Source organism: Actinomycetospora corticicola, assembly GCF_013409505.1.
Lineage (GTDB): Bacteria > Actinomycetota > Actinomycetes > Mycobacteriales > Pseudonocardiaceae > Actinomycetospora > Actinomycetospora corticicola.
Map to the genome: position 1 here is coordinate 5659384 of NZ_JACCBN010000001.1, position 230686 is coordinate 5890069.

Annotated in this window: 210 protein-coding genes, 4 tRNA genes, 1 other RNA gene and 1 pseudogene (2 of these 216 running past the window's edge); 135 read left to right on the forward strand and 81 right to left on the reverse strand. The window is 74.3% G+C overall.

Going from position 1 to position 230686, the window contains the following annotated elements; translation table 11 throughout:
- From BJ983_RS27595 to BJ983_RS27615, 5 genes are all read right to left on the reverse strand, one after another.
- Positions 1–541, reverse strand: partial view of an aminotransferase class V-fold PLP-dependent enzyme gene (locus tag BJ983_RS27595; protein ID WP_179796742.1) — the 5' end (the start) only. 683 nt of this gene lie to the left of the window's left edge; only the first 541 of its 1224 coding nucleotides appear in the window; the start codon lies at positions 539–541; its stop codon lies beyond the left edge, outside the window.
- On the reverse strand, positions 538–1380 hold the full coding sequence (locus BJ983_RS27600; protein ID WP_179796743.1) for an oxygenase MpaB family protein: 843 nt from the start codon (positions 1378–1380) through the stop codon (positions 538–540). Before BJ983_RS27600 ends, BJ983_RS27595 begins: the two co-directional genes overlap by 4 nt.
- On the reverse strand, positions 1377–2303 hold the full coding sequence (locus BJ983_RS27605) for an alpha/beta fold hydrolase (RefSeq protein ID WP_343054382.1): 927 nt from the start codon (positions 2301–2303) through the stop codon (positions 1377–1379). Before BJ983_RS27605 ends, BJ983_RS27600 begins: the two co-directional genes overlap by 4 nt.
- An 89-nt stretch (positions 2304–2392) precedes the next feature.
- Positions 2393–3769: an Rv3212 family protein gene (locus BJ983_RS27610; RefSeq protein WP_179796744.1), complete on the reverse strand. Its 1377-nt coding sequence runs from the start codon at positions 3767–3769 to the stop codon at positions 2393–2395.
- A gap of 12 nt (positions 3770–3781) precedes the next feature.
- Positions 3782–5323 carry a DEAD/DEAH box helicase gene (locus BJ983_RS27615; RefSeq protein WP_218890501.1) on the reverse strand — a complete coding sequence of 514 codons (1542 nt, stop codon included), beginning with the start codon at positions 5321–5323 and terminating at the stop codon, positions 3782–3784.
- Positions 5324–5748: 425 nt separating this feature from the next.
- Between BJ983_RS27615 and BJ983_RS27620 the strand changes: the two genes are divergently transcribed.
- Together BJ983_RS27620 and BJ983_RS27625 are read left to right on the forward strand one after the other, a co-directional pair.
- Positions 5749–6396, forward strand: coding sequence for a ferritin-like fold-containing protein (locus BJ983_RS27620; RefSeq protein ID WP_179796745.1), 648 nt, complete (start codon positions 5749–5751; stop codon positions 6394–6396).
- A 95-nt stretch (positions 6397–6491) separates the two neighbouring features.
- On the forward strand, positions 6492–6722 hold the full coding sequence (locus tag BJ983_RS27625; RefSeq protein WP_179796746.1) for a DUF3107 domain-containing protein: 231 nt from the start codon (positions 6492–6494) through the stop codon (positions 6720–6722).
- A gap of 39 nt (positions 6723–6761) precedes the next feature.
- Here BJ983_RS27625 and BJ983_RS27630 read toward each other — a convergent pair whose 3' ends face one another.
- Positions 6762–7424 (reverse strand): TetR/AcrR family transcriptional regulator, encoded by a 663-nt coding sequence (locus tag BJ983_RS27630; RefSeq protein ID WP_179796747.1) that lies wholly within the window; start codon positions 7422–7424, stop codon positions 6762–6764.
- Positions 7425–7601: 177 nt separating this feature from the next.
- Between BJ983_RS27630 and BJ983_RS27635 the strand changes: the two genes are divergently transcribed.
- From BJ983_RS27635 to moeZ, 3 genes are all read left to right on the forward strand, one after another.
- On the forward strand, positions 7602–8648 hold the full coding sequence (locus BJ983_RS27635; protein WP_179796748.1) for an alpha/beta fold hydrolase: 1047 nt from the start codon (positions 7602–7604) through the stop codon (positions 8646–8648).
- A complete protein-coding gene (locus tag BJ983_RS32585) occupies positions 8645–9655 on the forward strand; it encodes a DUF3152 domain-containing protein (protein WP_179796749.1) in 1011 nt (336 codons plus the stop codon). The genes BJ983_RS27635 and BJ983_RS32585 overlap by 4 nt, the downstream gene beginning before the upstream one ends.
- Positions 9656–9745: 90 nt before the next feature.
- A complete protein-coding gene (gene moeZ / locus BJ983_RS27645) occupies positions 9746–10921 on the forward strand; it encodes an adenylyltransferase/sulfurtransferase MoeZ (protein WP_179796750.1) in 1176 nt (391 codons plus the stop codon).
- A 62-nt stretch (positions 10922–10983) separates the two neighbouring features.
- Here the strand turns inward: moeZ and BJ983_RS27650 are convergent, their stop codons facing one another.
- Positions 10984–12408 carry a cation:dicarboxylate symporter family transporter gene (locus BJ983_RS27650; RefSeq protein ID WP_179796751.1) on the reverse strand — a complete coding sequence of 475 codons (1425 nt, stop codon included), beginning with the start codon at positions 12406–12408 and terminating at the stop codon, positions 10984–10986.
- Positions 12409–12527: 119 nt separating this feature from the next.
- Between BJ983_RS27650 and BJ983_RS27655 the strand changes: the two genes are divergently transcribed.
- On the forward strand, positions 12528–13211 hold the full coding sequence (locus tag BJ983_RS27655) for a response regulator transcription factor (protein WP_179796752.1): 684 nt from the start codon (positions 12528–12530) through the stop codon (positions 13209–13211).
- Here the strand turns inward: BJ983_RS27655 and BJ983_RS27660 are convergent.
- Entirely contained in the window at positions 13143–14810 is a 1668-nt protein-coding gene (locus BJ983_RS27660) for an ATP-binding protein (RefSeq protein WP_179796753.1), read from the reverse strand. The two genes, BJ983_RS27655 and BJ983_RS27660, sit on opposite strands and share 69 nt — an antisense overlap.
- Positions 14811–15027: 217 nt before the next feature.
- Between BJ983_RS27660 and BJ983_RS27665 the strand changes: the two genes are divergently transcribed.
- Positions 15028–19023 (forward strand): glycosyltransferase, encoded by a 3996-nt coding sequence (locus BJ983_RS27665; protein WP_179796754.1) that lies wholly within the window; start codon positions 15028–15030, stop codon positions 19021–19023.
- On the opposite strand, the gene BJ983_RS27670 is transcribed toward BJ983_RS27665, so the two are convergent.
- Positions 18986–20380, reverse strand: a complete 1395-nt coding sequence (locus BJ983_RS27670; RefSeq protein ID WP_179796755.1) for an AMP-binding protein — start codon at positions 20378–20380, stop codon at positions 18986–18988. The two genes, BJ983_RS27665 and BJ983_RS27670, sit on opposite strands and share 38 nt — an antisense overlap.
- A gap of 163 nt (positions 20381–20543) precedes the next feature.
- On the opposite strand from BJ983_RS27670, the gene BJ983_RS27675 reads away from it, so the two are divergent.
- Complete coding sequence (locus BJ983_RS27675; protein WP_218890502.1) at positions 20544–21407, forward strand: formate/nitrite transporter family protein; 864 nt, start codon at positions 20544–20546, stop codon at positions 21405–21407.
- Positions 21408–21498: 91 nt separating this feature from the next.
- On the opposite strand, the gene BJ983_RS27680 is transcribed toward BJ983_RS27675, so the two are convergent.
- The gene (locus BJ983_RS27680) at positions 21499–22551 is read right to left on the reverse strand and encodes an MBL fold metallo-hydrolase (RefSeq protein WP_179796757.1); all 1053 of its coding nucleotides are present in this window, start codon (positions 22549–22551) and stop codon (positions 21499–21501) included.
- Between the two features lie 195 nt (positions 22552–22746).
- On the opposite strand from BJ983_RS27680, the gene BJ983_RS27685 reads away from it, so the two are divergent.
- On the forward strand, positions 22747–23172 hold the full coding sequence (locus BJ983_RS27685; RefSeq protein WP_179796758.1) for a carbonic anhydrase: 426 nt from the start codon (positions 22747–22749) through the stop codon (positions 23170–23172).
- A complete protein-coding gene (locus tag BJ983_RS27690) occupies positions 23159–23626 on the forward strand; it encodes a MarR family winged helix-turn-helix transcriptional regulator (RefSeq protein WP_179796759.1) in 468 nt (155 codons plus the stop codon). The genes BJ983_RS27685 and BJ983_RS27690 overlap by 14 nt, the downstream gene beginning before the upstream one ends.
- 56 nt (positions 23627–23682) lie before the next feature.
- On the opposite strand, the gene BJ983_RS27695 is transcribed toward BJ983_RS27690, so the two are convergent.
- The 5 genes from BJ983_RS27695 to menE form a co-directional block, all read right to left on the reverse strand.
- Positions 23683–24396, reverse strand: a complete 714-nt coding sequence (locus tag BJ983_RS27695; protein ID WP_179796760.1) for a 2-keto-4-pentenoate hydratase — start codon at positions 24394–24396, stop codon at positions 23683–23685.
- Positions 24397–24584: 188 nt separating this feature from the next.
- Complete coding sequence (locus BJ983_RS27700; RefSeq protein WP_179796761.1) at positions 24585–24851, reverse strand: hypothetical protein; 267 nt, start codon at positions 24849–24851, stop codon at positions 24585–24587.
- A 190-nt stretch (positions 24852–25041) separates the two neighbouring features.
- Positions 25042–25944: a 1,4-dihydroxy-2-naphthoyl-CoA synthase gene (locus BJ983_RS27705; RefSeq protein ID WP_179796762.1), complete on the reverse strand. Its 903-nt coding sequence runs from the start codon at positions 25942–25944 to the stop codon at positions 25042–25044.
- Between the two features lie 172 nt (positions 25945–26116).
- On the reverse strand, positions 26117–28570 hold the full coding sequence (locus BJ983_RS27710; RefSeq protein ID WP_179796763.1) for a winged helix-turn-helix domain-containing protein: 2454 nt from the start codon (positions 28568–28570) through the stop codon (positions 26117–26119).
- Positions 28571–28593: 23 nt separating this feature from the next.
- Positions 28594–29760 carry an o-succinylbenzoate--CoA ligase gene (gene menE / locus BJ983_RS27715; protein WP_179796764.1) on the reverse strand — a complete coding sequence of 389 codons (1167 nt, stop codon included), beginning with the start codon at positions 29758–29760 and terminating at the stop codon, positions 28594–28596.
- A 59-nt stretch (positions 29761–29819) separates the two neighbouring features.
- On the opposite strand from menE, the gene BJ983_RS27720 reads away from it, so the two are divergent.
- From BJ983_RS27720 to BJ983_RS27755, 8 genes are all read left to right on the forward strand, one after another.
- Complete coding sequence (locus BJ983_RS27720; protein ID WP_343054383.1) at positions 29820–30806, forward strand: o-succinylbenzoate synthase; 987 nt, start codon at positions 29820–29822, stop codon at positions 30804–30806.
- Between the two features lie 122 nt (positions 30807–30928).
- Positions 30929–31798, forward strand: a complete 870-nt coding sequence (locus BJ983_RS27725; RefSeq protein WP_179796765.1) for a TIGR02569 family protein — start codon at positions 30929–30931, stop codon at positions 31796–31798.
- 132 nt (positions 31799–31930) lie between these two features.
- On the forward strand, positions 31931–33322 hold the full coding sequence (locus BJ983_RS27730; protein WP_179796766.1) for a nitrate/nitrite transporter: 1392 nt from the start codon (positions 31931–31933) through the stop codon (positions 33320–33322).
- Positions 33323–33400: 78 nt separating this feature from the next.
- Entirely contained in the window at positions 33401–35989 is a 2589-nt protein-coding gene (nirB, locus tag BJ983_RS27735; protein WP_179796767.1) for a nitrite reductase large subunit NirB, read from the forward strand.
- On the forward strand, positions 35986–36417 hold the full coding sequence (gene nirD / locus BJ983_RS27740; RefSeq protein WP_179796768.1) for a nitrite reductase small subunit NirD: 432 nt from the start codon (positions 35986–35988) through the stop codon (positions 36415–36417). Before nirB ends, nirD begins: the two co-directional genes overlap by 4 nt.
- Entirely contained in the window at positions 36414–37250 is an 837-nt protein-coding gene (locus BJ983_RS27745) for a uroporphyrinogen-III synthase (protein WP_179796769.1), read from the forward strand. The genes nirD and BJ983_RS27745 overlap by 4 nt, the downstream gene beginning before the upstream one ends.
- Before the next feature lie 13 nt (positions 37251–37263).
- On the forward strand, positions 37264–37968 hold the full coding sequence (locus BJ983_RS27750; protein ID WP_179796770.1) for a CbiX/SirB N-terminal domain-containing protein: 705 nt from the start codon (positions 37264–37266) through the stop codon (positions 37966–37968).
- 134 nt (positions 37969–38102) lie between these two features.
- Entirely contained in the window at positions 38103–39683 is a 1581-nt protein-coding gene (locus tag BJ983_RS27755) for a protein kinase domain-containing protein (protein ID WP_179796771.1), read from the forward strand.
- A gap of 7 nt (positions 39684–39690) precedes the next feature.
- On the opposite strand, the gene BJ983_RS31935 is transcribed toward BJ983_RS27755, so the two are convergent.
- Complete coding sequence (locus BJ983_RS31935) at positions 39691–40086, reverse strand: DUF5313 family protein (RefSeq protein ID WP_179796772.1); 396 nt, start codon at positions 40084–40086, stop codon at positions 39691–39693.
- A 9-nt stretch (positions 40087–40095) separates the two neighbouring features.
- Here BJ983_RS31935 and BJ983_RS27765 point away from each other — a divergent pair, with 9 nt between their 5' ends.
- Complete coding sequence (locus BJ983_RS27765; protein WP_179796773.1) at positions 40096–40572, forward strand: MarR family winged helix-turn-helix transcriptional regulator; 477 nt, start codon at positions 40096–40098, stop codon at positions 40570–40572.
- Here the strand turns inward: BJ983_RS27765 and BJ983_RS27770 are convergent, their stop codons facing one another.
- Complete coding sequence (locus BJ983_RS27770) at positions 40573–41382, reverse strand: LysR substrate-binding domain-containing protein (RefSeq protein ID WP_179796774.1); 810 nt, start codon at positions 41380–41382, stop codon at positions 40573–40575. It lies immediately after the preceding gene.
- An 88-nt stretch (positions 41383–41470) separates the two neighbouring features.
- On the opposite strand from BJ983_RS27770, the gene BJ983_RS27775 reads away from it, so the two are divergent.
- The 5 genes from BJ983_RS27775 to BJ983_RS27795 all read left to right on the forward strand — a co-directional run bounded on the left by BJ983_RS27775 (position 41471) and on the right by BJ983_RS27795 (position 44378).
- Positions 41471–41869: a Rieske (2Fe-2S) protein gene (locus BJ983_RS27775; protein WP_179796775.1), complete on the forward strand. Its 399-nt coding sequence runs from the start codon at positions 41471–41473 to the stop codon at positions 41867–41869.
- Complete coding sequence (locus BJ983_RS27780; RefSeq protein ID WP_179796776.1) at positions 41856–42140, forward strand: hypothetical protein; 285 nt, start codon at positions 41856–41858, stop codon at positions 42138–42140. The genes BJ983_RS27775 and BJ983_RS27780 overlap by 14 nt, the downstream gene beginning before the upstream one ends.
- Positions 42137–43357, forward strand: a complete 1221-nt coding sequence (locus tag BJ983_RS27785; RefSeq protein WP_218890503.1) for an amidohydrolase family protein — start codon at positions 42137–42139, stop codon at positions 43355–43357. The genes BJ983_RS27780 and BJ983_RS27785 overlap by 4 nt, the downstream gene beginning before the upstream one ends.
- Positions 43358–43425: 68 nt before the next feature.
- Positions 43426–43800, forward strand: a complete 375-nt coding sequence (locus BJ983_RS27790; protein ID WP_179796778.1) for a cupin domain-containing protein — start codon at positions 43426–43428, stop codon at positions 43798–43800.
- 8 nt (positions 43801–43808) lie between these two features.
- Positions 43809–44378, forward strand: a complete 570-nt coding sequence (locus tag BJ983_RS27795; RefSeq protein ID WP_179796779.1) for a hypothetical protein — start codon at positions 43809–43811, stop codon at positions 44376–44378.
- Here the strand turns inward: BJ983_RS27795 and hrpB are convergent.
- Positions 44375–46879, reverse strand: a complete 2505-nt coding sequence (gene hrpB / locus BJ983_RS27800) for an ATP-dependent helicase HrpB (protein ID WP_343054386.1) — start codon at positions 46877–46879, stop codon at positions 44375–44377. The genes BJ983_RS27795 and hrpB overlap by 4 nt on opposite strands.
- A 331-nt stretch (positions 46880–47210) precedes the next feature.
- On the opposite strand from hrpB, the gene BJ983_RS27805 reads away from it, so the two are divergent.
- Both BJ983_RS27805 and BJ983_RS27810 read left to right on the forward strand, forming a co-directional pair.
- Positions 47211–48164 (forward strand): ATP-binding cassette domain-containing protein, encoded by a 954-nt coding sequence (locus BJ983_RS27805; RefSeq protein ID WP_179796781.1) that lies wholly within the window; start codon positions 47211–47213, stop codon positions 48162–48164.
- Entirely contained in the window at positions 48161–48979 is an 819-nt protein-coding gene (locus tag BJ983_RS27810; protein ID WP_179796782.1) for an ABC transporter permease, read from the forward strand. Before BJ983_RS27805 ends, BJ983_RS27810 begins: the two co-directional genes overlap by 4 nt.
- Before the next feature lie 53 nt (positions 48980–49032).
- On the opposite strand, the gene BJ983_RS27815 is transcribed toward BJ983_RS27810, so the two are convergent.
- Together BJ983_RS27815 and BJ983_RS27820 are read right to left on the reverse strand one after the other, a co-directional pair.
- Positions 49033–52026: an AfsR/SARP family transcriptional regulator gene (locus BJ983_RS27815; RefSeq protein ID WP_179796783.1), complete on the reverse strand. Its 2994-nt coding sequence runs from the start codon at positions 52024–52026 to the stop codon at positions 49033–49035.
- Between the two features lie 81 nt (positions 52027–52107).
- The gene (locus tag BJ983_RS27820; protein ID WP_179796784.1) at positions 52108–53457 is read right to left on the reverse strand and encodes an MSMEG_0569 family flavin-dependent oxidoreductase; all 1350 of its coding nucleotides are present in this window, start codon (positions 53455–53457) and stop codon (positions 52108–52110) included.
- A 400-nt stretch (positions 53458–53857) separates the two neighbouring features.
- Between BJ983_RS27820 and BJ983_RS27825 the strand changes: the two genes are divergently transcribed.
- The 8 genes from BJ983_RS27825 (at position 53858) to BJ983_RS27860 (ending at position 61957) form a co-directional block, all read left to right on the forward strand.
- Complete coding sequence (locus tag BJ983_RS27825; protein ID WP_179796785.1) at positions 53858–54376, forward strand: MSMEG_0572/Sll0783 family nitrogen starvation response protein; 519 nt, start codon at positions 53858–53860, stop codon at positions 54374–54376.
- Positions 54377–54509: 133 nt separating this feature from the next.
- The gene (locus BJ983_RS27830) at positions 54510–55571 is read left to right on the forward strand and encodes an MSMEG_0568 family radical SAM protein (protein WP_179796786.1); all 1062 of its coding nucleotides are present in this window, start codon (positions 54510–54512) and stop codon (positions 55569–55571) included.
- Positions 55572–55573: 2 nt separating this feature from the next.
- Positions 55574–57091 carry an MSMEG_0567/sll0787 family protein gene (locus tag BJ983_RS27835; RefSeq protein WP_246325670.1) on the forward strand — a complete coding sequence of 506 codons (1518 nt, stop codon included), beginning with the start codon at positions 55574–55576 and terminating at the stop codon, positions 57089–57091.
- Positions 57088–57930, forward strand: coding sequence for a carbon-nitrogen hydrolase family protein (locus BJ983_RS27840; protein WP_179796787.1), 843 nt, complete (start codon positions 57088–57090; stop codon positions 57928–57930). The genes BJ983_RS27835 and BJ983_RS27840 overlap by 4 nt, the downstream gene beginning before the upstream one ends.
- Positions 57931–57940: 10 nt before the next feature.
- Positions 57941–58780 (forward strand): carbon-nitrogen hydrolase family protein, encoded by an 840-nt coding sequence (locus BJ983_RS27845; RefSeq protein WP_179796788.1) that lies wholly within the window; start codon positions 57941–57943, stop codon positions 58778–58780.
- A complete protein-coding gene (locus BJ983_RS27850; protein ID WP_179796789.1) occupies positions 58777–59880 on the forward strand; it encodes an MSMEG_0565 family glycosyltransferase in 1104 nt (367 codons plus the stop codon). Before BJ983_RS27845 ends, BJ983_RS27850 begins: the two co-directional genes overlap by 4 nt.
- A gap of 88 nt (positions 59881–59968) precedes the next feature.
- Positions 59969–60697, forward strand: coding sequence for a mycothiol-dependent nitroreductase Rv2466c family protein (locus BJ983_RS27855; protein ID WP_179796790.1), 729 nt, complete (start codon positions 59969–59971; stop codon positions 60695–60697).
- Positions 60698–60751: 54 nt separating this feature from the next.
- A complete protein-coding gene (locus tag BJ983_RS27860) occupies positions 60752–61957 on the forward strand; it encodes an MFS transporter (RefSeq protein WP_179796791.1) in 1206 nt (401 codons plus the stop codon).
- A gap of 130 nt (positions 61958–62087) precedes the next feature.
- On the opposite strand, the gene BJ983_RS27865 is transcribed toward BJ983_RS27860, so the two are convergent.
- Entirely contained in the window at positions 62088–62399 is a 312-nt protein-coding gene (locus BJ983_RS27865) for an MGMT family protein (protein WP_179796792.1), read from the reverse strand.
- A gap of 45 nt (positions 62400–62444) precedes the next feature.
- On the opposite strand from BJ983_RS27865, the gene BJ983_RS27870 reads away from it, so the two are divergent.
- Positions 62445–62840, forward strand: coding sequence for a DoxX family protein (locus BJ983_RS27870; protein WP_179796793.1), 396 nt, complete (start codon positions 62445–62447; stop codon positions 62838–62840).
- Between the two features lie 3 nt (positions 62841–62843).
- On the opposite strand, the gene BJ983_RS27875 is transcribed toward BJ983_RS27870, so the two are convergent.
- Entirely contained in the window at positions 62844–63764 is a 921-nt protein-coding gene (locus tag BJ983_RS27875; protein ID WP_179796794.1) for a DUF1206 domain-containing protein, read from the reverse strand.
- A 274-nt stretch (positions 63765–64038) separates the two neighbouring features.
- On the opposite strand from BJ983_RS27875, the gene BJ983_RS27880 reads away from it, so the two are divergent.
- The 6 genes from BJ983_RS27880 (at position 64039) to BJ983_RS27905 (ending at position 74960) form a co-directional block, all read left to right on the forward strand.
- Positions 64039–67287 (forward strand): ATP-dependent helicase, encoded by a 3249-nt coding sequence (locus BJ983_RS27880; protein WP_179796795.1) that lies wholly within the window; start codon positions 64039–64041, stop codon positions 67285–67287.
- Positions 67288–67295: 8 nt separating this feature from the next.
- Positions 67296–70727, forward strand: a complete 3432-nt coding sequence (locus BJ983_RS27885; protein WP_179796796.1) for an ATP-dependent helicase — start codon at positions 67296–67298, stop codon at positions 70725–70727.
- A 159-nt stretch (positions 70728–70886) separates the two neighbouring features.
- Complete coding sequence (locus tag BJ983_RS27890) at positions 70887–71864, forward strand: pirin family protein (RefSeq protein WP_179796797.1); 978 nt, start codon at positions 70887–70889, stop codon at positions 71862–71864.
- Positions 71865–72012: 148 nt separating this feature from the next.
- The gene (locus BJ983_RS27895) at positions 72013–73410 is read left to right on the forward strand and encodes an FAD-binding oxidoreductase (protein WP_179796798.1); all 1398 of its coding nucleotides are present in this window, start codon (positions 72013–72015) and stop codon (positions 73408–73410) included.
- Positions 73411–73438: 28 nt separating this feature from the next.
- Positions 73439–74206: an FAD-binding oxidoreductase gene (locus BJ983_RS27900; RefSeq protein WP_179796799.1), complete on the forward strand. Its 768-nt coding sequence runs from the start codon at positions 73439–73441 to the stop codon at positions 74204–74206.
- A gap of 31 nt (positions 74207–74237) precedes the next feature.
- Complete coding sequence (locus tag BJ983_RS27905) at positions 74238–74960, forward strand: hypothetical protein (protein WP_179796800.1); 723 nt, start codon at positions 74238–74240, stop codon at positions 74958–74960.
- Here BJ983_RS27905 and BJ983_RS27910 read toward each other — a convergent pair.
- Together BJ983_RS27910 and BJ983_RS27915 are read right to left on the reverse strand one after the other, a co-directional pair.
- Positions 74957–75352, reverse strand: a complete 396-nt coding sequence (locus tag BJ983_RS27910; protein WP_179796801.1) for a DoxX family protein — start codon at positions 75350–75352, stop codon at positions 74957–74959. The genes BJ983_RS27905 and BJ983_RS27910 overlap by 4 nt on opposite strands.
- Positions 75353–75357: 5 nt before the next feature.
- Positions 75358–77109 (reverse strand): gamma-glutamyltransferase family protein, encoded by a 1752-nt coding sequence (locus BJ983_RS27915; RefSeq protein ID WP_218891658.1) that lies wholly within the window; start codon positions 77107–77109, stop codon positions 75358–75360.
- Positions 77110–77208: 99 nt separating this feature from the next.
- Here BJ983_RS27915 and BJ983_RS27920 point away from each other — a divergent pair, with 99 nt between their 5' ends.
- The 6 genes from BJ983_RS27920 (at position 77209) to nudC (ending at position 84400) form a co-directional block, all read left to right on the forward strand.
- Positions 77209–78630: a M20/M25/M40 family metallo-hydrolase gene (locus tag BJ983_RS27920; protein ID WP_179796803.1), complete on the forward strand. Its 1422-nt coding sequence runs from the start codon at positions 77209–77211 to the stop codon at positions 78628–78630.
- A gap of 130 nt (positions 78631–78760) precedes the next feature.
- The gene (locus tag BJ983_RS27925) at positions 78761–79735 is read left to right on the forward strand and encodes an oxidoreductase (RefSeq protein ID WP_425484818.1); all 975 of its coding nucleotides are present in this window, start codon (positions 78761–78763) and stop codon (positions 79733–79735) included.
- 170 nt (positions 79736–79905) lie between these two features.
- Positions 79906–80616: a hypothetical protein gene (locus BJ983_RS27930; protein ID WP_179796805.1), complete on the forward strand. Its 711-nt coding sequence runs from the start codon at positions 79906–79908 to the stop codon at positions 80614–80616.
- Positions 80617–80625: 9 nt separating this feature from the next.
- Positions 80626–81930 (forward strand): insulinase family protein, encoded by a 1305-nt coding sequence (locus tag BJ983_RS27935; protein ID WP_179796806.1) that lies wholly within the window; start codon positions 80626–80628, stop codon positions 81928–81930.
- On the forward strand, positions 81927–83360 hold the full coding sequence (locus tag BJ983_RS27940) for a M16 family metallopeptidase (RefSeq protein WP_218890506.1): 1434 nt from the start codon (positions 81927–81929) through the stop codon (positions 83358–83360). Before BJ983_RS27935 ends, BJ983_RS27940 begins: the two co-directional genes overlap by 4 nt.
- A gap of 26 nt (positions 83361–83386) precedes the next feature.
- The gene (gene nudC / locus BJ983_RS27945; protein ID WP_179798355.1) at positions 83387–84400 is read left to right on the forward strand and encodes an NAD(+) diphosphatase; all 1014 of its coding nucleotides are present in this window, start codon (positions 83387–83389) and stop codon (positions 84398–84400) included.
- A gap of 83 nt (positions 84401–84483) precedes the next feature.
- On the opposite strand, the gene BJ983_RS27950 is transcribed toward nudC, so the two are convergent.
- Complete coding sequence (locus BJ983_RS27950) at positions 84484–85449, reverse strand: Lrp/AsnC family transcriptional regulator (protein WP_343054388.1); 966 nt, start codon at positions 85447–85449, stop codon at positions 84484–84486.
- A gap of 129 nt (positions 85450–85578) precedes the next feature.
- Here BJ983_RS27950 and BJ983_RS27955 point away from each other — a divergent pair, with 129 nt between their 5' ends.
- Complete coding sequence (locus tag BJ983_RS27955; RefSeq protein ID WP_179796808.1) at positions 85579–87027, forward strand: MFS transporter; 1449 nt, start codon at positions 85579–85581, stop codon at positions 87025–87027.
- A 103-nt stretch (positions 87028–87130) separates the two neighbouring features.
- Here BJ983_RS27955 and BJ983_RS27960 read toward each other — a convergent pair whose 3' ends face one another.
- A complete protein-coding gene (locus tag BJ983_RS27960) occupies positions 87131–87391 on the reverse strand; it encodes a mycoredoxin (RefSeq protein ID WP_179796809.1) in 261 nt (86 codons plus the stop codon).
- A gap of 25 nt (positions 87392–87416) precedes the next feature.
- Positions 87417–90752, reverse strand: coding sequence for a proline dehydrogenase family protein (locus BJ983_RS27965; RefSeq protein WP_179796810.1), 3336 nt, complete (start codon positions 90750–90752; stop codon positions 87417–87419).
- A gap of 79 nt (positions 90753–90831) precedes the next feature.
- Between BJ983_RS27965 and BJ983_RS27970 the strand changes: the two genes are divergently transcribed.
- The 3 genes from BJ983_RS27970 to BJ983_RS27980 all read left to right on the forward strand — a co-directional run bounded on the left by BJ983_RS27970 (position 90832) and on the right by BJ983_RS27980 (position 94557).
- On the forward strand, positions 90832–91542 hold the full coding sequence (locus tag BJ983_RS27970) for an AraC family transcriptional regulator (RefSeq protein WP_179796811.1): 711 nt from the start codon (positions 90832–90834) through the stop codon (positions 91540–91542).
- A 91-nt stretch (positions 91543–91633) separates the two neighbouring features.
- The gene (locus BJ983_RS27975; RefSeq protein ID WP_179796812.1) at positions 91634–93751 is read left to right on the forward strand and encodes an ATP-dependent DNA helicase UvrD2; all 2118 of its coding nucleotides are present in this window, start codon (positions 91634–91636) and stop codon (positions 93749–93751) included.
- A 488-nt stretch (positions 93752–94239) separates the two neighbouring features.
- On the forward strand, positions 94240–94557 hold the full coding sequence (locus BJ983_RS27980; RefSeq protein ID WP_179796813.1) for a WhiB family transcriptional regulator: 318 nt from the start codon (positions 94240–94242) through the stop codon (positions 94555–94557).
- 84 nt (positions 94558–94641) lie between these two features.
- Here BJ983_RS27980 and BJ983_RS27985 read toward each other — a convergent pair whose 3' ends face one another.
- Both BJ983_RS27985 and BJ983_RS27990 read right to left on the reverse strand, forming a co-directional pair.
- A complete protein-coding gene (locus BJ983_RS27985; protein ID WP_179796814.1) occupies positions 94642–95955 on the reverse strand; it encodes an AarF/UbiB family protein in 1314 nt (437 codons plus the stop codon).
- Positions 95945–96895: a ThiF family adenylyltransferase gene (locus tag BJ983_RS27990; protein WP_179796815.1), complete on the reverse strand. Its 951-nt coding sequence runs from the start codon at positions 96893–96895 to the stop codon at positions 95945–95947. Before BJ983_RS27990 ends, BJ983_RS27985 begins: the two co-directional genes overlap by 11 nt.
- 55 nt (positions 96896–96950) lie before the next feature.
- On the opposite strand from BJ983_RS27990, the gene BJ983_RS27995 reads away from it, so the two are divergent.
- Entirely contained in the window at positions 96951–97517 is a 567-nt protein-coding gene (locus BJ983_RS27995) for a YgjP-like metallopeptidase domain-containing protein (protein ID WP_179796816.1), read from the forward strand.
- Here BJ983_RS27995 and BJ983_RS28000 read toward each other — a convergent pair.
- Positions 97514–98965 carry a zinc-dependent metalloprotease gene (locus BJ983_RS28000; RefSeq protein WP_179796817.1) on the reverse strand — a complete coding sequence of 484 codons (1452 nt, stop codon included), beginning with the start codon at positions 98963–98965 and terminating at the stop codon, positions 97514–97516. The genes BJ983_RS27995 and BJ983_RS28000 overlap by 4 nt on opposite strands.
- A gap of 129 nt (positions 98966–99094) precedes the next feature.
- On the opposite strand from BJ983_RS28000, the gene BJ983_RS28005 reads away from it, so the two are divergent.
- The 3 genes from BJ983_RS28005 to BJ983_RS28015 all read left to right on the forward strand — a co-directional run bounded on the left by BJ983_RS28005 (position 99095) and on the right by BJ983_RS28015 (position 103303).
- Positions 99095–100120 carry a PDZ domain-containing protein gene (locus tag BJ983_RS28005; RefSeq protein WP_179796818.1) on the forward strand — a complete coding sequence of 342 codons (1026 nt, stop codon included), beginning with the start codon at positions 99095–99097 and terminating at the stop codon, positions 100118–100120.
- An 89-nt stretch (positions 100121–100209) separates the two neighbouring features.
- Complete coding sequence (locus BJ983_RS28010; protein WP_179796819.1) at positions 100210–103191, forward strand: UPF0182 family protein; 2982 nt, start codon at positions 100210–100212, stop codon at positions 103189–103191.
- A gap of 38 nt (positions 103192–103229) precedes the next feature.
- A tRNA-Met gene (locus tag BJ983_RS28015) sits at positions 103230–103303 on the forward strand.
- 101 nt (positions 103304–103404) lie between these two features.
- Here the strand turns inward: BJ983_RS28015 and BJ983_RS28020 are convergent.
- The gene (locus BJ983_RS28020) at positions 103405–104478 is read right to left on the reverse strand and encodes an IS110 family RNA-guided transposase (protein WP_179796820.1); all 1074 of its coding nucleotides are present in this window, start codon (positions 104476–104478) and stop codon (positions 103405–103407) included.
- A gap of 367 nt (positions 104479–104845) precedes the next feature.
- Between BJ983_RS28020 and BJ983_RS28025 the strand changes: the two genes are divergently transcribed.
- Positions 104846–104922 (forward strand) — tRNA-Met (locus tag BJ983_RS28025).
- 45 nt (positions 104923–104967) lie between these two features.
- Here BJ983_RS28025 and BJ983_RS28030 read toward each other — a convergent pair.
- Entirely contained in the window at positions 104968–105324 is a 357-nt protein-coding gene (locus BJ983_RS28030; RefSeq protein WP_179796821.1) for a DUF952 domain-containing protein, read from the reverse strand.
- A gap of 45 nt (positions 105325–105369) precedes the next feature.
- On the opposite strand from BJ983_RS28030, the gene BJ983_RS28035 reads away from it, so the two are divergent.
- Together BJ983_RS28035 and BJ983_RS28040 are read left to right on the forward strand one after the other, a co-directional pair.
- Entirely contained in the window at positions 105370–105666 is a 297-nt protein-coding gene (locus tag BJ983_RS28035) for a YggT family protein (RefSeq protein ID WP_179796822.1), read from the forward strand.
- Between the two features lie 52 nt (positions 105667–105718).
- Positions 105719–106309, forward strand: coding sequence for a methyltransferase domain-containing protein (locus BJ983_RS28040; RefSeq protein WP_179796823.1), 591 nt, complete (start codon positions 105719–105721; stop codon positions 106307–106309).
- On the opposite strand, the gene BJ983_RS28045 is transcribed toward BJ983_RS28040, so the two are convergent.
- The gene (locus BJ983_RS28045) at positions 106310–107236 is read right to left on the reverse strand and encodes an alpha/beta fold hydrolase (protein ID WP_179796824.1); all 927 of its coding nucleotides are present in this window, start codon (positions 107234–107236) and stop codon (positions 106310–106312) included.
- Positions 107237–107308: 72 nt separating this feature from the next.
- Here BJ983_RS28045 and BJ983_RS28050 point away from each other — a divergent pair, with 72 nt between their 5' ends.
- The 20 genes from BJ983_RS28050 to BJ983_RS28145 all read left to right on the forward strand — a co-directional run bounded on the left by BJ983_RS28050 (position 107309) and on the right by BJ983_RS28145 (position 127729).
- On the forward strand, positions 107309–108484 hold the full coding sequence (locus tag BJ983_RS28050) for a glycoside hydrolase family 3 N-terminal domain-containing protein (RefSeq protein WP_179796825.1): 1176 nt from the start codon (positions 107309–107311) through the stop codon (positions 108482–108484).
- A gap of 79 nt (positions 108485–108563) precedes the next feature.
- Positions 108564–109736: an acyl-CoA dehydrogenase family protein gene (locus BJ983_RS28055; protein ID WP_179796826.1), complete on the forward strand. Its 1173-nt coding sequence runs from the start codon at positions 108564–108566 to the stop codon at positions 109734–109736.
- Between the two features lie 11 nt (positions 109737–109747).
- The gene (locus tag BJ983_RS28060) at positions 109748–110845 is read left to right on the forward strand and encodes an acyl-CoA dehydrogenase family protein (RefSeq protein WP_179796827.1); all 1098 of its coding nucleotides are present in this window, start codon (positions 109748–109750) and stop codon (positions 110843–110845) included.
- Positions 110846–110998: 153 nt separating this feature from the next.
- Positions 110999–111328, forward strand: a complete 330-nt coding sequence (locus BJ983_RS28065) for a putative quinol monooxygenase (RefSeq protein WP_343054389.1) — start codon at positions 110999–111001, stop codon at positions 111326–111328.
- The gene (locus BJ983_RS28070) at positions 111325–112455 is read left to right on the forward strand and encodes a DUF3500 domain-containing protein (RefSeq protein ID WP_343054390.1); all 1131 of its coding nucleotides are present in this window, start codon (positions 111325–111327) and stop codon (positions 112453–112455) included. The genes BJ983_RS28065 and BJ983_RS28070 overlap by 4 nt, the downstream gene beginning before the upstream one ends.
- Positions 112456–112494: 39 nt before the next feature.
- Complete coding sequence (gene prfB / locus BJ983_RS28075; protein ID WP_179796829.1) at positions 112495–113610, forward strand: peptide chain release factor 2; 1116 nt, start codon at positions 112495–112497, stop codon at positions 113608–113610.
- Positions 113611–113673: 63 nt separating this feature from the next.
- Positions 113674–114363 carry a cell division ATP-binding protein FtsE gene (gene ftsE, locus BJ983_RS28080; protein WP_179796830.1) on the forward strand — a complete coding sequence of 230 codons (690 nt, stop codon included), beginning with the start codon at positions 113674–113676 and terminating at the stop codon, positions 114361–114363.
- Positions 114360–115265 (forward strand): permease-like cell division protein FtsX, encoded by a 906-nt coding sequence (gene ftsX, locus BJ983_RS28085; RefSeq protein ID WP_343054391.1) that lies wholly within the window; start codon positions 114360–114362, stop codon positions 115263–115265. The genes ftsE and ftsX overlap by 4 nt, the downstream gene beginning before the upstream one ends.
- A gap of 25 nt (positions 115266–115290) precedes the next feature.
- Positions 115291–115833, forward strand: a complete 543-nt coding sequence (gene smpB / locus BJ983_RS28090; protein ID WP_179796831.1) for an SsrA-binding protein SmpB — start codon at positions 115291–115293, stop codon at positions 115831–115833.
- Complete coding sequence (locus tag BJ983_RS28095; RefSeq protein WP_179796832.1) at positions 115830–116762, forward strand: amidohydrolase family protein; 933 nt, start codon at positions 115830–115832, stop codon at positions 116760–116762. Before smpB ends, BJ983_RS28095 begins: the two co-directional genes overlap by 4 nt.
- A 67-nt stretch (positions 116763–116829) precedes the next feature.
- Positions 116830–117208: a transfer-messenger RNA gene (ssrA, locus tag BJ983_RS28100) on the forward strand.
- A gap of 210 nt (positions 117209–117418) precedes the next feature.
- Positions 117419–119050: a protein kinase family protein gene (locus BJ983_RS28105; protein WP_179796833.1), complete on the forward strand. Its 1632-nt coding sequence runs from the start codon at positions 117419–117421 to the stop codon at positions 119048–119050.
- 84 nt (positions 119051–119134) lie between these two features.
- Positions 119135–120352 carry an MFS transporter gene (locus tag BJ983_RS28110; protein WP_179796834.1) on the forward strand — a complete coding sequence of 406 codons (1218 nt, stop codon included), beginning with the start codon at positions 119135–119137 and terminating at the stop codon, positions 120350–120352.
- Positions 120349–121938, forward strand: a complete 1590-nt coding sequence (locus tag BJ983_RS28115) for a cryptochrome/photolyase family protein (protein ID WP_218890513.1) — start codon at positions 120349–120351, stop codon at positions 121936–121938. Before BJ983_RS28110 ends, BJ983_RS28115 begins: the two co-directional genes overlap by 4 nt.
- Before the next feature lie 23 nt (positions 121939–121961).
- On the forward strand, positions 121962–122702 hold the full coding sequence (locus tag BJ983_RS28120; protein WP_179796835.1) for a DsbA family protein: 741 nt from the start codon (positions 121962–121964) through the stop codon (positions 122700–122702).
- A 56-nt stretch (positions 122703–122758) separates the two neighbouring features.
- Positions 122759–122831 (forward strand) — tRNA-Ala (locus BJ983_RS28125).
- A 222-nt stretch (positions 122832–123053) separates the two neighbouring features.
- Positions 123054–124811, forward strand: a complete 1758-nt coding sequence (gene ctaD, locus BJ983_RS28130) for an aa3-type cytochrome oxidase subunit I (protein WP_179796836.1) — start codon at positions 123054–123056, stop codon at positions 124809–124811.
- Positions 124812–124876: 65 nt separating this feature from the next.
- On the forward strand, positions 124877–126094 hold the full coding sequence (gene serB / locus BJ983_RS28135; protein ID WP_343054458.1) for a phosphoserine phosphatase SerB: 1218 nt from the start codon (positions 124877–124879) through the stop codon (positions 126092–126094).
- 34 nt (positions 126095–126128) lie between these two features.
- On the forward strand, positions 126129–126881 hold the full coding sequence (locus BJ983_RS28140) for a peptidyl-tRNA hydrolase (protein ID WP_425484819.1): 753 nt from the start codon (positions 126129–126131) through the stop codon (positions 126879–126881).
- Between the two features lie 5 nt (positions 126882–126886).
- Positions 126887–127729 (forward strand): ATP-grasp domain-containing protein, encoded by an 843-nt coding sequence (locus BJ983_RS28145; protein WP_179796837.1) that lies wholly within the window; start codon positions 126887–126889, stop codon positions 127727–127729.
- Position 127730: 1 nt separating this feature from the next.
- Here BJ983_RS28145 and BJ983_RS28150 read toward each other — a convergent pair whose 3' ends face one another.
- Positions 127731–129794 (reverse strand): ATP-dependent DNA helicase, encoded by a 2064-nt coding sequence (locus BJ983_RS28150; RefSeq protein WP_281376305.1) that lies wholly within the window; start codon positions 129792–129794, stop codon positions 127731–127733.
- Positions 129795–129876: 82 nt separating this feature from the next.
- Positions 129877–130890 carry a fatty acid desaturase family protein gene (locus BJ983_RS28155; RefSeq protein WP_179796838.1) on the reverse strand — a complete coding sequence of 338 codons (1014 nt, stop codon included), beginning with the start codon at positions 130888–130890 and terminating at the stop codon, positions 129877–129879.
- Positions 130891–131211: 321 nt separating this feature from the next.
- On the opposite strand from BJ983_RS28155, the gene BJ983_RS28160 reads away from it, so the two are divergent.
- Complete coding sequence (locus BJ983_RS28160) at positions 131212–131439, forward strand: hypothetical protein (RefSeq protein WP_179796839.1); 228 nt, start codon at positions 131212–131214, stop codon at positions 131437–131439.
- Positions 131440–131474: 35 nt separating this feature from the next.
- Here the strand turns inward: BJ983_RS28160 and BJ983_RS28165 are convergent, their stop codons facing one another.
- Positions 131475–132041 carry an isochorismatase family protein gene (locus BJ983_RS28165; RefSeq protein WP_179796840.1) on the reverse strand — a complete coding sequence of 189 codons (567 nt, stop codon included), beginning with the start codon at positions 132039–132041 and terminating at the stop codon, positions 131475–131477.
- Between the two features lie 79 nt (positions 132042–132120).
- Between BJ983_RS28165 and BJ983_RS28170 the strand changes: the two genes are divergently transcribed.
- Entirely contained in the window at positions 132121–133011 is an 891-nt protein-coding gene (locus BJ983_RS28170; RefSeq protein WP_179796841.1) for an LLM class flavin-dependent oxidoreductase, read from the forward strand.
- A gap of 16 nt (positions 133012–133027) precedes the next feature.
- Here BJ983_RS28170 and BJ983_RS28175 read toward each other — a convergent pair whose 3' ends face one another.
- The gene (locus BJ983_RS28175) at positions 133028–134311 is read right to left on the reverse strand and encodes a nicotinate phosphoribosyltransferase (protein ID WP_179796842.1); all 1284 of its coding nucleotides are present in this window, start codon (positions 134309–134311) and stop codon (positions 133028–133030) included.
- Between the two features lie 49 nt (positions 134312–134360).
- Between BJ983_RS28175 and clpS the strand changes: the two genes are divergently transcribed.
- The 7 genes from clpS (at position 134361) to BJ983_RS28210 (ending at position 138555) form a co-directional block, all read left to right on the forward strand.
- Positions 134361–134669 carry an ATP-dependent Clp protease adapter ClpS gene (gene clpS / locus BJ983_RS28180; protein ID WP_179796843.1) on the forward strand — a complete coding sequence of 103 codons (309 nt, stop codon included), beginning with the start codon at positions 134361–134363 and terminating at the stop codon, positions 134667–134669.
- Between the two features lie 2 nt (positions 134670–134671).
- Complete coding sequence (locus tag BJ983_RS28185) at positions 134672–135244, forward strand: DUF2017 family protein (RefSeq protein ID WP_179796844.1); 573 nt, start codon at positions 134672–134674, stop codon at positions 135242–135244.
- A gap of 20 nt (positions 135245–135264) precedes the next feature.
- Positions 135265–135771, forward strand: a complete 507-nt coding sequence (locus BJ983_RS28190; protein ID WP_179796845.1) for a Mov34/MPN/PAD-1 family protein — start codon at positions 135265–135267, stop codon at positions 135769–135771.
- Positions 135772–135841: 70 nt separating this feature from the next.
- The gene (locus BJ983_RS28195; RefSeq protein ID WP_179796846.1) at positions 135842–136117 is read left to right on the forward strand and encodes a MoaD/ThiS family protein; all 276 of its coding nucleotides are present in this window, start codon (positions 135842–135844) and stop codon (positions 136115–136117) included.
- Between the two features lie 55 nt (positions 136118–136172).
- On the forward strand, positions 136173–137123 hold the full coding sequence (locus BJ983_RS28200; RefSeq protein WP_179796847.1) for a PLP-dependent cysteine synthase family protein: 951 nt from the start codon (positions 136173–136175) through the stop codon (positions 137121–137123).
- 28 nt (positions 137124–137151) lie between these two features.
- Entirely contained in the window at positions 137152–137787 is a 636-nt protein-coding gene (locus BJ983_RS28205; RefSeq protein WP_179796848.1) for a rhomboid family intramembrane serine protease, read from the forward strand.
- A gap of 9 nt (positions 137788–137796) precedes the next feature.
- Positions 137797–138555: an MBL fold metallo-hydrolase gene (locus BJ983_RS28210; protein WP_179796849.1), complete on the forward strand. Its 759-nt coding sequence runs from the start codon at positions 137797–137799 to the stop codon at positions 138553–138555.
- Positions 138556–138653: 98 nt separating this feature from the next.
- On the opposite strand, the gene BJ983_RS28215 is transcribed toward BJ983_RS28210, so the two are convergent.
- Positions 138654–140096 carry a DHA2 family efflux MFS transporter permease subunit gene (locus BJ983_RS28215; RefSeq protein WP_343054392.1) on the reverse strand — a complete coding sequence of 481 codons (1443 nt, stop codon included), beginning with the start codon at positions 140094–140096 and terminating at the stop codon, positions 138654–138656.
- A gap of 66 nt (positions 140097–140162) precedes the next feature.
- On the opposite strand from BJ983_RS28215, the gene rph reads away from it, so the two are divergent.
- From rph to BJ983_RS28245, 6 genes are all read left to right on the forward strand, one after another.
- Positions 140163–140906, forward strand: coding sequence for a ribonuclease PH (gene rph / locus BJ983_RS28220; RefSeq protein ID WP_179796850.1), 744 nt, complete (start codon positions 140163–140165; stop codon positions 140904–140906).
- Entirely contained in the window at positions 140903–141595 is a 693-nt protein-coding gene (gene rdgB, locus BJ983_RS28225) for an RdgB/HAM1 family non-canonical purine NTP pyrophosphatase (RefSeq protein WP_179796851.1), read from the forward strand. Before rph ends, rdgB begins: the two co-directional genes overlap by 4 nt.
- 4 nt (positions 141596–141599) lie before the next feature.
- A complete protein-coding gene (locus tag BJ983_RS28230; RefSeq protein ID WP_179796852.1) occupies positions 141600–142211 on the forward strand; it encodes a methyltransferase in 612 nt (203 codons plus the stop codon).
- Between the two features lie 10 nt (positions 142212–142221).
- Entirely contained in the window at positions 142222–143007 is a 786-nt protein-coding gene (locus BJ983_RS28235) for an alpha/beta fold hydrolase (RefSeq protein ID WP_179796853.1), read from the forward strand.
- A gap of 74 nt (positions 143008–143081) precedes the next feature.
- Positions 143082–143726, forward strand: coding sequence for an HNH endonuclease signature motif containing protein (locus BJ983_RS28240; protein ID WP_179796854.1), 645 nt, complete (start codon positions 143082–143084; stop codon positions 143724–143726).
- A 13-nt stretch (positions 143727–143739) separates the two neighbouring features.
- Positions 143740–143813, forward strand: a tRNA-Leu gene (locus BJ983_RS28245).
- A gap of 1 nt (position 143814) precedes the next feature.
- On the opposite strand, the gene bcp is transcribed toward BJ983_RS28245, so the two are convergent.
- Complete coding sequence (gene bcp / locus BJ983_RS28250) at positions 143815–144288, reverse strand: thioredoxin-dependent thiol peroxidase (RefSeq protein WP_179796855.1); 474 nt, start codon at positions 144286–144288, stop codon at positions 143815–143817.
- Between the two features lie 143 nt (positions 144289–144431).
- Between bcp and BJ983_RS28255 the strand changes: the two genes are divergently transcribed.
- The 8 genes from BJ983_RS28255 (at position 144432) to BJ983_RS28290 (ending at position 153427) form a co-directional block, all read left to right on the forward strand.
- The gene (locus BJ983_RS28255) at positions 144432–144653 is read left to right on the forward strand and encodes a DUF3618 domain-containing protein (protein ID WP_179796856.1); all 222 of its coding nucleotides are present in this window, start codon (positions 144432–144434) and stop codon (positions 144651–144653) included.
- 84 nt (positions 144654–144737) lie between these two features.
- Positions 144738–146462 (forward strand): AMP-binding protein, encoded by a 1725-nt coding sequence (locus tag BJ983_RS28260; RefSeq protein WP_179796857.1) that lies wholly within the window; start codon positions 144738–144740, stop codon positions 146460–146462.
- Positions 146459–146878, forward strand: coding sequence for a hotdog domain-containing protein (locus BJ983_RS28265; protein WP_179796858.1), 420 nt, complete (start codon positions 146459–146461; stop codon positions 146876–146878). Before BJ983_RS28260 ends, BJ983_RS28265 begins: the two co-directional genes overlap by 4 nt.
- Positions 146879–147013: 135 nt before the next feature.
- Positions 147014–147439 carry a hypothetical protein gene (locus BJ983_RS28270; RefSeq protein ID WP_218890517.1) on the forward strand — a complete coding sequence of 142 codons (426 nt, stop codon included), beginning with the start codon at positions 147014–147016 and terminating at the stop codon, positions 147437–147439.
- Positions 147440–147495: 56 nt separating this feature from the next.
- Positions 147496–148014 carry a DUF3558 domain-containing protein gene (locus tag BJ983_RS28275; protein WP_246326667.1) on the forward strand — a complete coding sequence of 173 codons (519 nt, stop codon included), beginning with the start codon at positions 147496–147498 and terminating at the stop codon, positions 148012–148014.
- Between the two features lie 127 nt (positions 148015–148141).
- On the forward strand, positions 148142–148714 hold the full coding sequence (locus BJ983_RS28280; RefSeq protein ID WP_179796861.1) for a cadmium resistance transporter: 573 nt from the start codon (positions 148142–148144) through the stop codon (positions 148712–148714).
- A 73-nt stretch (positions 148715–148787) separates the two neighbouring features.
- On the forward strand, positions 148788–153158 hold the full coding sequence (locus BJ983_RS28285; RefSeq protein ID WP_246326668.1) for an RHS repeat-associated core domain-containing protein: 4371 nt from the start codon (positions 148788–148790) through the stop codon (positions 153156–153158).
- On the forward strand, positions 153155–153427 hold the full coding sequence (locus tag BJ983_RS28290) for a hypothetical protein (RefSeq protein WP_179796863.1): 273 nt from the start codon (positions 153155–153157) through the stop codon (positions 153425–153427). Before BJ983_RS28285 ends, BJ983_RS28290 begins: the two co-directional genes overlap by 4 nt.
- 402 nt (positions 153428–153829) lie before the next feature.
- Here BJ983_RS28290 and speD read toward each other — a convergent pair whose 3' ends face one another.
- Both speD and BJ983_RS28300 read right to left on the reverse strand, forming a co-directional pair.
- Positions 153830–155086, reverse strand: coding sequence for an adenosylmethionine decarboxylase (gene speD / locus BJ983_RS28295; RefSeq protein ID WP_179796864.1), 1257 nt, complete (start codon positions 155084–155086; stop codon positions 153830–153832).
- Positions 155083–156186 carry a type III PLP-dependent enzyme domain-containing protein gene (locus BJ983_RS28300; protein WP_179796865.1) on the reverse strand — a complete coding sequence of 368 codons (1104 nt, stop codon included), beginning with the start codon at positions 156184–156186 and terminating at the stop codon, positions 155083–155085. Before BJ983_RS28300 ends, speD begins: the two co-directional genes overlap by 4 nt.
- Before the next feature lie 307 nt (positions 156187–156493).
- Between BJ983_RS28300 and BJ983_RS28305 the strand changes: the two genes are divergently transcribed.
- The 3 genes from BJ983_RS28305 to BJ983_RS28315 are packed head-to-tail and all read left to right on the forward strand — an operon-like array spanning position 156494 to position 159662.
- Complete coding sequence (locus BJ983_RS28305) at positions 156494–158395, forward strand: hypothetical protein (protein ID WP_179796866.1); 1902 nt, start codon at positions 156494–156496, stop codon at positions 158393–158395.
- A gap of 24 nt (positions 158396–158419) precedes the next feature.
- Positions 158420–159244: an SDR family NAD(P)-dependent oxidoreductase gene (locus BJ983_RS28310; protein ID WP_179796867.1), complete on the forward strand. Its 825-nt coding sequence runs from the start codon at positions 158420–158422 to the stop codon at positions 159242–159244.
- A 7-nt stretch (positions 159245–159251) separates the two neighbouring features.
- A complete protein-coding gene (locus tag BJ983_RS28315) occupies positions 159252–159662 on the forward strand; it encodes a pyridoxamine 5'-phosphate oxidase family protein (protein ID WP_179796868.1) in 411 nt (136 codons plus the stop codon).
- Positions 159663–159699: 37 nt separating this feature from the next.
- On the opposite strand, the gene BJ983_RS28320 is transcribed toward BJ983_RS28315, so the two are convergent.
- The 3 genes from BJ983_RS28320 to BJ983_RS28330 all read right to left on the reverse strand — a co-directional run bounded on the left by BJ983_RS28320 (position 159700) and on the right by BJ983_RS28330 (position 163486).
- A complete protein-coding gene (locus tag BJ983_RS28320; protein ID WP_179796869.1) occupies positions 159700–161790 on the reverse strand; it encodes a mannosyltransferase YkcB-related protein in 2091 nt (696 codons plus the stop codon).
- Between the two features lie 65 nt (positions 161791–161855).
- Positions 161856–162758 (reverse strand): TIGR03854 family LLM class F420-dependent oxidoreductase, encoded by a 903-nt coding sequence (locus BJ983_RS28325; protein ID WP_179796870.1) that lies wholly within the window; start codon positions 162756–162758, stop codon positions 161856–161858.
- Positions 162755–163486 carry a type 1 glutamine amidotransferase gene (locus BJ983_RS28330; protein ID WP_179796871.1) on the reverse strand — a complete coding sequence of 244 codons (732 nt, stop codon included), beginning with the start codon at positions 163484–163486 and terminating at the stop codon, positions 162755–162757. The genes BJ983_RS28325 and BJ983_RS28330 overlap by 4 nt, the downstream gene beginning before the upstream one ends.
- Positions 163487–163528: 42 nt before the next feature.
- Here BJ983_RS28330 and BJ983_RS28335 point away from each other — a divergent pair, with 42 nt between their 5' ends.
- Both BJ983_RS28335 and BJ983_RS28340 read left to right on the forward strand, forming a co-directional pair.
- On the forward strand, positions 163529–163969 hold the full coding sequence (locus BJ983_RS28335) for an HIT domain-containing protein (protein WP_179796872.1): 441 nt from the start codon (positions 163529–163531) through the stop codon (positions 163967–163969).
- A gap of 220 nt (positions 163970–164189) precedes the next feature.
- Positions 164190–164471: a hypothetical protein gene (locus BJ983_RS28340; RefSeq protein ID WP_179796873.1), complete on the forward strand. Its 282-nt coding sequence runs from the start codon at positions 164190–164192 to the stop codon at positions 164469–164471.
- A 38-nt stretch (positions 164472–164509) separates the two neighbouring features.
- On the opposite strand, the gene BJ983_RS28345 is transcribed toward BJ983_RS28340, so the two are convergent.
- The gene (locus BJ983_RS28345; RefSeq protein ID WP_343054393.1) at positions 164510–165538 is read right to left on the reverse strand and encodes a tryptophan--tRNA ligase; all 1029 of its coding nucleotides are present in this window, start codon (positions 165536–165538) and stop codon (positions 164510–164512) included.
- 42 nt (positions 165539–165580) lie between these two features.
- On the opposite strand from BJ983_RS28345, the gene BJ983_RS28350 reads away from it, so the two are divergent.
- Complete coding sequence (locus BJ983_RS28350) at positions 165581–166228, forward strand: cyclic nucleotide-binding domain-containing protein (protein WP_179796874.1); 648 nt, start codon at positions 165581–165583, stop codon at positions 166226–166228.
- 197 nt (positions 166229–166425) lie between these two features.
- Positions 166426–167208, forward strand: coding sequence for a hypothetical protein (locus tag BJ983_RS28355; protein WP_179796875.1), 783 nt, complete (start codon positions 166426–166428; stop codon positions 167206–167208).
- A gap of 49 nt (positions 167209–167257) precedes the next feature.
- On the opposite strand, the gene BJ983_RS28360 is transcribed toward BJ983_RS28355, so the two are convergent.
- From BJ983_RS28360 to BJ983_RS28375, 4 genes are all read right to left on the reverse strand, one after another.
- Complete coding sequence (locus BJ983_RS28360; RefSeq protein WP_179796876.1) at positions 167258–167977, reverse strand: maleylpyruvate isomerase family mycothiol-dependent enzyme; 720 nt, start codon at positions 167975–167977, stop codon at positions 167258–167260.
- Positions 167971–171072 (reverse strand): adenylate/guanylate cyclase domain-containing protein, encoded by a 3102-nt coding sequence (locus BJ983_RS28365; protein ID WP_179796877.1) that lies wholly within the window; start codon positions 171070–171072, stop codon positions 167971–167973. The genes BJ983_RS28360 and BJ983_RS28365 overlap by 7 nt, the downstream gene beginning before the upstream one ends.
- A 51-nt stretch (positions 171073–171123) precedes the next feature.
- Positions 171124–171438 carry a DUF3817 domain-containing protein gene (locus BJ983_RS28370; protein ID WP_179796878.1) on the reverse strand — a complete coding sequence of 105 codons (315 nt, stop codon included), beginning with the start codon at positions 171436–171438 and terminating at the stop codon, positions 171124–171126.
- Between the two features lie 110 nt (positions 171439–171548).
- Positions 171549–171764, reverse strand: a complete 216-nt coding sequence (locus BJ983_RS28375) for a hypothetical protein (protein WP_246325674.1) — start codon at positions 171762–171764, stop codon at positions 171549–171551.
- 71 nt (positions 171765–171835) lie between these two features.
- On the opposite strand from BJ983_RS28375, the gene BJ983_RS28380 reads away from it, so the two are divergent.
- Positions 171836–172078: a hypothetical protein gene (locus BJ983_RS28380; protein ID WP_179796879.1), complete on the forward strand. Its 243-nt coding sequence runs from the start codon at positions 171836–171838 to the stop codon at positions 172076–172078.
- A gap of 18 nt (positions 172079–172096) precedes the next feature.
- Here the strand turns inward: BJ983_RS28380 and BJ983_RS28385 are convergent, their stop codons facing one another.
- A complete protein-coding gene (locus BJ983_RS28385; RefSeq protein ID WP_179796880.1) occupies positions 172097–172666 on the reverse strand; it encodes a TetR family transcriptional regulator in 570 nt (189 codons plus the stop codon).
- 81 nt (positions 172667–172747) lie between these two features.
- Here BJ983_RS28385 and BJ983_RS28390 point away from each other — a divergent pair, with 81 nt between their 5' ends.
- Positions 172748–173635 carry an SDR family oxidoreductase gene (locus BJ983_RS28390; protein ID WP_179796881.1) on the forward strand — a complete coding sequence of 296 codons (888 nt, stop codon included), beginning with the start codon at positions 172748–172750 and terminating at the stop codon, positions 173633–173635.
- An 84-nt stretch (positions 173636–173719) separates the two neighbouring features.
- Here BJ983_RS28390 and BJ983_RS28395 read toward each other — a convergent pair whose 3' ends face one another.
- Positions 173720–174595 (reverse strand): LysR family transcriptional regulator, encoded by an 876-nt coding sequence (locus BJ983_RS28395; protein ID WP_218890518.1) that lies wholly within the window; start codon positions 174593–174595, stop codon positions 173720–173722.
- Positions 174596–174666: 71 nt separating this feature from the next.
- On the opposite strand from BJ983_RS28395, the gene BJ983_RS28400 reads away from it, so the two are divergent.
- The 4 genes from BJ983_RS28400 (at position 174667) to BJ983_RS28415 (ending at position 182784) form a co-directional block, all read left to right on the forward strand.
- Complete coding sequence (locus tag BJ983_RS28400; RefSeq protein ID WP_179796882.1) at positions 174667–175344, forward strand: alpha/beta fold hydrolase; 678 nt, start codon at positions 174667–174669, stop codon at positions 175342–175344.
- A 6-nt stretch (positions 175345–175350) separates the two neighbouring features.
- Positions 175351–177462, forward strand: coding sequence for a prolyl oligopeptidase family serine peptidase (locus BJ983_RS28405; protein WP_179796883.1), 2112 nt, complete (start codon positions 175351–175353; stop codon positions 177460–177462).
- A 175-nt stretch (positions 177463–177637) separates the two neighbouring features.
- The gene (locus tag BJ983_RS28410) at positions 177638–181066 is read left to right on the forward strand and encodes a GH12 family glycosyl hydrolase domain-containing protein (protein WP_179796884.1); all 3429 of its coding nucleotides are present in this window, start codon (positions 177638–177640) and stop codon (positions 181064–181066) included.
- A gap of 56 nt (positions 181067–181122) precedes the next feature.
- Positions 181123–182784, forward strand: coding sequence for an acetolactate synthase large subunit (locus BJ983_RS28415; protein ID WP_179796885.1), 1662 nt, complete (start codon positions 181123–181125; stop codon positions 182782–182784).
- Between the two features lie 9 nt (positions 182785–182793).
- Here the strand turns inward: BJ983_RS28415 and BJ983_RS28420 are convergent, their stop codons facing one another.
- Together BJ983_RS28420 and BJ983_RS28425 are read right to left on the reverse strand one after the other, a co-directional pair.
- Positions 182794–183237 carry a pyridoxamine 5'-phosphate oxidase family protein gene (locus tag BJ983_RS28420; protein ID WP_179796886.1) on the reverse strand — a complete coding sequence of 148 codons (444 nt, stop codon included), beginning with the start codon at positions 183235–183237 and terminating at the stop codon, positions 182794–182796.
- Between the two features lie 100 nt (positions 183238–183337).
- The gene (locus tag BJ983_RS28425) at positions 183338–183583 is read right to left on the reverse strand and encodes a DUF2795 domain-containing protein (RefSeq protein WP_179796887.1); all 246 of its coding nucleotides are present in this window, start codon (positions 183581–183583) and stop codon (positions 183338–183340) included.
- A gap of 43 nt (positions 183584–183626) precedes the next feature.
- On the opposite strand from BJ983_RS28425, the gene BJ983_RS28430 reads away from it, so the two are divergent.
- Entirely contained in the window at positions 183627–184823 is a 1197-nt protein-coding gene (locus tag BJ983_RS28430) for an MFS transporter (protein WP_179796888.1), read from the forward strand.
- Here the strand turns inward: BJ983_RS28430 and BJ983_RS28435 are convergent.
- Complete coding sequence (locus BJ983_RS28435; protein ID WP_179796889.1) at positions 184817–186010, reverse strand: acyl-CoA dehydrogenase family protein; 1194 nt, start codon at positions 186008–186010, stop codon at positions 184817–184819. The genes BJ983_RS28430 and BJ983_RS28435 overlap by 7 nt on opposite strands.
- A gap of 332 nt (positions 186011–186342) precedes the next feature.
- Between BJ983_RS28435 and BJ983_RS28440 the strand changes: the two genes are divergently transcribed.
- A complete protein-coding gene (locus BJ983_RS28440; RefSeq protein ID WP_179796890.1) occupies positions 186343–188079 on the forward strand; it encodes a hypothetical protein in 1737 nt (578 codons plus the stop codon).
- On the opposite strand, the gene BJ983_RS28445 is transcribed toward BJ983_RS28440, so the two are convergent.
- Complete coding sequence (locus BJ983_RS28445; RefSeq protein WP_343054395.1) at positions 188080–188724, reverse strand: class F sortase; 645 nt, start codon at positions 188722–188724, stop codon at positions 188080–188082. It abuts the gene before it with no gap.
- The gene (locus BJ983_RS28450; RefSeq protein ID WP_179796891.1) at positions 188721–188918 is read right to left on the reverse strand and encodes a hypothetical protein; all 198 of its coding nucleotides are present in this window, start codon (positions 188916–188918) and stop codon (positions 188721–188723) included. The genes BJ983_RS28445 and BJ983_RS28450 overlap by 4 nt, the downstream gene beginning before the upstream one ends.
- Here BJ983_RS28450 and BJ983_RS28455 point away from each other — a divergent pair.
- Positions 188911–189387: a hypothetical protein gene (locus BJ983_RS28455; RefSeq protein ID WP_179796892.1), complete on the forward strand. Its 477-nt coding sequence runs from the start codon at positions 188911–188913 to the stop codon at positions 189385–189387. The two genes, BJ983_RS28450 and BJ983_RS28455, sit on opposite strands and share 8 nt — an antisense overlap.
- An 89-nt stretch (positions 189388–189476) precedes the next feature.
- On the opposite strand, the gene BJ983_RS28460 is transcribed toward BJ983_RS28455, so the two are convergent.
- Both BJ983_RS28460 and BJ983_RS28465 read right to left on the reverse strand, forming a co-directional pair.
- A complete protein-coding gene (locus BJ983_RS28460) occupies positions 189477–190451 on the reverse strand; it encodes an HTTM domain-containing protein (protein WP_179796893.1) in 975 nt (324 codons plus the stop codon).
- A complete protein-coding gene (locus BJ983_RS28465) occupies positions 190448–191002 on the reverse strand; it encodes a hypothetical protein (RefSeq protein WP_179796894.1) in 555 nt (184 codons plus the stop codon). Before BJ983_RS28465 ends, BJ983_RS28460 begins: the two co-directional genes overlap by 4 nt.
- A 57-nt stretch (positions 191003–191059) precedes the next feature.
- On the opposite strand from BJ983_RS28465, the gene BJ983_RS28470 reads away from it, so the two are divergent.
- Together BJ983_RS28470 and BJ983_RS28475 are read left to right on the forward strand one after the other, a co-directional pair.
- Positions 191060–191821: a phosphotransferase gene (locus tag BJ983_RS28470; protein ID WP_179796895.1), complete on the forward strand. Its 762-nt coding sequence runs from the start codon at positions 191060–191062 to the stop codon at positions 191819–191821.
- 45 nt (positions 191822–191866) lie between these two features.
- Entirely contained in the window at positions 191867–192643 is a 777-nt protein-coding gene (locus BJ983_RS28475) for an alpha/beta fold hydrolase (protein WP_179796896.1), read from the forward strand.
- A 9-nt stretch (positions 192644–192652) separates the two neighbouring features.
- Here BJ983_RS28475 and BJ983_RS28480 read toward each other — a convergent pair whose 3' ends face one another.
- The 3 genes from BJ983_RS28480 to BJ983_RS28490 form a co-directional block, all read right to left on the reverse strand.
- A complete protein-coding gene (locus tag BJ983_RS28480) occupies positions 192653–194635 on the reverse strand; it encodes a S9 family peptidase (RefSeq protein WP_179796897.1) in 1983 nt (660 codons plus the stop codon).
- A gap of 59 nt (positions 194636–194694) precedes the next feature.
- The gene (locus BJ983_RS28485) at positions 194695–195009 is read right to left on the reverse strand and encodes an antitoxin (RefSeq protein ID WP_179796898.1); all 315 of its coding nucleotides are present in this window, start codon (positions 195007–195009) and stop codon (positions 194695–194697) included.
- Between the two features lie 525 nt (positions 195010–195534).
- Positions 195535–196890: an NAD(P)/FAD-dependent oxidoreductase gene (locus BJ983_RS28490; RefSeq protein ID WP_179796899.1), complete on the reverse strand. Its 1356-nt coding sequence runs from the start codon at positions 196888–196890 to the stop codon at positions 195535–195537.
- Between the two features lie 158 nt (positions 196891–197048).
- On the opposite strand from BJ983_RS28490, the gene BJ983_RS28495 reads away from it, so the two are divergent.
- Positions 197049–197456, forward strand: coding sequence for a PPOX class F420-dependent oxidoreductase (locus tag BJ983_RS28495; RefSeq protein ID WP_179796900.1), 408 nt, complete (start codon positions 197049–197051; stop codon positions 197454–197456).
- A 25-nt stretch (positions 197457–197481) separates the two neighbouring features.
- On the forward strand, positions 197482–198147 hold the full coding sequence (locus BJ983_RS28500; RefSeq protein ID WP_179796901.1) for a DUF998 domain-containing protein: 666 nt from the start codon (positions 197482–197484) through the stop codon (positions 198145–198147).
- A gap of 553 nt (positions 198148–198700) precedes the next feature.
- Here BJ983_RS28500 and BJ983_RS28505 read toward each other — a convergent pair.
- Positions 198701–200128, reverse strand: a pseudogene (locus BJ983_RS28505) (MFS transporter); the annotation flags it as partial.
- A gap of 168 nt (positions 200129–200296) precedes the next feature.
- On the opposite strand from BJ983_RS28505, the gene BJ983_RS28510 reads away from it, so the two are divergent.
- The 3 genes from BJ983_RS28510 to BJ983_RS28520 are packed head-to-tail and all read left to right on the forward strand — an operon-like array spanning position 200297 to position 203643.
- The gene (locus BJ983_RS28510) at positions 200297–200971 is read left to right on the forward strand and encodes a mycothiol-dependent nitroreductase Rv2466c family protein (protein ID WP_179796903.1); all 675 of its coding nucleotides are present in this window, start codon (positions 200297–200299) and stop codon (positions 200969–200971) included.
- A gap of 18 nt (positions 200972–200989) precedes the next feature.
- The gene (locus tag BJ983_RS28515) at positions 200990–201871 is read left to right on the forward strand and encodes a polysaccharide deacetylase family protein (protein WP_179796904.1); all 882 of its coding nucleotides are present in this window, start codon (positions 200990–200992) and stop codon (positions 201869–201871) included.
- Between the two features lie 56 nt (positions 201872–201927).
- Complete coding sequence (locus BJ983_RS28520) at positions 201928–203643, forward strand: FAD-dependent oxidoreductase (RefSeq protein ID WP_179796905.1); 1716 nt, start codon at positions 201928–201930, stop codon at positions 203641–203643.
- Positions 203644–203661: 18 nt separating this feature from the next.
- Here the strand turns inward: BJ983_RS28520 and BJ983_RS28525 are convergent, their stop codons facing one another.
- Complete coding sequence (locus BJ983_RS28525; RefSeq protein ID WP_179796906.1) at positions 203662–204042, reverse strand: TetR family transcriptional regulator C-terminal domain-containing protein; 381 nt, start codon at positions 204040–204042, stop codon at positions 203662–203664.
- Positions 204043–204063: 21 nt separating this feature from the next.
- Between BJ983_RS28525 and BJ983_RS31940 the strand changes: the two genes are divergently transcribed.
- Positions 204064–204198 (forward strand): hypothetical protein, encoded by a 135-nt coding sequence (locus BJ983_RS31940; protein ID WP_281376306.1) that lies wholly within the window; start codon positions 204064–204066, stop codon positions 204196–204198.
- Positions 204199–204253: 55 nt separating this feature from the next.
- Here BJ983_RS31940 and BJ983_RS28530 read toward each other — a convergent pair whose 3' ends face one another.
- On the reverse strand, positions 204254–205090 hold the full coding sequence (locus BJ983_RS28530) for an LLM class flavin-dependent oxidoreductase (protein ID WP_246325676.1): 837 nt from the start codon (positions 205088–205090) through the stop codon (positions 204254–204256).
- Positions 205091–205107: 17 nt separating this feature from the next.
- On the reverse strand, positions 205108–206136 hold the full coding sequence (locus BJ983_RS28535; RefSeq protein ID WP_179796907.1) for an aldo/keto reductase: 1029 nt from the start codon (positions 206134–206136) through the stop codon (positions 205108–205110).
- Between the two features lie 95 nt (positions 206137–206231).
- Here BJ983_RS28535 and BJ983_RS28540 point away from each other — a divergent pair, with 95 nt between their 5' ends.
- Positions 206232–206789, forward strand: a complete 558-nt coding sequence (locus BJ983_RS28540; protein WP_179796908.1) for an SbtR family transcriptional regulator — start codon at positions 206232–206234, stop codon at positions 206787–206789.
- 4 nt (positions 206790–206793) lie between these two features.
- Here BJ983_RS28540 and BJ983_RS28545 read toward each other — a convergent pair whose 3' ends face one another.
- From BJ983_RS28545 to BJ983_RS28560, 4 genes are all read right to left on the reverse strand, one after another.
- Positions 206794–207234: a VOC family protein gene (locus BJ983_RS28545; protein ID WP_179796909.1), complete on the reverse strand. Its 441-nt coding sequence runs from the start codon at positions 207232–207234 to the stop codon at positions 206794–206796.
- Positions 207235–207371: 137 nt separating this feature from the next.
- Entirely contained in the window at positions 207372–207905 is a 534-nt protein-coding gene (locus tag BJ983_RS28550; protein ID WP_179796910.1) for a hypothetical protein, read from the reverse strand.
- Positions 207906–208004: 99 nt separating this feature from the next.
- Positions 208005–209354 carry an MFS transporter gene (locus BJ983_RS28555; protein ID WP_343054397.1) on the reverse strand — a complete coding sequence of 450 codons (1350 nt, stop codon included), beginning with the start codon at positions 209352–209354 and terminating at the stop codon, positions 208005–208007.
- 73 nt (positions 209355–209427) lie between these two features.
- The gene (locus tag BJ983_RS28560) at positions 209428–210048 is read right to left on the reverse strand and encodes a TetR-type transcription factor C-terminal domain-containing protein (protein ID WP_179796911.1); all 621 of its coding nucleotides are present in this window, start codon (positions 210046–210048) and stop codon (positions 209428–209430) included.
- A 91-nt stretch (positions 210049–210139) separates the two neighbouring features.
- Here BJ983_RS28560 and BJ983_RS28565 point away from each other — a divergent pair, with 91 nt between their 5' ends.
- From BJ983_RS28565 to BJ983_RS28575, 3 genes are read left to right on the forward strand one after another with little or no spacing between them, the layout of a single operon-like run.
- A complete protein-coding gene (locus BJ983_RS28565) occupies positions 210140–210955 on the forward strand; it encodes a MaoC/PaaZ C-terminal domain-containing protein (protein ID WP_179796912.1) in 816 nt (271 codons plus the stop codon).
- Positions 210952–211776, forward strand: coding sequence for an alpha/beta fold hydrolase (locus tag BJ983_RS28570; protein WP_179796913.1), 825 nt, complete (start codon positions 210952–210954; stop codon positions 211774–211776). Before BJ983_RS28565 ends, BJ983_RS28570 begins: the two co-directional genes overlap by 4 nt.
- Entirely contained in the window at positions 211773–213365 is a 1593-nt protein-coding gene (locus tag BJ983_RS28575; RefSeq protein ID WP_179796914.1) for an AMP-binding protein, read from the forward strand. Before BJ983_RS28570 ends, BJ983_RS28575 begins: the two co-directional genes overlap by 4 nt.
- Positions 213366–213381: 16 nt before the next feature.
- Here BJ983_RS28575 and BJ983_RS28580 read toward each other — a convergent pair whose 3' ends face one another.
- The 6 genes from BJ983_RS28580 to BJ983_RS28605 form a co-directional block, all read right to left on the reverse strand.
- Positions 213382–214314: a 2Fe-2S iron-sulfur cluster-binding protein gene (locus tag BJ983_RS28580; protein ID WP_179796915.1), complete on the reverse strand. Its 933-nt coding sequence runs from the start codon at positions 214312–214314 to the stop codon at positions 213382–213384.
- Entirely contained in the window at positions 214311–216167 is a 1857-nt protein-coding gene (locus BJ983_RS28585; RefSeq protein WP_179796916.1) for an NAD(P)H-dependent oxidoreductase subunit E, read from the reverse strand. Before BJ983_RS28585 ends, BJ983_RS28580 begins: the two co-directional genes overlap by 4 nt.
- Before the next feature lie 10 nt (positions 216168–216177).
- Complete coding sequence (locus BJ983_RS28590) at positions 216178–218121, reverse strand: molybdopterin oxidoreductase family protein (protein ID WP_179796917.1); 1944 nt, start codon at positions 218119–218121, stop codon at positions 216178–216180.
- A gap of 79 nt (positions 218122–218200) precedes the next feature.
- On the reverse strand, positions 218201–218893 hold the full coding sequence (locus BJ983_RS28595) for a PAS domain-containing protein (RefSeq protein WP_179796918.1): 693 nt from the start codon (positions 218891–218893) through the stop codon (positions 218201–218203).
- 109 nt (positions 218894–219002) lie between these two features.
- Complete coding sequence (locus BJ983_RS31305) at positions 219003–220406, reverse strand: sensor histidine kinase (RefSeq protein ID WP_218890520.1); 1404 nt, start codon at positions 220404–220406, stop codon at positions 219003–219005.
- A gap of 71 nt (positions 220407–220477) precedes the next feature.
- Positions 220478–221200 (reverse strand): response regulator transcription factor, encoded by a 723-nt coding sequence (locus tag BJ983_RS28605; protein ID WP_179796920.1) that lies wholly within the window; start codon positions 221198–221200, stop codon positions 220478–220480.
- Between the two features lie 173 nt (positions 221201–221373).
- Here BJ983_RS28605 and BJ983_RS28610 point away from each other — a divergent pair, with 173 nt between their 5' ends.
- Positions 221374–222042: a hypothetical protein gene (locus tag BJ983_RS28610; protein ID WP_179796921.1), complete on the forward strand. Its 669-nt coding sequence runs from the start codon at positions 221374–221376 to the stop codon at positions 222040–222042.
- Between the two features lie 336 nt (positions 222043–222378).
- Here BJ983_RS28610 and BJ983_RS28615 read toward each other — a convergent pair whose 3' ends face one another.
- Entirely contained in the window at positions 222379–222783 is a 405-nt protein-coding gene (locus BJ983_RS28615) for an SRPBCC family protein (protein WP_179796922.1), read from the reverse strand.
- Between the two features lie 199 nt (positions 222784–222982).
- Here BJ983_RS28615 and BJ983_RS28620 point away from each other — a divergent pair, with 199 nt between their 5' ends.
- The 4 genes from BJ983_RS28620 to BJ983_RS28635 all read left to right on the forward strand — a co-directional run bounded on the left by BJ983_RS28620 (position 222983) and on the right by BJ983_RS28635 (position 226137).
- Positions 222983–223348 carry a hypothetical protein gene (locus BJ983_RS28620; protein ID WP_179796923.1) on the forward strand — a complete coding sequence of 122 codons (366 nt, stop codon included), beginning with the start codon at positions 222983–222985 and terminating at the stop codon, positions 223346–223348.
- 131 nt (positions 223349–223479) lie between these two features.
- Positions 223480–224361, forward strand: a complete 882-nt coding sequence (locus tag BJ983_RS28625) for an oxidoreductase (RefSeq protein WP_179796924.1) — start codon at positions 223480–223482, stop codon at positions 224359–224361.
- A gap of 26 nt (positions 224362–224387) precedes the next feature.
- The gene (locus BJ983_RS28630) at positions 224388–225437 is read left to right on the forward strand and encodes a glycosyltransferase (protein WP_179796925.1); all 1050 of its coding nucleotides are present in this window, start codon (positions 224388–224390) and stop codon (positions 225435–225437) included.
- Between the two features lie 16 nt (positions 225438–225453).
- On the forward strand, positions 225454–226137 hold the full coding sequence (locus tag BJ983_RS28635; RefSeq protein WP_179796926.1) for an SDR family NAD(P)-dependent oxidoreductase: 684 nt from the start codon (positions 225454–225456) through the stop codon (positions 226135–226137).
- Here the strand turns inward: BJ983_RS28635 and BJ983_RS28640 are convergent.
- Both BJ983_RS28640 and BJ983_RS28645 read right to left on the reverse strand, forming a co-directional pair.
- Entirely contained in the window at positions 226122–226745 is a 624-nt protein-coding gene (locus tag BJ983_RS28640; protein ID WP_179796927.1) for a response regulator, read from the reverse strand. The two genes, BJ983_RS28635 and BJ983_RS28640, sit on opposite strands and share 16 nt — an antisense overlap.
- Entirely contained in the window at positions 226742–228076 is a 1335-nt protein-coding gene (locus BJ983_RS28645; protein WP_179796928.1) for an ATP-binding protein, read from the reverse strand. The genes BJ983_RS28640 and BJ983_RS28645 overlap by 4 nt, the downstream gene beginning before the upstream one ends.
- Positions 228077–228171: 95 nt before the next feature.
- Here BJ983_RS28645 and BJ983_RS28650 point away from each other — a divergent pair, with 95 nt between their 5' ends.
- Positions 228172–228897: an SDR family NAD(P)-dependent oxidoreductase gene (locus BJ983_RS28650; protein ID WP_179796929.1), complete on the forward strand. Its 726-nt coding sequence runs from the start codon at positions 228172–228174 to the stop codon at positions 228895–228897.
- Here the strand turns inward: BJ983_RS28650 and BJ983_RS28655 are convergent.
- From BJ983_RS28655 to BJ983_RS28665, 3 genes are all read right to left on the reverse strand, one after another.
- Positions 228888–229460, reverse strand: a complete 573-nt coding sequence (locus BJ983_RS28655; RefSeq protein ID WP_179796930.1) for a DUF305 domain-containing protein — start codon at positions 229458–229460, stop codon at positions 228888–228890. The genes BJ983_RS28650 and BJ983_RS28655 overlap by 10 nt on opposite strands.
- Positions 229461–229508: 48 nt before the next feature.
- Positions 229509–229916 carry a DUF6153 family protein gene (locus BJ983_RS28660; RefSeq protein ID WP_179796931.1) on the reverse strand — a complete coding sequence of 136 codons (408 nt, stop codon included), beginning with the start codon at positions 229914–229916 and terminating at the stop codon, positions 229509–229511.
- A 238-nt stretch (positions 229917–230154) separates the two neighbouring features.
- On the reverse strand, positions 230155–230686 hold the end of the coding sequence (locus tag BJ983_RS28665; RefSeq protein WP_179796932.1) for a methyltransferase domain-containing protein. It continues 926 nt past the right edge of the window; 532 of the gene's 1458 nt are visible here — the last part of the coding sequence; the start codon falls outside the window, past its right edge; its stop codon occupies positions 230155–230157.

Below are 230686 nucleotides of genomic sequence, written 5' to 3' on the forward strand. Positions count from 1 at the left end.
TGACGTGGGAGAGCACGACGAGGGCCGTGCGGGGCCCGATCGCCGCGGCGGCCTGCTCGGGCGGGACCCCGCCGGCCCGGTCGGTGGGGATCCAGCGCAGGGTGCGACCGGTCTCCGCCGCGATGCCCTCGAGCAGGTAGCGGTCGGTCGGGAAGTCGTCGTCGGAGAGCACGATCTCGTCGCGCTCCGCGGGCGCGGCGTCCACGGCCGCGCGGGCGAGCTTGTAGAGCAGCACGCTCGTCGAGTCGCCGACGATCGTCTGGCCCGGTGCCGCTCCGAGCAGCACCGACCCGAGCCGGTCCCCGAGCTCGGTCGGCAGCGCCACCCACTGCTCGTCCCAGCCGCGGATGAGCCGGTCGCCCCAGTCCTCGCGGGCGAACCGTGCCAGGGCGTCGGCGGTGACCGTGAGCGGACGACCCAGCGAGTTGCCGTCCAGGTAGGCGGTCTCCGGGCCGAGCACGAAGCGGTCCCGGCAGCGCGCGAGGGGGTCGGTGGCGTCGAGCTCCCGTGCGCGGTCGGCGAGGCCGTCGAGGTCGGTCACGCCGCGTCCCCGAGCATCGCCCTCTCCTTCGCCAGCGCCTCGCGCGCCACGGGGCCGCGCTGCCAGGTCTCGGGCAGGGTGAGGACGGTCGACCGCAACGCGCGGATCGCGAGACCGGCCGCGAGATCCGTCGTCGGGAGCCCGGGCAGGCCGTGCATCCGGCGGGCCCAGCGGGGCTGCAGCGCGAAGCCGAGGGTCGCGAGGGCGGCCCAGGCGGGGCGGGCCGGGGTGGCCAGCGCGACCTTCGCCGGCATCGGCGGCGCGAGCAGGCGCAGGGCACCGCTGCGGCTCGTGGACGAGGCCCGCAGCTCCGGGCGCACCGCCTCGAAGTAGGCGTCGACCTCGGCGCGGGAGGCGGGCACGTCGGTGGCGCCGAGCAGCTCGGCGGCCCGGACCTGCTCGGCGAGGAACCGGTCGGCCTCGGCGTCGGTGAGCCCGCCCCCGGCGCGCTGCACGGCGTCGAGGAACCCGTGGACCTCGGTGACGTGGACCCAGCGGAGCAGGTCGGGCTCGGAGGCCGCATAGGTCCGGCCGGTGACGGGGTCGACACCGCGCACGTGCTCGTGGGCGCGGCGGACGTGACCGGCGATGCGGTCGACCTCGTCCCGCGGGCCGTAGGTCACCGTCATCACGTACTGCGCGGTGCGCGCGAGGCGCGGCCAGAACTGCGTGCGGAAGTCGGAGTGCTGGTCGACACCGGCGAGCGCGCGGGGGTGCAGGGCCTGGGTGAACAGCGCGGCGATCCCGCCCGGACCCGCGGCCGGGTCGGCCATCACCTTCCAGGTCACGCTCCCGGGCCCGAAGTAACCGAGGGCCGGGTCCCGCGGGAGATCCGTCATGGTTCCAGGGTGTCCTCGCGGAGCCAGGTCCGCCACGTGGGCACCAGGACGTCGAGCAGACCGACGGGGTTCTCGACGTTCGGCGAGTGCGCCGCCCCGGCCACGGCCGCGAACTCCGCCTCCAGCCGGTCGGCCATCGTGCGCTGGGTGGTGACCGGCCAGGCGTCGTCGTGCATCCCGCACACCACGAGCGTCGCGAGCCGACGGCCCCGCAGGGCGGCCACCAGCTCCGGGACGCGGTCCGGTTCGCTGCGCAGCGCGTCGCCCATGCCGAGCAGCGCGACCGGCGAGGAGCGCTGCAGCCGCAGCTTGAGGAAGCCCGCCACGGCGGGGGAGGCCGCCTCCCAGTCGCCCGCCTCCTCGCGCAGGGCGACGACCGCCTCGAGTCCGCGCCGACGCAGCACGGGCTCCAGGACGTCGAGACGGGTGCGGCGCGGCCCCATCGGCAGCTCGCCCGGCCCGGTGTCCATGAGGGTGAGGCCGCGCACCGGCGCGCCCGCCAGCACCGCCGCCCGCGCGACCAGCCCGCCGAAGGAGTGCCCGAGCAGCAGCACGGTGCGTCCGGCGTCGACCTCGTCGCGCACGATCCGCGCCACGAGCGCCCCGAGGGAACTCGCCCGGTGGTCGAGCTCGCCGGGCAGCGGCGGCGACTCGAACTGCCCCGGCAGGTCCAGCGCGAGGACCCCGATCCCGGCGTCCGCGATCGGGTCGATCAGCGGCGCGAAGTCCTCCTTCGAGCCCGAGTAACCGGGCACCAGCACCGCGACCGCGTCCCACGCCTCGTCCGGCGTGCGGGCCCGGGCCTCGGCGCGCAGCGCGACGAGCGGCCCCGGCAGCTCCACCCGCTCCGCCCGGTGCGGCGTGAGCTGCGCGCTCGCGCGCGGCGCCTCCGCGACCCGCACGGGGAGGGGCTCGTGGCTCACCCTCGTCAGTGTGCCCCATCACGGTGACGTCGCGGTGTCCTCACCGGCCGCCCCCACTGGTCGTCACCCGTCGTCGTCACCGGTCGTCCTCACCGGGGCGGGCGCAGCCCCACGACCGTCCCGCCGCGCTGTTCGACCACCGTCGCCCCGACCACGTCCACCCCGATCGGCCCGGGCTGGTCGGCCCGACGGTCGACGGGGATCAGCGGCCGCACCGCGCCGGTCGCGGCGTCCACCGGGGCGAGCCCGGCAGCGACGGGGACGAGCACCGTCGTCGGGGCACCGAGCACCCCGGTCGGCACCGCGGCCCCCGGCCCGAGCGTGCCGGGCAGGGTCCAGCGGGGGAGCAGCGTCGAGGGGTCGAGCCCGATCGTCGCGGTGCCGGTCCACCACAGCAGCACCGGACCGGCGAGCCGCGCCCCGAGCCCCTGGCCCGCCGGATCGGTGGCCGTGGAGTCGGGGATCGAGCCGGCGGCCGGGCCGAGCGGCACGGTCGAGACCGGCGTGCCGGCCGCGTCGTAGACGCGCAACGTCCCGTCCGGGGCCTCGAGGGCCGTGCGGGACTCCGCGGTGGCCACCAACCGGCCGCCGGTCACACCGGAGAGCACGCTGAAGCGGTCCTCGGGGCGGTCGTACTCGGCCGGGGCCGAGGACAGCACGGAGAGCCGCTCGGACGGTTCGCCGGGGCAGCGCTCGAGCACCGCGACGTCGTCCGCGCCGACCGCGACCGAGGTGTGCGGGCACTGCGCCCGCGGCTGGGGGGCGCTCTGCACGGGGGTGGGGAGGGCGCCGTACTCGAGGGTCGCGACCAGGTCGTCGCGCCACACCTCGAGGTAGTCCCGCCCGGTCGCGGTGACGTGGGAGCCGTCGGCGAGCAGCCGGGTCCCGGGCCGCACGTCGGCGTTACGGGAGGGGCCGCGGTCACCCGTCGAGGGGTCGAAGGACGCGACGTCGCTGCAGAACGTCCCCACCGGCGAGGTGGTACGGAACAGGGCGAGCACCACGCCCGAACCCTCGCCCAGCGTGCAGAGCGGGTCGGGGCGGCGGTACTCCCACGCGACGGCCCCGGTGGCCGCGTCCAGCCCGGTGACCACGCCCGTGCCGTCGGGCTCCGTGCGCCCGGTGGCCACGGCGGCCCCGACGCTCACCGGCCCGCCGAGCAGACCCGGCCCGGGCGGTGCGCCGACCGGGTCGGTGGCCCGCCAGGCCTCGGCCAGGACGGTGGGGACGGCGGCCTGGTCGGGCGAGGGGATCGTGCGGAACTGCTCGAGAGTGGTCGAGGCCTCGTCCCCGGAGCGGACGAACAGGACCACCCCGACGACGGCCAGGACCACGATGAGCGCGATCACCACCAGGTCACCCCGGCGGCGGCGCTCCGCCCGGGGCCACCAGGTGTCCCGCCGGGAGGGCGGGGCCGGGTCGGACGACCCGGCCCCCTCGCGCTGCTCCGGCGGTGCGCTGCTCACCCCGAGATGAAATCAGTCGGTGTCGGCACCGACCGCGACGGCCTCGCCCTCGGGCGCGTCGCTGCGGGCGCGGCCCCGGCCACGACGACGACGGCGCGGACGCGACCGGCCCGAGCCCTCCTCGTCGGCCCCGCCCTCGTCGGGGCCGGCGGCGGAGGACTCCTCCGGCACGGCGGCCTCGTCGGCGGTGTCGTCGCCGCCCTCGGGACCGGCCACGACCTCACCGGCACGACGACGGGTGCGGCTGCGCGCGCGTTTCGCGCGCGGCTTCTCCTCGACGGCGTCGCTGCGCTCCGGCTCGCCCGTGGCCTCGCTCTCCTCCTCGGCGGGCCGACGACGACGCGCCACCCGGCCGGGCGCGTCGGCGGGGATGCCGAGGTCGCGCAGGAGGTGCGGGGAGTTGGAGTAGGTCTCCGGCGGCTCCGGGGCGTTCAGCTCCAGGTCGTCGGAGATCATCTTCCACTTGGGCAGGTCGTCCCAGTCGACGAGCGTGATCGCGATGCCGGTCTTCCCGGCCCGCCCGGTGCGCCCGATGCGGTGCACGTAGGTCTTCGCGTCGTCGGGGCACTGGTAGTTCACGACGTGGGTGACGCCGGTGACGTCGATCCCGCGCGCCGCGACGTCGGTGCAGACCAGGACGTCGATGCGCCCGGTGCGGAACGCCTTGAGGGCGTGCTCGCGGGCGCCCTGGCCGAGGTCGCCGTGCACGGCGCCGACCTTGAAGCCGCGCTCGGCGAGCTCCTCGGAGACCTTGCTCGCGGTGCGCTTGGTGCGGGTGAACACCATGGTCGGGCCGCGGTCCTGCGCCTGCAGGGTGCGGGCGAGCATCTGGACCTTGTCCATGGCGTGCGCGCGGTAGACGAACTGCGCGGTGCGCTCGCCGATCGCGCTCGCGTCGACCTGCTCGGCGCGGATGTGCGTCGGCTGGGTGAGGAACGTCCGGGCCAGCGTGATGATCGGCCCGGGCATGGTGGCCGAGAAGAGCATCGTCTGGCGCTGCGCGGGCAGCATGCCGAGGATGCGCTCGACGTCGGGCAGGAAGCCCAGGTCGAGCATCTCGTCGGCCTCGTCGAGGACCAGGCCACCGACCTTGGCGAGCACCAGGTGGCCCTGCTGCGCGAGGTCGAGGAGGCGGCCGGGGGTCCCGACGACGAGCTCGACGCCGGCCTGCAGCGCGGCGATCTGCTGCTCGTAGGGGCGGCCGCCGTAGATCGAGACCACGCGGCTGCCGAGGCCCTTGGAGGCGGCCTCGAGGTCCTTCGCGACCTGCAGGCACAGCTCACGGGTCGGCACGACGACGAGCGCGCGCGGCGTGCCGTCCTCGGTGGGGGTGCCGAGGCGCTGCAGCAGCGGGACGCCGAAGCCGAGCGTCTTGCCGGTGCCGGTGCGCGCCTGGCCGATGACGTCCTCGCCGGCGAGCGCCAGCGGCAGGGTCAGCTCCTGGATCGCGAAGGTGCGCTCGATGCCGTTCGCGGCGAGCGACTCGACGATCTCCGGGATGACGCCGAGCTCGGCGAAGGTGGGGGAGGCGTCCGACGACGTCGTGGTGGCCATCCCGTGGTCGTCGGCGACGACCTCGGTGACCTCGTCGGGGTTCTCGGGGGTGTCGATGGAGTTCAGGGGTCTGCCTCTCTCGCGGCGGGTGCACGCGAGATGTGCCGGTTGGCTCGACCGCTCCGCCCGGGCATCGGTGCCGTGTTCGGGCGAGAAGGGCGGGAGAACCAGGGAGACCCGCGCGCGCTGGTACGTCCCGTTCCGGGGCCGACCGTCGGTCGGCCCGCTCGGGAGCGGGAGGGCCCGCGGCCGGCGACGACGTGCGTGGGGGAGCGGCTCCTGGTGGGGCCACATCGGTCAGGTAGGGGTGTCACCGGCCTGGACCTGCCCTCATGGTACCTGCCCCGTCCACCGGTGCCGACCACCACCGCACCGCGTCGCGGTCGCGGGCGCTCCCCGGACGGGTGGTCGTAGGCTTCCGCGCCGTGAGCGACGGCGGCGTACGGGACGAATCGCGGGCCCTGCTGGGCCTCGTGGCCTACGGCGAGCTCGCCGCCTTCAGCCGGCTCGCCGCGGACGCGCAGCGCGCGCCGGACCTCGCGGGGCGCATCGAGCTGGCGACCCTGGCCGCCGTCGAGATGGACCACTTCCGACGGGTGCGCGACCACCTCGCGGAGGGCGGCGTCGACGTCGCGGACGCCATGGCGCCCTTCGTCGAGCGGGTCGACCGGTTGCTTCGCACCGTCGCGGGCCGGGACTGGGCCGAGGCGCTGGTCGCGACGACGCTGGGTCGGGGCCTCGTCACCGACCTGCAGACCGAGGCGCTGGAGAGCCTGGACGGCGGCGACGCCGACCTGGTCCGCGAGGTGATCGCGGACGCCGGGCACGACGCGTTCGTCGCCGAGCGCATCCGGGAGGCCTGCGTCGACCCGCAGGTGCACGGCCGGCTGTCGATGTGGGCGCGCCGGCTGCTCGGCGAGGCGCTCGTGGCGGTGACCGAGGCCCTCGCCGAACCGGGCCTGGCGGCGGCGCTGGCGTCCGACGGCGCGCCGGCCCCGACCGGGACCCGTTCGCCCGTGCTCAAGCGCCTCAAGTCGGCGCACAACAAGCGGGTCGCCGCGCTGGGGCTGTAGCGCCCGTTCGCCCTGAGCGAGCCCGGCCGCCCCGGGTGCCCGATCTGGTCTAGCCTCGCGGACGCCAGGTCAAGGAACGAGGACCGGAGGGTCGCGTGGAGGTCAAGATCGGCGTCGCGGACAGCCCGCGCGAACTCGTCGTCTCGAGCGGGCAGACGCCCGACGAGGTGGCGGAGCTCGTCGACGGTGCCCTGTCCGGCAGCAGCGGCACCCTGTCGCTCACCGACGACAAGGGCCGCCGCTACCTCATCCCGGCCACCCGCATCGCCTACGTGGAGATCGCACCCTCCGAGGTGCGGCGCGTGGGCTTCGGGGTCGGTAGCTGAGGGAGTCCCTGACGACGGGGACTCCCGGTCGGGAGGGCGTCAGCCCTCCTGCCGGGGGAACCCGCCGCCGATGCCGCGCCACGCGAGCGTGGACATGAGCGCGATGGCGTCCTCGCGGGGGGGCTGCAGCCCGGCGTCGAGCCAGTAGCGCGCCGCCGTCGTGGACAACCCGACGAGCCCCACGGCCAGCAGCCGGGCCCGCTCCGGCTCCAGCCCGGCGTCCGCGGTGACGACCTCGGTCACCGCGTCGATGCAGTCGCTGGTCGCCCGGTCGACGATCTCCGCGATCTCGGGCGTGGCCCGCGTGTCGGTCTCGAACACCAGGCGCATCGCACCGTCGCGCGAGGACACCACGTCGAAGTAGGCCTGCACGGCGGCGTGCACCCGGGCCTTGTTGTCGGTGGTCGAGCGCATCGCCGCGCGGACCGTGCGCACCATCTCGTTGGCGGCGGACTCGACGAGCGCCCGGTAGAGGTCGAGCTTGCCGGGGAAGTGCTGGTAGAGCACCGGCTTGCTGACGCCGGCGCGCTCGGCGATCTCGTCCATCGCGGCCGCGTGGTAGCCCTGGGCCCCGAACACCGACCGGGCGGCCGCCAGGAGCTGTGCGCGCCGCTGCGAGCGCGACATGCGGGGCCGGCCCCCCGGACCCGGGGCGGGGGATCCGCCGGCCGCCGTCTGCGCCGCCGCTCCGGTCTCGCTCATCGACTCACCGCTCCCCTCGTCCGCGTTCCCGTCCGGGCGCACGTGTGCCGCCCCGACCGGTCGGGGCGACCCTACCGACCGTGACGCTCCGACGCGTCCGTCACGCGCGGTTCGCCGACCGTCGCCCTCCGGGACACCGGCCGGGCGGATTCGCTTCACCTGTCGTCCACCGGCACCATGGTCATCGTGACGATCACGGCTCCGGGGAGTGGCCCGCAGGTGAACGGGACCCCGGTCCCGCTCGCCCCGACCGGCGCGCTCGGGCCGATCGGCGACCCCACGCCGCACTGGCCGGGACGCCGGGTGACCGTCGACGGGCTCGAGCTGCACGTGCGCGACACCCCGGCGACCGGCGCGCCGTCCGGCACGGTCGTGTACGTGCACGGGCTCGGCGGTTCGGCCACGAACTGGACCGACCTCGCCGGCGCGCTCTCCTCGCGGTGGACCGGGCACGCGGTCGACCTCCCGGGCTTCGGCCACTCCACCCCCCGCGTCGACCGGGACTACTCGCTGCGCGCCCACGCCGACGCCGTCGGCGCCTACGTCGCCTCGCTCGGCGAGCCGGTGCACCTGGTGGGCAACTCGCTCGGCGGTGCCGTCGCGCTCTGCGTCGCGGCCGAGAACCCGGGCTCGGTCCTGACGACGACGCTGGTCAGCCCGGCCATGCCCGACCTGCGCCCGGCGCCGGCGCGCCTCGGCGACGGGAAGATGGCGCTGGCGGCCATCCCGCTGGTCGGAGCGCGCACGCGCCGTGAGCTGGCCGCCGAGGACCCGGGGACGCGGCTGCGGCGCACCATGCGTCTCTGCTACGCCGACCCGGACGCGGTCAGCCCGGCCGCCTTCGCCCAGGCCGTCACCGAGGCGACCGAGCGCGCCGAGTACCCGTGGCTGGCGGAGGCGCTGCAGCGGTCCTTCGGCGGCCTCGTGTCCACCTGGTTCGCCCCCCGCTCGCGCTCGCTGTGGTCGATCGCGGCACGGGTGCGCACCCCCACCCTCGTGGTCTGGGGCGAGCTCGACCGGCTCATCTCGGTGCGCAAGGCCCGACGCACCGTCGACTCCATCCCCCGTGCCCGCCTGCTGCGCCTGCCGGGGACGGGCCACGTGGCGCAGATGGAACGACCCGCCGTGGTCGCGCGGGCCGTCCTCGGGATGGTCGATGCGGTCGCGGCCGGTACGTGGGACACCGTCGGAGTTCGTCCGGTGTGTGGGACCGTGCTGGGGTGACCCGACCGACCGGCTCGTCCCACCGGACGCGCCCGCCCGCCCGCGAGGCGGACGGCGACCGGTCGGACCGGGGTGCCGGCGCGGCCGCCGAAGGGCGCCGCTCCCGGCGTCGCGGTGAGCCGCTGGCCGCCTCGTGGACGCCGTCGGGACGCGCAGCAGCGTCGGGGACGCCCTCCCGGTCCCGTCGCGGGACGCTCGCCGCGCTCGCCGTCGTGCTGCTGGCCCTGACCGGCTTCGTGGTCGTGCGGTTCCTGACGCCGAGCGCCGAGACCACCGACGTGCGCTCGCCCGCCGCGGCGGCCGAGCAGGGGCCCGTCGTCGGGGAGGCACCGTCCGGCGGGGACTTCGCCGGCGTCGACATCCCCACCGCGGAACTGCCGGCCGGGGGCGACTTCCCGGTGTCGGGGAAGGGCACGTGGCGGGTGGTGCCGGGCGCGACCCCGCAGGTCGGGACCGGGCGGGTCTACACGTACACCGTCGAGGTGGAGGACGGGGCGGTGCTCGCCGAGGGCGACGCCGCGTTCGCCACCGCGGTCGACGCGACCCTCGACGATCCCCGCAGCTGGACCGGCAGCGGCCAGATCGCGCTCCGCCGCGTCGACGCCGCGGCAGGTGTGGTCCCCGACTTCCGGATCAGCCTCACCTCGCAGCTCACCACCCGTGCGCAGTGCGGCTACCAGATCCGCTACGAGGCCTCGTGCTGGAAGTCCGACATCGGACGCGTGCTGATCAACGGGTCGCGCTGGGTGCGCGGGGCCGCCGCCTTCGAGGGGCAGCTGGGGCTCTACCGCCAGTACGCCATCAACCACGAGGTCGGGCACGTCTTCCGCAACCAGCACGTGCCCTGCCCGGCGGGCGGCGCGCTGGCGCCGGTGATGATGCAGCAGAGCTTCGGCGTGTCGAACGACTACCTCGCGCAGCTCACCGACGACAACCCGCAGGGCATCCAGATCCCCCGCGACGGCAAGGTCTGCCGGCCGAACGCCTGGCCGAACCCGGTCCGCTGAGACCGCGACCGCACCCGTCGTCGGGAACACGCGACCGGGACGTGCGGTTGAATCGGACCGAGCAGTCGTCCTAGAGGAGCTGAACGCGCGATGGCAACCCTGCCGCCCCTGGTGGAACCGGCCGCCGAGCTGACGAAGGAGGAGGTCGCCCGCTACTCGCGGCACCTCATCATCCCCGACGTGGGCGTCGACGGTCAGAAGCGCCTGAAGAACGCGAAGGTCCTGGTGGTCGGCGCGGGTGGCCTCGGCAGCCCGGCCCTGCTGTACCTGGCCGCCGCCGGCGTGGGCACGCTGGGCATCGTCGACTTCGACGTCGTCGACGAGTCGAACCTGCAGCGCCAGGTCATCCACGGCCAGTCCGACGTGGGCAAGCCGAAGGCGCAGTCGGCGAAGGAGTCGGTCGCCGAGATCAACCCGTTCGTCACGGTGAACCTGCACGAGCAGGCGCTGGACTCGTCGAACGCGCTGGACATCTTCCGCGACTACGACCTGATCCTCGACGGCACCGACAACTTCGCCACCCGCTACCTGGTGAACGACGCCGCGGTGCTGCTCGGCAAGCCCTACGTGTGGGGCTCGATCTTCCGCTTCGAGGGCCAGGTCTCGGTGTTCTGGGAGGACGCCCCGAACGGGCAGGGCCTCAACTACCGGCACCTCTACCCCGAGCCCCCGCCGCCGGGCATGGTCCCGTCGTGCGCCGAGGGCGGCGTGCTGGGCGTGTTGTGCGCGTCGATCGGCTCGATCATGGTCACCGAGGCGATCAAGCTGATCTGCGGCATCGGCGACACCCTGCTCGGTCGGCTCAAGATCTACGACGCCCTCGACATGGAGTACCGCGAGGTCAAGATCCGGCGCGACCCGAACGCCGTCGAGATCACCGAGCTGATCGACTACGAGGCCTTCTGCGGCGTCGTGTCCGACGAGGCGCAGTCGGCCGCCGCCGGGCACACCATCACCGCGGTGGAGCTCAAGGAGAAGATCGACGCGGGCGACAAGTTCGAGCTGATCGACGTCCGTGAGCCCCACGAGTGGGAGATCGTCCGCATCCCGGGCGCCAAGCTCATCCCGAAGGACAAGATCCTCTCGGGTGAGGCGTTCGCCGAGATCCCGCAGGACCGCCAGACGATCCTGTACTGCAAGTCGGGGGTGCGCTCCGCCGAGGCGCTCGCGGCCCTGCAGAACGCCGGGTTCTCCAACGCCGTGCACGTGGGCGGCGGCGTGACCGGGTGGGCCCAGCAGGTCGACACCTCCCTGCCGACGTACTGAGTCGCACGATCGAAGGGCCCCGCCGGAGTTCCGGCGGGGCCCTTCGTGCGTTCGCGAGGGGACTACGCGGACGCCCCCACCGGGGTGCGGTCCTTCGCGTCCACGTCGTCCTCGCCGCCGTGGGTCTCCTGCTCGATCGCGTCGCGGACGAGCGACGGGTCGTTCAGGGCGGCCTGGAACTTCTCGTCGTCCCGCTCACCGCACCAACCGGCCACGACCATGACGGCCACGGTGTTGCCGATGACGTTGGTGAGGGCGCGGCCCTCGCTCATGATGCGGTCGATGCCGGCGATGATCGCGATACCGATGGCGATCGACTCCACGGTGTAGAACTCTCCGCCGAAGGCCTGCAGCGAGGCGGCCAGCGTGATGAGGCCGGCGCCGGAGACGCCCGCGGCGCCCTTCGAGGTCAGCAGCATCAGCGCGACGAGGCCGAGCTGGACCCCCCAGGGCAGGTCCTGCCCGCCGGCCTGGGCGATGAACAGGGCCGCCATCGTGAGGTAGATGCAGGTGCCGTCGAGGTTGAACGAGTACCCGGTCGGCAGCACCATGCTGACCGTCGAGCGGGACGCGCCCGCCGCCTCGAGCTTGGCCAGCAGCCGGGGGAGCACCGTCTCCGACGACGAGGTGCCGACGATGATGAGGATCTCGTCCTTGATCATCCGGATCAGCTTGAAGACGTTGAAGCCGGAGATGGCGCAGACCACGAACAGCACGCCGAAGACGAAGATCGCGCAGGTCGCCCAGAAGGTCACCATGAGCGAGAGCAGGTTCGTCAGGCTCTCCCCGCCGAGGGCGCCGACGGTGTAGGCGATACCGCCGAAGGCCGCGAGCGGCGCCAGGAACATGATCATGCGGATGATGCCGAAGATGACCTTGGCGATGAGGTCGATCCCGCCGACGACGCGCTTGCGCAGGGCCGGGGCCAGCATCGAGGTCGCGGCGGCCACGAGGATCGCGAGGACGAGGACGCGCAGGATCTCGTTCTCGACGAACGGGCCGAGGAAGCTCTCCGGGAGCAGCGTGCCCTGGATGAAGTCCAGCGCGCCGCCGCCCTGGGCGCCCTTCGCGATGTCCTCCTGCGCCTCGGCCAGCGTGGCCGGGTCCGGCGGGATCTGGGGGAACCCGGCGCCGGGCTGCACGACGTTGACCACGACCAGCCCGAGGCCGAGCGCGATCAGCGTCATGAGCAGGAAGTAGGCGAGGGCCCGCCCCGCGATGCCGCCCGCCGCGGCCAGGTTGCCGATCGAGGCGATGCCGACGATGACCGTGCAGAAGATGACCGGAGCGGTCACCATCTTGATCAGCTGGATGAAGATGTCGGGCAGGACCTTGAGGTCCGAGGCGAAGCCGGGGGCCGTGAAGCCGACGATGATGCCCGCGACGATGCCGACGATGACCCAGAACCAGAGCTGCTTGTAGACGCCGCCCCGCTTCGAGCTCGAGGGCGGGGGATCGGTCGGCGGAGCCTGGGTGGTCGTCGACATCGGTGTCTCCTCAACGGTGGAACGTGGTACAGCTCTCAGGCGGTGACGTGAGGTTAGGAACACCGTGCCCTCCACACCCAGGTCACACGCCCGGAACTTGAGGAACACTTGAGCCAGCGATGAAGGTCTTGCTCGTCGAGGACACCGCACCGGTGCGGGACGCACTGGCGAAGGTGCTGCGCGCCCAGGGCTGGCGGGTGGGCACCGCGTCGACCGGCGTGTCGGCGGTCGAGATGGTCGCGGACACCGCCGACCCGCCCGACCTCGTCCTGCTCGACCTCGGGCTGCCCGACCTCGACGGCATCGAGGTCTGCCGGCGGATCCGCGGGCGCTCGACGGTGCCGATCATCGCGGTGACCGCCCGCGGCCACGACAGCGCCCGCGTGATGGGTCTGCGCAGTGGCGCCGACGACTACGTGGTCAAGCCGTTCTCGATCGACGAGCTGCTCGCCCGCATCGAGGCCGTGATGCGGCGCGTGTCCGGCCACGCCCTCGCCTCCACGATCACGGCGGGGCCCCTCGAGGTCGACCTGGGCGCCCGGTCGGTGCGGGTCGACGGCACCGAGATCGCGCTGCGCCGCAAGGAGTTCGACCTGCTCGCCGCGCTCGCCCGGCGGGAGGGCCGGGTGGCCAGCCGGGAGGAGCTGCTGGACGACGTCTGGGGCCTCGCCCCCGACGACCACGGCGCCGACGCGGGCGGACGCACCCTCGAGGTGCACGTCGCCGCGCTGCGCTCACGCCTGGGCGTCCCCGGCCTCGTGGTCACCGTGCGGGGCGTGGGCTACCGGCTCGCGAGCACCTGAGGGAGCCGCACCCGACGGGGACACCGCGGGCAGCACGACGACGAAGCCGGTGCCGGTCCCGTCCACCCCGGGACCCGTCGTCACCGTGCCGCCGCGGCGCTCCACCACGCGCGCGACGAGGGCGAGCCCGAGACCCCGCGGACCGGTCTTCCCGGTCTGCCGGCCCCCGTCGTCGGTTCCCTTGGTCGACCAGCCGGCCGTGAACGCCGCCGCGGGGTCGGCCAGCCCCGGCCCGTCGTCGGCCACCCGGATCGTCAGCCCGTCGTCGGCGTCGGCGAGCGCCAGCTCGACCACGCCCCGGCCCGCCGTCGCGAGGACGGCGTCGAGGGCGTTGTCCACGAGGTTCCCGACGACCGTGACGAGGTCGTCGGTGCCGTCGGTGTGCGCGGTCCGGCCGGTGATGCGCAGGTCGACGCCGCGGTCGCGCGCGTCGGTCGCCTTGTCGAGCACCAGCGCGGCGAGGGCGGGGTCGGCGATGCGCTCGCGCAGGTCGGCGCCGAGGTCGGCGAGGTCGCGGGTCCAGCGCACGGCGAGCTCGCGGGCGTCGTCGTGGGCCCCGAGCTCGATGAGCGTCGAGACCGCCTGCAGGTGGTTGGCGTGCTCGTGGGCCTGGAAGCGCAGCGCCCCGGCGACCGAGCGCGCATCGTCGAGGGCGCGCATCACCTGCTCGACCTCCGTGCGGTCCCGCAGCGTGATCACCCACGAGTCGTCCGTGAGCGTCCGGTTCACCAGCAGCAGCCGCTCGCCCACGAGCAGCGACTCGTCCGACACCGTGCTCGGGTCGGCCAGCCGCGCCGCCAGGGCCGGGTCCACCCCCAGCTCGGCGAGGGTCCTCCCGACGGCGGGTCCGGGCACCTCGAGCAGGCGCATCGCCTCGTCGTTGACCACCACCACGCGATCGGCGGCGTCCAGCACGAGCAGCCCCTCGCGGATCGCGTGCAGCACCGCCTCGTGGTGGCGGTGCAGCGCGGTGATCTCGGACGGTTCGAGGCCGAGCGTGTCGCGGCGCACCCGCCGGGCGGCGAGCAGCGCGAGACCGGTGCCGATCCCGATCGCCGCGACCGCTCCGAGGGCCAGGTAGCCGAGCTCGCGCAGCACCCGGGAGAAGACGTCGACGCGCAGCAGCCCCACCGCCACCATCCCGACGACGGGTCCGCCCGGCGCGGCGCGCACCGGGACGATCGCCCGCACGGACGGCCCGAGCGTGCCCGGGAACGTCTCGACCAGCGTCTCCCCGCGGGCGGCGGGGAGGAAGGTGCCCTGGTAGGTCTGCCCGATGAGGGCCCGGTCGGGGTGGGTGAGCCGGGTGCCGTCGGGCGTCATCACGGTGACGAAGGAGGCGTCGGCATCGACCCGGACCGCCTCGGCGGAGGGCTCGAGGCGCGCGACGTCGCGTGCCGCGACGGCCTCCGGCACGCCCGGGGCGACGGCGAGCGTGGTCGCGAGCCCGAGCATCCGGGCGGCCTCGTCGTCCTCGACCAGCGTTCGGGTGCTGACCGCGCTGACGCCCGCCGCGATCAGCACGGTCAGCAGGACCGTCACCAGTTCGACGACCAGGAGGCGTCGGACGAGGCGGGAACGGCGGCGGGGTGCGGGCACCCGGAAACCGTGACGGTGCCCACCGGGCACCCGCAAGTCCGGCCACGATGCTCCGAACCGTGACAAACAACCGGGAGGAATCGGACGCATCGCCCGAGCGAGATGACCGACCGTGAACTGGCACTGTCGGGCCTTCACGACGTGACCGGAACGAGATGTCACACTGCGGACACGGTCACGGTGCGTGGCCGCGTCGAGGGCGATGGGGGGAACGCACGTGGCACGTCGGTCGGGCCCGGAGCGCTCCGGCACGTCGTTCGGGACGTGGCTCGTGGTCGTCGTGCTCGGCCTGCTCGTGGCGACGGTGCTCGGCGTGACCGGCCTGGTCAACGCGACGATCGGCAACGACGCGAACCACGACCAGGGCGACAGCGCGGCCGTGCCGCCCACGGTGTCCCGCGGCGGGACCTTCGTCGACGGACGCGTCGACCCGGCGCGCTCGACGGGCCTCCCGCCGCGCACCATCGCGCTGACCTTCGACGACGGGCCGGACCCGACCTGGACCCCGCAGATCCTCGCGGTCCTCGCGAAGCACCGGGTGCCGGGCACGTTCTTCGTCGTCGGGTCGCTCGGCGTGCGCCACCCCGACCTCCTGCGCCAGATCCGCGCCTCCGGCAGCGAGATCGGCATCCACACGTTCACCCACGCCGACCTCTCCCAGGTCCCGCGCTGGCGCCTCGAACGGGAGCTCGGCGAGACCCAGCTCGCGATCGCCGGGGCCACCGGCGAGACCACCTACCTCATCCGCCCCCCCTACTCCTCCACGCCCGACGCGATCGACGACCGCGCCTACGAGGCCGTGCTCGAGTCCGGGCAGGACGGCTACGTCAACGTCTTCACCGACGTCGACGGCGAGGACTGGCAGCGCCCCGGCGTCGACGCGATCGTCCGCAACGCGACGCCCGCGAACGGCGTCGGCGCGACCGTCCTGCTCCACGACGCCGGCGGCGACCGCTCGCAGACCGTCGCCGCGCTCGACCGGCTCATCCCCGAGCTGCAGGCGCAGGGCTACCGCTTCGACACCGTGACCGGCGCCGTCGGCGCCCCCTCGGCCCACGCCCCCGCCTCCGAGCGCGACCGGCTCGTCGGCGGCGGTCTGGTCGGCGCCGTCGACCTCGCCACCGGCACCGTCCGCGTGCTGCAGGTGCTGCTCATCGGGGTCGGGCTCGTCGTCGTGCTCCGGCTGCTGCTGACGCTCGTCGTCGCCCGCCGCCACGCCCGCCGTCGTCGGGATCCCGCCTTCTCGTGGGGGCCGCCGCCGACCGCGCCGCCGCCGGTGTCGGTGATCGTCCCGGCCTACAACGAGACCGAGAACATCGAGGCCACGCTGCGCTCGATCCTCGCGAACGACCACCCGCTGGAGATCCTCGTCGTCGACGACGGGTCCACCGACGGGACCGCGGAGCTCGTCGAGTCCCTCGGGCTGCCCGCGGTGCGGGTGATCCGGCAGCCCAACAGCGGCAAGCCGATCGCGCTCAACACCGGCGTCGCGCGGGCGAAGCACGACCTCGTCGTCATGATGGACGGCGACACGGTGTTCCAGCCGGACACGATCGCCCACCTCGTGGCCCCGTTCGCGGACCCGGGGATCGGGGCCGTCGCAGGCAACGTCAAGGTCGCCAACCGGGCCGCGCTCATCCCGCGCCTGCAGCACATCGAGTACGTGGTCGGGTTCGGTGTCGACCGGCGCGTGCAGGACACGATGCGCGCCATCACGACGATCCCCGGCGCGGCCGGGGCGTTCCGCCGCGCGGCGGTGCTCGAGGTCGGCGGCCTCTCGCTCGACACCCTCGCCGAGGACACCGACCTGACGATCGCGCTCGGCCGTGCGGGCTGGCGGGTCGTCTACGAGGAGCGGGCGATCGCCTGGACCGAGGCGCCGACCACGCTCTCCCAGCTGTGGCGGCAGCGCTACCGGTGGACCTACGGGACGATGCAGGCGGTCTGGAAGCACCGCCGCTCGCTGCGGGAACGCGGCGCCTCCGGTCGCACCGGGTGGCTGGGCCTCGGCCACATCGGGGTCTTCCAGGTGCTGTTCCCGCTGGCCGCGCCGCTGGTCGACCTCTTCTTCGTCTACGGGCTGCTCTTCGGGGACGCCGCGCTGACGCTGGTGCTGTGGGGCTCGATGCTCGTCGTGCAGACCGCGGCGGCCGCCTACGCGTTCCGGCTCGACGGCGAACCGATGGCGCCGCTCTGGGTCGCCCCCGTCCAACAGATCCTCTACCGACCGCTGATGTACGCGGTGCTGCTCCGCTCGCTGCTCGCCGCCGTCACCGGCGGTCGGGTGCGGTGGCAGCGGATCCAGCGGCTCGGAGCCCTGCGGGCCCTCATGCCGGGCCAGGCGGCGCCCGTGCCGGTGCCGGCGGCGGCACCTGCCGGTGCCGGCAATGCGGCACTGCGTGCACCCGGCGCCAGGAGAGACACACCGTCGAAGCCGGCCGCACCCGTCGTCGTGAAGGACGAGAAGCCGCTCGAGCGGACACGGTGGCTCGACGTGCTCCGGGCGATCGCCCTGGTCCGCGTGATCGGCTACCACATCGTCGGCTGGGGCTGGCTGTCCTTCGTCTTCCCCTCGATGGGCGTGATGTTCGCGCTCGGCGGGTCGCTGATGCTCGCGTCGCTGGCGCGCGCCGAGGCCGTCGACGTGATCGGGCGCCGCCTCAAGCGCCTGCTGCCGCCGTTCTGGCTGTTCGGGCTCCTCGTCGTCCCGATCATGGTCTGGCACGGCTTCGGGCCCGACGAGACGCCGAACGCGTCCGAGTGGCTGTTCTGGTTCGTGCCGCTGCTCGACCCGCCGGGCAGCGAGTGGGCCGGGGACGCCACGGTCGTGCTCTGGTACATCCGCACCTACCTGTGGCTGGTGCTGCTGACCCCCGCGCTGCTCTGGGCCTGGCGGCGGCGTCCGGCCGTGGCGATCACGGTGCCGCTGGCCCTCGTCGCGCTGGACGCGGTGCTGGGCGGGGCGATCCGGGACTTCGGGGCGGTCGGGACGGCGCTGACCGACGCCTCGATCTTCGCGGGCTGCTGGATGCTCGGGTTCGCGCACCGCGACGGCACGCTGCGCCGCATGCCGTGGGGCTGGGCCCTGCTCGCCGCGGGCGTCGCGATCGGCGCCGGGACGGCCTGGGCGCTGGCGAACCCGGCCGGCGACAACGGCATCGACCTCAACGACATCCCGCTCGGCCAGGCGCTCGTGTCGCTCGGTGCGGTGCTGCTCGTGCTGCGCTACACGCCGCGCCTCGCGTGGCTGGAGCGGATCCCGCTGCTCGGCCGGATCATCACCGTGATCAACGCCCGCGCGGTGACGATCTACCTCTGGCACAACGTCGCGATCGCGGTCGCCCCGCTGATCGACGAGCGGTTCGAGTGGACGGGCACCGGCGAATTGGTCGGGACGGCGGTGGCGCTCACGGTGGTGCTCGCCCTCGGCCTCGGTTGGATCGAGGACCTCGCGGCCGGACGCCGACCCGCGCTGATCCCCGGCCCGGCCCAGCGGCCCCTGCGTCCGCGGGGACCCCGGCGCGCGGCCCCGCGGCCGCCCGAGATCCCGGCCGGCGCGATGGTGGTGCCCGCCGAGACCGAGGAGAGCCCGCTCGCGGCGCTCAACGCCCTGCGGCCGGCCTCGGACTTCCGTCGCGACCCCACCTTCGGAGCCGTGCCGGAGTCCCGCCGCGCGGGCCCGTCGTCGCAGCCGGGGCCCGCTGTGCGCCCGGGGCCGCGGCCGGGTGGTCGCGTCCCGAGTGCTCCCACGCCGGTCCCGACGGCGGGTGGTCGCGTCCCCAGTACCCCCACCCCGGTCCCGACGGCGGGTGGTCGTGCCCCGAGTGCGCCGACGCCGGGTTCCCGGACTCCCAGCGGGCCGACGCCGGTGCCGACGCCGGTGCCGACGCCGGTCCCGGCCTCGCGAGTGCGGCAGAGTGCCCCACCGGTGACGCATTCCGCCGCACCCGCGGACAACCGGCGTCAGCCCGAGCCGGCCACGACGGCGACCCGCCGCGCCCCCGAGCCGGACGCCGTGACCGGCGTGGTCGGACGCGCGCCCACCGGACGGCGGCGGCTGATGTCGTTCGGGGACGAGTCGCCCTCGCCGCGCCAGGAACCGGACGGCCGCCCCGCACCGGAGCCTCCGACCCGGACCACGGGGAACCACCGCAGCGACGACGTCGACGACCGGTTCAGCCGTCTCGACGCCCCGAGCCGGCACCGCCGCTGAGCCGGGCCGCGCGCAGGGCGTGCCGCCGCACCTTCCCGGCGTCGTCGCGCAGCGGGCCCCCGACGAGTTCCACACCGGTCGGCACCGCCCACGGCGGGAGCTCCGCCGCGGCGACGACCGCGTCCGGGTCGGCCTCCCGGTCCAGGTCGAGCAGGGCGTGCACCCCGCCGTGGAGCTCGAACACCGCCGCGGACCGGACGGCGGGATGCCGTTCCAGGGCCGCCTCGACGCGGGCCGGGTGCACCTCGTGGCCGTCACGGCGGATCACGTCGTCGGCCCGGTCGACGAGGAACAACCGGCCCTCGTCGTCGAGCCACCCGAGGTCGCCGAGCGCGTCCCACCCCTCCCACCCGGGGACCCGGCGGGCCGTCCCGCCGAGGTAGCGGTACCGGGGACCGCCGGTGCGGGTCATGATCACCTCGCCGACCTCCCCGGTCGGGAGCTCCGTCCCGCGCGCGTCGACCACCCGGAACTCCGACCCGCCGACCGGGCGGCCCACCGAGCCCGGAGCGGCGAGCCACTCGTCGCCCCGGATCATCGTGATCCCGGCCGACTCCGAGCTCGCGTAGACCTCGACGACCCGTTCCGCGCCGACCCGGTCCAGCCACCACCGCTTGAGCCCGGGCGGACACGGCGCGCCGAGGTGGACGAGGTGACGCAGCGATCCCAGGTCCGCCGCCCCGACGTCGGGATGGCGGGCCAGGCGATGGAGCATGCTCGGCACGAGCAGCGCCCACGTCACGCCGAAGCGCGGGATCGCGGCGAGGACGGCCGCGGGGGAGAAGCGGTCGAGCAGGACGAGCGTGTGCCCGGTCATGAGGCCGCGCAGCGCGTAGGTGAACGGCGCCGAGTGGTGCAGCGGCCCGCTGACCAGCTGGATCTGCTCGCGCGGCAGGTACGGCGCGACGTCGGCGTCCGGATCGACGGTCGCGCGGCCGGTCGACACCACCACCTTCGGCGCGCCGGTGCTGCCGCCGGAGGAGGTCGCCTTCCACGACGACGCCGGAGGCCGGTCCGCGATCCGGCCCGGCGTCGGATCGGGCAGGCTCCCGACGACGAGGGCGGGCGCGGCCACGTCGAGCACGGTCGCGGGCTCGGGCGGCAGCGGAAGTGGGGTCGCGCCGAGCCGCCACACCGCGGCGCAGGCCACCACGAGGTCGGCGGTGTTGCCGAGGTGGAGGCCGACGAGGTCCTCGGGCGCGACGGCGTCGGCCCACGCGGCGGCGAGCGCCGCCGAGCGGTCCGCGACCTCCCGGCGGGTGACGGTGCGCCCGCTCGGGACCTCGTGGACGGCCGGTCGGTCGGGGTCGCGGTCGGCGAGCAGGTCGAGCGCGGCACCGATCGGTTGGACCGTCACGTCGGATCGACTACCCCGTTCGCCGCCCGTCTCGTGCCGCGATGGGCGGAATGACGCCAACGGTGATCCACACTTGACCGCCTGTTCACGGACTTCGCACCGCCGACCGGGCATCGGCTGTTCGTATGCCTACGAACATGATCCCGTCGTCCGGAAGGTGACCATGCCCATCCCCATCAGCGAGGCCGTGGACGAGCAGGCCGAGGCCGCGACCACCAAGGCCCGCGCCTCCCGCTCGCCCGGCTCCTACCTCGTGAGCTCCGCGCTCGCCGGGGCCTACATCGGGGTGGCGGTCGCCCTGATGCTGGCCGCCGCGGGTCCCCTCAACGCCGCGAACAGCCCGTTCACCAAGCTGGTGCAGGGCCTCGTCTTCGGGATCGCCCTGACCCTGGTCGTCTTCGCCGGCGGCGAGCTCACCACCGGCAACATGATGACGATGATCCTCGGCCTGTTCGGCCGGGCGCGGCGCGTCGGGGTCGGCGCGGTGGTCGCGGTCATCCTGTTCTCGTTCGTCGGCAACCTCGTCGGCGGGCTGCTGTTCTCCCTGCTCGTCGAGGCGTCGGGCGTGCTGCGGATCGCGAACCCGGGTCAGCCGCCGGCGGCGCTGAACTTCCTCACCTCGACGTTCCGGTCGAAGGAGACCGAGACGGTCGCGACCATGTTCTTCCGCGGCGTGCTCTGCAACTTCCTGGTCTGCCTCGGCGTGTGGATGGCCGCGCGGACGCGGTCGGACGGCGCGAAGCTGGTCGTGCTGTTCTGGGCGTTGCTGGCCTTCATCACCACCGGCTTCGACCACGTCGTCGCCAACATGACGATCTTCGGTCTCGGCCTGTTCAGCGGGCTGCCCGAGGCCACCGTCGGGCACTTCGCCTGGAACCTGCTCTGGGTCGGGCTCGGCAACCTCGTCGGCGGGGGTCTGCTGGTCGGCGCCGCCTACGGGTTCGTCGCGCGCAGCGAGAAGCCGGGCCACGACGAGGACGTCCCCGACTCGGCGGTGCCCCGCGAGCGGGAGGTCGCGCAGGCGTAGGTGCGCTCCGGCGCCGCGCCCGGACGAACGGGCCGTTCGTCACGGACGAGCGTGCCGAACGGCCTGTTCGTACCGCACGGCCCGCCGGGGGCTAGGCCGCGAAGGTGTAGCGGCTGCCCACGGCACCCGGCACGAACGCGTCGCCGAGGGCCTGGGCCAGCCGCATCTGTGCACGCCAGCCGGTGCAGTGCGCGGGGACGACGACGTCGGGGGCGAGGTCGACGAGCGCCTCGACGGTGGGCTCGATGATCGGTTCGAACCCGGGGCCGGTGAGGTGCAGGCCGCCCAGCAGGGCGTGCAGCCGCTCGTGCCCGGTCAGCCGGAGCGCGTGCCGGGCGATGTTCACCGACCCGGCGTGCCCGCAGCCGGTCAGCACGACGAGGCCCCGACCGCGGACGTCGACGACGAGCGCCTGGTCGTCGACGATCCACGGGTCGGGCGTCCAGTTCCCGTCGACCCGGGCCTCGTGGAAGGGCATGCCCTGCTCGAACTCCGTGGTCCGGTCGACCTCGCCCGTGATCAGCACGCTGCCGCCGAGCAGGAACGACGGCTCGCGGCGCTCGATCAGCTCGATGCCGTCCCCGACGAGGGCCGCGCGGTCGAGCCGCGGCATCACGAACGGCGCGCCCCCTGGCGGCACGAGGCGTCGCTCGGTGAAGGCCACCGGGTGCAGCACGAGCGGGCTCGCCGCCCGGCCGAGCCAGCGCTCCAGGCCGGGGAAGCCGCCGGTGTGGTCGGCGTGGCCGTGGGAGAGGACGATGGCCCCGATGTCGCCCGGGTCGACCTCGAGCCGGCGCCCGTTCACCGCCATGCCCTCCGGCGAGACGCCGGTGTCGAAGAGCAGGGTGTGGTCGTGCCCGTCGCGCGTGACCGTGACCAGCGCCGAGAACCCGTGCTCCGCCACCAGCCCGGGTCGGGCGAGCCCGTCGACGTACTGGTCGGCCGGCTCCCCGGGCCCGGTGCCGAGCCGGGCGCGGGTGACCCCCGGCCCGTCGGCGAGCAGGGCGTCGAAGGAGTTGTCCACGAGGACGGTGATCGTCAGGGCGTCGACCGGCTCCAGGTGGACCGGGTCGACGGCGGCGCCGTCCGCGGCTCGCGGGGTGGCGAAGGCGACGGCGGCCGCATCGGGGGTCTCGGTGCACACGGCGTCGATCCTGGCCCTCGACGAGGTCGACCGTCATCTGCGGCCTGCGCGTGCTTCACTGGTGATGTAGATACATCACTTGGGGAGATGACGGCCGTGGCCTCGTTCGACGTGCTGCTCGACCGGAACGCCCGCTTCGCCGCGGGCGACGCGTAACGCGACGTCCCGATCTACCCAACGGGCAACGTCGTCATCGTGACCTGTCTCGACCCGCGGACCGATCCGGCTGCGTTCCTGGGGCTCGGGCCGGGCGAGGGGGCGGTGATCCGGAACGCCGGCGGGCGGGTCACACCGACGGTGCTCGCCGACCTCGCCTTCGTCACCTACCTCTCGGAGCGGAAGCTCCGGCCGGAGGGCCCGCTCTTCGAGATCGCCGTCGTCCACCACACGCAGTGCGGCACCCACGTCCTCGCGGACGACGCGTTCCGGCAGGCGTTCATGGCGGCGGTCGGCGAGGACGTGGCCGGTTCGGTCGGCGGAGCCGTCACCGACCCCGCGAGCACGGTGCGCCACGACGTCGGCCTGTTGCGCGCGTCGGGCCTGGTGTCCGCGCGGGGCGCCGTGTCGGGGCACGTCTACGACCTCGACACGGGAACGGTCACCACGGTTGTCCCCGCCTGAGCGGGCCGCGGCCGAGGCGATGGCCCGGGACCTCGTTGCCGGGTGCGTGGGGCTCCGCGTGGACCGCCTGCACCGCGCGGTGGCCCGGATCCACGAGGGCGCGCTGGCGCGGATCGGGCTGTCCCTCGCGCAGACCGAGATCCTGGGGATAGTCGTCGGGCACGGGCGGCCGCTCCCGCCCTCGGCCGTCGCCTCCGCGCTGACCATGGAGCGGTCCACGGTCAGTCGGACGCTGGCCGGGATGACGACGGCGGGCTGGATCGAGGCGGTCGAGCTCACGCCCACCGGGCGGACCCGTCTCGTCGGCGTGACCCCGCTCGGGCTCCAGGTGCTCGCCTCGGCGCGTGGGGCGTGGGAGGGCGCGCAGACCAGGGTCCTCGAGCGCCTCGGGCCCGAGGCCCTCGACGTGCTGGACCGGTGGTTGGCGGCCCTGGTGGATCCGATGCCGCCGTGACAGGTGTGGTCGCTCGGGAACGACAGGGGGCCCGTACCGGTCCACCGGGTGCCTCCTCAGGGGCGGGTGGTGACGGTCAGCTCCGGGCCGCCCGCGACCTGCAGGGTCCAGCGCTGACCCGGCTCGATCCACGGCGGGTCGACCAGCGTCCCCGTCGTCACGATCTCGCCATCGGCGACGGGGGTGGCGCCAGGGAGGTCGGCCAACGCGGCAAGCGCGTGCCGGGGGCCGCCGAGGGCGTTCGCACCCCGACCCGTCGTCGAGAAGCCGGGGCCGGAGAGGGCGACCTCGACGTCCGCCAACCCGTCCACCGGCAGCTGCGGGCCGAGGACCAGCATCGCGTGCAGGCCGAAGTCGGCGACCGCCTCGGCGGGGGAGAACCGCCACCCCGGATGGTGGCTGGCGACGATCTCCACGCCGAGCGCCGCCCACGCGATCTCCGGGTACCGCGACACCCCGAGGACGATCTCGGGCTCCAGGCGTGGCTCGGGGAGGGCGCCGAGGGAGAGGCTCCGACAACGGGTGAGGGTGGTGTCGTAGACCGGCGCCCAGATCGGGCGGTCGAGCCCGTGCGCGTCCCATGCCCCGCGGTTGGTGAACCCGATCTTGCGTCCGACCCGGCGGTTGCCCCGCTCGCCGAGCCGCTGCTCGACCTCCGCAGCGAGGAGGTAGGCCGCGTCGAGGTCCAGGTCGGGGTCCCGGGGGAGCCGCGCGCCCGTGTCCCGCGCGCCGAGCAGCCGGTCGACCCGTCGGTCCTCCATGGCGGTCATCGATACACCCTCGGACCGGGACGGTCCGCGAGCCGGTCGTCCGACCACCCGCGCGGACGCCGCGAGCACGTGCGCGACGACGTCGAACTAGTGCGCGTGACCCCTGGTGGATCCGACGTTCCTGTGACGGGCCGGGACGACGAGGGCCGGGCCGCCCGCGGCGACCCGGCCCTCGTGCGTGCGCGGACTCAGCCGAGGCCGAGGCCCTCCTCGGCCTTCGTCACGCCGAGGTCCTCCTCGACGTCGTCCAGGCCGGTGGCCTCGCTGACGGCATCCGAGGCGTCCGCGACCCCGGTGGCCTCCTCGACGTCGGAGACGGCGCCGCCGACCTCCTGGATGACCCCGTCCGGGGTCTCGTCCGCGAAGGCCACACCGCCTCCGAGGCCCATGAGGGCGACCGAGACGGCGGCGGCCGCCGCGAGGCGGCCGAGACGTGCGGTGAGCGTGTTCGACATCAGGAGTTCCTTCCGACTGACCGCCCCCGACGGCGGCGGGTCATGGGATGCGCCGGACCTGTCATCCCGGCGCACGGACGACCCTGACTGCCGCGTATAGCGGCAATAAATACTCCCTTTGCCTCCACGTTAACCAGCTATGGCGAACTCCATGTTTGAAAATCGTCGTAGCGTGACCGTCCGGGTGCGCTCAGTAGTACCAGGGGAAGGGCGACCAGTCGGGCTCGCGCTTCTCGAGGAACGACTCCTTGCCCTCCACGGCCTCGTCGGTCATGTAGGCCAGGCGCGTCGTCTCGCCGGCGAAGAGCTGCTGGCCGACCAGGCCGTCGTCGATCAGGTTGAACGAGTACTTGAGCATCCGCTGGGCCTGCGGGGACTTGCCGAGGATCTCCCGCGCCCACTGCAGGGCGGTGGTCTCCAGCTCCGCGTGCGGCACGACCTCGTTGACCGCGCCCATCCGGTGCATCTGCTCGGCGGTGTAGGTCCGGCCGAGGAAGAAGATCTCGCGGGCGAACTTCTGCCCGACCTGCCGGGCGAGGTAGGCCGAGCCGTACCCGCCGTCGAAGGACCCGACGTCGGCGTCGGTCTGCTTGAAGCGGGCGTGCTCGGCGCTCGCCAGGGTGAGGTCGGAGACGGCGTGCAGGGAGTGGCCGCCGCCCGCTGCCCACCCGTTGACCACGGAGATGACGATCTTCGGCATGAAGCGGATCAGCCGCTGGCACTCGAGGATGTGCAGCCGGCCCGCGCGGCCCTGCTCCTGGGCGCTGACCGCGGTCTCGGACGACGCGTACTGGTAGCCCGTGCGCCCGCGGATGCGCTGGTCGCCGCCGGAGCAGAACGCGTGCCCGCCGTCGCGCGGGGAGGGACCGTTGCCGGTGAGCAGGACGACGCCGACGTCGGCGCTCGTCCGGGCGTGCTCGAGGGCCGTCGCCAGCTCGTCGACGGTGTGCGGGCGGAACGCGTTGCGCACCTCGGGCCGGTCGAAGGCGATGCGCACGCATCCCAGCTCGACCGAGCGGTGATACGTGATGTCGGTGAGGTCGAAGCCCTCCACCGGGCGCCAGACCGAGCTGTCGAAGAGCGGTTCGTCCACGGGGAGCGACCCTAGGCGTCGGGTGCGGTGCCCGCGGATGCGGCGGGAGCAGGACCGACTCGCCGCGCCGTTCGCGAGGGGTACACCAGGCATCGCGCGGCACGCTCGGACCTGCTTCCCGTGCGTCTCGCGAAGGCCGACCCGGCGTCCGGAACGGAGCTCCCCGCCGAGCCTAGGAGCGGGTCCGCACCGGCGTGATCGGCGGGGACGGGCGGTCGGGGCCCTCGTCGTCGCCGGCCTCCCACGACAGCCCCGGCAGCCCGCGCAGGCCCGACACGAACGGCTCCAGCCCGGTGCGGGCGACGCTGTCGGCCAGGGTCTCGTGGCCCACCCGGAGGTCCTCCCAGGTGCGCACGACCTGATCGACGAGCTGGGTGACCTGGTCCTGCGCGACCCGCCCGAGCACCCGGCCGATCCGGTCGCGCCCGAGGTCGCCGCCGAGGTGCACCCGGTAGCCGGGGACGCGCCGCCCGCGGACCGACACCAGGTTCCCGGCCAGTCCGAGGTCGGCGGCCTGGTGGCGGGCGCAGGAGGCGGGGCAGCCGGAGACGCTCACCGACACCCGCGAGTTCCGGCGCAGCACGGGGAGGTGCCACAACGCGCCGGCGAGGTCGCGGGTCGGGGTGATGGCCAGCGCGCAGGAAGGGGCCCCGACGCAGGACCGCACGTCCCGCGCCGGACGGTGGGTGTGCACGGCGAGGCCCACCGCGGCGACCCGGACGGCGAGCTCCCCGACCCGCCCGACCGGGACGTCCCGGAGCACGACGTTCTGCTCGCGGCTCAGTCGCACCATCCCGTCGCCGAGCTCGCGGGCGACCTCGGCGAGGACGTCGAGCGCGTCGGCGGACAGGCGGCCGAGCGGCACGGTGACGGTGACCGTCGCGAGGCCCGGCACCCGCTGCGGCCGCACGTCGTCGCCCCACCCGTGCTCGGGCGTCGGCCCGCTCGGCACGCCGGGGGCGTGGACCTCGGGCAGTGGGGCGGGCGCCGGCCACGGACGTCCACGCAGCTCGGCGGTGGCCTCGGCGACCAGCGCGGTGAAGCGGTCGGCTCCGAGCCGGGCGAGGAGGAACTTGAGCCGCGCCCGGTTCGGCTGCTCGAACGCGCCGTGCGCGAGGAACACCGCGAGCACGGCGTGGACGGCCGGGAGGAGCTCGTCGCGCGGGACGAACGCGGTGAGCCGGGTCGCGAGTGTCGGACGGGAGCGGCCGAGGCCACCGCCCACCCACAACTCGTAGCCCGGCCGCCCCTCGCCGTCGAGGACGGAGACGAGCCCGACGTCGGAGACCTTGGCCTGCGCGCGGCACCCCGGGCAGCCGCCGAGGCTCACCGTGAAGCGTTGCGGCAGCCGCGTGTTCAGCCCGGGTCCGAGCCGCAGCAGCGAGTCGGTGAGCAGCTCGGCGTCGGGCGTGCAGTCGAACGGCTCCTCGGCCGAGACGCCCGCGTCCGGGCAGCTGGTGACGCCGCGGACGGTGTGCCCGCAGGTCGCGTCCGTGTCCAGGCCGGCGGCGTGCAGGGCGTCGAGGGTGTCCACGACCCGGTCGGCCGGCACACCGTGGAGCTCGAGCTGCTGGCGGGTGGTGAGGTGGACCGGGCCGGACCCGCGCCCGCGCAGGAGGGCGGCGAGCGCCGCGGCGGCGTCCGCCGACACGCGTCCGCGGGTCCGCGCGCGCAGCAGGAACGACCCGTCCTCGCGCTCCGAGCACGCCCCGAGGGTCTTGAGGCTGTAGCGCTCCAGGGCGCCGAGCCGGGCGGGGTCGGCGACCGCGTCGAGGTCGAGGGGCAGGCCCGCCCGCTTGCTCGCGACGACGTCGCCGGGGGCGTCCCGTCCACCCGGCCGGGCGGGTGCCGACGGGGCCCCGAGCGCGTCGTCCGGACGCAGCGGCGCGGCCACCCGCGCCGGCGGGGCGGCGGGCGCGGCAGCCACACCGGCCGTCGGGACGAGGGCGTAGCCGACGCCGTGGAGGGTGCGGACCATCTCGCGGTGGGTCGGCCCGAGCGCCCGGCGCAGCGCGCGGACGTGCACGTCGACGGTGCGCGCGCTGCCCTCGTACTCCGGGCCCCACACCCGACGCAGCAGGGCGGCCCGCGTGACGGGGCGGCCGGGCCGCGCGGCGAGGTCGGCGAGCAGCTCCAGCTCACGGCGGGCGAGCGCGAGCGGGCGCCCGCCGACCGACGCCTGGTAGGCGACGGTGTCGACGACCAGGTCGCCGACGACGAGGGCCCCCGGTGGCGGGGCGGTCGGGCGCCGGTCCCGGCGCGGCCGCGGGACGGGCGGGACCGGGCGGGCGAGCAGGCGCAGGCGGGTGGCCACCTCGCCGGGGGAGGCGTCGGGCAGGAGCAGGGTGTCGACCGGGACGTCCTGTTCGACCGGGAACGCCGCGTCCGGTCCCACCACGACCGCGACCGGCAGCCCGGGCCGGACCGCGTCGATCGCGGCGGCGAGCTCGGCGGCGGCGAAGGGGCGGGTCCGGGCGTCGAGCAGCACGGCGTCGACGTCGACGGCGGAGGTCAGGGCGTCGGCCGCGGTGAGGGCGCCGGGGGTGACGCGGTGGTCGGGCAGCATCGCGAGCCCCGGGAGCACCTCGTCGACCGTGGACGCCCCGCTGAGCAGGAGCAGGTGCACGCCTCCATCGCACCATCCGATCGTTACGCCGGTGTTGCTCCGCCCTCGGTCGCGAAGAGCTCCCGCACGGCCGCCCGGTCCGGCTTGCCGATCCCGCGCAGCGGCAGCTCGTCGAGCACCCGGACCGCCCGCGGCCTCGCCCGGCCCAGCCAGTCGACCTCGCGGCGGACCGCCTCGGGCTCCAGGTCGGAGCCGGTCACGACGGCGACCACCCGCGCGCCCCACTCCGGGTCCGGCACCCCGACCACGCACGCCTCGCGCACCCCCGGCACCGCGCGCAGGGCCCGCTCGACGACGATCGGCGGCACCTTCTCGCCACCGGTGACGATCACGTCGTCCGCCCGCCCGAGCACCTCGAGCCGCCCGCCCGGGAGCACGCGCCCGAGGTCGGAGGTGCGGAACCGGCGGCCCGGGAGGAACGACGGGTCGGTCGACCCCTGGTAGCCGTCGGCGACGGTCGCGCCGCCCAGCACGATCCGTCCGACGCCGGACGCGTCCGGGTCCTCGAGGTCGAGGGTGACCCGGTCCAGCGGCACCCCGTCGTACACGCAGCCGCCGCAGGTCTCGCTCATCCCGTAGGTGGTCACCACCCGCACCCCGGCGGCACGGGCCCGCTCGAGGAGCGCGGTCTCGGTGGCGGCCCCACCGATCAGCACCGCGCCGAACCCCCGGAGCGCGTCGAGGCCGGCGTCCGCGTCGTCCAGCAGCCGCCGCAGCTGCGTGGGCACGAGGGAGAGCCGGGTGACCGCCGGGCGGGCGGCCCGGACGGCGGCGGCGAACGCGTCGGGCCGGAAGCCGTCGCGCAGATCCATCACCGCGGCCGGCGTCCCGGCCCGGGCCGAGCGCAGCAGCACCTGCACCCCGGCGACGTGGTGCGCGGGGAGCGCGAGCAGCCAGCGGCCCTCGCCGCCGAGCCGGGCGGCCGTCGACGTCGCGGACGCGGCGAGCGCCGTGCCGGAGAGCAGGACGGCCTTGGGGACGCCGGTGGAGCCCGACGTCGTCACCACCGCGGCGACGCCGGGGCCGACCGGGGCGCGCAGCGTCGCCGGCGGGGGCGGGTCGTCGGGACCCGTCGGCAGGACCGCGGGGCCGTGCCCGGCCACGGCCGCCACGAGCCGCTCGCCGAGCGCGCGGGCGGCGGCGGCGGACCCGTCGGTGGCGACGACCTCGACGGGGCGGGTGCGGTCCATGGCCCCCACGGTAGGCCGCACCGACGGGCAAGATCGGGATCGGGGACTACCGTGGACCGGTGGGCGATCTCGTCACGACCACCGGCGGCGTGGAGCTCCGGGCGGTCCCGGTGGCCCTCCCGATGCGCGTCCGGTTCCGCGGCATCACCGTCCGGGAGACGCTGCTGCTCGCCGGTCCCGACGGCGGGTGGGGCGAGTTCTGCCCGTTCGTCGAGTACGACGACGACGAGGCCGTGCCCTGGCTGCGCTGCGCGCTGGAGTCGGCGCTCGGCCCCGCCTGGCCGCCCCCGCGACGGACGCGGATCCCGGTGAACGCGACCGTCCCCGCCGTCGACCCCGAGCAGGCGCACCGCACCGTCACCGCGTCCGGGGCCGGCACCGCGAAGGTGAAGGTCGCCGAGGCCGGCCAGGACCCGGGGGAGGACCTCGCCCGGGTCGAGGCGGTCCGCGCGGCCCTGGGCCCGGCCGGACGGATCCGCGTCGACGCCAACGGCGGCTGGCCGGTCGACGCGGCCGTCACGGCGATCCGCGCGCTGGACCGGGCGGCCGGCGGCCTGGAGTACGTCGAGCAGCCGTGCCGCACCGTCGAGGAGCTGGCCGCGGTGCGCCGTCGGGTGGACGTCCCGGTGGCCGCCGACGAGTCGATCCGCCGGGCGTCCGACCCGATGCGGGTGGTCGAGGCCGAGGCGGCCGACGTCGCGGTGGTCAAGGTCGCGCCGCTCGGCGGGGTCGCGGCGTCGCTGCGCATCGCCGAGGCGATCGGGCTGCCGTGCGTGGTGTCCTCCGCGGTGGAGAGCTCGGTCGGTCTCGCCGCGGGCCTCGCCCTCGCCGGGGCGCTGCCCGAACTGCCGTACGCCTGCGGGCTCGGGACGACGAGCCTGCTCGCGCAGGACACGGTGGCGGCGTCGCTCGTGCCCGACGCCGGGTGGTTGCCGGTGCTGCCCGCAGCCCCCACGCCCGTCGTCGGGGAGGCCATGTCCCCGGACCGGGCCACGTGGTGGCTCGACCGGGTGAGCCGGGTGCTACGCCTGGTCGACGACCGGTGAACCCCGACCCCGACCCCGACCCGCGGGGACGGACACGCCGGGGCTGGTGACCGTCCCTCGACCCGTGTCGGGTATAGCGTGCGGAGCGTGACGGGCAGGGCGTCCTTGGTGACGGGGGAACGATGACCGCGGTGGCTCGGGGATCGTCGGCGGGGGCGTCGGCGGCCGGCGAGCCCGAGGGTCCTCCGGTGCACGTCCGGACCGCCTTCGGCGTCCGGGACTCGGTACCGCGGCCCCGTCCGCACCTGCCCGGCCCCGCCTGGAGCTGCGACGGTGTGCTGCTGCGCCCGGTGTCGGACACCGTGCTCGCCGCCTGGTCGGCCGCGACGCTCGAGGAACTGGCCGGCGGGGGCGTCGACGGCATCCGGCTCGCCCGGCCGGTCCGCGCCTCCGACGGCCGCCGCGTGGTGTCCGGCTGGTCGGCCTGCCACGACGTCGCGGGGGAGGTCCGCCCGCGGCACGACGACGTGGTGGCGGTCTCACTGCGCCTGCACCGCGCCACCGCCCGGCTGTCCCGCCCCCGCCTGGTCGACGACCGGGACGACATCCTCGCGCGCGCCGACCGCGCGGCGTTCGGCGAGAAGACGGTGCCGCTCGACCCCGAGACCGGCGGCGACCTGTTCGCCGAGCTCGCCCGCCGTCGGGTGTCCTCGACGCTGCCGCTGCAGCTCGTGCACGGCGACCTGTTCGGCACCGTGCTCTTCGAGGGGGCCGGGGCGGGCGAGGACGCGACCCCGCCCGCCGTCCTGGACCTCGTCCCGTTCTGGCGGCCGGTGGAGTGGGCGGCGGCCGTGGTCGTCGTGGACGCCCTCGCGTGGGGCGGCGCCGACGCGGGCATCGTCGGTCGCTGGTCGCACCTGCAGGCGTGGCCGCAGATGCTGCTGCACGGCCTGCTGTTCCGGCTGGCCGTGCACGCCCAGCACCCGGCGTGCACCAAGGAGTCGCTGCGCGGGCTCGAGCACGCCGCCCGCGTCATCACCGAACTGCTCTAGCCAACCGTGACGGGAGGCTCTCCTTCCGTCGTCCGCCCGCAACACGACGTCATCGCCGTGTAACGCCCGATTCCTACCGTCCGGTCCCGAACGGGGCGCACCACGGATCGCCCCCTGCGGGAGGCGGACGCGATGACGGTGCAGGCCAGGTCCGAGGGACCGGTCCGGGGGCGGTGGATCGACGACTGGCGCCCGGAGGACGAGTCCTTCTGGCAGGGCGGCGGGAAGCGGGTCGCGAACCGCAACCTGTGGTTCTCCGTCTTCTCCGAGCACATCGGGTTCTCGATCTGGACCCTGTGGTCGGTCCTCGTGCTCTTCATGCCGAACGACGCGTTCGGGCTCGACGTGGCCGGGAAGTTCTTCCTCGTCGCGATGCCGACGCTCGTCGGGTCGTTCCTGCGCCTGCCCTACACGATGGCCGTCGCGGTGTTCGGCGGCCGCAACTGGTCGATCATCGCCGCGGCGCTGCTGCTCGTCCCGACGATCCTCGCGGCGTTCATCGTCCAGCCCGGCGTCAGCTACACGACGCTCATGGTGCTCGCGGCGATCGCGGGCGTCGGCGGCGGCAACTTCGCCTCGTCGATGACCAACATCAACGCGTTCTTCCCCGACCGGTACAAGGGCTACGCGCTCGGCCTCAACGCCGGCGGCGGGAACCTCGGCGTCGCGGTGATCCAGCTGCTCGGCCTGCTCATCCTCGCGACGGCGGGCGGCGGCGTCACCGGCATCCGCATCCTGCTCGGGATCTACATCCCGCTCGTCGTGATCGCCACGCTCTGCTCGGCGATCTTCATGGACAACCTGAGTACCGTGCGCAACGACACCGGTGCGCTCAAGGAGGCGACGAAGGAGGCCCAGACCTGGGTCATCTCCTTCCTCTACATCGGCACCTTCGGCTCGTTCATCGGTTACAGCTTCGCCTTCGGCCTCGTGCTGCAGAACCAGTTCGGCCGGACCCCGCTGCAGGCGGCGACCCTGACCTTCATCGGCCCGCTGCTCGGGTCGCTCATCCGCCCGGTCGGCGGCTGGCTCTCCGACCGCATCGGCGGGGTGCGGGTGACCTTCTGGAACTTCGTCGCGATGGCCGTCTCCTCGCTGATCTGCATCATCGCCTCGGGGCAGCAGTCGCTCGGCCTGTTCGTCGTCGGCTTCACCCTGCTGTTCATCACCTCCGGGATCGGCAACGGCTCGGTCTACAAGATGATCCCGGCGATCTTCCGGACGAAGGCCCTGGCCGCGTCGGAGTCGACGGGCCGGGACACCGACGCCTCCCTGCTGTGGGCACGCCGCATCTCCGGCGCCGTCATCGGGATCGCCGGCGCGATCGGCGCCTTCGGCGGCCTGCTGATCAACCTCGCGTTCCGGCAGTCCTTCCTCACCGTGAAGAGCGGCGTGCCGGCGTTCTGGGCGTTCCTCGCCTTCTACGCCGTCTGCTTCGTCGTGACCTACCTCGTCTACATGCGCAACGCGAAGGCGGCGACCGACCCGAAGACCGGGTCCACGGTCTCGTACGCGTCGGTGTAGGTGGCTTCGCCCGGTGAGCAGAAAAGGTCGCCGTAGCGACCTTTTCTGCTCACCTGCGACCGAAGGGAGCACATCCGCATGAACCCCCGCACGGTCGTCGTCGTCGGCCACGGGATGGTCGGGCACCGCTTCGTCGAGAGCCTGCGCCGGCTCGACACCGAGGACGCGTGGAAGGTGGTGGTGCTGGCCGAGGAGAACCGGCCGGCCTACGACCGGGTCGCGCTGTCCTCCTACGTCGGCGACGCCTCGGCGGACGACCTCACCCTCGACGAGCACAGCGACCCGCTGGTGGAGCTGCACCTCGACGAGCCGGTGGCGTCCGTCGACCTCGCGCGGCGCACGGTCCGGACCGCGAAGGGTCGCGACGTCGCCTACGACGAACTGGTCGTCGCCACCGGCAGCGTCCCGTTCGTGCCGCCGGTGCCGGGCCGCGACCTCGACGACGTCTTCGTCTACCGCACGCTCGACGACCTCGACGGGTTGCGCGCGGCGGCGGAGAAGGCGATCTCGACGGCGGGTGCGGGCCGGCGGTCCGGCGTCGTCGTCGGCGGCGGGCTGCTCGGGCTGGAGGCCGCGAACGCGCTGCGGCAGCTCGGCCTGTCGCCGCACGTGGTGGAGATGGCGCCGCGACTGATGCCGGTGCAGGTCGACGAGGGCGGTGGCGCGTTGCTCCGGCGGCTCGTGTCCGAGCTCGGCCTGCGGGTTCACACCGGCGTCTCCACGAGCTCGATCGCCCGGGACCACCGCGGCGGCCTGACCGTCACGCTCTCCGACGGCACCGAGCTCGACGCCTCCGTGGTCGTCTTCTCCGCCGGCATCCGTCCGGCCGACACGGTGGCCCGCGAGGCGGGGCTCGAGGTGGGGGAGCGCGGCGGGGTGCTGGTCGACGACCGGTGCCGGACCTCCGACGAGCACGTCTGGGCCATCGGCGAGGTCGCCGCGGTCAAGGGCCGGACCTACGGCCTCGTCGCGCCGGGGTACGCGATGGCCGAGGTCGTCGCGGGGCGGCTCACCGGCGGCGAGGGCCGCTTCACCGAGGCCGACCTGTCGACGAAGCTCAAGCTGCTCGGGGTCGACGTGGCGAGCTTCGGCGACGCGCACGCGGCGACCGCCGGGGCGCTCGAGGTGACGCTGAACGACCCCGTGGCGGGCACGTACTCCAAGCTCGTCGTCTCCGACGACGCGACGACCCTGCTCGGCGGCATCCTCGTCGGCGACGCCTCGAACTACGAGACGCTGCGCGGCTTCCTCGGCGAGAAGCTCCCCGGCGACCCGATGTCGCTGATCGCGCCGGCCTCCGACGGGGCCGTGGGCGTCGGCATCGACGCCCTGCCCGACGGCGCCCAGATCTGCTCGTGCAACGCGGTGACGAAGGGCGCGCTCGTCGAGGCCATCAGCTCCGGCGAGGCCACGACCGTCCCGCAGCTCAAGGCCTGCACCCGGGCCGGCACCACCTGTGGCTCCTGCGTGCCGACCCTCGGCAAGGTCCTCGCGTCCTGTGGCGTCGAGGTCTCGAAGGCGCTCTGCGAGCACTTCGCGCAGTCCCGCGCGGAGCTCTACGAGATCGTCCGGGTGACCGGCCTGCGGACGTTCACCGAGGTCGTCGAGGGCTACGGCACGGGCCGGGGCTGCGACGTCTGCAAGCCCGCCGTGGCGTCGATGCTCGCGACCCTCGCCGGCGGGCACGTGCTCGACGGCGAGTCGGCGACGCTGCAGGACACCAACGACCACTTCCTCGCGAACATGCAGCGCAACGGCACCTACTCGGTGGTCCCGCGCCTGCCCGGCGGGGAGGTGACGCCCGAGGGGCTCATCGCGATCGGCTCGGTGGCGAAGGACTTCGGGCTCTACACGAAGATCACCGGCGGCCAGCGGATCGACATGTTCGGGGCGCGCGTCGACGACCTGCCGAAGATCTGGCGCCGGTTGGTCGACGCCGGGTTCGAGTCCGGCCACGCCTACGGCAAGTCGCTGCGCACGGTGAAGTCGTGCGTCGGCACCGACTGGTGCCGCTACGGCGTGCAGGACTCCGTCGGGCTCGCCGTCGCCCTGGAGCTGCGCTACCGGGGGCTCCGGTCGCCGCACAAGCTGAAGTCCGGGGTGTCGGGCTGCGCCCGCGAGTGCGCGGAGGCCCGGTCGAAGGACTTCGGGATCATCGCCACCGAGACCGGGTGGAACCTCTACCTCGGCGGCAACGGCGGGTTCACCCCGAGGCACGCGGAGCTGATCGCCTCGGACCTGGACACGACGACGCTGGTCCGCACGATCGACCGCTTCCTCATGTTCTACGTCCGCACCGCCGACCGGCTGCAGCGCACCGCGCCGTGGATCGAGTCGCTCGAGGGCGGCATCGACCACCTCCGTGAGGTGATCATGGAGGACTCGCTCGGCATCTGCGCCTCGCTCGACGAGCAGATGGCGGGTCACGTCGCGGGCTACGCCGACGAGTGGGCCGCGGTCCTGGAGGACCCGGAGAAGCTCGAGCGGTTCACCTCGTTCGTCAACGCGCCGGGCGTGCCCGACCCGACGATCGAGTTCGTCGACCACCTCGGCCGGCGGGTCCCGGCCGGGATGAAGGACGGCCAGCCGACCGACCTCGCCGCGCTCGGCCTCGGCGGGGTCCCGATCACCGACGGAGCCCGGATCCCGATGGGAGCGCCCGCATGACCGCACAGGCCGACGCCCGCCACCACCCGTCGGGCTCGACCGACGGCGCGGAGGCCAAGGACCCGCACCCGACCCCGGCGACCCCGGCCCACCCGCCGTCGGGAACGGGGTGGACCGCGGTCTGTCCGCTCGAGAAGCTGCAGCCGGAGCGCGGGGTGTGCGCGCTGGTGGAGGGTGAGCCGGTCGCGCTGTTCCGCACCCGGGACGACCGGCTGTTCGCCCTGCACAACGTCGACCCGTTCTCGGCGGCGTCGGTGCTCTCGCGCGGCATCGTCGGCGACCTGGGCGGGACCCCGGTCGTCGCCTCGCCGTTGTACAAGCAGCACTTCGCGCTGGAGTCGGGCGTGGCGCTGGAGGACTCGGACGTCGTCGTCGCCACCTATCCTGTGCGGGTGGTGAACGGGACGGTCGAGGTCGGTGGTCCGTGAGCGGCCCCCTGGACGGCGTGCGGGTCGGCGTGACGGCCGACCGCCGCGCCGACGACCAGATCGAGCTCCTGCACCGCAAGGGCGCGACGACGGTGCACGGCCCGACGATGCGGATCGTGCCCCTGGCCGACGACGCGCAGCTCGCGTCGGAGACCCGCGGGCTGCTCGACGCGCCGCCCGACGTCGTGGTCGCGACCACCGGGCAGGGCTTCCGCGGGTGGCTCGAGGTCGCCGACGAGTGGGAGCTGGGGGAGCGGCTGCGGGCGGTCCTCGCCGCCGCCGAGGTGCTGGCGCGGGGCCCGAAGGCGCGCGGCGCGATCCGCGGCGCCGGGTTCCGCGAGGCGTGGTCGGCCGACGAGACCGAGTCGTCGCCCGAGGTCCTGGAGCACCTGCTCGAGCAGGGGGTGTCCGGACGACGGATCGCGGTCCAGCTGCACGGCGACCCCATGACCTCCTTCCTCGCCGCGCTGCGTGAGGCCGGCGCGGACGTCGTCGAGGTGCACGTCTACCGGTGGGAGCCGCCGCCCGACCTGCCCGCCGTCGACGCCCTCATCGACGCCGTCATCGCGCGCGAGGTCGACGTCGTCACCTTCACGAGCGCTCCCGCCGTCGAGGGTCTGGTGCAGCGCGCGGAGGCGCTGGGGCGGGACGCGGACCTGCTCGCCGCCCTGCGCGACGGCGTGCTCGCCTGCACCGTGGGGCCCGTGACGTCCGCCCCGCTCGATCGTCTCGACGTGCCCTCGCTGGCGCCGGAGCGGTTCCGGTTGGGGGCGATGGTGAAGCGGCTCGAGGAACACGTGGGAGACGCAGCGCAGCGGAGCTCGACCCGATGAGGGCGGTGTCCCCGTGACCCTGGTGGTCCTCGCGCACGGCACGAACGACCCGGCCGGCCGCGCGACCTGGGGTGCCCTGCTCACGCGCGTGCGGGCGCTCCTTCCCGACGTCGGGGTGCGGCTGGCCTGGGCGGGCGTCGCCCGTCCGCAGCTGGCGGACCTGCTGCCGAAGCTGCCCTCCGGACCCGTGGACGCGGAGCGGGGCGGAGCCGGACCATCGGGCGTCGTCGTGGTCCCGGCGTTCCTGGCCTCGGGCTTCCACGTGCGCCGGGACGTGCCGGAGCAGCTGGCGTCCCTCGGCCGCGACGACGTGGTGGTGACCGAGCCGCTCGGGCCGGACGCCGTCCTCGTGGACGCGGCGCTGTCCCGGCTGCGCGCCGCCAGGTGGACCGACCAGCAGGTGGTGCTGGCGGCCGCCGGGTCGACGGACCCGGTGGCGCAGGCCGACCTCCGCGTCGCGGCCGACCTGGTGCGGGAGCGGGTGGGCGGCGAGGTGCCGGTCGGCTACGTCGCGGGGGGCGATCCGCGGCTGGCCGACGTCGTCGCGGCCCAGGACGGTCCGGTCGCGCTGCTGACGTGGCTGCTGGCGCCCGGGGTGTTCCACCGGTGGGCGTCCGGGGTGGGCGCGGCCGTGGTGGCGGAGCCGTTGGGGGACCACCCGGCGGTCGCGTCGCTGCTGGTCGAGCGGTACCGCGCGTCGGTGGCGCTCGCGTCCTGACGTCGACGTCAGCGGTGGCCCACGGCCGACGCCCGATGTCAGCGGTGGCACACGGCTGATGTCGGACACGCGTATGGCGGGCGACCCGGATGGGCACTCCGGACCCCGCGGACGGCGGAGGGAGGGACACCGGGGTGGCCGAGGACGACGAGCTGATCGCCGGGCGCTACCGCGTCGTCGCGCGGGTCGGGAGCGGGGCGATGGGCGTGGTCTGGCGCGCCGAGGACGAGCGGCTGCAGCGCACGGTGGCCCTCAAGCAGGTCCGGCTGCCCGGCGGGGTCGACGAACGCAGCACCGAGCAGGCCCATCAGCGCGTCATGCGCGAGGGCCGGCTCGTCGCCCGCATCCACCACCCGCACGCCATCGCGATGTTCGACGCGGTCGACCACGGCGGGGAGCCGTGGCTGGTCATGGAGTACCTGCCGTCGCGGAGCCTCGCCGAGGTGGTCGCCGCCGACGGGCCGCTGACCCCGCACGCCGCCGCGGCGATGGGCCACCAGGTCGCCGCGGCCCTGACGGCGGCACACACGGCCGGGATCGTCCACCGCGACGTGAAGCCCGGCAACGTCCTGCTCGGCACCGACGGCATCGTCAAGGTCACCGACTTCGGCATCTCCCGCGCCGTCGACGAGGCCACCCTCACCTCGACCGGGATGATGGCCGGGACGCCCGCCTACCTCGCGCCGGAGATCGCCCGTGGGGCGTCGGCCGACTTCCGGTCGGACGTCTACTCGCTCGGATCCACGATCTACGCGGCGGTCGAGGGCGAGCCGCCGTTCGGGTCGGGCGAGAACGCGCTGGCCCTGCTGCACCGGGTCGCGTCCGGGGACCACCCGCCGCCCCGCCGTGCCGGCAGCCTCGCGCCGCTGCTGGAGCGCATGCTCGCCGCCGATCCGGTGCACCGCCCGGAGATGCACCAGGTCCGCGACGAACTCGAACGGCTCGCCGCCGTCGACGTCGAGACCGACGCCTGGCCCGAGGAGGTCCCGGCGACGAGCCCGACCGTGCCGGTCCCGCCGTCGGCCCCGTCCGACCCGTCCGACCCGTCGACCGGGCCCGGGAGCACCTCCGGCAGCGGCCGTCGCGTCGCGGTCGCGCCCGTCCCGGCCCCGCCCGGTCCCGGCCCGACACACCCGCTGCCGCCGCGCGCCGACCCCGCGCCGGTGGGCGAGGAGGAGGGGACCCGCCGTCGTCCGTTGCTGATCGGCCTCGGGGTGCTGCTGGTGGCCGCCGCCGCGGTCGTGGCGCTGGTGCTGGGGACGGGCGGTGGCGGGCTCGGGGGTGCCACCACCGGCCCGTCGACCGCGACCGACCAGGCCGAGCCCGGGAGCGGGACGGCCTCCGACGACTGGTCGGCCGCCGACGCCTCGGACGCCCCGCCCGCGCCGGGCACGTCCGACCAGGTCGCGCAGCAGCAGGCGGTCATCGACTACTACGGGCTGATCCCGTCGGACCTGGCCGAGGGCTGGCAGCGGCTGACGCCGTCGTACCAGCGGAACACCGCGGGCGGGTTCGCCGGGTACTCCCGGTTCTGGGGCGACATGAGCCGGGTGACCGTCCGTGGGGTGTCCCCGGCCCCGGGCGACGCCGTGGACGCCACCGTCACCTACACCTACCGCGACGGGCGGACCAGCGAGGAGCGGACGCTGTTCCGGATGGTGCAGCAGGACGGCGTCTGGAAGATCGACGGGAGCCAGGTCCTCTCGAGCCGCTGACCCGTCGTCAGGAACGGCGGTAGCGCTCCGCGTACCGGGCCGCGGCCGCGTCGTCCTTGTCGCGGTCCCGTTCCGCGCGGGTCGCGACGCCGGTGCCGACGGGGTAGCCGGCCTTCACCAGCCGGTGTTCCGCGGTCTCGTGCACGTAGGCGACCGCGAAGATCATGCCCATGATCCCGCCGCCGAGCGCGCACATCGCGCGCAGCCACAGCGGGCCGGGCACGAAGACGAGGATCGCGATCGCGAACGGGGCGATCTGGACCAGGATCCGGGCGATGTGGCGCAGCCACCAGGTCCGGCAGGTCGTGTCGTGCAGGACCCAGGGTGAGAACCGCTCGGGCAGCCCGCCGCCGTAGGCGTACCAGAGCCACCGGAGCGGGTCGGGTCGCTTGACGTTTTGCACACCAACAGTATGCACCCCACGTGTAGGGTCGCCGGTGTGACGGCGGCCCCGGAGGAGATCGACCCCCTCGCCCTGGAGAACCAGGTGTGCTTCGCGCTGGCGGTGGCGGCGCGCTCGGTGATCGCCCTCTACCGACCGCTGCTGGAGCCGATGGGCCTCACGCATCCGCAGTACCTCGTCATGCTGGCGCTGTGGGGCGGGGAGCCGCTGTCGGTCACGGCGCTCTCGACGAGGCTCGCGCTCGACCCGGGCACGCTCTCGCCGCTGCTCAAGCGGCTCGAGGCGCAGGGCTACCTGGAACGACGGCGGGTCCCGGGCGACGAGCGCACGCTCGCCGTCACGCTCACCGCGGCCGGTCGGGCGCTGCGGACGGAGGCGGAGCGCATCCCGCCGGCGATCGTGGAACGGCTCGGGATGCCGGTCGAGGAGCTGCTCCGGCTGCACGGCGACCTGGGCGCGGTCATCGCGGCGGCGCGGGAGCCCTGATCACGGGCGGGCCGCGAGCATCGCCAGCACGACCGGGCTGCGGGTGACCGCCCGCGACCAGGCCGCGACCACCGGCAGCGGCTCGGCGGGCAGCGGGACCCGCGCCACCCCGTCGTCGGGAACGGGCTGCGCGAGCACCGACCAGCCGAGGCCCTGGGCGACGAGGGCGCGCACCATCTCGGTCGACCGCGTGCGGTGCTCGATCCGGGGCGAGACGCCGAGCTCCCGGCAGACGGCGAGCGCGTGGTCGGACGACGGCGGGAGGTCGAGCAGCACCATCGGCTCGTCGGCGACGGCGGCGAGGTCCGACGCCGGGTGGCCGCGCCGTACCAGCAGGTAGGGGACGTTCGCGGCGACCTGCTCGGTGTCGAGATCGGGGGAGAGGCCGTGGTCGTGGAGCACGGCGAGGTCGAGCTCGCCGTCGAGCAGGCGGCGTTGGAGGCGGTCCTGGTCGTCCTCGACGAAGGCGACGCGGGTGCGCGGGTGCCGCCCGCGCAGCGCCGCGATCCACGGGGCGAGGACGGTCGGCGCGAGGGTCGGGTAGCAGCCGACCGACACGACCCCGGCGACCTCGCCCAGGCTGGTGGCCAGCTCGCCCGCGTCGCGGAGCAGCCGGCGACCGCGGGTCACGGCGGACCGGCCCGCCGGCGTGAGCTGCACGCCGTGCGCGCGGCGGCGCAGCGTGAGCTGGACCCCGAGCGTCCGCTCGAGCTCGTCGAGCGCGACGGAGATCGCCGACGGGGAGACGTGCAGGGTCGACGCGGCGGCCGCGAGGGTGCCGTGGTCGGCGACGGCGACCAGGTAGGACACCTGTCGCAACGTAAAGTTCGAGGAACTCACGAAGCACCGTAGCATCGTGAAATTTACAGATCGGCCGTCGGCGGGGACGCTGGTCGCTATGACCACCACCACACCGCAGGCGCGCGACGTCGACGTCGCCGCGTCCGGGGACGTGCCCGAGCGGGGCCGCCTCGTCGTCGAGATCGGGTCCGGTCCCGACGCCGTGACCGTCGGCATCTTCCGCTTCGGCGGCCGCCTGCACGCGTGGGAGAACGTGTGCGCGCACCAGGGCGGGCCCGCCTGCCAGGGCCGGATCGTCGGCCGCGTCCGGGAGCGGCTCGACGAGGGCAAGCGCAGCCTCGGCCTGCGGTTCGACGAGGACACGATGCACGTGGTGTGCCCGTGGCACGGCTACGAGTACGACGTGACGACCGGCCGGCACCCCGGGGTGCCGGGGGCGTCGCTGCGCCGCATCGAGGTCGCCGAGGCGGAGGGCCGGATCCGTGTCACGGTCTGAGCGCATCGCGGCCCTGGTGGCGGAACTGGACGCCGAGGTCGCCGCCGGTCTCGACGACGGGGCACTCGCTCGCCTCGACCCCGGCACCGCGCGCCGGCTCGTCGGCGTCGCCGGACGGTGCTGGGCGGTCGCCGCCGAGGAGGGGCACGACCCGCCGTCGGGAACCGATCTCAGCCCGACCGACGCGGTGGTGCTCGCGACCGCCGCCCTGCGCAGCAACGACCTGAACCCGTTCGACCTCGCCCTGTGGTTCTCGAGGAGCTCGTCATGACGATCACGCCCGACCCGGCGGTGCGGCGCCTGCCCACGCAGGAGATCACCACCACCACCGACACCCGCGAGATCCTCGCGAACGCGCGGCGGGACACCGAGCGCTACGGCCTCGACGACTACTTCATCGTCGACGTCGACTCCCACCACGTGGAGCTCGACTCGTGGCCGGAGATCCTGCAGTACCTCGACAGCCCGGTGCTGCGCGACAGCGCGAACCAGATGATGCGGAACTGGCCCAACGCGGCGCGCCTGGCCCTGCACAACCACTCGCCCGGCCTGACGATGCAGGACGTCTCCGGGCGCATCCCGCACCAGGCGTCGCTCGGGGAGGAGACCCCGGGCACGACGTCGGGCGCGGACCGGGACGCGACGCTGGTGCGGCGCGCGATGGACGCGATGTCGATCGACGTCCAGGTCGTGTTCCCGCAGCCGATGCTGGAGACGGGGCTGCACCCGCAGCCGGAGGTCGCGACGGCGCTGCTGCAGGCCTACAACCGCTGGTTCACCGCCGAGGTGCTGCCCCGCGAGCCGCGCATCCGGACGATGCTGGGGCTGCCGTTCGAGAACCCGGACGCCTGCCTGGAGACGATCGAGGAGTTCGCCGACACCCCCGGCGTCATCGGGTTCCTCGTGACCTCCCAGCGGCACGCCGGGGTGCACCGCAACGCGTACATGCCGGTGTACCGGGAGCTGGAGCGCCGCGGCCTGCCGATCGGGTTCCACGCGGGGCCGAACCAGGCCGACACGATGACCTCGACGATGAACCGGTTCCTCTCGGCCCACGCGATGAGCTTCGTGACCTGCAACATGACCCACATGACCAACTGGGTGGTCAACGGCATCCCGGAGCGGTTCCCGGGGCTGAAGACCATCTGGATCGAGAGCGGCCTCGCGTGGTTGCCGTTCATGATGCAGCGGCTCGACCACGAGTACTCGATGCGCCAGTCGGACGCCCCGCTGCTCACGCGCCCGCCGTCGCACTACATCCGCGAGATGTACTACACCTCGCAGCCGATGGAGTGGACCGACGACAAGCTGCTCGCGGCCACGCTCGAGGCGATCGACGCGGAGAACACGCTGATGTACTCCAGCGACTGGCCGCACTGGGACTTCGACGTCCCGGGCCGGATCGCCGCGCTGCCGTTCGTGTCCGAGCACGGCAAGCGCAACATCCTCGGCGAGACGGCGCGGAAGGTGTTCTCGCTGGGTGGCTGACGCCCTGTGAGTACTTTTCCGTGTCCTGGCACGGATGAGTACTCACAGGTGCGGAGCACACCTCGCTCATGAGCGGATTCGTGCGCCCGGCCGGGACCGGCGAGACCTACGACTTCGACGGCGCCGTGTTCACGGTGAAGGCCGCCGGGGACGACACCGAGGGTCGGGTGTCGGTCATGGAGCAGGCGGCACCGGTCGGGCTCGTCGTCGCGCCGCACACCCACGAGGGCGAGGACGAGATGTTCCACGTGCTCGCCGGTCGGGTCGGCGGGCGGTGCGGCTCCGACGAGTTCACCGCGGACACCGGCGCGTTCATCTTCCTGCCGCGCGACGTCGAGCACTCGCTCTGGGTGCTGGGCGACGAGCCGGTGCGGATGCTGACGATCTGCGGCCCGGCGACGTTCGACGCGCTCGTCCGCGAGCAGGGGCGTCGTCGCGGGTAGCCCCGCCCATGGCGAAGGGCACGCAGGACTACGAGAAGGACTACACCGACCCCGAGCTGCGCGAGCGCCTCAAGGAGGAGATCAAGGCCTCCGACAAGGGCGGCGCCCCCGGGAAGTGGTCCGCGCGCAAGAGCCAGCTGCTCACCCAGGAGTACGAGAAGCAGGGCGGGGACTACGAGCACGAGGACGAGCCCACCGAGCAGCAGCGCAGCCTGAAGCAGTGGACCGACGAGGACTGGCAGACCGCTGACGGCTCCACCGAGGCCCGCGGCGAGGACGGCACCGACCGCTACCTCCCGAAGAAGGCGTGGGAGGAGCTCTCCGACGAGGAGAAGGAGAAGACGCGCGCCAGGAAGAAGGACGCGTCGAAGAAGGGCCAGGGCACCGTCGCGAACACCGACGAGGCCAAGCAGGCCCGCACGGACGCGAAGCTCGAGGAGATGAACGCCGACGACGCCGTCAAGCGGGCGACGTCGATGGAGCCCGACGAGGCGGAGAAGGCCCTCGAGCACGAGAAGGACACGAAGGACCGCAAGACGGTGAAGCAGAAGCTCGAGAAGGTCGCGGCGAAGGACTAGGGGCGCCGCGGGTCCTCCGGCCACGCGTGCTTCGGGTAGCGCCCGCGCAGGTCGGCGCGCACCTGCCGGTAGCCCTCGCCCCAGAACGACGCCAGGTCGGCGGTCACGGCCGCCGGCCGTCCCGCGGGTGAGAGCAGGTGCACGACGACGGGTACCCCGGCCAGCTCCGGCGCGCGCTCCCATCCGAACGCGTGCTGGAGCTTCAGCGCGACGGTGGGTTTCTCCGGGTCGGCGTAGTCCACGCGTACCCGTCGCCCGTCGGGGGTGGTGACGTGCGTCGGGGCGAGCTCGTCGAACCGGGACGCCTCGGGCCACGGCAGCAGCGCTGTCAGGGGTGGGGTGAGCCGGGCGAGGTCGGCACGACGGCGGACGCGGGAGAGGTCGAGCCACTCGTCGGCCCGCGCCAGGAGTGACGCGTCGTCGACGGCGGGCCACGGGGCGCCGAGCGCGGTGTGCAGGAAGGCCAGGCGCTGCCGGAGCGACGTCGCCGCGTCGGTCCAGTGCAGCAGGCCGAGCCCCTCCTGTTCCAGCCCCTTCCGGACGGCGGGTGCGAGGGCTCTCGCCGTCGGCTTCGGGATCGGGCGCCGGGCGAGGACGATCGCGCCGAGCCTTTCGCGACGCTCCACCACGACGTCGCCGTCCTCCCAGTCGACCACCTCGTCGTCGGTGTGCAGGTGCGCGGCGGCGGTGCGGGCGAGGTCCTCGTCGATCGGCACGGCGAGCCGGACGCGCGCGACCCGGTCGCCGGGGCCCCGCGCCGCGTCCGCGACGGCGAGCCACTCCTGCCCGCGCAGTCCCGACTCCCGCCCGAGCTCGACCCCCGTGCCACCCGTCGTCAGGAACTCGCGGGAGTCGGCGCCGCGGGCGCGGGCGAGGCGGTCGGGGTAGGCGAGGGCGACGACCGTGGCGGCGCCGGTCGCGAGGGTGACGTCAGGCAGGCGCGCGCCGCTCGTGGCCTGTCTGGTGTGCGCCTCGCGGAGCGCCCGGTCGAGGCGGCGGACCTCGGCGCGCCAGCCCGGGTCGTCCCCGGAACGGGCGGCCCGCAGCCGGTCCTCGAGGTCGTCCGACCGTCCCGGTCCGCCGGTGGCGAGCAGGGCGACGACCTCGGCGGTCAGGCGGGCCCCGACGGCGTCCGCTCCGTCGAGCAGCGCCCGACCCAGCCGCGGGTGCACCCCGACGCCCGCGACCGCCCGGCCGCGCGAGGTGATCGACCCCCTATCGGCGTGCTCGGTTGCTCTGTCGTGAACGAGCCCGAGGCCGCGCAGGGTGGCGCGGGCGGCGTCGAAGGCGGGCGGCGGGGGAGCGTCGAGCAGGGCGAGTCCACCGGCGTCGGGCGTGCCCCAGCGGGCGAGCGCGAGGGCGAAGGCGGCGAGGTCGGCGTGGGCGACCTCGGGGTCGTCGTCGCGGTCGCGGTGGGCGTGCTCGGCCTCCGACCAGCATCGATACGCAACGCCGGGTGCCTCCCGACCCGCGCGCCCCGCTCGCTGCGTGGCCGACGAGCGGGAGGCGAGCACGGTGACGAGGGCGTCGAGGCCGCGGGCGTGGTCCGTCCAGGGCTGCCGGGAGAGCCCGGCGTCGACGACGATCCGGACGCCCGGGACGGTCAGGCTCGTCTCGGCGATGGACGTGGTGAGGACGACCCGCCGCGGGGTCGGCCGTGGCCCACCGCTGACGTCCGGCGCCAGCAGGTCGCCACGCACGCTCCCCGCGAGCACGACGTCCTGCGCCGCGCTGCTCAGCCCGCCGTGCAGGGGGAGCACCTCGGCGTCGACCCCGGAGAGTCGCCGCGCCACGTCGTCGATCTCGCGGCGGCCGGGGAGGAACACGAGGGCGTCGCCGTCGTGCTCGGCCAGTGCCCGACGCGTGGTCGCGGCGACGTGGTCGAGCAGGGCCGGCTCCACCCGCATGCCCTGGGGCGGCGGTACGGGGCGCGGCGGCGGGGACCAGACGACCGCGACGTCGTGCAGCGGGTCGGGGGCGGTGACGACGGGGCCGTCGAGGGCGTCGGCCAGCCGGTCGGCGGCGGCGGTCGCCGACGTCGCGAGGAGCCGGAGGTCGGGGCGCAGGACCCGGGCGTCGACGGTGAACGCGAGCGCCAGGTCGGTGTCGAGGTGGCGCTCGTGGCACTCGTCGAGGACGACCGCGTCGACCCCGGCGAGCTCCGGGTCGTGCTGCAGGCGGGCGACGAGCAGGCCCGTCGTCACGACCTCGACGCGGGAACCCGGCTTCCGCTCGCCGCGGATCGCGTAGCCGACCCGGTCGCCGACCTTCTCGCCGAGCAGGGACGCCATCCGGGCGGCCGCCGCCCGCACCGCGACCCGTCGGGGTTCGGCGACGAGGACCCGGCCCCCGACCTGCCCGGCGAGCGCCAGCGGAACGAGCGTGGTCTTGCCGGTGCCGGGCGGGGCGACGAGGACGGCGGTGCCGTGCTCGTCCAGCGCGGCGCGCAGGGACGGCAGCGCGGCCCGCACCGGCAGGTCGAGCCGCACCTCGTCGATCACGCCCGCCGGTCTACCAGTCCGCACGGCCCGGCGGCCGGTCGACCGGGGGCGGGCTGCACGCATCCGGTGGGAGCAGCTCGCCATCGTCGTCGTGCGTCGATGGCTCCTCCGGCGCTCCGGTGCGACGGATCGGCCACCGACGCTGTGGGGCACCCGGCGTCGGGACGGAGTGCGGCACACTGCGCCACCCGTGACGCACATTGCCGCACTCGAGGGCGGACCGTGACCGTGGCGGCCTGCTGACACCGGACGTCAGCGGTGGGCCACGGCTGACACGGGACGCCAGCCCCGTGCCAGCCCCGTGTCAGCGGCCCGGCCGAGAGTCGGTGTCATGCACTCCACCCCCGCCATCGAGGTCGACGGCCTCGAGCGCTCGTTCGGCGATGTCCGGGCCGTCGACGGCATCTCCTTCACCGCCGAGAAGGGCCAGGTGCTCGGTCTGCTCGGGCCCAACGGCTCGGGCAAGACGACCACCGTCCGCATGCTCGCCACCCTGCTCCCACCCACGGGCGGACGGGCGAGCGTGCTGGGCCACGACGTCGTCACCGACGCCGTCGCGGTCCGCGGCCGCATCGGGCTCACCGGCCAGTACGCCGCCGTCGACGAGGCCCTGACCGGTCGCGACAACCTGTTCCTCATCGGCCGGCTCCTCGATCTGGGCCGCCAGGAGGCGAAACGACGGGCCGCTGAGCTCATCGAGCAGTTCGGGCTCGTCGAGGCCGCCGGGCGTCGCGCGAGGACCTACTCCGGCGGCATGCGGCGACGCCTCGACCTGGCCGCGAGCCTCGTCGGGCGCCCCGAGGTGCTGTTCCTCGACGAGCCGACCACCGGGCTCGACCCGCACCACCGCAACGAGGTGTGGGAGGCGGTCCGGACCCTCGCCGAGGACGGCGTCACGGTCCTGCTCACCACCCAGTACCTCGAGGAGGCCGACCAGCTCGCCCACGACCTCGTCGTCCTCGACCACGGCCTCGTCATCGCCTCCGGCACGGCGGCCGAGCTGAAGTCCCGCGCCGGCGGGCGGCGGCTGCACGTCCGCCCGGAGCTCCCGGGCGAGGCGCCACTGGTCGCCGCGATCGTCGCTTCGGACGTCGGGCGCGAGCCGGTGCTCGCGCCGTCCGGCGAGGTCGTGGTCGGCACCTCCGACCCCGGCGCGCTGCGTCGCGTCGAGGACCGCCTGGCCGTCGCCGGCATCGCCGTGGCCGAGATCGGCCTGCGCCTACCCAGCCTCGACGACGTCTTCCTCTCCCTCACCGGTCGCGCCACCGAAGGAGTCCCCGCATGACCACCACTCTCGAGCCGACCGCTCCCGTCGTCGGGAAGGCTCCTTCCGGACGGCGGGTGCCCTCGACCCTGCGCCACGGCGCGTCGCTCGCGCGGCGCGGGATCGTGAAGACGATCCACTCGCCGGAGGCGCTGATCGACGTGACGCTGCAGCCGGTGATCTTCCTGCTGCTGTTCGTCTACGTGTTCGGCGGCGCGATCGCCGGCAACAGCGCCGACTACCTGCACTTCGCCCTGCCCGGTGTCCTGCTCCAGACGGTCGTGTTCGCGTCGGCGGGCACCGGGGTCGGGCTCGCCGAGGACCTCAAGACCGGCATCTTCGACCGCTTCCGCAGCCTGCCGATCTCGCGGGCGGCGCCGCTGCTCGGAGCGATCGGCGCCGACCTCGTCCGCTATTTGACGGCGGGCGTGATCATGCTGGCCTTCGGGTTCGTCCTGGGCTACCGGACGTCCGCGTCGCCGCTCGCGGTGCTCGCCGCGTTCGGGCTCGTGCTCGCCTTCGCGTTCGCCCTGTGCTGGGTGTTCACGGCGCTGGCGATGGTCGTGCGGGAACCGCGGTCGGTGCAGGGCCTGTCGGCGACGATCATGCTGCCGCTGACCTTCGCGAGCTCCGTGTTCGTCCCGACGAGCACGATGCCCGGCTGGCTGCAGGGCTTCGTCGCGATCAACCCGGTGTCCCGGTCCGCCGATGCGGTGCGGGCCCTGCTCGACGGCGCCCCCGCCGGGGGAGCGGCCGCGATCTCGCTGCTGACCTCCGCCGTCGTCGTCGTGATCTTCGCCCCGCTGGCCGTCACGCTGTACCGACGGCGGGCGTGACCCGACCGTCGTGAGGGGAGGATCCGAGCGCTCTCGTGGCGCGAGGGTTCCCCTCACGCGGTCGGGGTGAAGCCACATCCGTCCCGGGTCGCGACGACGTCGGGGTCGCCGAGGTGCAGGGCCCCGCGCCGGGCGACGGCCTCCGCCAGCAGGTCGGCCGCGCGTCCGGGGTCGCCCTCGGCGAGGGCCAGCCGGGCGGCGGTCTCGGCGACCTGGCCCCGCACCGGGCCGTCCTTCGCCTCCTCACCCGCGCGGCGGGCGGCCTCGACCTCGACGCGGGCCTCGTCGAGCCGGCCGAGGTCGATGAGGGCGGAGGCGGTGAGGTCGTGGACCATCGCCTCCCGCTGGGCGCGGCCCGGGCCCAGACCGTCGCCGGACGACGGCGGGTGCGCCCGCAGGGTCGCGAGCGCCCGGTCGGGGTCGCCGAGCCGCCGCTGCACGTCGGCGCCGCTCCAGGCGAGCCAGGCCGCGGTGCCCGGGTCGTTCGAGCCCCGGGCGGCCTCGGTGGCCAGACGCAGCTGCTCCCGGGCCTCGGTCGCGTCCCCGTCGCGGGCCGCGAGGGCGGCCAGGCGCATGCGGTACTGCGGGACGTCGTCGGCGTTGTCCAGCTCCGCCGCCAGCGCGATCGCCGCGGCGAACGTCCGGCGGGCCGCGACCCGGTCCCCGGCGAGGTCCTCGAGCTCGCCCAGCGAGAACGTCGTCATCCCGAGCCCGAAGCGGTCGCCGAGCGCGGCGAACCCGTCGTAGGCGGCGCGCAGGGCCCGGCGCTGCCCGGCGAGGTCGCCCGCGTTCTCGGCGTGCACGGCCGCGAGCTGGGCGGCCGCCGCCCGGAGCCACGGGTCGTCCGCGGCCGCGGCGAGGTCGACCAGGCCGGAGCGGTCGTCGTCGAGGAACGCCCGGGCGGTCGGCTCGTGCAGGGCGACCACGGGGTGCAGGGGCCGGGGCAGCTCCGGGAGCATCGCGAGGACGGCGGCCGACCCGCCGCGGACGTCGGTGCCGGGCACGGTGACGGCCAGCAGCACGGTGTGCAGCGACCGGTTGACCGCGACATCCGTCCCCGTCGTCGGGACCGGGAGGGTGAAGAGTCGCTCGGACCACCGGATGAGGCTCGCCATGTCCCCGCGCACCACCCAGCTCCACGTGAGGGCGGCGAGCAGACGGTGTCCCCGGACGGCGTCGCCGGCCTCGACCGCCCGCTCGAGGGCCCGCACCGCCTCACCGTCGACGGCTCGGACCACGGCCAGCGCGTCGAGCTGCCCGCCGCCCCGCAGCGCCGGTTCCACGGGTTCGAGGACGGCGAGCACCCACGCCGCGTGAGCCGCGACCACGGCGTCCCGGTCCACGGCGGCGTCGAGCCGGGCCAGCGCGTACTCGCGGATCGTCTCGAGCATGCGGTACCGCGTCGGTTCCCCGGGCACCGCGACGACCAGCGACTTCTCCACCAGCAGCCCGAGCAGGTCGAACGCCTCGTCCCCGCACACGGCCTCGACCGCGCGCAGGTCGACCGCCCCGGCGAAGGCGCCGAAGCGGGCGGCGAGGGTCCGCTCGGCGTCGGAGAGCAGGTCCCAGCTCCAGTCGACGACGGCGCGCAGCGTCTGGTGCCGGGGGAGCGCGGTCCGGGAGCCCGTCGTCAGGAGCCGGAAGCGGTCGGCCAACCGCTCCGCGATCTCGGCGGGCTCCAGACTGCGGACCCGCGCGGCGGCCAGCTCGATCGGCAGCGGCTGCCCGTCGAGCCGTCGGCAGATCTCCCGGACCACCGTGCGGTGACGGCTCAGGTCGAAGCCCGGGCGGACGGCGGCGGCCCGTTCGGCGAACAGCTGCGTGGCGTGCGCGTCGTCCAGGGCGCCGAGCGGGTGGAGCACCTCCCCGGGCACGCCCAGCGGCTCCCGGCTGGTGGCGAGGACGACGAGGCCGGGCACGGCGGTGAGCAGGTCGTGGACGAGCACGGCCGACGCCTCGACGAGGTGCTCGCAGTTGTCGAGGACCAGCACCGTCTCCCGGCCCGCGAGGGCGGCCCGCAGCCGCGGCAGCACGGAGTCCGCGGCGCCCGGGTCGCCGAGCGCGAGCTCCGGGCCGCCGACCGCGTGCAGCACGCCCGGGGCGACCTGGTCGCCGCCGGTCAGCGCGGCGAGCTCCGCGACCGCGACCCGCCGGGGCTCGTCGCGCACGGCCTCCGTCGCGAGCCGCGTCTTCCCCGCGCCGCCGGGGCCGGTGATCGTGACCAGCCGCGACGTCGCGACCAGACCCCGCAGCCGGGCCAGGTCGTCCTCGCGTCCGACGAAGGAGGTCAGGGCCTGCGGCCTGGCCTTCCCGACGACGGGTGCGGGCTCAGCTGCGTCCTGCAGCAGCTCGGTCCGGACCCGCGCCAGCTCCGGCCCGGGGTCGACGCCGAGCTCCTCGGCGAGCGTGGTGCGGGTGCGGTCCAGGACGGCGAGCGCGTCGGCGCGACGGCCGCCCGCGGACAGCCCGCGGGCGAGGGCGACGGCGGTGGTCTCGCGCAGCGGGTCGGCGTCGAGGACGGCGACGAGGGTGTCCCGTCCGGCGTCGGGGGCCCGACCGCGGAGCCCACGGGCGGCCAGCTCCTCCGCGGCGCCGGCCCGGGCATCGGCGAGCCGGGCGGCGGCGGGCCCGGCGAAGGGCAGGTCCCCGAGTCCGCCCAGGACCGGGTCCTGCCACAGCGCGAGGGCCTCGGTGAGCAGGGCGCACGCCCGCTCGTCGTCGGGCTCGGCCAGCGCGGTCCGGCGCAGCGTCGCGAACCGCAACGCGTCCACGTCGTCGGGGTCGACGGCGAGGAGGTAGCCGCCGGACGACGAGCGCACCCGCTGCGCACCGACGGCCCGGCGCAGACGGGAGGCGAGGGACTGCAGGGCGTTGGCCGTCGACGGCGGGTCCTCGCCCCAGAGCGCGTCGACGAGCGTGGCGGCGTCGACCGGCCGCCCGGCGTCGAGCGCGAGTCGCGCGAGCAGCCCCCGCACGCGCGGCCCGGCGGGCAGCAGTTCGCGCCCGTCGTCGTCGACCACCGAGACGGGGCCGAGCAGCCGGATCATGTGGCCTCCGGCCAGGTGAGCACTTCAGTGGGCCTATGACACCACTGAGTGCTCACCTGCGCGCAGCGCACCCAGCGGTCGTCAGGACCCCAACGCCAGGACGTTGCAGACGTCGCCGCGCCCACCCGCCGTCGTGAGCCCACGCTGGGAGCGGATGCGCTCGGCGAGGTAGCGGGCGTCGTCGCCGACCCCGGAGAACCGGCCCGAGCCCCACGTCCACTGCCAGGGCAGGCCGAGGAAGTACAGGCCGGGCGCGGAGGTCACGCCGCGCTGGTGGCCGGGCGCGCCACGGCCGGAGAACACCGGGACGTCGACCCACGAGAAGTTCTGCCGGAAGCCGATGCACCAGACGACGGACGTGATGTCCGTGTCGGCCAGGCGCAGCTCGGTGGTCTCGGTGGGCTGCCAGACCGGGGTGTAGCGCTCCTCGGCCGGGACGTCGAGGTGGCGGTCGGCGATGTACTTGTCGATCGTGTCCTTGATCGACTCGGACACCTCGTCGGCGTGGTCGAGGCGCTCGGTGAGGTCCGGGTTGAAGTGCAGGACGCCGTCGCGGTGGTCGGTCATCAGCCCGTAGAGCCGCATGCCGTCGCGGGCGTGGGCGCGCAGGTCGATGTCGCGCCCGCCGTCGCGGCCGGTGACGTAGTGGTTGGCCTGCGCCCGGACCGCCTCCCGGCGCGGGTGTTCGGTGACGGGCATGCGGTAGTAGCCCATCTCGTCGAGCCAGTCGGTGACGTCGCGGCCGCGGTAGAAGCGGGCCACCCGCGGGGCGTCGCCGACGACGAGGTGGACCGTCCGTCCCTCGAGGTGCAGGTCCTCCGCGATCTGCGCCCCGGACTGCCCGGAGCCCACCACGAGCACCTCACCGGGCGGCAGCTGCGCGCCGGACCTGTAGTCCTGCGACTGGACCTGCGTCACGGAGTCCGGCAGCGGCTGGGACAGCGGCGGGGTGATCGGGGTGTGGTAACCGCCGGTCGCGACGACGACCTGGTCGGCCGTGCACTCGCCCGCGGTCGTCGCGAGGTGGTAGGTGCCGTGGTCGTCGCGGAACAGGCGGTTCACGCCGACGCCCTCGAGCAGCGGCGGGTCGACGAACGCCCGGTAGGCCTCGAGGTACTCGACGATCTGCGAGCGGACCATGAACCCGTGCGGGTCGGTCCCCCCGAAACCGCCCTCGCCGTACGGGAAGTCCGGCAGGTTGCACTGCCAGTTCGGGGTGACCAGGCAGAACGTGTCCCACCGGTAGGTCTTCCACGAGTGCGCCACCTCGTCGCGCTCGAGGACGAGGTGGTCGACCCCGACCTTCGACAGGCAGCGGCTCATCGACAGGCCGGCCTGGCCGCCCCCGATGACGATCACGGGACGGTGGACACCGGTGAGGTCGCCCGGGACGTCGGGGCGGCCGCGGGTGGGAAGCGGCGTGACGGTCATGACCGGGGTGTTCCTTCCGGAGCGAGAGTGCGAATGTCGGCAGAGTTCGCCCGTCGTGTTTCCGAATGGTTGCGTGCGGAGGGCCGCGAGATTGCCGAATGTTTCGCAACACGAGGGTCATAAAACCGTTCACCGGTGATGCCTTCGTAGTCACGTGGAAACGACCGGGAAACAGGCGGTTGGTGTGCTTCGGCAGCACAACACCCGGGACAGCGGCGACCCGGTTCCGTCGTTCCGAACCGGACGTCACCAGGGAGTCATCGTGCCCGGCTTCTGGGCGACGGTGCGGCAGAAGGTGGTCGGTTCGTCCGTGGAGGACCCCGCGGCGACCCCGTCCACCGCCGGCCCACCGGCGTCATCCCCTACCGCTCCGCCCACCGCAGACTTGAAGGAGAACGGCATGACCACGGCCGAACTGTCCGACGTCGAGCAGAAGAGCCTCCAGGAGATCCCGCACCCCTCGCTGCCCGAGGGCTCGAGCATCTACGGCGGCACCAAGGTCTTCCCCGACCTGCAGGCCGAGAACGGCGAGACCTACTTCACCCTCGTGCACGGCATCGCGCACGAGTCCTCGGTCAGCTTCGTCGCGGTCCTCCAGGCCACCCGTGCGCTGCGCAAGGGCTTCGAGACGGCCATCTACTTCTACGGCCCCGGCTCGCTGAACTGCCTCGCCACCCGCGGCTTCCCGACGACGGGCAGCTCGGCCTTCCCCGGTGAGCACAACATCAACGACCAGCTGAAGACGTTCATCAGCGAGGGCGGCAAGGCGTACTGCTGCCGCTTCGGGCTGTCGCTGCACGGCGCCCGCGAGGAGGACCTCATCGAGGGCGTCATCCCGACGCACCCGCTCGACGTCCAGGACGCGCTCATCTACTACGCACGCAAGGGCGCGATCATCAACTCGACCTACCAGCTCTAGGTGGCTCCGCCCTGTGAGTACTAATCCGTGCTCCGGCACGGATTAGTACTCACAGGCGCTCCGCGCACACAAGGAGGTCCCCGCGTTGTCCGCTCCCGCCGAATCCCGTTCCGGGCTCGACGTCCGTTCCGAGGTGGCAGTCCGCGGCGTCGCGGTCGATCTCGGGTCCACGATTCCCCTGCGCCGCCCCGGCGGCGCCGGCCCCTCCGACGACGGGCACCTGCTCGTCGACGGCCTGAAGACCACCCTGCCGATCAACCCGTCGAGCCCCTTCCGGCTCCGGGACGGCCGGCTCGTGCGCACCGGTCCCGACGGCGGGATCACCGACCTCGGCGTGGCCGTCGACACCGTCGCCCGGCCCGCCTTCTACGACCTCACCACCGCCGACGGCGTCCGCTACGAGCAGCTCGCCCGCCTGCACGGCAACGACGTGCTCGCGACGACGGTGGTGCAGACCTGCGTCCGCTACGGCGAGGCCGACCGGTGCCGCTTCTGCGCCATCGAGCAGTCGCTCGCCGGTGGCGCGACGACCGCCGTGAAGACGCCCGCCCAGCTCGCCGAGGTCGCCGAGGCCGCGGTCCGGCTCGACGGCGTCCGCCAGCTCGTCATGACGACGGGGACGAGCAACGGCCGCGACCGCGGCGCCCGCCACCTCGCCCGCTGCACGGCCGCGGTCCGGGCGGCGGTCCCGACGCTGCCGATCCAGGTGCAGTGCGAACCTCCGGCACCGGACGACCTCGCCGCCCTGCAGGCGCTCAAGGACGCCGGCGCCGACGCGATCGGCATCCACGTCGAGTCCCTCGACGACGCCGTGCGTCGCCGATGGATGCCGGGCAAGGCGACCGTCCCGCTGTCGCAGTACTGGGCGGCGTGGGAGGAGAGCGTCCGGCTCTTCGGTCGCAACGCCGTCTCCACCTACCTGATCGTCGGCCTCGGTGAGGACCCCGACGAGCTGGTCGCGGGGGCGGAGCGGCTGATCGACGCCGGCGTCTACCCCTTCGTCGTCCCCTACCGCCCGATCCCCGGCACCCTCGCCTTCGCCGACGGCGACCCGGCACCCGAACCCGCCCTCCTCGCCGACGTCACCGCCCGGGTGGCAGCGGCCCTGCGGGCGGCCGGGATGCGCGGCGCCGACCAGGCGGCCGGGTGCGCGGCCTGCGGCGCCTGCTCCGCGCTCTCCGCGGCGGGAGGCTGACCATGGCTCCGCCCTTCGACGACGTGGCGGTCCTGCCGCCCGGTGACAGCGCTGACGCCCTGCTGGCACGCAGTGCCCAGGCACGGACCCTCGTGCTCGCCGAGGAGATCCTCGGCGGGCTGGTGCACAAGCCCCGCGGGGTCACCGTCTCCGAGGCCCCGGCCGCGGACGCGACCCACCCCGACGTCATCGCCCACCGCGCCCTGCGCCGGGCCGTGTTCGTCGACGAGCAGCGGGTCTTCGCCCACGACGACCTCGACGACGTCGACTCCGACCCCCGCGCGATCGTCCTCGTCGCCCGCGACGCCGACGGCACCGTCCTCGGTGGCGTGCGGCTCGGGCCCGCCCGGCCGGGCGAGCCCGATCTCGGCTGGTGGACCGGCAGTCGGCTCGCCGTCGAGGCGGGCGGGCGCCGCCGGACCGGCGTCCGCGTGGGCGCCACCCTGATCCGCGCCGCCGTCGCCCGCGCCGAGTCGGCCGGCGTGCTGCGGTTTGAGGCCGACGTGCAGGCCCCGAACGCGCGGCTGTTCGAGCGGCTCGGGTGGGAGACCGTCGCCCCGTCGCGGACCGTCGGCGGCATCGACCACGTGCGGATGCGGCGACCGATGGACCGCATCGCGCGCCTGGTCGACGCCACGAAGGCGCCGCTCGGTGATCTCGTGGCGGGCATGGCACCCCCGGGCTTCGTCGGCGACGACGGCGCCCCGGTCCCCGGCACGGACGTCGTCGCGGCCTGCGACGCGATCCTGCCCGCGCTGGTCGAACGCGACCCGGAGTGGGCCGGCTGGTGCTCGGTGCTGGTCAACCTGAACGACCTCGCCGCGATGGGCGCCCGGCCCGTCGGCCTGCTCGACGCCGTCGGCGGGGCGGACGCCGAGGCCGTCGGGCGGGTGCTGCGCGGGCTGCGCGCCGCCGCCGCGGCCTACGGGGTGCCGGTCCTCGGTGGGCACACCACCGTCGACGTCCCGGCCTCGCTCGCGGTCACCGCCCTCGGCACCACGGCCCGACCCGTCCCCGCGGGGGGCGGACGGGTCGGGCACGCGGTGCGCCTCACCGCGGACCTCGACGGCGCCTGGCGTCCCGGGTACACCGGCCGTCAGTTCGACACGACCTCCCGACGCCGCCCGGAGGACCTGCGCGCGATGGTCGCCGCGATCGGCCCGGACGCGGCGTACCGCCCGGCCGCGGCCAAGGACGTGAGCATGGCGGGCCTCGTCGGCACCCTCGGCATGCTCGCCGAGGCGAGCGGGACCGGCGCCGTGCTCGACGTTGCGGCGGTCCCGCGCCCGGACGGCGTCGGCGTCGCCGACTGGTTCACCTGCTTCCCGGGCTTCGCCCTGCTCAGCACCGACGAGCCCGGGGCGCCGCTCCCGGCCGCCGGACCCGCCGTCGGGACCGAGTGCGGGGAGCTCGTCGCGGGCCGCGGCGTCGCGCTGCGCTGGCCCGACGGAGAGACGACGACCGCCGTCGCCGGACCCGTGACCGGCCTGGGGACAGCAACCGAGAGGACCGACCGATGACCATCACCTTCGCCGCCGCCGCCGAGGGCTTCGTGCGCGACCTGGACGAGGACTTCCGGCGGATCGAGAAGCTCGTCGCCCGGGCCCGGGAGGCCGGCGCGGGGCTGCTGGCGCTGCCCGAGGCCGCGCTCGGGGGCTACCTGTCGTCCCTGCACGGCGATCACGACGACGAGCCGCCGCAGCTCGACGGCGACGGCCCGGAGATCGGGCGGCTGATCGACCTCGCCGGGGACATGGTCATCACCGCGGGCTACTGCGAGCGCGGCGACACCGCCTCGGGGGGACGGCCCTACAACAGCTGCGTCGCGGTGACCGGTGACGGCGTGCTCGGGCGGCACCGCAAGGTCCACCAGCCGCTCAACGAGAACAACTCCTACGCCGCGGGCGACCGGTTCGCCGCCTTCGACTCCCCGGTCGGGCGGATGGGCATGATGATCTGTTACGACAAGGCGTTCCCGGAGGCCGCGCGGGCGCTCGCCGTCGACGGGGCGCGGGTCGTGGTCTGCATGTCGGCCTGGCCGGCCTCCCGGACGAACCGGGCCCCGGTGCTCGCCGACGACCGCTGGACCCGTCGCTTCGACCTGTTCGACCGCGCCCGCGCGCTGGAGAACCAGATCGTCTGGGTCTCGGCCAACCAGGCCGGCGAGTACGGATCCATGCAGCTGGTGGCCAGCGCGAAGATCGTCGATCCGGGCGGGGAGGTGCTCGCCACCACCGGCACCGAGGCAGGCCTCGCCGTCGCCTCCATCGACGTCGACGAGTCGGTCGACGCCGCCCGCCGGTTCATGGGCCACCTGCGTGACCGGCGGCAGGCGAGCTACGTACCGGTCCCGGCCTAGTGCCGTGGGCATGACCCGCCCGCCCCTCCGCATCGCGGCCGCGGCGGCCCACTTCACCCGCGACCTCGCCTTCGACCTCGACCGGATCGGCGTCATCGTCGCCCACGCCCGCGACGCCGGGGTGGACGTGCTCGCCCTGCCCGACGGGGCCCTGGGCGGCTACGTCACCGACCTCCGTCCGGACGATCTCGACGAGGTGGACCTCCCGCCGGCGCTGGAGCCCAACGGCGAGGCGGTGCGGTCGGTGATCGACCTCGCGGCCGACATGGTGGTGTGCCTCGGGTACTGCGAGCGCGGGCCGGGCGGCGAGCTCTACAACGCCGCGGTGGCGCTCTGCGGCGACGGCATCCTCGGGCGGCACCGCAAGGTGCACCAACCGGTCGGGGTGGCGAAGCTGTTCACGCCGGGCTGCGGGTTCACCGCCTTCGACACCCCGGTCGGCCGGATGGGGATGCTCATCGACCACGACAAGACGTTCCCCGAGTCGGCCCGGGCGCTCGCGCTCGACGGCGCGACCACGATCGCCTGCCTCTCCGCGTGGCCGACCTCGCTGACCAACCGTGCACCGCGTATGGCCCAGGACCGCCAGGCACGGCTGTTCGACCTCTACGACCAGTCCCGGGCCGCCGAGAACCAGGTGCTGTGGCTCTCGGCCAACCAGAGCGGCCGGTCGGGGAACCTGCACTTCCTCGGGCGCGCGAAGGTGGTCGGGCCCGGCGGGGAGATCCTGGCGCGCACGTGGTCGAAGGGCGGTCTCGCGGTCGCCGAGGTCGACCCGGACGCGATGGTCGACGCCGCACGCTCGGTGCTGCACCACCTCGACGAGCGACGGCCCTCGGCGTACTCGTGAGGGTCCGGCTCTCCACCTACTCCACGAAGCCACGCGGCGGGGTCGTGCACACGCTCGCCCTCGCCGAGGCGCTCGCCCGCGCCGGGCACGACGTCGAGGTGTGGGCGCTCGCCCGTGGCGGCGACACGGCGTTCTTCCGCCCCGTCGACGTGCCGATCCGGCTGGTCGAGGTCCCCGAGCTCGAGGGCGAGACGGTCGGCGACCGCATCCTGCGCTCGATCGCGCTGCTCTCCGCGGCGCTCGCCGATGCGCGCCCGGTCGACGTGCGCCACGCCCAGGACTGCCTCACCGCGAACGCCGAGGGCGCCGCGCACGGCTACGCCGGCCTCGTCCGCACCGTCCACCACCTCGACACCTTCACCACGCCGTCGCTCGCCGCCTGCCACGAGCGCGCCCTCGTCGAACCCGCGCAGCTGCTGTGCGTCTCGGACGCCGTCGCGACGGAGGTGGCGGCGGGCTGGGGCCGGAGCGCACCCGTCGTCGGGAACGGGGTCGACGCCCTCCGCTTCGCAGCGGCCGAGGCCGCCGGCGCGGGGGAGCCGTGGCGGGCGCGGTTCGGGCGCTACGTCCTCGCGGTCGGGGGCATCGAGCCGCGCAAGGGCACGCGCGACCTGGTCCGGGCGATGGCCCTGGTCGACGCGCCGCTGGTGGTCGCGGGCGGCGACACGCTCTTCGACTACCGCGGCTACCGCGACGAGGTGTTCGCGCTCGCGGCCTCGCTGGGGGTGGAGCCGCAGGTGCTCGGGCCCGTTCCCGACGACGAGCTCCCCGGGCTCGTGGCGGGTGCGTCCGCCTTCGCGTTCCCCTCGGTGCAGGAGGGCTTCGGGCTCGCCGCGATGGAGGCGCTGGCCGCGGGCGTGCCCGTGGTCGCACGGGACCTGCCGGTACTGCGCGAGGTGTTCGCCGGGGCGGTGCGGTTCGCACCCGACGGGCCGTCGTTCGCCGACGACTACGCCGCCGAGCTGGCCGCGGTGCTCGCGGGCGACGACCGGGGCGGCCCCGCCCGCAGGTCGGTCGGCCGGGCCCTCGCGGCCGCGCACACGTGGGACACCGTCGCCGCGCGGCACCTGGCGGTGTACGGGTCGTCCCCCTCCCCGTGACAGGAAAGCGTCGTTGCTGTCGTCCGGTGACAGGATCGCCGCACCGTCGACCGGGTCGCCGGCGCCCGTCGAGCACTAGCGTGAGGGCATGACCGCGCCCGACGTCCGGTACTGGTTCGACCCGGTGTGCCCCTACTGCTGGCTGACCAGCGGCTGGGTCCGCACCGTCGCCCGCCGTCGGGGCCTCACGGTGCAGTGGCAGTTCATCTCGCTGCGGCTGCTCAACGCGCACGTCGACTACGACGCGCAGTTCCCGCCGGAGTACGAGGCCGGGCACACGGCGGGGCTGCGCCTGCTGCGGGTGTGCGCCGCGGTGCGCGAGGCCCACGGCAACGAGGCCCTCGGGCGGTTCTACGAGGCGCTCGGGGAGGCCGTGTTCGAGCAGGGCGAGGTCCCGGAGCACTCCAGCGAGCGGGAACGTCGCGGGTCGCACGCCTTCGTCCTCCCGGTGCTCGAGCGCGTCGGCCTGCCCGCCGAGCTCGCCGAGGTGCTCGACGACGACCGGCACGACGCCACGATCCAGGCCGAGACCGACGAGGCGCTCGAGCTCGTCGGCAAGGACGTCGGCACCCCGCTGATGCAGATCTCGCCGCCCGACGGGCTCGCGTTCTTCGGCCCGGTGATCAGCCGCCGCCCCAGCGAGGAGCAGGCGGAGGAACTCTGGGACCACGTCGTCGGGCTGGCGAGCTTCCCCGGGTTCGCCGAGCTCAAGCGCAGCCTGCGCGAGCGCCCGCAGCTGCCCGCGTTCGGGGTGGCGGCGGGCGAGGTCGGGCTCGTCGAGGACTGGCACGGGGGCAGCCGCCGACAGCATCGGTGACGTGACCCGCTCGTCCGCGCGGCGGTCGCGCCCGACTGCTTAGGGTGGCGAACGATGAGCGCCCAGGCGGAGGCCCCGCCCACCCACCTCGGTCGTCCGACCGTGCTCCTGCTGGCCGTCGTGTGCGGCGCCGCCGTGGCGAACATCTACTACGCGCAGCCGCTGCTGCCCGTCGTCGCGCAGGCGTTCGGGGTGGGGGAGGGGACGGCGGGCTACCTCGTCACCGCCTCGCAGATCGGCTACGCCCTGGCGCTCGCGTTCCTCGTCCCCGCGGGCGACATCCTGGAGCGGCGCCGGCTGGTCAGCGGCCTGCTCGCGGTCACCGGGGTGCTCCTGCTCGGCGCCGCGGCGGCCCCCTCGCTCGGGGTGCTGCTCGCGGCGGTGGCGATCTTGGCCGTGACCTCCGCCGTCGCCCAGATCGTGGTGCCGATGGCGGCCTCGCTCGCCGACGACGCGAACCGCGGCTCGGTGGTCGGCACCGTGATGAGCGGGCTGCTCGTCGGCATCCTGCTCGCGCGGACCGTGGCCGGGCTGGTCGCCGAGATCGGCGGGTGGCGGCTCGTGTTCGTGCTCGGCGCCGTCGTGATGGTCGTCCTCGCGGGCCTCGTGCGGCTCGCCCTGCCGAAGGTCCCGGTGGCCGCGAGCGCGTCGTACCCCTCGCTGCTGGCCTCGGTCGCCTCGATCGTGCGCCACGACTCCCTGGTCCGACGGCGGATGCTGCTCGGTGGGGTCGGCTTCGGCTGCTTCACGATCCTGTGGACCGCGCTCTCGTTCCTGCTGGCCGCGCCGCCGTACTCCTACGGCTCCGGGGTGATCGGCCTGTTCGGTCTGGCCGGGCTCGCCGGAGCGCTGGCCGCGATCTGGGCGGGGCGCTTCGCCGACCGCGGGCACGGACGTCGCACCGTGACCGTCGGCCTCGTGCTCCTGCTCGTGAGCTGGGGCCTGCTTGCGCTCGGCGGCGGGTCGCTGGTCGCCCTCATCGCCGGGATCGTCGTGCTCGACCTCGCCCAGCAGCTCCTGCAGATCAGCCACCAGCACGCCATCTACTCCCGCCGCCCGAACGCCCGCAGCCGCGTGACCAGCGCGTTCCTCGTGTCGGCGTTCATCGGCGGAGGCATCGCGTCGGCCCTGACATCGGGGCTCTACGCGACGGTCGGCTGGGCCGGGGTGTGCGCGCTCGGGGCGGTCCTCGCGCTCGTCGGGCTCGGCACCTGGGTGCTGGAACTCGTGCGGCCCGCCCCGGCCGAGCCGGTCGACTGACCGGCCCCGACCCGCCGTCGGGACAGGGCTGCCGGGCCGGCACCGACCCGGCGTCGGGAAGAGGCTGCCAGGATCGGAACGAACGACCCGTTCGTGGCCTCTCGCTGCACGAACGGCCCGTTCGTCCCGGTCACGGCGCCGGCTCCGGCTCCGGCTCCTCGAACACGTGTCGCTGGTCCTTCGCCGCCCGCGCGTCGACGACGACCACACCCTCGGCGGTCAGGCGGCGGATCTGCTCGACGGCGATGTGCGGGGCCGGCGTCCCGGTGGTGCGCAGCACCCGGTGCCAGGGCACGTCCGCGCCGTCCTCGCGCAGCACCGTGCCGACCACCCGCGCCGAGCGCTCGCCCGCCACCGCGGCGACGTCGCCGTAGCTGCACCACGTGCCCGCCGGGATCGACGCGACGACCGCCCGGATCCGCTCGTGCCGTTCCTCGTCCACGGCACCGGAGTGTGCTCCGCCGGGTCCGGGGGGCACCCGGGGCCCATGACGACGACGCCCCTGCAGGACCTCGCCCGCGTGGGCCTCGGCACCTTCCTCGTCGGGGCCGGGCTCTCCCACCTCACGGTCGCGCGCGAGGGCTTCCGGGCCCAGGTGCCGCCCTGGGTGCCGATCGACGTGGACGACACGGTGGTCATCTCGGGGTGCGCCGAGGTCGCGCTCGGCACCGCGCTCGTCGCGTTCCCGAAGGAGCGGGTGAAGATCGGGACGATCGCCGCCCTCTTCTTCACCGCGGTGTTCCCCGGGAACATCGCGCAGTGGCGCCACCGTCGCGACGGCCTGGGGCTGAACTCCGACCGGATGCGGTTCCTGCGGTTGTTCGCCCAGCCCGTCCCGATCGCGGTGGCGCTGTGGTCGACCGGCGTGGTCCCGCGGCGGTGAGGGTCAGACCCGGCGGGCGTAGGCGTCGATGAAGCAGTAGACGCCGTAGGCGGCGAGGCCCCCGCTGACCCCGACCATCGCGACGACCCCGAAGGGGCCCGCACCCTCGATGAACCACATCGCCTGGGTGAAGCCCCCGGAACGATGGGCGTCACCGGTGATCGCCGCGACGGCGAAGAGGATCCCGACCGATCCGGTGAGGGTGGCCCGGGCGAGGTTGCCGTAGCTGCCCGCGATCACCGCGATCCGCCGCAGCCGGCGGGTCAGCCGCGCCGCGTGGAGGTCCCCGAGGTACGTGGCGTGCAGCCCGGTCCAGCACATCCCGCACGCCATCCCGAGCGCGACGGCCGCGGCCACCCCCACGACGATCCGGCCGCCGGGCAGCGCGAACAGGCTCGCGACCAGGTCGCTCACCCCGTGCGGCGCGGACGGCGCGGGCGGGCCGCCCGGGGGCGGTCCCCGGAACGGACCGATCGCGGGCTTGAACGCGAGCGACGCCATCGAGAACATGGCGATCGCCTTCCCTGCGGCCCCGCAGCGCTTGCGGAAGCGCTCGCCACCGGAGACCCAGCGGAAGCCGACCAGGGCCGCCCGCGTCTGCCACACCCCGAACGCGACCAGCCCCAGGATCGAGAGTCCGAGCAGCGCCGCACCCACCGGACCGATGCCCGCGATGACGGCGATCGCGCCCTGCTGGTCGGCGTGCACCGTCGGACTGCCGCGCATGAGGACCACCGCGAGGCCGGCCAGCAGCAGGTGCAGGACGCCGTAGCTCACGAGCCCGCCGCGGCCGAGCAGCTCGACGCCGTACGGCCCGGCGTCGCCCCGCGCGTCGGCCATCCCCGCGACCGCGCGGCGCAGCCGGGCCCGGCGGGTCGCGACCCCCACCGACGGCGCGTCGGCCGGCACGTCGGCCGGTGTCACGTCGGCCGGTGTCACGTCGACCGGTGTCACGTCGACCGGTGTCACGTCGACCGGGACCGGCGGCAGGACGCTGATCGTGGGACGCGGCGCGGCCGGCGCGCGGCGGCTTCGGACGAGGGGCGACACGGTGCTCCCGGGCAGGACGACGGAGCGGCATCCCCGCGGGCCGCGTTGCCCGTCGAGTCCCCGCGGGGGCCGGGGACCACACGCGGGCGGACCTGAAGAAGTGCGCCCTCGTCCGAGGTTGTCGGGGGGGCGTGGTTCCCTCGGGGGCATGACGGTGCAGGCGGCTCCGAGACTGCTGCGGTCGGCCACGCGGCTGCCCGCCGATCTCCTGCTCGACGACGGGTCTCGGCGGGTCCTGGAGCACGCCGCGGGCTTCCTGCGGGTCCTCGGTGGTCCCGGGACGGGGAAGACCACGCTGCTCGCGGAGCGCGTCGCGCGGCTGCTGCACGCCGATCCCGACGCCGGGTCGCTCGTCCTGGTCGGGGACCGGCGGTCCGCCGCCGCGCTGCGCCAGCGGATCTCGGCCCGACGCCGGGTGCTCGCGGGCGAGGTGGGCGGCGGGCTGACCGCGGCACGGGAGCCGCTGGTGCGCAGCGTGCACTCCTACGCCTTCGCCGTGCTGCGCCGCCACGCCGCGCGGCAGGATCTGGCGCCGCCGCGCCTGCTGCCCGGCGCCCAGCAGGACGCCGTGGTGCGCGACCTGCTGGCCGGCGAGGCCGAGGGCCACGGCCGCGGCTCGGGGTGGCCGGCCCGGCTCACCCCCGCGCTGGAGGCGCCGGCGTTCGCCGCGGAGGTGCGGGACCTGCTGCTGCGCGCCGCCGAGCGCGGACTGGGCCCGCGGGAGCTGCGCGCGCTGGGCAAGGAGCACGACGTCGCGGTGTGGGTCGCCGCCGCCCGCTTCTACCAGTCCTACGAGGAGGTCACGCTGCTGCGCGCGGCGGCCGGGTCGGCGAACCCGCTGGCCTCGGCGCCGCCGCTGGACGCCGCCGAGCTCGTCGCGGCGGTGCTCGACGCCTTCGCGCAGGACCCGGGGCTCCTCGAGGCCGAGCGGGCGGCGGTGCGCCACCTCGTGGTGGACGACGCGCAGGACATGGACCCCCAGCAGTTCGAGCTCGCCCGGGTGCTCGGGCGCAGCGCCACGACGTTCCTGCTGGCCGGCGACCCCGACTCGTCGGTCCTCGGCTTCCGGGGCGCCGCCCCCGGCCTGCTGCGCGACGCCGATCCGGGCGGTGCGGCCACGGCGGTGCTGCACGTCGACCACCGCGGCACGCGCGCGGTGCGCGACGCCGTGGCGCGGGTGGTCGAGCCGCTGCGCGGCACCGGGCCGGCGCGCTCCCGCACCGGCCCGCCGGGCGAGGAGCCGGAGAGCGGCGCGGCCACCGTCTCGGTGTTCGCGACGCCGGGCCACCAGGCCGCGTGGGTGGCCGACACGCTGCGGCGGGCCCACCTGATGGACGGGGTGCCGTGGTCGCGGCTCGCCGTGGTGGTCCGGTCGGTCCCGCTGTCGCTGCCGCCGCTGCGCCGCGCGCTGCTCGCCGCCGGGGTGCCGCTCGCCGTGCCCGCCGACGACACCCCGCTCGCCGCGCTGCCCGCCGTCGCGCCGCTGCTCACGCTCCTCCGTGCCGCCGCGGCGGCGGCCGTGGCCCCGCCCGCCGAGGCCCTCGACGCCGACACCGCCCTCGGGCTGCTCGTGTCCCCGCTGGGCGGCGCCGAGCCGCTCGGGCTCCGGCGGTTGCGGCGCGGGCTGCTCCGGCTGCACGAGGGCGGCGCGACCGGGGAGTCGCGGTCCAGCGACGAGCTGATCGTCGACGTCCTCGTCGACCACCTGGCGGGACGACCCGACCGGCTCGCCCTGCTGCCCGACACCGACGTGGGCCCGCTGCGGCGGATCGCCCGCCTCCTCGCCACGGCCGTCGACGCGATCCGGGCGGGGCAGAGCGTGCCCGACGCGGTGTGGTCGGTGTGGTCGGCGAGCGGGCTGCAGCGGCGGTGGGTCGCGGTCAGCGAGCGCGGCGGGGTCGTCGGCGCCCAGGCCGACCGGGACCTCGACGCCGTCGTCGCCCTCGTCGAGCGCGCCGGCCGCTACGCCGAGGAGCTGCCCGGCGGCACGGTCGCGGGCTTCGTCGCGCAGGTCGACGAGCAGCGCATCCGGAGCGACTCGCTGGCTCCCCGCGCCCCCGACGGCGAGGCGGTCGCCCTGCTCACCGCGCACGCGTCCCGCGGGCGGGAGTGGGACGTCGTGGTGGTGCCGGACGTCCAGGAGGGCGTGTGGCCCGACCTGCGGCGGCGCGGCACGCTGCTCGGCGTCGAGCGGATGATCGACGTCCTCGCCGGGGTGCCCGACGACCCGGCGCTGTCCACCCGGGTCCCGCTGCTGGACGAGGAGCGCCGCCTCTTCGCCGTCGCGCTGTCCCGGGCGCGCCACGCCGTCCACGTCGGCGCGGTGGAGGCCGAGGACGTCACGCCGTCGCGCTTCCTCGACGACGTGGCCCCCGCGGCTCCGGCGGACGACACCCCCCGCGCCCGGGTGCGCCCGCGCCGGTCGCTGGTGCTCGCGGAGCTGGTGGGGGACCTGCGTCGGGCGGTGACCGACGCCGACACCGAGCCCGCGCGCCGGGACCGGGCGGCGGCGCACCTCGCCCGGCTCGCGGAGGCCGGGGTCCCGGGCGCCGATCCCGAGGAGTGGTACGGCCTGCTCGAGGTGTCCACCACCGAGCCGCTGCGCGAGGAGGGCACGCCGGTCACGGTGAGCCCGAGCGCGGTCGAGACGATCCTGACCTGCCCGTTGCGGTGGGCCCTGCAGGCGCACGGCGGGGACGACTCGGACTCCCTCGCCGCGGTCACCGGGTCCCTCGTGCACGCGCTCGTCCAGCGGGCGGCCGAGGGCGCGGGGGAGCGGGAGCTCGGCGAGGCGCTGGACGTCGCGTGGGCGTCGGTCGACGCCGGGGCGCCCTGGTTCTCCCGCCGCGAGCTCGCGAACTGCCGCTCGATGCTGCGCTCGTTCCTCGCCTGGCGGGAGTCCTCGCGGCGGGAGTTGACGGAGGTGGCGGTGGAGGAGTCGGTCGCCGCCCGGCTCGCCGAAGGGGTCGCGATGCGCGGTCGGGTCGACCGGCTCGAGGTGGACGACCGCGGTCGGCCGGTGATCGTCGACGTGAAGACCGGCAAGTCCCCGATCAGCGCGCCGGCCGCGCAGGAGCACCCGCAGCTCGCGGTCTACCAGCTCGCCGTGGCGCTCGGGGCGTTCGGCGAGGTCCTCGCCGGGCCCGCCGACTCCGCGGCCCGCACGGTGCCCGGTGGCGCCCGGTTGATCTACCTGCAGCGCGACGGGGCGGAGGCGAAGACGCGGGCGCAGCCTCCGCTCGACGCCGAGGGGGTCGAGCACTGGCGCGAGCAGGTCGCCACGGCGGCCCGGCTCACGGCGGGCCCGCGCTTCGTCGGGCAGGAGAACGACGCGTGTCCGCGGTGTCCGGTGCGCACGGCCTGCCCCGTGCACACCTCGGGGAGGCAGGTGCCGTGACGGGGCTGATGACGGGAGTGATCGACCCGGTCGAGCTGTCCGAGCGGCTCGGGCTGCGCCGACCCACCGACGAGCAGGCCGAGGTGATCGCGGCGCCGTTCGCGTCGGCGCTGGTCACCGCGGGTGCCGGGTCGGGGAAGACCGAGACGATGGCGGCCCGCGTGGTGTGGCTGGTGGCCAACGGCGTCGTCACCCCCGACCAGGTCCTGGGGCTGACGTTCACGCGCAAGGCCGCGGGCCAGCTCGCCGACCGCATCCGGAAGCGGCTGCGGCGCCTCGCGTCCGACCCGCTGCTCGACGAGATCGACCCGAGCGGGGAACGGCGCGTGCTGGTCCGCACCCTCGAACCGACGGTGTCGACCTACCACGCCTACGCGGGCCGGCTGCTCACCGAGCACGGGCTGCGGCTGCCCACCGACCCCGGGGCCCGGCTCCTGTCGCCCACCGCGTCGTGGCAGCTCGCGCACCGGGTGGTGTCGTCCTGGGCGCGGGACCTCGACACCGCGCTCGTCCCCACCACCGTGACGCAGTACGTGCTGGCGCTCGCCGGCGAGCTGGGGGAGCACCTCGCCGACCCCGAGGCCCTGCGGGCGCACACCGAGGCGCTCTGCCGCGTCATCGAGGCGACGCCGCCCGCCAAGCGGCAGAAGGCCGCGCTCCCGCAGACGCTGGTGAAGATCGTCGAGCGGCAGCGCTTCCGGGCGGCGCTGCTGCCCCTGGTCGCCGAGCTCGCCGCGCGCAAGCAGGCCGAGCGCTGCCTCGACTTCGCCGACCAGATGGCGGCCGCTGCGCGCCTGGCCGACGAGCACCCGGAGGTGGGGCAGGCCGAGCGCGGGATGTTCCGCGCCGTCCTGCTCGACGAGTACCAGGACACCGGGCACGCCCAGCGGATCATGCTGCGGGCGCTGTTCGCGGGGGACGAGACCACGGCGGTGACCGCGGTCGGCGACCCCTTCCAGTCGATCTACGGGTGGCGCGGGGCGAGCGCGGCGAACCTGCCGCGGTTCGTCACCGACTTCCCCCGGCCCGACCCCGACGGCGAGTGGGTGGCCGCCCGGCGCTTCGGGCTCCTGACGAGCTTCCGCAACCCGCCCGAGGTGCTCGACCTGGCCAACGGCGTCGTCGAACCGCTGCGCGAGCCGCGGGCGCTCGACGGGGTGGGGGAGCTCCGGGCCTTCGCCGGGGCGCCGCCCGGGGACGTGCGGGTCGCCCTGCACCCCGACGTGCTCGCCGAGCGCGAGTGGCTCGCCGACGGGATCGCCGACCGCTGGCGGGCGGCGCTCGACGCGGGGGAGCCGGCGCCCACCAGCGCGGTGCTCGTCCGGCGCCGGGCGGACATGACCGAGATCGCCGCGGCGCTGCGGGCCCGGGGCCTGCCCGTCGAGGTCGTCGGCCTCGGCGGCCTGCTCGACGAGCCCGAGGTGCGCGACCTGGTGTCGGCGCTGCGGCTCGTGGTCGACCCGCTCGCGGGCGGTGCGGCGGTCCGGCTGCTCACCGGCGCGCGGTGGCGGATCGGTGGGGCCGACCTCGCCGCGCTGTGGCGCCGGGCGCGGGAGCTGGCCGCCCCGCCGACCCCGCCCGACCTGCCGACCGCGGCCGCGCCCGACCCGATCGCCGACGCCCTGCCCGGCGAGCACGCCGAACGGGCCGGGCTGGTCGACGCGCTGGACGACCCCGGGCCGCCCGCCCGGTACTCGGCCGCGGGGCACGCCCGGATCACCCGGCTCGCCCGTGAGCTGGCCGGCCTGCGGCGGCGGGTCACCGCGCCCCTGGTCGACCTCGTCGCCGACGTCGAGCGGACCCTGCTGCTCGACGTCGAGGCGGTGGCCCGGCCCGGCGCGGTCGGGCGGGCCCACCTCGACGCGTTCGCCGACGTCGTGGCCGACTTCTCCGGCGGCGCGGCCGCCTCGGGCGGGACGGCCACGCCGACGGCCCTGCTCGCCTACCTCGACGCGGCGGAGGACGCGGAGGACGGCCTGACCCCGGGCGAGGTCGACGTCGCGGCGGCGTCGGACCCGGCGCTGGGCGGCACCCGCGTGCAGGTCCTCACGGTGCACGCCGCCAAGGGGCTGGAGTGGCAGGTCGTGGCGGTGCCGCACGTCTGCACCAAGGTGTTCCCGGGGCCGAAGCTCAGCGGGTCGTGGCTGACCACGATCCCGTCGCTGCCGGTCGACCTCCGCGGCGACCGCCCCGACCTGCCGACGCTCGACGTCGCGGGGGTCGCCGACCGCAAGGAGCTCACCGAGCGGCTCGACCGCCACGAGCAGGAGTTCGACGAGCGCCGCCTCGTCGAGGAGCGGCGGCTGTTCTACGTCGCGCTCACCCGGGCCGAGCGCACGCTGCTCGTCTCCGGCTACTGGTGGGGCGAGACGGGGAGCACGCCGCGGGGGCCGTCGGAGCTCCTGCAGGAGATCGGGACGCTCGCCCGCGCCGGCGGCGCGGTCGTGGACACCTGGGCCGACCCGCCGGAGGAGGGCGCGGAGAACCCGCTCGCGGAGACCGTCCGGGCGCAGGCCTGGCCGATCGACCCGCTGGCCGACCGGCGCAGCGCCGTCGAGGAGGGCGCGGCGCTGGTGCGGGCGGCCCGGGACCGGGCGGAGCCGGTCGAGGCGCCCGCCGGGGAGGCCGCAGGTGAGGTGGACCCCGACCCCGACGGCTGGGCCGGCGACGTCGAGGTGCTGCTCGCCGAGCGGGCCGCCACCCGGGAACGGCACGCGCGCGTCCTGCTGCCCCCGCAGCTCTCGGTGAGCCAGCTCGTCGACCTCGCCGCCGACCCGGACGCCCTCGCCCGGCGTCTGCGCCGCCCCGTCCCCCGTCCGCCCGACCCCCGCGCGCGTCGGGGCACGGAGTTCCACGCGTGGGTCGAGCGGTGGTTCGCCCGCACGGAGCTCCTCGAGTTCGACGAGCTCCCGGGCGCCGCGGACGAGTCGGCCGACGCCGACGCCGACGCGGCCGCCGACCTGGCGGTGTTGCAGGACCGCTTCAGTGCGAGCCGGTGGGCCACCCGCACCCCGGTCGCGGTGGAGGTGCCGTTCGAGACGGAGGTCGAGGGCACGCTGGTGCGCGGCCGCATCGACGCGGTCTTCACCGACCCCGACGGCGGCGCCACCGTGGTCGACTGGAAGACCGGCGCGCCGCCGGGGCCGGAGGCCATGCCCGCCCTGTCGGTGCAGCTCGCGGCCTACCGCCTGGCGTGGGCGGCACTCACCGACACGCCCGTCGAACGGGTCCGGGCCGCCCTGCACTACGTGCGGGAGGACCGCACGGTCACCCCCGCCGACCTGCTCGACGCCGCCGGTCTGCGGGCCCTCGTGGCGAGCGTGCCGGTGGAGGTGCGGGAGCCCGTCGGGGACGACGCCGTGCGCGGTGCCGACTTCACCGACGACGAGGCCGACCCCGACACCACCGGGTTCGACGACGGGGACCCCGAGGTGCGCTGACCGCCCCCGCCGCGAGGTTCACGTCAGGCAGCCCGTCGGGCTGCCGGCCCTGCCTCCTGTGACCCTCGCGGCGAGGATGCCGGGCCGCTCGCGGCGGGCGGGGGTCGGGTCAGCGCCCGCTCCTGGCGACCACGGCCCAGCGAGGGGGATGATCGGGGCGTGAGCAACGTCGAGACGGCCCCCGACGAGGTGCGCTGCGACGGCCGCGAGACCCCGGACGACGTCGTCGAGATCCTGACGCCGCGCGAGGTGCCCCTCGGCGGGCCCCGGGCGATGACGGTGCGCCGCACCCTGCCGCAGCGGCGGCGGTCGCTGATCGGCGCGTGGTGCTTCGTCGACCACTACGGGCCCGACGACGTGTCGGTGTCCGGCGGCATGGACGTCGCCCCGCACCCGCACACCGGACTGGCCACCGTCAGCTGGTTGTTCACCGGCGAGGTCGAGCACCGCGACTCCCACGGGGTGCACGCGATCGTGCGGCCGGGGGAGCTGAACCTCATGACCGGCGGGCACGGCGTCTGCCACTCCGAGGTCTCGACGCCCGACACCACCGTGCTCCACGGCGCGCAGCTCTGGCTGGCCCTGCCCGACGCGCACCGCGGCACCCCGCGCGCCTTCGCCCACCACACCCCGGACGCCGTCGACCTCGTGGGCGCCACGCTGCGGGTGTTCCTGGGCGAGCTCGCCGGGATCGCGAGCCCCGTCGAGACGTTCAGCCCGCTGCTCGGTGCGGAGATCTTGCTCGAGCCGCACGCGTCGGTGGGCCTGGACCTCGACCCGTCCTTCGAGCACGGCGTGCTGGTGGACACCGGTCGGCTGACCGTCGGCGAGCACCCGGTCGCGGCGGCCGAGCTCGCCTACCTCGCACCCGGCCGCGACCGGCTGGAGCTCACCAACCCCGGCGACGAGCCGACGCGCCTCCTGCTGCTCGGCGGCACCCCGTTCGGCGAGCAGATCGTCATGTGGTGGAACTTCGTCGCCCGCACCCACGACGAGATCGTCGCGTTCCGGGCGGCCTGGGAGGACGACCCGGAGTCCCGCTACGGCCACGTCGTCGGGTACGTCGGCCGGGACGGGAGCACCGCGCGGCTGCACGCGCCGACGCTGCCGAACGCCACGATCCGTCCGCGGGGCTGATCCGCGCACGGACGGTCACGGCCGTCCGCCACTCTCCGTGCCAGATCCAGCGCAATATTGCGTCTTGTCTCACTCTCAGTGTGCTCTCTACGGTTCATGACACTGACCACTCACTCGAGTGGCCCTGTGACGAACACGGAGCGTCGAGATGACCGAGCTGGCTGCCCCCACCACGTCGTCCGTCGACCTCGTCGACCTCGTCGACCTCGTCGACCTCGTCGACCTGCGCCAAGCCGTGTCCGGACCCGTGTGGGATCCGGGGGACGTGGGGCTCGTCGCCGAGATCGCGGGGTTCAACCTCGCGCCGGTGCACGAGCCCGTCGGCGTGGTCGGGGCCACCGACGCCCACGACGTCGCCGCCGCCGTCCGCTGGGCCCGCGCCCGCGACCTCGGCGTCGCCGTCATCGCGACCGGGCACGCCGACTTCTCGCACCGCGGCACCCTGATCGTGTCCACGAAGCGGCTCGACCGCTGCGACGTCGACCCCGCCACGCGCACCGTGAGGGTCGGCGCCGGCGTGAAGTGGGCGCGCGTGATCGAGGCGGCCGCCCCCCACGGCCTGACCGGCGTCAGCGGCTCCTCCACGGACGTCGGCGTCGTCGGGTTCTGCACCGGGGGCGGGATCGGGCCGATGATCCGCCGCTTCGGTCTCGGCGCCGACCGGGTCCGCTCGATCCAGGTGGTCACCGGTGAGGGCGAGATCCGCGAGGTCGGGCGGGGCGACGTGCTCTTCGACGCGATGCTGGGCGGGAAGGACGCCGCCGGGATCGTCGTCGAGATGACCGTCGAGCTCGTCGAGGTCTCCCGCTTCTACGGCGGGGCGATCTTCTACGACGCCGTCGACGCCCCCGCCGTCCTGCACGCCTGGCGGGACTGGCAGGCCGGCCTGGGTGAGAACACCACGACCTCGATCGCGATCCTGCGCATGCCCGACCTCGAGGCCGCTCCGCCGTCGCTGCGGGGCCGGACCGTCGTGCACCTCCGGGTCTGGCATCTCGGACCGGAGATCGAGGGGCTCGAGGTCCTCGCGCCGATGCGTCGGATCGCGACCCCGATCGTCGACATGGTCGACGAACTGCCGTCGCCCGCGATCGACGCCGTGCACTGCGACCCCACGGACCCGATGCCCTCCTGGATCACCGGCGCGTACCTGCGGGAGATCACCCGGGAGACGATCGACACCGTGCTGGAGGTCGCCGGCCCGCAGCGCGAGCTACCGGTGATCATCGTCGAGCTCCGGCAGACCGGCGGCCGGGCGCTGCGGGGGACGCAGGGGGTGGCAGCACGGGCGCCGTACGGCGTCGGCGTGATCGCGCCGATGGTCCCGGAGCTGGCGGGAATCGTGCCGACCGTCGGGCTGGGCCTCGTCGACGCGCTCGCCCCCTGGTCGACGGGCACGGTCCCGGCGAACTACGCCTCCCCGGAGACGATCCGGGCCCGTCCCGGGGCCTGTTGGGACGACGACGGGCGGGCGCGGCTCGCCGCCGTCGTCGCCCGCACCGATCCGGACGCCGTGCTGGGGGGCCGGCGGCTCGGGCTGCGATAGCGACCAGGTCGAATGACGGGGGGACGTCATGACCACCGATCCACAGGAACTGCCGTCACGGCGCGTGCTGCGCGCCGGGCGGGCCGGCAAGGCCGCGGCGGAGCTCGAACCGCTCGTCGACGGGCCGGTGCACGCGCCGTACACCGTCGACGCCGCCGTCGAACTCGTCGCCGACCCCGCCGTCGGCGCCCTGCCGCGCCTGCTGGCGGTCGTCGGCGCCACCAGCACCGACGACGTCGCCGCCGCCGTCTCGTGGGCGGGGGCGCACGACGTCGGGGTCGTCGTGGTCGACCCGCGACCGCACCGGCCCGCGCTCGCGGTGGGCACGGCGCCCGCCGCGGCCCGACCGGTGCTGGCGATCGCGCTGGGCCGTCTCGACCGGGTGGTGCCGGACCGGGCGGCCCGCACCCTGCGCGCGGGGGTGGGGGCGTCCTGGGCCGCCTGTCACCGCGCTGCGGGCGACGGCGGCCCGGGACCGCGCGCGCTGCTGCACCGTCCCGGGCTCGTCGCCCACGGCGTCGGGTCGGTGACCAAGCGCGGGGTCGTCCTGGTGACCGGCGACGGCCGGGTGCACCGGCTCGGGGCGCGGACCGGCGACCCCGACCTGTGGTGGGCCTACCGGGCCCGGCCGGACCGGATCGGCGTCCTCACCGAGGTCGTGCTCGACCCGTGGGACATCGCGACCCTCCAGCGCCGCCCGACGTGGAGCGCCGGGGACCGGATGCGCTTCGCCGACGTGTCGCGCCGACACGACCCGCGCGGAATCCTCACCCGATCGATCGGGGAATCCGGATAACCCTTCCGGGTCGGCGAGCGATGCACCGGGCGTGACCATCAGTCCGCGCCCGCACCGTGGTGGCGCCGCCGGCCGCGTGGCCCGTGCGGCCATGGAGCTGGGCGACCTCGTGCACGGCCCGGTGCTGCCGCCCTACACCGCCGACGCCGCGGTCGAGCTGCTGCGCACCACGTCGATCGGACGGCCCCCGTCGCGGCTCGTCGCGGTCGTCGGCGCGACGGGCACCCCCGACGTCGTCGCCACCCTGACCTGGGCGAACGAGCACGACGCCGAGGTCGTCGTGCTCGATCCGCACACCGCCCAGCCGCCGAGCCGGTCTGGGCGCCCGACCGTCGCGCTCTCCCTCGCGCGCGCCGACCGTGTGGTGGTCCGCGACGGGCTCGTCCACGCCGGGGTCGGCGCGGCCTGGTCGCAGGTCCGGCGGGTCGTCGGCGCGGGCGGCGGCACGGTCCGCGTGCCCCGCCGTCCCGACACCGTGGCCGACGCGCCAGGCGCCGGCGGCCTGCGCGGCGTCACGCTGGTCACCGGGGACGGTGTCGTGCACCACCTCGCGGGGGCGCACCCGGACCCCGAGCTCTGGTGGGCCTTCCGCTGCCGTCCGGAGGCGGTCGGCGTGGTCACCGAGGTCGTCCTCGACGCCGACGGCGCCGGTCCGGCCCTGCTCGCGGCCGAGTCCACGGACGGCGACGAGGCCCGCTTCGCCGCGCTCGCCCGCCGTCACGACCCGGCGGACGTCCTCGGGCTGCCCGCCTAGGAGTCCGCCCGCACCCGCAGGGCGTGCGTGACCATCGGGTACTGCAGCGGCAGTCGGCCCAGCGCCACGGCCTGCCACGGCCACGGCCGGTGCCGCCAGTCCCAGGCCATCTGCACGTTGGCGGGGAACACCGCCAGGAACAGCCCGACGGCGGCGGTCGCCCCCAGGCGCCGCGTGCGCGGCACGGCCACGGCGGTCCCGACGGCGAGCTCGGCGACGCCGCTCGCGTAGGTCCAGAACCGCGCCTCGCCCGGGATCCACGGCGGCACGAGCGTGTCGAACGGTGCGGGCGCCGCGAAGTGCAGCACCCCCATCCCCAGCAACGGGTACGCGAGCAGCGCGGCGGACCGCTCCGCGGACGGACGACGACGGCGACGCAGCGAGAAGGCCATGTCGATCACCTTCCCACCGCGTAGCCCTGCATGCCGCGGGGGTTGGCCGCACCCCACAGCACCCCGCGGTCGCGGTCGATGCCCACGGCCGACAACCGACCCAGTGCCCAGTCGCCCGCGCGGGTCACCCGGTGCCCGCGTCGCTCCAGCCCGGCGATGACGGCGTCGCCGAGGCGGTCCTCCACGGTGGCCCCGGCGGGCTCGCGGTCCCGCGGCCAGAACGATCCCGGCGACGACGTCGTGTGCAGGGCCGGGGCGTCGATCGCGGCCTGCGGCGACCAGCCCCCGACGAGCGTGCGCAGCAGGTAGAGCAGCTGCCACTGGTCCTGCTGGTCCCCGCCCGGCGAGCCGAGGGCGACCACGGGGCCGTGGTCGTCCAGCACGAGCGTCGGGGTCAACGTGGTCCGCGGCCGGCGTCCGGGCGTCAGCGTCGAGGGCAGGCCCTCCTCCAGCCAGGTCATCTGCAGCCGGGTGCCGAGCGCGAAGCCGAGCTCCGGGATCGTCGGGTTGGACTGCAGCCAGCCCCCGGACGGCGTCGCCGACACGACGTTGCCCCAGCGGTCCACGACGTCGAGGTGGCAGGTGTCCCCGCGCATCTCGCCGTGCGAGCTGGTGCCCGGCTCGCCCTCCAGGGTCACCGTCGGCTCCCCGACGGCCGCGCCCGCGGTGACCCCCGGCGCCACGCCGGCCGTGGCGAGCTCCGCCATCCGCGGCTCGCGGCCACCGACCCGACCGGGACGGACCTCGGGGGAGGCCTCGTCGGTGATCAGTGCCCGCCGCTGCGCCACGTAGCCCGGGTCGAGCAGCTCGGCGACCGTGATCGGGGCGTCGTCGCCGAACCACGCCTCCCGGTCGGCCTGGGCGAGCTTGATCGCCTCGAGGACGCGGTGGGCGCCCTCCTCCGTCGCCGGGTCGGGGGCGTCCGGTTCGAGCAGTGCCAGCATCTGCAGCAGCGCGGGCCCCTGGCCCCAGAGCGGCGTCTTCGCGATGCGGTGCCCCTGGAAGGTCCCGACGGCGGGCTCGGTCACCGAGGCCCGCCAGCCGGCGGAGTCCTCGACGGTCAGCACCCCGGCGTGGTCGGTCCCCGAGGAGTGCCGGTGCGGCGTGCGGCAGGACGCCGCCACCGCCTCGGCGACGAACCCCTCGGCCCACACCGTGCGGACCGCGTCGACCCGGGCCTCGCGGGTCGGCCCCTGCGCGGCGTCGGCGAGGCGCTGCAGCGTCGCGGCCCAGGCGGGGTTGCGCAGCACCTGACCGGGAGCGGGCGGGCGGCCGTCGGGGAGCCAGAGTGCGGCGCTGGCGGGCCAGTGCTCGCGGAAGAGGTCGGCGACGGCCGCGACCGTCGACCCGACGCGGGCGACCGCCGGGAAGCCGTCCCGGGCGTAGCCGACCGCGGGCCCGACCACGTCGGCCACCTCCAACGTCCCGTGCTCGCGCAGCAGCAGCAACCACGCGTCGGTCGCGCCGGGGATCGCCGCGGCCAGGGCGCCCGCCCCGGGTACCCGGTCCAGGCCCGCGTCGCGGTAGCGCGCGGCGGACGCACCCGCGGGCGCCGGGCCCTGGCCGTCGAGGACCCGCGGGGCCGGGTCACCCGCCGTCGTGAAGATCGCCGTCATGTCCCCGCCCGGCCCGTTGAGGTGGGGCTCGACGACCTGCAGCACGAAGGCCGCGGCGACGGCCGCGTCGAACGCGTTGCCGTTGCGTTCCAGCACCCCCATCGCCGTGGCCGAGGCCGCCCAGTGCGTGGACGCCGCCATGCCGACGGTGCCCTCCAGGGTCGGACGTGTGGTGAAGGCCGGCGGGCGGGTGAACGTCACCCGGGCATCGTGGCGCACCGACGGGGCTAGCGTGGATGCGTGACCAGCACCGTCGAACCCCTGTCGGGCACCGTCGAGCAGGCGGAGGTGGCGTCGCGGGCCGACGCCTTCGTCGCCGAGCTGTCCGAGTGGCTGCGGATCCCCTCGATCAGCGCCGACCCGGGCCACCACGCCGACGTGACGCGGTCGGCCGAATGGCTCGCCGCGACGCTGCGCCGCGACGGGTGGCCGACGGTCGAGGTCTGGTCCGACACCGCGGCCCTGCCCGCCGTGTACGCGCACTGGCCCGCCGCCGACCCGACCGCGCCGACGGTGCTCGTCTACGGCCACCACGACGTGCAGCCCGCCGACCTCGCCGACGGGTGGAGCTTCGCGCCGTTCGAGCCGCAGGTGGTGGGGGAGGAGCTCCGCGGGCGCGGCGCCTCCGACGACAAGGGCCACATCGCCATGGTGCTGCTCGGTGTCCGGGCCCACCTCGCGGCGACCGGCGCCACGGCCCCGGCGGTGTCGCTGAAGCTGCTCGTGGAGGGCGAGGAGGAGTCCGGCTCCGCGCACCTGGCCGAGCTGCTCACCGCCCACGGCGACGCGCTGGCCTGCGACGAGATCGTCGTCACCGACACCGGCATGGTCGACCGCGAGACCCCCACCGTGTGCTGCGGGATGCGCGGCCTGGTCGACCTCGAGGTCGTCTACCGCGGAGCCGCGGTGGACCTCCACTCCGGCCAGTTCGGCGGGGCGGTGCCCAACCCGGTCACCGAGCTCGCGCGGCTCGTGGCGGCGTTCCACGACGACGCGGGGCACATCGCGGTGCCCGGGTTCTACGACGACGTGCGGGAACCCACCGCCGAGGAGCGCGCGGCATGGGCGGCCCTGCCGTTCGACGAGCCGGCGTGGCTGGCGGGCTCCGCGGCCGGGGCGATGGCGACGGCGGGCGAGGCCGGCTGGTCGACCTACGAGCGGCTCTGGGCCCGGCCCACCGCCGAGGTGAACGGCCTGCACGGCGGCTACGCCGGGCCGGGGCACAAGACGATCGTGCCGCACTCCGCGACGCTCAAGATGACGTTCCGCCTGGTCGACGCCCAGGACCCGGCGCGCATCAAGCCGCTGCTGGAACGGTTCGTCGCCGACCGGATCCCGGCCGGGATCGACGCCGACGTGTCCACCGGCGGCCCCGGGGTGCCGCCGCTGATCTGCGACCTCGACTCCCCGCTGGTCGCGTCCATCCGCGAGGCGATGGGTATCGCGCTCGGCGCCGAGGTCCTGCCCGCCCGCGAGGGCGGCAGCGGCCCGGAGGCCCTCCTGACGACGGCGCTCGACGCGCCGCTCGCCTTCCTCGGCGTGATGCTGCCCGCGGACCGGATCCACGCCCCGGACGAGCGGGCGGTGCTCCCGCTGCTGCTGCGCGGGGCCGAGTCGGTCGCCCACCTGTGGCGGCTCCTGGCGGAGCGCGTGACCTCGTGACCCGCCCCCGGTGGCAGGACAGCGTCGTTGCTGTCACTGGCTGACAGTATCGACGCTTTCCTGCCACAGCGGTGAGCACAGCGGTCGGCTTGCCTTCGAGCGCACTCGAAGGCCTAGCGTCGGTCGCATGATCACTGCGCAGCAGACCCCGATCGGTTCCGGGTTCGGTGCGAGGTCCACCGCCGCCGAGGTCGTGTCCGGCCTCGACCTCTCCGGTCGGCTCGTCGTCGTCACCGGCGGCTACTCCGGGCTCGGCCTCGAGGCCGTCCGGGCTCTCACGGGCGTCGGCGCCCGGGTGGTCGTCCCGGCCCGTCGTCGGGAGGTCGCGGACGAGGCCCTGGCCGGGATCGACGGCGTGATGACCGACGAGCTCGACCTGGCCGACCTCGACTCCGTCGCCGCCTTCGCCGGGCGCCGCCTCGCCGACGGCACCCGGATCGACGCGGTCGTCGACAACGCCGGCGTCATGGCCTGCCCGCTCGAGCGGGTCGGACCCGGCTGGGAGCGCCAGTTCGCTACCAACCACCTCGGCCACTTCGCCCTGGTCAACCGGCTCGCGCCGCTGCTCGACGGCGACTCGCGGGTCGTCTCGGTGTCCTCCCGCGGTCACCACTTCTCGGACCTGCACCGCGAGGACGTGCACTACGAGCACCGCGACTACGACAAGTGGCAGGCCTACGGGCAGTCCAAGACGGCCAACGTGCTGTTCGCCGTCGGGCTCGCCGCCCGCGGCGTCCGGGCCTTCGCCCTGCACCCGGGCGGGATCATGACGCCGTTGCAGCGCCACCTCCCGCTCGAGGAGATGGTGGCCCTGGGCTGGAAGGACGAGCAGGGCAACCCCGGTCCGGCCGCCGCGAACCTCAAGACGCCCGAGCAGGGTGCGGCCACCGAGACCTGGGCGGCGACCAGCCCGCGGCTCGCGGATCTCTCCGGGGTCTACCTCGAGGACTGCGAGGTCGCGGTCACCGTGGACACCTCCGCGGGCCCGGACTCGCGGGGCGGCTATCCCGGTGGCGTCATGCCCTACGCGATCGACCCGGACGCCGCGGAGTGGCTGTGGGCGGCGTCGGTCGAGGCCACGGGCGTGGACGGCTTCGGGCGGTGACGGTGGCGGCCCACCGCTGACCCACGGTCAGGGGTGGGCCACGGCCGACCCGGTGGTGCCTGCGCCGGTCGGGACGTGCACGAAAGGTGTGGGTGTACCAGCCCGTCGCGCTGGGTACCGGCCGGGGATCCCTCCATCGGGTCCGGCGCGGCGTGAGCAGAATGTCAGCCGTGTCACTCACGGTCGACGGTCTCCCGTCCCGCGCCTCCGCCCTCGCGCGTCCCCGGGCCGCCGAGAGTGATCACCGGTCGACCCGCACCCTCGTCGTGCTGGTCGCCCTCGCGCTCGGGGCCCTCGCGGTCGTCGCGGTGGTCGTCCCGCGCGTGCCCGCCCTCGCGCAGGCGGTGGGCCTCGGCCCGGCGCCCGCCGCCCCCGCCGCACCGCCGGTCACGGTGACCGCGGTCGTCACCACGACGGCCTCGTGCCTGTCCGCCGACCCGCACGACCGGGTCACCCTCGAGGTCGGCGGCGTGCGCCGCGAGGCGACCCTCGACGGCTGCGGCCGCAACCCCGGCTTCCCGGTCCCCGTGCAGGTGCCCGCGGACGGCGCGATCACCGGTCCGCTGGCGGTCGCGGGCACGGGAGCCACGGCCGCCCGCTCCGCCACCGACAGCGCGGGCGACAGCGTCTCCCCGCTCGTGGCCCGCCTCGAACTCGCGCTGGCCGTCGCCGCGGCCCTCGGCGCCGGATCGCTCGTCGTCGCCCTGGGTCGGCAGCAGCGCCGCCCGGCCCCCCGTGCGGGGGGCCGTCCGGCCGGCCGGACGAACACCCGTGCCGGGGCCCGTCCCGCCCCCGGCCGGGCGTGCGCCGCGTCCCGTCGTCCGGGTCGTCGACCCGGCCGGAGCGCCGTCCCCGCCCAGCGGCAGCGCCCCCGCCGTTAGGGTCGGGGGGTGAGTACGGCCCCCACCTCCGCCCCGCCGGAGCAGCGACAGCGCCTGACGCTCGACAACGGTCTGCGGGTGCTCCTCGCACCGGACCGGACCAATCCCGTCGTCGGGGTCGCCGTCCACGTCGACGTCGGCTTCCGCAGCGAGCCGCAGGGCCGCACCGGGTTCGCGCACCTGTTCGAGCACCTGATGTTCCAGGGCTCGGAGAGCCTGGAGAAGCTCGCGCACTTCCGGCACGTCCAGGGCTCGGGCGGGGTCTTCAACGGCTCGACCCACCAGGACTACACGGACTACTTCGAGATCCTCCCCGCGGGCGCCCTCGAGCGCGGGCTGTTCCTCGAGGCCGACCGGTTGCGCGCACCGAAGCTCACCGAGGAGAACCTCCACAACCAGATCGACGTGGTGAAGGAGGAGATCCGCCTCAACGTGCTCAACCGGCCCTACGGCGGCTTCCCCTGGATCCTGCTGCCGCCGGTGCTGTACTCGACCTTCGCGAACGCCCACAACGGCTACGGCGACTTCACCGACCTCGAGACCTCGACCCTCGACGACGCCGCGGCCTTCTTCGACGCCTACTACGCGCCGGGCAACGCGGTGCTCACCGTGGTCGGCGACTTCGATCCGGACGACGCCGGGGAGCTCGTCACCCGCCACTTCGGCGACATCCCGGCCCGCCCGGTGCCGGCCCGGCCGTCCTTCGGCGAGCCGGCTCCCGACGGCGAGCGGCTGGAGTCGGTCGTCGACGCGCACGCCCCGCTGCCCGCCCTCGCCATGGGCTACCGGCTCCCCGACCCCGGCACCGACCTCGCCGGGTACCTCGCGCACGCCGTGCTCGGGAGCCTCCTCACCGACGGCGAGGCCGCGCGCCTGACCCAGCGCCTCGTGTACGGCGACGGGCTGGTCACCGACGTGTCCGCCTCGGCCGGCCTCATGGGCGCGCCCCTCGACGCGCGGGACCCCGACACCTTCACCATCACCGCCGTGCACCCCGACACCGTCGACCCCCGCCAGGTGGTCGACGCGGTGGACGCGGAGCTGCTCGTCCTCGGCGAGCGCGGTCCCGACGCCGAGGAGCTCCGCCGGGTCACGGCCCGCTGGGCCGGCGCCCTGCACCGCGAGCAGGACCGGCTGATGAACCGGATGCTCGCCCTCGGCTCGGCGGAGCTCCTCCACGGCCGCGCGGAGCTCTCCGACGAGCTGCCCGGCGCGATCGCCGCGGTGACCCCGGAGGCGGTCGCCGCCGCCGCGAACGCGCTGCGGCCCGACGCGCGCGCCCTGCTCGTCCTCACCCCCGGAGCGTCCGCATGAGCGCTGAGTCCACGGTCGAGCTCCGCTCCGCTGCGTCTCCCCCCACCGCTCCCTCGCCCGCCGAGCGCCGGTCCGCCGAGGAGATCGGCCGGACCCCGGCCGGCCCGCGCGAGCTGCCCCCGCTGCGGCCGCAGCCGCAGGTCCCGGCCCCGGAGGAGACCGACACGGTCCTGACGACGGGTCTGCGCGTCATCGCGGTGCACCGCCCCGGCGTCCCGATGGTCGAGGTCCGGCTGCGCATCCCGTTCTCCGGCGAGGACGCCGCGCGCCCGATGCACGCGGCGATCGCCGAGGTCCTCGCGTCGACGGTGCTCTCCGGGACGACGCGCCGCACCCGGGTCTCGCTCGACGACGACCTCGCGGGCGTCGGGGGCGAGATCGGCTTCTCGGTCGACCCGGAGCGGCTCGCCGCCGCCGGCCACGCGCTCGCGGACGGGCTGCCGACGCTGCTCGACGTCATCGCCGACGTGCTCACCGGGGCCACCTATCCCGACGAGGAGGTCGCCCGCGAGCGCGAGCGCCTCGCCGAGCGGATCCAGGTGGCCTCCGCGCAGCCCTCGGTCATCGCGCGGCGCGCCCTGCAGCGGCACCGCTACGGCGACCACCCGGTGACCCGGGAGATGCCCGAGGTCGCGGACGTGGCCGCCGTGACGCAGGACGACCTGCTCGCCATGCACCGCCGCCAGGTGGTGCCGCGCGGCTCGGTGCTCGTGCTCGTCGGCGACCTCGACCCGACCACCGCCGTGGCCGCCGTCGAGGCGTCGCTGGCGGGGTGGGACACCCCCGGGGAGGCCGGCCTCCTGCCGCCGCTGCCCGAGCTGCACGGCTCGGAGCTCCTGCTGGTGGACCGGCCCGGGGCCGTGCAGTCGCAGCTGCGGCTCTCGGCGGCGGCCGTCCCCCGGACCGATCCGCGGTATCCGGCGCTGCAGCTGGCGAACCTGGCGTTCGGCGGCTACTTCTCGTCCCGACTGGTCGAGAACCTGCGCGAGGACAAGGGCTACACCTACCACGCGTCGTCGTCGCTGGAGTTCGACCCGTACGGCGCCGCCCTGCTCGTCGAGACCGACTGCGCCTCCGAGGTGACCGCGCCCGCGCTGCTCGAGATGCGCTACGAGCTGGGTCGGGTTGCGGTCGTCCCGCCGAGCGCGGCGGAGCTCGAGTCGGCGCGTCGCTACGCCATCGGGTCGCTGCTGATCTCGATGAACACCCAGGCCGGCCTGGCGTCGACGCTGGCGGGGCTCGCGGGCGTCGGGCTCGACCCCGCGTGGGTGCGGGAGCACCCGCAGCGCCTGGAGGCCGTGACCCTCGAGCAGGTGCACGCCGCGGCCGCCGAGTTCCTCGCCCCCGCGCGCTTCACCGGGGTGGTGGTGGCCGACGCCGCCACCTCGGCGGAGTCGTTGCGTGCTCTCGGTGGTATCAGGGTCCCGTGACCACTGCACCCACCGCGGGCCCGGACATGCGGGCGGCCTTCCACCTGGACTCCCTGCCCCGGCTCTCGCGTTCGACGGTCGACCGCCGGGAGCAGGTCCGCGACGACCCGGAGCACGTGGAGTCGACCTGGCCGCTCGCCCGCGTCGTGCGCGTCGACCCGCAGGGCCGGACCCCGGTGGAGGAGCAGCCCGACGGGTCCCTGCGCGTCGTCGACGTCCCGTCCCGCCAGTTCGGCGCGACGATTCCCGACGGTGCGGTGCTGCTCGGCGAGGAGGACGGCACCGTCTACTGGGGCGTGCGGGTGCCGGACGCCGACGCCTCGAACGACGCCGGGTCCGGGTTCTCCTCGACCGAGCGGTGGCGGGACCTGCGGATCTCCGGCGGCGACCTCGATGCGCACTCCGCGGGTCTGCTCACGACGGCCGTGGCCCTGCTGTCGTGGCAGGAGCGCGCCCGCTTCTGCACCCGCGACGGCTCGCCCATGCGCGCGATCAAGGCCGGCTGGGCGCAGCTCTGCGAGGCGCACGACCACGAGGAGTACCCCCGCACCGATCCGTCGATGATCTGCCTCGTGCACGACGGCGCCGACCGGGTGCTCCTCGCCCGCCAGCCGATCTGGCCCGAGGGCCGGTACTCGGTGCTCGCCGGGTTCGTCGAGGCCGGGGAGTCGCTGGAGGCGTGCGTGGCCCGGGAGTGCGCCGAGGAGGTCGGTGTCACCGTCTCGACCATCACCTACCTCGGGTCGCAGCCCTGGCCGTTCCCGCGCTCGCTGATGATCGGCTTCTCCGCGGTCGCCGACCCGGAGGAGACGCTGCGCCTGCAGGAGGGCGAGATCGAGAACGCCCGCTGGGTCACCCGCACGGAGCTCCGCGAGGCGCTCGAGGCCGGCGACTGGATGACCCGCGAGGGCGACGGTCCGAAGGGCGCCCACGGGGTGGGCGGTACCGCCTTCGAGGCCGGCGACGACCGCGAGCTGATCCTCCCGGGCGGGGTGTCGATCGCCCGCGCGATGTTGGAGGCGTGGGCGGCTGCGGGCTGACCGTCCCCTCTCCCTGGCAGGAAAGCGTCGTTGCTGTCACCCGGTGACAGCAACGACGCTTTCCTGCCACGAGGGAACGTCCGTCAGCGTGCCGCGTACACCGTGTCGGCCGCCTTGACGGTGCGGATCACCGGTTCGGACTCGACGGCCGTGACGCCGGGCAGACCGGCCACGGACATCGTCAGGTACCGGTAGAAGGCGGCCGGTCCCGCGCTCGCGACCGATGCGTAGACGTTCGTCCGGCCGGTCGTCGCCGCGGCGAACGGCACCTCCGGGTGGGCCGCCAGCGCCCGGCCGACCTCGTCGAGGTGCTGCGGGAGCACGGTGAGGTGCAGCATCGTGCGCATCGGCTGCTCGTGGACGGTGGGCGACACGTCGACGTCGAGGTAGAGCACCCCGCCGGCCCGGAGGTCGGTGAGCCGTCGTCGCACGGTGGACGCCGACGTGCCGCAGGACCGGGCGACGTCCTCCACCGGCGCACGGCCGTCGACCCGGAGCAGGCGCAGGATGCGCCGGTCGAGGTCGTCGAGCGTCGGCGCCGCACCCGGCGTCGGGACCGCGACCGCGAGCGCGGCGACCTGCTCCGGCGAGAGCGGCCCGACCTTCGCGTACGGCTCGCGCGCCCCGCCGTAGAACACGTGCAGCACCTGCTGGGCGCTCACGTCGAGGATGCGGGGCGTCCGGGGGAGCCGGCCGAGCAGCAGGTCGCCGGCGGCCGTGGTGTCGGTGGCGCGCAGGGAGCACGTGATCTCGGTGCCGCCGGAGGTGAGGCTGACCCACGAGGTGTCCGGGCGCCGGGCCAGCGCGTCCGCGATCTCGCCGGCCGCGTCCGGGGCGCAGCGGGCCCGGACCATCCACTGGTCCTCCCCGAGGAGCACCGGGTCGCTCGCGCCGATCACGCGGAGCGCCTGGACGGAGCGCAGCCGGGCGTACCGCCGCGCCACCGTCTGGTCGGAGACCCCCAGGACCTCGGCGACCCGTCGGAAGGGTGCCCGGCCGTCGATCTGCAGCGCCTGGATGAGCGCGCGGTCCGTCCCGTCGAGTTCCACCGTCACGAGCCTCGCAGATGTCGACGACCGCCGGAAGTGGTCCGTTTCCTCGTCCTCCCTGGCGCGTCGTGTCGACGATCGTCGCGTCGACGACACGCGGTCGTCGCACGGGATCGGAGGAGGACCGACATGCGTCGCTGGTGGCCCCTGGTGGCGATCTGCCTGGGGACGTTCATGCTGCTCGTGGACGTGACGATCGTGAACGTCGCGCTGCCCGCCATGGCCGGGTCGCTGGAGTCGTCGTTCGCCGGCCTGCAGTGGGTGATCGACGGCTATGCGCTGGCCCTCGCCGCGCTGCTCATGGTGACGGGCTCGCTGGCCGACCGCTTCGGGCGGCGCCGCCTCTACCTGGTCGGGCTCGGGGTCTTCGCCGCCGCCTCGCTGGCCTGCGGACTGGCTCCGACGGCGGGCGCCCTCGTCGCCGCCCGCGTGGTCCAGGGTGCGGGCGGTGCGGCGATGTTCGCGACCACCGCCGCCCTCGTCGCGATCACCTACCACGGTCGGGACCGGGGCACGGCCTTCGGCGTGTGGGGCGCGGTGAACGGCCTCGCGGCCGCCTGCGGTCCGCTCGTCGGCGGCGTGCTCACCGAGGTCTGGGGGTGGCGGGCGATCTTCCTGGTCAACCTGCCGGTCGCCGCGCTCGCGGTCGCCCTGACGCTGGCCGTGGTGGCGCGGGACGTCCGCGTCGACGGCGCCACCCGGATCGACCTCGCCGGCGCCGCGGCCTTCACCGCGGCCTCGACCGCTCTCGTCTACGGCCTCATCGAGGCGGGCGCGGTCGGCTGGTCCGCCGTCGGCACGGTCGTCCCGCTGGTCGCCGCCGCCGTGGCGCTCGCGGTGTTCGTCGCGGTCGAGCGGCGCGTCGCGCACCCCGTGCTCGACCTCGCCCTCTTCCGCAACCGGTCGTTCGCCGCGCTCATGGTGGCCGCGGCGGTCCTGTCGGGGGCGGCCTTCGCCCACCTCGCGCTCGTCTCGCTGTGGCTGCAGGAGGTGCTGCGGCTGTCGCCGATCCGGGCCGGCCTCGCGGTGGTCCCGCTGTCGATCGCGTCGTTCGTGGTGTCCGCGGCCGCGGGCCGCCTCCTCCACGGCGGGTCACCCGCCCGTCCGGTGGCCGGCGGACTCGCGCTCATCGGGTTCGGGGTGTTGCTGCTCGGCGTGGTCGACGCCGGCTCGGGCCCGTGGGCGCTCGCACCCGGGCTCGTGGTGTGCGGGCTGGGGGTCGGGCTCGCGACCCCGGTGCTCGTCTCGGCGACCCTCGCGGTCCTGCCGCCCGCGAAGGCCGGGGTGGGCAGCGCGGCGGTGAACACCTTCCGCCAGCTCGGCCTGGCCGTGGGCCTGGCGGTGCTCGGCACCGTGTTCGCCGGGTACGCGAACCCGACCGACCCGGGCGCGCCCGGCTACACCGACGGCCTCGACGCGGTCTTCCTGACGGCGGGTGTGGCTGCCCTGGCAGCGGCCGTGCTCGTCGTGGTGCTCGTGCGCCGGCCGACCTCCGAGCCCGCCGCCGTCGCGTCGGCCGCACCCGGGCCCGCCGCTCCCACCGAGCCGGCCGAGCGAAGGGCCCCTTCGGTCGGATAGGTGGGCCGTGGGCGCCCCTCGCCAAGGACGCCCGGAACACACGAAGGGCCCGTCCGTCGATCTGTTCGACGGACGGGGCCCCTTCGTTCGGAGCGCGGCGGGATCAGGCGCCCGACGCGGCCTCGGCCTTGGCGAGGGCGGTCTTCACCTCGGCGAAGCTCGGGTTCGTGGCGGCCGACCCGTCGGGGTAGACCACCGTCGGGACCGTGCGGTTGCCGCCGTTGATCCGGGTGACGATCTCCGCGGCGTCCGGGGTGCGCTCGATGTCGACCTCGGAGTAGCCGATCCCCTCGCGGTCCAGCTGGCTCTTCAGCCGCCGGCAGAAGCCGCACCAGCTGGTCGTGTACATCGTCATCTGCGCCATGTGAGGCACAACGCAGACGGGCGCGTCAGGCTTCCACGTGTCCGAAGCGGTGACGGGTCACACTCACGGCCTGCTCGCGGAGCACGGTGAGCAGCTCCCGGCGGCCGTCGGCGAGCACCGGGCCCTCCACGAGCGTCGCGCCCACCTCGCCCGCCCGTCGGCGCAGGGCCTCCGTCGCCGTGCCCACCATCCGCAGCCGCTCGCCGGGCTCCGGGACGACCTCCGGCGTCGCGTCGGCGACCGGCACCCCGGCGCACGCGCCGGCCAGCCGGAGCCGCACGACGTCCCGGTCCGCGGCGTCCGCGCCCACGACCACCCGCAGGGCCGGCAGCGCCCGGTACCGGAAGACGTTGGCCTCGGCGGCGATGCCGGTCGGGTCGTGCTCCACCCCGAACTCCGTGCGCCACCAGGACGCGTCCGATCCCGCCGCCGCGCGCAGCCACGCCAGGTCCTCCGGCGGGACCGACGACGCCACCGACGCGAGCAGCTCCGCGGCCTCCCGGCCCAGCGGGGCGCCGGGCAGGTCGGCCGGGTCGGTCCACACCCCGAACTGCGTGACGTAGTTCGGGCCACCCGGCTTGGCACCCGGTCCCACCACCGAGCCCTTCCAGCCCCCGAACGACTGGCGCTGCACGATCGCGCCGGTGATGTGCCGGTTGACGTAGGCGTTGCCGACCTCGACCCGCTCCATCCAGCGGTCGATCTCGTCCCGGTCGAGCGAGTGCAGGCCCCCGGTGAGCCCGAAACCGGTCGCGTTCTGCCACGCGATCGCCTCGTCCAGCGACCCGGCCGCCATCAGCCCGAGGACCGGGCCGAAGCACTCGGTGCGGTGGAACCACGAGCCGGGCGCCACACCCTCACGCACCCCTGGAGTCCACTGCCCGTCACCCGCCCGGCGCGGCTCGACCAGCCACGACTCGCCGTCCTCCAGCGCTGTCAACGCGCGCTCCAGCTTCGGGGAGAGCTCGCCCACCAGGGGACCCATCGTCGACGACAGGTCGGTGCCCGGGCCCACCCGCAGCGTCCGGACCGCGTCGACGAGCTGCCGGCGGAACCGGCGCCCGACCTTCGAGCGTGGATCGCCCACCGGGCCGACCAGGATCGCGAGCGACGCCGCCGAGCACTTCTGGCCCGCGTGCCCGAACGCGGAGCGCAGGAGGTCGGCCACGGCGAGGTCGGGGTCGGCCGCCGGGGTGATCACCAGGGCGTTCTTGCCGCTGGTCTCGGCGAGCACCTCGAGGTCGGGGCGCCACGACCGGAACAGCGCCGCGGTCTCGCTCGCGCCGGTGAGCACGACCCGGTCGACGGCCGGATGCGTGATCAGCCGCCGACCGGCGTCGGCCTCGTCGGTGTGGACCAGCTGCAGCGCGTCGGCCGGGATCCCGGCCCGGTGCAGCGCCGCCACCCCGACCTCCGCGCAGGCCCGGACCTGCGGCGCGGGCTTGATGACGACGGCGGCCCCCGCGGCCAGCGCCGCGAGACAGCCGCCGAGCGGGATGGCGACCGGGAAGTTCCACGGCGGCGTCACGACCACGACCCGGTCCGGCGTGAACCGCGCGGGGTCGAGCTCCTCGGCGCGGTCGGCGTAGTAGGCCGCGAAGTCGACGGCCTCGGAGATCTCGGGGTCCGCCTCGGCGACCGTCTTGTCCGCCTCGTGGACCATCGTCGTGAGCAGCTCGGTGCGCGCCGCGGCCAGGGCCCGGGCGGCCTCGCGCAGCAGGCCCGCCCGCGCGGCCGGGTCCACCGCGCGCCACGTCGAGGCGGCCGCGCGCTCCACCACGGCGTCCACCGCCGCCGGGTCGGTCAGCTCCGGCGCACCGACGACGGCGGGCGCCGCCGCCACCGCCCGCCGGGCCCAGTCGCGGTTCGCGCCGAGCGAAGGGTCGGTGTCGGGCTCGTTCCGGAACCGCTCCGGGAACGGCCCCACCACCTCGGTCGACCGGTCCTGCGTGCGGCGGGGGCCGTCCGCGACCGTGTCGCGCTCGGCCACCGACGCCCGGAAGCGGTCGAGGTAGGACCCCGGGCCCTCCTCCGAGAACATCGCGTACAGGTAGTTCTCCCGCCCGGCGTTCTCCTCGAGCCGGCGCACCAGGTAGCTCACCGCGGCGTCGAAGTCCTCGGCGTGGACGACCGGCGTGTAGAGCACCAGCCCCGAGTCGGGGAGGTCCGCGGCCACCGCGCGGGCCTGGGCCGGCGCCATGCCCTGCAGCATCTCGACGTCCATCTGGTGGGCGACGCCGCGCGCGGCGGCCAGCTCGACCGCCAGGGCCACGTGGTGCAGGTGGTGGCTCGCCACCCCGATCCGCAGGGCGTCGGCGTGCTCCGGGCGCAGCGCGTGGTCGAGCAGCCGGACGTAGTTGGCGTCGACCTCGGCCTTCGTCGCGTAGGGCGCCTGCGGCCAGTCGTGCAGGGCCGCGTCGACCCGCTCCATCGCCAGGTTCGCGCCCTTGACCAGCCGGACCTTCACCGGCGCGCCGCCCGCGTCGACCCGTCGTCGGGCGAAGGCGGCGAGGTGCTCCAGGGCGCCCACCGAGTCGGGCAGGTAGGCCTGCAGGACGATGCCCGCGGAGTACCCCCGCAGCGACGGCCGGTCGAGCAGGGCGGTGAACAGCGCGACCGTGAGGTCGAGGTCCTTGTACTCCTCCATGTCGAGGTTCACGAACACCCCGTGGTCCCGCGCGGCCTCGAAGAGCGGCGTCAGGCGGCGGACGAGCCGGTCCCGGCTGCCCTCGAGGTCCCACGGCACGAGCTGGCTCGCCACCGAGGAGGCCTTCACCGACACGTAGTCGACGTCCTCCCGGCGGATCAGCCCGAGGGTGCGCTCCAGCCGGCGGTCCGCCTCGTCCTCACCGAGCACGGCCTCCCCGAGCAGGTTGAGGTTGAGCCGGAACCCCTCCGTGCGTGCGGCCGAGAGCCGGCGACCGAGGGCCCGCCCGGACGCGTCGACCACGAGGTGCCCGACCAGCTGCTGCAGCCGACGGCGCGCGAGGGGGACGACCAGCCGCGGCAGCCGCGGGGCGAGCGCTGCACCCGCCCGCAGCATCAGCCGGTCCAGGGCGGTGGCGAAGCCCGGCAGCGTGGCGCCCCGACCGGCGATCCGGGCCAGCTCGCGGGCCGCCACGGTGTCGTCCTCGGGACGCGCCACCCGGTCCACGAAGTGCATCGCGAAGTCGACGCCCGCCGGATCGTGCACGAGCGAGGCGAGCCGACGCGTGGCGGCGTCGTGCCCGGCGTCGTCGCTCGCCTCCGCCCACCGGGCCGCCCGTCCCACGGCCCGCTCGACCAGGGCCTCGTCGAGACCCGCAACCGCGGTCGAGCTCCGCTGCGCTGCGTCTCCTGCGACCACCGTCTGCTCGCTCATGACCCCCAGCGTGCACCCGGCGTCCGACACTCTTCTTGTCCGAATCCGGCGACCCCGCCGTCGGGACCCGCCAACGAGGATGGGACGCGTGGACCTGCCCGCCGACGCCCTCGTCGCGCTCTTCGCCGAACTCACCGGCGTGATGTTCTGTGCGAAGGACGCGCAGGGCCGCTACACCGAGGTGAACGACGCCTTCGTCCGGCGCACCAACCAGCGCGACCGGTCCGCCGTGGTGGGACGGCGTGCGGGGGAGCTGTTCGTCCCGGCCCTCGCCGAGCGCTACGAGGAGCAGGACGCGCGGGTGCTGGGCGAGGGCCGCACGCTGCGCCACGAGCTGGAACTGATCCGCCGCGAGGGCGGCGTGCCCGGCTGGTACCTCACGACGAAGGTGCCGGTGCGCGCGGACGGGCGCGTGCTCGGCGTCGTGAGCGTGTCCGAGGACCTGCGGTCGGCCGACGAGACCGACCCCGCGATGCCCGCCCTCGCCCGGGTCGTCGACCTCGTGGCCGCCCGGCTCGACGACCCGCCCCGCGTCGAGGAGATGGCGACCACCGCCGGGATGTCGACCTCCGCGCTGGAGCGGCGGATGCGCGCGGTGTTCGGGCTCGCCCCGACCCAGTTCGTGCTCCGGGCCCGGATCGACCGTGCCCGGTCCCTGCTCACCACCACCGACCTCCCGCTGGCCGAGGTGGCGCTGGCCTGCGGGTTCTACGACCAGCCGGCCTTCACCCGCCAGTTCGCCCGCCTCGCGGGGGAGACGCCGGGCCAGTTCCGCCGCCGGGCCCGCTGACGGAGCGGGCCCGCCACGGGATGCCGGCGACGACGCTTCCCTGCCACGGGAGGGCCGGTCGGGCCCCACGCCGTCGGGCCCGTGAGAGACGATGACGGGCGTGGCGGCGGACCGGAGTGCGACCGACGGACTGGACCCCGAGCAGCGGGCGGCGGTCGTCGCCCCGCGCGGGCCGGTCTGCGTGCTCGCGGGGGCCGGCACCGGCAAGACCCGCACGATCACCCGCCGGATCGCCCACCTCGCGCGCACCGAGCAGGTCCGCCCCGGTCAGGTCCTCGCCGTCACGTTCACGGCGCGCGCGGCGGGGGAGATGCGCACCCGGCTGCGGGACCTCGGCGTCGGCGGGGTGCAGGCGCGCACCTTCCACGCCGCGGCGCTGCGTCAGCTGCGCTACTTCTGGCCGCGCGCGGTCGGGGGCGAGGCGTGGCCGCTGCTGGACAACAAGATGCGGTTCGTCGGGCAGGCCGCCCAGCGCGCCGGGGCCGCCACGAACCGGGAGTCGCTGCGCGACCTCGCCAGCGAGATCGAGTGGTCGAAGGCCTGTCTCGTGGCGCCCGACCGCTACGTCGAGGCCGTGACGAAGGCCCAGCGCGACACCCCGGCCCCCGCGGACCAGGTCGCGCAGGTCTACACGGCCTACGAGCAGTACAAGAACCGCGCGGAGCAGCTCGACTTCGAGGACCTCCTCATCCACACGGCGGGCGCGCTGGAGGAGACCGCGGAGGTGGCGGACGAGTTCCGCGAACGGTACCGCTGCTTCGTCGTCGACGAGTTCCAGGACGTCACCCCGCTGCAGCACCGTCTGCTCGACGCGTGGCTCGGCGGGCGGGACGACCTGACGGTCGTCGGCGACGCCAACCAGACGATCTACTCCTTCGCGGGGGCCAGCCCGACCTACCTGCTCGACTTCCCCCGCCGGCACCCCGAGGCCGAGGTGGTCCGCCTCGTGCGCGACTACCGGTCGACCCCGCAGGTCGTCGCGGCCGCGAACACCGTCATCGGCGCCGCCCGGGGCCGTGCCGCGGGCAGCCGGCTGCGGCTCGAGGGCCAGCGCCCGCCCGGCCCCGCGCCGGACTTCTCCGAGCACGACGACGAGCCGGCCGAGGCCACCGCCGTCGCGGAACGGATCCGCGGCCTCATCGACGACGGGGTGCCCCCGGCGGAGATCGCGGTGCTCTTCCGCATCAACGCCCAGTCCGAGGTCTACGAGCAGGCGCTCTCCGATCTCGGCATCGCCTACCAGGTGCGCGGCGGGGAGCGGTTCTTCCAGCGCACCGAGGTGAAGAACGCGATCGCGGCCCTGCGCACCCTGGGCGGTCGGCTCGAGGGCGGGCCGGACGCCGTCGTCGGCGCCGACGTCGTCACCACCGTGCGCGCGGCGCTGGGCGAGCAGGGCCTCACCGACACCCCGCCCGCCGGCAGCGCCTCCGACGGCGCGCAGCGCCAGCGCTGGGAGTCCCTGCGCGCCCTCGCGGAGCTCGCAGGAGACCTCGTCGAGGCGCTCCCCGAGGCCACCTTCGGCTCCTTCCTCGCCGAGCTGTCGACCCGGATGCAGGCCCAGCACCCGCCGACGGTGCAGGGGGTGACGCTCGCGTCCCTGCACGCCGCCAAGGGGCTGGAGTGGGACGCGGTGTTCCTCGTCGGGCTCGTCGACGGCACGCTCCCGATCCAGCACGCCGACGGCGACGACGAGGCGGTGGAGGAGGAGCGGCGCCTGCTCTACGTCGGGGTGACCCGCGCCCGCGTGCACCTGCACATCTCCTGGGCGCTCGCGCGCCAGTCCGGGGGCCGTCGCTCGCGGCGCCGGAGCCGGTTCCTCTACGGGCTGGTGCCCGAGGACCACCCGGCGGCCCGGAAGCCCGGCAGCGGGATCGACGGCGGGCCGAAGGCCAAGGCGGCGCGGGCGGCGTGCCGGATCTGCGGGAAGACGCTCGCCGACGCCGGGGCCCAGAAGATCGGCCGCTGCACCGACCACCCGTCCGACGTCGACGTCGAGCTGCTGGACGCGCTGCGCACCTGGCGGTCGAACGAGGCCAAGCAGCGGTCCGTCCCGGCGTACGTGGTGTTCACCGACGCCACGCTGGTCGCGCTCGCCGAGCAACGCCCCCAGGACACGAAGGGCCTGGTCACGATCCCGGGGATCGGGGCGTCGAAGCTCGAGCGCTACGGCGAGGACGTGCTCACGATGGTCCGCGAGCACGCGGGCTGAACTTTCTCCGGTTAATTCCGTTGCGGCCTCCGTCGGGAGGCCCCTAGGTTCGACAGCACTCCGGCGCAGCACGTGCCGGGGCGAGACGAGGGGGTGTGTTCCGTGAAGAAGTCGATGACGGGCGCGCCCGTCTCCGCTGCCGTCGCCGTTCCGGCGACGGCACACGTCTGCCGGTGGGACCGCGTGGCGGTCGGGGCGCAGTTGGTGCGCACCCGCGCGTTCGCGGCCGTGCCGACGGGTCCGGTGAGCACGCGGGAGATCCCGATGTCGGGTCTCCCGGGCTCCCGCCCGGTCGGCTCATCCCACCCGCAGCGTCACGTCGATCTCGCCCCGCAGCGTCCGCGCCCGAGCGGTGGTCGGTCCCAGGACTGACCCACCTCGCTCCCAGGCCGCGGACCCACTCCGGTTCCGCGGCCTTCGTCGTCCTGGCATGGACGACGACTCCCGCGGCCCGGGTGCCCGAACACCCGCCGTTGGAGGACCGACCCGTGTTCCCCGTGCCCACCGCCCCCGACCGACGCCCGTCGGTCTCCCTGCCCTGCCGCACGGAGCCCGACGACCTGTGGTTCTCCGACAACCCCGCCGAGCTCGAGCAGGCCAAGGTGCTCTGCGCGGCGTGCCCGATCCGACGGTCGTGCCTCACCGGCGCCCTCGAGCGCCGGGAGTTCGCCGGCGTGTGGGGCGGCGAGATCCTCGACCGCGGCGCCGTGATCGCCCGCAAGCGCCCGCGGGGGCGGCCGTCCAAGGCCGCCCTGGCGCGGGACGCCGAGATCGCGGCCGCCCGGGCGGCCGCCGGCGTGGCGTGACGCCCCCGGCACCGTCCCGCGTGAGGGGACCCCTCGAGCCATGAGAGCGCCCGAGGGTTCCCCTCACGCCTGCGGGGTGACGCCTCAGACGTCGAAGCCGGGCTGCCACTCCCGGAAGATCGACCGCAGCCCGATCTCGGCGTCGAGCTGGCAGAGCACCGCCACCGACGCGAGCGTCACGCGGTGGATCAGCAGGTACTGCGGCGGCAGGTTCAGCCCGCGGCCGGTCTCGAACTCCGGACGGCGGAGGTCGCCGAGCCGCTCGGCCTGCCCGCGGATCCACTCGCGCGTGAAGTGGAACTTCTCGGTGCGCAGCGGGTCGACCAGCGGCCCGAGGTAGGCCATGGCCCGCTCCGGGGTCATGTCGGTGTCGGGCAGCACGAAGTTCAGGTCGCGCATCAGCTCGAGCAGCTCGTCGGCCCGGTCCTCGACCGACAGCGCGAGCATGTGCCCGAGCTCGTGCGGCAGCCCGTCGGGCAGCCGCGCCACGGCGCCGAAGTCGATGACGCAGAGCCGGCCGTCCGGCAGCACCTGGAAGTTCCCGGGGTGCGGATCGGCGTGCAGCATCCCCACCCGGGCCGGGGCGGAGAAGTGGAACGTGGAGAGCAGGTTGCCGACGCGGTCGCGCTCCTCGGGCTCCGCGGACCGGATGATCGCCGACAGCGGCGTGCCGGTGATCCACTCCGAGACCATCGCCTTCGGGGCGGAGGCGACGACCCGGGGCACCACCACGTGCTCGTCGCCCTCGAAGGCGGCGGCGAAGGCGCGCTGCGCGTCGGCCTCGTCGCGGTAGTCGAGCTCCTCGGCCATCCGGTCGCGCAGCTCCTGGAGGAGCGGCTTGATCTCCATGCCGGGCACCATCGGCTGGATGACGCGGGCGAAGCGCTGCAGCTGGCGCAGGTCGGCCATCACGGCCTCCTCCGCGCCCGGGTACTGCACCTTCACCGCGACCTCGCGGCCGTCCCCCCACACGGCGCGGTGGACCTGCCCGATGCTCGCCGAGGCGGCGGGGGTGTCGTCGAACTCCTGGAAGCGCTCGCGCCAGCCGCGGCCGAACTGCTCCGCGAGCACCCGGTGGGTCCGGGCCGTGGGCATCGGGGGAGCGGCGGTCTGCAGCCGGGTCAGGGCCTCGCGGTAGGGCTCGGCCAGCTCCGGGGGCACGGCGGCCTCGAACACCGACAGCGCCTGCCCGAACTTCATCGCGCCGCCCTTGAGCTCGCCGAGCACGGCGAAGAGCTGCTCGGCGCCCTTGCGCGCCACGTCGGCGGAGATCTCGCCGGCGTCGCCGCCCGCGAGTCGGCGGCCCCAGCCCGCGGCCGTGCGGGAGGCGAATCCGAGCGGCAGCGACGCCAGGCGCGCGGAGCGTTGGACCGTGCGGCGCGGGATGTCATCGGACACGCCCCCGATTCTCCCCCGCCCGCACGCCGGGGGCGCGCGGAGGTGGGCCGCCACACGGACAGGCGGGATGCGCCGGACGCGGACGACGGCGCATCGACCCGGCCGCCACGTCGATCTCGTCCGCGGCCCCGAGCAGCCCCGACCGTCCCTGCAGGAACGCCAGGACCGCCCCGGTCACCAGTCCCGCGAGCGCCGTCGCCGTGTGGACGCCGACGCCGACCGCGGCGGTTGCGGACACCGGGGCGCCGCCGTCGGCCCGGTGATGGGACACGCAGCGCAGGCAGGACGTCCGCCCCGGCAGGACGAGCGGGCCGACCACGCCGAGGGGGTCGCCCGCCGATACCGCGAGGTGCGGTTGGTGCCGGGCGTGCAGCCGTGCGGTGACCGTGGGGTCGGTGGCCTCGCGACCGATCAGCACGACGAGCTCCGGGCGGCGCCGGGACGGTTCCGCGACCGCGACCCCGGGGTGGGCGCGGGCCACGGCCGACGCGACGGCGAGGACGGTCGGGTGACCGAGGTCACCCGGCTCCAGGCCGGTGCCGAGGTCGTCCGGACCGACGGTCCCGCCCGCCCGGACCGCCACGCGCCCGATCCCAGCTCGCGCGAGCACCGTCGCGACCGCGACCCCGAGGCGTCCGGCGCCGTGCACCCGGACGTAGGCCGCCCGTTGCCGGTCCGCACCCGGTGGGCGCAGGAGACCCGCGTCCGCGAGCTCGGCCAGCAGCGCGGCGGCGTCCTCCGGCCGGGCGCCGCGGGCCACGGCGTCGGCGAGGGGCGGCGTGGTCGGGGCCGGGTCGCCGCCGAGGGCCGTGAGCAGGGCCCGCAGCGGGGGGTCGACGCCGTCGACCTGCCAGCCGGGGTCGTCGCCGAGGCGGGCGGTCGTGGCGTCGTGCCAGCGCGGCACGAGGGCGAGCCGGGGCGGGGGCTGCGAGGGGTCCACATCCCCTTGGACGCACGCCGACGCCGCGCGGATCCGTCTGACTACCGTGGCGGTCGTGGACGAGCCCCAGGTCGTCGTGCGCCGCAGTGCCCGGCGGAAGCGCACGATCAGCGCCCGCCAGGACGGCGACACCCTCGTCGTCTCGATCCCGGCCTCCGCGTCCAAGGCGCAGGAGGAGCGCTGGGTGGCCGAGATGCTGGCGAAGATGCAGCGCTCGCAGGCCCGTCGTCGTCCCGGTCGGGGCGCCGCCGACGGCGACCTGGCCGCCCGCGCCGACGCGCTGGCCCGCGACCACCTCGACCCGGTCGGCCCCGGCGGCCGCTGGCCGCGACCCGTGAGCGTGCGGTGGGTGCCGCCGATGCGGACCCGCTGGGCCTCGTGCACCCCGACCGAGGGCACGATCCGGGTCAGCGAGCGGCTGCGGGACGTGCCCGGCTGGGTGCTCGACCACGTGCTGGTGCACGAGCTCGCGCACCTGCGCGAGTCGGGGCACGGTCCGGCGTTCCGGGCCCTCGAGGCCCGCTACCCCCGCGCGGAGCGGGCGATCGGCTACCTTGAGGGCCTCTCGGACGGGGCCGGGCTCGACATCGGGTCGGAGCCCGACGGCGACGACGAGGACTAGCCCTTCGACCCGGCGTCCGGCCCCTCGGACCCGTCGTCGGGAGCCTGGGTGCCCTTCTCCTGCTCGGCCTTCATCTCCGCCTCGAGACGGGCGATCGGGTCGTCGAGGTCGGCGAAGGAACCCTCGCCGCCCTCCTCGCCGATCTGCGAGCGCCCGCGCACGAAGGCGGCGGGGTCGTCGAGGTCCTCGGCGGTCGGCAGCAGGTCGGGGTGCGCCCAGACCGCGTCGCGGCCGTCGACGTCCCGGGCCTCGCCGAGCAGGCGCCACACCTCGGCCGCGTCGCGCAGGCGCCGGGGCCGCAGCTCCAACCCGACGAGCGTGGCGAAGGTCTGCTCGGCCGGCCCGCCCGACGCACGACGACGGCGCATGCTCTCCCGCAGCGCGTCGGCGCCGGGCAGGCGGTCGCCGATCGCGGCCGCGACGACGTGGTCGACCCAGCCCTCGACGAGCGCCAGCAGCGTCTCCAGGCGGGCGAGGGCCGCCTTCTGGGCCTCGGTGGTCTGCGGCTCGAACAGCCCCGAGGACATGGCCTGCTCGATGGCGGCCGGGTTCGACGGGTCGAGGTCGCGGGCGAGCTCCTCGATGCGGGAGGTGTCGATGGAGATGCCGTGGGCGAACTCCTCGACGGTGGCGAGCAGCCGCTGGCGCAGCCACGGCACGTGCCCGAACAGGCGGTGGTGGGCCGCCTCGCGGGCGGCGAGGAAGACGAGGACCTCCCCGGCGGGCCGGTCGAGGCCCTCGGTGAAGCGGGTGACGGCGTCGGGCAGCAGCGCCGCGGTGCCCTCCGGGCCCAGCGGGAGGCCGACGTCGGAGGAGGTGAGCACCTCGCCCGCGAGCTGCCCGAGGGCGGCGCCGAGCTGCGAGCCGAAGGCCATGCCGCCGACCTGCGAGATCATCCCGAGCATCGGCCCGGCCATCTCGCGGGCCTCCGCGGGGAGGCCCTCCACCCACGCGCCCGCGACGCGCTGGGCCACCGGGTCGCACAGCCGCTGCCAGGTGGGGATGGTGGCGTCCACCCAGTCGTCGGGGGACCACACGGTGACGGTCGAGGCGCCGGAGGGCAGCGTCGTGGCGTCGTCCAGCCAGAGCTCGGCGAGGCGCACGGACTCCACGACCGCGTTCTTCTGCTCCGCGGACGGGGCGCCCTTCACGGTGATCTGCTGGTGCGCCATCTGGGCCGCCAGCTTGTAGTTCACCGGTCCGCTGCCGCCGCCCGGGCCGCCGGAGGCCGAGAGCATCTGACCGAGCTGCGTGAGCATCTGGCCGAGCTGCCCCATGTCGAAGCCGCCCGGACCGCCCGCTCCGCCGCCCAGCGCGCCGAACGGGTTGCCGCCGGCCCCGAAGCCGAAGCCCTGCGGGCCGCCGCCGGAGCCGGACCCGGAGGAGCCCCGCCCGCGCTCGTCGTCGGGGTCGGACGGGCCGCCGAAACCGAAGGGCAGGTCACTCATGGCGACCACGGTACGCGCGACCGGGAGCCCCCGACCCCGCCTCGCGGACCGCACAGCACGCCCACAGCGAACATTCAGGTGCGAGCCCGTATCCCGGCCCCACACGGGCGATCACTACCCTCGCCGCCCGTGACCCGGTTGCGCGCGACGCTGGCCCTGGGCCTCGTGCTCGCCGCGGTGCTGGGACTGACCGGGGCCACGGTGCGGGTGCCGTTCGTCGCCCTCGGCGACGGGCCGACCTTCGACGTCCTCGGCGCGCAGGACGGCCGCACCATCATCGACGTCACGGGGGCGGTGCCGACCTTCCCGACGTCGGGCCAGCTGCGCATGACCACCGTCGCGGTCACCAGTCAGGTGACGCTCTTCGGGGCCGTCGCCATGTGGATCAGCGGCTCGCACGAGGTGGTGCCGCGCGAGCAGGTCTATCCGACGGGGCAGTCGAGCCAGCAGGTCGACGCCGAGAACACGCGCCAGTTCACGCAGTCCGAGGACGACGCCCAGAACGCCGCGCTGCGCTACCTGGGCTACCCCAGCACCGTGCAGGTCGGCGACGTCACGACCCCCGGCCCCTCGGTCGGGCTCCTGCGTCAGGGCGACCGCATCGCCGCGATCGGCGGGCGTCCCGTCACCACCCCGCAGGACGTCGTGGACGCGGTCGGGGCGTCCCGGCCGGGGGCGCCGCTCGTCCTGACGGTGGTGCGGGGCGGGACGACGAGCGACGTCACCGTCACCACCGCGCCCCGTCCCGGGGACGCGACGAAGGGCTACCTCGGCATCACCGCGGCCGCGGTGGTGGACGCCCCGGCCACCATCCGCATCGGTCTGGCCGACGTCGGCGGGCCCTCCGCGGGGCTCATCTTCGCCACCGCGATCGTCGACAAGCTGACCCCGGGCGACCTCACCGGCGGCAAGGACATCGCGGGCACCGGCACGATCGACGCCTCCGGACGGGTCGGCCCGATCGGGGGAATCCGGTTCAAGATGGACGCCGCGCGCGACGACGGGGCGACCGCGTTCCTCGTGCCCGCGGGCAACTGTGCGGAGGCGGTCCGGTCCGCGCCGGCCGGACTGACCCTGGCGCGTGTGTCCGACCTGCGCGAGGGTGTGGCCGCCGTCCGGTCCATCGCGGCCGGGCAGACCCCGCCGACCTGCTGAGAACCGGACGAAGGCGACCACAGGGAACCCACACGATCTCACTAGAGTTGTCGCAGAGAAACCCTCGGAATTCTGGAGTGTGACCGCCCGTGGCCAACCGGCCGGCGACCGGGAACCCGCAGCTCTCCCGGCGTACGAAGTCGCTGCTCGTCCTGGGCGCGATCGTGCTCGTCGTCCTCGTCGGTCTGGCCCGGCTCGTCGACGTCTACGTCGACTTCGCCTGGTTCGGCGAGGTCGGCTACCGCAACGTCTTCACCACCGTGCTGGCGACCCGCGTCGTCCAGAGCGTCATCGCCGCGGTGTTCATGGGCGGGCTGATCGCGCTCAACCTCTACGTCGCCTACCGCACCCGTCCCGTCTTCGTGCCCGTCGCGGGTCCGGAGGACCCGGTCGCGCGCTACCGCACCGTGGTGCTCTCGCACCTGCGGCTGTTCGCCATCGGCATCCCGGTGGTCGTCGCCGTCATCGCCGCGCTCTCTGCGCAGAGCGACTGGCAGACCACGCAGCTCTTCCTCAACCAGACGCCGTTCGGGATCGCCGACCCGGTGTTCGGGCACGACATCGGCTTCTACGTCTTCGCCCTGCCGTTCTGGCGCGCGGTGCTCTCGTGGTTGTTCGTCGGCATCGGCGTCAGCTTCGTCGCCGCGCTGGTCGCCCACTACGTCTTCGGCGGTATCCGCCTGGCCGGGCGCAACGGCTCGCTCGCGACGGCGGCCCGGGCGCACCTCGCGATCCTCGTGGGCGTCTTCGTGCTGCTGAAGGCGGTCGGCTACTTCTTCGACCGCTACGAGCTGCTCTTCTCCGACCGCAAGGCCTCGATCGGCGGCGCCAACTTCTACGGCGCGAGCTACACCGACCTCAACGCGGCGATGCCCGCCAAGCTGATCCTGCTCGTCATCGCGGTGATCTGCGCCGCGGCGTTCTTCGCCGCGGTCTTCCTGCGCAACCTGCAGATCCCGGCGATCGCCCTCGCGCTGCTGGTGCTCTCGAGCATCCTCGTCGGGGCCGCGTGGCCCGCCGTCCTCGAGCAGTTCTCGGTCCGTCCGAACGCCAACCAGCGTGAGGCGCTCTCCATCCAGCGCAACATCGAGGCGACGAGACAGGCCTTCAACATCACGCCGCAGACGGTCAACCGGGAGCCCTACGCGGGCACCACCGACCAGAGCGCGGCCGCGGTCCAGCAGGCCATCGCCACCGACACCGCGACGGTGCCCAACATCCGGCTGCTCGACCCGAACCGGCTCTCGCGGACGTTCACCCAGCTCGAGCAGCGACGGAACTTCTACGGGTTCCCGGCCACGCTGGACGTCGACCGGTACACGGTCAACAACCAGATGCAGGACTACGTGGTCGCCGCCCGCGAGATCGCGCCGGACAACCTCGCCGGCAACCAGCAGGACTGGATCAACCGGCACCTCGTCTACACCCACGGCAACGGCTTCGTCGCCGCGCCGGCGAACACCGTCAACGCGCCGCTGGACTCCAACGGCGGGCAGGGCGGCTACCCGCAGTTCCAGGTGTCCGACGTCGACAACCCCGGTCCGTTCGGCCTGCAGCAGCCGCGCATCTACTTCGGCGAGCTGGTCAACCAGCCCGACGACTACGCGATCGTCGGCGCCGACGCGGGCACCCCGCCGCGGGAGTACGACACCGACTCGCGGCAGTACACCTACACCGGCCCCGGCGGCGTGTCGCTCGGCGACCCGATCAGCCGGCTCGCGTTCTTCGCGTACTACGGGTTCGAGCGGAACATCCTGTTCAACTCGTCCATCGGCGACAACTCGAAGATCATGTACAACCGCGACCCGCTCACCCGCGTGCAGAAGGTCGCTCCGTGGCTCGAGCTGGACAACGACGTCTACCCCGCGGTGGTCGACGGGTCGATCAAGTACATCGTCGACGGTTACACGACGCTGCCGCGCTACCCCTACGCCCAGCAGGTGAGCCTCGGCGACGCCACCCGGGACTCGGTGAACAACGCGACGCTGCGCCCGGACACCGCCGGCTACATGCGGAACTCGGTGAAGGCGACGGTCGACGCCTACACCGGTCAGGTCGACCTCTACGAGAACGACCCGACCGACCCGGTCCTGCAGACCTGGGAGAAGGCGTTCCCCGGCGTCGTGAAGCCCGCCGCCGAGGTGCCGCCGGACCTCCGGGCCCACTACCGGTACCCCGAGGGCATCTTCAAGGTGCAGCGCGACCTGCTCACCCGCTACCACGTGTCCGACCCCGGCGAGTTCTACTCGACGGTGTCCTTCTGGGACGTCCCGTCCGACCCGACGAGCGACGCCGCGGCCGCCGCGGGCGACCCGCAGCCGCCGTACTACCTGCTCGCCGACGATCCCCGGCGCGGCACGGCCAACATTCCGCAGTTCCAGCTGACCACCGCCCTGGTCAGCCTGCGCCGTGAGTTCCTCTCGGCGTACCTGTCGGTGAGCTCCGACCCGGGCACCTACGGACAGATGACGCTGCTGCAACTGCCGGCGGACACCCAGACCCGGGGTCCGCAGCAGGTCCAGACGCAGTTCCTGTCGTCCCCGCAGGTCTCCAGCGAGCTCAACCTGCTGCGCCAGCAGGGCACCCAGGTGCTCTACGGCAACCTGCTGACGCTCCCGGTGGCGGGCGGCCTGCTCTACGTCGAGCCGGTCTACATCGAGCGCTCCAACCAGGAGTCCTCGTTCCCGCAGCTCTCCCGGGTGCTGGTCAGCTTCGGCGGCCGGATCGGCTACGCGCCGACCCTGCCCGAGGCGCTGACCCAGGTGTTCGGCTCGTCGGGCACGGCGACCTCGACGCCGGGGTCGACCGGTCAGACGCAGACGCCCGCCACCGGGCAGACGCCCGCGACGGCCCAGACCCCGACCACCGGAGGGGCCCCGGCCGCCGGTGGTGCGGCTGCGGCCGGCAGCTCGGCGGCGGTCACGTCCGCGGTCACGGCGATGAACACCGCCCTCGACGAGCTGCGCACCGCGCAGCAGCAGGGCGACTTCGCCGGCATCGGTCGTGCCCAGCAGGACCTGGCTAACGCGATCAACCAGTACCGGACCGCGACCGGCGGGACCCCCGGCTGATCCACTCCACCCCGCGTCGCGTACTGTTGGTGACACGACGCGGGGTGGAGCAGCTCGGTAGCTCGCTGGGCTCATAACCCAGAGGTCACAGGTTCGAATCCTGTCCCCGCTACTCGCAGAAGGGCCCCGGCCATCAGGCCGGGGCCCTTCGTCGTTCCTGCGTCCTTCCCGACGGCGGGTCGGTGCGGGTCGGTCGCGCGAGCTGCTCCTATGTCAAGCGGCGGCGGGGGTTGGGGTGGGTTCGGTCTGTCGGAGCAGGTTGAACACGACGCGGGCGAGGCGTCGTTTGAGGGCGCGGAGGGCGTCGTTGTGTCGGTCGCCGCGGGCTCGACGCTTGTCGTAGTAGGCCCGTCCGAGGCTCTCGGGTAGCCGGGTCTGGGTCAGCGCGATGCGGTGCAGGGCGGCGTTGAGTTGCCGGTTGCCGCCGCGGGCCAGCCGGTGGCGGTCGGTGCGCCCCGAGGAGGCCGGGATCGGTGCGACCCCGGCGTGCATCGCGAAGCAGGCCTCGGAGCGGAACCGGCCCGGGCGGGCGGTCTCGGCGAGCAGCTTCGCCGCCGAGAGCGGCCCGCAGCCGGGCAACTCGAGCAGCTGCGGGGCCAACACGGCGACCCGCCGGGCGATCTCGCGTTCCAGGGCACGGATGCGGGTCGTCCGGGCGGCGATGTCTGCGACCAACTCGGCGGCGAGCTCACCGACCAGCCCGGGGTGCTCGGCGGGCAGCAGCGCGGCCAGCGCGGTCAGACGGGTGGGCTTGTCCAGCCCGCGGGCCGGGATGCTGCGCTCGAGTCCGGGATCGAGTTCGTGCAGGTGCCAACGCAGCCGGCAGATCATCGCGGTCCGCTCCGCCACCAGGTGCTCACGGTGATCGACCAGCAGCTTCAGCTCCCGGCTGGCCGGGGTGTGCTCGGCCAGGGGCAGGTCCGGCTCCCGCAGCGCGGCCCGGGCGATCGCGGTCGCATCGATCGGGTCGGACTTCCCGAACTCCCGCGCCGAGCTCCGGGCACCGGCCATCAGCTTCGGCGGCACCCGCCGCACTCGCTGCCCCGCGGCGAGCAGCGCCCGCTCCAGGCGCAGCGACACATGCCGGCAGTCCTCCACCGCCCACTCGATCTCGGGCCCAGCCGCGACCGCGAACTCCTCACCCACACCCTGGACCCACGCCAACAACTCCAGGTGCCCGGCGTCGGTGGCCTGCACCCGACGCTGCGCGCGGCGCACCCCGAGTTGATCGACCACCACCGCGGTGTGGGTGTCTTTGTGGACATCGACTCCGACCATCAGGACCATCGAAGGGTCTCCTGCTCCTAGCCTGCGGGGGACAACAGGCCGGGCCGGTCGGCGGACACACCTCAGTGGGGGCGCTGCCACGCTCCTATCAAGTCACGCCGGCCGGCCTGGCCGCCGGTGCCCGGCACAGCTCGCGCTGGCCCATCAGGGGCAGTCACATGGAGAGCCAGAGCACCGACGACCAGGATCCCGACCACCGCAACAGCGGCACCACCGACCCTGACACTGAGGTGCACGTGGGGCAGGTCCGGGAGGCCGGGAAGCTGCCTGGTGTGGTTCTCGCGGTGCGGCGCGAGCCCACCCCCCTGCGCGACGGCGGTTCACCGCCCGGTAGTCTTTCCTTCATCGCCGGAAAGCACGGCGACGGCGCGGGGTGGAGCAGCTCGGTAGCTCGCTGGGCTCATAACCCAGAGGTCACAGGTTCGAATCCTGTCCCCGCTACCACCGACGAAGGCCTCCTCACCACGGTGAGGGGGTCTTCGTCGTTCCTCACCGCTCCGCGAGGGACGCCGGCAGGCGGAAGGCCCCGTCCGGCCCGGGCGGGAACGGGTGCACCTCGACGACGGCGGCCACCGGCAGCGGCCCGTACACGTGCGGGAACCAGGGCCCGGAGCTCTCGACCTGCCCGTCGCGCACCCCCGGTTCCCACCGCACGGGCGCTCCGCAGCGGGTCGGGTCGACCTCGAGCAGCAGCAGGTCCTCCCGGCCCCGGTAGAGGCGGGTGGCGGGCAGCGCGACCGTCCCCGGGTCGGAGCAGTGCACGAACCCCTCGGTGGCGAGCGAGGGTGGCTCCAGCGCCGTGCCGGCGGCCTCCCAGTCGGAGCGGGTGCAGATGTGGAGGATCATGACCCGGGATCCTGGACCTCACGGCGAACAGGGGACACTGGAGGCATGTCGAGCCCGACGGACACGATCCTCCTGGTCGTCTACTACGTCCTGTTCGTGTTCTATCTCTTCATCATCGGCCGACTGGTGGTCGAGGTGGTGCGGGGCTTCGCGCGCGAGTGGCGGCCGGCCGGGGGCGCGGCGGTCAGCCTCGAGCTGATGTACCGGGTGACCGACCCGCCGGTGAACCTGCTCAAGCGGCTCATCCCGGCCGTGCGCATCGGCAACATCAGCCTGGACCTCTCGATGATGATCCTGCTGCTCGTCGTCTACATCGTGATGCGCGTGGTCGACCCGCGGTGACCCCGACGGCTTCCGGTGGTCGCACGGCGATCCAGCTGCCACAGTGCCTGGCGTGACGGCTGCTCGTGACCTGCTGACCTTCGTCTCCTCCGCCGTGCGGAGCCCGGGTGTGATCGGTGCGGTCGCCCCGAGCGGGCGGGCGCTGTCCGACCTCCTGGCCTCCGTCGCGCCCGCGGACCGGGCCTCGACGGTCGTCGAGCTCGGACCGGGCACCGGCGTGGTCTCCGAGGCCCTGCGCCGCCGGCTGCCGCCGGAGGCGCGGCACGTGGCCGTCGAGCTGGACCGCAGCATGATCTCGCTGCTGCACCGCAACCTGCCGTGGCTCGAGGTCATCGAGGGCGACGCGAAGCACCTGCAGAAGCTCCTCGCCGACGTCGGGATCACGGCGGTCGACACGATCGTCAGCGGCCTGCCGTGGACGTTGTTCAGCCGGGACGCGCAGCGCGGGATCATGGAACAGGTCAACCGCGTGCTGGTGCCGGGCGGGGTGTTCACCACCTTCGCCTACGCGCACGTGATGAACCTCCCGACCCAGCGGCGCTTCCGCGAGCTGCTCCAGGAGAGCTTCGACGAGGTGTCGGTGACGCCGATCGTCTGGCGCAACGTCCCGCCGGCGCTGGCCTACCAGTGCCGGAACGTCTGATCAGCCGACGAGCTTCGCCCCGATCGTCGCGGCCGACATCTCGCCCGGCGCCGTCGAGGCGCAGAAGGCGGTGAGCAGGTCGACGAACCGCGCCGACTCGTCGCAGTGCGGGAAGTGCCCGGAGCCGTCGAAGATCTCGAGGCGCGACCCCGGCATGAGGCTCGCCGCCCGGTAGGCGTGCCCGACCGGGATGATCGGGTCGCGCCGGCCCCACACCACCATCGTCGGCAGGCCCTCGGTCAGGTAGAGGCGGTCGGTGCCGCTGACCCGCTGGCCGGACGGGCCGATGACGCCGCGGATGGTGTCGACGAAGGCGTCGGCGTGGGCGCGCTCGGTCAGCGACCCGGCATGGCGCGCGTACTCGACCAGCGACACCTTCTCCGCGGGCGGCAGCAGCGGCAGGGTCGCCGCGGCCCGCAGCGCGCCCACCCCGAGCCCCAGCAGGCCGGTGCGGGCGAGCAGCGGCAGCACCACGCCGGCGCCGGGCAGCGCGGCGAGCCGCAGCGTCGGGCTCACCCCCCGCCCCAGGCCGCCGGAGGAGACGAGCACGAGACGCGCGCACATCTCCGGGAACTGGTAGGCGAACTGCATCGCGACCCCGCCGCCGAGCGAGTGCCCGACCACGGTCACGCGCCGGTGCCCGAGCGCCGCGAGCAGGTCGCGCAGGCCGTTCGCGTAGGCGCCCATGGAGAAGTCACCGCTCGGTCCGGCGGACTCGCCGTGACCCAGGAGGTCGGGTGCGATCACCAGGTGGCGGCACCCGTCCTGCTCCAGCCGATCCAGCACGGGCTGCCAGGTGGACGAGCTCCCGGCGACGCCGTGCAGCAGCACCAGCACCTCGGGGTCGTCGGTGGACGCCTCGGGGCACGCCTCCAGGTACGCCATCCGGTGACCGTGGAGCGTGACCGCCCGCCGCGTGGTGCTCATACGGGGCATCGTGTCACGACGCGCCCCACCCTCGTCCTTCCCGACGACCGGTCGTCCCTACCCTGGCCCGCGATGTCCCGTTCCGGTCTGGTCGCCGCGCTCTCCGCCCTCGCCCTGCTCACGGGGTGCGGCGCCGCCCAGGCCCCGGCCGCGCCGCCGCTCGCCTCGGGCCCGGCCGACCCCACCGCGACGGCCCCGAGCGCGACGGCTGCCGCCCCCGCCTCCTGCGCGGCGACCACCTACGACCGCCTGGGCGACCGGCAGCGCTGGGCCCAGCTCGTCGTCATCGGCGTCCCCGCCGGTGGGGTGAGCGCTGCGGCGCGCACCGCCCTCGGGCTCGAGCCCGGCGGGATCATCCTCACCGACGGGGAGTCGGCGAGCGCCGACGCCGTGACGAAGGTGGTCACGAGCGCCCAGGCCACCGGCGGCGGCGAGGTGCCCCTCCTCGTGTCCGCCGACCAGGAGGGCGGGCAGGTGCAGGAGCTCGAGGGCCCGGGCTTCCCGACGATGCCCACGGCGCTCGCCCAGGGCCGGGACGCGGCCGGGCTGCGGGCGGACGCGAAGAGCTGGGGGCAGGCCGTGCGCGACGTCGGCGTGACGGTGAACCTCGCCCCCGTGGCCGACGTGGTCGACCCGTCGTTGGGCAAGCAGAACGCCCCGGTGGGCCGCTTCGACCGGCAGTACGGCGACGACGCCGCGACCGCCTCGGCGGGGGTGCGGGCCTTCGTGGCCGGCATGCGCGACGCCGACGTCGCCCCGACCCTCAAGCACTTCCCGGGTCTCGGCGAGGTCCGGCAGAACACCGACTTCGCCGGGGGAGTGGTCGACTCGACCACCGGCCCCGACTCGCCGACGCTGCAGTCCTTCGCGGCCGGCATCCGCGCGGGCGCGCCGCTGGTGATGATGTCCTCGGCCCGCTACACCCGCATCGACCCAGACGCCCAGGCGCTCTTCTCCTCGCGGGTGATGAACGACCTCCTCCGCGGGCGACTGGGGTTCCAGGGTGTGATCATGACCGACGACGTCGGGGCGGCCGCCGCGCTCGCCGACACGCCGGTCGGGGCGCGCGCCACGAAGTTCCTCGCCGCGGGCGGCGACCTGGTGCTGACCATCCGTCCGGGGGACCTCGCCCCGATGCTCGACGCGATCACCGCCGCGGCGCGGGAGCCGGCCTTCGCGGCGCGTGCGCAGGACGCGGTGCGCCGGGTGCTCGCCTTCAAGGAGCAACAGGGCATCCTGCGCTGCTGAGCCGGCGGGTCGCGGCGTGCCCCGCCCGGGCTACCAGCCGGTAGTGCGGGGCCGTCCGGGACCTGCGAGAGTGCGGGTCGTGGACCTGACCTACACGGCGGAGGAGGAGCAGTTCCGGCAGGAGCTGCGGACCTGGCTCGCCGAGAACATCCCCACCGAGTGGACCGTCCCGGGCTACTGGGCGACGCTCTCCGACGAGGAGTCGTTCGAGAAGCGTCGGGAGTGGGAGGCGCGCAAGACCGCGGCCGGCTTCTCGGGCATCCAGTGGCCCGTCGAGTACGGCGGCCGGGGCGGCACCCCCGCGATGAAGGCGATCTACGACGAGGAGACGGTGCGGGCCCACGCCCCGCAGACCGTCAACGTCCTCGGTCTGACCTTCCTCGCCCCGACGATCATGGCGATCGGCACCGAGGAGCAGAAGGCCGAGATCATCGGCCCGATGCTGCGCAACGAGGTCATCTGGTGCCAGGGCTTCTCCGAGCCCGGCGCCGGCTCCGACCTCGCGGCCGTGGCGACCCGCGGCGTGCTCGACGGCGACGAGTACGTGGTCAACGGCCAGAAGATCTGGACCACCAACGCCATGCACGGCGACAAGATCTTCACGATCGTGCGGACCGAGGCCGGGTCGGAGAAGCACAAGGGCCTGTCGATGCTGCTGATCGACATGGACCAGCCCGGCGTCGAGGCCCGCCCGCTCAAGCAGATGAGCGGCGCCAGCGAGTTCGGCGAGGTGTTCTTCACCGACGCCCGCGTGCCCGCGAAGGACTGCCTGGGCGAGATCGGCCAGGGCTGGCGCACCGCGATGCTGCTGCTCTCCTTCGAGCGCGGCGCCTCGGGCGTCGGGCAGTACACCGAGTTCCGCCGCCAGTACGACGAGATCGTCGCCGAGGCCAAGCGCTTCGGCCGCGCCGAGGACCCGGTGGCCCGCCAGGAGCTCGCCCGCTGCCTGGTGGAGCTGGAGTGCCTGCGCTACCACGCGATGCACATCCTCACCCAGGTCGAGCAGGGCAGGGACCTCGGTTCGGAGTCCTCCATGACCAAGCTGCAGTGGTCCGAGGCGTTCCAGGACCTGTGGGAGGCCTTCGAGCACGTCCTCGGCCCGGAGGCGACCCTGTCCGCCCCGCGGCCCGACGTCGACCTGTCCCCGTTCCACGCGCAGGACCACTGGTCCCGGTCGGTCACGATCTGGGGCGGCTCGTCGCAGGTCCAGCGCAACATCGTCGCCGAGCGCGTGCTCGGCCTGCCGCGGTAGAGGAGAGGTACGTGTTCTTCGCACTGACCGACGAGCAGCAGGCCTTCGCCTCGACGGTGACCGAGTTCCTGGCCGAGCGCTTCGACCTCGAGGCCGTCCGCGGCGTCGTCGAGGACACCGACGGCGACGGTCACCCGCTGACCCTCTGGAAGGGTCTCGCCGACCAGGGGGCGCTCGCCGTCCTCGTCCCGGAGGAGCACGACGGCCTCGGCCTCGGCCTCCTCGACGCGCAGGTCGTCGCCCGGGCCCTCGGCGCCGGCGTGGCCCCCGGCCCCTGGCTCGCGACCGTGCTCGCCGCCGAGGCCGTCCGGATCGCCGGCTCGGCCGAGCAGCAGTCCCGGTGGCTCCCGGCGCTCGCGGCGGGGGAGACGGTCGGCACCGTCGCCCTGCGCGGCGAGGGCGGGGCCTGGGACGGCTCGGGGATCACCGTCGACGTCAACGACGGCCGGCTGAACGGTTCCGCCTCGCCGGTCGACTACCCGGCCGTCGCCGGCCTGATCGTCGTGGCGGCCACCGACGCCTCCGGGACGCCGGGGCTCTACCTGGTCGAGGCGGACGCGTCCGGGCTGACGGTCCGCGACCAGCACACCTACGACGGCACCGCCCGCGTCGGCGCGATCGAGTTCGCCGACACCCCGGCCGAGGCCCTGCCGGGCGGGGACGCCGCCGCGGTGCGCGCGCTGCTCGCCCGCGGTGCCGTGCTCAACGCCGCGGACCTCGTGGGGGTCGCCCGCGAGGCGCTCACCCGCACCGTGGCCTACGACCGGGACCGCAACCAGTTCGGCGTGCCGGTCGGCTCCTTCCAGGCGCTCAAGCACGCCCTGGCGGACCTGCACGTCGCGGTGACGATGGCCGAGCACGCGGTGCTGTTCGCCGCGCACGCGCTCGACACCGACGACCCCGGCGCCGCGATCGCGGTCGCCGTGGCCGGCTCGAAGGCCTCCGACGCGGCCTGGAACGCCACCGGCGCGATGATCCAGTTCTTCGGCGGCATCGGCTTCACCTGGGAGCACGAGGCGCACTTCTTCTACAAGCGCGCCCGCCGTCGGGCCCCGCTCTTCGGCTCCGCCGCGGAGCACCGCGAGGCCCTGGCGACGCTGACGATGTGAGCTTCGCTCAGGTGAGCACCAAAAGTGGGCCTATGACCCCACTGAGTGCTCACCTGGGGCGGAGCCCCACCCTTCGGACAGGTCGGGTCGCGGGCGGAGTACGGGGGTGATGGCATGACCGGCGTCACCCCCTCACCGACGAAGGAGAACCCCGTGGCCAGCACCCCGACCGAGGACGACCGCAGCCTGCTGACGGTCGTCGCGCGCATGACGGCGAAGCCGGGCAAGGAGGACGAGCTCCGTGCCGGGCTCGAGGCGCTGATCCCGACGACGCTGGCCGAGGACGGCTGCGTCAACTACGACCTGCACGTGGCCGAGGACGACCCGGCGACCTTCTTCTTCTACGAGAACTGGACCTCGGGCGAGAAGCTCGACGCCCACCTCGCCGCGCCGCACCTGGTCGACTTCGCGGGCAAGCTCGACGACCTGCTGGTCAACGGCTCGGACGGCCTGATCATCCAGCGCCTCAAGCGGATCGCGTGACGGCGACCCCCGCGTCCGTCGCCTCGGCCATGGCCGAGGCGGCGGCGGCCTGGCAGGACACCCTCGACGACGAGCAGTCGGCGCAGGGGGCCTGGGACTGGCCCGGCTCCAAGGCCGCCGAGGCCGAGCGGCTGAACTGGTACTACACGCCGACCGACCACGGCGGGCTGACGCTCCACGAGCAGCTGTCGCACCAGCAGCGGGCCGCGATGACGCTGCTCGCCACGGGCCTCTCCGAGGTCGCCTACGTCAGCGCCTCGACGATCATGGGGCTGGAGAACGTCCTCGACCGCACCGAGGGCTTCGCGACCGGCTTCGGCCGCGACCGCGGGCGCGACCCGGGCATGTACTACCTGCGCGTGTTCGGCGACCCGACGGGGGACGCGCCGTGGGGCTGGCGCTTCGGCGGCCACCACGTGTCGGTCAACCACCTGGTGGTCGACGGCGAGGCGGTCGCGGGGTCCCCGTGCTTCCTCGGCGCCGACCCGATGGTCTCGCCGCTGCTCGGCGGCCAGGAGCTGCGTCCGCTCGGCGGCATCGAGGACTCGGGCCGTGCGCTCCTGCACGCCCTGGACCCCGGCCAGCGGGAGCAGACGATCCTGACGCCGACCGCGCCGGCCGACATCATCGGCGCGAACCGGACGCACACCTCGCCCGGCGACCGGTTGATCCCGCTGCCCGACCTGTGGCGCGGCCACTTCGACGACCAGACCCTCGAGGACCGGCTCTGGTCGATGCACGACGGGTTGGAGGCCCAGCTGGGCGTCACCGACGCCGACCGCGCCGCCACCGAGCTGTCGGAACGGCCGAAGGGGATCGCCGGCAAGGACCTGTCCGCCGACCAGCAGGAGATGCTGCGGGCCGTCGTCGCGGTCTACCTCGACCGGATGCCTCCGGGCCTCGTCGAGCGGGAGTACGAGCGGCTCGACCTGGACGGCGTGCACTTCGCGTGGGCCGGCGGTCCCGAGCGGGGCGACCCGCACTACTACCGCCTCGAGGGGCCGGGTCTGCTCGCCGAGTGGGACAACACCCAGCGGGGCGTGAACCACGCGCACAGCGTGTGGCGGGTCCCCGGGCACGAGTTCGGCCGGGACGTCCTGGCCGACCACCTGCGCGCGCACCACTGAGGTGTCGGGCGTCCACGGCCCCGGGATTACCCTGGGGTCGTGGACGACTCGACCGCGACCCAGCTCAAGGACCTCGCCGCCAGCCTCGACTCGGTGGAGGCGGCGATGGACCTCGACGGTCTGCGGCGGCAGGTCGCCGAGCTGGAGACGCAGGTCGCCGCCCCGGACCTCTGGGACGACGTCGAGACCGCGCAGAAGCTGACCAGCGAGTTCACCCACAAGCAGGCCGACCTGCGCAAGGCGGAGTCGCTGCGCTCGCGCCTGGACGATCTGTCGACGCTCTACGAGATGGCCGACGAGGAGTCCGGGGCCGACGCCGCGGACCTCGTCACCGAGGCGGACGCCGAGCGGGCGTCGCTGCAGACCGACATCAGCGCCTTCGAGGTGCGCACGCTGCTCAACGGCGAGTACGACGAGCGCGACGCGTTGGTCACGGTGCGCGCGGAGGCGGGCGGGGTGGACGCCGCCGACTTCGCCGAGATGCTCATGCGGATGTACCTGCGCTGGGCCGAGCGCCACGGCTACCCGACCGAGGTCTACGACACCTCCTACTCCGAGGAGGCGGGCATCAAGTCCGCCACCTTCAAGGTCACCGCCCCCTACGCGTACGGGACCCTGTCGGTCGAGCAGGGCACCCACCGCCTGGTCCGCATCTCGCCGTTCGACAACCAGGGCCGCCGCCAGACGTCGTTCGCCGGCGTCGAGGTCGCCCCGGTCGTGGAGTCGACCGACCACGTGGAGATCGACGAGAAGGACCTGCGGGTCGACGTGTACCGGTCCTCCGGTCCGGGCGGGCAGGGCGTCAACACCACCGACTCCGCGGTGCGGCTCACCCACATGCCGACCGGCATCGTCGTGAGCTGCCAGAACGAGCGCTCCCAGCTGCAGAACAAGGCCTCGGCGATGGCCGTCCTCGCCGCGAAGCTGCTGGCCCGCCGTCGGGAGGAGGAGCGGGCGCTGCTCGACTCGCTCAAGGACTCCGGTTCGAGCTGGGGCAACCAGATGCGCTCCTACGTGCTGCACCCGTACCAGATGGTCAAGGACCTGCGCACCAACCAGGAGACCTCGCAGACGAGCCAGGTGCTCGACGGCTTCATCGACGACTTCCTCGACGCCGGGATCCGCTGGCGCAAGCAGAGCGGGGTCGCTGCGTAACCGGCCCGGGGAGCCGTTCGCCCGTCGGGGAAGATCGACACCGCCCGCGTAGCATCGCGCTCCGTGCTCCGGCTCGAGAACGTCTCGAAGATCTATCCGACGTCCGCGCGGCCGGCGCTCGACGACGTCTCAGTGGACGTCGACCAGGGCGAGTTCGTCTTCCTCATCGGTCCCTCGGGCTCCGGCAAGTCCACGCTGCTGCGTCTGCTGCTGCGCGAGGAGACGCCCACCCGGGGCAGCGTCTACGTCGCCAACTGGAACGTCGCCCGGCTGCCGAACCGCAAGGTGCCCAAGCTGCGGCAGCGGATGGGCTGCGTGTTCCAGGACTTCCGGCTGCTGCCGACCCGCAGCGTCGCCGACAACGTGGCCTTCGCCCTCGAGGTGACCGGCAAGTCCGAGCACACCATCCGCACCGTGGTGCCGGAGATGCTCGAGCTGGTCAACCTGACGGGCAAGGCCGACCGGATGCCCGCCGAGCTCTCGGGCGGCGAGGCGCAGCGGGTCGCGATCGCGCGGGCGCTGGCGAACCGGCCCCTCGTGCTGCTGGCCGACGAGCCGACCGGCAACCTCGACCCCGAGACCAGCGACGACATCATGCTGCTGCTCGACCGGATCAACCGGGCGGGCACCACGATCGTCATGGCCACCCACGACCGGCAGATCGTCGACGCGATGCGCCGCCGGGTGGTGGAGCTGCACCTGGGCCGGCTGGCCCGTGACGACGCCCGCGGGGTGTACGGGGCGCGCCGGTGAACGGGCTGGGCTTCGTCTGGCGCGAGGCGGTCGCCGGGCTGCGACGCAACGTCACGATGAGCGTCGCGATGATGCTGACCACGGCGATCTCGCTCGGGATGCTCGGCGCCGGGCTGCTCGCGGTGCGCACCATCGACCGCACCCAGGACCTCTACTACTCCCAGCTCGCCGTCCAGGTCGCGCTGGACGAGCCCACCAGCGCCGGCGACCCGGACTGCGGCAGCCCGGTCTGCTCCGGGCTCCGGGAGCAGCTGCAGGCCGACCCGCTCGTCGCGGGCGTCACCTACGAGTCCCGCGATGCGGCCTACCAGCGTTTCCTGCGCATCTACGCGGGCCAGTCGATCCTGCAGCTCGTGCGCCCGCAGTCGCTCCCGGCGACGCTGCGGGTCACGCTCAAGGACCCGACCCGCGGCGACGCCCTCGTCGCCGAGTACGCGCAGCGGCCCGGCGTCCGGAACGTCGTCGACCAGCGCCGCCTCGTCGAGGACCTCTTCACCTTCCTCGGCAGCGTGCGCAACGCGGCCTTCGGGCTCGCGTCCGTGCAGGCGCTCGCGGCCCTCCTGCTGATCTCCAACACCATCCAGGTCTCGGCGTTCACCCGGCGGACCGAGGTGGGGATCATGCGGCTGGTCGGCGCCACCCGCTGGTACACGCAGGTGCCGTTCCTCATCGAGGCGGTGATCACCGGCGTGGTCGGTGCGGTCCTCGCGACCGGCGGCCTCGTGCTCGGCAAGCTCTTCTTCATCGACCGGCTGCTCTCCGGGCGCCTGATCTCCAACGCGATCCCGGCCGTCGGAATGAGCGACGTCCTCCTGTTCGTTGCACCCCTGCTGATCGTGATCGGAGCGGTCATCGCCGCAGCCACCGGGTATGTCACCCTGCGGCTGTACGTACGGAGCTAGCAGCAGTCAGGACAGGAGGGCCCTCGTGGCCAAGACGGCCGTCCCCACGGACTCGGGCCGCGCCAAGGAGAAGGCTCAGAAGAAGGCCAGCTCCAACCGGCCCGAGGAGCGACGCAAGGTCGTCGCCACCAACCGCAAGGCCCGCTACGACTACTCGATCATCGACGTGTACGAGGCCGGGATCGCCCTGCAGGGCACCGAGGTGAAGAGCCTGCGCGCCGGCCGGGTGTCGCTCGCGGACGCCTTCGCCACTGTCACCGACGGCGAGGTGTGGCTGCGTGGCCTGCACATCCAGGAGTACGACTTCGGGTCCTGGACCAACCACGAGCCGCGGCGGCACCGGAAGCTCCTGCTGCACCGCGCCGAGATCGAGCGGCTGATCGGCAAGACCCGCGAGGGCGGCATGACCCTCGTACCGCTGTCGGTCTACTTCTCCGGCGGCCTGTGCAAGATCGAGCTCGCCCTGGTCAAGGGCAAGGCGTCGCACGACAAGCGCCAGGCGATGGCCGAGCGGGACGCCAAGCGCGAGGCGGAGCGCGTCGTCGGGCGTCGGATCAAGGGGTGGTGAGCCCGCTCGAGACCCCGTTGGGGTCCGACGACGAGGTCGCACCCTGGGTGCGCTCCCTCGGGCTCGGTCCCGACGGCGGGTCGGGGCTGGTGGACGTGCACGTCCACTTCCTGCCCGACCGGATGCTGCAGAAGGTCTGGGCGTACTTCGACGACGCCGTCTCCCACTACGGGTACGACTGGCCGATCCACTACCGGCTGCCCGAGGACGAGCGCCTGGCCCGGCTCCGGTCGCTGGGCGTCGAGGCGTTCGCCCCGCTGGTCTACCCGCACAAGCCCGACATGGCCGCGTGGCTGACGGGGTGGGCGCTCGACTGGGCGGCGCAGGTCCCGGAGGCCGTGCCGACCGCGACGCTGTTCCCCGAGGAGTCGGTGACGACCTACCTGGGCGACGCGCTCGAGCGCGGGGTGCGGCTCGTGAAGGCCCACGTCCAGGTCGGCGGCTACGACCCGCGGGACCCGCTGCTCGACCCGGCGTGGGGGTTGTTGGCCGAGGCCGGCGTGCCGGTGATCGCGCACTGCGGCCACGGTCCGATCCCGGGCCGCCACACCGGGCTCGACGTCATCGGCGAGGTCATGGACCGCCACCCGCGCCTGCCGCTGGTCCTGGCCCACGCCGGGCTGCCCGACTACGAGGCGGCGCTGGGCCTCCTCGCGCGGCACCCGGCCGTCCGCCTCGACACGACGATGGTGGGGACGCCGTTCACCGAGGCGTTCGCACCGCTGCCGTCCGACTGGGCGGCGCGCCTGGCCGATCTCGCGGGCGCCGGCCGGGTCGTGCTCGGCACCGACTTCCCGAACATCCCGTACGCCTACTGGCGGCAGCTCGAGGCGATCCGGACCTGGGCCGCCGCCGACGACCGGCTCGGGGAGCCGTTCCTGCGCAGCGTGCTGTACGACGCACCCGCCGCACTCGTCGGGCACGGATGATCCGTCGGCGCGGGGGCGTTATGATGGGCAGTCCCGCCGGTCGACACTGTGAGTGCCGGTGGGAGAAGGGGGTGACTGGTTTCGACTCCGAGCGGTTGATCAGGGGAAGCGTGCCGAGGAAGGCGACGATGATCTCGATAACCACCCGTCGCAAAGAAATAAGCGCCGAGAACAGTACTCAGCGCGAGTTCCAGCTCGCTGCCTAAGTAGCGAGGTTGGACTCTGTCGGCCCGGGTTCGTTCCCGACCCGGTCGCCGGCATCAGCTAGGGGACTCCACCTCCGGGCCCGGTCACGGGACCCGGTGGGACACCAAACAGTGACTGGGGTCGTCACACCGGTGTGTCTGCGCATCCGGTGGACCCGAGCAGAGACGCAGCAGACTGCGCACGGAGAAGTCCTGACAGGTGTTCGGAGGACCCGGGTTCGATTCCCGGCACCTCCACCCCCACGACGAGGGCCGGAGAGCGGATCGCTCTCCGGCCTTCGTCATGAGACGAGCGACATGTCCGGTCCTGACGCGGCCGCCACCGAGATCCTCGTCGCCCCGCTCCGTCGGCGAACGGTGTCGACCGCCACCCACCCGGGGAGATACGGTCACCCGGCCGAGTGAGCTGGTTGACACCAGTGCTGCACGCCGTGAGGCAGGGGGAGCGTCGTGACCGCCGACGAATCGGTCCAGGAGACCGGATCGACCCGGGACGGTGACGACGGCCCGGAGCCCGACACGGAGGGTGTGCAGCTCGACACCGGCCGTGCGGAGGAGACGGACCCCGACACCGAGGTGCTCGTCGGGGGAGCCGCGGACGCCGCCGTGCGGGGGGTCGACGAGGTCCTCGGCCGCGAGGTCCGGCTGGTCACCCTGCCGCCCGCGACCGGTGACGCGCTGTCCGACCGCATCGAGCAGGTCCGCCACCTCGCGCGCCTGCACCACCCGCACCTGCTCGAGGTCTACGACGTCGACGGTCTCGCGCCGGACACCGAGAGCACCCTCGTGCTGGAGAGCGTGGCCGGCGAGCCGCTGCCGCTCGTGCTGCGCGACGGCCCCGTGCCCGCGGCCGATCTCGCCCGCATGGGCGCCCAGCTCGCCTCCGCGCTCGCCCACGCACACGCCCACCACGTCGAGCACGGCGCGATCGGCCCGGCCAGCATCCTGGTCAACCGCGCGGGCGCCGAGGCGTGGCTCGTCGGGCTGACCGCCTCCCTGTCGGGCCCGCTCCCGGTGCTCGACGCGGCGGACGGCGCGGACGGCGCCGCCGCCCGCCGGGCCGCCGACGTCCGCGCCCTGGCCCGCACACTCGCCGAGGTCGCCGGCCACACCGGGGACCCCGACGCCGAGGGCCTGGTCGCGCTGCTGCGTGCCGCGGACACCGACCTGCCCCCGTCGGCCGCGGCCCTGTCCGAGCGGCTGATCCGCCTCGGCCGCGACGACACTCCCGACACCGACGACGCGGTCGCCGCCCGGCTCGTGCCCGTGGTGGCCTCGTGGGCGGAGAGCCCGGTGGCGGCCGGGGACACCGGCCCGACGGCGGGTGCCGCGGTCGCCGTCGGCCCCGCGGTGCACGCCCACGGCGCGGGCGGGACGCCGGTCGTCGTGATCCCCGGACAGCGGGCCCGGCGGGCCGGGGTGCTCGCTGCGGCCACCGCGACGCTCGCGCTCGCGTCGGGTCTGGTCATCTGGGCCGGCGAGTCGCAGGTGGTGCGCTCCATCCCGCAGGCCGAGGTGGGCACGAGTGCCGCCGCGCCCGTGGGGCTGCCCGTCCTCCCGGCCCTCGTCCCGGCGCTGCCCGCGTCCGCGGACGACTCGAGCGGGTCCGCGGACACCTCCGACGGCGACACCGGGGGCACGTGGACGCGGACCGCCGAGTCCTCGTCCGCGACGCCGTCACCCGAGCGCGCGCCCGAGGTGCCGCCCACGGGCGGGACCACCCCGCCCGCCCCGACCACGGACTCGACGCAACCGACCGGGCCGACGGGTCCGACGGGTCCGCCCGGGGGCACGACGCCGCCCGGGGACACGACCCCGCCCGGGGGCACGACCCCGCCGTCGACCACCGCGCCGCCGCCGACCACGACGGTGCCCGGCACGACCATGCCGGGCACCCCGACGACGGTCCCGCCCACCACGACGGTGCCCGGGAGCACCCCGCCGCCGGCGACCACGACCGTGCCGGGGACCACCGGAGCGCCCGTGGACCCGAGCGCGCCCGCGGCGCCGACGACCACGACCACCACCCCGGTGCCGGTGCCCGGCCAGGCCGGGGCGATGCTCGCCTTCGGCCTCCACTAGGCCGCACCCGCCGTCGGGAAGGTCCCGGCGTAGCGTCCGACGTCGTCGGGCGAGGGGCGGGACCCCCCGCCGGAGAGGACGTCGATGTCCGTCGCCGCCGAGCGACGTGCCGCGCTGCCCTGGGAGGTCTGGGCGCTGCTGGCCGGCAGCTTCCTCGTCGCCTCCGGCTACGGGATCGTGGCGCCGGCGCTGCCGGTGTTCGCCCGCAGCTTCGGGGTCGGAGTGACCGCGGCCGCCGCCGTCGTCAGCGCCCTGCCCGTCCTGCGGCTGGTGTTCGCTCCGGTGTCCGGGCGGCTCGTGGCCCGGGTGGGTGAGCGCGCGATGTACCTCACCGGCCTGCTCGTGGTGGCCGCGTCGACGGGTGCGTGCGCCCTCGCCACCAGCTACACCCAGCTCCTGGTCTTCCGCGGGCTCGGCGGCATCGGGTCGACGATGTTCACCGTCTCGGCCTTCTCGCTGATCTTCCGGCTCGCCCCGGAGGGACGACGGGGGCAGCTCAGCGGGCTGTTCACCGGGTCCTTCCTCCTCGGTGGCATCAGCGGGCCGGTCCTGGGTGGCGGGCTCGTCGCGGTGGACATCCGCGCGCCGTTCCTCGTGTACGCGGCGGCACTGGTGCTGGCGACCGCCGTCGTCGGGACCCTGCTCGCGCGATCCACGGGACTGGGGCGGCGGCAGGACGACCCCTCGATCGCCCCGCTGACCCTGCTCGGCGCCCTGCGCTCCCCGGTCTACCGGGCGGCCCTGACCTCCGGGCTCGCCACCGGGTGGGCGGTCCAGGGCGTCCGGGTGGCGCTCGTCCCGCTGTTCGTCGCAGTGGCCCTCGGGCGCGAGCCGCTCTGGGCCGGGGTCGCGTTGACCGTGTTCGCCGTGGGTGACGGCGCGATGCTCCTCGCCACGAGCGGGTTGTCCGACCGGCGGGGTCGCCGTCCCGTGGTCGTCGCGGGGCTCGCGATGGTCGCCGTGGGCACGGCCTGTCTCGGCGTGCTGCCCGAGCTGTGGGTGCTGCTCGTCGCCTCACTCGTCGCCGGCGCCGGGGCGGGCCTGCTGCAGCCCGCGCAGGGCGCGGCGGTCGCCGACCTGGTCGGGTCGGGCCGCTCCGGCGGTCCCGCGCTGTCCGGCTTCCAGATGGCCACCGACGTCGGCGCGATCGTCGGGCCGATCGCGGCCGGCGCGCTCGCCGAGGGCCTCGGCTTCGGGGCCGCCTTCGCGGTCTCGGGCGCCGTCGCCGCCGTCGCCCTGGTGGTGTGGCTGCTGACGTCCACGGGTTCGCCCGGGGAGGAGCAGGGCACCCGCCGCGCATGAGCATCGGGCCGAAGAGCGTGCCGGACGGCGTCCCGGAGATCTACGGCGACGCCGTCGACGCGGCCCTCGACGGCGTCCCCGCGGACGCGCCGCTGTGGTGCTTCGGGGACCAGCTCGGGCCCGCCGTGTACGGGCTGGCCCAGCACGCGGAGCGCGAGGTCGTGCTCGTCGAGTCGTCGGCGGTGCTCCGCCGGCGCCGCTACCACCGGCAGAAGCTGCACCTGCTGCTGTCGGGGATGCGCCACCTCGACGACCACCTCGGTGACCGCTCGACCTACCACCGGACCACGACCTACCGCGAGGCGCTGGCGAAGGTCGACCGACCCGTCGTCGTGCACGAGCCGACGTCCTACGCGGCGGCCGAGTTCGTGGACGCGCTGCACGCCGAGGGTCTCGTCGCGGCCGTGCTGCCCACCACGACGTTCGCGCGCCCCAAGGCGGAGTTCGCGGCGTGGGCGGGGGAGGGGGCGGACGCGAAGGGCCGCTCCGGGAAGACCTCGTTCACGATGGAGAACTTCTACCGGAACCAGCGGCGGCGCTTCGACGTGCTCATGGAGGGCCCGGACGCGCCGGTGGGCGGGAAGTGGAACCTCGACCACGAGAACCGGGAGGGACCGCCGAAGGGCACCACGCTCGGCGTGAAGGAGCCCTGGTGGCCCACCGAGGACGAGATCGACGAGCGCGTGCGCCACGACCTCGACGAGATGGACCTGCCGACGGTCGGGCAGGACGGGCCGCGCCTCTTCGCGGTCACCCCCGACGAGGCTCGGCGTGCCCTGAAGCGGTTCGTCGACCACCGTCTGGACCCCTTCGGTCCCTACGAGGACGCGGTCATGGCCGGGGACTGGACCATGGCGCACTCGCTGCTCTCGGTCCCGCTGAACCTCGGCGTGCTCCACCCGCTCGACGCCGTGCACACGGCCGAGGAGGCCTACCAGGGCGGGCACGCCCGGCTGAACTCCGTCGAGGGCTTCGTCCGGCAGATCCTCGGGTGGCGCGAGTACATCTGGCACCTGTTCTGGCACTTCGGGAAGGGCTACCACCGCAGCAACGAACTGCAGGCCCGCGCGGCGCTGCCCGACTGGTGGGCCGACCTCGACGGCGACGCGGTCACCGCGGCGTGCCTCGGGCACACGCTGAACGAGGTGCGCGACCGCGGCTGGACCCACCACATCCCCCGGCTGATGATCCTCGGCAACTTCGCGTTGCAGCGGGGGTACCGGCCGAGCGAGCTGTCGGAGTGGTTCACCACGTCCTTCGTCGACGGCTTCGCCTGGGTGATGCCGCCCAACGTCGTCGGGATGAGCCAGCACGCCGACGGCGGCCGGCTCGCGACGAAGCCGTACGCCTCCGGCGGGGCGTACCTCAACAAGATGACCGACCACTGCGGCGGCTGCGCCTTCGACCCGAAGGTGCGCGTGGGGGAGAAGGCCTGCCCGTTCACCGCCGGCTACTGGCAGTTCGTGCACCGCCACCAGGACCTGTTGCGGGCGAACCAGCGCACCGCGCGGTCGGTCGCGACGATGGACCGGCTCAAGGACCTGGACGCACTGCTCGAGCAGGAGAAGGGCCGTACGGACTTCTGATCCGCGCTGGCTACGGTTGACCCATGGCCAAGCAGAGTGCACGGGGTCGGGGCAGTGCCCCCACGGTCGGCCGGTCCCGCACGCCCACGATCATCGCGGTCGTCACCCTCCTCGTGCTGGTCGGGGTGATCGCGGTGGCGGTCATCTCGGCGCAGTCGAACAAGAACGCGTCGCTCCCGGTCAACCAGCCGGTGACGCCGGTGGACGCGACCTACCGGACGACGGTGCAGAACGGGGTGATCGTCGCCGGCAGCGGGAGCACCGTCCTCGACGTCTACGAGGACGCGCTCTGTCCCGCCTGCAAGCAGTTCGAGTCCGTCTACGGGCAGAAGATCACCGACGGCCTGAACGCCGGGCGGCTCACGGTCCGTTACCACATGGTCAACCTGCTCGAGCAGAGCTCGAACCCGCCCGGCTACTCCACGCTCGGGGGCAACGCGCTGATCTGCGCCGCCGAGAACGGCGGGTTCCCCACGCTGCACAAGACGCTCTACGACCGGCAGCCCGAGGAGGGCGGCGCGGGCTACACCGTCGACGACCTGGTGACCCTCGGGACGGCGTCCGGCGTCGGTCCGGGCTACGAGGCCTGCGTGCGGAACGGGACCTACAGCGGCGCCGTCGCGCAGAACTACCAGCAGGCGTCGTCCGACCCGAAGCTGCAGCAGACCTCCGGGGGCAGCACCGGCTTCGGCACCCCGACCATCGCGATCGGCGGTGAGCGGGTGGACATCAACTCGCCGCAGTTCACCGCGGCCATCGGCTGATCACGCCACCCCCCTGACAGCGGACGGCCACCCGCCGTGTAGCGTTCCGTCGCGTTGGGGCTGTGGCGCAGCTGGTAGCGCATCACACTGGCAGTGTGAGGGTCAGGGGTTCGAGTCCCCTCAGCTCCACCCGCGGACACGAAGGCCCGTCGACCACCCGGTCGGCGGGCCTTCGTCGTGTCGGTCGAGGTGGTCGTGGCCACCCCGCCCACCTGTCGTACGACAGGGTGTCGGAGATACTGTCTCCCGCTGAGCCACCGGGCTCCCCGGCGGTTACGATCGCCGGGTCGAGGACGGCACAACCACACGTGCTGTCGATCAGGAGGCAGTTGCCGTGGGTAGGAGGCAGACGTGACGGCCGTCGCACCCAAGCCGATCGCGACCACGCCGTACCCGGCGCGGGAGACCAAGCGCGGTTCGTTCATCGGCCGGATGCTCAAGACGACGGATCCCAAGGACATCGGGATCCTCTACATGATCACGTCCTTCGCGTTCTTCCTCATCGGCGGGCTGATGGCCCTGCTGATGCGGGCCGAGCTCGCGCAGCCGGGTCTGCAGATCCTGTCGGTCGAGCAGTACAACCAGCTGTTCACCATGCACGGCACGATCATGCTGCTGCTGTACGCGACGCCGATCCTCTTCGGCTTTGCGAACTACATCGTGCCGCTCCAGATCGGCGCGCCGGACGTGGCGTTCCCGCGGCTGAACTCGTTCTCGTACTGGCTGTTCCTCTTCGGCGGCACGATGGTCGTCTCCGGGTTCTTCACCCCGGGCGGCGCCGCCAGCTTCGGCTGGTTCGCGTACTCGCCGCTGTCGGACTCGCTGTACACCCCGGGCTACGGCGCCGACCTCTGGATCGTCGGCCTGGCCGTCTCCGGTCTCGGCACCATCCTCGGTGGCGTCAACTTCGTGACGACGATCGTCTGCATGCGCGCCCCGGGCATGACCATGTTCCGGATGCCGATCTTCACCTGGAACATCCTGGTGACGGTCGTGCTCGTGCTGCTGGCCTTCCCGATCCTGACGGCGGCCCTGTTCGGCCTGCTGGCGGACCGGCACCTCGGCGCCCACATCTTCGACCCGGCCAACGGCGGGGTCATCCTGTGGCAGCACCTCTTCTGGTTCTTCGGACACCCCGAGGTCTACATCGTCGCGCTGCCCTTCTTCGGCATCGTCTCGGAGATCTTCCCGGTCTTCAGCCGCAAGCCGATCTTCGGCTACAAGACGCTGATCTACGCGACGCTCTCCATCGCGGCCCTCTCGGTCGCCGTGTGGGCGCACCACATGTACGCCACCGGCGCCGTGCTGCTGCCCTTCTTCTCCTTCACCACGTTCCTGATCGCCGTGCCGACCGGCATCAAGTTCTTCAACTGGATCGGCACGATGTGGAAGGGGCAGCTCACCTTCGAGACGCCGATGCTGTTCTCGATCGGCTTCCTGGTGACGTTCCTCTTCGGTGGCCTCACGGGTGTGCTGCTCGCGTCGCCGCCGCTGGACTTCCACGTCTCGGACTCGTACTTCGTGGTGGCGCACTTCCACTACGTGCTGTTCGGCACGATCGTGTTCGCCACCTACGCCGGCATCTACTTCTGGTTCCCGAAGATGACCGGCCGGATGATGAACGAGCGGCTCGGCAAGTTCCACTTCTGGGCCACGTTCATCGGCTTCCACACGACGTTCCTCGTGCAGCACTGGCTGGGCAACGAGGGCATGCCGCGGCGCTACGCGGACTACCTGCCCTCGGACGGCTTCACCACGCTGAACACGATCTCGACGATCGGTGCGTTCATCCTCGGTGCCTCGACGCTGCCGTTCATCTGGAACGTCTTCGCGAGCTACCGCTACGGGCGCCCCGTCGACGTGGACGACCCGTGGGGCCACGGCAACTCGCTCGAGTGGGCCACCTCGTGCCCGCCGCCGCGGCACAACTTCACGGAGCTGCCCCGGATCCGGTCCGAGCGCCCGGCGTTCGAGCTGCACTACCCGCACCTCACCGAGCGCATCCGACTCGAGGCGCACATCGGTGGCGGCCACTCCAGCATCGGTGAGGCCGTGACGGGCAAGGTCGGTCAGGAGAACCTCCCCGGCAGCGACCCCCGGAACAAGTGAGCCGTCCGTCGAGGGACGGGCACGTCGACGGCACCGCCGGGGTGGACCTCGTGTCCGCCCCGGCGGTGCCGCGTACGACGTTGTTGGTCACGGTCACCGGGCCGGACTTCCCCGGGGTGTCGGCGACCCTGTTCACCGTGCTCGCCGAGCACGGCGCCGAGATGCTCGACGTCCAGCAGGCGACGATCCACGGGCACCTCACGCTGTCGGTGCTGGTCGGCGTCACCGGGGACCCGCAGCGGCTGGCCGCCAGCCTGGACCTCGCCATCCCCGCCCTCGGGCTCGCCGTCACGGTGGAGACCGGCGGCGACGCGTCGTCGGTGCACCCCTACTCCACGCACGTGGTGTCGGTGCTCGGGCGACCCATCGCCGCGGCGGACTTCGCCGAGGTGGCCCGGACGCTCGCCTCCCTGCGGGTGAACATCGACCGGGTCCGGCGGGTCGCCGACTACCCGGTGACCGGGCTGGAGCTGAGGATCTCGGTCCCCGGGATCGCACCGCCGACCGACACGGCCCTACGCCAGGCCCTCGTGGGGGCCTCACAGCGGGCCGGGGTCGACGTCGCGGTCCAGCGCGTCGGGATCGCCCAGCGTGCGAAGCGCCTCATCGTCTTCGACGTCGACTCCACCCTGGTCCAGGGCGAGGTCATCGAGATGCTCGCCGCCCACGCCGGGCGGGAGGCCGAGGTCCGGGCCGTCACCGAGGCGGCGATGCGCGGTGAGATCGAGTTCGCCGAGTCGCTGCACCGACGCGTCGCCACCCTCGCCGGCCTGCCGGCGTCCTGCCTCGACGACGTCGCCGCGCAGATCCGGCTGACGCCGGGGGCCCGCACCACCATCCGCACCCTCAAGCGGCTCGGCTACCGCTGCGGGGTGGTGTCCGGCGGGTTCACGCACGTCATCGAGTACCTGGTGGCGGACCTCGGGCTGGACTACGCCGCGGCCAACGAGCTGGAGGTCGTCGACGGCCACCTGACCGGCCGGGTCGTCGGCGAGGTGGTCGACCGGGCCGGGAAGGCGCGGTCGCTGCTGGACTTCGCCGCCCGCTTCGAGGTGCCGATCGAGCAGACGGTGGCGGTCGGGGACGGCGCGAACGACCTCGACATGCTCGCCGCCGCCGGGCTCGGGATCGCGTTCAACGCCAAGCCGGTCGTCGCGGCCGCCGCGGACACGGCGTTGTCGTACCCCTTCCTCGACGCTGTGCTGTTCGTCCTCGGGGTGACCCGCGACGAGATCGAGGTCGCGGACGCGGCCGAGGGGCTCCTGCGTCGTGTCCCCCTGTGAGGTGAGTTCCGGTGGCGGGGACGCGCTGACGGCGCTGACCGCGCTGGAGCCGTTGGCGGCGCGGGTGTGTCCCTGGGCGACGGACCGGCCGGCGCCGGAGCTCGACGAGGATCCCGACGGCCCCGTGCGGGCCATGCCGGTGATCCTGCGCCTCGAGAAGCAGGACCCCCCGACGCCGACGGCCCTCCTGGAGGCCGCGGCGGCGGCCGCCCTCGCGCTGTGCCTGGACGAGCGCTCCGCCCGGGGCGGCGAGTGGTTCGACGAGGTGGCGGCCTGGTGCGGCGCCGGACGCATCCGGAAGCTCGCCCGCCGGGCGCGGACGTCGCACTGGCGTGCCGTGCAGGAGGTGCCGGGCGTGACGGTCTCCGACCTGGTCCGGGCGCTGGTGCCCGGTCCGGTGGACGACGTGCCGCACGAGGTGCGGCGGCTCCAGATCGGCGGCACGGACCTTCCCGACGACGAGCCGGGTCCCGTCCCGGCCGGGGAACCGGTGATCTGGCTCAACCCGCGGGTCGAGCAGTCGACCGGGAAGGCGGGCGCCCAGGTCGGGCACGCGAGCATGATCCTCGCGACGGTCCTGGCGTGGACCGGCGGCGACCCGCACCGGGTGACCGCACCCGCCGTCCGGACGGCGTCGACCTCGGACTGGGACGTCTGGTGCGCGGCGCTGGAGGACCCGGAGGCCGCCTGGACGCGGTACGGCGTGGCCCCGGTACGCGACGCGGGATTCACCGAGGTGGCGCCGGGCACGGTCACCTGCATCGGGCAGGTGGCTGCGGGAGGCTGATCACCGTGGGTCCCACCGTGATCGTCGCCAGTACCCGGGTGCGCTCCGAGCGCATCGACGCGGAGAACCAGCCGTTGGTCGCCGCCCTCGCCGAGCGGGGCGCGGACGCCCGTGTCGAGCCCTGGGACGCCCCGGAGGACGTCGCGGGCTGGTCCGACGCGGACCTGGTCGTGGTGCGGACGACGTGGGACTACACCGCACGGCGCGACGACTTCCTGGCCTGGGCGCGGACGGTGGCCGCGCGGACGGCGCTGCAGAACCCGCTGGAGGTCCTGGAGTGGAACTCCCACAAGCGCTACCTGGTGGAGCTCTCGGCGGCCGGCGTCCCGGTGGTGCCCACCCGGCTGGTGCCCGCGGGCTCGACGCCGGAGCCGCTGGGCCCGTCGCGCGTGGTGGTCAAGCCGGCGGTGTCGGCGGGCGGGCGGGAGACGTTCCTGGGGACCGGGCCGGAGCTGGACGGGACCCTCGCCGGCCTGGCCGCCGTGGCCGACGCGCTGGTGCAGCCCGCGGTCGAGTCGATCGGCACCGAGGGCGAGGTCTCGCTGATCCGGCTCGGTGACCGGTGGTCGCACGCGGTGCGGAAGTACCCGGCGCAGGATGGGTTCCTCGTGCACGAGCGGCACGGCGGGCGGCTGGAGGACCACGAGCCGACCCCGCGGGAGCTGGCCGTCGCCGAGCGGGCCCTGGCGCACGCGCCCGCCCCCGTGCACGCGGCGCGCGTGGACCTGGTGCGCATCGACGGGGAGCCCGTCGTCATGGAGCTCGAGCTCATCGAGCCGGAGCTCTTCCTGCGCCGCGCACCGGGGGCGGCCGGTCTGCTCGCCGACGCCCTGCTGGCCACGCGGTAGCTCAGTCGCCGCGCAGGCGCTCCAGGGCCCCGCGGACGACGGCGGGGTCGTTCGTCGTCCAGAACGGGGGCAGGGACCCGCGCAGGAACCCGCCGTACTGCTTCGTCGCGACCCGGGAGTCGAGGATCGCGACCACGCCGCGGTCGCCGGTGCCGCGCAGGAGGCGGCCGGCGCCCTGGGCGAGCAGCAGGGCGGCGTGCGTGGCGGACACGGTGAGGAAGCCGTTCCCGCCGCGGGCGTCGATCGCGCGTTGCCGGGCGGCGACCAGCGGGTCGTCCGGCCGGGGGAACGGGATGCGGTCGATCATCACGAGCTGCAGGGACTCGCCGGGGACGTCGACGCCCTGCCAGAGCGAGATCGTGCCGAACAGCACGCTGCCGGTCTCCGCCGCGAACTTCTGCACCAGCGTGTTGGTCGAGTCCTCGCCCTGGCAGAGGACGGTGCCGTCCCAGCGGCCGCGCAGGTCCTCGGTGGCCTGCTTCGCGGCCCGCATCGAGGAGAACAGGCCCAGGGCCCGGCCGCCGGCGGCGCGCACGAGGCCGTCGATCTCGTCGAGCACCGCGGGGGAGAGGCCGTCGCGGCCGGGCGGCGGGAGGTGCCGGGCGACGTAGAGGATGCCCGCCTTCGCGTGGGCGAACGGCGAGCCGACGTCGAGGCCGTGCCACACGAGGTTGGTGGCGGGGTCGTTGCCGTGGCCCGACCCGTCGTCGGGCGCGGCCTCGACCTTCGCCCCCTGCACCGGCAGGCCCCACTGCCGGGCGAGGGCGTCGAAGGAGCCGCCGAGGACGAGCGTGGCGCTCGTGAGCACCACGGTGGTCTGCCCGAACAGCCGGTGGGCGAGCAGCCCGGCGACCGAGAGCGGTGCCACGTGGAGGGCCCGCACGGTGCTCGAGCCGAGCTCGCGCTCCGAGAGCCACACGACGTCGGGCCGGGTCGCCGGGTCCTCGCGGTCGAACGCCGTGAGCAGGCGGCCCGCGACGTCGTGGACCTCCTCGACCATGGCCGAGGCGAAACGACGGTTGGCGGCGTCGGTGTCGTTCTCCTTCGGCCCCTTCTCCCGCTCCGGTCCGAGCGCCTGCTTGCACGCCCACGCCGCGTTGCGGATCGCCGACAGCATCCGGCCGACCGGCTCGGGCAGGTGCTCCCACCGGCCGACCGGGGTGTCCAGCAGGACCGCGTCGAGGCCCTCGCCGGCGTCCACGAGCTGGTCGGCGAGCGCCTGGTCGACGAGCTTCGCGCAGCGGCGGGCGGCGGCGGTGGCGCTCGAGCCGGTGAGCTCGCCGGTGGCCACCGAGGTCACGCGGTCGACCAGGTTGTGCGCCTCGTCGACCACCACGACGTCGTGCTCCGGCAGCACCGCGCGGCCCTCGATGGCGTCGATCGCGAGCAGGGCGTGGTTGGTGACGACGACGTCGGCGGCACCCGCCTTGTGCCGGGCGAGCTCGGAGAAGCAGTCCTCGGCGACGGGGCAGCGGGACGCGCCGAGGCACTCCCGCGCGGTGACGCTGACCTGGCGCCAGGCGCGGTCGGGCACGCCGGGCACGAGCTCGTCCCGGTCGCCCGTCCTCGTCTGCTCCGCCCACTCGTGCAGCCTCGTGACCTGGCGGCCCAGCGCCGAGACCTGGAACGGGTCGAAGAGCTGCTCGTCGCCCGGGTCCTCCGCCTGCGCCCCGCTCTCGATCTTGTGCCGGCAGAGGTAGTTCCCGCGGCCCTTGAGGATCGCGAACGTCGGCTTCCGACCCAGGACGGGCTCGAGGGCCTTCGTCAGCCGGGGCAGGTCACGGTCGACCAGCTGTGCCTGGAGGGCGATCGTCGCGGTGGACACGATCACCGCCTGGTCGGCCTCCAGCGCGTGCCGGATCGAGGGGACCAGGTAGGCCAGCGACTTCCCGGTACCGGTCCCGGCCTGCACCGCGAGGTGCTCCCCGGTGCGCAGGGCCCGCTCGACGGCGGCCGCCATCTCCTGCTGGCCCGCGCGTTCGGTGCCGCCCAGCGCCTCGACCGCGGCGGCGAGCAGGTCCGCCACGGGAGCCGTGCCGGTGACCGAGTCCGTCAGCTGCGCCATGCCCGCACCCCCTTCGCGGGCTCAGACTACGGACGGGGCCGATCGGTTCCCGGCACCGCCACGATTGAGCCGGACGGACCAGTCACCCGCGGAGCGGCGCGGACACGTCGTGGAGGTGGCGCAGCACCTGGCGGTACGAGTCCAGCGGTGCGGTGCGGGTGTAGGGCAGGCCGTGCTCGAGGCAGAACGCCTCGACCAGGACGCGGGCCCGCGGCAGGTTCGGCCGGGGCATGCGGGGGAAGAGGTGGTGCGTGACCTGGTGCTCCAGGCCCCCGAGCAGGTAGCCGAGGACACGGCCGCCGCGGAGGTCGCGGGAGGTGAGCACCTGCTTGTGCAGGTGGTCGAGCCGCGTCCCGGGGGCGAGCACCGGCATCCCCTTGTGGTTCGGGGCGAACGCCAGGCCCATCGACAGCCCCCACACCCCCTGGTGCACGACCACGAAGACGACGGCCTGCCACGGGGTGAGGACCAGGAGCACGGCGGCGGCGTAGCCGAGCACGTGCACCGCGAGCAGCACCATCTCCAGCGTCGGACGGGGCACCTCGCGGCGCCAGGCGGCCTGCCACGCGATGAGGTGCAGGCTCCACCCCTCGAGCAGCAGGAGCGGCAGGAACAGGACGGCCTGGTGGGCGACGGCCCAGCGCGCGAAGCCACGGCGTCCGGCGGCCTGCTCGACGCTGAACGCGAGGACCGGGATGTCGATGTCGGGGTCCGCGTCGGCGTGGTTCGGCGAGGCGTGGTGCGCGTTGTGCTTCTCCACCCAGTTGCCGAAGCTCATGCCCACGAGGCAGCCGTGGAGGTGGCCGACCAGGTCGTTGGCCCGGCGCCCCGCGAAGATCTGCCGGTGTCCCGCGTCGTGGCCGACGAACGCGAACTGGGTCGTCACGAGGCCGAGGACCGCGGCGGTGACGATCTGCCACCAGGACGGGCCGATCAGGACGAACGCCGCGACGGTGGCCGCCAGCAGCAGGACGTTCGAGGCGAACACCGTCGTGTAGACCCCGGGGCGGCGCCGCAACAGGTCGGCCGCCTTGATGCGGGCCGTGAGCTCGGTGAACGACGGTTCCGTGCGTGCCGGACTGCCCTGGACGGTCATGGTTCCTCGTTCCGGTGCCGTGCGGTCGGGGCCGGCACGGTCGTTCCTGGTCGTCGAGGAGGCCGTCGACCTCTCACGCGGGACCCGACGAGGTTGCGTACCTCCACGGTGCCCCGTCGAGGCCCGTCGCGCGCGGCGAGACGGAGATCACCACGGGAGCGTGCCCGGGCGTACCATGTCCGTATCGGGGTCCTCCCGCCCGGCGCTCCCGTCGGCGGTCCTCGACGAACTGCCAGACCGGCCGCCGGGCGGCCTGGACGGGGCGCCGACGATGTCGGGACCAGCACGGATCACGTCACTGCTCCCGGTGGTGGGTGTCCGGTGACGGCGCGCCCACGCTTCAACTCCGACGATCTCCGGCTCGAGGAGTCGCAGGCCGAACAGGCGGTGGCGTCCGAGGCCGCCCGGGTGCGCGCCGTCCGGGTGGTGGCGGCCCGCAGCGACGGCGTCGAGGACTGCCGGGAGCTGCTCGGCATGCTCGGCCTGCACACGGCGGCCGGACTGCCCGGGCCCGCGACCGAGGGGTACGTGGGCCCCGGACCCGGCTGACCACCGGTCGGGCGTCGACCCGCCGTCGGGACAACCTAGGACGCGCGGGCGAGCACGACGCCCGCCTCGCGCATGCTGCGGCAGGCGGCCTCCGTCGTCGCCGGGGCGACGCCGGCCGTCAGGTCGAGCAGCACCGTCGTCGAGAAGCCCGCGGCGGCGGCGTCGACCGCGGTCGCCCGGACGCAGTGGTCGGTGGCGATGCCGACGACGTCGACCAGGTCCACGCCGCGGTTGCGCAGCCAGTCCACGAGGCGTTCCCCGGCGGCCGAGGTGCCCTCGAAGGCGGAGTAGGCGGCCGTGTGGCGGCCCTTGGAGAAGACCTCGTCCAGGTGCGACACGTCGAGGTCGGGGTGGAACGCCGCGCCGGCCTCACCGACCCGGCAGTGCGGCGGCCAGCTGTCGACGAAGTCCGGGCTCGGGGAGAAGTGCGCGCCGGGGTCCTCGTGGTAGTCGCGGCTGGCCACGACGTGGTCGTACCGGGCACGGTGGGCGCCGACGAAGGTCGAGATCGCCCCGGCCGTCGCGGCGCCGCCCGCGACGCCCATCGAGCCGCCCTCGCAGAAGTCGATCTGGACGTCGACCACGATCAGCGCACGCGCCATGGCATCACCCTATCGGGGCAGGCCGGACGGCGTCGCCGGTCGCGTTGCCGTGCCCGCCGGGCCGTGCTCTGCTCGCGCCGTGCCTCTCTCCGTCAGCGCCTGGCTGAACACCACCTGGTCGACCGCGGACGTCGTCGCCGTCGCGCAGGAGGCGGAGGCCGCCGGCTACGACGGCCTCTGGATCGCGGACCACTTCATGGGCAACACCGGGACCGAGGAGCGGTCCGACGTCGCGCTCCGGGACTGCTTCTCGGTGCTCGCGGGGCTCGCCACCGCCGTGCCCCGCCTGCGGCTCGGCAGCCTCGTCGCGGGCATCACCTACCGGCACCCCGCGGTCCTCGCGAACATCGCCGCGACGACGTCGGACCTGTCCGGCGGCCGCCTCGTGCTCGGCGTCGGGGCGGGATGGCAGCTCAACGAGCACGCCGCCTACGGCATCCCGCTGGGCCCGGTGCGCGAGCGGATCGACCGCTTCGAGGAGAGCCTCGCCGTGCTCCACGGCCTCCTGCGGACGCCCCGGACCACTGTCTCGGGTCGGCACTACACCGTGACGGACGCTCCGCAGGTGCCGGCCGCGGGCCGCATCCCGCTGCTCATCGGCGCCTCGGGTGAGCAGCGGATGCTGGGTGTGGTCGCGCGCTGGGCCGACGAGTGGAACACCTGGTCCACCCCGGAGGTGTTCGCGCACAAGTCGGCCGTGCTGGACGAGCACTGCGAGCGGATCGGCCGCGACCCGGCGGAGGTCCGGCGGTCCACCCAGGCGATCTTCGCGATCGACGCGCGGCCCGAGGACGTCCGGGCGCCGATGGTCGTCGCCGGGTCGGTGGCACGGATCGTCGACACCATCGGGCGGTGGCGCGAGGCCGGGCTGGACGAGCTGATCGTCCCGACCATCCGGGGCGACGTCGCCGAGGGGCGCGAGCTGCTCGGCCGGTTCGCCACGGAGATCCGCCCGCAGCTGGACGCGTAGACGCGTCCTGAGGGGGTCAGGGGACGAACGTCGTCGGGATCGCCGGTTCGCCGCGGGAGAGCTTGAGGCCCTCCCACGGGATCGCGACGAGGTTGGCGCGGAGGCGCTCGCGGGACTCGGCGAGCGACGGCAGCCCGGCGACGACCTCGCCGGACTTGACCAGGTCGATCGGCACCACGCGGTCGTGCTCGCCGAGGCCCACGGGGTGGTCGAGGCGGTGGACGACCTCCTCCACCGCGGTGCCGGTGGGGCGGTGGCGGCGGACCGCCGACTTGGCGCCGCCCCGCGACTCCTTCGACGACGAGCGCTTCGCCACCGGCCGGCCGTCCACCTCGACGAGCTTGTAGACCATGCCGGCGGTGGGCGCCCCGGACCCGGTGACCACCGACGTCCCGACGCCGTACGCGTCGACCGGTTCCGCGCGCAGGCCCGCGATCGCGTGCTCGTCGAGGTCCCCGGAGAGCACGACGCGGGTGTTCGTGGCGCCGAGCGAGTCCAGCTGGTGGCGCGCCCGCTGCGCCATCACGCCGAGGTCGCCGGAGTCGATGCGCACGGCGCCGAGCTCGGGCCCCGCCACGCGGACCGCCGTCTCGATGCCCTCGGTGATGTCGTAGGTGTCGACGAGCAGCGTCGTCCCCACCCCGAGGGCGGCGACCTGGGCGCGGAACGCCTCCTCCTCGGTGTCGTGCAGGAGCGTGAAGGCGTGGGCCGAGGTGCCCGTCGTCGGGACGCCGTACCGGGCCGAGGCCTCGAGGTTGGACGTGGCGTCGAAGCCCGCGAGATAGGCGGAGCGGGCGGCCGCCACCGCGGCCTGCTCGTGGGTACGGCGCGAGCCCATCTCGATGAGGCGGCGGCCGGCCGCCGCCGTCGTCATGCGGGCGGCGGCCGAGGCGATGGCGCAGTCGTGGTTGAGGATCGAGAGCACGAGCGTCTCGAAGAGCACGCACTCGGCGAACGTGCCGGACACCGAGAGGACCGGTGAGCCCGGGAAGTACAGCTCGCCCTCCGGGTAGCCGACGACGTCGCCGGCGAAGCGGAAGTCGGCGAGGTGGGCGAGCACGCGCTCGGAGAGTGCGCCGGTCGCCCTCAGCGCCGCGAGCTCGTCGTCGCCGTAGGAGAAGTGCGCGAGCGACTCGAGCACGCGGGCGGTGCCGGCGACCACGCCGTACCGGCGCCCGTGCGGCAGCGAGCGCGCGAACACCTCGAAGGTGGCGCGGCGATCGGCGGTGCCGTCGGCCAGGGCCGCGTCGAGCATCGTGAGCTCGTACTGGTCGGTCAGGAGCGCGGTGCCGCCCGTCATCCGCTCAGCCTAGATGCAGCACCGGTCGGCCGACTGAGACGATGGGGACATGCGCGTGAGGGTCTCGGCGCCGGTGGAGCCGGCGCCCACGGTCGAGGAGCTGCCCGACGAGCTCGTCGGCGCCGACACCCCGTGGCAGACGATCGTGTGGAACGACCCGGTCAACCTGATGTCCTACGTGACCTACGTCTTCCAGAAGATCTTCGGGTACGACAAGCAGAAGGCCACCGCACTGATGATGGACGTCCACCAGAAGGGCCGGGCGACCGTCTCGTCGGGCAGCCGGGAGAAGGTCGAGGGCGACGTCGCGAAGCTCCACGCGGCGGGCCTCTGGGCGACGATGCAGCGGTCGTCGTAGGCGTGCGCGCCTGGAGACGCCACGGGCGGGGCGACCGCGCCCGGTACGTCGCGGTGCTCGACCCCGCGGAGGCCTCGGTGCTGCGCGGGCTCGTCGGGCAGGTCGACGACATGCTCTCCGGCCGCGCCGACGCCGTCCCGCAGGACGAGCTCGCGGCCCTCACCGGCATCCGGACCGGACCGTCGACGGCCCCGGACGACCCGGTGCTCGCGCGGCTGCTGCCCGACTTCCACCGTCCCGACGCCGAGGGTGGCGTGGGGGCGGACGGGGCGGCGCTCTCGGCGGCGATGCGCTCGGTGAACGAGCCGGAGCTCATCGCCGCCAAGCGCGAGGCCATCGCCGCGGTGCTCGCGTCCTGCCCCGCCGGCGGCGGCCGCGTGGAGCTGACGGTCCCGCAGGCCGAGGCGTGGCTGACGGCGGTCAACGACGTCCGGCTGGCGCTCGGGACCGCGCTCGAGGTCAGCGAGGACATGCCCGACCAGCTGCCGCCCGACGATCCCCGCACCGATCACCTGCCCGTCTACCACTGGTTGACCTGGCTGCAGGACTCGTTGCTCACGGTGCTGCTGCCGTAGCCGCCCCGTAGGGTGGGGGCGTGCTCGTCATCCGCCGCGATCTCGTCGAGGAGCTGGTCGCGCACGCCCGCGCCGACCACCCGCGCGAGGCGTGCGGGCAGCTGCTGGGCCCGGAGGAGAGCGACCGGCCCGAGCGCTACGTGCCGATGACGAACGCCGACGACCCCGACGCGCAGGGCAGCGACTACCGCTTCGACTCGCGTGAGCAGTTCGCGGTGTACAAGGACGCGACCGCCCGCGACGAGGAGACCGTGGTCGTCTTCCACTCGCACACCCGGGTGCCGCGCCGCCCGCTGACCGACTCCGGGCTGCCCGAGGCCTACCCCTCGGTCAAGGACATCGAGTACATGGGCCTGCAGCCCGGCGTCCACTTCGTGATCGTGGCCATCACCGGGCCGGAGTCGACGTACGACCTGCGCTCGTTCCTGCTGGACGACGCGGGCGAGGTCGTCGAGGACGAGGTCCAGGTCGTGGAGAACTACATGTTCTCCCACACCGGCGCGGGTGACGTGCCGGACCGTTCCTGACGTCCCGGAACAACCCCGCGTCGTGCGACGCTGTCCGTGGTAATCGATCCCGTCCCGCTGGAGGAAAGCCGTGTCCGCCACCGTCTCGATCCCGACGATCCTGCGCACCCACACCGGTGGGGAGAAGCAGGTGAAGGCCGACGGATCGACGCTGCAGGAGGTCATCGCGAACCTCGATGCCAACCACCCGGGCATCAAGGACCGCCTGGTGACCGACGGCGCGCTGCACCGCTTCGTGAACGTCTACGTGAACGACGAGGACGTCCGCTTCGCCGGTGGCCTCGACGCCCAGGTGCCCGAGGGCGGCACCGTCACGATCCTGCCCGCCGTGGCCGGCGGACGCTGAGCCCCGTTCCCCGGGCCGGCGCGGTCCGGGGGCCGTCTCTTCTCTGGAGCACCCGATGGCGCGGTACGACTCGCTGATCCACGCCCTGGGCGACACCCCCGTCGTGGGGCTGCCGTCGTTCTCTCCCGCCCCGCACGTGCGGCTCTGGGCCAAGCTCGAGGACCGCAACCCCACCGGGTCGATCAAGGACCGCCCGGCCCTGCGGATGATCACGAAGGCCGAGGAGGAGGGGCTCCTCACGCCGGGCTGCACCATCCTCGAGCCCACCTCGGGCAACACCGGGATCTCGCTGGCGATGGCCGCGAAGCTCAAGGGCTACTCGCTGGTCTGCGTCATGCCGGAGAACACCTCGGCGGAACGGCGTCAGCTGCTCGAGATGTACGGCGCCCGCATCATCTTCTCGCCGGCCGCCGGCGGCTCCAACCAGGCGGTCGCGACCGCCAAGGAGATCGCGGCGCAGAACCCGGACTGGGTCATGCTCTACCAGTACGGCAACCCCGCGAACCCGCTCGCGCACTACGAGGGCACCGGCCCGGAGATCCTCCGCGACGTCCCCACCATCACGCACTTCGTGGCGGGCCTCGGCACCACCGGCACGCTCGTGGGCACCGGCCGCTACCTGCGTGAGCACAAGCCGGACTGCCAGATCATCGCCGCCGAGCCGCGCTACGGCGAGCTGGTCTACGGGCTGCGGAACATGGACGAGGGCTTCGTGCCGGAGCTCTACGACCCCGAGGTCCTCACCGGCCGGTATTCGGTCGGCGCGGCGGACGCCCTGCGGCGCACCCGCCAGCTCGTCGAGCAGGAGGGCATCTTCGCCGGCATCTCCACCGGCGGCATCCTCCACGCGGCGCTGGCCCAGGCCGAGAAGGCGGCCGGGAGCGACGACGAGGCCGACATCGTGATGATCGTCTGCGACGGCGGGTGGAAGTACCTGTCCACCGGCGCCTACTCCGGCACGCTGGAGGAGGCCGCGGAGGGGCTCGAGGGCCAGCTCTGGGCCTGATTTCTCAGGATCCGTCGCTATCGTCGGGATGGTGAGCGCCCCGACCGTCCCCGCGAAGCCCCGCATCATCCCGGCGCATCCGGCCCGCGCCGCCGTCGGGATGGTGCTCTTCCTCGCCCTGCTGTGGGCGATCGAGGCGGTGGACCAGTTCGTCTTCCGGGGCGCGCTGGACTACGACGGCATCGCCCCGCGTCAGGTCGAGGGGCTCACCGGCATCCTCTGGGCGCCCCTGCTGCACGCCGGGTGGGCGCACCTCATCGCCAACTCGCTGCCGTTCCTGGTGCTCGGCTTCCTCGTCCTGGCCGGCGGCCTCGGGCAGTTCATCGCGGTGACCGCCCTCGTGTGGCTGCTCGGTGGCTTCCTGACCTGGCTCACCGGCTTCGGGGTCACCGTCGGGGCGTCCGGGGTGATCTTCGGATGGCTCGCCTTCCTGCTCTTCCGCGGGTTCTTCGCCCGGTCCGGACGGCAGATCGCGCTCGCAGTCGTGCTCTTCCTGCTCTACGGCGGGGTGCTCTGGGGCGTGCTGCCGGGCACGCCCGGGGTCTCCTGGCAGGCCCACCTGTTCGGTGCTCTCGCCGGGATCCTGGCCGCGCGTCTCGTCGCCTCGGCAGATCGGCGGAGCCGTCCGTCCGCAGGAGTGTCGCCCTCTCCGATCGGCCCGTAGGGTGCGCCCGTGGAACTGATCGTCCTGGGGTGTTCCGGCAGCGGGGCCGGACCCACCTCGCCCGCGTCCGGGTACCTCGTGCGCACCCGCTCCACGACCCTGGCGCTCGACCTGGGCAACGGCACCTTCGGGACGCTGCAGCGCCACATGGACCCGTTCGACCTCGACGCCGTGGTCCTGTCGCACCTGCACCCCGACCACTGCGCCGACGTGTCCGGGCTGATCGTCCACCGGCGCTACCACCCCGACGGGCCCGGCAAGGTCCTGCCGCTGCACGGGCCGAGCGAGTCCGAGGTGCGCCTGGCGGTGGCCTACGCCCCGTCGTCGGACGAGCGGGTCGCCACCGACCTCACCGACGTCTTCGACTACCACGTGTTCGCCGACGGCCCCGCCGGCGTCGGGGACATCGCGCTGTCCAGCGCGCCCGTCGACCACCCCTGCGAGGCCTACGGGGTGCGGCTCGAGCACGACGGCCGGGTGCTCGTCTACTCGGGCGACACCGGACCGTGCGACACGCTCGTCGACCTCGCCCGGGGCGCCGACGTGCTGCTCTGCGAGGCGACCTGGACCGACTCGCCCGACCGCCCGCCGGGGGTGCACCTCTCCGGCAAGCAGGCCGGCGAGGTCGCCCGCCAGGCCGGGGTGAAGCGGCTGCTCATCACCCACGTGCCCGCCTGGTACGACGGCGAGGACCTGCTCACCGAGGCCCGCGGGGAGTTCTCCGGCCCGGCCGAGCTGGTACGCCCGGACGGGCACTACACGATCTGAGCGTCGTCGCTGCGTCGTTGCGCCGCGAGGTTCGCAGGGGGCAGGTTCCGGGGCGCCCGGGCCTGCGTGACGTGACCCTCGCCGGCGGAACGGGCCGATCAGCGCGCCGGTGCCCCGCCGACGGGCTCGTCGACGAGCCCGGCGGGGGTGTCCCGCGCCGTCGGGCGGGTCCGCGGGAGCAGCAGGGCCACGAGGCCGGCGACCGCCACGACCACCGCCGCCACCGCGAACGCCCGCGTGGTTCCCGCCGTGGACGCCGCCGCCGGCGAGGCGCCCGCCGCGAGGAGACCGTCGGAACGGGACGTGGCGAGGGTGGACAGCACGGCGAGGCCGATCGCACCGCCGACCTGTCGCGAGGTGTTGAGCAGCCCGGAGGCCAGCCCCGCCTGCGTGCGGTCGACGCCGGAGGTGGCGGCGCCCGCGAGCGGCGTCAGCGCGATGCCCATGCCGAGCCCGACCGCGACGCCCGGACCGAGCACGCCGTCCACCCATGTGGACTCCGGGGTGAGCAGCGCGAACCAGGCGAAGCCGGCTGCCGTCAGGAAGGCACCGCCGACGAGCAGGGGGCGGGCGTCGAGGCGCGCGAGCATGCGGGAGGAGAACTGGGAGCCGAGCACGATCGACGCGGACTGCGGGAGGAACGCGAGCCCGGCGGTGAGCGCGTCGAAGCCGAGGACGCCCTGCATGTGGATCGAGACGAAATACCACATGGCGAACATGGCCGAGGCGATCAGCGCCATCGTCCCGTTGGCGACGCTGACCGGGCGCACCCGGAAGATGCCCAGCGGCACGAGCGGGGAGGCGATCCGGGTCTCCAGGAACACGAACCCCGTGAGCAGGACCGCCGCGACGACGAAGCTGCCCCAGGTCAGAGGGGCGGCCCACCCGGCGGTCTCACTGGTGACCACGCCGTGCACGAAGGCGACCAGCCCACCGGTGACGAGCAGCGCGCCGCCCGTGTCGAGGCGGGGCCGGTGGTCCGCACGGGTCTCCGACACCGCGATCCGGGCGAGGACGGCGGTGACCACGACCACCGGCACGTTGACCAGGAAGATCCACCGCCAGCTGAGGAAGTGCACGAGCACCCCGCCGGCGATGCCGCCCACGGCACCACCCACGCCGCCGATCGCCGCCCACGCGCCGAGGGCCCTCGAGCGGGCCGCGCCCTCGGTGAACGTCGTGGTGAGGATCGTCAGTGTCGCGGGGGAGAGGACCGCACCGCCGAGCCCCTGCGCGGCGCGGGCGGCGAGGACGAGCCCCTGCGAGTCGGCCAGCCCGCCCACCAGGGACGCCACTCCGAACAGCACGAGCCCGGCCAGGAACATCCGACGACGCCCGAAGAGATCCGCTGCTCGCCCGCCGAGGAGCAGGAACCCGGCGAACGCGAGCGTGTACGCGCTGACCACCCACTGCAGCCCCACCGCCGAGAAGCCCAGCGCGTCCCGCATCGCCGGCAGCGCCACGTTCACGATCGACACGTCGAGCACGACCATGAACTGCGCGAGGCAGGCGACGAGGAGAACCAGACGGTCACGGGGCACGTACTCACGCTAACCAAGGGGTCCGACAGCGTCGCCCCGGAGCGGCGCCTCCTAGGGTGGGCGACCGTGGCACGCAGTGACGGCAGGTCCGACGACGAACTCCGCCCCATCGAGATCCGCCGGGGGTTCCAGCAGCACCCTGCCGGGTCCGTGCTGGTGTCCTTCGGCAACACCCGGGTGCTCTGCGCCGCGAGCGTGACCGAGGGCGTCCCGCGGTGGCGACGCGACTCCGGGCTCGGCTGGCTGACCGCCGAGTACGCGATGCTGCCCTCGGCGACGCACACCCGCTCCGACCGCGAGTCGGTCAAGGGCCGGGTCGGCGGCCGTACGCACGAGATCAGCCGTCTGGTCGGCCGCTCGTTGCGCGCGGCGATCGACCTCAAGGCCCTCGGTGAGAACACGATCCAGCTCGACTGCGACGTGCTGCAGGCCGACGGCGGGACCCGCACGGCCGCGATCACCGGCGCGTACGTCGCGCTCGCCGACGCCGTGACCTGGCTCGGGGCGAAGAAGAAGCTGGCCGACCCGAACCCGCTGTCGTGCTCGATCGCCGCGGTCTCGGTGGGCGTCGTCGACGGCCGCGTGCGCCTCGACCTGCCCTACGAGGAGGACAGCCGCGCCGAGGTCGACATGAACGTCGTCGCCACCGACGCCGGCACGCTCGTCGAGGTGCAGGGCACGGGGGAGGGCGCCACCTACACCCGCGACACGCTCGACAAGATGCTCGACTCGGCGCTCGCCGGCATCGCGAAGCTGACCGAGGCCCAGGCGGCCGCGCTCGCCGAGCCGTACCCGGGGGAGCTGCCGTGACGGGCGACCGGGTCGAGCTCCGCTCCGCTGCGTCTCCCACGAAGGTCCTGCTGGCCACCCGGAACGACGCCAAGCTCATCGAGCTCCGGGAGATCGTCGCGGGCTTCGGGCTCGAGGTCGTCGGGCTGAACGAGGTGCCCGAGTTCCCCGAGAAGCCGGAGACCGGGGCGACGTTCGCGGAGAACTCGCTGGCCAAGGCCCGTGACGCCTGCGCCGCGACCGGGATGATCGCGGTCGCGGACGACTCCGGGCTCGCCGTCGACGCCCTCAACGGGATGCCCGGCGTGCTGTCGGCGCGGTGGTCGGGCTCGAGCGGGGACCGCCGCGAGAAGGACGCGAAGAACCTCGCGCTGGTCCTCGACCAGATGGCCGACGTCCCCGAGGAGCGCCGCGGCGCCGCCTTCGTCTGCGCGGCCGCCGCCGTGCACCCGGACGGGCGCGAGATCGTGGTGACCGAGCGCTGGCCCGGGCGGCTGATCCGCACCTCCCGCGGCATCAACGGCTTCGGCTACGACCCGGCCTTCGTTCCCGACGGCGGGTCGCGCACCTCCGCGGAGATGTCGCCGGAGGAGAAGAACGCGGTCTCGCACCGGGCGCGGGCGTTCCGGGCCCTGGCCCCGGAGCTGCGGACGCTCGTCGGGGACGCCCCGTCGTCGGGAGACGATGCGCGGCGGAGCTCGACCTCGTGACCTCGTGAACCAGCAGTACTTCGCCGAGGAGCCGAGCACCCCGTCGTCGCCCGAACCGGCGCGGCTCGACGTCCGGGGCCTGTCGTTGCGGGTCACGACCGACGCCGGGGTGTTCGCGCGCGGCCGGCTCGACAAGGGCACGCGGGTGCTGCTCGAGCACGCCCCGGAACCCGAGCGGGGCGGTGACCTGCTCGACCTCGGGTGCGGGTGGGGCCCGATCGCCCTGTGGCTCGCGACGATCCGGCGGCGGTCCACGGTGTGGGCGGTGGACGTGAACACGCGGGCGCTCGCGCTGGTGGAGGAGAACGCGCGCGCGGCCGGGCTCGGGAACGTCCGAGCCTGTCGTCCGGACGAGGTCCCCGACGACGTCCGCTTCACCGGTATGTGGTCCAACCCGCCGATCCGCGGCGGCAAGGCCGCGTTGCACGACCTGCTCCTGCAGTGGCTCCCGCGGGTCGACGGACCCAGCCACCTCGTCGTCGCGAAGCACCTCGGATCCGACTCGCTCGCGCGCTGGCTGGGCGATCAGGGGTACAGGGTGTCGAGACTGTCGTCGAACGCGGGGTTCCGCGTGCTGGAGGTCGTCCTCGATGCTGGCGGTGGAACGGAGCGGTAGCGGAGACCCCGTGCTGTGTCTGCACGGATGGCCGGGCGGGGTGTCGGACTACCGGCTGCTGACGCCGTTGCTGGTGGACGTGGCCGAGGTCGTGGCGCCGCACCTGCCGGGCTTCGGTCGTTCCTTCTCCCCGGGTGACGAGTCGAGGCCGCCGTCGGATTTCGACCGGGCGCACCTGGTGTCGGCGCTCGGGGAGCTGGACCTCGGCCCCGCCGTCGTCGTGGGGTACGACATCGGCATCACGACGGCGGTCGCGTATGCGCGGGAGCACCCCGACCGCGTGCGCGCCCTCGTCCTGGGCAACACCCTCGCTCCGTCGGTGACGGTGGAGGCGGTGCTGTCGGACTCCTACCGTCCCGAGTTCTGGTACCAGGACTTCCACCAGCTCGAGCTGGCCCGGCAGCTCATCGACTCGAACCCGGCCGCCGTCCGGACGTACCTGGAGCACTTCTGGTCGCACTGGGGCGCCCGCCCCGAGGCCGTGGTGGACGAGCAGCTCGTCGAGGACTACTCGCGGCCGGGCGCGTTCACGGCGTCCGTGAACTGGTACCGGTCGGGCTCGTCGTCGTTGTACACGGCGTTGGGGCTCCGCGGCGTGACGGAGTTCCCGCCCCCGGTGGACGTGCCGGCGACCGTGATCTGGGGCGCGCTGGACCCGATCTTCCCGCCGGCGTTCGCGTCCGCCGTGCCGGACCTGCTGCCTCGCGCGGACGTGCGGGTGCTCGACGACGTCGGGCACTTCACGCCCGTCGAGGCGGCGTCGGAGATGGCGGAGGCGATCCGGTCGTACCTCTGAGGCCTTCCCGACGACGGGTGACGGACGTTGAGTAGACACTGTTGTTCGAACATGTGTTCGAGTACAGTTGAGTTATGCCACGCCAACGCTCCTGGACCGACGAGCAGCTCCGAGCTGCCGTCGCGGCGAGTTCCACGCTCGCCGACGTCTATCGTCATCTCGGATTGCGCCCGGGCAAGTACGACGCGATGGAGGCGCACATCGCTCGGGCTCGCATCGACGCCTCGCACCTCACACGACGGCCCCAGCTGAGGCCCCGCGCGTTCGATTGGACGGACGACGACCTGGCCGAGATCGTCGCCCGGGTCAGCACCATCAGCGATGTGCTGCGTGAACTCGGCTACCGGCCGAGCGGCGGCATGCATCGCTTCATGACGGCGAGGATCAAATCGCTCGGTCTCGACACGGCGCACTTCGTCGGGCGAGGGTCCATGGCCGGCAAGCGGTTCCCGGGCATCCGTCGGCCGCTCGAGGAGTTGCTGGTTGCCGGGTCGACGGTCCCCTCCGGCAAGCTCCGAGCGAAGTTGATCGACGCCGGCCTGAAGGAGGCGCGCTGCGAGTGCTGCGGGCTGTCCGAGTGGCAGGGCAAGCCGCTCCCGCTGCAGTTGGACCACATCAACGGCGACCACACCGACAACCGGCTCGTGAACCTCCGTATCCTCTGCGGCAACTGCCACTCGCAGACCGACACCTGGTGCGGCCGCGGTCGGAAAAGGTAAGCCAATCAGCAGAGCCGGCGTAGCCCAAAGGCAGGAGGCACACCCCTTAGGAGGGTGACAGTGTGGGTTCGAATCCCACCGCCGGCACTTACAGCTTCAGATCGCGGAGCAACCGGCCCACGTGGCCGGTGGCCTTGACCCCGTACTGGGCGACCTCGATCTTGCCCTCGGCGTCGACCACGAAGGTCGACCGGATGACGCCCACCGAGGTGCGGCCGTACATCGTCTTCTCGCCCCACGCGCCCCACTCGGGCATGACCGTCTTGTCGACGTCCGAGAGCAGCGGGAACGTCAGCCCCTGGTCGGCGCGGAACTTGGCGAGCTTCTCCGGCTTGTCCGGCGAGATGCCGACCACGTCGATCCCGGCGTCGTTGAGCGTGCCGAGGTTCTCGGTGAAGTCGCACGCCTCCTTGGTGCAGCCCGGGGTGTTCGCGGCGGGGTAGAAGTAGACGACGACCCGTCGTCCGCGGTAGTCCGCCAGGGACACGGTCTCGCCCGTGTCGGAGGTCAGCGAGAAGTCCGGAGCGACGTCACCGGGGGTCAGGCGGTTATCGGCAGCCACGGGCGGGCACGATACCGCTCACATGTCGTCGGCCACCGTGCGGCGCGTCGCCGGAGACTCGGCGCGCGAGGGCGACACGATGCCGCCACGATGGCGGCACCCGAGGTGCTGCGGCACGTACCGAGAAGGACGAGGGAGGCTCCGTGGCACGCGACCCGGACACCATCGAGCGAGAGATCGAGCAGGCTCGCGAGGCGCTCGCCGGGGCGCTGGACGAGCTCTCCGAGCGGGCCAACCCGCAGCGTCTCGCCGACCAGGGCAAGGAGATGGCCGCCGAGAAGTGGGCGGACCCGAAGATCAAGTACGCCGTGATCGCGGCGGGCACCTTGATCGGGCTGTTGGTGCTGCGCAAGCTGTTCAAGTAGCCGGTCGAACGGCTGTGGGCGGGTGCCGCGAGGTGATAGGAACCTCGCAGCGTCCGCCCATCGTCGTTCCCGGAGGTTCTCCCCGTGCCGTCGTCGTCCTTGACTCCCGCCGCGCAGGCCTTCCGCGCCGCGCGTGACCTGCTCGTCGAGCGACAGACCGACTACGACGCCGCCCGACGTGACTTCACCTGGCCCCAGCTCGAGGAGTTCAACTGGGCGCTGGAGCACTTCGACGCGATCGGTCGGGACCCGTCGTCGGCGGACCGGGCCGCGCTCTGGATCGTCGAGCAGGACGGGTCCGAGGCGAAGTACTCCTTCGCGACGATGACCGAGCGGTCGAACCGTGTCGCGAACTGGCTGCGCTCCCTCGGGGTCCGGCGGGGTGACCGGCTCATCCTGATGCTGGCGAACCAGGTCGAGCTCTGGGACACGATCCTCGCGGCGATGAAGCTCGGGGCCATCCTGATCCCGTCGACGCCGATGCTCGGCGCCGCCGACCTCCGCGACCGCATCGACCGCGGGGCTGCCCGCCACGTCGTCGTGCGCGACGCCGACGTCGACAAGTTCGACGACGTCCCCGGCGACTACACGCGGATCGCGGTCGGCTCCTCCATCCCGGAGGGGTGGCAGGACTTCGCGTCGGCCGGCTCGGAGTCGGCGGAGTTCGAGCCGGACGGCCCGACCCGGGCCGACGACACGCTGCTCCTCTACTTCACCTCGGGCACGACGTCGAAGCCGAAGCTCGTGCAGCACACGCACGTGTCCTACCCGGTGGGACACCTCTCGACCATGTACTGGATCGGCCTGCAGCCGGGCGACGTGCACTGCAACGTGGCCTCGCCAGGCTGGGCGAAGCACGCGTGGTCGAACGTCTTCGCGCCGTGGTGCGCCGAGGCGACGATCTTCATCTACAACTACTCGCGGTTCGACGCGGACACGATGCTGAAGACGCTCGTCGACCACGGCGTCACCACCTTCTGCGCGCCTCCCACGGTGTGGCGGATGCTCATCCAGGCCGACCTGAAGGCCTGGAAGGTCCCGATGCGCGAGCTCGTCGGCGCCGGCGAGCCGCTGAACGCCGAGGTCATCGAGCAGGTCCGCGATGCCTGGGGTCTGACGATCCGGGACGGCTTCGGCCAGACCGAGTCGTCGCTGCAGATCGCGAACACCCCGGGTCAGCCGGTGAAGGACGGCTCGATGGGTCGTCCGCTGCCGGGCTTCGAGATCGCGCTGGTGGACCCGGTGTCGGGCGCGGTCGGCGAGGAGGGCGAGATCTGCGTCGACCTGTCGAAGCGCCCGGTCGGCCTCATGGTCGGGTACGCCGACGACGAGGAACGCAACGCCGAGGTCATGCGCGGCGGCTATTACCACACCGGTGACGTCGGGGCCCGCGACTCCGACGGCTACATCACCTACGTCGGGCGCTCCGACGACGTGTTCAAGGCGTCGGACTACCGCATCTCGCCCTTCGAGCTGGAGAGCGTGCTCATCGAGCACGAGGCGGTGGCCGAGGCGGCCGTCGTGCCCTCGCCCGACCCGCTCCGGCTCGCCGTCCCGAAGGCGTACGTGGTCCTGGCGCGCGGTTTCTCGCCGGACGAGTCGACGGCGCGGTCGATTCTGGAGTACTGCCGCGCGAACCTGCCCGCGTACAAGCGCGTGCGGCGTCTGGAGTTCGCGGACCTGCCGAAGACGATCTCGGGCAAGATTCGCCGGGTCGAACTGCGCGGGCGGGAGAACGAGCTGCGCCCCGGTGGCGAGGGCACGCCCGACGGCGAGTTCTCGGACGAATCGCTCGGGCTGCGTTCGTGAGTTTCGCGTTCCCGGTCGTGCCGCGGTACGCCGAGATCGACCAGCAGGGCGTGGTGTTCTTCGGTCACTACCTGACCTGGTGCGACGAGGCGATGACGGCGTTCCAGTCCGCGGTCGGTTACCCCTATCCGGACATGATCGCCGACGGCGTGGACATCCAGGTGGTGCACGCGTCGCTGGACTACCGCGCCTCGGTGCAGTGGGGCGACCTCGTGGAGCTCGGCGTCGAGAACGAGAAGGTGGGCACGACCTCGTTGTCGACGCGGGTGACCGTCCGTCGCCGCCCGTCGGCCGGTGAGGAGTGGGAGGACGCCGTGACCGTGCAGCTGGTGCACGTCTGCGTCGACTCGACCTCGTTCACGAAGGTGCCGGTGCCGGCCCGGTTGTCGGAGGGGCTCGCGGCGTCCCGAGGGTGAAGTGGTGCGGCGGGACCGAGTCGGTGTGACTCGGTCCCGCCGTCCTCCTTCCCGACGGCGGGTCCCCGGGCTCTCGCCGTCCGGCTTCGTCCGTTCCGGCCCTCTCGGGCGGCCTGTCCGGCTAGCGTGCTCGACGTGACCACGCCCTGGCCGCCGGAGCCGCCCGTCCAGGCGTCGGATCCGGCGCGCCTGTGGAACGGCCAGGTCATGCCGCGCCAGGTGGTCGAGATGCCGACCGGCGGCTCGTTCACCGTCGACCTCGCCCGGGCACCGGAGGCGATCCGCGAGCTGGAGCACGCGCGGGATCAGCTGCGAGCGCTCATGGTCGAGGCCAGGCGGCTGGGTCGGATCGACCCTGGCACCACGGATCAAGTGAGCCTGGACGCCGCAACTGTCTTCGGCGCGACAGCAGATGGCGGAGACGGATCTCTCGTCCGTGCGCTCGAGACCGGAGCGCAGCGGCTCGACCTGCTCATCGACACGGTGAGGTCAGAGCTCCGTAGCTACCGAGACGTGGACGCCGGCACCTCTGTCGGCTTCGGCGATCTCAACGCGCGATGAGCGCGACCGTCGCCAGGACTGTCCTGGCAGTCTCGACATGCTTGACGCTCTGTCTGATGGCGGGGTGCTCGGCGGAGGCCCCCGTCGCACCCGGGCCCGCTCGCAACCTCGAGCGGTATGGCGCCCCCACCGTCCCCAGGTCGCTGGATGTCACTGCTCAGGCGACCGATCCTTGCCAATCGCTGTTGTCGGTCGCGGAGCTCTCGGACCTGGGATTCGACGCTCGGGGGTCTGCTCGCTCCTATCTGGGAGTCCAAGAGTGTTCGTGGACAGCGGATGATGGACAGAGTCTCAGCCTGGCTGCGGATCGCGACAGAGACTTGCTCGCAGACGCCTACCGGGTGCGCGGACGCGGCGTGTTCATTCCGATCGATGTTGCAGGTTTCCCGGCCGTCGTCGAGAAGACCGGGCGCGGCGAGCTGAATTCGTGTTCGCTGACGACCGGGCTGGGCCCACGTCAGGCCCTGACGGCGCAATGGTTCGGCAAGGAGCCCCTGGGATCGAACCCTGACGCTTGCGAACTCGCGAAGCAGGCATCGACGTTGGCGATCCGCAAGCTCCCGCCGGCCTCGTAGCGCGGAAAGATCTCGACGAGCCTCGCGAAGTGCTCGCTGAGCGAACGGTCCGCACGGCTGGACGAGATCGTGCGGCCGGACGTCCACCACGGCGTCACGGACGAGCCGCCACTAACGTCACGACCTCGTGGACCTGACGACGATCGGCAGGGCCGTCGTCATGTTCGCGGTCACGAACGTCGACGACCTCCTCCTGCTCGCGCTCTTCCTCGCAGGCGCCCGTCGTCGGGGCGCCGCGACGCGGATCGTGCTCGGGCAGTACCTCGGGTTCGTCGGGATCCTCGCGCTGTCCCTCGCCGGAGCTCTCGGTGCGGCGTTGCTGCCGGAGGGCGTGATCCCGTACCTCGGTCTGGTCCCGCTGGCGCTCGGGCTGCGGGCGGCATGGATGGTCTGGCGGGCCGACGGCGACGGGGACGAGGACGTCCGCGCCGCCGCCCCCGGGGTGCTCGCGGTCGCCGGCATCACGCTCGCGAACGGGGGCGACAACCTCGGGGTCTACATCCCCGTGCTCGCGACGGCGGGTCGCGCCGGGCTCGTCGTCTACGTCGCGGTGTTCCTCGTGCTCGTCGGCGTCTGGTGCGCCCTCGGCCGGTTCCTCGCGACCCGGGCGCCCGTGGCCCGGACCCTCGCGCGGTACGGCCACGTGGCCCTGCCGGTCGTCCTCGTCGCCGTCGGACTGCTGATCCTCGTCGGCGCCTGACTTTTCCCGAACCGCACCCACGGCGTGCGCGGGTTCCCTACCGTCCGGCGTCGAGGGGGTGGTCCGGGTGCCGATGCCGGGGGACGCGGGAGCCGTCGAAGCCGGCGCGACGCAGCTGTCGTCGACGGCCGAGCAGTTCACCAGCGCCGGCGAGGGCATCCGGGCAGCGGGCGGCGGGCTCGGCAGCGCCTGGACCGGCGGCGCAGCCACGGCGGCGACCGGGCAGATCGCCGAGATCGGCAGCCGGGCGGCGATCGGCGCGGACGTGTCGCGGCTCGCCGGGCAGGCGCTGACCACCTACGCCAATGAGCTCCGCGCCGCGCAGGAGATGTTCGCCCGCGGGGAGGAGATGGTCCGGCAGGGTGAGGCGGAGCTGGCGGCAGCCTCCGCACGGGTGGCTGGCCTGGCCGGCACCGCGGCGCCGGCCTCGCAGCAGCAGGACGCCGCGATGGACGCCGCCAACCTCGCCGTCACCGTGGCCCAGCAGAAGATCGACGAGGGCCGGGCCCTCATGGAGCGGGCGACCCAGCAGGAGCTGCAGGCCAACCAGGCCGCCACGTCCCAGGTGCAGGCCGCCCAGGGACAGCTGGCGGGGATGACGGCGCCGGTCACCGGCGCTGCCGGTGGGGCACCGGGTGCCGTGGCGGGCGCGCCCGGTGCTCCACTCGGACCACCGATACACCTCGCGGCAGCCGCACCGCCCGCGCCCCCGAAGGCGCCCGAGGAGGAGTCCGGGTTCTCGTGGAAGGACCTCGGGCACGCGGCCCTCGACCTCGCCGGCCTCGTACCCGTGGTGGGCGAGGTCGCCGACGGCGCCAACGCCGCCTGGTACACCGCCGAGGGCGACTACCTCAACGCCGGGCTCTCCGCGGCCGCGATGATCCCGTTCGCGGGTTGGGCGGCCGCCGGCGTCAAGGGCGGCATCAAGGTGGCCGACGCGGTGGAGGCCGGGTCGAGGCTCGCGCCGGAGGCCGCAGCCGCCATCAGGACCGCGCCCTCCCCGCCGTCCGGAATGCGCATCGACATGGCCCCCGCCACGAGGACCCCGCCCGCCGAGGGCCTGGTCCTGCGCGAGCCGGTGGACATGGGCACCGGGCACCTCCTGCTGCCCGCCGTCGACGTCGTCCTCCCCGGCGCCCTCCCGCTCGTCCTCGAGCGCTTCCACCGGTCGACCTACCGGTCGGGGCGCTTCTTCGGTCCGACCTGGACCTCCACCCTCGACCAGCACGTCGTCGTCACCGCCGACGAGATCGTCCTCGCCCGCGCCGACGGCATGGCTCTGCACTTCCCGACGACGGGAGGCGCGTCCCGCGAGGACCCGCGCTGGACCCTCGCGCTCGACGGGACCACGCCCGTCGTCGGGAACGGGGATCGTCGGTGGCACTTCGGCGGGGCGGGGGAGCAGCGCTGGCTGACCGCGGTGGTGGAGCGCGGACACCGCGTCGACGTGGACCGGTTGGCGGACGGGACGCCGCTCGAGGTCGTACACGGCGGCGGGTACCGGGTGCGGGTCCTGAGCGAGCGCGACCGGAAGGTCGGCTATGACCTGGTGGGAGCGGGTCCCGACGGCGAGGACCGCGCGCTCGTCCGCTTCGGGTACGAGGCGGGGAACCTGACGGCGGTGGTGGCGTCCTCCGGGCTGCCGACGCGGTTCGGCTACGACGAGCGCGGGCGCATCACGGGCTGGGCCGACCGGATCGGGACCTGGTTCCGCCACGAGTACGACGACCACGACCGGCTCGTCCGGCAGGTCGGCTCGGGCGACACGCTGAACTGCACGTTCGCCTACTCCGACGACGTCGTCTCCTGCACCGACTCGCTCGGGCACACCACGCGGTACGTGCACGACGAGGACGGTCGGGTCGTCCGGACGATCGACCCGCTGGGCCACGAGCGACGGTCCGCGTACGAGGGCGGGCGGCTGGTCACCGAGACCGACGAGCTCGGCCGGACGACGCGCTTCGGCCACGACGCCCTCGGTGTCCTGGACCGGGTCGTCCGGCCGGACGGGTCCGAGGTCGTCGAGGAGCACGACGACGCCGGGCGTCCGGTGCGGGTGCGCGACGCCGACGGGGCGGTGTGGTCGCACGCGTACGACGGGTCGGGACGCCGGGTCGCGACGACCGATCCGCTGGGCGCCACGAGCCGCTACGAGTACGACGACGGAGGTCTGATCGCGGTCGTCGACGCCCTCGGCGGGACGACGCGGGTAGAGAACGACGCGGCGGGTCTGCCGGTGGCCGTGACCGACCCGGTCGGGGCGGTGACGCGGTGGGAGCGCGACGCCTTCGGCCGCGTGGTCGCCGAGACCGACCCGACGGGCCTGCTCACGCGGTTCTCCTGGACGCTCGAGGGGCGGCTCGCGACACGCACCCTTCCCGACGGCGGGGTCGAGCGGCGCCTGTACGACGGCGAGGGCAACCTGACGTCGGTCACCTCGGCCACGGGTGCCGTGACCCGCTTCGAGCACACGCACTTCGACCTCGTCGCCGCGCGGATCGAGCCGGACGGGTCGCGGTTCGAGCAGGCGTGGGACACGGAGATGCGGCTGGTCGGGGTCACGTCACCCGACGGCTCTCGGTGGACCTACGAGTACGACGCGGCAGGACGGCTCGTCGCGGAGACCGACTACGACGGACGGCGCCGGACCTACGACGTCGACGCGGCCGGCCAGGTGCGGGCGCGGACGAACGCTCTCGGCGAGACCGTCACCTACGGGTTCACCGCCCTGGGGCAGGTCGCCGAACGGCGGGCTCGCGGCTCGCTGACGACCTACGACCACGACCCGGTCGGTCGCCTCGTCCGGGCGACGACACCCGACGTGGACGTGGTGCTGACGAGGGACGCGGTCGGCCGCGTGGTGGGGGAGGCGACGAACGGCCGCGCGGTCACTTCGTCGTACGACCCCCTCGGGCGGCGGACCGAGCGGACGACCCCGGCCGGGCAGGTGTCGCGGTGGACCTACGCGCCCGACTCGACGGTGCGCTCGCTCGTCGCGGGGGTCGAGATCGGGTTCGACCACGACGTGGCCGGCCGCGAGACCCGTCGTCGGGCGGGCGGCGGTGTGGTGGAGCAGGAGTGGTCCGCCGGACGGATGGTCGGCCAGCGGATCGGCGATCTGTCGCGTGAGTACCGCTACGGCGCCGACGGGGCGCTCACCGGTGTCGGCGCCCGCGAGTTCGACCTCGACGCTCGCGGCCGGGTGACGGCGATCCGCGCCGGGGCCTGGGTCGAGCAGTACGACTACGACGCGCTGGGCAACACGACCGACGCGTCCTGGCCGGGCGCCGATCCCGACGTGAGCGGGCCGCGCTCGTTCCGCGGGACGGTGCTCGAGCGGGCCGGGCGGGTCAGCTACGCCCACGACGCCGAGGGCCGCGTGGTGCAGCGGGTCCGACGGCGGCTCGGTGGCCGGGCGGAGACCTGGCGGTACGAGTGGGACGCGCTGGACCAGCTGGTCGGGGTCACGACCCCCGACGGTGCACGGTGGCGATACGTCTACGACGCCTTCGGCCGGCGGGTGTCGAAGGTCCGCGACGACGGCTCCGAGCAGGTCGACTTCGCCTGGGACGGGCCGACCCTCGTCGAGGAGGTCCGGCACACGGCCGACGGGGTGTCGGCCACGACGTGGGACCACGTCGGCCTCCACCCGGTCGCGCAACGGACCCGCTCACGTGCGGCCGGGCAGGCGGAGATCGACGAGGCGTTCTTCTCGATCGTCACCGACCTCGTCGGCGCTCCGACGGAACTCGTCTCCGACGACGGGTCGGTGGTCGGGCAGGCCCGCCGGTCACTGTGGGGCCGGACGACCTGGAGCGGCGTCTCGACACCCCTGCTCTTCCCGGGCCAGTACCTCGACCCCGAGACGGGCTTCGCCTACAACCTGCACCGCTACTACGACCCGGACACGGCCCGGTACCTGTCGCAGGACCCGCTCGGACTCGCGCCCGCCCCGAACCCGGCGGCCTACGTGCACAACCCGCACACCTGGGCCGACCCGCTGGGCCTGAACCCGTGTGCAGCCCAACCGCCGGCATCGGGTGGTGGTCAGCCGGCGCTCCCGCCGGGTCCGAGCGCGAGACAGAAGGCTTTGCCCCCGAGCAGCGGCCTCGTGGACCTGGCCAGCCCCAATCGGCGCCAGCACATCCTGTTTGGTGACGGCCCCGGAAGAGGCGGTCACTACCCTCCTGCACAGTCGGGCAAGACCGAGTTTCCTGCGCGATGGGGCCCAGAGCAGACCATGCATCACGTGTCCGACATCGCGACGGACCCGAACGCAGTTGTTAAGGGTGGAGGAAAGGGTGGGGGCTTGTTCGACAAGCACGGCGCCCCGGCCCGGTTCCGGCACTACGGTGTGCGTGACGGCGTATCCATCAAGGTGGTGACGGAGCCTGCGGGCGAAGGCATCATCACGGCACACCCGCACTCGGGAGCCTGGAATTGAACGAGGACGACCTCTGGAAGCTGCACGACCTCCTGGCCAAGGACGGCGTGGATGACGAGACGCTCAGTCTGCTGAGTGACGACATCCAGGCGGGAGAGTTCGTGGTCGGCATCGAACAGATTGCAGACACGGTATCCGAGTACGACATCGTGATCTCGGAACGGACTGGGCGCCTGCTCAGACGTATCGGTGAACACTTCACCGTGACCAGACCGTCATTCATCGAGGTGTCAGACAGGTTTTCGGGGCCCCCGTCGACCTCGCGCTGAGCCAAGCCACACGGTCGAGTCGAAACGAGACACCGCGGGGAGCCTGCCTCTCTGGTTCATGCGAGCAGGAGAGCCGAGCTTCGACGGGCGCAGTACCCACGGCACGAGCGAGCACCTACGGTGGTCGTGGAGCGCCGATGACCACCGCAGGTGCTCGTTGATCATGGTCGAGCAGTCCGGCCCGGTCTTGTCGCGGCGACCAGGCCGTGCCGGATCACCGTGTCGCTGTGAAGCACAGCGATAAGGTGCGGACGCGCTGACCGGAGCCTGCGACAGGGCCGCTCGACAGAACGAGAGGACCCCTGTCGGGCTCACGACGGGTGCGCGAGCCCGCTGAGGGTCCTCTCGTCCGCGGGGAGCGAGCCCGGACGTCCTGTGCGGCCGTCCGTGCCCGCCCGAAGGTCAGTGCCGGACCGCGAACGGCAGGATCGACCCGCGCAGCAGGGCCTCCGCGTCGACGGAGGTCAGCTCCGGGAACCGCGACAGCCGGGACGAGGCCAGCGCCACCGGGTCGTCGACCGCGTCGAGGCGGCCCGTCAGGTACGCCCACTCGTGCTCGTCCGAGCAGTAGGGGAGCACCGTGGGGAACACCGAGGAGAAGCGGGCCGACATCCGCTTCAGGGTGTCGTTGCGCCACACCGTCGGACAGCCCGCCTGCGTGCACACCACCCCGCCGGGCGCGAGCACCGATGCGCAGCGCTCGAGGAACGGGGTGCCGTAGAGGCGGGCGTGCTGGGCGGGGTCGTCGACCTCGACCGGCTCGTCGGGCAGGTCCACGATCACGACGTCGTACCGGTCGCCCCGCTCCGCGGCCGCCGCGAGGAACTCCCAGCCGTCCGCGTAGTGCACCCGCACCGGACCGTCGCCCGCCTCGGCGGCCTCCAGCTCGGCGGCGGAGTAGCCGTAGGGCAGCAGCGAGGCGCAGCGCCGGACGCACTCGGTGTCGATGTCGACGTGGTCGACCACCGACGCGCCGGCCGCGACCGCGAGCTGCGAGACCACGCCCTCGGAGGAGCCCACGATCAGCACCCGGTCGAGCTGGTCGGCGAGCAGCAGAGGCGGGACGGCGAGGGCCTCGTGGTAGACGAGCTGGGTCTGCTCGGTCGACTGCCGCTCGCCGTCGCAGAACAGCGAGATCCCCTGCGCGGTGCGCGCGACGATCATGTCCTGCCACTCGGTGCGGCCCCGGAAGAGCACCTCGTCGATCCGCCAGCGCCGACGCATCCCGGCCGCGAGCGGCTCGTCGACCTCGCGCTGACCGACCACGTCGGGCGCGAGCCCGGCGCCGCGCGCCACGATCTGCGCCCGCACCTCGACGGCCCCGACCTCGCGTCCGAGCACCTCGACGATCCGCTCCGGATCGGCGTGCTCGCCGCACGTGAACACGTCCACGAACGCCGCGCCCGCCTCGGGATAGGCGTGCACCGAGGCATGGGACTCGGCGAGGAGGGCGAGCACGGTCGTGCCCTGCGGCTCGAAGCGGTGGGCCACGACGTCGAGGACGGTCGCGCCGCCCGCGTCGAGGGCGGTCCGGAGCGCGCGGGTGACGGCGGCGTCGTCACCGAGCAGCGCGGCGGACACCCCGCGCAGCTCGGCGAGCACGTGGCGCCCCGCGAAGGAGGGTGCGGATACGTCCGGGGGGACGGCGGAGGTCGTCAATCAGGGGTCCTCTCAGGGGTAGGGAGGGTGGTGATCACGGTCGGCAGCGGAGGGAGTCCGTTGAAGCCGACCGACGCGTAACTGGAGGTGTAGGCGCCGGCGCCGAGGAACTCGACGACGTCGCCGGGGGCCAGGTCGAGGGGCAGCTGCACGTCGGCGCGCCGGTAGAGCACGTCGTCGCCGTCGCAGGTCGGCCCGGCCAGCACCACGGGTCCCCGTGGCGCGGCGTCGGGGTGCCCGGGGCACCGCAACCGGTAGACGATCATCTCGCCCTCGGTCTCGGCGAGGCCCTGGTAGCGCCCCACGTCGAGGTAGACCCAGCGGCGCCCGGCCCGCTCGGTCACGAGCACCACCTCGGCGACCAGCACGCCCGCGTCCGCCACGAGCGCCCGTCCGGGCTCGGCCACGAGGTGCGGCCGCCAGTCGCCGAGCTCGGCGTCGATCGCGGCCGCGATCTCCCACAGCGTGGGCACGCGGCCGGCACCGTGCCTCGTCGGGAAGCCGCCCCCGAGGTTGAGCTCCTCGACGGCCACCCCGGACAGGGCGACCGCCCGCCGGGCGGAGGCGATGCCCCGGCACCACGACGACGGGTCGGTCTGCTGCGACCCCGGGTGGAACCCGAGCCCGTGCGGGCGCAGGCCCACGTCGCGGGCGCGGCACAGGAGCGCCGCGGCCTCCTCGGGAGGAACGCCGAACTTGCCGGCGAAGGGGGTGGCGGACCCGTCGTCGTCCACGGCCAGGCGCACCGTGACCGCCGCCCCGGGCGCCTCGCGGGCGAGCAGGTCCACGTCGGCGGCCGAGTCGGTGGTGAAACGGGAGACCCCCGCGGCCACCGCGGCGCGGACGTCGGACGCCTTCTTGACGGGGTTGCCCCAGGTCATCCGCCGGGGCTCCACGCCCGCGAGCAGGCACGCGTCGAGCTCCCCGACGCTCGCGAGATCGGCACTCGCTCCGAGCCCGGCGAGCAGCGCGAGCACGTCCGGGTGCGGGTTCGCCTTGATGGCGTAAGCGGGCTCGACGTGCGGGAACGCGTCACGAAAGGTGACGTAGGAGGTCTGGACGACGGAGAGGTCGAGCTCCAGACGGGGGCTCGCGTTCACCCTTCCGGACGACGGGGGTGGCTGGTCCGACGCACGTCCGTGCGCCTGCACCGTTCGCTGTGCACCCACGTCCTCCATCGTGCCCGCAACCGCTGGTCCGCGATGCACGAAACGGCTGACGTGAGACCTAACGGACGCGTACTGTCCGAGATCTTCCGTTCTGGCGGGATCGGGAGTGGCGGGTCGGGGAGAAAGCAGGAGACGTATGCCTTCGGGCTCCCAGGGAGGATGGGAGACGGGTCGGCGGCGGCAGCAGAGGTGGCCGCGGTGGTCGGCCCGCAGCACGGCCGTCACGGGGTTGTTCGCCGTGGCGGTCATGGCGGCGGCCCTCGGGATCGGGCGCACGGTCGTGGCGCCGCCCGGACCGAGCGAGCAGGCCGCGGGGACGACGGGCAACTCGCGCACACTGGTGCCCGAGGAGACCGGGACCCAGGGGTTCGACGACGGGTACGGCGCGTCGGGTTCGTCATCGGCCGCGCGCCCGACGCAGGCCCCGGCGTCCGGGCTCGGCATCCCCGCCCCGCCCGCCGGGACCGACCCCGACGACTCGCTCGACCCACCCCTGACACCGATTCCGCTGCCCGGGGCGCGGCCGCAGGGCAGCGCGCCCGCGCCGGCGACGAGCACCCCGGCGGGCTGGGATCCGCCGCTCGCGCCGATCGTGCCGGGTGGCGCGTCCTCGCCCACCCCCGCGCCGTCCGCGACCTCGGCCCCACCCGTTCCCGCGGCGCCCGTCGTGCCGGTGCCCGACCCGGGTGCCGTGGCCCCGCCGAGCCCGGCCGCACCGGCGCGTCCGGCCGCACCGGTCAGCCCGGCCACGCCTGCGAGCCCGGCCACGCCTGCGGCCCCGGCAACGCCGGCGCCGGCGGCGACACCGGACCGCCCCGGCGTGCTCGATCTGCCCGGACGGGTGCTCGGCGGTGGTGGCGGGCCGCCCGAGCAGACCCGCGAGCGGGACGAGACCCGCGCCCGCGCGCCGCAGGGCAACGACAAGGGCGGCAAGGACCAGGGCGCCGGCAACGCGGGCGCCGCCGACCGTGGTGGCGACCGGGCCGCCGGCAATGACGAGCCCGCCGCCCAGGACAAACCCGCCGGCAAGAAGGAGGGCCCCGCCACCCCGCGTACTGCTGCCCTCCCGGCGGTCGCGCCGGCCGGGTGGCCGATCCCGATGCTGGGCCCGAGCAGCTCGGACGCCCCGTCCTCCTCGGCCACCACCGCCGAGCTGCCGGGCGAGGCCACCTCCACCGGCACCGGGTCGACCCTTGCACCGACGCGCACACCGGCCGGCGGGGCCGCCACCGGTGCGCTGCCCGACGGCTGGCCCCTCCCGACCCTCGGCTCGCCGTCGACCGACGCCCCGCCCGGGTCGTCGGATGCGATCACCACGACGACGGGCCCGGCCAGCGGAACCACCGGCACCGACCCGACGGCCACCCGGGCCCCCAGCACGCGGACCGCCGACCCCACCGGCACCGGCGCACCGGGCACGCGCAGCGGGAGCCCGGGCACCGCGGCCACCACGGCGGCACCGCCCGCCTCGGGTGACGAGGCGGAGACGACCGCCACCGACCCGACGACAGGCGTGACCACCACCCGCAGCCGCAGCGTCGATCCGGGCAGCGGTGCGGTGACGACCCGGTCGACGCAGACCGACCCGACCAGTCGTTCGCGCACCGTCCAGACGACCACCCGGTCGGCGGACGCCTCGAGCGTCGAGGTCACCACCACCCGGGAGTCCGCCGACCACGGGGACGCGACCACCACCCGGGCGCGGGCGTCGTCGAGCTCGACGCCGTCCTCGAGATCGACGGCGCAGTCGACGGCGCAGTCCACGGCACAATCGACGGGACGGTCGACGTCGAAGCCGTCCGCCGAGTCGTCGTCGGGACCGTCGTCGCGGTCGAGTTCGAGCTCGTCCGCGAAGTCGTCCTCCAAGCCCTCCTCGAAGCCGACGTCGCGGTCCTCGAGCTCGTCGGTGCGCTCCAGCACCTCGAAGGGCTCCGACGGCTCGACGGTGAAGGAGACGACCACCTCCGACGGCGAGGGCAACAAGGTCACCAAGCGCAGCGTCACCTCGTCCGACGGCGACGAGAAGACGGTCTACTCCGCGCAGTCCTCCGACGGGCAGAGCTTCGAGTACGAGACGTCGAGCGCCGTGACCGACCCGTCGGGGACCGAGAACTGGTGGTCACGACTCTGGTCGTGGTGAGCGACGATCGGGTACAGGGCCGGGATGCCGCTGCCGCCTCCCGGACCCGACTCCCTCGTCCTCGTCACCGGTGCCTCCTCCGGGATCGGCGCCGAGACCGCGCGCGCCCTCGCGGCGCGCGGCTATCCGACGCTGCTGGTCGCCCGGCGTGAGGACGCGCTGACCGACCTCGCCGCCGAGCTGGGGCGGCGGACCGGCCTCACCAGCGAGGTCCACGCCGCCGACCTCGCCGACGACGAGGCCCGCGCCGGGGTCCGCGACCTCCTGCACCGCGACGACCGCATCGTCGGCCTCGTCAACGCCGCCGGCTTCGGGGTGACGGGCCGGGTGGTCGACTCCGACCCCGAGGCGCTCGACGGCCTGATCCGGGTCAACGTGCTCGCCCTGCACGACCTGTCGGTCGCCGCGGTCGACGCCTTCGTCCGTCGCTCCCGCAGCACCGGTCGGCCGGGCGCGATCCTCAACGTCTCGTCGATCACCGCGTTCCAGCCCCTGCCCGGTGTCGCGAGCTACGCGGCCAGCAAGGCCTTCGTGCAGTCGTTCTCCGAGGCGGTCCACACCGAGCTCGCGGGCACCGGGGTCACGCTGACGACCCTGAGCCCCGGCCTCACCCGCACCGGGTTCGCCGACGCCGCCGAGACCGACGCCTTCGACCGGGCGCCGGGCTTCACCGTCGGCGAGGCCGCGGACGTCGCCGAGGCCGGGGTCGCGGCGATGGCGGCCGGCCACCGCAGCGTCGTCCCCGGACTGGTCAACCAGCTCAGCGCGTTCTCCGGGCGGCTCACCCCGCGAAGCGTGCTGCTGCCCGTCGTCCACCAGGCGATGGACTGGTTCGGCGGGCGGGGATGATCTCGCCATGACCGTCACCCCGGCCGATCTGCACGCCCGCGGCGAGGAGTTCGCCGAGTTCTGGCGCGAGTACCACCTCTGCACCCTCACCACGTTGCGGCGCGACGGCAGCCCGCACGTGGTCCCGGTCGGGTGCACCCTTGACCTGGACACGGCGATCGCCCGCATCATCACCTCCGGTCCCAGCCGCAAGGCCGCGCACGTGCGGCTGGGCGGGCACGGCGGGGCGCGGGTCGCGGTCAGCCAGGTCGACCGCGGGCGCTGGTCGACGCTGGAGGGCCTCGCGGTGGTGCGGGACGACCCGGAGTCGGTCGCCGACGCCGAGGCCCGCTACGCCGCGCGCTACCGCACCCCGCGGGAGAACCCGCGTCGTGTGGTCCTGGAGATCACGCTGACGCGGGTCCTCGGGTCGCGCTGACCCCGACGACGGGTGCTGCCGCGCGGGAGGCGCTCGGTCACGACGTCGGGTGGGTCAGGTCGTACACGACGGTCCCGCCCACGGTGGTCGCCGTGTAGTGCTGCTTCACCCAGGCCGTGATCTGCACGGTGGCGTCGGAGCCGCCGGTGTCGGGCACCGACGTGAGGCCCTCGCCGAGGAAGTAGTGCACCTGCCCGGTGGCCACGAGCTGCTGGAAGGCGGCCGGCGTGGGGGAGGGGTCGGTGCCGTTGAATCCGCCGAGCGGCATCACCGGCGACCCGCTCGCGAGCTGGTAGCCGGCGGCCGGCATCGACCCGACCGTCGCCGCCACCCACGTGTAGCCGTCTGCCCCGGCCTGCAGGAACGACGTCAGCTGCGCCGACGGTTCCGAGGCGCGCAACAGCTGCATCGCGCCGCCGGGTCCGCCCGGTCCGCCCGGTCCGCCCCGTCCGGCCCCGCCCCCACGTGGCAGCGACGACGCGTTGCTGCCACTCGGTGACAGCGACGACGCGTTGCTGCCACCGGGGGGACGACCCGGCCCGCCCTGCCCCGGATCACCCCGGCCCGGTCCACCGGAGCCCGGGCCGCCCCGGCCCCCGGGACCACCGAAGCCCGACGAGGGACCCGCCGTCGGGATGATCGCGGTGTGGGCGGTGGCGGCCGTGACGGCGGCGTAGGCCGTGGGACCACCGAGGGCCGCGACGAGGGCCGCGGTCAGGACCCCGAGCACGAGGACACGGCGGCCGGCGAGCAGGAGCCCGAGCACCGCGAGCGCCCCGGCGACGAGGACGACGACGCGCAGCCACGAGACGAAGGTCGGGGTCTCGCGGAGCAGGTACCAGGACCAGACCGTGGTCACCGCGACCGCCGCCGCGAGGGTCCACCGGGCCCGTGCACGCCACGCCTCGACCACACCGACGGCGGCGAGTGCGGCGATCCACGGTGCGAGGGCCACCGCGTAGTAGGGGTGGATGATGCCGGCCGCGAGGCTGAACACGCCGCCCGTGACGAGCAGCGATCCGCCCCAGAGCAGCACAGCGGCGCGGCGCCGGTCGGTGCGGGGGGTGCGGCCGACCCACACGAGCAGCGCGATCGCCAGGATCAGCGCGAGGGGCAGCAACCAGGCGACCTGGTTCGCCATCGACCCGGTGAACAACGCCGACCAGGAGTCCGTGGAGGTCGTGCCACCGGCGCCCCCACCACCACCTCCGCCCGGCATCCCGCCGCCCCCGCCGCCGAGCTGACCGGTCTCGTCCCCCGTCAGGCGACCGACGCCGTTGTAGCCGAAGGCCAGCGACAACACGCTGTCGTCCTGCGACCCGCCGACGTAGGGCCGCGACGACGCCGGCCACAGCTCGACCACCGCGACCCACCAGCCCGCCGAGACCAGCAGCGCGGCGGAGGCGGGCAGCAGCGCGACCAGTCGACGACGCCAGGTGCCCGGGCCGGCGACGAGGTGCACCGCGGCGAGGGCGGGCAGGACGAGGAAGGCCTGCAGCGACTTCGTCAGGAACCCGGTCCCGACGCACGCCGCCGCCAGGACCAGCCACCACGTCGACGCCCGCAGCGTGCCCGCGTCGACCGAGCGCACCAGCGCGTAGGCGGCCGCGACGAGCAGCAGGCAGAGCAGGGCGTCGGGGTTGTCGAAGCGGAACATGAGCACCGCGACCGGGGTCAGCGCGAAGGCGAGGCCCGCGAGCAGCCCGGCGACCGGGCCGGACCAGCGGCGCACCCCCGCCGTCAGGAGCCCGACCGCCGCGACGCCCATGAGCGCCTGCGGCACGAGCACCGACCACGACGAGAGCCCGAACGACCGCACCGACAGCCCCAGCACCCACAGCGATGCGGGCGGCTTGTCGACCATGATCGAGGCGGGGGCGTCCGAGGCCCCGAAGAACCAGGCCTTCCAGCTCTGTCCACCGGCCTGGGCGGCCGCGGCGTAGAAGGCGTTGCCCCAGCCGCTCGCGGACAGCCCGATCAGGTAGAGCGCCGCCGTCCCGATCAGCAGGGCCGTCAGGAGGAACGGGTACCACCGTCCGCCGCGACCGCGATCCGAACGAGCGGCGCTTTCGCAGCTTCTACGTGCACGAGAGTGCCGTTCGTTCGGATCGGTGGCGAGCAGGCTCATGACGACGAGCGTGCGGCGGCGCCGTGATCAGCCCGTATGTCCGGCCTGTGCCGCGGCTGTGCGGCTCAGGTCTGCAGCGGGGCGAGCTCGGCGGCGAACCCGTCGAGGAAGTCGTCCCACGAGCCCGGCGAGACTGCGGGGCGCACCACGAACTTGGTGATCCCGGCGTCGACGAACTCGCCCACCAGACCCTTCGCCTCGGCCCAGCCGGCCGCGACGAGCTTGCCCGGGTCCTCGGTGTCGAGCCGGCGACGGGCCGTGGAGGCGCGGGCACGGGCGCGGTCCTCCTCGGTCGCCCCTTCGGGCAGGACGAGCAGGTTGGTGCCGTAGTGGTCGTCCTCGACGGCGCGCCCGGCCGCGTCGGCCGCCTCGGCGATCACCCGCCGCGCGGCGCCCGCTTCGTCGGGGGTCACGAACGACGCGAGCCAGCCGTCGGCGAGGCGCCCCACACGACGCAGGGCGTCGGGCACGAGGCCGCCGAGCCACAGGTCGAGCGGCTTCATCGGCCGCGGCTCGACGACCGCCTCGTCGAGGTGGAAGAACCGGCCGTGGTGGGTGACGACCGGCTCGGAGAGCAGGCGGCGCACCACGACGAGCGCCTCCTCGAAGACGTCGGCCCGCCGTCCGTCCACCGGGTACATCGTCCGCTCCGCCGGCGTCGCGGGCTGCAGGCCGAACACCGGCAGGATGCGGCGCGGGGCGAGGGCGGCGAGCGAGGCGAGCTGGTGGGCGACGACGGCGGGGTTGCGGCCCGGGAGCACGACCACGCCCGTGCCGAGCTTGAGGTGCTCGGTACGGCCGGCCGCCCAGGCGAGCGCGGTGAGGGGTTCGATCGCGGGCGCGGCGATCCGGTCGGGGAACCACACCGAGTCGATGCCGCGACGCTCGCAGCCGTCGACGAGGTCGCGGGTGGCGACGGCCGGTTCGTCGTCGGTGACGGCCGCGCCGATGCCCAGGCGGACGCTCATGCGTGGACCTCCTGATCCGCGGGGACGAGCCCTGCCCGCACCCCGAAGTCGTCGAACAACCGCCACGATCGCACCCGCGAGGACTCCGCGCGCTCCGCCACCTCGGCCCGCAGCCCCGCCGTCGTGATGCCGAGCTCGTCGAACCGGTCCTCGAGGGCCGTGCCGGTCCAGCGCCCGGCCCAGATCTCGAACTCCTCCGGGGTGATCTCGGGGTGGAACTGCACGCCGAGGTGGCGGTCGAGCCGGAACGCCTGGTCGCAGCGCTCGGAGCGGGCGAGCACCTCGGAGTTCGGCGGCGCGGTGAAGGAGTCGAAGTGGAACTCCATCCACGGCCCGTCGTCGATGGCGTCGCAGAACGTCGAGATGGTGCGGAAGCCGTTCTCGTGCCGCCCGTCGGCGGCGTTGGCGCTGCCGCCGAGCACCCGGGCGAGGAGCTGCCCGCCGAAGCAGATGCCGAGCACGGGCACGTCGGCCTCGATCGCCCGCTGCAGGTACGCGATCTCGGACGCGAGCCAGGGCACGGAGTCGTCCCACGCACCCTGCACCGACCCGAGCACCGCGACCGCGTCCACCGTCGACGGGTCCGGCAGGTCGGTGCCCGCCACGGCCGGGAGCACCGTGATCCCGCGCTCGCGGGCCCAGCTGCCGAGGGTGCCGGACTGCACCAGCACGGTCTCGGGGGACGCGTCGTGACCGATGACGAGCAGGGTCGGGGGAGTCGGTGCCATACCCCGTGCAACGCACCGGGCGTCCACGACCATCCTGGACGCGTGCCGAAACCGTGTGCCTTCTGCGCGATCGTGGCCGGCGACGCCCCCGCCCACGAGGTCCACCGCGACGACGACACCGTCGCCTTCCTCGACGTGAAGCCGATCTTCCACGGGCACGTGCTGCTCGTGCCGCGGCAGCACGTCACGACCCTCGCCGAGCTCCCGGCCGACCGCGTCCCGGGGTTCTTCGCCCTCGCGCAGCGGCTCGAGCGGGCCGTGGAGTCGACGATGGAGGCGCCCGGCTCGCTGGTCCTGATCAACAACGTCGTCAGCCAGTCCGTGCCGCACCTGCACCTGCACGTCATCCCGCGTCGCCCGAAGGACGGGCTGCGCTTCTTCCTCGGGCCGCGTCACCCCTATTCGGACACGGATGAGGCGGCGGAGGTCGCACAGCGCATCGCCGTCGCTCTCAGCGATCTCCCGTCGAGTGAGCACAGCTGATCCGTTCGCCGGTACGCGAGAAGCGCCGATCAGCGCCTGCCGGGGGTCCGAACGGCGCTGAGCGGTTCGCGAGACGCGTCAAGCGGTCTCAGGTTGTGCGTCCGATCGAGTGGTTTGGCCCCCTGCTCACCGGTTGTGCTGCGATAGTCACGGTGCGCGGACGGGGCGGTACGGCGACACGGCCGATCACCCACCGCGACGACGAGGCGGAGGTGGGGAGATGACGGTCCTGAGCTGGGTCGCCGTTCTCGTCGGGGCGTGGTGCGCCGTCTCGGTCCTGGCCGCCCTCGGACTCGGCGCCCTGCTGCGCCGGGGCGCGGCGGTCGACGACGAGCTCGCCGAGCAGGGCCGCGAGCGCGACCTGCGCGGCCCGCTGGCCATGTGGCTCGCCGAGTTCTCCTCCGTGCCGGACACCCCGGCCGCCCTGTTCGACGAGGTGCCGACGCAGCGTCGGCCCCGCGACGTCGACTCGGGCATGAACGAGGTCCCCACCGCGCGCTGAGCGCGGCCGCCGGGGACGACCCGGCGTCGGGAAGGACCTCAGGCGATCCCGACGGCGTGGCGCACCGAGCGCAGCACCCGGCTCGCCCGCTCGTGGGCGATCTCGCCGCCCTTCGCGAGCGCGTCGTCGAGCTCGCTGCCCGGCTCCATGAGCGCCTCGTAGCGCTCCCGCATCGGGCCGAGGCGCTCCTCGAGCACGTCGGCGAGCTGGTTCTTCAGCTCGCCCCACCCGACCCCGCCCGCCTCGAGCCGGGCGCGCGTGTCGGCGACGACGTCGTCGGGCGCGAACTGCGCGAGGATCTGGAAGACCGCCGACGAGTCCGGATCCTTCGGGTCCTCGACCGGCGTGGAGTCGGTCGGGATCCGCCGCACCAGCTTGCGCAGCTTCGGCGCCGCGAGGAACAGCGGGATGTAGTTGTCGTAGGACTTCGACATCTTGCGCCCGTCGAGCCCGGGCAGCGTGTGGCCCGTCGTCTCCGGCGGGATGACGGCCTCGGGGATCGGGAAGCGGTAGCCGCGGTCGCCGTAGAGGTGGTTGTAGCTGCCGGCGATGTCGGCGGCGATCTCGACGTGCTGCTGCTGGTCGCGTCCGACCGGGACGGCGTGCGCCTCCATGATCAGGATGTCGACGGCCATGAGGATCGGGTAGTTGTAGAGCCCCATGTTGATCCCGGCGTCGGGGTCCTCGCCCGCCGCGACGTTGGCGTCGCGCGCCGCCTTGTAGGCGTGCGCCCGGTTCATCAGCCCCTTGCCGGTGATGCAGGAGAAGATCCAGCTGAGCTCGAAGGTCTCGGGCACGTCGGACTGGCGGTAGAACACCGTCCGCTGCGGGTCGAGGCCGGCGGCGAGCCAGGTCGCGGCCACCGAGCGGGTCCAGTGCGCGAGGAGTTCGGGGTCCCGGGCGGTGGTCAGGGCGTGGTAGTCGGCGATGAAGTACAGCGACTCGTAGTCGCCCGTGGCCAGCTCGATCGCCGGCTCGATCGCCCCGATCAGATTGCCCAGGTGGGGTTCCCCGGTCGGCTTGACGCCGGTCAGGGAGGTCTTCCGCGTCGCTTGCGCACTGCTCACGGTGATCGAGCCTATCGCTCGCGCGCACTAGGGTTCCGCGACGTGGAGCTGCTCGCGGACATGTCGGCCGAGGACCGCCGTCAGGTGCTCGCGAGCGGTCGGCGGCGCCGGTTCTCCGCGCGCGAGGTGGTCTTCCACGAGGGCGATCCGGCCGACACGTTCCTGCTCATCGACGCGGGTCGGGTCGCCGTGCGGGCCGCGACGCCGATGGGGGACACGGTGACGTTCGCCGTCGTCGGGCCGGGGGAGACGGTCGGCGAGCTGGCCCTCATCGACTCCGGCGCCCGGCGCTCGGCCTCGGTGGTGGCGCTGGAGGCGACGGAGGCGTGGTCGTTCGGCGCCGAGACCTTCCACCGGCTGCGCCGCACGAACGCGGGCGCCGACGCCTTCGTCCTGCAGACGCTCGCCGGCCAGGTACGGCGGCTGTCCGGGCTGCTCGTGGAGGCGCTGCACCTGCCGGTCGAGGCCCGGGTGCTGCGCCGCCTCGCCGACCTCGAGCGGCAGTACCGCGGCGAGTCGACGCCGACCCTCATCCCGCTCACCCAGGAGGAGCTGGCGTCGTTGGCCGGCGCCAGCCGCGCGACGGTGAACAAGGTGCTCCGGACCGTCGCCGCGGAGGGGCTGCTGGAGCTGCGCCGTGGCCGCGTCGCGGTGCTGGACCGGGCGGGGCTGGAGCGGGCGGCTTCCTGACGGCAGGTCGTCCCCGTCGTGGCAGGAAAGCGTCGTTGCTGTCATCCAGTGGCAGTGACGTCACATCGTCGGGACCGCGTTGGCGCCGCTGTGTCGGATCCCTGACACAACCATGGTCACCGGGTGGACGGACGGATCGCGGCGCGGCGGGCAGGGTTCTCCTCAGCGCGCTCGAACCACCTCAGGAGGCCCCGGCGATGCCCGTCACCACGGACCCGATCTACTCCGCCACCGGCCTCATGACGACCCCCCGTCCGACGCGCTCCGTCCCCCGCGCCCCGCAGGAGCAGCCGATGGACGCCCACGCCCTGGCCGAGGCGGTGTTCTCCCGCCGGTTGTCGGCCGACGAGCGTGCCGAGCTCGACCGCTTCTGGCGCACCGACTGGTCCGCCCACCGGCTCTCGCTCGGCGACGCGGGCGACCGGTCCCTGGCGGCCACCGCCGTCGCGTTCGGCACCCCCGTCTTCCACGGGTCCGGCGCCGGCTACGCGCTGACCTTCCACCCGGACGCCGAGGTGGTCGGCGCGGTGCGTCGCGGTCTCGGCCGGCCCGCCGCATGGCGTCCCGCCCTGCTCACCACCCGCGCCCGGGTGCTCGACCTCGTCGACGTCGAGGCGCTGCACCCGTCGGCGGAGGAGCTTCTCGCCGCCCTCGACGAGCGCCTGGCCCGCGGCCCGGTCGAGCTCACCGTCCCGGCCGCGGCGCACGTGCGCGCCCACCTCACCACCCGCTGCGACGGCGTCGCGACGATCGAACTGGTGATCCCGGGCGCCTCCTGCCCGTCCGCGGCGTTCCTGGAGGCCGCGCTCACCTGCGCCGGCACCGGCCACCTCGCCACCACCCGGCCCTACGTCACGTCCGCCACCACCGGAGAGCGCGGCCCGGTCCTCGACCGCATCGGTGCGATCCAACGCGAGTTCGGCCGCATGCGCCCGGGCGCGGTGATGCTCGCGCACCGCACGTGGTGGCGAGCCTGGTGAGCAGTAAGGGTCGGTATCACGACCTTTTCTGCTCACGAGGCGAAGCCACCTAGGGCCCCGGGAACCACGCCTTGAACGCCCGCGCGCCCTCGTCGACGTCCAGCGCCGGGTCGTCGACGCCGGTGCGGCCGAGCGCGAAGCGCAGGACGGCCGTGTCGGAGGAGCCCCGCACCGACACGGTCGGCGCCGCGTCCACGGCCTGCCACGTCGCGTCGACCACGCCGAACCGCAGGTCCACCGTCGGTCCGGTCAGACCCACGACGGTCCCCTCCGCCGGCACCTCGGCCGCCAGCACCGGCAGCACCGCGGCGAGCACGACGGACGTCGCCGTCACGACGTCCGCGCCCAGCGCCTCGTCGCGGCCCATCGCGGCGAGCACGTCGTCGGCGTGCACCCCGGCCTCCATCGTGAACACCTGCAGCGCGAACGGGCTCGGCACGGCGCCGAACGGGATCTCGACGGCGTCCCCGAGCTCCGCCGCCCGGTCCAGCTCGCCGACCAGGGCCGCGACGGAGGCCCGCAACGCCGGCTCCACCCCGTCCCGGCCGCCGCTCGGTTCGGTCCCGACCCCGCTGCCCGCCTCGCCCGACCGCGACCGCCGCAGGGCGTCCGCCTCCATCGACGTGCCCCACGCCGCGTGCCGGGTGAGGTCGAGTAGCGACCAGCCCGCGCAGCGCGTCGGCCGCTCCCACCGGTCGTCGGGAAAAACCTCGAGCACGGAACCCCAACAGCGGGCGACGGCCTCGCGGGCCTGGTCGGCGGTCAGCATGCGGTGCGTCCTTCGTGACGACGGAGCTCGGCGCGGGTCGCGTCGGCGGCGCGCACGGCCCCGGTGGACTCGTTGAGGGCGAGGGCGGCGTGGAACAGCGGGCCGGCGTCCTGGCCGGCGGCGCGGGCGGCCAGGCCGCGGACGTGGTCGACCGCCCCGAGGCACAGAGCCCCCGAGCCGACCACCCCGACGAGCCCGGCCCACGGCGCCAGCAGCCGGCCCAGCGTCACGCCCGCCGCACGGTCCCCGAGCAGCGCGGCGACCTCCGCGCACTCGCCGAGCACGAACGCGCGGGCAGCGTCGTCCCCCGCCGCCGCGAAGTCGTCGACCGCCAACCGCCCGAGCAGCGCCGCGGCCTCGTCCGGTCGGCCCGCGCGGGCGGCGGCGACCGCCACGTGCGCCCAGGTCCGCCCGCCCACGGTCTCCGCCACGCGCCGCAGCGTGGGCAGGGCGAGCTCCGGCGTCCCGAGCGCGGTCTGCAGCGTGAGCAGCTGCACCGAGTGCACCTGCCCGGCGTCGCCGTAGTGCCAGCGCTCGCCCTCCACGCGGAAGTGCTCGACCGCCTCCGTCGCGGCGTCGAGGTCGCCGTGGTGGAGCAGCATCGCCGCCCGCCACATCGCCGGGTACCAGAGGTGCAGCGGTCGCCCGAGCCGCACCGCGAGCGCCGACGCCTCCTCGACGAGCTCCTCCGCCTCGGCCGTGGCCCCGAGCTCGAGCAGATCCACCATCCGCAGGCGCAGCGCCTCGAACTCGCGCTCGCCGTCCCCGGCGGCCCGGGCGGCGCGGAGCAGCTCCGAGTCGGAGGCGAGGCGGGCCTGCAGCGCGGTCGGGGCGGCGAGGGTGGGGCGGCGGGCGAGCAGCGCGTACGCGAGGGCGCCCGGGTCGTCGGCCCGCCGGGCGAGGGCGACGGCCTCGTCGCCGAGCGCACCCGCCGTCGGGACATCGCCGCCGTAGCCGTGGGCGCGGGCCGACGCCGCGAGCAGCCGGGCCCGCAGCCCGGGCTCGCCGTCGGGGGTGAGGGCGAGGGCCTCGTCGAGCAGCGCGAACGCCCGGGCGCCCCACTCGGCCCGCGGGAGCCGGCTGTCGAACAGCGCGTCCTCGTAGCCGAGCGCGGCGGCCGCGCGCGTGGCGTACGTCCCGGGGTCCGCGGAGCCGGTGACCTCGGCGAAGGCCGCCATCGCGGCGGGCAGCCGCCCCGCGCGGCGCAGCGCCTCCGCGCGCCGGAGCCGACGGCGGGCCTGGTCCTCGCCGGGTCGGGGGTCGGCGGCGGAGCCGAGCTCGTGGGCGCGGGCGAAGAGCTCCGCGGCGTGCAGCGGCTCGGTCTCCAGCGCGGCCTCGCCCGCGGCGGTCAGCGCCTCCGCGGCGCGTCGGGCCAGCGCGACCCGGTCGAGCCGGCTCCCCAGCGCGGGGGCCTCGGCGTGGGCCTCGGCGAGGTGCCGCCCGACGAGCTCGACCCGGCCGCCGCGGCGGTCCAGCCAGCTCGCGAACCGCTCGTGCAGCTCGGCCCGGCGGGCACGGGGCAGCGTCGCGTAGGCCGTGTCCCGCAGCAGGCGGTGCCGGTAGGTGTACGACGACGGGTCCATGACGTCGACGTGGGGACCGGTCAGCAGGCCGGTGCCGGTCAGCTCGGCGAGCGGGACGTCGGGGTCCGCGACGCCCAGGTCGGGGAGGGCCGACGCGGGCAGCGTCCGACCGGCCACCGAGCCCTGCCCGAGCAGCGCCCGCGACCGGGACGGCAGGGCGTCGAGCTGGCCGAGGTAGATGGCGCGCACGGTGCTGGGCACCACGGGGTCGCCCGTGCCGCCGGCCTGCTCCCACGCCCGCAGCAGCTCGACGACGAACAGCGGGTTGCCGCCCGCTGCGCGCCGGACCTGCTCGACGACGGGGGCGGCGAGGTCGGGCGCGCGGTCGGTGACCAACGCGGTGATCTCGTCGTCGGGCAGCGGGTCGAGCACGAGGACCTCGCCCGGCGGGACGTCCCCGTCCGGGCGGGCGGTGGTGACGACGAGCCGGGTCGCGCGGTGCGGGGCGGCGGTGGCGTGGTCGAGGAACGCGTGCAGGTCGGGCCCGGCGAGGTGGACGTCGTCGAGCACCCACACCGGCGTGGGGCCGTCGGGCTCGCCGTGCGCGTCGAGGACGGCCGTCCACGAGGTCCACAGCTCCTGCGGGCTTCCGGTGAGCGGCTGCCCGGTCAGCAGGGCAACGGTGTGGCGGGCCGACACCTCGGCGCGCGGGCCGGTGTGGCCGTCGCGCGCGAGCCGGGCCCCGACGTCGTCCGGGACCACGCCCGCCGCCGTCAGCAGCGCCGCGACCGGGGCGTAGACGGGCTCCTCCCGGCGCACGCGGACGAGCCAGACCGGGGTGTCGGACCGGTCGCGGAACTCCTCCACGAGCCGGGTGCGCCCGACCCCGGGGGGAGCCAGCACGGTCAGCCGCTCCGCGCCCCGGGTCGCCCGGTGGGCGGCCTGCAGCCGGGCGAGGTCGGCGTCGCGCCCGCGGAGGCGGTTCCGGTCGCGTCGGGCTGCGACCGCGCGACCGGCCACCCGGTACGCGGGCACCCGCTCGGCCTTGCCCTTGAGCGTGACCTCGCCGAGCGGGTCGAGCGCGACGACGGTCCCGACGGCGAGCGCGGTCTCCGGACCGACGACGACGGTCCCAGGCTCCGCCGCGGCCTGCAGCCGGGCGGCGGTGTTGACGACGTCGCCCGAGAGACGCCAGGTGCCGTCGGCGGCCCAGGTGACCACCACCTCGCCGGTGTGCACCCCGACCCGCGCGGCGAGCGTGCCGGGCGCGAGCCCGAGGTCGGCCTCGACGCCGGCGAGCGAGTCGATGATCGCGAGCCCGGCGCGGACCGCGCCCACCCCGTCGTCGGGACCGAGGACCGGCAGCCCGAACGTGGCGAGCACGGCGTCACCGATGTACTTCTCGACCTGCCCACCCGCCGCGGCGACCAGCCCGGCCACCTGCGCGAAGTAGTGCTCCTGCAGGAGCGCGACGTCCTCGGCGTCGAGCTCCTCGACCAGGCTCGTGAACCCGACGAGGTCGACGAACAGGACGTGGACGAGGCGCCGCTCCGGGTGGCGCGCAGTCGTCACGCTCCACATTCAACACGGCGAGATCCCGTCGCGCATCGTCCCTCGGTCGGACTATCGGAGGAGGCCGCGCCGGTACACGGAGCGTTCGAACCACAGGGTGGTCAACGGCGGGATGCTCGCGACGAGCCCGATGATCGTCGTGCTCCACCGCCATCCGAACGTGCGCGCGGCGAGCAGCGTGACGATCACGTAGGTCACGAACAGGACGCCGTGGATCGGGCCGAAGACCTTCACCCCGATGTCGTCGAACACCACGAGGTACTTGAACACCATCCCGATCAGCAGGCCCGTCCACGAGCACGCCTCGGCGATCGCGACGGCACGGAAGATCGTGGCCAGGGGGAGGCGGGTGAGCGTGCGGGTCACGCCCGGGCATCTTTCCCGACGTCGGGTCGGTGCCGGTGTGAAGCGGGCCCTGATGTCAGCGGTGGCACACGGCTGACGCTCGGTGTCAGCGGTGGCACACCGCTGACCGGTCAGCCGTCCTGCTCGTCCGCGCTGTCGACGATCCGGCGGACGCTGTTGCGGTGGTAGCCGGTCAGCTCGGCGACCTCGGTGACGGTGACCCCGGCGGCCAGCGCGTCGCGCATCGCCTCGCGGAACTCGGCCTCCGCGGCGTCGGCGGCCCGGCGGGCGGCCTCGCGTTCCCGGAGGGCGGCGTCGAGACGCGCACGCACTTCCCTCGGGTCCACCACAGCACCGTGACGTGCACTGGTCGTAGTGCATGACGCCAGACTGCTCGTGCACCAGGTATGGTGCACGCATGACCCCGCGTTGGCTCCTGCACGCCCGACTCTTCCGCGGGACGCTCGACGCTCCGGTGCGCAACGAGCTCCGCACCGCCGAGTCCGACGACCGGGAGGCCCTCGAGCTGCTCGCGGACGACCTGCGGGAGCGGGGCTGGCGGGTGTGGCTCTACGAGCGGCACCCGGCCCGGCCGGGGAGCCTGGAGGTGGCCGGCCGGCAGGAGCGGTCGTGCGTCGTGCGGGAGTGGCGCCCGGTCTGAGTCAGCGGCCGGTCCGGGTCAGCGCAGGGTCGCGGCGGCCGTGTACAGGGCGTGCAGCTCGGCGCGGGCGAGCTCGCCGTAGGACGGGCCCTCGCCGTCCGACCAGCGGTCGAACGCGCGGTGGAAGGCGTCGACGCCGAGTCCGGCCGCGATCCCCGCCGTCGGGTCGTCGATCTCGCGGCGGTGCAACGCCTCGGTGAGCACGCCGACGAGGTGGGCCCGCTTGAACGCGGCCCGTTCCCGCAGCTCGTCGGAGCTCCCGACCACGGCGTGGAGCCGCGGACCCCACGCGCGCTGCTCCGGGGTGAACGCCGCCGTCGCGTGGTCGAGGGCGGCCCCCACGACCTCGAGCGGGGTCGCGCCCTCCGGTGCCCGGGCCGCCCCCTCGCTGAGGAGGGAGCCGTGCTCCTCCTGACCCGCGAACAGCGGTTCCCGCTTGTCGGGGAAGTGTCGGAAGAACGTCGCCTTCGTCAGGCCGGCGCGCTCCGCCACCTGGGCCACGGTCGTCGTCTCGTAGCCCTGCTCGGCGTACAGGTCGATCGCCGCCTGCACGAGTCGCAGGCGGGCGTCCGGTTCCCAGCGGGCCACGGGTCGAGCGTAGCGATGAGACAGCGTCTCGTCACGGTGCTACGGTGATGAGACACGGTCTCATCGACAGGGGAGTTCGACATGCAGGTGTTCGTCACCGGCGGTACCGGGACCATCGGGTCGGCGGTCGTCGCGGAGCTGCTGGACGCGGGGCACGACGTCGTCGGGCTCGCCCGCACGGAGCGTTCGGTGCAGGCCCTGACGGCGGCCGGCGCGCAGGTGGTGCGCGGTGGGATCGCCGACCTCGACGTGCTGCGCAAGGGCGCGGCCGCGGTCGACGGCGTCATCAACCTGGCCTTCGACCACGGCAGCGAGACCAGCGACGCCGCCGCCCTCGACCGGTCGATCGCCGAGGAGGCGGCGGCCCTGGAGACCCTCGGGCAGGCGCTCGTGGGCAGCGGGCGCCCGATCGTCACCGTCTCGGGCACGCCCTGGGTCCCGGGCCGCGCGTCGACCGAGGAGGACCCGCTGCCGATGGAGGGGCCGGTGGCCGGGCGGGCCCGGTCGGTGACGGCGCTACTGGCGCTCGCGGACCAGGGCGTGCGCACCTCGGCCGTCCGCATCCCGCGCACGGCCCACGCCGACGGGCAGGGCGGGTTCGCGGGCCTGCTGACCGACCAGGCCCGCCGGACCGGGGTGGCCGGCTACCCCGGCGACGGCGCCCAGCGCTGGCCGGCGGTCCACGCCCGGGACGCCGCCGTGCTGTTCCGGCTCGCCCTCGAGAAGGCCCCGGCGGGCACCGCGTGGCACGCGGTGGCCGACGAGGCCGACGCCGTCCGCGACATCGCGGCGGTGATCGGCCGGCGCCTGGGGCTGCCGGTCCGGGCGGTCCCGACGGAGGACTTCGGTCCGTTCGGACCGATCTTCGCGATGGACCAGCCGTCGTCGAGCGCGCACACGCGCGCGGCGCTGGGGTGGGAGCCGACCCACCCGTCGCTGCTCCAGGACCTGGAACTGCTCGAGCCCTGAGGCGCTGCCGTGCGGCGAGACGTCACCCATCGGTCCGGGCCGGGGAGCCTGTGCCCGATGGATGACGTCTCGGGGGGCCTCGGCTCATCGAGCCGCCAGGAGCGCGTCGGTCACGGCGGCCGCCGCGGGGCTCACCGAGCCCCGCGGCCGCGCCAGCACCAGGCGGGCGCGGACGTCCGGTGCGTCGAGCGGCACCGTCACGAGGTCCTCGGACCGGAGGGCGGACAACGACGCCGGGAGGACGGCGACGCCGAGACCACGGGCGGCGAGCCGGGCCAGGACGGCCGGGTCGCTGGCGGAGCACGTGACCCGCACCGCGACCGGGGCGCACGCCAGGTCGAATGCCTCCCGCAGCGCGTTGCCCTCCACCGGCGCGACGACGTCCCGGCCGTCGAGGTCGCCGGGCACGACGGTGCGGGCGCCCGCGAGGGGGTCGTCCGGCGGGACCGCGACGACGAGCGACTCCTCGGTGACGGGGTCGGTGACGAGGTCGTCGGGCACCCCGCCCGCGGCGCCGACGAGGGCGACGTCGAGCCGGCCCTCGCGCAGCATCGCCGTCAGCCGCCCGGAACTCGCCTCGACCAGCGAGCACGTCACCCCGGGGTGGGCCGCCGCGAAGTCGGCCAGGACGCCCGGGACGTCGAGGAACGGCCCGCTCGTCACCATCCCGACCCGCGCCGTGCCCCGCAGCAGTCCGTCCAGGTCCGCCACGACCTGCCGCACCCCGGCCACGGCGGCCAGCGCCGCCCGCGCGGCCGCGACCACCTCGGCGCCGACGGCGGTGGGTCGCACCCGCTGCCCGGCCCGGTCCACCAGCTCGTGGCCCAGCTCCCGCTCCAGCTTGCGGACCTGCGCGCTCACGCCGGGCTGGGCCACCCGGAGCCGTTCCGCGGCGCGGGTGAAGCCGCCGTCGTCCACGACGGCGACGAGGTACTCGAGCTGGTGGAGCTGCACGTCCATCACCGTTGCTTCTGACGACGGGTACGAGCAAGTCTTGGACTTCTGCCCGCGGCGCGCCGAGGCTCGTCGTCATGAACGTCGTCCTGATTCCCGGGGCCTGCCACGGCGCCTGGTGGTACGCACCCGTCGTCGAGAACCTGGCCGCCCGCGGGCACCGGGCCCTCGCGCTGACCCTCCCCGGTCTGTGCGAGCGGGCCGAGGAGCAGGGCGCGACGCTCGCCGCGCACGTGGCGGACGTGACCGCGACCGTCGCCGCGCTCGACGGGCCCGTCGTCCTCGTCGGGCACAGCTACGGCGGGATGGTGGTCGCGGGAGTGGCGGACGCGCTGCCGGAGAAGGTCGTGGGGCTGCTGTCGGTGGACGGCTTCGCCCCGGCGGACGGGGACTCCTGCTGGTCGAGCGTCGACGACGCCATGCGGGCCTGGTACGTCGACGCGTCTGGCCGCAGCGGAACCGGGGTCGACCCGATGCCGCAGTTCGACCCGCGCACCACGCCGCACCCGCTGGCGTCCCTGGTGCAGCGCATCCGGTTGACCGGCGCGTACCGCGGGCCGCAGCACTACGCGCTCGCGGCCGACCCGGCGTGGGCCGTCGTCTCGCCGTTCCCGGTGATCGCCGACCGCCTGCGCACCGACCCCGCGTGGACCGTCACCGACCTCGCGACCACGCACAACGTCCTGCGCGAGGGCCCGGACGTGCTCGTCGCGGCGATCGAGGCGCTCCTCGCGGAGGTCGACCAGGCAGGATGACCGGCCGTGGCAGCACCTGCTGATTCCTTCCCCCGCCGCCAGGCCGCGACCCGGCGCTTCACCCTCGGCGCCCCGCGCGGCGTGACGGTCGCCCCGGACGGCTCGCGCGTGGTCTTCCTGCGCAGCCGCGGCGGTGACGATCCGGTGACCTGCCTGTGGGTGCTCGACGTCGCGAGTGCCGAGGAGCACCTGCTGGTCGACCCACTCACCCTCGACGTCCCGGGGGAGGAGGACCTGCCGCCCGAGGAGAAGGCGCGCCGCGAGCGGGTGCGGGAACAGTCCGGGGGCGTCGTGGACTACGCGACCGACCAGGCCGTCGAGACGGCCGCCTTCGTGCTCTCGGGGCGGGCGTTCACCGTCGCGCTGCGGCCCGGGGCGGCCCCGCGACCACTGCCCGTCGACGGCCCCGTCGTCGACCCGCGGCCCTCGCCGGCGGGCGACGCGGTCGCCTTCGTCCGCGGCGGGGCGTTGCACGTGCTCGTCGGCGGCACGGAGCGGGTGCTGGCGACCCCCGAGGCCGAGCACGTCACCTACGGGCTCGCCGACTTCGTCGCCGCGGAGGAGATGAACCGCTACCGGGGCCACTGGTGGGCGCCGGACGGCCGGTCGCTCGCGGTCGCGCGCGTCGATGACTCCGCGGTCACCCGCTGGCACATCGCCGACCCCGCGAACCCCGTTCGCGAGCCCTCCGTCGTCGCCTACCCCGCCGCCGGGACGACGAACGCGACGGTGACGCTGCACCTGATCGGCCTCGACGGGACCCGGGTGGACGTCGAGCAGCCCGACGAGTACCTCGCCGACGTGCACTGGGACTCCCACGACCTGCTGCTCACCACCTCGCCACGCGACCAGCAGGCCGTCACGCTGCGCCGCGTGGACCCGTCGTCGGGACGCTCCGCGGTGGTGGTCAACGACGTCGACGACGCCTGGGTCGACCTGGTGCCCGGGGTGCCCGCCCATCTCGACGACGGGTCGCTGGTGTGGTGCGCCGACATCGCCCTTCCCGACGGCACCGACGCCCGGCGGCTGGTGGTCGACGGTTCCGCGGTGACCGGACCCGAGTGGCAGGTCCGGGGCGTCGCGGCGGTCGACGGCGCGACGGTGCTGTTCACGGCCTCGCGGACCGGTACGCCGACGTCGACGGTGCTCGCGGTGTGGTCGCGCGAGGCCGGCGTGTCGGTGGTGAGCGCGGAGTCGGGCGTCGCGTCGGGCCGGCTCGCGGGTGGGGTGCTCGTCGTCTCGCAGGCCTCGCTGGAGCACGACGGGTCGGTGACGACGGTCCGCGGCCCCGGGTCGTCGACGGTGCTGCGCTCGTTCGCGGAGTCACCGAACCTCGAGCCGCGCGTTCACCTGTTCGCGGCGGGGGAGCGGGGGCTCGCGACCGCGGTGCTGCTGCCCCGCCACCACATCCCCGGCTCCGAGCGGCTCCCGGTCCTGCTCGACCCCTACGGCGGCCCGCACGCCCAGCGGGTCCTCGACGCCCGCGGCGCCTTCCTGACGAGCCAGTGGTTCGCCGACCAGGGCTTCGCCGTCGTGGTGGCCGACGGACGGGGGACACCGGGCCGCGGCCCCGCCTTCGAGCGCGCGGTGGACGGCGACCTCGCGGCGCCGGTGCTGGAGGACCAGCTCGCCGCGCTCGAGGCGGCCGCGCGGGAGGTGGAGGACCTCGACCTGTCGCGGGTGGCGATCCGCGGGTGGTCGTTCGGCGGCTACCTCGCGGCCCTCGCCGTGCTGCGCCGCCCGGACGCGGTGCACGCCGCGATCGCCGGTGCGCCCGTGACCGACTGGGCGCTCTACGACACCCACTACACCGAGCGCTACCTCGGGACGCCCCAGGGCCGCCCGGACGCCTACGAGCGCTCGTCGATCATCGCCGACGCCGGACGACCGGCGTCGTCCGACGCCCCCAACCGGCCGCTGCTGCTCATCCACGGACTCGCCGACGACAACGTCGTGGCCGCCCACACGCTGCGCATCTCCTCGGCGCTGCTCGCCGCGGGCCGTCCGCACCAGGTGCTGCCGCTCTCGGGGGTCACGCACATGACGCCGCAGGAGGTCGTCGCCGAGAACCTGCTCCGCCTGCAGGTGGCGTTCCTCAAGGAGTCGTTGGCCCCCTGATGGCCCCCTGATGGCAGGAAAGCGTCGTTGCTGTCATCCAGTGGCAGGGAAGCCACATCGTCGATCGGCTCCGGGAAATCGGGGCCACGAGTTTCTCCAAACGGCACCCACGCGCCGCGCCGACCGCCGACTCTGATGTCCGGTTCGGGGTCACGGCGGACGGTGGAGGACTCGGGTGGGCGCGGCGGACGTGCGGCTGGAGGTGGTGCGCGCCCCCGGCGGGGTGGTGGTGCTCGCCGACGGGCGGCCCCTCGCGGTGCCATCGGGCGCCGACCCCCGGGCGGTGGCGGTGGGCGCCGCCCAGCGGCACGCCGCGCGGAACGGCCGCGTCCTGCAGGTCGACCTCGTCGACGGCGGGGTCACGCGCCTCGCGGTCGGTCCCGGCGGCGCGGTCGATTCCTTCCCGACGCCGGGTGCGGTCGATCCGGGGAGGCCGGGCGCGGCCGTCCGGGTGCCCCCGCCCCGCGCTGCGGCCCCGCTGTGGTCGGCGCCGATGGAGGACCCGCGGCCGGCGGAGGACCCGCGGCCGGCGGTGGCCTCGCGGTCGGTGGAGGACCCGCGGTCGGTGGAGGACCCGCTGTCGGCGCCGGCCGAGCCCTCGCGACCGGCCGCGGCACGTCCGTCCCGCGGGCGACGGCCCGTGCCCGACGCGACGCCGCCGGACCGTCGTCCCGTCAGCTCCCTGGTCGCCGCCGCGCTGGTGGCGGTCGCCGTGCTCGTCGGCGCCGTCGGCACGGGCGTGGCCACCCTCGCGTCCTCGCAGGCGCTGCCGGACTCCTGCCGCCCGGTGACGCTCTACGCGGTCGGTGGCGCGGGCGGTGGGTCGGAGGTGCTCACCGCCGTGACCGATCCGCTCGCCCGGCAGTTCGGCGAGAAGGTCTCGGTGGTCACCGTGCCGCCACCCGCGGCCGGTGGCTCCTACGCCACGGCGGAGTCGGCGGCGGTCGGTGCGCTCTCCGATGCGGTGGGCGACCACGTCGAGGGCTGTCCCACCGGGTCGATCATGCTCTTCGGCTACTCGGCCGGCGCCCAGGTGGCGGGCGACCTGGCGTCCCGGATCGGCACCGGGCTCGAGCCCCGCATCCCCGACGACCTCGTCCGCGCGGTCGGGTTGTTCGGCGACCCCGCCCGGAGCCCCGCCACCCGCGCCGTCCCCGAGGGCACCACCGGGCAGGGCGTGCTCCCGCCGCGTGCGGTCGGCTTCGGGACCCTCGATGCCCGCACCATCCAGATCTGCGCACCCGGCGACCCCGTGTGCGACAGCCCGGCGACCGCCGCCGACGCCTCCCTGGAGCAGGCGCTCGCCTCGCCCGTGCACGCCACGTACTCCGAGCTCGCGATCGCACAGGGCACCACGGCCCCACAGTGGGCGGTCGGGTCGCTCGGCAAGGTGGTCGCGGCGGTGCCGACCGACGCGGGCCCGGCGCCGGCCACGATCACCACCCCGACGACGACGGGTGCCGGGAGCGCGACCGGCTCGGCATCGCCCGGGGCGGGGTACGAGGAGGAGCCGGGGGCCGGCGACGTCACGACCACTCCCATCCCCGGTGCGGCGGAGTCGGACGGCGACGGTGGCACGGCGACGCAGGCCCCGGGCGGTGGTTCCGCCGGCGACGCCACCGCCACCCGGGCCCCGGGCGGCGATTCCGGCGGGGACGTCATCGCGGGCCCGGGCACTGATTCCGGGGGCGGTACCGGCCTGACCCCGGGCACCGGGTCCGGCGGCGACGTCACGGCGACCCGGGCGCCCGGATCGGCGGGCGGTAGCTCCGGGGAGGCGACGACCCGGGCGCCCGGATCGGCGGGCGGTAGCTCCGGGGAGGCGACGACCCGTACTCCCGCCGGCACGGCCACCGGCCGTCCGGGCAGCGACGCCGGAGGCGACTCCGGGGGCGTCACCGCCACGCGAGCTCCCGGTGGCACGTCGACCCGCGCCCCGGACCCCGGTTCTGGCGACGTCGCAGCGACCCGCGCGCCCGGCTCGACCACCCGCGCGCCGAGCTCCAGCTCGACCGGCGACGCGTCGAGCGGGACGACGACCCGCCGGTCGGGCTCGCCGAACCCGACCGGGGAGGACGGGGACGACCCGTCGTCGGGAACGGAGGGCGGTGACCTGCAGGGCCGCGCGACGAAGGCGGCCTTCTCGCTGACGAACGGGCTCGCCGGCTTCAAGTCGACGCCGTGGAACAACCAGAACGCGACCGACCCGTCGGACGCCGAGTCCCCGAACGTGCCGGGCCGCGAGGCGGTGAAGTTCGAGATGCCGGGCGGGGGGAAGCGCACGGAGGCGGAGCCCGACATCCCCGAGTTCCAGGACGGCGAGACGAAGTTCGTCGGCTACTCGGGCTTCTTCGACCAGGGGTTCCCCACCGACACCGGGACCTGGCAGCTGATCATGCAGTTCAAGCAGCCGGGCACGGGGAGCCCGCCGCTGGCGGTCGAGGTGGGGAACGGGCAGCTCCGGTTGGCGAACAACGGGGGCAACCAGAAGGACTTCTGCCCGGTCGGGCCCGGGGCCTTCTCCTTCCAGCTCGGCATCACCTTCGGCGGCGGGATCGACGCCTACTGCAACGGGCAGCAGACCCTGTCCGGCTACCGGACGCCCGAGTCGAACGTGAAGGGCAGCGCCTACCTCAAGACGGGCATCTACCGCGACGAGTCGATCGGTCAGGACAGCACGCTGTTCCTCAACGACCTCAAGATCGGCGATGACCTGGCCGCGGTGTCGGGGCTGGCCGGGGCCGCCGACGGCGGGAGGCCCAGCAGCGCGTCACGGGAGAGCAGCGACGCTGCCGACGCCACGACGACGAGCCGGGCCCCGACCCGCTCGGGCGCGACCGCAGCCCCGGCCACGGCCGCGCGGACGGGGAGCTCCGCACCGGCGTCGTCGCGGTCGACCGCGGCGGCCGAGACCGCGAACGTCAGCGGGACGCAGGTGTGCGACAAGTTCGGGTCCACCGAGATCGCGGGCGGCGCGTTCATGGTGCAGAACAACGAGTGGGGCGCAGCCGACGGCCAGTGCATCACCGCGACGACGCAGGGCTTCACCGTCGACTCGGGCGACCACAGCAAGGACGACGCCCCGGCCTCCTACCCGTCGATCATGTCCGGGTGCTGGATGGGCACCTGCACCGAGGGCACCACTCTGCCGCGGCGGATCAGCGAGCTCGGCCCGATCAGCTCCAGCATCGCGGGCGAGATCCCGGCCGGCACGAAGTCCAACCTGGCCTACGACCTCTGGGCCGACCGCACGCCGAAGGAGAACGGGCACAACGACGCCGTCGAGCTGATGATCTGGCTGAAGGAGACCGGCGGGATCAAGCCGATCGGGCAGCAGGCCGGGACCGCCACCCTCGGCGGCGCGACGTGGGACGTGTGGAAGGGCGAGAACGGCGGGGTGAACGTCATCTCCTACGTCCGCCAGGGCTACGTCGACCGGGCCGACGACCTGCCCCTCGCCGACTTCGTGAACGACGCCGTCGCGCAGGGGTCGGTGCAGGCCACCGATTTCCTCACCAACATCCAGGCTGGCTTCGAGCCGTGGACCGGCGGGCCGGGCATGGCATTGACCCGGTTCGACGTCCGCTACGACGGGAGTGGGTGAGCGAACCCCGACACCGGGTACAGCTCCGGGCGTCGACGACCGAAGAGGAGCGTGGCGTGAGGGCGAGCGATCTGTTCGTGCGGTGTCTGGAGGCCGAGGGTGTCGAGTACATCTTCGGGGTGCCCGGCGAGGAGAACGCCGATCTCCTCATGTCGATGCGCGACTCGGAGATCCGCTTCGTCCCGACCCACCACGAGTCCGGCGCGGCCTTCATGGCCGACGTCTACGGTCGGCTCTCCGGGCGGCCGGGGGTGTGCCTGTCGACCCTCGGCCCGGGGGCGTCCAACCTCGTGACGGGCGTCGCGAACGCGAACATGGACAACTCCCCGGTCGTGGCCATCACCGGGCAGGGTGCGACCACGCGGCTCCACAAGGAGTCGCACCAGGCGATGAACGTCGTCGAGATGTTCACGCCGATCACCAAGTGGACCACCTCGCTGCGGGACGAGACGACGATCCCCGAGGTCATCCGCAAGGCCTTCAAGCTCGCGGTCGCCGAGAAGCCGGGCGCCACGCACGTCGAGCTGCCCGAGGACATCGCGAAGCACGAGGTGGAGAGCGCGCCGATCGTGCCGCCGGAGAAGGTGCGGCGGCCGGTGCCCGACGAGAAGTCGATCCAGGCCGCCCTCGACCTCATCGCGCGGGCCGAGCGGCCGGTGCTGCTCGTCGGACAGGGCTGCGTCCGCACCCGGGTGAGCCGGCAGCTGCAGCGCTTCGTCGAGGCGAGCGGCATCTACGCCGGCATGACGTTCATGGGCAAGGGCGCGCTGTCGGACCGCCACGAGCGCAGCCTGTACGCCGTCGGGCTCGGGTCCCGCGACTACGTCACCGAGGTCTTCGAGGCTGCCGACCTGGTGATCGCGGTCGGCTACGACATGGTCGAGTGGCCGCCGTCGCGCTGGAACATCGGGCGCACCAAGCGGCTGCTGCACATCGACTTCGACCCGGCTGAGGTCGACGGGGCCTACCGCCCGAACGTCGAGATCGTCGGCGACATCGCGGCGACGCTCTGGGCGATCAACGAGGGACTCACCGAGCGGCACCGCTTCCCCGACATCGAGGCCCACGCCCGGGCGCGGGCGAACCTCACCGAGGAGATCACCGAGGGCGGCGCGTCGTCGGAGGCCGAGACCGGCGACTTCCCGATGAAGCCGCAGCGCATCCTGGCCGATCTGCGGGCCGAGATGGACGACGACGACATCCTGATCTCGGACGTCGGCGCTCACAAGATGTGGATCGCGCGGCACTACCCGACGTACACGCCGAACAGCTGCATCATCTCCAACGGCTTCTGCTCGATGGGGATCGCCGTGCCGGGCGGGGTGTCGGCGTCGCTGGTGCACCCCGATCAGCGGGTGGTCGCCATCTCCGGCGACGGCGGGTTCCTCATGAACGGCCCGGAGCTCGCGACGGCGGTGCGCCTCGGCGTCGCGCCGGTGAACCTCGTCTGGGAGGACAACGGCTACGGCCTGATCTCCTGGAAGCAGGAGGTCGAGTTCGGCCGCCACTTCGGCACCGACTTCCCCTCGCCCGACCTGGTCAAGATCTCTGAGGGCCTGGGCTGCCACGCCCGTCGCCTCGAGAGCGCCGACGAGCTGCGACCCGCCCTCAAGGAGGCGTTCGACCAGCGCGACCGGCCGTCGGTGATCGTCATCCCGGTCGACTACCGGGAGAACGTCAAGCTGACGAAGCGCCTCGGGCAGCTCATCGCCCGGTGATCGGGAGGGTCAGGTCCGCTCCACCCGGCGGACCTGACCACCCGGACGCCACGACTCGATCACCAGCCGGTCGCCCGAGTCGGCGATCCGGGTCAGCACCACCTCGGTGACGTCGAGGGCGAACGACGCCCCCTCCTCGGCCGGCGGCCCGCTCCGGGCACGCCCGGACACCTTGGCCTCGCCGGGCCACTGCGACGGGTCCTCCGGGGGGTCGACCGACGGCGAGTGCAGCGCCACGCGCGGGTCCCGCCGCACGTCCGCCAGCTTCACTGAGCCCGGCATCATGCCGAACGTCAGCTCGCCGTCCGCGAACTCCGTCTCGATGCCGCTGATCCGCGGCGACCCGTCGGCCCGCAGGGTCGCCATCGTCTTGTGCTTGCCACGCTCGAAGCAGGCCCGCACCGCCGCGGCCAGCTCGGGCGCCGCCGCCTCGACCTCGCTCCACCCCGTCACTCGCGCAGGTCTAGCAGCGACCCCCGACAACGTCACCGACTAAGCGGCTGCCCTGCCACTGGACGACAGCAACGACGCTTCGCTGCCACGGAGGGGGTGCTCAGCGGTCGGCGTCCGACCCCGGTCGGTGCGGCACCGCGTCCAGGACCTCGTCGAGCGAGCCGTACGAACCCTCCGGCAGCGCGGCGAGCGCCGTGAGCGTCTTCTCGTCGACGTCGCGGTCCGTGGCATAGGCCACCACGTCGTTCCGGTCGGCCGGGAAGTCCTTGCCCTGCAGGGCCTTGCGGACGCGGGCGTCGTCGCGGTCGGTCATCGGTCCGGCTGCCCGTCCCGCGTCGTTCTTCACACCCGATGTCCTTTCGTGGGCGAACGATCCAGACTGGGAACACGTGACCACCGCCGCTCGACCACGCTCCGCCGCGACCCTCGGCACTCCGCTCCTCGTCGCCGCAATCGTGCTCGTGGCGCTGAACCTCCGTGGTCCGATCGTCGCGGTGAGCCCGGTGATCGATGCGATCCGCGCCGATCTGGGCGTCTCCGCCGCCGTCGCCGGGCTCCTGACGAGCCTGCCGGTCCTCGCCTTCGCGCTCGCTTCCCCACCGGCGTCGTGGTTGATCGGCCGCATCGGCGCCGAGCGCGCGATGCTCGTGGGGCTCGTCGTCCTTGCGGCCGGGGCGGTGCTGCGGTCCGCGGACGGCGTCGCGGGCGCCCTCATCGGCACCGCGCTCATCGGTGCCGGCATCACGGTGGGCAACATCGTGGTCCCGGTGATCATCGGCCGCGACTTCCCCCATCGGTCCGGCTCCCTGCTCGGCATCTACACCGCGACGATGAACATCGGCTCGATGATCACGCTCTCCCTCACCGTCCCGATCGCGGCCGGCACGGGCTGGCGCGTCGCCCTCGCCTCCTACCTCGTCCTCACCGTCGCCGCCGCGGTGGTGTGGCGCCTCGCCACCCGCCGTCGGGACGGGGGAGAGGCCCTTCCCGACGGCGGGGCGGCGCCGGCCCGCGCGCCCTGGACGCGGCCCGTGGGCTGGCTGCTGCTGTTCGCGTTCGGCGGGCAGTCGTTCGGCTACTACGGCCTCACGGCGTGGCTGCCCGAGGTCCTGCGCGACCTCCGGGGACTCGACGCCGCGAGTGCGGGCATCGCGTCGTCGCTGTTCCAGATCCTCGCGGTCGTCGGCGCGCTGGTGACGCCCCTGGTGGCGCGTCGGACCAGCCTGCGGCTGGCGTTCATCCCGGTCGCCGCGGGCTTCCTCGCGCTGCCGGGCGGGTTGCTGCTGGCACCGGCGCTCTGGCCGCTGTGGTGCTCGCTGGCGGGCGCGGCGCAGGGCGGCGGGTTCACCGTCATCTTCTCCGCGTGCCTCGCCGCGAGCCGGGACGCCACGGAGAACCGGCGCATGGCCGCCTTCGTGCAGGGCGGCGGCTACCTCATGGGGGCGCTCGGGCCGTGGCTGCTCGGGGCCGTCCACGAGTCGGTGTCCCCGCCTGCCTGGGACGTGCCGCTCGCCGTCGTGCTCGGCGCGCTGGTGGTCCTGGCGGTGGCGGGGGCGGCGGCGGTCACCCGCATCCGGACTCAGTAGCTGCGGGGCATGCCCAGCACGTGCTGGCCGACGTAGGCGAGCACGAGGTTGTTGTTGACCGGCGCGACCTGGTAGAGCCGCGTCTCGCGGAACTTGCGCTCGACGTCCCAGGTGTCGACGAAGCCGTATCCGCCGTGGGTGTCGAGGCAGGCGTTGCCGGCCTGCCAGCTGGCCTCGCTGGCCAGGAACTTCGCGAGGTTGGCCTGCTCGCCGCACTTCTCGCCGGCGTCGAACAGGGCGGCGGCGCGGTAGCGCATGAGGTCGGCCGCCCCGATCTGCGCGTAGGCCCGGGCCAGCGGGAACTGCACGCCCTGGTTGGCGCCGATCGGACGGCCGAACACCTGCCGCTCGTTCGCGTACTTCGTCGCCCGGTCGATGAACCAGTAGCCGTCCCCGACCGCCTCGGCCGCGAGCAGGATGCGCTCGGCGTTCCAGCCGTCGAGGACGTACCGGAAGCCCTGGCCCTCCTCGCCGATGAGCGCGCTCGCCGGGACGCGCATCTCGTTGTAGCGCACCTCGTTGGTGGCGTAGTTGAACATCGTGCGGACCGGCTCGACCTTGAGCGTGTCGGGCTCGTCGCGGCGCACGTCGCGCAGGTCGACCAGGAACAGGCTGATGCCCTGCGTGCGCTCCTTCGGGTCCTCGCCGCGCGGGCTGGTGCGGGCGAGCACGAGCGCGAGGTCGGACTGCTCGATCCGGCTGGTCCAGTTCTTGTGCCCGCTGATGACGTAGTCGTCGCCGTCGCGGATCGCCGTCGTGCGGATGTCGGTGGTGTTCGACCCGGCCTCGGGCTCGGTGATCGAGAAGGCCTGCAGCCGGATCGAGCCGTCCGCGATCCCCGGCAGGTAGGTCTTCTTCTGCTGCTCCGACCCGTGCTTGAGCAGCGCGCCCATCGTGTACATCTGCGCGTGGCAGCCTGCGGAGTGCCCGCCGGAGCGGTTGATCTCCTCGAGCACGATCGAGCCCTCGGTGATCCCGAGCCCGCTCCCGCCGTACTCGGTGGGGATCAGCACGGCCAGGTAACCCGACTCGGTCAGCGCGTCGACGAACGCGTCGGGGTACTCGCGGTTGCGGTCCCGCTCGCGCCAGTACTCGTCGGGGAACCGCGCGCACAGCTCCCGCACCTGCCCGCGCAGCTCCTCCTGCGCCTCGGTGGTGACACCGACGGGGGTCGGGGTGCTGGGCATCGGTGCGCTCCTCGGGCCGGACTGCTCGACGAAGACCATCTTCCCTGTCCGACGGCGGGTGTGCTCGGCTCCGGCCGCGCGGCCCTCCTCTGCCGGCGCGCCCGCCGCCGAGGGTCACGTGGGGCAGGTCCGGACGCCCGTCGGTCTGCCTGGTGTGGACCTCGCGGACGGAGCAGCGGCCTCGGCGTTCGCGAAGGTGACGTGGGGCAGGTCCGGACGCCCGTCGGTCTGCCTGGTGTGGTCCTCGTGCCCGGCCTGCCGCTGGTCGCGCCGGGAGGTCGGGCCGTCGGTGACCCCTGGCGTGGCCGACCGCGTCCCTGTAGGCACGGCGGGTGACGACGACCGCCGAGGCGCCGCCCGCCGATCCCGCACCGGTGCGGGCGGTGAGCCGGTCGGACACCGCCGTCGCGGTGGCCGTGCCGACCGTCCTGGTCGCGGCCCACCTGTGGGTCTACGGCCGGTGGATCGTGGACGATGCCGGCATCACGATGGCCTACGCCCGGTCGATCTCCAGCGGCCTCGGGCCCGTGCTCCAACCCGGTGCCCCGGTGTCGGAGGGGTGGTCCGACCCGGCGTGGCTCGCGCTCTTCGTGGTCGCCCGGTGGCTGGGCCTGCTCGACCACGGTGCCTGGTTCGGCGTCTCCGACCTCGTGGCTTTCCCCAAGGTCGTGGGGGTCCTCTGCTGCGCCGGGATGTTCCTGGCGTTCCACCGGGTCGCGCTGCGGGTCTCGCCGAACCCGCTGACCACGACGATGGTGGCCGGGACGATCACGGCCGCCGTCCCCTCGTTCGTCGTCTGGGTCGGCAGCGGGCTCGAGAACCCGCTGCTCGCCCTGGTCGTGGTCCTCCTGGCGGCACGGCTCGCGACCGCCGCCGTCGACGGCGACCTGCTGACGACCCGGGTGGCCCTGCAGTGCGCGGGTCTCGCCGCACTCGCCTCGCTCACCCGGCCCGACGGCGCGGTGTACCTCGTCGCCTACCCGCTGGCGGTCGCGCTGCTGACGACGGGCGCGGGCCGATGGCGTCGAGCCGGGCTCTCGCTCGCCGTGGGGCTCGTGCCCGCCCTGGTCTACGAGGTCTGGCGGATCGCGACCTTCGGCGAGCTCGTCCCGACGACGGCGCTGGCCAAGGGACAGGGCTTCCTGTCGTCCCTCAACCTCGGGCGGCCGGCGGATCTGATCGCGCTCGCGGGGTGGCCGGTGTGTCTCGTGGTCGTCGGCGCCGTCGCGGTCGTCCTCGTCCGGCGCCGGGACCTGCCCGCCCTGACGAGGGTCGTGGCCGCTCTCCTCGTCCCGCTCGGCCTCGCCGTCCTCGCGTTCGTGCTGCTCGCGGCCGACTGGATGGCCCTCGCCCGCTTCGCGACCCCGGTGTGGCCGCTCGGGGCCCTGGTCGCCGTGCTCGTCGTCGCCCCGGTACTCGGTGGATCGGGCGCCCGCACCCGCCGGCCGGTGGCGATCGTGCTCGTCGTCGCGGCCGCGGTGAGCGTGCTGACGTGGACCCAGGCTGCGCTCGGCTTCCTGGGCCGGCCAACGGTTCCCTTGTGCGGGGTGGTGCGCTCGAACGCCTATGCCGTGGACGCCCACGCCGACGCGCTCGACGTGCGGGAGGGGTCGTTCCTGGGCGTCGACGCCGGTGGCGTCGCTCTCGCGAGCCGGCTCCGCTTCGTCGATCTGGCCGGCCTCACGGACCCGGCGATCGCCCGCTTCTGGAGCACGGACGACATGACCGGGCTGCGAGACCAGGTGTTCGACGTCGCCCGTCCGACCTTCATGCGGCTGACCCGCGGGTCGAACCTGACCGACGAGAGCGGGCTGCTGTCCGACCCGCGCATCGGCCGCGACTACGTGGCGCTCTGGAGCGACGCGACGGGGTCGATCACGGTCGTCCGCCGTGATGCGGTGCCCTCGGCCGCGGCGCTCTCGACCGCGGCGGCCTCAGCCGCGAACGTCATGAGCGGCGTGACGGCGGCCTTCACCAGCGGCGGCCCGACGAGTTGGCCCTGCCCCGACGCACTACGGCCGCCACCCGTGGGGGCAGCGGCCGCAGTCTCGGTCGGGAGTGGGCGGTGATCAGGCCGGACGGACGTCCGTGAGGTTCGCGTAGACGATCACGTTGGCCTCGTAGCTCTTGGCCGCCGGGTCGAAGACGCCGCCGCAGGTGATGAGGCGGAGCTGCGAGTCCGGGGTGTCCGCGTAGACCTGCTCGGCGGGGAACGCCGCCTTCGGCACGGTGTCGATGTTCGACACCGTGAAGACCGCGGTCTGGCCGTCCTGGCGCTTGACCATCACCTGGTCACCCGCCTTGACGTCCTTCAGCCGGTAGAAGATGCCGGCCTTCCCGTCGCCGTTGACGTGCCCGAGGATCACGGCCGGGCCGAGCGTGCCCGGCGACGGGCTCTTGTCGTACCAGCTGGCCTGCATCGGGTTCGACAGGGCCGGCACCTGGAGCGAGCCGTCCGCGTTCTGCCCGGTCTCGATCAGCGAGGACTCCGCCCCGATCGAGGGCACCGAGAGCGACGTCGGGGTGGAGGCCGCCATGAGCTGGACGCCGGAGTCCCCGGAGGAACCCGAGGACTTCGAGCCCGACGTCCCGGCGACCACCAACCCGATGAGTGCCACGACCACGATCAGCCCGATGCCGATCTTGCCCGTGATGCCGTCGAGCTTCGACGGCTCCCGGGTGGGCGGGGTCTCGGTGTCGGTCTCCGAACTCACTGGAACGAGCCGTCCCCGGTGTCGACGCCGCCCTTCGGCACGGACGAGACCTGGGTGGCGGCGACGTACGTCGGCGCCGTGTACGTCGGCGCGGCGTAGCGGTCACAGCCACAGCCGTGGTCGTAGTACTTGCCGTAATAGCGGTGCCCGAAGTCGCCGAAGACCGGGTAGGGGTACGGCGAGTAGATGACCACGGTGTTGGCGCCGCTGGTCGACGAGGTGGAGCTCGTCGACGCGGTGGAGCCGGAGGTCGAGAGCGAGCTGAGCACGCTCGTGCCGACCACGGTGCCGACGCTGGACACGCTGGTGCCGATCGCGGTGCCGCTGGCGGTCGACGACGTCGACGAGCCGGTGGTCGACACCGAGCTGGCGACGCTCGTGCCGACCACGGTGCCGACGCTGGACACGCTCGTGCCGATCGCGGTACCGCCGGACGACGAGCTGGTCGAGCTGGTGCTCGAGGTCGAGCTGGTCGAGCTCGTGCTCGACGTCGACCCCTCCGTGGACTGCGTGGCCAACCCGGAGGTCCCGGTGGAGACCGATGCGGACGCGACGCCCTGCCAGACCATGCCCACGAGCATCATCCCGGCTGCGACCGCTGCCATGCGCTTGACGGTCGTGCGCCGTCCTGGGCTCATCTCGACCCTCTTCCCTTCGAATTGATCAAGAATTGACGCGATGCCGATACACCGTGACGTCGAGGAACACGTCCGTGGTGTTACAGGTAACGACGTGTCCGCCGCTCGGTTCCGTCACGTTTCGGACACGACCGGCTCACGGGCGTTCTCCCGGGCCGGTTCGGGCGCAGGCGCGCGCCGCGCCCGCAACCGGTCCCGCAGCCGGAGCACGGTCCGCTCCGTCCAGTCGGGGGAGAGGAACACCAGGTAGAGGACCCACATCCCGATGCTGAAGAAGCCGACCATGATGAACACCTCGATGCCGAGGTGCAGCAGGGCGCCGGCTCCCAGCACCCACGGCCGGAGCCGCCGGTTCCACACGAAAATGCCCACCGACAACTCGATGAGCAGCGTGCCGAACGTCAGCCACTCCGTGAGCAGCCCGGAGCCCGCGATCAGCTCGGGCGGCGGGGCCCGCAACTGGTCGAGCATGCGCAGGGCGAACGAGACGGCGGTGCCGTTCCGCCAGGGGTCGCCCTGGAGCTTCGCCCACACCGCGGCGAGGTAGATGATCGACACCTGCACCTGGAGCATCCGCATCGCCCACGGGGCGCGCCGCGGGAACTCCCAGAAGTGCGCCCGGTCGCGGCGCCAGCGGTCCCAGGACAGCGACTCCCCCGACGGCGCGAACACCAGGTACACCGCCATGACCCGCAGCAGGATGTCGCCGGAGTTCAGCACGTAGGGGTTGCGCCGCTCGAACGCGATGAGGCCGAGCAGCACCACCACTGCGGCGATCCGGGGCGAGGCGCCGATCGTCAGCGCGATGCCGGCCAGCAGGGTCGCGAGGAAGACGACCGAGAGCACGGCGACGGAGTTGGAGGTCGTGAGCAGCCCCCACTGCCACGGCCCGATCGCGGGTGGCTGCGGCAGCACCCCGTCCGGCCCGTAGAAGGCGAACAGGTTCGGCAGCTGGGTCGCCGTCCACAGGGTGACCACGAGACCGAAGGCGATCCGCAACACGGCGAGAGGGGCGGTCGACGTCGGGGTGAAGAAGAACCGCTCCCACCCGCGCCAGGCGTCGAGCGCGAGCCCGCGGAGCCGGCTCACGAGCCGACCCCGATCGAGAAGAACTGCCGTGCCGCCCACGGGCCGCGCGGGGCAGCGGCGCTCGGCGGCTGGGACTCGGCGGAGATGTTCCACAGGCTCACGACGACGGGGTGTCGGCCCTGCGCGCGCTGCTGGTCGGCGACCCACCGGGCGTAGGGGGCCCAGCGGGGCACGTTGTCCGGGCCGTTCAGCAACGTGTCCGCGTAGCGCTGCCAGCGGTAGTCCCAGTACTCCGAGAGGCCCTCGGTGATCGGGGACGGCACCACCGTCGTCGTCCCGTCCCGGTCCAGCACGTGGGCCTCGAGGTAGGTCGAGAGCCGCCGCGGCGCCGGTGCGTAGACCGCCCACCCCTGGTCGAGTCCGATCACGTTCGTCGCCCGCCCCACCACCGGGGCGAGCGCGTTCTTCGTCAGGGAGTCCGGCATGTTGGTGATCGCGACGATGCCGAGCAGCACGACGATCAGGACGCTGATCGCGGCCCGTCCGGCCGTCGAGGACTCCAGGCGTTCCTGGAGGTCCTGCTCGTCGGCCTCGGTGTCCTGCGTGCTCATCGGACTGCTCTCCGCGACGCTCGTCACAGGGGGAGGGACCGCGCGACAGTAGCGGACGTGACTACCCGCCAGTACCTCGGCTCCGGCTGGGACAGCGACGCCTGGTTGGTCGACGGCGTCTGGGTGGAGCGCACCGCGAAGCGTCCCGACGTCGAGCCGTGGTTGCGCGCCGAGACGACGCTGCTGCCCTGGCTCGCGCCGCAGGTGCCCCTGGAGGTGCCCCGACCCGTCGTCGGGAAGGAGAACCCGCTGACCGTGCGTCACCGGCTGATCGCCGGCGAGACGGCCGGTGAACGGCCCGGGCTCGGCGTCGCGGTGGGGGAGTTCCTCGCGGCGCTGCACGCCGTCGACCTCACCGAGGCCGTCCGCCGGGGCCTCCCGCCGCCGGACCGGACGTCGGCGATGCGGGACGCGCACTTCGACCGCTTCGCCGCCGAGGTCGTGCCACGGCTCCCGCCCGGCACCGGCGCGTGGCTGCAGGACCGCCTCGACCTGCTCCGGGACGCCCCCGCGTCCGTCGTCGTGCACGGCGACCTGTCGGCCGAGCACGTCCTCGTTCGTGGCGGGCGGGTGTCGGGCGTCATCGACTGGGGCGACGCCCGGGCCGGCGACCCGGCGAAGGACCTGGTCTGGCCGTTGCTCCAGGCGGGGCCGGAGACCGCCCGGGAGGTGACGGCCGCCTATGACGTCACCGACGAGCTCGCCGCCCGCGCGCGGGCCTGGCGCGACGTCGGCCCCTGCTACGCGGTCACCCACGGTGACGACGTGGGCGATCAGGGACTGGTCGCCGAGGCGATGGCCTGGTTTCCTGCGATCTGACGCACGGGTACTTCAGCACTGATCGTCGGGGATCGGAGGAGTGCCATGCGCTGGAGTCCGCCGGGATGGGACGTCATGGTGGGCTTCGGCCTCACCACCGTCGGCCACGCGACCATCGGTGTCACGGGGCGGCGGCACCGCTCCGTCGGGGCGTCCGAGGAGGTCACGCACCCCGGTCGGGGCCCGGTGGTCCTGCTCGGCGGGATGTGCGAGACCGGTCCCTGCCTGGAGCCGATGGCCCGGTGGCTGACCCGCCTCGGCTACGACGTGCACCCGTTCACGCTCGGCTCGGGAATGGGCTGCGCGCAGCGCACGGTCGACTCGCTGACCCGTCGGGTGCGGGCGATCGCCGACGAGGCCGGCGAGCCGGTCCGCGTGGTCGGGCACAGCCGCGGCGGTCAGTTCGGCCGGGCGGTCGGTGCCGCGACCCCGGAGTCGGTGGGCCAGCTGATCACCATCGGCACGCCCTTCGACCGGTGGGGCGGCCTCACCCCCTCCATGGCGGCCGTCGCCTGGAGCATGGCCGCCGTCGGCTCCGCCGGGATGCCGGGTCTGTTCGGGCTCGGGTGCATGATCGGGCGCTGCTGCGCGGACTTCCGCGAGACCCTGCGCGCGCCCTGGCCCGAGGACGTGCCGTTCACCAGCATCTACAGCCGCACCGACGGCGCGGTGCCGTGGCGCTCCAGCCACGACCCGTACGCGCGCAACGTCGTCGTGCCGGGCGGCCACATCGCCCAGCTCACCTCGGCCGCCGTCCAGCGGGCGGTCGCGGCCGAGCTGGCCTCGGTGGAGTCGGTCGAGGTCGACCAGGCCATCGCCTGAGCCGGTCGGCTACGGGGCGCCCGGCGCCAGGTGACGGGCGAAGAAGTCGAGGATGATCTCGGCCCGCTGCACCCGTCGTCGGGGTGAGCCGCTCCGCGAGAGCTCGTGGCCCTCGCCGGGGAACCGCCAGTACTCCACCTCGCGCCCGAGCAGGCGCAGCGCGACGTAGAGCTGGTCGGCCTGCTCCGGCGGGCACCGCAGGTCCTCGTCGGCGTGCAGGATCAGCAGCGGGGTGTGGATGTGCTCGACGTACGACGTCGGGGACACCCGGCGGTAGACGTCGGGGCGCGCGAGGTGGTCGACGCCGAGCTCGAAGCGGAAGAAGCCCGCGAGGTCCGACCCGCCCCACTCCAGCGAGAGCAGGTTGTTCGCCGCGCGCTCCGAGCAGGCGGCGGCGAAGCGGTCGGTGTGGCCGACCAGCCACGTCGTCATGAAACCGCCGTAGGAGCCGCCGAGCACGCCGACCCGGGCGGGGTCGAGCGTCGGATCGTGGGCCAGCGCGGCGTCGAGGGCCGCGAGGACGTCGTCGGCGTCGACACCGCCCCACCCGGTCCCCGGGACCTCGGCGGCCTCCGGGGTGCGGATGGACCGCAGGGCCGCCTCGGTGTCGCCCGTGGAGCCGTGCGGGTTGCACCAGAGGACCGCGTAGCCCGCGCCGGACCACAGCGCGAACTCGTCGAACCACGCCGTCGGGTACTGCGTCATCGGGCCGCCGTGCACCGAGAGCAGCAGGGCCAGCCGTCCGTCGGTGTCGGCGAGGGCGGGGGACCGCGGCCGGAGCAGCCACGCGTCGATCTCGCCGCCCCCGGACGAGGGCACGCGCAGGTGCTCGGGCTCGCCCACCGGCAGGTCGCGGTGGAAGGCCGCGGAGAACGATGACAGCGTCGTCTCCCGGCCGTCGCGCACCACGGCGAGCTCGGGACGGGTGGTCGGCCCCGTCGTCAGGATCGCGAGGGTGCCCGCGGCCTCGTCGTACCCGACGATCGCGCGGGTGCCGCCGACGACCTCGACGGGCTCCGCGGAACCGTCCGCGGGCACGGCGTGGAGCGGCTGCGTGCCGTGGTCCTCGACGGTGAACAGCAGGTCCGTACCCCGCCACAGCGGTGCACGGCCGCCGACGAAGGGCGCGGCCTGGCGGTCGAGGCCCGCGGTCAGGACCCGAGGGTCGCCGCCCTCGGCGGGCACGACCGCGATCCGGCCGAACGACGGGATCAGCGTGACGTCCTCCGCGAGGACCGCGACCGAGGTGCCGTCCGGGGACCACGACGGCCGCGTGACCGAGATCGACGGGGAGGTCGTGAGCGGCCGCAGCTCCCCGGAGGCGACGTCGAGCAGGTGCAGGGCCTCGACCATGGTCAGGTCGGCGTCCGGCTCGTCGCGCACGGTCGTGACGGCGAGCGAGCGCCCGTCGGGCGACCAGGCCGGGCCGGCGATGTCGTAGCGGTGGTGGGCGAGGAGCCGCGAGTCGCCGGGGACGTCGGCCGCGACGACGAAGACCGCCCGCGGACGGTCGACGGTCCAGCCCTCGCCGTCGAGCTTGGGGAACAGGCGGTCGACGCGGCGGGGGAGCGTCGCGCGGTCGGGGGTCCCGACGACGGTGAACGGCGGCGCGTCCGGACGGGCCTCCCGGGAGGTGAAGGCGATCGCGGACCCGTCCGGTGACCACGCGAGCTCACCGATCGGCGACTCGCGGTCGACCAGGGTCACGGGCTCCCCGGGCCCGTCGACCGGCAGCACCACGAGCTGGTGGTGGCCGGACACGGACCGGGTGAACGCCAGCCGGGTGCCGTCGGGGGACCACCGGGGGCAGGTGTCGGCGTCGCCGGACGTCAGCTGGCGCGGGGGCCCGTCCGCCGGCGCGAGCCAGATCGTGCTGCGGTACCGGTCGGCCTCGAGGTCGACCCGGGTCACGACGACGGCGATCCGCCCGCCGTCGGGGGAGACCCGTGGGTCGCCCGGGCTGACGAGGCGGGCGATGTCGGCCGGCTGCATGGTGCGTGACGCTAACCGTCCACGGGCCCGGACGCTGGCGATTCCGGGCCCGGCGTGACTCAGCGGTCGGTGCGCTCGCTGGGGTAGCGCTGCGTGGAGCCCGCGTCGCGGTAGGGGTCGTGGCGGAACTGCTGCGGCCCGTACTGCCCGGCCTGGCTCCGGCCCGTCATGTTCCGACCGGGGAGGCTGGTCTCCTTGCGCACCTGGCGCAGCGCGCCGTCGATCTGGCGGCGGAACCGGCCCTTGGTGCGCTGGTCGATGAACGAGGCGGCCTGGTCGGCGTACCGGTTCACCTTCTCCGGGTTCTGGCGGGCGTACTGGCGGGCCGCGGCCACGGCGGCCCCGAGAGTGGCCACTCGACGCATCAGAGCCATGTGCTGCACCTCGTCGGTTCGGGGGATGAGGGGTCGGTCCGGGTCGGCGAGGACTCCACCGACTCCCAGGACGTCCATCATCGTGGATACCACGACCGACGGCCGATCGACCCGTCCTCGCGGGACCACGCCCCCGGGCCTGGACGTGTGAGTAGCCGAGCAGCACACCTCCGGGTCTGGGGGGGTGACCCGGATTTCGTCGGGGGGAGACGTTGCTGCTCGGCTACCGCCGCCACGGTAATACCTGCGGAGGTCCACAACAAGGCGCGAAACAAATCCGATCACGGCGCCGGGAGAAACCGTGCGGTCGGTCCGATCATGGTCGTGGTCCGTGGATCACGCGGCCCGAACGTGCAGCTCACACCATGCGACGTCGGGTGTGGTCGGGGTGAGGGCGGGAAATGGGATCGACCGCGCGCGATCGAATGCGGAATACGCCATTCATGGTCCCTGATGCAGGTATTCGATGTTCCCCTATTTCTTCCCGACGGCGGGTGCGGGTCGCGTTCGGCAGGAAGGAACCGCTCACGACCGTTGGGTCGCGTGGGGGAAGCCGAGGTGGTGCTGGGGGACCTCGGGCGACGCGGTGTCGAGCGGGATCGCGGGCGACCGGACGAGTCCGAGCTGGGCGCTCTGGCGCGGCTGCAGCGCCTCGAGCACCCAGTCCGTCGCCGTGCGGAGGCGGTTGCCCGGCATCGCGGCGAGGTGGTAGCCGCGGGCCACGACCTTCGCCGGCAGGCCGGTGAGCGGGATGTTCAGCGGCGCGGCCGCGGCCTCCAGCCCGCCGAGGTCGACGACGAAGCCGAGGTCGCGGTGCTTGTAGGGCCGCACCGAGCCGTACCCGAGGGACGCGGCGATGTTGCGGCCGGCCAGTGCGCCCTGGCGGACGGCGTGCTGTGCGGTCATCGGGGTGGCCTCACCCGGTCGGCTCGGGTCGGGGACCGCGGCGGCGTCCCCGCAGGCGTAGAGCTCGGAGCGGCCCGGTACCTGCAGCGTCGACTCGACGACCACCCGGCCGCCGTCGATTTCGATGTCGAGGTCCTCGATGAGGGGGTCGACGCGGACCCCGACGCACCACAGCAACGTGCGCGTCGCGATGCGCTCGCCGCTGGAGAGCAGCACTCCGTCCTCGCCGGCCTCGTCCATCGTCGTGTCGGTGTGCACCTCCACCCCGCGGCGCCGGAGCACGGCGTCGGCGGTGCGGGAGAGGTGCTCGTCCAGCCCGGCGAGCACCCGACCGCGGCTGACCAGCACCCAGCGCATGGAGTCCGGGTCCAGGCCCCGGCTGCGCGCGAGGGCCCGGGTGAACAGCTGGCCCTGGGCGGCGACCTCGGTGCCCGTGTAGCCCGCGCCCACCACGACGAACGTGCACCGTGCGGCCACCTCGTCGGGGTCGTTGCTCATGGCGGCGAGGTCGATCTGGCGGATGAGGTGGTCGCGCAGGTAGAAGGCCTCGGGGACGCCGCGGAACCCGACCGCGTACTCGCTGACGCCGGGGATCGGCATCACCTTGTGCACGCTCCCGGCGGCGAGCACCAGGCGGTCGTAGGTGGTGCGGTGCGCGACGCCCTCCGGGTCGAGCCAGCCGATCTCGCGGGCCTCGAGGTCGATGGCGTCGACCTCCCCGGGAGCGTGGCGCACGCAGGGCGGCAGGGTGTCGGAGAGCGCGACCGCGATCCGGCGCGGTTCGAGGATCCCGCCGGCGACCTCGGGCAGCAGCGGGAGGTAGAGGAAGTAGTTGGTGGGGCTGACCACCACGATGTCGATCTCGCCGCGCGTCCGGCGGGCCAGCGACCTGGCCGTGTGGTAGCCCGCGAACCCGCTGCCGACGATCACCACCCGGGGCCGTGCGCGGTCCGTGCCGTCCACCGGGAAGGTCATGGCCGCCGAGGGTGCCCCATCCGACGGGCCGGGCGGAACCGGCCGTGTCACCACGGCGTGTCGTTCACGTGACGGTTGGTGCCGTGTGATCGGCACCGCGTTGTGATCCGGTCGGCGGGCTCGGTCGATGCCGTCCGGGCCCGGGTACGACGGGGGGTGTGACTGCTTCGCTCGTGACGCTCGGCGACCAGCGCTTCGTGTCGCTGACGACCTTCCGCCGCTCCGGTGACCCGGTGGCGACCCCGGTTTGGGTCGCGCGCGACGGCGACGGGCTCGTCGTCTACACCTCCGCCGAGAGCGGCAAGGTCAAGCGGCTGCGCCACGACGCCCAGGTGGAGCTGCGGGCCTGCGACCGGCGCGGACGGGTCGCCCCCGGCACGCCCACGGTGGAGGCGACGGCCGTGGTCGACGACGCCGACGGCGCGGTCGACGACGCCGAGGACCTGCTCAGGGCCAAGTACGGCTGGGAGTTCGGCGGCATCCGGCTGCTCCAGGCGGCCGAGCGCGTGTTCCGCCGGGGCGGTCCGCCCCGCGAGCGCGTCGTGCTGCGCCTGACGGTGGCCTGACGCTCGTGCCGGTCATGCTGGCTCGATGACGCTCTCCGCGACCCGGGTCCGGTCCTCCGCGCTCGGCACCGCGGGGGCCGCCGTGTCGCTCGTCGTCGTCGCGGTCGTCGGGGTGATGCACCTGCTCGCACCGTGGTCGCGGCACGACCCGGTGCGCCGCACCATCAGCGAGTACGCCGTCGGCCCGGGTGGGTGGCTCTTCGACGTCGCCGTGCTCGGCCTGGTCGCGGCGACGGTCGCGGTGGTGGCGGCCCTCGCCCTGCGCGGGCTCGTCCCCACGGCGGGGATGGTCCTGTTCGGCGTCTGGTGCGTCGGGCTGGTGCTGGTCGTGGTGTTCGAGAAGACGAACTGGTCGGTGGGCCCGAGCCTGTCCGGGTCGATCCACCGCTACGCGAGCCTCGCCGCGTTCCTCGCGCTCCCGACGGCGGGTCTGCTGACGGCCCGCGGGCACCGGGGCCAGGCGTGGGCGCGGTGGGTCACGGTGTTCTCGGTGGTCGCTCTCGCCTCGTTCCTGCCGATCATCGGGGCGATCGCCCTGAACCCGGTCCTCGCGACGCCCTGGTACCGGGCTGTCCCGCTCGGGCTGATCGAGCGGGTCCTGTCGTTGGCGGAGGTCCTGGTGATCGTGGTGCTGGGGTTCCGGGCGGCGCGCCCTGCCCTGGATGAGCGAACGGCACTCTCGCGCACATAGAGGCTGCGAACGGCCCGCTCGTTCAGGAGCACGCGCAGGCCACCACATCGGCCCCGCCGCGAGGTGCACGAGAGGCAGGTCGGCGAACGCCGCAGGATGCCCCACGTGCACCCCGCGGTCCGGCCCCCGGCAACCCACCTCGCGAGGCGCACGTGAGACAGGTCTGCACCGGTCACGGGATGCCTCACGTGCACCTCGCGGAGGACGGAGTGGGCGCCGCTCAGACCGGGGTGGGCAGGGCAGCGGGGGCCCGCAGGTCGACGTCCCGGGAGAGCTGGCCGGCCCCGCCCAGGTGCTCCGCGTGCGAGGCCCCGTCGGCCCGGACGACGAGCAGGTGCGGGGCGCCGGGCTCGCCCGCCGTCACGACGTAGCTCCCGTCGGCCGCGGACACCGCCCGGCCGAGCTGGCGGCCGGCGTTGCTCACGACGGTGACGGTCGCCCCGGCGACGCCCGTGCCCCCGCGGCGGACGACGCCCGACACCAGCGGGCGCGCGACCGGCGCGGTCAGCGGCTCCGGCTCGGGGTCCTTCCCGACGACGGGTGCGGCCTCCTCGCGCTCGACCGCTGCGGCCGGGGCGGCCGCCGCGTCCGGCGCCGGCCGACGCGGGACGAACGCCATGATGACCAGCGCGACCACCGCACCGCCGGCGCCGAGCAGCATCACGAGGACGAACGCCCCCTCGGTCGGAGCCCCCGAGGACGACACGAGCGTCGCCAGCAGCAGCCCGGCGATGGCGCTCGCGAACGACGTGCCGAGCGCCCGCATGAGGTTGTTCAGGCTGTTCGCGGCGGCGGTCTGGGTCACCGGTACGGCGGCCATGATCAATGCCGGCATCGCGCCGTAGGCCAGCCCGATGCCGCAGGCGATCACCACGGAGCTCAGCACGAGGTGCCAGACCGCGGAGTGGAACCCGGCGCCGATCCCGTACCCCACGGCCACCACCACGGCGCCGAGCATCAGCGTCGTCCGCGGCCCCGAGGCGGCGCTGATGCGGGCCGACACCGGCGACATCGCCATCATGCAGAGCCCGCCGGGGGCGAGGACCAGGCCGGCGACCAGGATCGACTGCCCGAGCCCGTAGCCGGTGGAGGTCGGCAGCTGCAGCAGCTGCGGGTAGACCAGCGACATCGCGAACATCGAGAAGCCGAAGACGATCGACGCGAGGTTGGTGAGCAGCACCTGACGGCGGGCGCTCACCCGCAGGTCGACCAGGGGCTGCGGGGTGCGCAGCTCCCAGAACGCCCACGCGAGCAGCACCACGACCGCCACCACGAACAGCGTCACGGTGGTCGCGCTGCCCCAGCCCCAGCTCGAGCCCTTCGACACCGCGAGCAGCAGGCTCACCAGGGCGACGGCGAGCCCGACCGCCCCGACGACGTCGAATCTCCCGCCGGCCCGTTGCACGGACTCGGGCACCAGCGCGAGGACGAGCACCAGGACGAGGACGCCGAGCCCGGCGGCGGCCCAGAACAGCACGTGCCAGTCCGCGGTCTGCGCGATCAGCGCCGCGAGCGGGAGCCCGAGCGATCCGCCCACGCCGAGCGAGGCGCTCATCAGCGCCACCGCCGAACCGAGCCGCTCCGCCGGCAGCTCGTCCCGCATGAGGCTGATGCCGAGCGGGATCAGGCCCGTCGAGAGTCCCTGCAGTGCGCGGCCGACGATCAGCGGCACGAGCGAGGTCGACAGCGCCGCGACGACCGACCCGGCGATGAGCATGACCAGGCAGAACAGCAGCATCCGCCGCTTGCCGATCATGTCGGCGAGGCGGCCGACGATGGGCACCGCCACGGCCGCGGTCAGCAGGGTCGAGGTGACGATCCAGGCGGTGTCGGCGGGAGCGGCGCCGAGCAGGCGCGGGAACTGCGGTACCAGCGGGACGACGAGGGTCTGCTGCAGGGAGACCGTGATGCCCGCGAGGGCGAGGACGGCGACGAAGGCGGGCGACTTGGCCCGCGCCTCGGTGGGGGCGGCGGTGGTCACGGCACTCCTCGGCCAGGGGGGACGAGGTAATGATGGCACGGAGCGCCAGAAAGTCGCGCGGAGACGCAGGTCCCGTGGCCGGCACGAGACCCTCCTGCGAGGACCCGGCGCGGGGTGCGGCGGTCCTCACGGATTCCCGGACCTCGACGATCGGGTAGGCAGACGGCCGTGCCGGACCTGGAGTTCTTCTTCGACCCTCTCTGCCCGTCCTGCTGGGTGACGTCCCGCTGGGTGGTGGAGGTGCAGTCGCAGCGCGCCCTGCGGGTCGAGTGGCGGCCGATGTCCCTGGCACTGATGGACCGGGGGGCCTTCCCCGGGGAGCAGCGGTCCCGGGAGGCGTGGAGCCGGGGCCTGGAGATGCTGCGGGTGGTGCACGCCGCGCGGGAGGCGCACGGCTCCGAGGTGGTCGGCGACCTCTACACCGCGCTCGGCGAGCTGGTGTGGGACGCCGCGCCGGCCGGGGACACGGTCGACGCGGTCGTGCACGAGATGGCCCGCGTGCGGGACCTGACGCCCGCGCTGCGCGAGTGCGGACTGCCGGTCGCCCTGGCCGCCGCCGCCTCCGACGCGACGAGGGACGGCGCGCTGCGGGACGAGACCGCCGAGGCCGTCGAGCGGAGCGGCGGGTTCGGCACGCCGGTCCTGTCCTTCGACGGGAAGACCGCGCTGGTCGGTCCGGTCATCGAGGAGCCGCCGTCGGGCGAGGACGCCGAGGACCTCTACGACGCCGTGGAGCGGCTCGGTCGCTGGCCGGCGTTCGCGGAGCTCCGGCGTCCGACCCGGTCGTTCCCGGTGACGCGCCTGTCGTCGGGCCTCCCGCGGCCCGGTACCGGGGTGCGCTGAACGGGCACTCCTGCGCGTATGGCGAAGGAGATCCTGGTCAGCTACGGAGTCGACATCGATGCCGTCGGGGGGTGGCTCGGCTCCTACGGCGGGGAGAACTCGCCCGGCGACATCTCCCGCGGGTTGTTCGCGGGCGACGTCGGGGTGCCGCGGGTGCTCGAGCTGTTCCGCCGGTACGGCCTGCGGCAGACGTTCTTCTGGCCCGGCCACTCGATCGAGACGTTCCCGGAATCGTTCGAGGCCTGTGTCGCGGCCGGACACGAGATCGGGGTGCACGGCTACAGCCACGAGAACCCCATCGCGATGTCGCGGCAGCAGGAGTCCGACGTCCTCGACCACTGCATCTCGCTGATCGAGCAGCGCTCCGGCACGCGCCCCACCGGCTACGTGGCGCCCTGGTGGGAGTTCTCCGAGATCACCAACGAGCTCGTGCTCGACCGCGGGCTGCGCTACGACCACTCGCTGATGCACGACGACTTCACGCCCTACTACGTCCGCGTCGGCGACTCCTGGACGAAGATCGACCTGGACCGCGACGCGGCGGACTGGATGAAGCCGCTGGTCCGCGGCGAGGAGACCGACCTCGTCGAGATTCCGGCGAACTGGTACCTCGACGACCTCCCGCCCATGATGTTCATCAAGGGCAGCCCGAACTCGCACGGCTTCGTCAACCCGCGCGACATCGAGCAGCTCTGGCGCGACCAGTTCGACTGGGTCCACCGCGAGATGGACTACGCCGTGTTCACCATGACGATCCACCCCGACGTCTCCGGCCGGCCCCAGGTCCTGCTCGCCCACGAGCGGCTCATCGAGTACATCAACGGTCACGAGGGCGTGCGGTGGGTGACCTTCGACGAGATCGCCCGGGACTTCCAGGCGCGCTCGCCCCGACGGTCATAGAAGCTTCAACCGCAAGTCTTGCGGCCCGCCGTCGGGAAGCCGCAGGATTCCCCACCATGGTGACCACCGACGTCGTCGTCGTGGGAAGCGGTCCGGCCGGGGCGTCGATGGCGCTCGCCCTGGCGCGGCTGGGCGTGGACCACATCGTGGTCACCCGCTACGAGACCCTCGCGGCCGAGCCCCGTGCGCACATCACGAACCAGCGCACGATGGAGGTGCTGCGCGACCTCGGCGTCTCCGGGCAGGTCGAGGCGCTCGCGACGCCGCAGGACCTCATCGGCACGACGACGTTCTGCACCTCGCTGGCAGGGGAGGAGCTCGGTCGGGTGCGGTCCTGGGGCACCCACCCGCGCAGCCGTGCCGCACACGCGCTCGCGAGCCCGGCGGGCATCTGCGACATGCCGCAGAGCCTCATGGAACCGATCCTCGTGCAGGGCGCGCAGGCCGCCGGCTCGCGGATCCGCTTCTCCACCGAGTACCTGTCGCACGCGGTCGACGACGACGGGGTGACCGTCCGAGTCCGCGACCGCCTCCGCGACGACGAGTACGAGATCCGCGCGAAGTACCTCTACGGCGCCGACGGCGGGCGGTCGCGGGTCGCGGAGGACGCCGGGCTGCCGATGCGCGGCGAGATGGGCGTGGCCGGGTCGCTGAACATCGTGTTCCGCGCCGACCTCTCGCCGTGGGTCGCCCACCGGCCGAGCGTCCTCTACTGGGTGCTGCAGCCCGGGTCGGACATCGGCGGGATCGGGATGGGCGTCGTCCGCATGGTCCGCCCGTGGAACGAGTGGCTGACGATCTGGGGCTACGACGTCGCCGACGGCCCGCCCGACCTCTCCGACGAGTTCACGACGGGGCTGGTGCGCCAGTTGGTCGGGGTGGACGACCTCGAGGTCGAGATCGTCGGCAGCTCCGCGTGGACGGTCAACCACATGGCGGCCGAGCACTACGGGAGCGGCCGCGTGTTCTGCGGCGGCGACGCGGTGCACCGCCACCCGCCGTCGAACGGACTCGGCTCGAACACCTCGATCCAGGACTCGTTCAACCTGGCGTGGAAGCTCGCGTACGTCCTGCGCGGGTGGGCGGACCCGTCGTTGCTCGACACCTACAGCGCGGAGCGCGCGCCCATCGGGCGGCAGGTCGTCGACCGGGCGAACCAGTCGATCGGCGAGACCGGACGGATCTTCGACGCGCTCGGCGTGAGCGGCACCGACGACCCGGAGGTCATGCGGGAGAACATGGCCCGTCGTCGGGAGCCCGGGGCGGAGAAGCAGCGCCGCGCGCTGCGCGAGGCGATCACCTTCAAGGCCTACGAGTTCGACGCGCACGGGGTGGAGCTGAACCAGCGCTACGTCTCGTCGGCCGTCGTCGCCGACGAGCTCGCCCCCGATCCGCTGGCCACGGTGGAGGACCCCGAGCTCACCTACGTCGCGACGACCACGCCGGGCGCGCGGGTGCCGCACGTGTGGCTCGCCGGGCGCGACGGGGACGTGTCCACGATCGATCTCGCGGGGCGCGGGCGGTTCACGCTGTTCACCGGGCCCGGGGGGACGTGGCCGGAGTCCGAGCAGATGCGGGTGATCGTCGTCGGGCCGGGCGAGGAGATCGAGGACCCGTACGGCGACTGGGCGCGGCTCCTCGAGGCCGAGGGGATCGGCGACGCGGGCGGCGTGCTCGTGCGCCCCGACCACCACGTGGCCGCCAGGTTCGCGACGCTGCCGAACGATCCGGCGGAGGTGTTGGCAGGTGTGCTCCGCACAGGTGAGCAGTAAGTGGGGCTATAGCCCCACTTACTGCTCACCTGCGCGCAGCGCACCCAGCAGCGCGACCGCCCCGCGGATCGCCGCGCGCTGCGCCTCCGGGTCCTGCCGGGCCCGGGCGAGGACGAACCCGCCCTGGACCACCGCGACGAGCATCGCCGTGGTGGCCCGGGGGTCGGTGTCGGGCCGCAGTTCGCCCGGCGCCCGCCCGGTCTCCAGCACGTCGGCGACCCAGTCCTCCAGGCCCCCGGAGGTAGCGGTCGGCGACCCGCGCAGCCCGTCGCCCTCGACGACCTCCGTGTCCTGCACCAGGCGCCCGATCCGGCAGCCGCGCAGGGGGTCGCGCACGCCCTCGAGGAACGCTCGGACGCGGATGAGGGCCGGCCGCGTCGGGTCGTCGGCCGCCTCCAAGTCCGCCTCCTCGTGGTCGACGTGAAGGGCCTCTCCTGGAACTGCCCGCAGCACACCACCCCGCGCTTCACCCTCGAGGAGATCGAGCAGGGGGTGTCGGGGCTGCAGGCACGGATCGAGGAGCTCGAGCGGGAGAACCGGCGCCTCCGGGCGTAGGTGTTCGCTGCGCTCCCAGGTGAGCAGAAAGTGGGGCTATAGCCCCCTTTTCTGCTCACATGCGCAGCACCTCGTCCTCCACCCGGTGCACGACCTTCTCCGGGTACGGCGCGGGGAGCGAGAGCACGAGGTGCGAGAAGCCCGCGTCCCGTGCCTCCGCGACGTGGTCGCGGGTCCGGCCCGGGTCGTCGTAGTCGACGCCGACGACGAGCGAGCGGGTGATCTCCGCGGGGTCCCGCCCGATCTCGGCGCAGTACCGGTCGAGGAGCGCTCCGCGGGCGCTCGCGTCGGCCACGTCGCCGCCCGGGTAGTTCCAGACGTCCGCGTGTTCCGCGACCACGCGCAGCGTCCGTCCCGCCCGGCCGCCGATCACCAGCGGCGGACCCGGACGCTGCACCGGCTTCGGGCTGCACCAGGCCCCGGTCAGCTGCAGGTACTCGCCGTCGACGTCGAACGGCTCCTCGGCCGTCCAGAGTCGGCGCAGCAGGGTGCAGGTCTCCGCGAGCCGGGCGACGGCCTCCGCGGAGTCCCAGTAGGGCAGCCCGTGGGCCTCGTACTCCCGGCGTGCGAAGGGCACGTCGGGACGCGACCCGGCGCCGAGACCGAGGTCGAGGCGGCCGTCGCTGACCACGTCCACCGTGGCGGCGATCTTCGCGAGGACCGCCGGCGGCCGGAAGCGGTTGCTGGTGACGAGCACCCCGAGGCGGAGCCGCTCGGTGGCCGCGGCGAGGGCCGAGAGGAGCGTCCAGCCCTCGAAGGTCGGCCCGAGGGGGTCGCCGAAGATCGGCAGCAGGTGGTCGTAGAGCCAGGCGTGCTCGATCCCGGGGACCGCGTCGGCCTCCTGCCAGACGGCGAGGAGATCGCGGAAGGCGACCTGCGACGGCGCGGTCATGATCCCGAAGCTGGGCATCACGCGGCCGACCGCTCGGTGGTCGGGCGACGACGGAGCAGGGGCTGCACGAGGGCCGGTGTCCCGTAGGCGTGCGGCAGCGGGCTGACGTCCGTGCCGGGCGCGACGATCTCGTCGATCCGGTCGAGGATCTCGTCGTCGAGCGAGACCTCCGCTCCGGCGAGGACGTCGTCCAGGTGGGCCATCGTGCGCGGGCCGATGATCGCGCTGGTGACCCCCGGGTGCGCGACCACGAAGGCCATCGCGAGGTGGGTGAGCGACAGGTCCGCCTTCCCGGCGAGCGTGATCAGGGCCTCGACGGCGTCGAGGCGGCGCTCGTCGCGCATGTGCGCGAAGCCGTACTGCGCGCGGTGGGCGTCCGGCTCCTGGCCCTTCCGGTAGCGACCGGTCAGCATCCCGCCGGACAGCGGGCTCCACACCAGGGCGCCCATGCCGTAGCGCTCGATCGCCGGCAGCACGTCGCGCTCGATGCCGCGATCGAGGATCGAGTACGGGGGCTGCTCGGTGCGGAAGCGCTCGAGGTTCCGTCGCTCGGCGACCCACTGCGCCTCGACGATCTGCGACGCCGGGAACGTCGAGGAACCGATGGCCCGCACCTTGCCGCTGTGGACCAGGTCCGACAGGGCGGACAGCGTCTCCTCGACGTCGGTGTCCGGGTCGGGGCGGTGCACCTGGAAGAGGTCGACGTGGTCGGTGCCGAGGCGGCGCAGCGAGTCCTCGACCGCCCGGACGAGCCAGCGGCGGGAGCTGCCGCGCATGTTCGGGTCGTCGCCCATCGGGTTGAAGGCCTTCGTCGCGAGCACGACGTCGTCGCGCCGGCCCTTCAGCGCCTTCCCGACGATCTCCTCGGACTCGCCGCGGGAGTACATGTCCGCGGTATCGACGAAGTTGATCCCCGCGTCGAGGGCGCGGTGGATGATCCGGACCGACTCGTCGTGGTCGGTGTTGCCCATGGCGCCGAACATCATGGCGCCGAGGGCGTAGGGGCTGACCTTGATGCCGGTGCGACCCAGCGTGCGGTACTGCATGGCGAACTCCTCGCGGTGCGCTATCGTCCGCAGTAAGCGGAACGTGCTTCCGGAACTGTAGACGGAACCTTGTTCCGGTTGCAAGGAGGGTCCTCGTGTCGGCTCCTCGACGGGTGCGCGCCGACGCGCGGCGGAACTCCGACGCGCTGCTCGAGGCGGCCACCGAGGTCTTCGCGACGGCGGGTGTCGACGCGCCGGTGCGCGAGGTCGCGCTCCGCGCGGGGGTGGGGGTCGGCACGGTCTACCGGCACTACCCGAAGCGCTCCGACCTGGTCGCCGCGGTCTTCCGCCACCAGGTCGACGCCTGCGCCGACGCCGCCCCGCTGCTCGCGGCCGAGCACCCGCCCGCGGAGGCGCTGGAGCGGTGGCTCGCCCGCTTCGTCGACTTCCTCGCGACGAAGCGCGGGCTCGCGGCGGCGCTGCACTCGGGCGATCCGGCCTTCGACGCCCTGCCGGCCTACTTCGACGCCCGGTTCCGGCCCGCGCTCACCGAGCTGCTGGCGGCGGCGGTCGCAGCAGGCGAGGTGCGCGACGACGTGCCCGCGACCGACCTGCTGCACGCGGTCGCCCACCTGTGCCTGCCGGCGGAGGGCGTGCAACCGGACCACGCCCGCCGCATGACGGCGGTGCTGGCCCGCGGGCTGCGGACCTGACCCCTCAGTGCGGCGCGGCGATCAGCTCGACGGTCGCCCCGGAGCCGTCGCGGAGGTAGCTGAACGTGGTGCCCGCCCGCGCGCCGACGCTCATGGTGGCGGGGCGGCCGGGCGGGGCCCAGCCGTACGGTGCCGCCGCGGCCACGATCCCGGGGAGGTCGTCGACCGCGAACGCGAGGTGCATCGACCCGGGCACCTCCGGCCCGTCCGACACCGCCGCGGCGGCCACCGGCGCGGCGTAGGCGAGCAGCTCGAGGAGGGACCCCTCGAGCGCGAGCACCGCCGTGCGGATGTCGGCGCCCGGCACCCCCACGACGTCCGCGGCGAACGGGCCCGTCAGGTGCGCGCGACGCTCCTCGGTGAACCCGAGGACCTCGGTGAAGAAGGCGACGGAGGCGTCGAGGTCGGCGACCGTCAGCCCGTGGTGATCGACCCGGATCGACATGGGGCCACCCTGCCACGGCCCGCCGCGTCCCTCGCCGCGTACCGGATGCCCCCCGCCGACCGCTCCATCCGGATGACGACGCGACGGAGCCCCGGGGACGTGGTGTCCCCGGGGCTCCGGTGGGTCGCGCGGGAAGCTCAGGCGCGCGGGGTGACCGTGATCCCGCCCGTCGCCACGGGGAGGGCCGTGAGCTTCAGGCCGGTGACGAGCGGGCTCGACAGCGAGCAGTCGGGGAGCACGCCCGCGTTGACCGGGGCGAAGGCGATCGTGTCGCCGGTGGCCCCGCCGTCGTGGGCGTAGATGACGATGCCGGTGAGCGCCGGGTTCGGCGGCGGCACGCTGCCCGCGGCGAAGGGGTAGTAGAAGGACACGTTGGTGCCCTCGACGTCGGAGCAGGTGATTGGACCCCGCGGCGCGACGATGTTCGCCGACAACGGGGCGGCCGCCTGGAAGTACCCGGTGACGTCGCGGTGGTCCGCACTCCGCTGGCAGAGGGTGAACTCGAAGGTGTTCAGCAGCGTCGCGCCGTTGCCCACGGCCTTCCCGGCGCTGCAGCCCCCGGTGCCGTTGCCGTGGTGCTCCCACGCGTTCGCGGCACCGGTGAAGAGCAGGGCCAGCCCGGTGACGACGACGGCGACGAACGCCGCCGCTCGGGTCGTTGCGTTCGTCATGCATCGGGGAACGACCCGGGCGGCAGCACGTTATGCGGACGTGAGACTCCGGTCCGTTCGGGAGAGGAGTACTCCTCCCGGCCGAACCGGGCGCTGCACCTACCGCGACACGGACGCCCGCTCGGGCTCCGAGACGTCGTAGAGGTTCCGTCGGAAGCGCTCGCGGATCGAGGCGACGGCGATGAAGGTGATCACGGCGCAGGCGATGATGTAGACGGCGACCGACCAGGACGCCCCGGTGGTCGCCAGCAACGCCGTCATGATGAACGGCGCGAGCCCACCCGCGAGGACCGACGCGACCTGGTAGCCGAGCGACGCGCCCGAGAAGCGGACGTCGGCGGGGAACATCTCGGCGTAGAGGGTGGCCTGCGGCCCGTACATCGTCGCGTGGATGGTGAAGGCGATCAGCAGGGCGAGCAGCACCAGCGGGACGGACCCGGTGTCGATCAGCCAGAACAGCGGGAACGCGAACACCGCCATCGACACGCAGCCGATGAGGTAGAGCTTCTTGCGCGATCCCATGCGGTCGGTCAGGGCACCGAAGAACGGCATCGTGACGAGCTGCGAGAGGCCGGCGACCATCACGCACACGAGGATCGAGGTCCGGGACATCCCGACCTCCGTGGTCGCGTAGCCGAGGATGCCGGAGATCAGGATGTAGAAGACGGCGTTGACCACGAAGAACGCGCCGGCGGCCTGCACGATCGCGAGCCCGTGGTGGCGGACCGCCTGCACGAGCGGCGCCTTGCGGACGCCCGCCTCGCGCGCCGCGGCGGCCGAGCGCTCGCGCAGCTCGTGGAACACCGGGGTGTCCTCGATCTTGAGCTGCACGTAGACGCCGATCCCGATGAGCAGCAGCCCGGACAGGAACGGGATGCGCCAGCCGTACGCGTCGAAGGCGGCGGGGGACATGGTGGCGGTGAGGATCAGGAAGAACAGGTTGCCCAGCACCGCGCCGGCCACGGCGCCCGTCTGGACGAGGCTGCCGTAGTAGCCCCGGTGCTTCTCGGGCGCGTGCTCGACGAGCAGCAGCGCCGCCCCGCCCCACTGCGCCCCGACGCCGAGGCCCTGCACCAGTCGGGCGACGACGAGCAGGACCGGCGCCCACACCCCGATGCTGGAGTAGGGCGGCAGGACGCCGACCGCGAAGGTCGCCAGGCCCATCACCAGCATCGCGCCCACGAGCGGGGGCTTGCGACCGAAGCGGTCCCCGATGTGGCCCGCGATGATCCCGCCCACCGGCCGCGCGACGAACCCGACGGCGAAGGTGGCGAACGAGGCGAGGGTCCCCGCGACCGGGTCGGCCGAGGGGAAGAACTGGTGGCCGAGCACCAGGGCGGCCGCGGTCGCGTAGATGAGGAAGTCGAACCACTCCAGCGTCGTCGCGAAGACCGCGGCGGCGGCGAGCCGCCGCATCTTCGCGGGAGCGACCTCGGTCCCAGCCGTCACGGCGTGCCTCCACCTGTCTCGGTACGAACGATCGTTCGTAACGTACGAGTGTGGTCCGGCTCATGGCAAGACCTCAGCGCGCGAGCGGGGCCTCCAGCAGTGCCAGGGCGTAGCGCGCCTGCTGCTCGGCGAGCTGGCCGCGGGAGAGCCGGCCGTCGGCGCGGTACCACCCGGCGACCGCGGAGAGCGCCGTGAGCACGGCGCGGGCGGCGTCGTCGGGGTAGGGCGTCGCGAAGGTCCCGTCGGCCACCCCCTGCGCCACGATGTCCTCGAAGACCGCCTGCGTGGCGTCGCGCTCGGCCACCAGTCCGGCGCGGTCCGCTCCGGTCAGGTACCGCACCTCGTTCGTCGACACGACCATCGCGACCTGGTGGTCGACGATGAACCGCACGTACGCCCGCACCGCTTCCCGCAGGCGGGAGGCGGCGTCGTCCCCGGCGTCGGCGAGGGCCGCGCCCAGCCGGGCCGCGAGTTCGTCGTTGGCGCGGCGCAGCACCTCGGCCAGCAGTCGCGACTTGCTCGGGACGTAGTTGTAGAGGTTCGACAGGCTGGTCCCGGCCCGCTTCGCGACGTCGCGCATGGAGGCGCCGTGGAAGCCGTGGGTGCCGAACGCGTCGAGCGCCGCGTTGAGGATCGCGGCCTCGTTCCCGCGACCGGTGTCGGCCACGAGGGTGGCCGGGGAACGGGCGTTCATGACCACGAGGTTAGCGGTCTTGACGTCGTGGGAGGCCGGTGCTTCGGTGGTGAACGATCGTTCGTGTCAGCCGAGTGCAGGAGGAGACCGCGTGACCGCAGCGCACGCCCCCGTGGACACCGGGCGGTGGTTCGAGGACTTCGCCGTGGGGGAGCGCTTCACCAGCGCCCCGCGGTCGGTCACGGCCGACGACCTCGCCGCCTTCACCCGGCTCTCCGGCGACGACCACCCGCTGCACGTCGGGCCCGACGCGATGCTGCAGGGCCCGTTCGGCATCGCCGTGGCCATGGGGCTCCTGCAGTCGCTCGGGTTCCACGGCGAGGCGGTGCAGGGCCTGCTCGACACGCACTGGACCTACCGCGCCCCCATCCGCGTCGGCGACGTCGTCCACCTCGAGCTCACCGTCCTGCGCGTGCGTCGCACCCGCTCCGGCACCCGCGGCACCGTCACCCGTCACATGCGCCTCGTCGGGGACGACGGGGTGACCCGGCAGGAGGGCACGACGACGGCGCTGGTCGCGGCGCGCGGGAGCGGTCCTGACGACGACGGGCGCGCGTTCGGCTCCCTCGGCTGGGGGCGGGCGGTGGCGGCGGCGCTCGACCCGGAGGTGGCCACGCTGCTGGAGACCTGGGACGGCACGATCGGGCTGCGCTGCGACGACGACGAGGTGCACCTGCGGGTCTACCGGGGAGCCGTCATCGACGTCAGCCGCCGCGCCCCGCACGGTGCGACCTTCACCCTGGTCGCCGACGCGCTCACCTGGCTCGAGCTCGTCGAGGCGCCGGACAACCCGTTCCTGCGCCTGGCGATGACGGGCCGCCTCTCCGCCACCGGGGACGGCTACGAGTACCTGCGGCTGACGAGGGCGCTGCACCTGGTCGTCGACGCCGCCCGGGCGATCGCATGACCGGCTACGTCACCGTCGACGGCGCCCTCGCCTTCGTCGAGGACCACCGTGTTCCTGACGATCCCACCGCGCCCGCCGTGCTCTGTCTGCACACCGCCGGCCAGTCCGGCGTCCAGTGGCGCCACGTCACCCCGGGGCTCGTGGCCGCCGGGTACCGCGTCGTCGTGCCCGACCTGCCCGGCCACGGGCGCTCCGAACCTGCGCCCGACGGCCCCGTGGACGACCTCGGTGCCTACGCGGCCTGGCTGCTCGCGCTCGCCGACGCGACGGGCCTGGACCGGTTCGCGGTCGCCGGCTGCTCGATCGGCGGCAAGATCGCGCTCGACCTGGCCGTCCGCGCCTCCGACCGGCTCACCGCCGTCGTCGCGATGGCGGCGGACGCGTGGACCGGAGGCCGCCCGAGCACGCGCGGCCTCCGTCGGGAGCTCGTCGACGTGGCCGCACCGAGCCGCTCGGACCGCACCGAGTTGGGCACGCTCGCCGTCCTGGGCCGCGCGACCGAGCCGGAGAGGGCGCGGCTGATCGCCGCGATGCACCGTCGGGAGGACCCCGTCGTCTCGAACTCGGACCTGATCGGCTGGGCGTCGCACGACCTGCGCGAGCAGCTGCCCAGGATCACCTGCCCGCTGCACCTGGTGGTGGGCGCGGACGACCTGTGGCTCGACGTCGACCGCGTGCGGTGGGCCTCCTCGCGGATCCCCGGCGCACGGTGCACGGTGCTGGACGGGGTGGGTCACTACCCGATGGAGGAGATGCCCGGCTTCGCCGCCCTGCTCGACGGCTGGCTGCGGGAGCTCACGGCCGGGACGGAGGCGGCATGACCGAGCGGCACACCGTCGCGCCCTTCCCGACACCGGGGGAGCGGCCGACCGACCTGCCCGACCTCGTCGGGCGCCTCGCGCGCCGCGACCCCGACGTCGTCGCGGTCCACGAGCGCACCCCCGAGGGGCTGGTCGCGGTGACCCGCGGCGAGCTGTGGCAGCGGGTCCGGGCGCTCACCGAGGAGCTGCGCGAGCACGGGGTCGGCGCCGGCGACGCGGTCGCGGTGTGGATGCCGAACTGGACCGACGCCCTGGTCTGGCAGTGCGCCGTCGCCGCGTGCGGCGGACTCGTCGTCGGGATCAACACCCGCTACGGGGTCGAGGAGGTGACGCACGTCCTCGCCCGGGCCCGGCCGGTGCTCATGGCGCTGGCGCACGGGTTCCACGGGCTCGACCTGGCCGGGAAGCTGCGCGTCGCCGTGGAGGGCTCGGGCGTCCGACCGCAGGTGGCGCTCGTCCGCGGCGACGGGACCACTCCCGACGTCGGGGACCTCGAGGCGTGGACGCCGGAGCGGACCGACGGGCCCGAGCCCGGACCGTCCGACCCCGATCGCCTCGCCGTCGCCTTCACGACGTCGGGCTCCACCGGGCTGCCGAAGCTCGCGGCGCACACCGGAGCGGCGGTGCTGACCCATGCCGTCGCGGGCGCCGCGGCGCTGGGGCTGGCCGAGGGCGACGTGGTGCTCGGTGCTCTGCCGTTGTCGGGCGTGTTCGGCTACAACGCGGTCATGGCGGCGCTCGCGGCGGGCGGGGCGGCGCTGCTGGAGCCGGTCTTCGACGCCGACGACACGCTCGACGACATGGCCGCCGTCGGGGTCACGCACCTCGCGAGCGGCGACGACCTCGTGCTGCGGCTGGTCACGGCGTTGCGGGACCGCCCGCGGGCGCTGCCGATGTGGCGCTGGTGGGGCGTCGCCGACTTCCAGGGCCGTTCGCACGAGCTGGCGGCGTGGCTCGACGACCACGGCGTGGAGACGGCGGGCGTCTACGGCTCGTCCGAGCTGTTCGCGCTCGCCGCGACGTGGCCGCTGTCCGAGCCGACGCCGCAGCGCTGGGCCGGTGGTGGCCGCGTGGTGCACCCCGGGATCGAGGTGCGCGTGCAGGGCGGACCCGGCGTCGAGGGCGAGCTGGAGTTCCGGGGACCGAACGTGGTCGACGCGTATCTGGGTTCCGCGCCGGAGACGTTCACCGACGACGGCTGGTTCCGCTCCGGCGATCTCGGCGTGGTCGTCGACGAGGGCGCCTTCGTCTACGTCTGCCGCGCGGGCGACGCGCTCCGGCTGCGCGGGTTCCTCGTCGACCCCGCCGAGATCGAGCTCCGGCTCGCGGCGCACCCGGCGGTGCACACGGCCAAGGTCGTCGGGGCCGAGGGTCCCGACGGCGGGTCGGTGGCGGTCGGGTTCGTGACGCTCGACGCCCCGGCCGAGCCGTCCGAGCTCCGGGACTGGTGCGCCGCGACGCTGGCCGCGTTCAAGGTGCCCGTCGCCGTGCACGTGCTCGACGAGATGCCGACGACGTCGGGCACGAACGGGACGAAGATCCGCACGAGTATGCTCGCTGCGCTCGCACGTGAGCAGAAAAGGTCGTGATAGCGACCTTTAGTGCTCACGTGTTCTGCACATGCTGGAACCCGAACCGACCCTTGATGCACAGGTGGCCGTGGGTCACGGAGTGGTCGGACGGCGAGGTCACGTTGACGATCGTGTTGTCCTGGACGTGCAGCTCCAGCGAGCAGCCGACGCCGCAGAACGAGCACACCGTCTCGGTGACCGTCTCGCCCTCGGGGTCCCACGTGCCGGCCTCGCGCCGCTCGTGCTCCGCGACCGACTTCAGCGCCCCCGTGGGGCACACGCCGATGCAGTTGCCGCAGTACACGCACGCCGAGTCGGGCAGCGGGACGGCGAACTCGGTGGAGATCGTGGCGTCGAACCCGCGTCCCGCGACGGCGATCGCGAACGTGTTCTGCGCGTCCGTGCCGCACGCCTCGACGCACTTGTAGCAGAGGATGCAGCGGGCGTAGTCGCGCACGTAGAGGTCGTTGTCGACGGTGACCGGCTGCGCGACCGTCGCCCGCGTCTCGCCGTCGGGAATGCCGTGGTGCCCGGGGTGGCGGTTGCCGCGCTCGCCCGCGGCGGCGGGCGGGCCGGGTGGGCCGTAGCGCTCCGGGTCGGCGCCGTACTCGATCTGCCAGCGGGCGACGTCGTCGCCGGCCTCGGACAGGTCGTTGGCGCTCGCGAGCAGCTCCAGCACCATCTTCCGGCTGTGCGCGACGCGCTCGGTGTCGGTGCGGACGACCATGCCGTCCTCGACCTTCCGTGCGCAGCTGGGCACCAGCGGGCGGGACCCCTCGACCTCCACCACGCACACGCGGCAGGCGTTCACCGGCGTGAGGTTGGGCGCCTGGCACAGACGCGGGGTGTCCGCGCCGGCCCCGTCGAGGACGTCCATGATCGTGGCGCCCTCGGGGACGCGGTGCTCGACGCCGTCGACGGTGACGTCGACGAGCCGACGGATGGTGCCGAGGTCGACGACCGTCACGAGGTCCCCTCTCCGATGAGTCCGAGCGCCAGGGCCGAGCGCACCGCCGACGCAGCGGTCTGCCCGAGCCCGCAGATCGACGCGTCGGTCATGACGCGGTCGACGTCGCGCAGCAGTTGCAGCTCGACGGTGCGACCGCCGATCTCGCGCCCGCGCACGATCCGCGCGAGCGCCTCCTCCTGGCGCACCGTGCCCACCCGGCACGGCACGCACTGCCCGCACGACTCGTCACGGAAGAACCCGGCGATCCGCCGCAGTACGGCGGCGAAGTCGGTCGAGTCGTCGAAGCACAGTACGACACCCGAGCCGAGGGTCGCGCCGATCTCGCGGGTGCCCTCGAGCGTGAGCGGGACGTCGAGCTGGTCGGGCGTCACGAAGGAGCCCGCAGCGCCGCCGAGCAGGATCGCCTTCAGTCGAGGGGGCACGCCGCCGGCGAGCTCGAGCAGCTCCCGCAGCGTCGTGCCCATCGGCACCTCGTAGACGCCGGGCCGCGCGACCACGCCGGACAGGCAGAACAGTTTCGTGCCGGTCGACCGGCCGGAGCCGACCGACGCGAACGCCGGCCCGCCCTCGGCGACGATCCGCAGCACGTTGACCAGCGTCTCGACGTTGTTGATGACCGTCGGCTTCCCGAACAGCCCGGCGACCGTGGGGAACGGCGGTTTCGCCCGGGGCTCGCCGCGGCGGCCCTCGAGCGAGTTCATCAGCGCGGTCTCCTCGCCGCAGATGTACGCCCCGGCGCCCCGGCGGACCTCGATGTCGAACGCCCGCCCCGACCCCATGACGTCGTCGCCGAGGTAGCCGTGCCGCCGGGCCTCCGCGACGGCACGGAGGATCGCCCGCTCCGCGGCCGGGTACTCGCCGCGCACGTAGAGGTAGCCGGTGCCCGCGCCGACCGCGATCCCGGCGACCGTCATCGCCTCGACCAGCGCGAACGGGTCGGCCTCCATGAGCACGCGGTCCTTGAACGTGCCCGGCTCGGACTCGTCGGCGTTGCAGACGAGGTACTTCTCGGGCTCGGGGGAGCCCGCGACGGCGGCCCACTTCGTGCCGGTGGGGAACGCGGCGCCGCCCCGGCCGGTCAGCGAGGCGACGGTGATCTCGTCGACGACGCGGGCGGACCCGACGGCGAGCGCGCGCCGCAGGCCCGCGTACCCGCCGGCGGCGCGGTAGGAGTCGAGGTCGCCGGGGTCGACCACCCCGACCCGGGACAGCAGTTCCAGGTCGGGCGCACCGGCCTGCGGGGTGCTGACGACGGGGTCGGGCCCGGGGATCTCCTCGCCGTCGAGCGCGTGCACGACGGCGTCGGCGGTCGCGGGGGCGATCTGGGCGTGGTCGCCGCCTGCGAGGTCGCCGGGAGCGTCGTCGTGAGGGGAGGATTCGAGCGCTCTTGTGGCGTGAGGGTTCCCCTCACGCTGGAAGGGCGACGTGGCGCACTGCAGGAACACCGCGGGGGCCCGCTCGCACAGGCCGAGGCAGGGGCTGCGGGTCCACGTGACGTCGTCGCGTTCGCCCGGGGCGCCCAGGCGTTCCTCCAGCGCGGCGCACAGATCCTCGCCGCCGAACGCGGCGCACCCGACGTCGTCACAGACGTGCGCGGTCCGCGGCGCCCGGGGGGTCACCGAGAACAGCGCGTAGAACGTCGCGACCCCGTAGGCCTCGGCCGGCGGCACGTGCAGCCGCTCGCAGATGTGCGACAGGGCGCCGCGGCTGATCCAGCCGACGGCGTCCATGACGGCGTGGAAGGCCGGGAGGAGGAGGTCGCGCCGCGGGACGGCACCGTCGGGGGCGACGGTGTCGACGGCGGCCCGTTCGGCGTCGGTCGCCGCGTCGGGCAACAGGACCAGATCCACGCGGGACCTCCTACGATCCCGCGACCGGGACGCGCTCGGCGGCCGGACGCGGGGACTCGGACACGGACAGCTTCTCGATGCGGATCGCGGTCGCCTTGAACTCCGAGGTCCCGGACTGCGGGTCCCAGGCCTCGTTGGTGATCAGGTTGACGTCGACCTGCTCGGAGAAGTGCGGGGTGATGAACGCGAGGCCCGGCCGGGCGGCGTCGTCGAAGCGGATCGGGGCCTCGACCGCGCCGCGGCGCGAGACCACCCGCACCCGCTCGCCGTCGCGCAGGCCCAGCGCCCGCCCGTCGGCGGCGTCGACGCACAGGGCCTCGTCGCGGCGCAGCGGCGACGCGTAGCCGCCGGTCTGGACCCCCGAGTTGTAGGAGTCCAGCCGGCGCACCGTGGTCAGCCGCAGGGGGAACTCCGGCGACAGCTCGTCGAGCGGACCGGCGTGCTCCACCGGGGCGAACGGCGCCGGGGCCCCGCGCTTCGCGGGATCGCGCTCCCAGAGCCGGGTGTGCATCGTCGGGGTGCCCGGGTGGTCCTCGGCGGGGCACGGCCACTGCAGGCCGCCCTCGGCCTCGAGCCGCGCGTAGGACATCCCGGCGTGCCAGTCGAGCGAGAGCGAGCGCAGCTCGTCCCAGACCTGCTCGGGGGTCGGCGTGCCCCAGTCGTGCCCGAGGCGCCGGGCCATGTCGCACAGGATCTCCGTGTCGGGCCGGGCGAGCCCGGGCGGCTCGATCGCCTTGCGCACCCGCTGGACCCGGCGTTCCGAGGAGGTCACGGTGCCCTCGTACTCGCACCAGTCGGCGCAGCTGGGCAGCACCACGTCGGCGAGCTCCGCGGTCGCCGTGCGGAAGATGTCCTGGACGACGAGGTGGTCGAGGTCGGAGAGCAGGGCGCGGGCGTGGGCGACGTCGGCCTCGGTCTCCGCCGGGTTCTCGCCCACCACGTAGACCGCCCGGACGTCCCGGCGCTCCATCGCCTCGAACATCTGCGAGAGGTGCAGGCCCCGGGTCGCCGGGATCGCGCTGCCCCACGCCGCGTCGAAGCGGGCGCGGTGGCCGTCGTCGGTGACGTCGTACCCGCCGGGCAGCCGGTTGGGGATCGCCCCCATGTCCCCGCCGCCCTGCACGTTGTTCTGCCCGCGCAGCGGGACCAGGCCCGAGCCCCACCGGCCGACGTGCCCGGTGAGCAGGGCCAGGTTGATCAGGGCGCGGACGTTGTCGACGGCGTTGTGGTGCTCGGTGATACCGAGCGTCCAGCACAGCTGGGCCCGGTCGGCGCGCGCGAACGCCAGCGCGGTCTCGCGGATCATCGCCGCGTCGACGCCGGTGACCTGCTGTGCGCGCTCGAGGGTCCACGGCTCGACCGCGGCGACGTACTCGTCGAACCCGGTGGTGGCGCGCTCGATGAACGCGCGGTTCTCCAGCCCGGCCTCGAGGATCACGCGGCCCATGGCGTGGGCGAGGGCGATGTCGGTGCCGACGTCGAGGGGCAGGTGCCCCGTCGCCCAGCGGGCCGTGGAGGTCCGCCGCGGGTCCACCACGTACAGCGAGGCCCCGTTGCGCAGCCCCTTCAGGACGTGGTGGAAGTAGATCGGGTGGGTCTCACGCGCGTTGGAGCCCCAGAGCAGGACCAGGTCGGTCTCCTCGACCTCCTGGTAGGCGCTGGTGCCACCACCGGCTCCGAACACCGCCGTCAGACCGACGACGCTGGGAGCGTGTCAAGTGCGGTTGCAGGAGTCCACGTTGTTGGACCCCATCACCACCCGCGCGAACTTCTGCGCCATGAAGTTCAGTTCGTTGGTCGCCTTCGAGCACGAGAACATCCCGTAGGCGTCGCCCGGCACCCCGCGGAACCCGGCGGCCGCCCGGTCGAGGGCCTCCTCCCAGGAGGCCTCCCGCAGCTCCCCGCCGTCACGGACGAGCGGCGTGGTCAGGCGGACGTGGCGCGGTGCGCGCATCTCGGACCTCCGAGCGGGGAACGGCTGTGCTCCCCGTCACGCTAATCGGCGTGGAGATCGAATGCGACCCACGTCACGATCAATTCGTCGGTTCGGGCAGGGCGATGCCGCGGAGCAGGCCGCCCAGACCCTCGACGTCGGGGTCGAGGCTCATCGCGAGGATCCGTTCGGCCACGACGATCAGCGGCAGCGCCGCCGTGTTCGCGAGGTGGGCCACCAGCGCGGCGGCCGCGCCCTGGGGGAGCTCGGTGGCCTCGGCGAGGACGTCGATGGCGCGGACCAGCAGGCGGTCGTGCTCGCCGGCGGTGCCGAGCGTCCACGGCGCCGGGGTGGCCGGGCCGGGGAGGCTGAACGGGACCGTGGGCGGACCCGCCGTGGTGGCCGGGGCCGGCCGGTACGGCGGGCGGGCCGTCGCGCCGGCCGCACGGGCCGCGGACGCCGAGGGCTGGTGGGTCGCGAGGTGGACGAGGTAGCCGTGGACGAGCAGGGCGTCGGCACCCGCTCCCACGGGGTAGCCGATCGCGGTCACCTCGTGGATGTCACCGGTGATCGACACGATCCGATGTCGGTGCGTGTACGCCAGACGGTTGCTGCACGCGTCGGCCATCACGTGCTCGACCTGCGCCCGGTCGGCCGGGTGCTTGTGCGCGACGACGAGCGCGCGGGTCGGCCGGACCTGGCCGGGGGCGTACCCGAGCAGGTGGAACATGGTGTCGTTCCACTCCCAGCGGTCGGCGCCGGGATTCCACGTGTACTCCCCGATCCGATCCATCCCACCCCCGGGGCAATCTGGTTGGACGTCACCGAAGAGTAACGACGGGGCCACGATCGGGGGAAGGACCCGTTTCAACCAATCGGCGGTCGCACGTGGCCCAGCGGGGTCATCGCGGGGACACCAGGGCGGGGGTGGTCGCCAGCGGCAGGGTGAGGACGAAGTCCGACCCGGTCGGGGTGGCCTCGTAGACGAGGTCGCCTCCGTGGGCGCGGGCGAGGGCACGCGCGATGGACAGGCCGAGGCCGGCCCCGCCGACGTCCCGTGCGCGAGCCTCGTCCAGCCGGACGAGGCGGTCGAACACCCGCTCCCGGTCCTCCGTCGCGATGACCGCGCCGTCGTTGTGCACCGCCACCCGGGCCCCGTCCCCGGACGCGGTCACCCGCACCCGGACGGCGCCGCCCGGGACGACGTGACGTCGTGCGTTCCCGAGGAGGTTGACCAGGACACGGCGCACCTGGTCGCCGTCGACCGCCGCCACGACGGGTCCGTCGGCGTCCACCGCGACGTCGAGATCCGGGTTCACCAGACGGAGGTGGTCGACCTGTTCCCGGGCCAGGACGACGAGGTCGACGTCGTCCCGACGGAGCTCCTGGCCGCCCTCGATCCGGGCGAGGTCGAGCATGTCGGTGACCAGGGCCGAGGCGCGTGAGGTCTCGCGCACCAGTGCGATGGCCAGCTCCTCGCGGACCTCGCGGTCCTCGTCGGAGTCGCGCACCAGCGTCTCGGCGAGGCTCTGCATCCCGGTCAGCGGGGTCCGCAGCTCGTGGGCGGCGTCGGAGAGGAACCGGCGGGTGGTGGCCTCCGAGCGCCGGGCCTCCTCGGCGGCGCCGCGCTCCCGCCGGGCGGCCTCGTCGGAGCGGTCCTGGGCGGCGTCGAGCGCGTCGAGCATCTCGTCGAATGCGGCCGCGGTGCGACCGATCTCGGTGTCCGGGCTGGAGGGGCGCAGCCGCCGGCCGCGCTCGCCGGTGGTGATCGCGCGGGCCACGCGGGTCATGGCGTCGAGCGGGCGCAGCGCCGCGGTCACCCCGCTGAGGAGCAGCAGCGCCGAGCCGACCACGCCGACCAGCCCCACGCCCACCATCACCCCGCGCAGCCGGTAGACGACCGCGTCCACCTCGCCCGGATCGGCCGAGAGCACGATGACGGTGCCGTCGGCCAGCGGCCGCGTGATCGTCAGACTGTCGCCGCTGCGGACCGGAGGCGGTCCCGGCGTGGGTCGTCCGCCCGGGCCGCCGCGGGGCCCGCCGTCGGGAGGACCGGGCGGGGTCGGCACCCCCTCGAGGACCGCGCCGTCGGCCTGGCGTCGGACCGCGCTGATGCCCTGCCCGTCGAGGAGCCCGACCAGCTCGTCGGCCGGCACCTGCTGGGCGACGAGCTGGTCGACCCGGGCGGCGCGCTCGGAGAGTCGGTCCTGCTGGTCGCGCTCCAGGGCCGCGGAGAGCACGAGGTCGAGCACGATGCCCGCCACCAGCAGCGTCACCACCATGACCGCGACGACCGTGGCGGTCACCCGGAACCGCAGCGAACGCGCGGGGACGGCGGAGGTCTCCGGACGACGCCGGAGGTGGTCGCGCAGGCTCCTCACGACGTCGCCCCGGCCGGGTCGACGTCGGTCGCCTCGGTCGCGCGCAGCGTGTAGCCGAGCCCCCGGCTGGTGTGCACGATCCTCGGCCCGTGGGCCTCGAGCTTGCGCCGCAGCGCGGACAGGTGGACCTCGACGAGGTTGGGGTCGTAGGCGTCGTAGCCCCAGACCTGCGTGAGGATCTGATTCTTGCTCACGGTGCGGCCCCGCTGCTCGGCCAGGTAGCGCAGCAGCCGCAGCTCGGTGGCCGTGAGCTTGAGCGGCGTGCCGGCGCGGGTGGCGACGCCGGCCTCCTCGTCGATGACCAGGTCCCCGACGACGAGCGCGGTCGGCGTCCGGCCCCGCCGCCGCAGCACGGCACGGACGCGGCTCGCGAGCTCCTCGAGCAGGAACGGCTTCACCACGTAGTCGTCGGCGCCGGTGTCGAGCCCGCGGAGCCGGTCGTCGAGGGCGTCGCGCGCGGTCACCATGACGATGCCCGCGTCGGTGCGGTCGCGGACCACGGTGAGCAGGTCGAAGCCGTCCCGGCCCGGGAGCATCACGTCGAGGATCACCAGGTCGGGCCGGAACCCCTCGAGGGTCTCCTCGAGCGACCCGCCGTCGGGAAGGCCGCGGGCGACGTGCCCCGAGCGGTTCAGCGCGCGGACGATCGACTCGCGCACCGTCGCCTCGTCCTCGACGACCAGCACCCGCGGTGCGTTCGGATCCGTCTGACCACCCATGACGTGCCATCCCACCAGGCGCGACTGAACTGCGCCTGAAGTCGCTGAAGCGTGGCTGAGGAACCGTCGGCGCGTCCTCCACCTCAGGGTGGCTTCAGGTCCGCTCCCCATCGTCGATCACGAGCCGCTCGAGAGGGCGGGACGACACGAGAACGACGAGAACGAGGACGGCGATGAGCGACTTCGACCCCGAGACCTCACCGGTGGAGCCGGTGCCGCAGCGGTCGCGCTGGGCCCGGTTCCGGGACACGACGCGGGAACGACGTCCGCGTGGTCGGGCGATCGGAATCCTGGGAACGATCGGAGCCTTCGTGCTCGGCCTGGTGGTGGCGGGCGTCGTGCTGCTGGCGACGCCGCTCGGCACCTCGCTGTCGGGGCCGGGCGGCATTGGTGACGCCGGGCCGGTGGCGATGGCGGCACAGCAGGGTCCCGACGGCGGGCCGGGCGGACCGGGCGGGCCGGGTGGCCCCGGCGGTCCCGGTGCCCCCGGGCCGGGTGGACCGGGGGCGCCCGGCAAGCCCGGTGGACCGATGGCTCCGGGTGGACCGGCCGGTGGGCCGGCCGGTGGCCCCGGCCGGTGTGCTCCGATGCCCCCGGCGCCGCCCGCGAACGGCCAGGCCCCGGCTGCTCCGGCTGCCCCTAACGGCCAGGCTCCGGCCGCTCCGGCGGCGCCCAACGGCCAGGCTCCGGCTGCTCCGGCGGCGCCGAACGGGCAGGCCCCGGCCGCTCCGGCGGCTCCGAACGGCCAGGCCCCGGCGGCTCCGGCGGCCCCGAACGGGCAGGCCCCGGCTGCTCCGAACGGCCAGGCTCCGGCCGCTCCGGCGCCGGCTCCCGCGGGCTGATCCCCGCACGTCCCGCCCCGACCGTGCTCCCTGCGGTCGGGGCGGTGGCGTGTCCGGACCATGATCACGACCTCGTGCGTGACACGCGCAAGCGTTGCTGCGACCCGCTCACGAGGTCCCGATCATGAGTGTGGCGACCTGCTGACCCTCGACGTCAGCCGTGTGCCACCGCTGACGCCGGCGCGTGGTGCGTCCGTGGCCCCGTCGACGCGCTCGGTGCGACGGATCGGCCACGGATCACGGCGGTGCGGCCGACGGGACGAGCGTGGCGACCTGCTGACCCTCGACGTCAGCCGTGTGCCACCGCTGACGCGGTCGAACGTCGCCGGCCCACGGTCAGCCCTCGGACTCCAGGATCCCCCGCAGGGTCTCCAGGTCCGCCGCGACGGCGGCGACGTCGGCCTCGACGTCCGCGTCCGTCATCCCCGCCCGGGGCCGCACCGTGAACACCACCTCCGCGTCGCCGCCCCACGGCACGACGCGCATCGGGTTGAGCACCTCGGTCCCGTCGGGCAGGCGCACCACGTGGTCGAGCACGCCGAACGGGTTGGGTTCGCTGAAGCGCACGCCGACGGTGCCCATCGGGGACGTGGCGGTCCACCACCCGTCGTCGGCGGGGACGAGGGCCGCCGAGGAGAGCCCGGCGGCCCAGTGCGGGAGGTTCGTCGGGTCGGCGGCGTAGTCGTAGACCCGGCGCCAGGGCCGGTGGACGACGGTGGAGACGTGCGGCACGTCCGGCATCACACCATGCGTGACCAGCCGGGTCCCCGACCTCTGCGCCGTCGGGTGACGGCCCCGAACATCCTCGGACGCTGCGTCGATCAGGGTCACCCGATGCGCGGAAGCACGTCCGGAAACCGTGTCCCACACATGTCGCAGCAGTTGACGACACGTCTTCCGGACGGGTCCGTCACCCGTCCGTCACCGTCTCCGAAAGGACGTGCAGATCGTGTCGACGCTGCGCCGGACCGTTCTCGCCACCGCCATCGTCTCCACCGGGCTGGTCTCCACCGCCGGCCTGGCGTTCGCGGGTGACAACCCCTCCGGCGACCACCACGGTCACGGCCACAGCCACGGCCACCACCACGGCGACGTGACCGTGCAGAAGGGGCTCATCAACTCGAGCGATTTCGCCCCGAACACGCCGATCAACGCCTGCAACAACGACGTGCCGGTCAACGTCGCCGGCGGCCAGCTGCCGATCCAGGACAACGTGCTGAGCGTGCCGTTCCTGTCGAAGGCCGGGCACGGCAACGCCGCCACCAGCCTGAAGTCCTGCTCGAACCCGATCGACGCCGTCAACTAGGCAGCACGACCGCCGGCCCACCCGCCGTCGGGATCTCTCCCGACGGCGGGCCCGCCCCGCCGGGTGGCACCAGCGGTCCCAGGACATGCGTTCCTCTCGCACGCCCCGGCCGCACGGGGCAGCCTGGGACCATGTCCATCACGACGGAGCTCCCCGGCGGCACCTACCACCTCGGCGACCTCGAGGTCACCCGCGTCGGCTACGGGGCGATGCAGCTGGCCGGCCCGCACGTGTTCGGCCCGCCCGCCGACCGGGACGCCGCGATCGCGGTCCTGCGCGAGGTGGTCGCGCTCGGCATCAACCACATCGACACGTCGGACTTCTACGGCCCGCACGTGACCAACGAGATCCTCCACGAGGCGCTCGCGCCCTACCCGGACGACCTCCGCATCGTCACGAAGGTCGGGGCGTTCCGTGACGAGCAGGGCGGCTGGCCGCAGGCGCTCGAGCCGCACCAGCTGCGCCAGGCCGTCGACGACAACCTGCGGCGCCTCGGGCTGGAGACCCTCGACGTCGTCAACCTCCGGATGCCCGGCGGCGACGACACGATGACCCCGCAGCCGCACGAGCCGATCGAGGAGCGCTTCGGCACGTTGGCCGAGCTGGCGCAGCAGGGCAAGATCCGCCACCTCGGGCTCTCCACGGTGAACGCGGACCAGATCGCCGCGGCGCAGGCGATCGCGCCGGTGGTCTGCGTGCAGAACCCCTACAACCTCGCCCGCCGCGACGACGACGCCCTGATCGGGTCGCTGAACGAGCAGGGCATCGCCTACGTGCCGTACTTCCCGCTCGGCGGGTTCTCCCCGCTGCAGTCCTCGGAGCTCGACGCGGTCGCGCAGCGGTTGGGGGAGTCGCGCCTCGCGGTGGCGCTGGCGTGGCTGCTGCAGCGCTCCCCGAACATCCTGCTGATCCCCGGCACGTCGTCGGTGGACCACCTGCGCGAGAACGTCACCGGGGCCGGGCTCGAGCTGCCCGCCGACGCGGTGGCCGAGCTGGACGCCATCGGTTCGTGATCTGATCCCGGGCGATGCGGATACGGGTGGAGCTGCCGGAACAGTCGGACGTCGAGGCGCACGCCGCGGCGAACGCGCGCGGCGAGATCCCGGACCGCACGCCCTACGGGCTGCACCACCTGGCCGACGCCGGGGACGTCGAGCTGGAGTTCCGTCGGCCGCTGACCGGCCGGGCCGCGTGGGTGGCCCGGAAGGTCCGCAACCGGCTCGACGGCTACGAGCCGGTGGCGGAACTGCTCGGGATGCGGTCCCGACGACGGGCCGACGCGATCTTCTGCATGGACGAGCGCACCGGATTCCCGGCGGTCGCCCTGCCAGGCGGGCCGCCGGTGGTCTCCGGGCTGGTCTGGGTGCAGGGGCCGGAGACGTACTCGCGGGCCGCGCGACCCGTCGTCGGAACCCTCCTGCGGCGCTTCGCGGGGATCGTGACCCTCGGGCCCGGGATGTACACCGACCTCGTCGACGGTTGGGGGCTCGACCCCGCGCGCGTGCACCCGTGCCGGCTCGGGATCGACACGGAATTCTTCGGCGTGCGGCCGTGGTCGGAGGCGACGCCGCTCGTCGCGGGGGTGGGCGACGACGAGGCCCGCGACCACCCGCTGCTCGTCGAGGCCGTCTCCCGCCTGGCGTCCCGACGGCGGGTGCGGCTGGAGATCGGCACGACGATGGCCGGGGTCGAGATCCCCGAGGCGCTCGGCGTCGTGCACCGTCGTCGGATGGAGGGCGCGGTGCGGGCGATGTACGGACGGGCGACGGTCGTCGCGCTGGCACTCCGGCCGACGACGCGGGGGAGCGGGTCGACGGTCGTGCTCGAGGCGGCGGCCAGCGGACGGCCCGTCGTCGCGACCCGGACCGCGGCGATGGAGGCCCTCGTCGACCCGTCGCGGGGGATCCTCGTCGAGCCCGACGATCCGGACGCCCTCGCCGACGCGATCGGCGCGCTGCTCGACGACCCGGAGCGGGCCAGGGCGATGGGGGAGGCGGCCCGCGCGTGGGTCACGGAGCTCCACAGCAGCGCGCAGATGGCTTCGGACATCCGTGACGTCGTGCGCAAGGTGGTTGCGGACCACCGGTGACGGGTCACCCGCTCGGGTGACACCTTCCGCGCTCGTCACCGGCGCCTCGTCCGGGATCGGAGCAGCGTTCGCGCGCGCGCTCGCCGCCCGCGGCCACCCGCTGGTGCTGGTCGCCCGCTCCGAGGACGCGCTGGACTCCCTGGCAGCGGAGCTGGACGTTCCGGTGCGGGTCGTGGTCGCCGACCTCACGACCACCGAGGGACTGGACCGGGTGGAGGCGGAACTCGGCGGGGTCGACCTGCTGGTGAACAACGCCGGCGCCGCGACCTACGGCGAGCTGGGGGACCAGACCCACGACGACCTCGACGACGCGGTCCTGCTCAACGTCCTCGCCCCGACGCGCCTGACGGCGGCCGCGCTGCGCGAGATGGCGCCCGGCAGTGGGATCATCAACGTCTCCTCGACCGCGGCCGGCCGCGACGATCCGGCGACGGGCGCCTACGCCGCGGGCAAGGCCTACCTGGAGACCCTGTCGCGGGCGGCCCGCCACGAGGGCGAGCAGCACGAGATCCGGGTGACCGTGGTGCGCCCGGGCCGGACCTCCACCGCGTTCCACGAGCGCTCGGGGGAGGAGTCCGCCCACCTGCCGGCGTGGCGGTGGCAGTCCGCCGAGCGGGTGGCCGAGGCGGCGCTGGACGCGCTGGAGCGCGGCGACGACGAGGTCACCGTGGCGCCCGGGGACGGTCACGAGCGCAGGTGACGCTCCGTCCAGAGCGCGGCCTGCGTGCGGTCGGTGACGCCGAGCCGCTGGTAGATGTGCGTCAGGTGGTTCTTCACGGTGCGCTCGGTGATCGCGAGCCGGCGGGCGATCTGCTTGTTGCCCAGCCCGTCGGCCACCAGCAGGAGCACCTCGGACTCGCGGTCGGTGAGGTCCACGGTGCGCGGCGGGGGAGCGGAGCGCGCGCTGAGCAGGACCCGGGCCGCGCGGCCGTCGAGCGGGGCCTCGCCGCGGGCGACCTGGCGCAGGCCCTCGAGGATCGTCTCCGGCTCGGCGTGCTTGAGCAGGTAGCCGTCGGCACCGGCGTCGAGGGCCGCGAGCACGTGGCGCTGGTCGGCGAACGAGGTGAGCACGAGGACACGGACGTCGGGAGCCGCCGCCCGGATGCGCCCGGTCGCGGTCGCCCCGTCGGTGCCGGGCATGGACAGGTCCATGAGGACGACGTCGGGTCGCAGCGTCCCGGCGCGCTCGACGGCCTCGTCCCCGTCGCGGGCCTCTCCGACGACCTCGAGGTCCGACACGGTGGAGATCAGGGCGACGAGTCCCTGCCGGACGACGGCGTGGTCGTCCACGACGAGGACGCGGGTCACGACCGCGGCACCTCGACCCCGACCGTGGTGCCCGACCCCGGCACGGAGCGGACGTCGACGGTGCCCCCGGCGTCGTCGACCAGGTCGGCCAGCGCCCGCAGCCCGAGGTGGCCGTCGGCCGCGTGGGCCGCGGCGTCCGCCGGGTCGAACCCGCGCCCGTCGTCCGCGACCGAGAGCCGCCACCGGACGGGGTCGGCGGCCAGCGTGATCGCGGCGGTGGTCGCCCCGGCGTGCGTGACGACGTTGCGGACCGCCTCCTGCGCCGCCCGGTAGAGCAGGGCCGCCTCGGCCGGCCCGACCGCGTCGACGGCCTCCAGCCTCGTCGTCACCGCGACCCCCCGTCGGCGCAGGCCGCCCGCGAGGTCCTCCAGGGCCGGCCCGAGGCCCTCCTGGGCGAGGTTGGGCGGGTAGATGTCGACGAGCAGCGTGCGCAGCGACCCGATGCTCTCCCGCAGCCGCGTCGCCGACTCGGAGACCACGGCCGGGTCGGAGCCGCCCCGCAGCCGGCTCGCGTCCAAGCCGTACGTGATCCCGGTGAGTTCCTGGACCACGCCGTCGTGGAGGTCCTGGGCGATCCGGCGGCGCTCGGCGGTCGACGCCTCGACGGCGTGGCGGAGCAACCGCTCCCGCTGGCGTTCCCGGCGCTGCAGCTTGCGGGCCAGCGTGACGGCGAGCGGCACCTGCACCAGTTCCAGCAGCAGCAGGGCCCCGACGGAGAGCGGGGCGAACGAGCGCCAGGCGTCCCAGCCCGCCTCGACCACCGCGTCGTAGCGGAAGTAGGCCTCGTAGAGCAGCGGCGTGCCACCCGGCGTCCGGATCGCGTGGTAGACCTCGAGCACGCGCCCGGCGCCGGAGCCGTCCTCGGCGACGCCGGCCGAGGCGTCGTCCCCGTCGAGGACGCGCAGCTCGTCGGGATCGAGCCGGTGGCGGTCGCCGATCTCCTCGCGGTGGTCGCTGTAGAGGATCCTCCCGTCGCGGTCCCAGACGAGGACGCGGATCAGCGAGTCGCCGAGCACGGCCCGGGTGACCGCGTCGTCGACCCGCTCGATCGCCTCCGGGTCCGCGTCGAGCAGCGCGTCGGACAGCCGTGGCTCCACCACGCCGTGCGCGGTGACCGACGCGAGCTGCGTGACCCGGTCGATCGCCGCGTCCGTCGCCTGCGCCCGGGCCACGAGGGCGATCGCGACGGCGAGCCCGAGCGTCACGAGCAGGCCGGCGACGGTGAACCCGGCCACGAGCCGCGGTGCGGTCGCCCGGAACCACCGACGGCGCGCGGGGGGCGGCGGTGGCGGGGACGAGGGGGCGGGCGCCGCGTCCACCTCTCCGATCACGACGGCGAGACTACGCAGCTCACGGGTGCGGACCGGGGGTACCGGGACCATCGTCCACTGGTCCGGGGTCCGGTCCGGGCACCAGATTGGTGATCATGACGATCACTCCGCTCCCCGTGGCGCCGCCCGTCGTGCGCGCCGTCGGCCCGGTCGGCCCGGCGGCACTGGTCACCGGGGCGTCCTCGGGGATCGGAGCCGCGTTCGCGCGGGAGCTCGCCGCGCGGGACCGGCCGCTGGTGCTCGTCGCGCGCTCGCGGGGAGCGCTGCACCGGCTGGCGGCGACACTGCCGGTGCCGGTGCGGGTGGTCGTCGCCGACCTCACGCGGCCCGAGGACCTGGCGCGGGTGGAGGCGGTCCTCCCCGACGTCGGGCTGCTGGTCAACAACGCGGGAGCCACCACCTTCGGTGGGCTCGGCGGGCAGTCGCCGGCCGAGCTCGAGGCGTCGGTACTGCTCAACGTCCTCGCCCCGACCCGGCTGACCGCGGCCGCGCTGCGCTCGATGGCGCCGGGCAGCGGGATCATCAACGTCTCCTCGACCGCGGCGGGCCGGGACGACCCGGCGCTCGCCACCTACGCGGCGGGCAAGGCCTACCTGGAGTCGTTCTCCCGGGCGGCCCGTCGGGAGGCGCACGAGCGGGGGATCGGGGTGACCGTGGTGCGGCCCGGGCGGACCCGGACCGCGTTCCACGAGCGGGCTGGCGAGGACTCCGGGCACCTCCCGGCGTCGCGCTGGCAGACCGCGGCGGCCGTCGTGCACGCCGCCCTCGCCGCGTACGACCGCGGCGAGGACGAGGTGACGGTCGCGCCGGGTCAGCCCTGAAGCAGGCCCCGCATCTCGGCGATCTCCGCCTGCTGCGCGGCGATGATCGCTTGCGCGAGCCGGCGCGCCTGCGGGTTCGTCCCCTGCGCCAGCTCGGTCTGCGCCATCTGGACCGCCCCGGTGTGGTGGGCGATCATCATCGTCAGGAACGCCCGGTCGAACGTGGGCCCGGACGCGCCGACGAGGTCCGCCATCTCCTGCGGGCCCATCATCCCGGGCATCCCGCTCATGGCCATCGGCTGGTCACCCGCGGGCACGGGCGCGCCCCAGGCGGTGAGCATCGCGGTCATCTGCTCGATCTCGGGGCCCTGCTCGTCCTCGATCCGGGCCGCGAGGGCCTTCACCCGGGGCGCGGCGGCGCGCGTGTCGGCGAGCCGCGACATGGCGACCGCCTGCTGGTGGTGCGGGATCATGTCGGTCGCGAAGGCCACGTCGGCCGGCCCGTGGGCGGCGTCGACACCGATCGCGGGAGCGGCGGCGGGGGTCGGGGGCGTACTCGTGCAGGCGCCGAGCAGGACGAGGGCGACGACCGTCAACAGGCCGCCGACAGTGCGGGAACGCATGGGAACTCCTCCGGAACAGGGGTGGGACGCGGTGGTGGGCGTCCCGGCCTAGAGCCGGAGGATCTGGAGGGCGGCGAGCCGCCGCGGGACGGGGACCGGTGCGGGCCCGGCGAACCGTGGGGTCGGCCCGCGGGCGGGGCCCGGGGTGCGGGTCGGAGCGACCAGGAGCACGAGCAGCGTGGCGGCGGCGAGGGTCGCAAGCGCCACGAGCACGGCGACGCAGAGGTGCTCGAGCATCGAGGTGTGGCCGGAGGGCATCTCGTGCCCGGCCTGGCCGTGGTCCTGCACCGCGACCACGCTCGACCCGTGGTGGACGACGGGCGCGACGAGCTGGTGCATCCCGACGAGCCCAGCGAGCAGGGCCAGCACCAGCAGGGCTCGCGCCCATCCCGGCGTGCCGCGCTGCTCGACCACGGTCCCGACGATACCGGTGATCTTGTGCGCCGAGGTGTACACCAGCCATCCCGGGCGCCCGGTGGACCTGCCTCGCGTGCATCTCGCGAACGCCCACGCGCTGGGCCGTTTCCGAGGTGTACACCAGGCATGCGGGGCGGGCCGTGGACCTGCCCCACGTGAATCTCGCGGTCGGTCGGCCGGCCAGGCCGCGCGACCCGTCGTCCGGAACGAGCGAAAGGCCCCTTCGGTCGAGTAGATCGACCGAAGGGGCCCCTCGCCCAGGACCGGGGCGGACGACTCAGCGTCGGAGCAGACCCCGCGCGAGCCCCCCGACCACCGACGGCCCGCTCCCACCGGGCGGCCGGCAGTAGCGCTCCGGCATGCCCAGCAGCACGAAGCTGCGCAGCAGCTCCGCCGTGCGCGCGGTCGGGCGGCCGGCCAGGAGGGCCGCGCAGGTGTCGGCGTCGACCCGCTCACCGGCCGAGGTGTAGCTCCGCATGGCGGCGTTCTCGAACGCGTACCAGGTGGAGGGGAACCGGAAGGCGAGCTCGGCCCCGTCGTCGTGCCGGGTCAGCGCGAAGACCGGGTTGAGGGTCGGCCGGCCCGCGGCGTGCGGGGGCGTGGTGAAGGCGCCGTGGTCGGCGAACACCCGCTCGTCGGTGGAGGTGACGAGCATCAGCCACTTCGCGCCGTCCAGCTCCGCGGGGTGTCGCGGCGACGCCAGCTGCGGCCCGTACCCGGCGAGGTAGTCGGCCAGCAGCTCGTCCTCGCAGGTCAGCCGCCACGGGGCGCCGCGCAGCAGCCGGACGTACCCGGCCGGGTCGCGCTCG

Excerpts from the sequence above, each read along its gene's own strand:
- BJ983_RS27600 (WP_179796743.1), bottom strand. The coding sequence starts at position 1,380 with ATGACGGATCTCCCGCGGGACCCGGCCCTCGGTTACTTCGGGCCCGGG.
- BJ983_RS27615 (WP_218890501.1), bottom strand. The coding sequence starts at position 5,323 with ATGGCCACCACGACGTCGTCGGACGCCTCCCCCACCTTCGCCGAGCTC.
- BJ983_RS27630 (WP_179796747.1), bottom strand. The coding sequence starts at position 7,424 with ATGAGCGAGACCGGAGCGGCGGCGCAGACGGCGGCCGGCGGATCCCCC.
- BJ983_RS27635 (WP_179796748.1), top strand. The coding sequence starts at position 7,602 with ATGGTCATCGTGACGATCACGGCTCCGGGGAGTGGCCCGCAGGTGAAC.
- moeZ (WP_179796750.1), top strand. The coding sequence starts at position 9,746 with ATGGCAACCCTGCCGCCCCTGGTGGAACCGGCCGCCGAGCTGACGAAG.
- BJ983_RS27650 (WP_179796751.1), bottom strand. The coding sequence starts at position 12,408 with ATGTCGACGACCACCCAGGCTCCGCCGACCGATCCCCCGCCCTCGAGC.
- BJ983_RS27655 (WP_179796752.1), top strand. The coding sequence starts at position 12,528 with ATGAAGGTCTTGCTCGTCGAGGACACCGCACCGGTGCGGGACGCACTG.
- BJ983_RS27675 (WP_218890502.1), top strand. The coding sequence starts at position 20,544 with ATGCCCATCCCCATCAGCGAGGCCGTGGACGAGCAGGCCGAGGCCGCG.
- BJ983_RS27695 (WP_179796760.1), bottom strand. The coding sequence starts at position 24,396 with ATGACCGCCATGGAGGACCGACGGGTCGACCGGCTGCTCGGCGCGCGG.
- BJ983_RS27700 (WP_179796761.1), bottom strand. The coding sequence starts at position 24,851 with ATGTCGAACACGCTCACCGCACGTCTCGGCCGCCTCGCGGCGGCCGCC.
- menE (WP_179796764.1), bottom strand. The coding sequence starts at position 29,760 with ATGGACCGCACCCGCCCCGTCGAGGTCGTCGCCACCGACGGGTCCGCC.
- BJ983_RS27725 (WP_179796765.1), top strand. The coding sequence starts at position 30,929 with ATGACCGCGGTGGCTCGGGGATCGTCGGCGGGGGCGTCGGCGGCCGGC.
- BJ983_RS27730 (WP_179796766.1), top strand. The coding sequence starts at position 31,931 with ATGACGGTGCAGGCCAGGTCCGAGGGACCGGTCCGGGGGCGGTGGATC.
- nirB (WP_179796767.1), top strand. The coding sequence starts at position 33,401 with ATGAACCCCCGCACGGTCGTCGTCGTCGGCCACGGGATGGTCGGGCAC.
- nirD (WP_179796768.1), top strand. The coding sequence starts at position 35,986 with ATGACCGCACAGGCCGACGCCCGCCACCACCCGTCGGGCTCGACCGAC.
- BJ983_RS27765 (WP_179796773.1), top strand. The coding sequence starts at position 40,096 with ATGCACCCCACGTGTAGGGTCGCCGGTGTGACGGCGGCCCCGGAGGAG.
- BJ983_RS27775 (WP_179796775.1), top strand. The coding sequence starts at position 41,471 with ATGACCACCACCACACCGCAGGCGCGCGACGTCGACGTCGCCGCGTCC.
- BJ983_RS27785 (WP_218890503.1), top strand. The coding sequence starts at position 42,137 with ATGACGATCACGCCCGACCCGGCGGTGCGGCGCCTGCCCACGCAGGAG.
- BJ983_RS27790 (WP_179796778.1), top strand. The coding sequence starts at position 43,426 with ATGAGCGGATTCGTGCGCCCGGCCGGGACCGGCGAGACCTACGACTTC.
- BJ983_RS27795 (WP_179796779.1), top strand. The coding sequence starts at position 43,809 with ATGGCGAAGGGCACGCAGGACTACGAGAAGGACTACACCGACCCCGAG.
- BJ983_RS27805 (WP_179796781.1), top strand. The coding sequence starts at position 47,211 with ATGCACTCCACCCCCGCCATCGAGGTCGACGGCCTCGAGCGCTCGTTC.
- BJ983_RS27810 (WP_179796782.1), top strand. The coding sequence starts at position 48,161 with ATGACCACCACTCTCGAGCCGACCGCTCCCGTCGTCGGGAAGGCTCCT.
- BJ983_RS27815 (WP_179796783.1), bottom strand. The coding sequence starts at position 52,026 with ATGATCCGGCTGCTCGGCCCCGTCTCGGTGGTCGACGACGACGGGCGC.
- BJ983_RS27820 (WP_179796784.1), bottom strand. The coding sequence starts at position 53,457 with ATGACCGTCACGCCGCTTCCCACCCGCGGCCGCCCCGACGTCCCGGGC.
- BJ983_RS27825 (WP_179796785.1), top strand. The coding sequence starts at position 53,858 with ATGACCACGGCCGAACTGTCCGACGTCGAGCAGAAGAGCCTCCAGGAG.
- BJ983_RS27835 (WP_246325670.1), top strand. The coding sequence starts at position 55,574 with ATGGCTCCGCCCTTCGACGACGTGGCGGTCCTGCCGCCCGGTGACAGC.
- BJ983_RS27840 (WP_179796787.1), top strand. The coding sequence starts at position 57,088 with ATGACCATCACCTTCGCCGCCGCCGCCGAGGGCTTCGTGCGCGACCTG.
- BJ983_RS27845 (WP_179796788.1), top strand. The coding sequence starts at position 57,941 with ATGACCCGCCCGCCCCTCCGCATCGCGGCCGCGGCGGCCCACTTCACC.
- BJ983_RS27855 (WP_179796790.1), top strand. The coding sequence starts at position 59,969 with ATGACCGCGCCCGACGTCCGGTACTGGTTCGACCCGGTGTGCCCCTAC.
- BJ983_RS27860 (WP_179796791.1), top strand. The coding sequence starts at position 60,752 with ATGAGCGCCCAGGCGGAGGCCCCGCCCACCCACCTCGGTCGTCCGACC.
- BJ983_RS27870 (WP_179796793.1), top strand. The coding sequence starts at position 62,445 with ATGACGACGACGCCCCTGCAGGACCTCGCCCGCGTGGGCCTCGGCACC.
- BJ983_RS27880 (WP_179796795.1), top strand. The coding sequence starts at position 64,039 with ATGACGGTGCAGGCGGCTCCGAGACTGCTGCGGTCGGCCACGCGGCTG.
- BJ983_RS27885 (WP_179796796.1), top strand. The coding sequence starts at position 67,296 with ATGACGGGAGTGATCGACCCGGTCGAGCTGTCCGAGCGGCTCGGGCTG.
- BJ983_RS27895 (WP_179796798.1), top strand. The coding sequence starts at position 72,013 with ATGACCGAGCTGGCTGCCCCCACCACGTCGTCCGTCGACCTCGTCGAC.
- BJ983_RS27900 (WP_179796799.1), top strand. The coding sequence starts at position 73,439 with ATGACCACCGATCCACAGGAACTGCCGTCACGGCGCGTGCTGCGCGCC.
- BJ983_RS27910 (WP_179796801.1), bottom strand. The coding sequence starts at position 75,352 with ATGGCCTTCTCGCTGCGTCGCCGTCGTCGTCCGTCCGCGGAGCGGTCC.
- BJ983_RS27915 (WP_218891658.1), bottom strand. The coding sequence starts at position 77,109 with ATGGCGGCGTCCACGCACTGGGCGGCCTCGGCCACGGCGATGGGGGTG.
- BJ983_RS27940 (WP_218890506.1), top strand. The coding sequence starts at position 81,927 with ATGAGCGCTGAGTCCACGGTCGAGCTCCGCTCCGCTGCGTCTCCCCCC.
- nudC (WP_179798355.1), top strand. The coding sequence starts at position 83,387 with ATGCGGGCGGCCTTCCACCTGGACTCCCTGCCCCGGCTCTCGCGTTCG.
- BJ983_RS27955 (WP_179796808.1), top strand. The coding sequence starts at position 85,579 with ATGCGTCGCTGGTGGCCCCTGGTGGCGATCTGCCTGGGGACGTTCATG.
- BJ983_RS27960 (WP_179796809.1), bottom strand. The coding sequence starts at position 87,391 with ATGGCGCAGATGACGATGTACACGACCAGCTGGTGCGGCTTCTGCCGG.
- BJ983_RS27965 (WP_179796810.1), bottom strand. The coding sequence starts at position 90,752 with ATGAGCGAGCAGACGGTGGTCGCAGGAGACGCAGCGCAGCGGAGCTCG.
- BJ983_RS27970 (WP_179796811.1), top strand. The coding sequence starts at position 90,832 with ATGGGACGCGTGGACCTGCCCGCCGACGCCCTCGTCGCGCTCTTCGCC.
- BJ983_RS27975 (WP_179796812.1), top strand. The coding sequence starts at position 91,634 with ATGACGGGCGTGGCGGCGGACCGGAGTGCGACCGACGGACTGGACCCC.
- BJ983_RS28000 (WP_179796817.1), bottom strand. The coding sequence starts at position 98,965 with ATGAGTGACCTGCCCTTCGGTTTCGGCGGCCCGTCCGACCCCGACGAC.
- BJ983_RS28020 (WP_179796820.1), bottom strand. The coding sequence starts at position 104,478 with ATGGTCCTGATGGTCGGAGTCGATGTCCACAAAGACACCCACACCGCG.
- BJ983_RS28030 (WP_179796821.1), bottom strand. The coding sequence starts at position 105,324 with ATGATCCTCCACATCTGCACCCGCTCCGACTGGGAGGCCGCCGGCACG.
- BJ983_RS28035 (WP_179796822.1), top strand. The coding sequence starts at position 105,370 with ATGTCGAGCCCGACGGACACGATCCTCCTGGTCGTCTACTACGTCCTG.
- BJ983_RS28045 (WP_179796824.1), bottom strand. The coding sequence starts at position 107,236 with ATGAGCACCACGCGGCGGGCGGTCACGCTCCACGGTCACCGGATGGCG.
- BJ983_RS28050 (WP_179796825.1), top strand. The coding sequence starts at position 107,309 with ATGTCCCGTTCCGGTCTGGTCGCCGCGCTCTCCGCCCTCGCCCTGCTC.
- BJ983_RS28110 (WP_179796834.1), top strand. The coding sequence starts at position 119,135 with ATGTCCGTCGCCGCCGAGCGACGTGCCGCGCTGCCCTGGGAGGTCTGG.
- BJ983_RS28115 (WP_218890513.1), top strand. The coding sequence starts at position 120,349 with ATGAGCATCGGGCCGAAGAGCGTGCCGGACGGCGTCCCGGAGATCTAC.
- BJ983_RS28120 (WP_179796835.1), top strand. The coding sequence starts at position 121,962 with ATGGCCAAGCAGAGTGCACGGGGTCGGGGCAGTGCCCCCACGGTCGGC.
- BJ983_RS28150 (WP_281376305.1), bottom strand. The coding sequence starts at position 129,794 with ATGGCGCAGCTGACGGACTCGGTCACCGGCACGGCTCCCGTGGCGGAC.
- BJ983_RS28155 (WP_179796838.1), bottom strand. The coding sequence starts at position 130,890 with ATGACCGTCCAGGGCAGTCCGGCACGCACGGAACCGTCGTTCACCGAG.
- BJ983_RS28165 (WP_179796840.1), bottom strand. The coding sequence starts at position 132,041 with ATGGCGCGTGCGCTGATCGTGGTCGACGTCCAGATCGACTTCTGCGAG.
- BJ983_RS28175 (WP_179796842.1), bottom strand. The coding sequence starts at position 134,311 with ATGACGGGCGGCACCGCGCTCCTGACCGACCAGTACGAGCTCACGATG.
- clpS (WP_179796843.1), top strand. The coding sequence starts at position 134,361 with ATGCGCGTGAGGGTCTCGGCGCCGGTGGAGCCGGCGCCCACGGTCGAG.
- BJ983_RS28200 (WP_179796847.1), top strand. The coding sequence starts at position 136,173 with ATGGCGCGGTACGACTCGCTGATCCACGCCCTGGGCGACACCCCCGTC.
- BJ983_RS28205 (WP_179796848.1), top strand. The coding sequence starts at position 137,152 with ATGGTGAGCGCCCCGACCGTCCCCGCGAAGCCCCGCATCATCCCGGCG.
- BJ983_RS28240 (WP_179796854.1), top strand. The coding sequence starts at position 143,082 with ATGCCACGCCAACGCTCCTGGACCGACGAGCAGCTCCGAGCTGCCGTC.
- BJ983_RS28275 (WP_246326667.1), top strand. The coding sequence starts at position 147,496 with ATGGCGGGGTGCTCGGCGGAGGCCCCCGTCGCACCCGGGCCCGCTCGC.
- BJ983_RS28285 (WP_246326668.1), top strand. The coding sequence starts at position 148,788 with ATGCCGGGGGACGCGGGAGCCGTCGAAGCCGGCGCGACGCAGCTGTCG.
- BJ983_RS28310 (WP_179796867.1), top strand. The coding sequence starts at position 158,420 with ATGCCGCTGCCGCCTCCCGGACCCGACTCCCTCGTCCTCGTCACCGGT.
- BJ983_RS28315 (WP_179796868.1), top strand. The coding sequence starts at position 159,252 with ATGACCGTCACCCCGGCCGATCTGCACGCCCGCGGCGAGGAGTTCGCC.
- BJ983_RS28320 (WP_179796869.1), bottom strand. The coding sequence starts at position 161,790 with ATGAGCCTGCTCGCCACCGATCCGAACGAACGGCACTCTCGTGCACGT.
- BJ983_RS28325 (WP_179796870.1), bottom strand. The coding sequence starts at position 162,758 with ATGAGCGTCCGCCTGGGCATCGGCGCGGCCGTCACCGACGACGAACCG.
- BJ983_RS28330 (WP_179796871.1), bottom strand. The coding sequence starts at position 163,486 with ATGGCACCGACTCCCCCGACCCTGCTCGTCATCGGTCACGACGCGTCC.
- BJ983_RS28340 (WP_179796873.1), top strand. The coding sequence starts at position 164,190 with ATGACGGTCCTGAGCTGGGTCGCCGTTCTCGTCGGGGCGTGGTGCGCC.
- BJ983_RS28355 (WP_179796875.1), top strand. The coding sequence starts at position 166,426 with ATGCCCGTCACCACGGACCCGATCTACTCCGCCACCGGCCTCATGACG.
- BJ983_RS28360 (WP_179796876.1), bottom strand. The coding sequence starts at position 167,977 with ATGCTGACCGCCGACCAGGCCCGCGAGGCCGTCGCCCGCTGTTGGGGT.
- BJ983_RS28380 (WP_179796879.1), top strand. The coding sequence starts at position 171,836 with ATGACCCCGCGTTGGCTCCTGCACGCCCGACTCTTCCGCGGGACGCTC.
- BJ983_RS28390 (WP_179796881.1), top strand. The coding sequence starts at position 172,748 with ATGCAGGTGTTCGTCACCGGCGGTACCGGGACCATCGGGTCGGCGGTC.
- BJ983_RS28395 (WP_218890518.1), bottom strand. The coding sequence starts at position 174,595 with ATGGACGTGCAGCTCCACCAGCTCGAGTACCTCGTCGCCGTCGTGGAC.
- BJ983_RS28400 (WP_179796882.1), top strand. The coding sequence starts at position 174,667 with ATGAACGTCGTCCTGATTCCCGGGGCCTGCCACGGCGCCTGGTGGTAC.
- BJ983_RS28435 (WP_179796889.1), bottom strand. The coding sequence starts at position 186,010 with ATGCCCAGCACCCCGACCCCCGTCGGTGTCACCACCGAGGCGCAGGAG.
- BJ983_RS28455 (WP_179796892.1), top strand. The coding sequence starts at position 188,911 with ATGACCACGGTGTTGGCGCCGCTGGTCGACGAGGTGGAGCTCGTCGAC.
- BJ983_RS28465 (WP_179796894.1), bottom strand. The coding sequence starts at position 191,002 with ATGAGCACGCAGGACACCGAGGCCGACGAGCAGGACCTCCAGGAACGC.
- BJ983_RS28475 (WP_179796896.1), top strand. The coding sequence starts at position 191,867 with ATGCGCTGGAGTCCGCCGGGATGGGACGTCATGGTGGGCTTCGGCCTC.
- BJ983_RS28480 (WP_179796897.1), bottom strand. The coding sequence starts at position 194,635 with ATGCAGCCGGCCGACATCGCCCGCCTCGTCAGCCCGGGCGACCCACGG.
- BJ983_RS28485 (WP_179796898.1), bottom strand. The coding sequence starts at position 195,009 with ATGGCTCTGATGCGTCGAGTGGCCACTCTCGGGGCCGCCGTGGCCGCG.
- BJ983_RS28490 (WP_179796899.1), bottom strand. The coding sequence starts at position 196,890 with ATGACCTTCCCGGTGGACGGCACGGACCGCGCACGGCCCCGGGTGGTG.
- BJ983_RS28500 (WP_179796901.1), top strand. The coding sequence starts at position 197,482 with ATGACGCTCTCCGCGACCCGGGTCCGGTCCTCCGCGCTCGGCACCGCG.
- BJ983_RS28515 (WP_179796904.1), top strand. The coding sequence starts at position 200,990 with ATGGCGAAGGAGATCCTGGTCAGCTACGGAGTCGACATCGATGCCGTC.
- BJ983_RS28520 (WP_179796905.1), top strand. The coding sequence starts at position 201,928 with ATGGTGACCACCGACGTCGTCGTCGTGGGAAGCGGTCCGGCCGGGGCG.
- BJ983_RS28530 (WP_246325676.1), bottom strand. The coding sequence starts at position 205,090 with ATGACCGCGCCGTCGCAGGTCGCCTTCCGCGATCTCCTCGCCGTCTGG.
- BJ983_RS28535 (WP_179796907.1), bottom strand. The coding sequence starts at position 206,136 with ATGCAGTACCGCACGCTGGGTCGCACCGGCATCAAGGTCAGCCCCTAC.
- BJ983_RS28545 (WP_179796909.1), bottom strand. The coding sequence starts at position 207,234 with ATGTCGATCCGGGTCGATCACCACGGGCTGACGGTCGCCGACCTCGAC.
- BJ983_RS28550 (WP_179796910.1), bottom strand. The coding sequence starts at position 207,905 with ATGACGAACGCAACGACCCGAGCGGCGGCGTTCGTCGCCGTCGTCGTC.
- BJ983_RS28560 (WP_179796911.1), bottom strand. The coding sequence starts at position 210,048 with ATGAACGCCCGTTCCCCGGCCACCCTCGTGGCCGACACCGGTCGCGGG.
- BJ983_RS28570 (WP_179796913.1), top strand. The coding sequence starts at position 210,952 with ATGACCGGCTACGTCACCGTCGACGGCGCCCTCGCCTTCGTCGAGGAC.
- BJ983_RS28575 (WP_179796914.1), top strand. The coding sequence starts at position 211,773 with ATGACCGAGCGGCACACCGTCGCGCCCTTCCCGACACCGGGGGAGCGG.
- BJ983_RS28595 (WP_179796918.1), bottom strand. The coding sequence starts at position 218,893 with ATGGATCGGATCGGGGAGTACACGTGGAATCCCGGCGCCGACCGCTGG.
- BJ983_RS28605 (WP_179796920.1), bottom strand. The coding sequence starts at position 221,200 with ATGGGTGGTCAGACGGATCCGAACGCACCGCGGGTGCTGGTCGTCGAG.
- BJ983_RS28610 (WP_179796921.1), top strand. The coding sequence starts at position 221,374 with ATGAGCGACTTCGACCCCGAGACCTCACCGGTGGAGCCGGTGCCGCAG.
- BJ983_RS28615 (WP_179796922.1), bottom strand. The coding sequence starts at position 222,783 with ATGCCGGACGTGCCGCACGTCTCCACCGTCGTCCACCGGCCCTGGCGC.
- BJ983_RS28625 (WP_179796924.1), top strand. The coding sequence starts at position 223,480 with ATGTCCATCACGACGGAGCTCCCCGGCGGCACCTACCACCTCGGCGAC.
- BJ983_RS28650 (WP_179796929.1), top strand. The coding sequence starts at position 228,172 with ATGACGATCACTCCGCTCCCCGTGGCGCCGCCCGTCGTGCGCGCCGTC.
- BJ983_RS28655 (WP_179796930.1), bottom strand. The coding sequence starts at position 229,460 with ATGCGTTCCCGCACTGTCGGCGGCCTGTTGACGGTCGTCGCCCTCGTC.